Here is a 230686-nt window from a genome sequence, read left to right on the forward strand (position 1 = left end):
CCTGTATCCGTCTTGCCTAGAAAGAAACACACTCACGCGTGTTCTCTCAGGACCCAACAGTATGCCGATATAGACCACGCCGGCCGACCACCAAGGATCAACCGATACGCACGATCTCATTGTCAGTGTTCCACCCGTGAGCTCCCGCAGATTCACATATGGAACCTAAACGGGCTCTGCCAGAACATCATCCAACACCTGTGTGCTGGTACATCTTCTGGAGAATGCTCCTTAGAAAGGAGGTGATCCAGCCGCACCTTCCGGTACGGCTACCTTGTTACGACTTCGTCCCAATCGCCGATCCCACCTTCGACGGCTCCCTCCCACAAGGGGTTAGGCCACCGGCTTCGGGTGTTACCGACTTTCATGACGTGACGGGCGGTGTGTACAAGGCCCGGGAACGTATTCACCGCAGCGTTGCTGATCTGCGATTACTAGCGACTCCGACTTCACGGGGTCGAGTTGCAGACCCCGATCCGAACTGAGACCAGCTTTAAGGGATTCGCTCCACCTCACGGTCTCGCAGCCCTCTGTACTGGCCATTGTAGCATGTGTGAAGCCCTGGACATAAGGGGCATGATGACTTGACGTCGTCCCCACCTTCCTCCGAGTTGACCCCGGCAGTCTCTTACGAGTCCCCGCCATAACGCGCTGGCAACATAAGATAGGGGTTGCGCTCGTTGCGGGACTTAACCCAACATCTCACGACACGAGCTGACGACAGCCATGCACCACCTGTACACCGACCACAAGGGGGGCCGTATCTCTACGGCTTTCCGGTGTATGTCAAACCCAGGTAAGGTTCTTCGCGTTGCATCGAATTAATCCACATGCTCCGCCGCTTGTGCGGGCCCCCGTCAATTCCTTTGAGTTTTAGCCTTGCGGCCGTACTCCCCAGGCGGGGCGCTTAATGCGTTAGCTACGGCACAGATTCCGTGGAAGGAACCCACACCTAGCGCCCACCGTTTACGGCGTGGACTACCAGGGTATCTAATCCTGTTTGCTACCCACGCTTTCGTTCCTCAGCGTCAGTTGTTTCCCAGAGACCCGCCTTCGCCACCGGTGTTCCTCCTGATATCTGCGCATTTCACCGCTACACCAGGAATTCCAGTCTCCCCTGAAACACTCAAGTCTGCCCGTATCGCCTGCAAGCCCGAAGTTGAGCCCCGGGTTTTCACAAACGACGCGACAAACCGCCTACGAACTCTTTACGCCCAGTAATTCCGGACAACGCTCGCACCCTACGTATTACCGCGGCTGCTGGCACGTAGTTAGCCGGTGCTTCTTCTGCAGGTACCGTCACTTGCGCTTCGTCCCTGCTGAAAGAGGTTTACAACCCGAAGGCCTTCATCCCTCACGCGGCGTCGCTGCATCAGGCTTTCGCCCATTGTGCAATATTCCCCACTGCTGCCTCCCGTAGGAGTCTGGGCCGTGTCTCAGTCCCAGTGTGGCCGGTCACCCTCTCAGGTCGGCTACCCGTCGTCGCCTTGGTAGGCCATTACCCCACCAACAAGCTGATAGGCCGCGGGCCCATCCTGCACCGATAAATCTTTCCACCCACCCCCATGCGAGAGCAGGTCATATCCGGTATTAGACCCAGTTTCCCAGGCTTATCCCAGAGTGCAGGGCAGATCACCCACGTGTTACTCACCCGTTCGCCGCTCGTGTACCCCGAAGGGCCTTACCGCTCGACTTGCATGTGTTAAGCACGCCGCCAGCGTTCGTCCTGAGCCAGGATCAAACTCTCCGTAAAAGACTCTAGATATCACAGCCGAAGCTGCTAATCAGTCAAAGACATAAGAGCCAAATCACTAGCAAAAAAACTCAACTAGCTATAAAACAACACCCAACCATAACCACCACAAGCGGATGATCATCGACATCGGATGCTTTCACCAAATATAAAATTCGGCACTGACATTCATCGACACACTGTTGAGTTCTCAAAGAACACGCACACACCACACACCCACGAAAACAATGTTCTCGCAGCGCCTGGGGCAACCGTTCCAGCCTAGCTAATCCAAGCGACCGAGTCAATAACCCCGTCACATCGGATCACCCGGACACGACAACACCATCTTGCCGAACCAGGATTTTCAGTGCAAACCCCGTACAACCTCGTGTCCCGGTCTGTGAAGACCCGGTCGGTGTCCGGCTCGCTCTGACTTGGATAAAGTTACGCGCAGGAGAACAACGCGTCAAATCCCCAGGTCACTGCAAGTCTGCCGTCCAAAATCCGTGGTGGCAGGAGGTCCGGGCTCCTATTACTGACTCTTCCGCCCGAATCACACGCATGTGACTCCGGCCACCACTTTGTCGACTACAACGATCCGGTGATCTGTACTCCGGCAAAGTTTCGCTTTCCACGGCGTACCACCAGCCATTGCCCGTGAAGAAGGTCGCCGGCACTCGGTGTCCAGTCCTCGGTGACGACCTTCTGGTTGTTCACCGAAGCACCGCCTTCCTTTACGGCCCGCCGCGCCGCACCCTTACTGTCCGAGAGCCCGGTGGCTACGAGAAGATCGACAATCGTCTTGGGCTCGCCCTCCTGAACCTGTGCAATCGACGCCTCGCGCAGTGCCGCGGCAAGAGTTGTCTCGTCGAGCTCACCCAGTTCCGCGCGGCCGAACAACGCCTGGCTGGCAAGCTCCACCGCACGGGTGTTCGCTTCACCGTGAACCAGGGTCGTCATCTCGGCCGCAAGGCGACGCTGCGCCTCGCGGGCATGGGGTCGCTCCTTGGTTGCAAGGTCCAGCTCATCCAGCTCGGCTCGGTCCAGGAAGGTGAACCAGCGAAGGTACTTCACCACGTCGGCGTCGCCGGTGTTCACGAAGTACTGGTACCAGGCGTACGGGCTGGTCATCTCGGGGTCGAGCCACAAGCTGCCCCCACCGGTGGACTTGCCGAACTTTTTTCCATCTGCAGACGTGACCAACGGGACCGTCATCCCATGCACGGACTCTGCGTCCTGGCGCCTGTTCAGTTCCACCCCTGCAACGATGTTCCCCCACTGATCGGACCCACCGATCTGTAGCGAGCACCCGTACGTGCGCCTCAACTGCACGTAGTCGTTCGCTTGCAGAAGCATGTAACTGAACTCGGTGTAGGACATACCGTCGCCGTCGAGCCGCTTCTTCACCGTGTCCCGTGCCAGCATCACGTTGATGGAGAAATACTTGCCGATGTCCCGCAAGAAATCGATCGCCGACAGCTCGCCGGTCCAGTGCAGGTTGTTCTCTACGATCGCGCCCGTCGGAGTCTCGTCGAATTCGACGAACCTCTCGAGCTGTCCGCGGATTCGATCGGACCAGTCGCGGACGGTATCGGAGGAGTTCATGGTCCGCTCCCCCACGTCCCGCGGGTCGCCGATCAGGCCCGTCGCGCCGCCCGCCATGACGATGGGGCGATGACCGGCGCGCTGAAAGCGCTTCAGTGCGAGCAACGGAACCAGGTGACCCGCATGCAGGCTGGGACCGGTTGGATCGAAGCCCGCATACAGAGTGATCGGCCCCGCCTCGGTCGCCTTCTTCAGCTCGTCCACATCGGTGGACTGCGCGATGAGCCCTCGCCAGGTCAATTCGTCGATTATGTTCTCACTCACGCGTTCGATTCTCCCGCATGTGCGTTAGGACGCCGTCGTCAGGCCTCCGGCTCACCCACCAGTCGAGCCTTCGGACTGCGCCGGTAGCTCGATACCGCCGAAGACCCTCGAATCCAGAATCGCCATTCTCTTTCTGCCGCAACACTGACCCCCACGCGAGGGCCGGATGCGATCTCAACGGGACTCGCAGCAACCAGGGGCCATGCCAGAGTGATCGACGAATCTGAGTCGAGCAGCACTGTTCCGTTGTCTTCGAGACCGATTCCAAGTGCGCTGCCGAGATTTCCCGGCCCCCTGGCCAAGGCGGCAGCCGATCGTGCGGCTGGGCGCCGCGCCGCCACGATGTCGTGGCCGGCAACAACCTCACCTGCCCGAAGAAGCACGGCGGCGGGTGTCCCGTCGGGACCACAGCTGACGTTCATGCAGAGGTGCATTCCGTAGCTGAGGTAGACGTACAGGCGACCCGCGGGCCCGAACATCACCGCGTTGCGGTTCGTCTGACCGCGATACGAGTGCGCGGCCGGGTCCGGCCACGGACCGTCGACCGGTCCGCCGTATGCCTCTACTTCGACGATTCGAACCGCGACGCCGCCGGCAGTCAAAGTGCCACCGAGTATCCGTCGTGCCATCGCCGGAGGGTCACCGTATTCGAGTTCTGCCAGGTCCACGTGTCCTATCATCTCGTCCCTTGACCGCTGGCCATCGCCGGGGTTATAAATTCATCATGCGATGAAATCATCAAACGATGAGATCCAGGAGGCGCCGCCATGTCTGTCGATTCGGTGAATGCAGTCGAGATTACGAACCTCAACGTTCGGCGCCGAAAAAGAGTGGCTCTCGATGATGTGAACTTGTCCATCCCACGCGGCACCATCACGGGGCTTCTCGGACCCTCCGGATGCGGAAAGTCGACGCTGATGCGGGCCATCGTCGGTACTCAGATAGTCCAGAGCGGAACGGTCACCGTGCTCGGCTTCCCTGCCGGGTCCACACGCCTGCGTGCCACTGTCGGCTACGTCGCGCAAGCCCCCAGCGTCTACGGCGATCTGACGGTTCGCGAGAACGTTGCCTACTTCGCCGCACTGTTCGGACGCACAGCCGCATCTGCAGACTCAGCCATCGAGTCCGTCGGACTCACCGACCATGCATCGTCGCCGGCGGGTGAATTGTCCGGCGGTCAACTGGGTCGGGTATCGCTGGCAAGTGCACTGGTCGCGGAGCCCGAATTCATCGTCCTCGACGAACCGACCGTCGGACTGGATCCTGTACTCCGTGCCGAGCTGTGGAAACGATTTGCCGACCTCGCCGCATCCGGCACCACAATTCTGGTGTCCAGTCACGCCATGGAAGAGGCCGATCACTGCAGTCGACTGATCTTGATGCGCGACGGCAGAGTATTGGCGCAGCTCAGTCCAGCCGAACTCCGCTCCCGGACGGGTGAAACGAGCCTCGAACAAGCATTCCTCTCGTTGATCCTCTCCACGGCATCGATCGAGGCGGCGTCGTGAGCGCGCGCATCTACGCCGCGGGTACCGGGCGGATCCTGCGACAACTGCGGGCTGATCGTCGAACCGTCGCGATGATCTTGCTGGTCCCATCACTACTGATGGTGTTGCTTTATTTCCTGTACGCGAATGTTCCGACACCGGCCGGCCAGCAGTCGCTGTTCGACCGCATCGCAATCACGATGCTCGGCATCCTCCCGTTCGTGGTGATGTTCCTGATCACCTCCATCGCGATGCAACGTGAACGAACTTCGGGAACCCTCGAACGACTACTGACGACTCCGATGTCGAAGTTGGAGTTGTTGGGGAGCTACGGGTCGGCATTTTCCGTAGCCGCACTCGGTCAAGCCCTCCTCGCCTGCACGGTAACTTTCGGGGCACTCGGATTGACGACGGCCGGACCAGCCGTGTGGGTTGTCGTCATTGCTGTGCTCGTGGCGATGTTGGGCGTGTCGATCGGTCTACTGTGCAGCGCCTTCGCGAAAACCGAGTTCCAGGCAGTTCAATTCATGCCCTTGGTAGTGCTTCCGCAGTTCTTCCTGTGTGGCCTGCTCGTTCCGCGTGATCAGATGCCGGACTGGCTGCACATCATCAGTAACTTTCTGCCACTCACCTACGCCGTCGATGCACTGCAAGAAGTCTCGCTGCACACCGGCGTGACCGGGAGAATGGGGGCCGACATAGCGGTGGTCGCCGGCTTCACCGTGCTCGCTCTTTGTGCTGGAGCGGCAACGCTGCGACGGAGAACCCCGTGACCGAAGCGAACGGTGTCGGAAGCAAATCAGGGCGAAGGCCAGGGCAATCGAAAACCCGGGAGGCGATCCTTGCGTCCGCTCGCACCCGGTTCGCGCAGTCCGGTTTCGATACGACCTCCATCCGCAGCGTCGCTGCCGATGCAGGCGTCGACTCTGCACTCGTCCACCACTACTTCGGCACCAAACGAGGCCTGTTCGTTGCAGCCATTGCACTCCCCGCAGACCCAGCCGAAGTTCTGGAACCTGTCGCAGCTGCCGACAACGACGACCTTGGTCGCGCCCTGGCTACTGCAATTCTGGGAGTGTGGGACTCGAAAGACGGTGAAGCCGTCATCGCAGCGTTCCGATCCATGATCGCATCCGGGGACACGACGTTGATCGGTACATTTCTCTTGCAGGTCGCACTCCGCGACGTCGCGAAAAGAGTCGACAGCCCGATCGGCTCGGCGCTCGAACGCGTGAACCTCGTCGCGTCACAAATGGCTGGACTGCTGCTCGCCCGGCACATACTCGCGCTCGAACCACTGGCGTCGATGCCCGTCGCGCGGGTTGTCGACTGGGTAGCCCCGATCCTGCAGCAATACCTCACCGGGCCGATGCCCGAAAATAGCGACTAGGACTGCGCCCGCGCCACAATCGACTCGTGCTCGGCCTGATCCACGTCTCGCGCCTCATCTACCAGCAACACAGGAATCCCATTCTCGATCGGGTAAGCGCGCTGCAGTCGGGGGTTGTACAACAGTTCGTCTTCTACGAGTAGCAACGGCCCCTTGTCCACGGGGCAAGCAAGAATGCTGAGGAGCGTCTGATCGATAGCCACTGAAGTCCTTCTCTCGGTGTTGTCCTACCTGGCCGGAGCGAAGTCCGTGCGATCAACTTATCCGATGACCGATCCATCGCAGCCTCGACTGCCTACGGAGGCTCTGTCAGCTCTTCGTGAACTGTTCGGCGACAACCGCTTTGGTCAACCGTCGGTAAGACCCCGAGTCGGCGTCGTAGTACCAGGACCTGACACCCGGAGCCGGAACCCCAGCTCTCTGCAGTTCGGTCATCTTCGGCCGGAACGCACGAGAAAGCGAAATTTCGTCGACGATGTGGACGATGTCGGGGCGCTGCGCCGGCAGCAACACTGCCAACACATCGCTTACGGTTTTGACCGGTAGCGAGTTGTCGCCCCGCACGGACACCCCGCAGACTGCAATCTCGTCGACACGTCGATCCGAACGGTGATGTTCTCTACTCGAGCCGATCGGATCTACGCCGTACACGACCACCGACACGACGTCCTCGACGTCACCGAACGCGTCGATGATCGGCTGAGTGAAGACCGGTCCGCGTCGAGCCTTCACGACGGTGTCCTTGCGGTCGACGAGCCAGAAGTCCCCGTCGGAGTCGCGTCGAAACAGATTCTCCGTCGGAATCCACGAGTCTCCTGGCTGGAAGACATCGCGCATCAGCGGACTGGTGACCTCGCCGTCGCTTCCTGGACGACCGAGTAGAAGGCCGACCTCATCGTCTCGGCACATGCGAACGAAACCGTCTTCGTCCTCCTCGAGCCGGGCGTTGATCGGATCGTAGGCGGCAAGTGCCACCCTGGCGCTCCCCGGAAGCGGTCGGCCCTTGGAGCCGATTTTCGAACCGCCGACGTTGGCGAGGATGACGTCGTTCTCGGTGGAGGCATAGAACTCGAGCACCCGCGCAGGCGCGAACCGCTCGAGCGTCCGCTTCCAGAGTCCGACGGGCATTCCGGACCCGATGAAGAGTCGAACCGGATGACTGAGGTCCAGAGCCGATAGCTCGTCGTCGAGGATCGCCTGCATCATCGCCCAGGTGTAGCTGATGACGGTGACCCCGTAACGAGATACCTCCTCGGCGAATCTGGTCGGTTCGAGACCACGCGAGAGCGCTATGCGCGAACCGCCGGCAAGCGCACCGCCCACGCTGACCAGTAAACCGGCGGAATGATGAAGAGGGGCAAGGCAATACACCGTGTCGCCACTACCCAAAGCCGCTGCTGTTGCAGTGCCGAACGCAGACAGGGCCCAACGATGATTGGTGATGAAGCGCGGTTCCAACCCACGTTCGGTCGGGTTGAACAGCACCACCGCGAGTTCACGGGCACGGCCAGGATCCGGTGAGTACCACGCGGGCAATCGCACCGAGTCCGGATCGATCAGTTCGAGATCGACGACATCGGAACCCGAGGGGATATCGAGAGTTCGAGCGTCTCCGCCACCCAGAACGAGTACGTTGGCGGCCACCGAAGTCGCTGCTTTCATGTTCTCGGGATCGGCGATGACGGTGTCGACGTCGATCGCTAGCAGTGCGCTCTCGAGATCTCCACCCGGTGGGAAAAGTACTGCGACAGCGCCGATACGCGACAACGCTGCGATGGCCGCCAGCGCGCTGGGGCGAGTGTCCATCAGTACACCGATGCGAGCGGACGGCCTGACACCCGACGCGAGCAGCCCTCGGACCACATTGTCGATACGAGCATTGACAGCCCGGTAGGTGTGGACACGGTCGTCGAACAGAAAGCACTCACCGTTGGGCGACTTTCGTCCCTGTTCCGCGATGAGTCGTCCCAGGCTCACCAGAGTGTGGGGTTGCATCTGACCGAGTCGCGCCAACCTCGGCAAGGTTCGTACGGCCTCGGTGGAGATCTCGCGAGTGCCACGCATCGCGCCCGTTGCAGCAGCTGCGAGTCCACGGCCGACCCCTACGCCGACTTCGGCAATCGAGGCTGCAGTGTGGATGATCCGGTTGCTCACCGACACACCACTGTCGGTGTCCTGGTGCTCGTCGTACATCATTTCGTGCGCTGCCTCGGGCTTGTCTCCCAGACCCTCACGCCAACGAATCCACTCTCCCGTTGTCGGCCACGTCTGTGATGCTGCCAAACTCCCGACTACGAGCCCGAAATGTCCTGCGCGCAGCGTACTCTCGTACACTTCTGCGCGCGGCGCTGCCCGCCTGATGCCGCGCACGGCCAGCGGTTGCCCGATGTCGTCGACCTCGCCGAGGAACGCGAGAACCGGAACCGTCAGATTCGACAAGGTGAGCAGGCGATCCTTGATGACGAACCCGCCGGTCATCATTCTGTTGTGCACTACGAATTGCTTCAAAAGCTCCGCAACAGCGGGACCCGACCACGCGACCCAGCCGTCGAGCGCCAAGAAACGACGCTGTGGTTCACGCGGAAGCAACGCCTCGCGGTCGTGGAGTTGTCGTAGAAAATCGAGCCGAGATCGCACGGTCTTGGCTGGATCGAGCAGTTGAAATCCGGTACGGGCCATCCATCCGGACACCGCCAGCCGAGTGAAGACGTGGTCGGCAAGGAATTCGGCGCCGCGCGTCGCCACGCCGGCTGGAATACCGAGCGGCAGTGCAGCCAGCGTATCGACGGGAGCGCCGAACGTGATGAGGCTGGCCAGGTTTCGTCCGCCGCGATAGGCAGCCGCTTGGTAACAGAACATCCCACCCTGGGAATAACCGGCAAGGTGGACGTCACGTCCGGTGTGCTCGTGAACTTTGTCGATGACCTCACTGATGGCTACGACATGATCGGCGAGGGTGCGACTCCAACCGCCTTCCTCGGTGTCGGGCGAACCGAAATCGACGACCCACGGATCGAGACCCATCCCGTGCAGAATCCCGGCGGCGCCGTGTTCGGTGGTCACGTCGTATACGTCCGCTGACACCATCATCGGTGGAACGAGAACGACCGGAGGCCTGGAATCGGTACCGAGGGCGTCGGGGAAATAGCGACGCAACTTGTACATCGGTTCTCGATCGACGATCTTGAAGGGAGATGGATCGACCTCGGTTTCGAGTCCACCCAAACGGAGGACTTCCAATCCGTTCTGTGCAGTTGCGATCGCACGTCGCAACGGTCCGCGCACCGCGTCTGCGTTCAGTCCCACAACTACAACTCCCGGTTCAATCCCCTGCATTTCGGGATACGGACTCCGACCGCCCACTTGCCACGTTTCCGCAAGCTTGCCACACGACCGTCAGAAATCCGGCGAACATGACTGTTTTGCGTCTCAGTGCGCTCCGATGCCCGAATCGACCCAATTCCGAAGGCGGTCCGCCGTCGAACGAACTCCGTCCAACTGCTTGGCAACCTGAACCGCAGCAGTCCCGCCTCGTGAATCACGAGACGAGATAGATCCCTCTACGGTCAGAACGGTGCGCACCTCCGGCGTCAGAGCCGGGTCGATAGAGGACAACTCCTCATCGGTAAGTTCGGCCAAGCCCACACCGCGTGCCTCGGCTGCCTTCACACACGCACCTGCAGCTTCGTGCGCCACCCGGAACGGAATGCCCTGACGAACCAGCCACTCGGCGATATCGGTGGCCAGTGTGAAGCCTGCCGGCGCCAGTTCTGCCAGGCGATCGACGTGAAACTCGAGGGTCTGCACCAAACCGGCGAGAGCCGGAAGCAGCAACTCCAACTGGGCAACGGAGTCGAAGACCGGCTCCTTGTCTTCCTGCAAGTCCCTGTTGTACGCCAGAGGCTGAGCCTTCAGGGTTGCCAACAATCCCGTGAGATTTCCGATCAACCGACCGGATTTACCACGCGTCAGCTCCGCGACGTCGGGATTTTTCTTCTGCGGCATGATCGAACTTCCGGTGGACCACGCGTCGGCCAGCGTTACATAGCCGTACTCCGGCGTGCTCCACGAGATGATCTCCTCCGCCAGACGCGAGAGGTCGACGGCCGTCATCGCCAGGACGAAAGCCGCCTCAGCCGCGAAATCACGTGAGGAAGTTGCATCGATCGAGTTCTCCGCCGAAGAATCGAACCCCAACTCCGCGGCAATCTTCTCCGGGCTCAACCCGAGCGAGGAACCAGCCAACGCCCCCGATCCGTAGGGCGACACTGCGGCCCGGACGTCGAAGTCCACGAACCGCTGAACATCTCGCAGCAACGGATGAGTGTGAGCGAGGAGATGATGTGCCAGAAGAACCGGCTGCGCCGCCTGCGAATGCGTCTTTCCTGGCATGACGGCGCTCGAATGCGACGCAGCCTGCGTCGCAAGGGAATCCACTACATCGAGCACACCCGTCGATACCCGACGAACTGCGTCACGTAGCCACATCCGGAACAGTGTCGCGACTTGGTCGTTGCGTGAGCGGCCTGCCCGAAGACGTCCGCCGACCTCGGCTCCCACCCGGTCGATCAGACCCCGTTCCAGTGCACCGTGGACATCCTCGTCGGACTCCGCTGCCACGAAGGCGCCCGAGGCGACATCGTCGGCCAACCCCTGCAAACCAGCAAGCATAGCCTCGAGGTCCTGAGCCGTCAGCAAACCTGCGCCGTTGAGGACGCGGGCGTGTGCCATCGACGCCCGAATGTCGTAGGGCGCGAGCACCCAGTCGAAATGTGTGGATTTGCTCAGCGCAGCCATGGCCGCTGCGGGGCCGGACGCAAAGCGTCCGCCCCACAGTGACCCCTCGTTGGTGCCATGAGCCTCGGCCGAACTCACAATCCCAGCTCCCGCTTGTGGGCGATCTTCGACGACAACCCATGAAGCTGAACGAAGCCCTTGGCGGAAGACTGATCGAAAGTGTCGCCCTCGTCGTACGTCGCGAGGTTGAAGTCGTACAGCGACTTGTCGCTACGGCGTCCGTTGACGCTGATGGAACCCGCATGCAGTGCAAGGCGGATCTCGCCGGACACGTGCTCTTGGGTGTGCTCGTTGAACGTATCGAGGGCACCCTTGAGGGGGGAATACCACAGACCGTCGTACACCAGCTCGGCCCACTTCTGATCGGTGTGCCGCTTGTAGCGTCCTAGCTCACGCTCGAGGGTGACGTGCTCGAGCTCCTCGTGCGCGCGGATCAGGACCATCGCGCCGGGAGCCTCGTAGATCTCGCGGCTCTTGATGCCCACGAGACGGTCCTCGACGACGTCGAGACGGCCGACGCCCTGAGCGCCCGCCCGCGTGTTCAGTTCCTGGATCGCTTCGAGAACCGACACCGGACGGCCGTCGATGCTGACCGGGCGGCCCTTGTCGAAGCCGATGATGAGCTCGTCCGGGGCTGTCCAGTTGGCCGATGGGTCCTGGGTGTAGTCGTAGACGTCCTTCGTCGGGGCGTTCCACAGATCTTCGAGGAAGCCGGTTTCGACTGCACGGCCCCACACGTTCTGATCGATCGAGAAGGGCGACTTCTTGCTGACGTTGATCGGAATCTTGTTCTCTTCGGCGAACGCAATCGCCTTCTCCCTCGTCCAGGCGTAATCGCGAACAGGAGCGAGGACGTCGAGCTCGGGTGCCAGTGTGTTGAACCCGACCTCGAAGCGGACCTGGTCGTTGCCCTTACCGGTGCAACCATGCGCGACGACGGTGCCCCCGTGCGAACGAGCGGCCTCGACGAGATGCTTGACGATCAGCGGACGGCTGATCGCAGACACCAGCGGGTAGCGATCCATGTACAGCGCATTGTTCTGAATCGTCGGCAAGCAGTACTCGTCGGCGAACTCGTCTCGAGCGTCCACGACGACGGCCTCGACAGCACCACAATCGAGGGCGCGCTGGCGCACGACCTCCATGTCCTCACCGCCCTGACCCAGATCGATGGCGACGGCGACGACCTCTTTACCGGTCTCCTTGCCGATCCAGCTGATGGCGACGGAGGTGTCCAATCCACCCGAGTAGGCGAGAATGACGCGTTCGGCCATGATGTATGCGCTCCTTTGTAGCTGTGGGTAATTCTCGGTTTTGCCGTCTGCGGGACTGCTAATCCGCGCGTCTGGCCAATCTTTCCAGCTTGTCCGCGAGCTCTTGTCCGGTGAGTGGTTCGCGGGCGATCACCAAAATGGTGTCATCCCCGGCAATCGTTCCCACAATCTCCCTCAACGAGGCCCGGTCGAGCGCGCTGGCGAGGTAGTGCGCAGCGCCCGGCGGAGTTCGGAGAACAGCTTGATTTCCGCTCCAGTCCGTCGATACGAGCAGCTCGCCGAGCATGCGAGTGAGTCGGTCAGTTCCGCCGGATACGCCTCGAACAGGGCTACCGTCCTCGGGTACCACGTAGACTCCGGCGCCGCCGTCGGCCGCACGAAGTTTGACGGCTCCGAGCTCGTCGAGATCCCGCGAGAGTGTCGCCTGGGTTACATCGATACCTTCGGCGACCAGTAACGATGCAAGCTCCGGCTGACTGCGCACCTGGTGTGTCGACAGCAGGGACACGATGCGTGCCTGCCTGCCCGCCCGCGTAGACGCCGTCAGCGGCATCGACGACATCGACGACACCTGCTCGCTCACGGCCGTCGCGCCTGCTCTAGCAGCCAGACCAGCAGTGCCTTCTGTGCATGCAACCGGTTCTCGGCCTCGTCCCATACGACGCTGCGAGGCCCGTCGAGAACTTCGTCGGTGATCTCCTCCCCGCGATGTGCGGGCAAGCAATGCAGCACGACGGCGTCGGTCTTGGCGAGCGCCAACAGCTCCGCATCGATCCGGTACGGCCGGAACGGTGCGACGCGATCGAGTCCGTCGTTCTCCTGGCCCATCGAAGTCCACGTATCGGTGACCAGGGCGTCTGCGCCTGTCGCTGCGGCTTGCGGGTCGTCGGTGATCGTGATCGTGGCCCCCGTCTGCGCAGCACGCTCCCTAGCAGCCTCGAGAACGTAGTCCCGCGGTGCGAACTCCTTCGGCGCAGCAATCGTCACATTGATTCCTGCGGTGACGCCGCCGAGCAGAAGCGAATGCGCCATGTTGTTCGCGCCGTCACCGAAGTACGCGAGTTCGAGGCCCGTCAAAGAGCCCTTATGCTCGGCGAGAGTCTGCAGATCGGCGAGCACCTGGCACGGATGGAACTCGTCGGACAACGCATTGACGATCGGGACGGTGGCACCAGAGGCCATCTGTTCGAGTCGCTCCTGCCCGAACGTGCGCCACACCACCGCCTCGACGTAGCGCGAGAGCACCCTGCCCGTGTCCTGCAAAGTCTCTTCACGCCCCAGCTGAGTATCGCGGCCATCGACGACGACAGCATGACCGCCGAGCTGTGCAATCCCGATCTCGAAGGAAAAACGAGTTCGAGTGGAATTCTTCTCGAAGATGACTCCGACGCCCTGAGGCCCCTCGAGTGGTCGCTTCGAGAACGGAGCGCGCTTGAGTTCGGCGGCGATGGCCAGAACCTCGCCCTGTTGCTGCGGAGTCAGGTCGTCGTCCCGCAGGAAGTTGATCATTGCCATGGCTATTCCGTTTCCTGTGCTGAATCGAGAAGTGTGGGAAGCGCTGCGACGAACGATGCAGCTTGGTCCTCGGTCAGTACGAGTGGTGGAGCGAGACGCAACACATCGGGCTGCGCCGCGTTGATCAGGAATCCGGCTTCACGTGCGGCCGACTCGACGGCGGGCGCGACGGGCCGGGTCAGCACCACGCCGAGCAGCAGGCCTGCACCGCGGACTCGGTCGACGAGAGGGTGATTCAATTCCTCGATCGAATGAATGAGCAGCTTCCCCATCCGATCTGCATGCGAGATCAGATCGTCCTGTGCGATCGTGCGCAGGACCGCGAGGGCAGCGGCGGCACACACGGGATTCCCGCCGAACGTCGTGCCGTGTTTACCCGGGTGCAGCAAGGTGGCTGCCTCCCCGATACCGATGCAGGCACCGATCGGCAATCCGCCACCGAGGCCCTTGGCGAGCGTGATGACGTCCGGCACAATTCCCACGGCCTGGTGCGCGTAGAACCAGCCGGTGCGGCCGATGCCGGTCTGGACTTCGTCCAGAACCAACAGTGCGCCGTGACGGGCCGTGATCTCGCGAGCGGCGACGAGATACCCCTCGGGAGGAACGACAACGCCTCCCTCACCCATGATCGGTTCGAGGAACACCGCGGCAGTATCGGAATCGACCGCAGCCTCGAGCGCTGCAACATCGCCGTACGGCACGTGCTGAACGCCTGCAGGCATCGGTTCGAACGGTGCACGCTTGTCCGGCTGACCTGTCAACGCCAAGGCACCCATCGTGCGCCCATGGAACGACTTCTCTGCCGCAACGATGTTCGGTCGACCCGTCAACCGGGCAATCTTGAAGGCAGCCTCGTTGGCCTCAGTGCCCGAGTTGCACAAGAACACTCGACCCGACGCTTCCGCGCCGAGATTCGCGAGCAACTGTTCGGCCAGGGCGATTCCCGGTTCGCTCGCATACAGATTCGACGTGTGCCCCAGGGTCGACAACTGCGTGGTCACCGCTTCGATGACGGCGGGATGCGCGTGACCGAGGATGTTGACAGCTATCCCAGCGAGCAGGTCGAGGTATTCCTTGCCGTCCGCGTCGGTGACGACAGCGCCCTGACCGCGGACCAGAGCGACACGCGGCACGCCGTAATTGTTCATCAGCGAGTTCGACCACCGCGCCTGGAGATCGACAGTTGCGACATGGTCGGTCATAGCTGGTTTTCCTTTTCTGCGTGTTGGGCGGGATGCACCATCGTGCCGATTCCTTCGCCCGTGAAGAGTTCGACGAGAACCGAGTGCGGCACTCGGCCGTCGATGACGTGTGCCGACGGAACACCACCCAGAACTGCACGTAGGCAGGCTTCCATCTTGGGCACCATGCCTGCGTCGAGGGACGGCAGAAGCGCCGACAATGCGTCGACATCGATCTTCGACGTCAAAGAGGAACGATCGGGCCAATTGATGTACAGCCCTTCGACATCGGTGAGGACAACCAATTTCTCGGCGCCGATTGCTTCCGCCAGCGCTGCCGCGGCAGTATCTGCATTGATGTTGTGCACGACGCCGTCGGAATCGGGTGCGATGGTGGAGACCACTGGAATCCGGCCCGCGGCGATGAGATCGAGCACGGCATCCGGATTGACCGAGGTGACGTCGCCGACGAGGCCGATGTCGGTTTCGATGCCGTCGACCATCACCGTGCGTTTCGATGCGGTGAAAAGATGCGCATCTTCCCCGGAGATGCCGACGGCGTAGGGGCCGTGACTGTTGATCAGACCGACGAGCTCGCGACCTACCTGGCCGAACAGCACCATCCGCACGACATCCATGACCTCAGGGGTGGTGACGCGGAATCCTCCACGGAATTCCCCGTTCATGCCCAAGCGCGACAGCATCGCAGTTATCTGTGGTCCGCCGCCGTGCACGACAACCGGATGGATGCCGATGGTCCGCAGAAAAACCATGTCTGCGGCGAACGCACGCTTGAGATCCTCGTCGATCATGGCGTTGCCGCCGTACTTGACCACGATGATCTTGTCGTGAAACTTCTGCAGCCACGGCAGCGCACCCGCGAGCGTGTGCGCCTTCTGCGTAGCCGACAAATCCGACCCGGTCACGAGGAGTACGCCGAGTTCTCTTCGACGTAGGCATGTGAGAGATCGGTCGTGCGGATGACCACCGACGCGTCGCCGACACCCAGATCGATGGTCAACTCGATATCTTCACCCGACAGATCCACCTCGCGGGCGTCGGGAGCTCCGACACCATCGATGCATACCGGATGTCCATTGAACGAGACGCAGAGTCGGTCGGGATCGAGCTCGATCGGCGCAATACCGATTGCGGCCAGCACTCGGCCCCAGTTCGGGTCAGAACCGAACAGCGCTGTTTTCACGAGACTGTCACGCGCGACCGTTCGGGCACCGATCAGTGCGTCGTCCTCAGATACCGCCCCGGACACCTTCACGAGAATGCGCTTGGTGACGCCTTCTGCGTCGGCCATCAGCTGATCTGCCAGATCATCACAGACAGCAAGTACTGCAGCGTCGAGATCGTCCTGGGACGGTGTCACCCCGCTCGCGCCCGAGGACAGAAGCAATACGGTGTCGTTCGTGGACGTCGCGCCGTCGACATCGAGCCGGTCGAAGGACAACCGGGTGGCGTTGCGCAGCGCGGTGTCGAGCTGGTCCGCGGTGGCAACGGCATCGGTCGTGACGACGCACAGCATCGTCGCGAGCGAGGGCGCGAGCATCCCTGCGCCCTTTGCCATTCCACCGACATTCCACTTGTCGACATGGTGAATCGCAGCTTGCTTGGGCACGGTGTCCGTCGTCATGATGGCATGTGCCGCATCGGTTCCGCCGGAAATACCACCGGCGAGCTCATGAACCACCTCGGTGACACCGGGTATCAGTTTGTCCATCGGCAACCTGTCACCGATCAGCCCGGTCGAACAGACTGCGACCTCGACAGCCCCGGTCTCGGTCCCCCAATTGCTGAGCGCTGCAGCCACTTCCTCCGCGGTGCGATGCGCATCCTGAAATCCGGGTGCACCCGTGCAGGCGTTGGCACCACCCGAGTTCAGGATGACCGCACGGAGCTTTCCGGTACGCAGCACCTGTTGCGACCACAGCACGGGTGCAGCTTTGACCTTGTTGCGGGTGAAGACGCCTGCCGCGGTCAGATCCGGGCCCTCGTTGAAGACCAACGCAAGGTCGGTTCTACCGCTGACCTTGATGCCTGCAGCGATTCCAGCGCCGCGAAAACCGGCGGAAGCCGTCACTCCCTGTGTCCGAACGAGTTTGCCCGGCAAGGCATGCGCATCAGCAAGACTGGTCACGGTGCAACTCCCACTGTCGAGAGACCGTCGGTCTCTGGTATTCCAAGGGCAAGATTCATCGATTGCACTGCGCCGCCTGCGGTGCCTTTGGCCAGATTGTCGATCGCACCGATGACGACGAGTAAACCGGCGTCGACATCGACCGACACACTGAGCTGCACTGCATTGGACCCGATCACAGCTCCTGTCTGCGGTAACCTGCCACCACCGAGTACGTGCACGAACGGCTCAGCGGCATAGGCCTTTTCGTACACCTCGATCGCCTGCTCCTGCGTCGCTGTCGTGACGGCTGTGCAGGTGGCGAGAATTCCGCGGGGCATGGGAGCGAGGATCGGAGTGAACGACACCGAGACCGGGACCGGCGACAGCGCAGAAAGATTTTGAATTATCTCCGGAGTGTGCCGATGGGCACCTGCGACCGCGTAAGCCCGCACAGAGCCCATGACTTCGGACCCGAGCAGGTCCGCCTTCGGGGCGCGTCCGGCCCCCGAAGTTCCGGTCACGGCAACAACATTGACACGCGGCTCGATGATGCCGGCAGCGACGGCCGGCGCGAGCGCAAGACTCGACACCGTCGGGTAGCAACCCGGCACAGCGATGCGCGTGGCACCGATGAGCTTCTCCCGCGCACCCGGCAATTCGGGCAGACCGTAAGGCCACGTCCCCGCGTGCGGAGTCTTGTAGTACTTCTCCCATGCGGATGGGTCGGTGAGGCGAAAGTCGGCACCGCAATCGATGATAACGACGGTCTCGGGAAGCTGATTCGCGATTTCTGCGGACTTGCCATGCGGAAGTCCCAGAAATACGACGTCGTGTCCGGCAAGTTCATCGATGGTCGTTTCGGACAGCACGCGATCTGCGAGCGGCAGTAGATGGGGATGGAAGTCCCCCAGTGCCGCGCCCGCATTACCTCCGGCGGTCAACGATCCGATGACGAGCGCTCCTGATCGCACGCCCGGGTGGCCGAGTAACAATCGCAGAATCTCGCCGCCGGCGTATCCGCTTGCCCCCGCGACTGCGATTCTCAGCGGAGCTGACCGCTCACCGTCTTTCGTAGCATCAACCATACGTTTGATTATGCACCATCATGCAAGCTCATTCATAGTTGGGGCGACCGAGCGCTCAACTGTCCTTCATCGACCGTCGGATCTCCTCGAGCTTCTTTCGGCCCGACTCCTGACGTTCGTTCCACTGCTCATCCAGCGTACGACCAGCCGGGCTGAGGTGATCGAGTTCCTCGGCGCCCAGCGCGGTACCCGTCCGAAGCTCGACTTTGTCCCGAACGTTGTCCCACGTCGGAACACCGTCTTCGCTGTATCCGGTCGGCGACCCATGGGCCGAGTAACCGGTGCTCACGCCTCCGATCGACTGATCGACGCCGCTGTCACCGACAACTTCGGCATCCAGAATACCCAACGGCGGGTCACCGAGCGGCTGGTCGATTTGCGGCCGCGTCAACCCCGGAACGTCGACATCCGGAATATCGCCCGGCGGAACCTTGCCAGGCTCGACACCACTACTGGCCGTATCTATTTCCGCCAGCAACGCCGATGCGGCGGCTTGGACCGGCGCGAGAGCCGGACGGCCGCCAACCGAAGCGAGCACCTCCCGCAGCACCGCTACATCGGATCGATCTTCTGCGCTACCAGTGCCCATGATTCCTCCTCTGTCCCGTGAGTCCGTGCCCCCACGCTACGGAAGAACGACAACGGACGTATCAGCTTCGCCAGCGCGCTCCGACTGCTTCTCCCGCTGCAGCTACTGCCGCATCGCGAGCCTCCGACGCCTGCGCCTCGGTCAACGTTCCGTCCACACCGCGGAAGACGAGAGCAAAAGCCAGCGACTTTTGCCCCTCGCCGACCTGCTCGCCTTCGTAGACATCGAAAAGCCGAATGCTCTCGAGCAATTCACCCGCGCCGGACTTCAACGCCGATTCCACCTCGAAGGCTGGGACCGTGTCGGCAACCACGACCGCGACGTCCTGCATCACCGCCGGGTAGGGAGAGACGACCGGCGCCGGGAACGACTCGATGATCGGCAGTGCATCAAGATTCATCTCGACCGCACACGTGCGCGACGGCAATTGCGCCCGCTCGAGCACTGCCGGGTGCAGCTCCCCCGCATAGCCCACCACTACACCCTCGACAACCAACTCCGCGCATCGCCCCGGATGCCACGGCAGCTTCTGCGCCGCCCTCAACTCGATCTCGACCCCCGCTGCAGTCGCGACGGTTCTCGCCGCGGCGAAAGCGTCCGACGCCTCCACTGGTCGGCCCGGACCCCAAGGACCGGCCGGCACACTGTGACCGGTGAGGACCGCACCCACATGAACGGGCTGATCCGGCAGCGACCCACGCAGGTGAGCGATCTCGGCGTCCGACGGTCGAGAATCGACGGCAATGGGCTCCACCGTGACGGTGTCGTCACCGGGCAGGACGACCTGCGCTATTCCGAACAACAACAGATCACGCTGACCACGAGCGACGTTGCGCGCGAGAATCTCGAGCAAGCCGGGAAGGATGGTCGTCGCCAGTTCCGGCCGATCGGCTTCCAACGGGTTGAGCACCGTCGTGGTTCGCCGACGCGCATCATCCGCCGGAAGGCCCCACGTATCGAAGACCCCTGTCGGAAGGAACACGTTCGGCAATACCTCGACGTAACCGGCGAAGGCAAGCGACTTGCCGACTGCGCGCTTTCGCTTCTGCGTGGGGGTCAGTCCGCGGCCTGCGGGTGCTGAGGGTAATACGGACGGAATCTTCTCCAGACCCTCCAGCCGCAGAACTTCCTCGACGAGGTCTGCGGGTTGCTGCAGATCCGGCCGCCAGGTCGGCGGCGTCACGACGAGTTCGCCGTGGCCCGACTCGCTGACGCCGACCTCGACCTCGCACCCGACCTGAGTGAGCCTGCGCGCCGCGACGCCGTTCGGATACGCCACCCCGGCGATGCGGTCGGGCAGGTCGATATCCATGCGAACGGCGGGGAACACCACGGCCGATCCGACATCGGTCAGCAGCGGTTCGATTCGGCCGCCGGCGATGTCCACGAGCAGCTGAGCGGCACGATCGAGCGCAGCGACCGGCAGCGCGGAATCCACCGTGCGTTCGAAACGCTTACTGGCCTCGCTCACCAATTTGTGACGCCTACCGGTCCGAAACACCGCCAAGGGATCGAACGAGGCAGCTTCGAGAATCACATCTACGGTGTCGGCGCCGACCTCGGTCGATGCCCCACCCATGACTCCGGCCAGCGAAATCGCACCGGAATCGTCGGCGATGACGACATCCTCCGCGTCCAGAGTCCGCTCGACGTCATCGAGCGTAGTGAGCTTCTCCCCTGCCTTTGCACGACGGACGACGATGTCACCCGACAACTTCGCAGCGTCGAACGCGTGCAGAGGCTGTCCCAGCTCGTGCAGAACGTAATTCGTCACATCGACCGCCGCCGAAATCGGCCGGACGCCCGCGAGAAGCAGACGACGCTGAATCCACCACGGCGTGACCGCAGCCGGATCGATTCCACTGACCTTCCGCAGCGCGAACCGAGCGGCGTTCGACTCGGTCTCGACCGTCGCAGGCCACACTTCACCTTCGTTGTTCTGCACCGGACCACTGGCCGGATCGGCGAATTCGAGATCGAAGCTACTTGCAAGCTCACGCGCGAGACCACGCACCGAGAACGCGTAGCCACGGTCCGGCGTCACGTTGAGCTCGATGACCGAATCATCCAGACCCAGAACCACTTTGGCATCGTCGCCGGGCGTCGCAGTCCCCTCGGGCAGGACCAGAATGCCGGCATGATCACGGCCGAGACCGAGCTCCAGCGTCGAGCAGATCATGCCGTTCGACGTCTTGCCGTACGTTTCACGCGCAGCAATGGCGAATCCACCCGGAAGCACGCTGCCTGGCAGCGCAGCGACGATCAGATCACCCTCGGCGAAGTTACGAGCCCCGCACACGATCTCCTGCGGTCCGTCTGCCCCGACGTCCACCGAACAGAAACGAATCGGCTTCTTGAACTCCGTCAACTCGGTGATCGACGTGACCCGACCAACGACCAGGGGGCCCGTCACCTGGTCGAGCGAATCGAGCTCCTCGACCTCGAAGCCGACCCGAACGAAGCCCTCGTCGAGTTCTTCCGGCGTCACTTTCCACTGCGGCGCCGTGCGCTGTAGAACCTCGGTCAACCAGGATTGTGGAACTCGCACGTCTGCTCAGCTCTTTCTGCGTGTCGAAAACGGTGGTGCCTCGCGGGCAGTCGGTAAAGAAACGTTGCGTCCGTCAGGCCTCGACGCCGAAGGGCAACGTGAAACGGATATCGCCCTCGACGATGTCGCGCATATCGGGAATGTCGTTGCGGAACTGCAGAGTCCGCTCCAAGCCCATCCCGAATGCAAATCCCGAGTACACCTCCGGATCGATTCCGCTGGCACGGAGAACCTTGGGATTGACCATTCCGCAGCCGCCCCATTCCACCCAGCCGGCTCCGCCCTTCTTCTTCGGGAACCACACGTCCACCTCCGCCGAAGGCTCGGTGAACGGGAAGTAGTTGGGACGCATACGAGTGCGCGTCTCGTCACCGAACAGTGCACGCGCGAACGCGTCGAGAGTTCCACGCAGGTGAGCCATCGTCAGCCCCTTGTCGATCGCAAGACCTTCCACCTGGTGGAACACCGGGGTATGCGTCGAGTCGAGCTCGTCGGTGCGAAAGGTCCGACCAGGGCAGACAATGTAGATCGGCAACTCGCGCGACAGCATCGAGCGCACCTGTACAGGCGAGGTATGAGTCCGAAGCACCTGACGGGAACCCTCGGGTGCGATATGGAACGTGTCCTGCATGGTGCGCGCAGGATGATCAGGCAGGAAGTTGAGAGCGTCGAAGTTGAAATGCTCGGTCTCGACTTCCGGACCCTCCTCGACTTCCCATCCCATTGCGACGAAAACGTCCGCTACCTGATCGGAAATGATCGTGATGGGGTGACGAGCGCCGACCGGACGAGCATTCGACGGCAACGTCACGTCGATCGTCTCGGCGACGAGAATCGCCGCATCGCGCTCGGCGAGAAGAACCTCGCGGCGCGCGTCGAACGCCTTCTGCACGCGATCGCGCGCGACCTTGACGCGTTTGCCGGCGTCAGCCTTCTGATCCCCCGGAATCGAGCCGAGAGCACGCTGAGCAAGGGCCAGCGGCGCGCGGTTGCCGATGTGCTCGATCTTCACCTTCGACAACTCGTCCAGATCAGATACCTCGGCGAATGCCTTCTCCGCACCATCGACCGCAGCAGCCAGCGCGGACTCGTCGAGCACGCTCGGATCGACAGGCTGGGCGTTGTCGCCATCTTTCTTCGCCACGAGAGGTGCAACTCCTTGATGGTGGGTGATGTCGTTCGAACGACTCTGCCGATCCTAAGCGAGAAGGTCGAGTCAATTATTGCGGGACCTGCGCTGAGCGCGGGCACTCGAGTACAAGCAGATAGCTGCCGCTGTTGCCAGATTCAAGCTCTCGGCACGACCATGAATGGGAATCCTGACGCGATGATCGGCCGAAGCTGCCACAGTCGCGTCCAATCCGTGAGCTTCATTGCCGAACAACCACGCCGTCGGACCACTCAGCAGCTCGTCGGCATCATCGAGATCGATCTCACCATCGGCGGCGGTGGCAAGAATTTTCATTCCGCTCGCCCGCAGGGCACCGAGCCCCTGTTCGACCGAGCGTTCGCGAGCGATCGGCAAGTGAAAAAGACTCCCCGCCGACGCTCGTACACATTTGCCGTTGTGCGGATCGACCGAATCCCCCAGCAGCACGACCGCATCGGCACCGACGGCGTCGGCGACCCGGATGACCGTGCCCGCGTTGCCCGGCTCAGATACCTCCACCGGAACAGCGATCAAAGTGGGATCGACTCCGAGGGCATCGCCGAGCGCCACATCCACGAGTCGACAGACCGCGACGATCCCAGGCGGCGTCACCGTGTCGGACAGACCCTTTGCCGCTCGAGCGCTGATGGCATGGGTTCGAATTCCCGCGCTGCGGGCCGCATCGAGAACGCTGCCGTTGCGATCGGCGGAATCCTCCGCATAGAACAACTCTCGGACGACACCCGCACCGAGTGCCTCGGTCACCGAGTTGGTTCCTTCGGCCAGAAAAAGCCCCGACTTTCGACGCTCCGACGCACGCAACAGCTTCACAGCCGAAACGACCCGTGGAGTCCGCTCGGTGAGCATGTCCACGGGCCGTTCAGGATCTAGATCGTCGTGCGTCAGCTTGCTCAGGCTGCTTCTCCAGCAGGAGCGTTGACGTCGGCAGGCAATGCAGCCTTGGCGATGGCCACGAGGCCGGCGAAAGCCGGTGCATCCGACACAGCGAGCTCGGCGAGGATCTTGCGGTCGACCTCGACGCCTCCGAGCCGCAGGCCCTGGATCAAGCGGTTGTACGTGATGTCGTTGGCGCGAGCTGCTGCGTTGATACGCGTGATCCACAGCCGACGGAAGTCACCCTTGCGTGCCTTGCGGTCACGGTATGCATAGGTGAGCGAGTGGAGCTGCTGCTCCTTGGCCTTGGTGTACAGACGTGAGCGCTGTCCGCGGTATCCCTTGGATGCCTCGAGAATCGAACGGCGCTTCTTCTGGGCGTTGACCGCCCGTTTTACGCGTGCCACTGGCAAATCCTGTCGATCTGGGGGCTTCTAGAAACCCCGAATGGTAATGGGATGGCGCCGACCAAGACGGTCGACTATGAAGTCCAGATCAGATGCCGAGCAGGCGCTTCATCCGCGGCACATCGGCCTTGGTCACAACTGCGACGCCGTCGAGACGACGGGTTCTCCTGCTGGACTTGTGCTCCAGCAAGTGGCGACGACCAGCCTTCTGGCGCATGATCTTGCCGCTGCCGGACACCTTGAATCGCTTCTTGGCGCCACTGTGAGTCTTCTGCTTGGGCATGGAGTCCTCAGTTCTGTGTTGCTCTTCGGTCTTGCTCGGCACGTCCATGCCGATAGCGTCGGCATGGAACGTCTTACGGGTCGTACTCGGTTCGGCAGCGCAGTCTCTAGTTGCTCGGCGGCGTTGCTGCTGCCGGAGCATCTGTCGGAGCAGGCTCTGCAGCGGCGGGTGCCGGAGCAGCCGAAGCCGAGGTAGTCGGTTCCGGAGCAGGAGCACGCTGAGCGGGCGGAGCCGCCGCACTTTCCTGTGCCTTGACGCGAGTCTTGGCACCCTTGTGTGGGGCCAATACCATCGTCATGTTGCGACCGTCCTGCTTGGCCGAGGTCTCGACGAAGCCAAGATCTGCAACGTCTGCGCCCAGACGCTGCAGCAGACGGAATCCGAGCTCCGGACGAGACTGCTCACGTCCGCGGAACATGATGGTGACCTTGACCTTCGACCCGGCTTCGAGGAAGCGAACAACGTTGCGCTTCTTGGTCTCGTAGTCGTGGGCGTCGATCTTCGGGCGGAGCTTCTGCTCCTTGATAACGGTGAGGGTCTGGTTCTTGCGCGATTCGCGCGCCTTCTGCGCTGCCTCGTACTTGAACTTCCCGTAGTCCATGATCTTGCAGACCGGCGGACGAGCGTCGGGAGCCACTTCTACGAGATCGAGATCGGCTTCGAGAGCCAAGCGGAGTGCATCTTCAACACGCACGATGCCAACCTGTTCACCGCCAGGTCCGACCAAACGAACCTCGGGAACACGAATGCGATCGTTGATGCGAGTCTCAGTGCTGATGGGGCCTCCTAGGTAGTGCGGTGAGGGGTCTAGCCGACCGCCCGCCATTGGCACAGCCCGCCTGCCCGGGTCCTTCGACACTCATTGTCGGAGAACACTCTCTCCTACAACGAAAAAACCCTGCTCCAGCATTCCGCTGGTGCAGGGCCCGATGTCGACCGATCGACAAATACCGCATACATCGCAATATCGTCTCCTCCGAAGAGGAAGCCCGAGTGGCATCTCTGCTACTGCGGGCGACCGGACCGGAACCAGCTTGAAACACTGGGTACCGGTGGGAGTCGGGCTCCACTTGCTGCCTCCGTACAGTGCGCTTTCGTAAGAAAGAACACGCCGAAGACGGTCGATGAGGAACAGTACCAGCCGCCCAGGGTTTCGAGAAATCGACGCCTGCGGGAACACGCCGACAGCATCAATGACGCGCTCGAGCGATTTGATCGTATGAATGGACCATTCAAGTGATGTGGGCATCGCCGCGGGTACACCTGATGTCAGTGGCTCGTGCCGCCGTGCCATCCTCGTGAGCATGACGAGCACTCCCGAACCTGTCAATGAAGGCCGCGAACCAGAAGTCCGCGAACTCGCAGACGTTCCCGCTGTCGAAGTAATCAGCCGTGCCGCCGTGATGCTCATGAGCTCGGCGGCCGAGAAGCTTGGCCTGTCCGAGCCGGACCCGTCGGAAAGCCCCTATCTCGATCTCGACGAAGCGCGACGAGTCATCACCGCACTCGCAGGGCTCGTCACGGCGTCGGTCGAGTACCTCGGACCACACGCCGGACCGATCCGCGAAGGGCTTCAGGCTCTGCAGAAAGCATTCCGCGAAGCGTCCGCGCATCCCGACGAGCCAGGGAAAGGTCCCGGAGAGAAGTACACCGGCCCGGTGTACTGATCCGCTTCCTACGCCTTTTCCGCTCGCCGGCCACCTTCGGCCCGCTTCGGCTGGACATCCATGGGGATGGTCAGACCGAAGCGGCCTTTCGTGGTCGGCGCTTTTTGACCGGCGCCTTTTTCGGCTCCGGCGCGGGTTCACGGGACAACGCCTCCTGCAGGAATTTTCCGGTATAGCTTTCCGGAACTGCTGCTACTTCCTCTGGATTTCCTTCTGCCACAACCGTTCCACCGCCATTGCCGCCTTCTGGTCCCATATCGATCACCCAGTCGGACACCTTGATGACATCGAGGTTGTGCTCGATGACGATGACGGTGTTGCCCTTGTCGACGAGACCGTTGACCACACCGAGCAGCTTCCGAATATCCTCGAAATGCAGGCCGGTGGTCGGTTCGTCGAGAATGTAGACGGTCCGTCCTGTCGACCGCTTCTGGAGTTCGGCAGCGAGCTTCACGCGCTGCGCCTCACCGCCGGACAGCGTCGTGGCGGGCTGGCCGAGTCGGACGTATCCGAGGCCGACCTCGACGAGCGTCTTGAGATACCGGTGGATGGAAGTGATGGCCTCGAAGAAGTCCGCTGCCTCCTCGATGGGCATATCGAGGACCTGCGCGATCGTCTTCCCCTTGTAGTGGACCTCGAGCGTCTCACGGTTGTAGCGAGCGCCTTCGCACACTTCACAAGGTACGTACACATCGGGAAGAAAGTTCATCTCGATCTTCAAGGTTCCGTCGCCGGAGCACGCCTCGCACCGACCGCCCTTCACGTTGAACGAGAACCTACCGGGCTGATAGCCGCGAACCTTCGCCTCGGTGGTGGATGCAAACAGAGTGCGAACCTTGTCGAACACGCCGGTGTAGGTGGCTGCGTTCGACCTGGGCGTACGCCCGATCGGTGACTGATCCACGCGCACGAGCTTGTCGAGTTGGTCCAAGCCGTTGATGCGGGTATGACGGCCCGGCACCTGCCGCGCCCCGTTGAGCTTGTTGGCCATGACGGTCGCCAAAATGTCATTGACCAGCGTCGACTTACCTGAACCTGACACTCCGGTCACCGCAGTCAGCACTCCGAGGGGGAAGCTGACGTCGATGCCGCGCAGATTGTGCTCGCGAGCACCCACGACGGTGACCTGACGCTTCTTGTCGACAACCCGTCGCGCATCGGGCAATGGAATCTGTAAACGCCCTGACAGGTATGCGCCCGTCAGCGACTCTTCCGAGGTCAGTAGATCCTCGTAGGAACCGCTATGTACGACGCGGCCACCGTGTTCACCGGCGAGCGGTCCGATGTCGACCACCCAGTCTGCGGTTCGAATTGTGTCCTCGTCGTGTTCGACGACGATCAGGGTGTTGCCGAGATCGCGGAGTCTGGTCAACGTGTCGATGAGCCGACGGTTGTCGCGCTGGTGCAACCCGATGGATGGCTCGTCGAGCACGTACAGCACTCCGACCAGTCCGGACCCGATTTGGGTAGCGAGCCTGATGCGCTGAGCTTCCCCGCCGGAAAGCGAGCCAGCAGGGCGCGACAGCGACAAATATTCGAGACCGACGTCGAGAAGGAAGCCGAGTCGCGCTTGAACTTCTCGAAGCACCTGACCGGCGATGGCTTCCTCTTTGGAACCCAGCGTGAGGCTGTTCAAGAAGTCTGCGGTTTCGGAGATGGATAGTTTGCAGACATCAGCAATCGACTTCGCACCGAAATCGCCCGCTTCGATCGTGACCGACAGAATCTCCGGGCGCAGCCGGTCTCCCCCGCAGGCAGGGCAGGGAACGTCGCGCATGTAGCCGTCGTAGCGTTCCTTCATCTGTTCGGACTCGGTTTGCTCGAGCCTGCGATGCAAGAACGGCATGACGCCTTCGAACTCCGCATAGTACGAGCGGGTGCGACCGTAGCGGTTCTTGTACTTGACGTGAACCTGGTGCTCGCTGCCCTCGAGAACTGCGCGCTTGACCTTGGCGGGCAGTTTGCTCCACGGCGCGTCGAGGTCGAATTCCATGGCGTCGGCCAGCCCGGACAGCAGGCGGCCGAAGTACTCCGATGTCTGGCCCATCGACCACGGGGCGATGGCACCGCCGGCAAGCGAGAGATCCGGATCCGGAATGACCAGCTCGGGGTCCACTTCCTTGCGCACGCCGAGACCGAGGCATTCGGAACACGCGCCGTACGGGGAGTTGAACGAGAATGACCGTGGCTCCAGGTCGTCGATCGAGAGTGGGTGCGCGTTGGGACATGCGAGCTTTTCGGAGAATCGACGTTCGCGGTCAGGGGCATCTTCTTCGCGGTCGACGAAGTCGAGGACCACGATGCCGTCGGCGAGACGCAGTGCGGTCTCGACGGAGTCGGTAAGACGCTGTTTGGAGCCGGCCTTGACAGTGAGTCGGTCGACCACGACCTCGATGTCGTGCTTCTCCTGCTTTTTCAGCTTCGGAGGATCATTGAGTTGGTGGACCACGCCGTCGACACGGATACGCGAATAACCCTGGGTATTGAGAGAATCGAACAGGTCTACGAACTCACCCTTGCGGGTACGGACGACCGGTGCGAGGACCTGAAATTTGATCCCCTCTTCCATCTCCAACACCTGATCGACGATCTGCTGCGGGGTCTGCCGGGCGATCCTTTCGCCACAGACCGGGCAGTGGGCCGTCCCAGCACGAGCGAAGAGCAGGCGGAGATAGTCGTAAACCTCGGTAATGGTGCCCACAGTCGACCGCGGATTTCGGTTGGTCGACTTCTGATCGATGGAGACAGCAGGCGACAATCCCTCGATGAAGTCGACGTCCGGCTTGTCCATCTGTCCCAGAAACTGGCGCGCATACGCGGACAGCGACTCGACATAACGGCGCTGGCCTTCGGCGAAGATCGTGTCGAAGGCGAGCGAGGATTTGCCTGAACCCGAGAGACCTGTGAAGACGATGAGGCTGTCCCGAGGAAGGTCGATGTCGACCCCTCGCAGGTTGTGTTCACGCGCACCCCGCACTATCAGGCGATCCGCCACTGTCTTCCCTTCTTGTCGAACGACCAGGCTGTCAGGCTCGTGTACCACCGGCCTGAACAGTCGAACCGTCGCTCCATGGATGCATACGTGAGGGCGAACCTCACGCAGTAGCAATGCTAGGCCGACCCTCTGACACGTTCTTCCGACTCGGAGGGCCGGACAGGGTTTGCAGTCGCGCCGACGGTAGCGTCCACCAGATGGACGAGCACCTTATGGCCATCGACGACGACTACACCGGCGCAGTCTCCCCCGGATCAGCGCCTGCGCGACGCACGATCTCGAGCGGGACGATCACAAAGATGTCGGTCGGCCCCATGGACAACAATGCGTATCTCATCGTTTGTTCCACCACCGGAGAATCGATGCTGATCGATGCAGCGAACGAAGCACCACGCCTGGCGCAGTTGATCGACGAGAACGCGCCAAGACTCTCACTCATCGTCACCACGCACCAACACGCTGATCACTGGCAGGCATTGGAAGACATCGCAGCAGGCACCGCCTCACCTACTGCTGCGCACAGTTTGGACGCCGAACCACTCCCGGTGACACCGGACCGCCTGCTGCAAGAAGGAGACAGCATCGACGTGGGTGAACTCACGTTCGACGTCATCCATCTGCGAGGACATACGCCTGGGTCGATCGCGTTGGCTCACACCGATACCGAGGACGGCGTCGTTCACATCTTCACCGGCGACTCACTCTTTCCAGGCGGTGTCGGAAAGACGTCGGGACCCGAGAACTTCGTACAGCTTCTCGACGACGTCACCACGAAGCTGTTCGACCGGTTCGGTGACGATGCCATCGTCTACCCGGGCCACGGCAAAGACACGACGCTCGGTGCCGAACGCCCTCACCTCGGCGAATGGCGCGAACGCGGGTGGTGAAACACCGTCACGCTTGAAACCTAGGAAGCCTGGGTATGGCTACGCTGGAACAACGTGGTCGGTATGGGGGCTTACTCCTGTGCTGCGCCGCGTGGAACATCTTCGTTCACCTACGAACTACGCAGGAGGCTGTCAATGCTTGTCCGCCGTATCGCCCGACCGCTGATGTCGACCATCTTCATCGCGGGGGGCATCGACGCGCTCCGGAACCCAACAGGCAGGGCGCAAGCCGCCACACCACTGATCGAACAGGGCCAGGACGCGTTGCCGGACAGCGTCACTTCGAATCTCCCCAGCGATCCCGAGACACTGGTCCGGATCAACGGAGCGATTCAGGTCGGCGGCGGTCTTTTGCTTGCCACCGGTAAGGCACCGCGGATTGCCTCACTCGCGCTGGCGGGCAGTTTGATTCCGACGACCTATGTCGGACACGCCTTCTGGAACGAGACCGATCCCGCTGCCAAAGCTGCGCAGCGCACTCAGTTCTTCAAGAACGTCAGCCTGCTGGGTGGCCTGCTCATCGCTGCGGTCGACACCGAGGGCAAGCCATCCCTGGCATGGCGGGGTCGCCGTGCCGCACGTAAGGCGTCAGAATCCGTTCAGTCTGCGCTACCCGGATCCCATGACACCGCAGACCGTCTCGGTATCGCTTCCGACCGCGTGAAAGAGCTGGCAGCGGTCGCTGCGACTCGTAGCTCGCACTTTGCCGACGCCGCACAGCCCGTCGTATCCAAGTGGGCCGACGTCGCAGCGGAAAAGGGCTCGGAATTCGCCGACGCCGCACAGCCCGTCGTATCCAAGTGGGCCGATGTCGCAGCGGAAAAGGGCTCGGAATTCGCCGACGCCGCACAGCCGGTGCTCTCACGTTGGGCGCACAAGGCCGAAGACCGTGGCTCCGAACTCGCCAAGGTCGCGCAGAAGCGCGGCTCCAAGCTCGCCGACAAGACAGCCGACCGTAGTGCCGAGCTCGCCAAGGTCGCGCAGAAGCGCGGCTCCAAGCTCGCCGACAAGACAGCCGACCGGGGATCAAAGCTCGCCGATACGGCAGCCGAGCGCAGTGCCGTCTTGGCCGAGCTTGCCCAGGATCGCGGCTCCAAGTGGGCCAATCTTGCCACTGAGCGGGCATCGGAATTTGCCGAACTAGCGCAGGACCGCGGCAGTAAGTGGGCTGAAGTCGCCGCCGATCGGACCGAAACACTCAGCAAGCGTGCTCGCAAGCGCGCGGCACAGCAGAGCCGGGAGTTCGACAAGGCGACCGAGAAGGCTCAGGCCAAACTCGAGAAGAAGGTCGAGCAAGCCAAGAAAGAGCTGGACAAGCGCGTTCAGAAGTACTCCAAGTAGCCATTTCGACAGGCTGATCGAAAAGGGCCCCGTCCTGAACTGCGGTTCTGCGGCGGGGTTCTTTTTTGTCGTAGACTGCTTGGGCGAATTTCGATTCACCGAAATTTCGCCGCCGAACTCCCGAGGAGACCCTTTGCCGGACGACGGCCCCACAATCGCTGACGAGTCAGAAGACACCCTGTCCGACCAGGATCGCGAGCAGTCGTACGTCACGATGCTCTACGACCAGTTGGATGCGCTCCGTCAGTACGCAAGTACACGGCTCAGTGCTGTACTCCTCGCAACCGGCGGCACTCCGCAGGCTCGCAGCGAGCGCGAATCGTTCAGTCAGATGTACAACGACGACATTGCAAAGTACGACGCCGCCGAAAACGGACTGTGCTTCGGTCGCATCGACCTCGCGCCACAATCGGAGGAGGACGGTGTCCGCTACATCGGTCGGGTGGGCATCCTGGACGAGGCGAACGACTACGAATCACTTCTGCTCGACTGGCGCGCACCGATGGCCCGTCCGTTCTATCTTGCGACGCCCGCTGCGCCCGAGAACATAGTTCGCCGCAGACACATCCGCACCCGCAGCCGCCGCGTCACCTCGATCGCCGACGAGTACCTCGATCTGGAGGCGGCCCAGCACGCGCGACGCGATGCGACGGCGACCGGAGTTGCGGGTGAGAGCGCACTGTTGTCTGCACTCGAAGCTGCACGCACCGGGCACATGAACGACATTGTCGAGACCATCCAGAGCGAACAGGACGCGATCATTCGGTCGGAGCACCGCAGCGTGCTCGTCGTACAGGGCGGCCCTGGAACCGGCAAGACGGCCGTGGCCCTGCACCGTGCCGCCTATCTGCTCTACACCTATCGACAGCAGTTGGCGAAGAGTGGCGTTCTCATCATCGGTCCGAACGCCACGTTCCTGGACTACATCGGCCAGGTTTTGCCCTCGCTCGGCGAAACCGGTGTGCTGTTGTCGACGATCGGGAATCTGTATCCGGGCGTCCGGGCCACGGTGGAGGATTCGATTACCGCGGCCGAGGTGAAGGGCTCGACGTCGATGGTCGCTGTTCTGACCAAGGCAGTGCGCGATCGCCAAGAGATTCCGGCGGAGCCGACGCGCTTGCGCTTCGACACCTATGACATCCTCCTCGACAAGAAGATCGTCTCGCGGGCTCGCGGACGCGCACGATCCTCGCGACGACCACACAACTTGGCGCGTCCACTGTTCGTGTCCTCGGTGATCGACGGACTTGCACAGCAGCTCGCGGCAACTCTCGGTGAGAACCTCGTCGACGGTGGAAGTCTGCTCAGCCGCGATGACATTGCCGACATGCGAGACGAAATGCGCGACGACGCCGACGTGATGGCAGCAATCGATGCACTGTGGCCGGACCTGTCCCCGCAGCAAGTTCTGCTGGAGCTGTTCGCATCCCCGGAGAGAATCGAGTCCGCTACCCCGGATCTGTCGACGGCCGAACGGAACTCCCTACTACGCGTGGGACGCGGTTTCAGTGCAGGAGATGCACCTCTGCTCGACGAGTTGGCCGAGTTGCTGGGGATCGATGATGCAGCCGAACGTGAACGAGCAAATCGGCAGTGGCGCAGTCAGATTGCCGATGCTCAAGGTGCGTTGGATATATTGACAGGCTCGGCGCCCCAGGATCTGGAGGACGAGCTGGACCCTGAGATCCTGATGGCATACGACTTGATCGACGCCAGCCAACTTGCCGCCAGACAGGACTCCGGCGCCCGACTGACCACGGCCGAGCGAGCTGCAGGCGATCGCACCTGGACCTACGGCCATGTCATCGTCGACGAAGCCCAGGAACTGTCCGACATGGCGTGGCGAATGGTGATGCGTCGTATCCCCAATCGCTGGATGACGTTGGTGGGCGACGTCGCCCAAACCGGAGATCCAGCAGGCACCACATCGTGGGGCGAAGTGTTGGAACCGTATGTCGCGCAGCGGTGGAAACGCACGGAGTTGACTGTGAACTACCGGACACCGTCGGAGATCATGGTCGTTGCGCGGGATGTGTTGGCTGCCATCGACCCAATTCAGTCGGTTCCCAGGTCGATCCGCGAATCGGGCAATCTGCCGTGGGCACAGCAGGTCACGAGCGCCGATCTCGTAGAGGTTGTCGCCGAGCGTGTTTCCGAGCACCCGCGACCCGGTCTCACCGCCGTACTGGTGCCGCACGGGCTTCTAGCAGACTTGTCACATCTGACATCGGAGTTCGTGACCGTCTCGACAGTAAGAGATGCCAAGGGACTCGAATTCGATTCGGTGCTCATCGTCGAACCTGCAGACATCCTCGAGGAGTCCCCACGAGGCATGGGCGACCTGTACGTTGCGCTGACCCGTGCGACGCAACGCCTGGGCGTCGTTCATGCCGAGACATTGCCGAGCGAACTGTCGGGATTGGCCTCGTTCGCCGTATCGGCCCACTGAAACGACGGCGAGACAGCCGGAAACGACCGATGGCAGCCGACCCGTTCTGGGTCGACTGCCATCGAAGTAGTCGAACAGCGAAGTAGTCGAACAGCGAGAAGCTGCTCAGCGAACCGTGTGAACGATAAGCACGTCGCAGGTGGACTTGCGTGCAGCATCGGACGGAACTGATCCGAGTAGGCGGCCGGTCAGAGAGTTCAGACCGCGGTTACCGACGACCAGAAGGTCGGCTTCGACGTCACCTACCAATTCCAGCAGCGACTCGACGGGGGCCCCGACGACCGCTCGCTCCTCGATCTTCTTGGCGCCGAATTTGATCGCGTGCTCGCGAGCGGTGCGAAGAATTTCATGGGTGGGTGCAGAGCCGGTGATCTGGTAGGCATCTTCGCGAAGGGCATCGGCTGCCTTGGCGTTGTCCTTCGGATCCGAAGGGTAGTAGGCGCACGCGATCACGAGTGTCGCGTCGGCGTCACCCGCCAGCGCGGCGGCTTTCTCCACAGCCCGCAAAGACGATTCGGAGCCATCGGTTCCGACGACGACGGTGCGGTAGGCACTCATTCATTCCTCCAGTTGTAGGTTGTGTCACACAAACTCGTGACGCTTTCGTCCGCTGTTTCATGAATCTCTACGAGGCTTGACATGCCAGGCCTCGAAGATCGTTGCGATGACACTATCGGTAACGGTCAGTCATCATGCGGAGATCGCCGACAACACGATCTCGCGGTCTCACCTACATTGGCTTGTATGCGCATCCCTTGGCCGAGACGGTCTGCAAAGACCTCCACCTTTGCGATCCTTCTGGTGGTAGTGGTTGCAGGTGTCTCGGTCTACTTCGTCAACCGCCCCTCCAGCGCAGAGAATGAGTCGACCACCCTCGACACCACGGTGACGCTACCGGAGAGTCCGGGCAGTACGGAGACCGTGGCACTCGACACGCGCCTCTACATACCCCGGACCACCCCGGCCCCTGCTGTCCTTCTCGCCCATGGATTCGGCGGCGACAAGTTCTCGGTGGACGGACAGGCACGAGCGCTCGCCGACGACGGGTTCACGGTGTTGACCTACAGCGCTCGGGGTTTCGGACTGAGCACCGGCTCGATATCGATCAATGACCCCGATCGGGAGGTCGCGGACGGCCGCGGCCTGGTGGATTGGCTCGCGAGTCGAGCCGAAGTTCGACTCGACGGACCCGGCGATCCCCGAGTCGGTGTCGCGGGCGGTTCCTACGGCGGCGCACTGGCGTTGAGCCTTGCCGGAACCGACGAGCGGATAGATGCAGTCGCGTCGGCCATCACCTGGAACGACCTGGGGCAGGCACTGTTCCCCAATTACGGTGTCACGAGCGTGGCCGACCGCGCTCGACTGGATGCATCGAAAACTCCTGCGGCAACGGTCTACGGCGGACAGGGAGTACTCAAACGCGGATGGGCAGGAGTCTTCTTCGGAGCTGGTGCAGCTTCGCGCCCTGGAGGTAGCGAAGCCGGTGCCGCAGCCGGATGCGGACGGTTCGCACCCGAGTTCTGCTCCGCGTACGCGCAATCGGCGGTAACCGGTGAGCCCTCGCCGGAATTGTCGGCGCTGCTGACGGCGCACTCCCCCGCGGCCGTCGCGTCGAACATCAAGGCACCTACGCTCCTGGTGCAGGGAATGCAGGACACCCTGTTCGGGCTGGATCAGTCCGACACCACGGCCAGGCAGATCTCCGATGCCGGTGGTGATGTCCAGGTTCGCTGGTTCAACGGCGGTCACGACGACGGTGGAACAAGCGGCGTCGCCGAGAACACGATGAAGGATTTCCTTCGCACACAACTGATGTCGGATACAACCGAGGATGTGGCAGATCAGCCGCGTCCGTTCGTCTACTCGCTCCAGACCCCTGCGATCGAACAGAATCGAACTCGCGGCCGCAGAATGACAGCGCCGGAATACCCCGGGCTCTCCGGTTCCGACGCCGCAGGCGCACCGAGCGCAACCACAGAAGTACCCGTCGAGCTGCGCCCCTCTGGTCCTACCTCGTCCATGTCGGAGCAATCGGGAGCCCCGAACGAGCAAACCATCATCAGACCGCCAGGGGCATCCCCATCCGCGATCTCATCCGTTCCGGGCCTCGGCTCGGTGCTGTCCACCTTGGGCGCCACATCAGCTGGTGCGCAGTTGTCCGCGGACCTCCCCGGCCAAGCTGCCACCTTTGCAGGCGATCCACTGACCGAACCACTCACCATCACGGGCGCATCCCGTATCGATCTGCGTATCGGAGCATTCGCGCAACCGCAGCAGGCGGTCCTGTTCGTCAAGCTGTACGACGTCGGTCCCGACGGTAAGCGCACCTTGCCCGGCGGCGCGGTCGCCCCGGTGCGCCTACCGAACACCGTCGATTCGGGTCCGGTTCCGGTGTCGGTCGTTCTGCCCGGCGTCAGCTACGTAGTCCCCGAGGGACATCACGTCGAAGTTTCGGTGTCCACTACCGATCAGGCATACGCAGTTCCGCTCGAGCCCGCGCAGTTCGTTGTTGCATTGGATGATTCGGCGCTGAGAGTGCCGACAGTGGCGGGTGTGGCGAGCAGCACGAGTACCGTTCCACTCGGCCCGATCGTCGGTATCGGCGTCATCGCCGCCGCACTCGGTGCATTGATCGCGGTCAACATCATCCGAGCACGCAGACGCTTGATCGCCGAAGTGGACGAAGATCTCATCGACACCCCACTGGTGATCACCGATTTGGCCAAGACGTACTCCAACGGATTCAAGGCCGTCGACAACGTCAGTTTCGAAGTCCGTCAGGGGCAGGTGCTCGGCCTGCTCGGCCCGAACGGCGCAGGAAAGACGACCACCCTGCGGATGCTCATGGGTTTGATCACCCCGACGAGCGGGGACATCCGGGTCTTCGGGCACAAGGTCTCCCCGGGCGCCCCCGTCTTGTCGAGGCTGGGGTCGTTCGTCGAGGGTTCTGGATTTCTTCCCCACCTGAGTGGCACCGAAAACCTGCGCCTGTACTGGCAAGCCACCGGCCGGCCCCTCGAAGACGCACACCTCGAAGAAGCGTTGGAGATCGCCGATCTCGGCACTGCGGTCGAGCGGAAGGTCAAGTCGTACAGCCAAGGGATGCGCCAACGCTTGGCGATTGCCCAGGCAATGCTGGGGCTACCGGATCTGATGGTCCTCGACGAACCCACCAACGGTCTCGATCCACCACAGATCCGCACCATGCGCGAGGTGCTGATCAACTACGCCAAGACCGGACGAACCGTCTTGGTCTCGAGTCACCTGTTGGCCGAGGTGGAGCAGACCTGTACGCACGTCGTAGTGATGAACCGTGGGTCGGTCATCAGCTCGGGCACTGTCCGGGAGCTGACTGCTGCGGGCGGAATGACCGAAGTACGAGTCGACGACTCAGAGAAGGCATCGGCAGTGCTGAGCGGTCTGGGGTGTTCGCCGACTGTGGTGGACGAGTCGGTCGTTCGTGTGGACATCGGAAGCATCGATCCGGCGATCGTGATCAGGGCACTCTTCGACGCGGGCCTCGAAGTGCGCGGGCTCTCCCAGTCCACGAGGCTCGAAGATGTCTTCCTCGACCTGGTACATCGTGACACCGAGCACATCACACAGCTAGCCGAAATCGACGCTGAAGCCAGTGGAACCGTATCGACGAAAGAACACGAATGAGTACGACGCACACAGACGGGCGGGCCCCCGGCTACCATGCGGGCAAGACCCTTCCGTTCCGCACCGAGTTGCGTCGACAGTTCGGTCGGCGCCGCACACAGTTGGCTATCGGATTCCTTGCACTGTTGCCGGTGATCCTGGCAATCGCCTTCGCCGTCGGAAGCTCCTCGGCCGACTCCGACACGGGTGGTCTGATAGAACTCGGGACCCGGGGTGGTGTCAACTTCACCGTGTTTGCACTGTTCATGTCGGTCGGGTTTCTGCTCATCGTCGTTGTCTCGTTGTTCTTCGGAGACTCCGTGGCGAGCGAAGCGTCCTGGTCATCGCTGCGATATCTGCTTGCCATCCCGGTGCCGCGCACCCGGCTTCTCGTGCAGAAAGCTCTGGTGTCGGCGACGTTGTCCATCGCCGCCGTAATCGTTCTGGTTCTCGTGTCGCTGATTCTGGGCACCGCGCTCTACGGCGCAGAACCACTCGTCACCCCTTTCGGTGACGGACTGCCCTACGTCGACGCACTCGGTCGACTTGCCATCGCAGTGGCGTACATCGGAGTCAACCTGTTGTGGGTGGCAGGCCTGGCGATGCTTCTTTCGGTTCTGACCGATGCGCCGCTCGGCGCGGTCGGCGGAGCAGTGATGACGTCGATTCTGTTGCAGATTCTGGACCAGATCACCGCGCTCGGCTCACTTCGCAACTACCTGCCCGGGCACTACGCAAATTCGTGGACCGACGCGCTACAACCGACGATCAGCTGGAACGACATGTTCGTCGGATCGTTCTCCGCGCTTGCCTACGCGGCCGTCTTCGGCGTGATCGCCTGGCGGGTGTTCGCCACCAAGGACATCACCAGCTGACCGAACCGACGCGCTATTTTTTGACGGCCGTCCCGAAGATGCCGTCCGGGAACACCTTCTGAGCGAGAAGTGCGTCTCGCCATGGCGACGCGAGCTCGACCAAACGTGCGGCGCCGTCTTCACCCAACGAAGCCCACGGAGCGAGCGCCAGATCGTCCGTGATGTCCTCGACAAGGGTGCGGATGTCCTGCCCGTGCTCGGTCAGCGAACCGTCCGTGTCGAGGATTTCACGATCGGCAAGTGCTCCCGCGGCCTCGTCCCACTGCTCGACCGACCAGCCACGACGCTTACGAGCGAACTCCTTTTCGAAGCCGTACCCGGTTGCGGTGTGGGTGATCAAGGCTTCGATGCCGTTCAATTCAGCGGTCTGCAAGGCGGCGATATGTCCATCCCCACGGTGCTCGCGAAGAAGCGTCAGAGCATGCCACAGAACGAGGTGCGGTGCCGTCGGCCATTCGAGTTCGGCGTACGCGGAATACAGCGGTCGTCCATCGTCCCCGGGAATTCCGCGGGCAGCTATCGAAGCAAGTTCGGCAGCTTCGCTCATCTCGTGTGAAGAAATATCGTCAGCACCCAGAAGCCTCGTGAAGGCGGCGTCCAAAGCGCGATAGCGGATCTGCATGATCTTCTCCGGGGCACATATCGACCACGCGGCGGGAATCAACGGTGCAATCAGCTCACGGTTGAAATTGTAGAAAGTGGCGGTCACAACTCCAGCCCCCACTGCGCCCAACGGCGCAGCACGGCCAGCGAAATAGCAGGCACGCCCAGCCAGGCCCGCTTCCACCAGCCCGTCCTGAGTCTCTGGGACGAAGTACGCCACCGAATGAAGAAGTTCGAGTGCGCGAGCGCTCCGGCCGGCAGTGGATGCGTCCATGTCGTAAACCGTAGCGAACGCCCAGACCCTTCGTTGCGGCGCGTTACTAGGGCATGGTCGCGGCGCGTTGGCTACGGCATGGCCGGATCCGCGTTACTTCAGACCCGCTGCGTCCATCCCGCGTAATTCCTTCTTCAGGTCCTGAATTTCGTCCCGCAGCCTGCCTGCAAGCTCGAACTGCAACTCGCGAGCCGCATTCATCATCTGGTCGGTGAGGTTCTTCACCAGGGCTGCCAGCTCGGCCCGCGGCATCGACTTGACGTCCTGCCCCTCGTATACGCCGGAACTGACGGCGCGCCCCTTCTCGCCTTGGGCACGACGACCCCGACTCGAATTACGCCCGGAACCACCCACTTCCACCGACTCGTCGGTGTCGTCGGCCTCCTCGTACACCTGATCCAGGATGTCCGCGATCTTCTTTCGAAGTGGTTGCGGATCGACGCCTTTTTCCTTGTTGTATGCCACCTGCTTCTCGCGCCGACGATCGGTTTCCTCGATGGCGTACTTCATCGAATCCGTCATCTTGTCCGCGTACATGTGAACTTCGCCGGACACATTACGAGCTGCGCGGCCAATTGTCTGGATCAAACTGGTGCCGCTACGGAGGAAGCCTTCCTTGTCCGCGTCGAGAATCGATACGAGTGACACCTCCGGCAGATCGAGCCCCTCACGTAGGAGGTTGATACCGACCAGAACGTCGTACTCCCCGAGCCGCAGCTGGCGTAGCAACTCCACTCTTCGCAGAGTGTCGATGTCGGAGTGAAGGTATCGGACTCTGATGCCGAGCTCGAGCAAATAGTCGGTGAGGTCCTCGGACATCTTCTTCGTCAATGTGGTGACCAAGATGCGCTCGTTCTTGTCTGCACGGATACGAATCTCGTGAACGAGATCGTCGATCTGCCCCTTGGTCGGCTTGACGACCACCGCGGGATCGATGAGTCCGGTGGGACGAATGACCTGTTCGACGAACTCTCCACCGGTCTGCCCCAGTTCGTACTTGCCGGGCGTCGCCGACAGGTACACGGTTTGCCCGATCCGCTGGGTGAATTCTTCCCATGTCAACGGCCGGTTGTCCGTCGCCGACGGTAACCGAAAACCGAACTCGACCAGGTTGCGTTTGCGGGACATATCGCCCTCGTACATCGCGCCGATCTGAGGGACGGTCACATGGGACTCGTCGATTACCATGAGGAAATCCTCGGGAAAGTAGTCGATGAGCGTCGCAGGCGCTGTGCCTGGGCCTCTGCCGTCGATGTGCCGCGAATAGTTCTCGATACCGGAGCAGAAACCAACCTGTTTGATCATCTCGAGGTCGTACTGAGTGCGCATGCGCAGTCGCTGAGCTTCGAGCAGCTTGCCCTTGCCCTCCAGCTCGGCGAGCCGATCCTCGAGTTCCGCCTCGATGTTCTTGACTGCCTTCTCCATACGCTCCGGGCCAGCAACGTAGTGCGTGGCGGGGAAGATCCGGACGGAGTCCACCTGACGGACGACATCACCGGTCAGAGGGTGCAGGTAGTACAGCGCCTCGATCTCGTCTCCGAAGAACTCGATCCGAATCGCCAATTCCTCGTACGAGGGAATGATCTCGACGGTGTCACCTCGAACCCGGAACGAACCACGAGTGAAGGCCATGTCGTTGCGGGTGTACTGCACATCCACCAGAAGCCTCAACAGGGCATCGCGTGGAACCTCGACACCTACCTGCAGCTCGATGGACCGATCGACGTACGACTGCGGTGTGCCCAGACCGTAGATACAGGAAACCGACGCGACAACCACTACGTCGCGCCGCGAGAGCAAGCTGGCCGTGGCAGAGTGCCGTAACCGCTCGACGTCGTCGTTCACCGAGGAATCCTTCTCGATGTAGGTATCCGTCTGAGCGATGTATGCCTCGGGTTGGTAGTAATCGTAGTACGACACGAAATACTCGACCGAGTTGTTGGGAAGCATGTCTCGTAGCTCGTTGGCGAGCTGTGCGGCCAAGGTCTTGTTCGGGGCCATCACCAACGTGGGGCGTTGCAGCTTCTCGATGAGCCAAGCCGTCGTTGCAGACTTACCGGTACCGGTGGCACCGAGCAACACGATGTCCTTCTCGTCGGCCCTGATCCGGCGCTCGAGCTCGGCAATGGCGGCCGGCTGGTCTCCGGCCGGCTCGTACTCACTGACGACCTCGAATGCGGGCCCGGTGCGTTCGATGTCTCCGACGGGGCGGAAGTCCGAGTGAGCCACCACGGGATGTTCGGATGCAAAGGCCATGCTTTACAGGTTAGACGCGACCACTGACACGTTCGAGGCGATGCTGCGTTCGACCGTGCAGATTGGAACCGAACAGGTAACTTGGTCAGTCATGGACGGACACGCCGCAGAGGCTACTCGAGTGCACGTGCACGCCCCCAAAGTCGAATACTTCGACCTCGACGCGTCGACGAACACCGACCCCAAGGGCGTCGTTCGCCCCGTTGACGAGTACCGGGCCGAGCCCTGGGGTCTGTACATGGCCAGGCCGTCCGACCATCCCCAGTTCGACTATCTGCAGTCCTGGTTGCTCCCGAGCCTTGGAATACGTGCATCTATATTTCACTACCTACCGGGACACCGACGTGATCAAAATTACTATGTCGACATCGGTGAATTCGTAGCTGCGCCGCACATCTGGACGTCGACCGACCATTACCTCGACATCACGGTGAGAACCGGGCGCGGATTCGACCTACTCGACGCGGACGAGCTCCTGCAGGCACGCGTGGAGCAACACCTCGACGCGGAAACGGCCGAGCTTGCGATGCACCGTGCCGTGACGGCCATCGATGGACTTGCTAGGTTCGACTACGACCTGGACGCGTGGTTGGCATCGATCGGGATGCCGACCACGTGGCGCCCGCAAGCTGCCCGTTAGGCCTGCCAACCGGTTCTTTCGGCCCATTCCCACGCACGAGCGTAGGCCCGATCGAACCATGGTGCCTTCGCATCCTTATACGCGGTGACAGCTTCCTGATCTTCGGTAATCCCCTCGGCGGCAGCGGCCGCTCTTCTCTTGATATCGACGTATTCTGCAGCGGCGGCAGGATCAGCGCGGAGCCAATCACGAAATACGAGCGCGAACTGTTGAGCCGGCCAGCCGTCGACCCTGATGTAGACGTTCGCCGTTCGGCCCGGATCGGCAGCTCCATGCAATCGCATGCCCCACACCGCGGGATCTGCTTCTCCCCCGATGCCGTACGCGGGCTTCGGATCGTCCGATTCGATGTGCTGGATGCGAGGAAAGCCGATCCGGCCCAACGGTTCTGTCAGCGAGTCGGCGACGCCCAGGCCGGTGACCGTGATCTGGATGTCGATGGTGTCGACCGCTTCCATATCGGCAACAGCACTCGATCCGATGTGATCGATTCGAACGGCTGCACTTCCGCAGGCGACCGCAATACGGGCCACCAACCTACCTGCCTGGTCCGCCCATGTTGGATCCGACGCCACGAGGGTGGGGCGGGCAGTGACAACGGTGCCCTCACGGATGTTGCGTTCGAACGGTACGAGCCGGTCGAACCACAGGCTGCGCGCCACATCTTCGGTATCACCGGGCGCACCACTGTTGTCTATCCAGACGTCGGCCGCGGCACGTCGCGCGTCATCGGTCGCCTGAGCTGCGATCCGTGCACGGACGTCCTGCTCGATCATCTTCCGCTGCCCGACCAAACGTTTCACGCGCTCTTCCGAGTCCACGTAGACCACGGCTACGAGATGGAACAGTGCACCCATCTTGCCCTCGACCAACAGCGGAATGTCCTGAACTATCACTGCGTCTTCGGGTGCGCCCTCGACGAGTTCCGAGGTTCGCTGCCCCACCAGAGGGTGGACGATCGCATTCAGTTTCCCTCGCGACTCGTCGTCGCGAAATGCCTTGGCCGCGAGTGCAGCACGGTCGAGTGCTCCGTCCGGCCCGAGAATGTCCTCGCCGAATGTGTCGACGAGTTGCGCCAAGCCATCAGTCCCTGGCTCGACTACTTCTCTCGCGATCACGTCGGCGTCCACCAAAACACCACCGAGCCCCGCGAGAATCTTCGACACTGTGGACTTCCCTGCTCCGATGCCTCCGGTGAGGCCGAGTCTCAACATGGTGTCCAGTCTGTCATCGAACACGCCGAAGCACACCAGCCCCAAATGCACCAGCTTTACCGTCATGTCCGTTATCTTCGACGTGCGAGATAAATATCTGCCGACCCACTGCTAGCGAAAAGGACCCTTCGATGCGAAGCAATCAGATCCACCAGGGTCGGCACCGTCTCGGCATGGACTTGGGTGTTCACTGCGTGCTTATCCCCGAGATTGCCCTGGCGTTGGCCGACCATCGGCGAAACTGGTTCACCACGTTGCTGAGCCCGGCTCGACACAGCTTCGCCACCATGCGCAAGCGGACATCCACCGTCGGTCAGTGGAGTCCCGCCGTCGCAGGCTGAGCCAGACCCCATCGAATTTGAAAATGGGCCCGAATCCACATTGGATCGGGTCTATTTTTGCGTGCGCATAACGGGTCCTGATGTAACTCGACCCGCGCTATCAACGAAGAAATGCCCCGGCTCTGAAGTACAGAACCGGGGCATACTCTCACACCCTTACGGGTGGACTACTTCTATCAGGCGTTGCCCGACAGCTTCTCGCGCAGCGCAGCAAGCTGTGCGTCGCTGGCAAGCGATCCACCGGTCGAAGCCGGAGCCGATGCTGCGGGAGCATCGCCTTCTGCTTCGGCAGGGGCCTGGCCCGACTCCGAGGAGTAGTTGGTGTTGGCAGCCTCGGCAGCTTCGTCCTTGGCTGTCTTCTCCATCTGAGCGGTGTGCATCTTGTGACGACGCTCAGCCTCGGCGTAGCGGCCTTCCCACTCTTCACGCTGCTTCTCGTAACCTTCGAGCCATTCGTTGGTCTCGGAGTCGAAGCCTTCGGGGAAGATGTAGTTGCCACCCTCGTCGTACGAGTCGGCCATGCCGTACTTGGACGGATCGAACTCTTCTGCGTAGTCCTCGTTGGCCTGCTTGAGGCTCAACGAGATACGACGACGCTCGAGATCGATGTCGATGACCTTGACGAGTGCGTCGTCGCCGACACCCACGACCTGGTCCGGAACCTCCACGTGGCGCTCGGCCAACTCGGAGATGTGCACGAGGCCCTCGATGCCCTCTTCGACGCGAACGAACGCACCGAACGGAACGAGCTTGGTGACCTTACCGGGAACGATCTGACCGATCGCATGTGTGCGAGCGAACTGGCGCCACGGATCTTCCTGAGTCGCCTTGAGCGAGAGAGAAACGCGCTCGCGGTCCAGGTCGACGTCGAGAACCTCGACGGTGACCTCGGTGCCGACCTCGACAACCTCGGACGGGTGATCGATGTGCTTCCAGGAAAGCTCGGACACGTGCACGAGTCCGTCGACGCCGCCCAGGTCCACGAATGCACCGAAGTTGACGATCGAGGAGACGACGCCCTTGCGGACCTGCCCCTTCTGGAGCTGGTGCAGGAACTCGCTGCGAACCTCGGACTGAGTCTGCTCGAGCCATGCGCGGCGCGACAGGACCACGTTGTTGCGGTTCTTGTCGAGCTCGATGATCTTGGCCTCGATCTCCTTGCCGACGTACGGCTGGAGGTCGCGGACACGACGCATCTCGACGAGCGAGGCGGGAAGGAAGCCACGGAGACCGATGTCGAGGATGAGTCCACCCTTGACGACCTCGATGACGGTGCCCTTGACGGCCTCGTCCTTCTCCTTGAGCTCTTCGATCGTGCCCCAAGCGCGCTCGTACTGAGCTCGCTTCTTGGACAGGATCAAACGGCCTTCCTTGTCCTCCTTAGTGAGAACGAGTGCTTCGATCGCATCTCCCACGGAGACGACCTCGTTGGGGTCGACGTCGTGCTTGATGGAGAGCTCGCGGGAAGGAATGACACCTTCGGTTTTGTAACCGATGTCGAGCAGGACCTCGTCACGATCGACCTTGACGATGGTGCCTTCGACAATGTCACCATCGTTGAAGTACTTGATCGTGGCGTCGATCGCCGCGAGAAAATCCTCTGCGGAGCCGATATCGTTTACGGCCACCTGCGGTGAGGTAGTAGTTGAGGGCATGTGTTGAGTTGCTCCGGACGGGTTGGGTATCGGTTGATGGATGTTCGGTCGGACTGTGAAACGAGTGTTGGAACAAGCGCTGAACTGTAGATCCAGTCAGTGGAACAAACGGCGGACAAGAATGTTCCCGAAAAGGTTCTGCAGAACCGCTGCACCCGGCATTGTTCTCGAATCCGAGAATCGGACACTCGATCAGCGCTGGCCCGCAGCATGTACACACTCGCGTCCAACAGGGTACGCGAGATGATCACACTGCGGCAAACCCGACTAACGTGTCGTCGATGACCGATAGTTCGCTCCCTCCAAACACCCCACCGGCCGAACCACAGTTACCGATTCACCCTGGTCGCAGGAGGCTCAGCTCGCAGGCCAGTGATCGAGCAAGCCGCTCGTGGTGGGATTCGGATGCGGACGAGTATCACCGCACTCACGGCGAGTTCCTCGGTGTCGGATCCGAGCAGGGCGAATTCATCTGGTGCCCGGAGGGACTACACGAGGGTGACGCCCACCTCCTCGGTGAGATATCCGGCAAGCGCATCCTCGAGGTGGGCTGCGGATCAGCGCCGTGCGCCCGCTGGCTGGCTGCTCACGGCGCACATGCCGTCGGTCTGGACATCTCCGCGGGCATGCTTGCTCGGGGACTCGACGCGATGGCCGCCGGGGGCTCAACTGTGCCGTTGATTCAGGCGAGCGCAGAGTCTTTACCCTTCGCGGACGAAAGTTTCGACATCGCCTGCTCTGCGTTCGGGGCGGTACCCTTCGTCGCCGATTCGGCGAACGTGATGGCCGAGGTCGCGCGAATCCTCGCACCGGGTGGAATCTGGGTATTCGCCGTCAACCACCCGATGCGATGGATCTTTCCGGATGACCCGGGGGAAGCCGGGTTGACCGCGTCCATTCCATACTTCGACCGAACGCCGTATGTCGAGTTCGACAGCGAGGGCACACCTACGTACGTCGAGCACCACCGCACGATCGGCGATCGGGTCCGCGAAATCGTTGCAGCAGGCCTCGAGGTGCGCGACATCATCGAACCCGACTGGCCCGAATGGCTCGATCAGGAGTGGGGACAGTGGAGTCCGCTCCGTGGGCAACTTTTTCCGGGCACCGCTATCTTCAGCTGCAGGAAGCCCGACTAGAGCAGCTTGGACAGAAACAGCTTGGTGCGATCGTGTTGCGGGTTCGCGAGCAGCGACCGCGGTTCCCCGGTTTCCACGACCACTCCGGCGTCCATGAAGACGAGCTGGTCTGCAACTTCCCGTGCGAAACCCATCTCGTGGGTGACGACGATCATCGTCATACCGTCCTTGGCGAGTTGCTTCATCACACCGAGGACCTCGCCGACCAGTTCGGGATCGAGGGCTGAGGTCGGCTCGTCGAACAGCATCAGCTTTGGATCCATGGCGAGGGCCCGCGCAATGGCAACGCGCTGCTGTTGGCCACCGGAGAGCTGAGCCGGATACGCGCCCGACTTCTCACTGAGCCCGACCCGGTCCAAGAGCTCCATAGCTCGTGCGGTCGCGTCCTTCTTCTTGATCTTTTTGACCTGAGTCGGAGCTTCGATGATGTTTTCGAGCGCCGTTCGGTGCGGAAACAAATTGAAATGCTGGAAGACCATACCGATGTCGCTGCGCTGTTTGGCAGCCTTCTTCGGATGGAGTTCGTAGAGCTTGCCGTTCTTCTCCTCGTACCCGACCAGTTCGTCGTCCACGTAGAGACGGCCTGCATTGACCTGCTCGAGGTGATTGATGCACCGCAGAAATGTCGACTTTCCTGAACCCGAAGGCCCCACCATGCACAGGACCTGGCCCTTGTCGATTTCGAGCGAGATCCCGTTGAGAACCCGTAGCGCACCGAAGCTCTTGCACACCTGGTCGGCCTTGACCATGGGACTCACATCGCACCACCCTCGGAGGAACGCGGCGCCATCAATGGCTTGCCGCCCTGCGCATCAGCGAGAGCCTGCAGTTGACGATTCGTCAAGGTTCGCGACACGCCCTTCGAATAGTGACGCTCGAGAAAATACTGACCGACCATCAGCACACTTGTGATGACGAGATACCAGGTCGATGCGACCAGAAGTAGCGGAACCGGCTCGAAGTTCGCGCCAGAGATATCCCGTGCGCGGCCGTAGAGGTCACCGCTGAACGGGACGGCTACAACGAGCGAGGTGGTCTTGAGCATGCTGATGACCTCGTTACCGGTCGGCGGAATGATCACGCGCATAGCCTGTGGTAGCACCGTCCGACGCATGGTTTGGGACCACGTCATGCCGAGCGCCGTCGACGCTTCGAACTGGCCCTCACCCACCGAATTGATGCCCGCCCGCACGATTTCTGCCATATAGGCGGCCTCGTTCAACGCAAGGCCGATCACCGCGAACCAAAATGCGGAATACAGCGACTGGAGGTTGAATTCGGCGACCTGAACGGTGAACGGGATGCCTAGCGCGATGTTCTTGTAGATGACCGGCACCAGGCCCCAGAACGTGAGCTGAACGTAGATCGGCGTTCCGCGGAAGATCCACAGGTAGATCCATGCAGCACTTCGGAGAACCGGGTTGGGAGACAACCGCATCACAGCGATCACGACGCCCAGGACTACAGCGATCACCATCGAATAGACCAGCAGTTGAACCGTGATCCAAACACCGTTGCCGATCCTGCTATCGAACAGGTAGCGACCGTAGGTGCCCCAGCCATACGCGGAGTTGGTCGCGGCGCCGTACACAAAGAGCCCGAACAAAACGATGACGATGATTGCGGCGCCCCACCGTCCCGGGTGACGCAGCGGAATCGCCTTGATCGGCGTCGGTTCCGTGCTCGGATCGATCGGTGAGCCGGACGAGGCCGAGTCAGTCACACGAAGTCCTTTCGACGAGAAAGTGAAGCCACGTTGTGCGTCAGCTGACTGCGCCGTTGATCTGCGCCGTTTCCAAAACGCCTGCTTCGACGCCCCAATTCTCCGCGATCGTCTGGTACTGACCATTGTCGATGAGGTACTGGACAGCCTGCTGCAACGACGCGGCAAGTGGCGATCCCTTGGCAACCGGGTAGCCGTACGGTGCGGAGTCGAAGACCTCACCTGCGGCCTCGAGCTTGTCACCGGTCTGCTTGATGGCGTAGGCAGTCACGGGCGAGTCCGCGGACATGGCGTCGACCCGTCCGAGAACGAGAGCATTGGCCGCGTCGTCCTGGCTGTCGAACTTCAGAATGTCGATGGCGGGCTTCCCCGCTGTCACGCACGCTGCGCTCTTGGCCGGAACTTCCTCTTGGTCCTGAATCGTCGTCGTCTGAACTGCAACCTTGAGACCGCACGCGTCGGTGGGGTCGACCTTGCCGCCCACCTGCTGCGCCCACTGAGTGCCGGCGTTGAAGTACGTCGTGAAGTCGACCGAGTTTTCACGTTCCTTCGTGTCGGTGAACGACGACATACCCAAGTCGTAGGTTCCGGCCTGCACCGACGGAATGATCCGATCGAAGTCTGCCTCTTCGTACTGGGCGGTGACTCCCAGAACACCTGCCACGGCATCCATCAGGTCGACATCGAAACCGATGATTTTGCCGGAGGCGTCTTTGAACTCGTTGGGCGAGTAAGGAACGTTGACACCGACGACCAACGTGCCGGAGTCCTGGTTCTTCTGCGGGAGCGTCGCGGCAACTTCGGCCACCTCGCTGATCTCCACCGCTGTCTTCTCGTCGGCGGCCGGAGCGCCTCCGTCCTCGGTGTTCTGAGCGCATGCCGTCAGCAGAAGTGCCCCGGCGCCGCTGAGCGCCAGAATGATTCGCGCGGGCCTCGAATACGAGCGTGCAAACAAGAGAATGCCTCCAGAAATCGAAACAGGACATCGCGGCGTGCGATGTTGCCAGAGATACGAACTTAGACGACAGCTGTCACCTATGTAGTGCAGGTAATCGAACAGTAACGCGGGGGTCGAGCGTACGGCGTCGTTTCCGGTCGGCCATATTCTCTTGTGCGTCGCTCAGACACGCAAGGTTCTGGCGACCACGGTCTCGGTGAACTCGCTCGTCGATGCCCTGCCGCCGAGATCTGCCGTAGCTACTCCGGAGCCGAGGGAGCCCTCTACCGCGTGACGGATGCGCTTGGCGGCACGGCGAAGCCGATTGTCGCCGCTGTGATCACCGAGCCAATCGAGCAGCATCGCGGACGAGAGAAACAACGCGGTCGGATTCGCACGGTTCTTGCCTGCGATGTCCGGGGCCGAGCCGTGGGCGGCTTGGGCCATCGCTCGAGTCTCAGAGGAATTGAGTGACGGCGCCATTCCCAGCGACCCGGACAGCTCTCCGGCAAGATCGGAAAGGATGTCACCGAACATGTTCTCGGCGACGATCACGTCGAAATCGGCACTCCGCCTGACGAGATGGGCGGCCAGGGCGTCGATGTGCTCCTCGTCTACGGTGACATCCGGAAAGTCGACGGCGACGGTTCGGCAGGCATCGCGAAAAAGACCCGTCGTCATCGACAGAACATTCGTCTTGTGCACGATGGTGACGTGCTTGCGGCGCCCGCGCGCCAACGTGAAAGCCTCGCGCGCGATCCGTTCGCAAGCGGTACGGGTGAAGACTCCGACGGCGAGTGCAACGTCGGGGGTCGGCATGAACTCCCCGCTACCGAGGAACATGTTTCGGTCGGCGTAGAAGCCTTCGGTGTTTTCGCGGACAATAACGAGGTCCATCTCCGGTGACATTGCCCGAACGTCCGGGTATGCACGCGCAGGACGGATATTGGCGAAAAGGTCGAACTTCTTGCGCACCACACCACCCGGCGTGAGCTGCGAACGAAAGGGCTCAGGGTAGGACGCACTGTCGTGCGGCCCGAGAATCCACGAGTCCAGTGCCGCCAACTCGTCGAGCGTCGAGTCCGGGATCGGTGTTCCGTGCGAGTCGATCGCCTCCCGTCCGAGTGGCAGTTCGACCCACTCGACCCGCAGCGAAGTCTCCGCGCCCACTGCGGCGTCGACGACGCGCATCGCGGCAGGCACGATCTCGTGCCCGATTCCGTCGCCCAGCATCGACCCGATTCTCAGTGTCCGAGCGTCTTCGTGCGCCATGTGAGACATCATGACTCACTATGGTCCAGTCATTGGAATTGCTCCTCGACGACACGCTCGACGCTGCCGTCAGACGGGAATGGCAACTGCTACTCGAGGCAGACTTACCCAGCCAAGGCAGGCACAAGGGCATCTCGAATCGTCCACACATCACGTTGTCGGTTGCCGACGAGATGAACGAGTTCGACACCCGGGTGCACGACGAATACCTTCTGGTCGACATGCCCGTCAGACTTGGTGCATTCGTGGTCTTCCGTGGCAGACACGCGACGCTGGCTCGACTGGTCGTGCCGTCGAGGAGACTCATCGATCTCCACGCGCGCGTATCCGATGTGGTAGGCGACGCGGACGGTTCTCGTTCGCATACCGCACCGGGAAAGTGGACTCCGCACGTCACACTCGCACGACGCATGACTCGCGTCGAACTGGCCGAGGCTCTGCTCCGTCTCGACTCTGCGCAACCCGATCTCGTCGGCACCACGTCGGCGTTGAGACGGTGGGACGGCGAAGACAAGCGCGAATGGATCGTCCGTCAGAACCGGTAGTCACCGAATTGGCTCTCCTCCCGGTGTGTATCGGGAGAGTATCCGAGGGATATCGCCCCGTGGATCACCGTCAGAACAGCCAGGATGAGCAGTGCAATGGTCATGTGGCAAGCCTGCTGCCAGGTGATATCGCGCAACAGTGGCGGTTATGACACGTTACCTCGGTTTTCTGCCATACTTGGTTTCGTGCTGAAACGAGTAGTCGTGCCACTCCTGCCGCTGACCGAGCAGTTCGAACTCGGAGTGGCATGCGAGGTCTTCGGTTTCGACAGATCCGACGAGGGTCTACCTACTTACGACTTCTCGATCATCGCCGGTGTAGCCGAACCCATCCGGACCCGTTTCGGCTTCACCATCGACGTCCCCTATGACCTGTCACAGCTCGACGAGGCCGATCTGATCGTCGTTCCGGCTGGAGGCACATACTCCTCGGAGGACGGCAGCTACCTGTGCACCAGCGAGTACGACGCCTCGATCGAGCCGCTGCTCGTCAAGTTGCGCGCCGCGGTTGCACGCGGCGCCGGCGTCGCCAGCCTGTGCAACGGCGCATTCGTGCTCGGCAAAGCTGGGCTTCTCGACGGACGAAGATGTACGACGCATTGGCGCAACTCGGCCAGGCTTGCCGCCGAGTATCCGCTGGCCGAGGTAGACCGCGACGTTCTCTATGTGGGCGACGGCAATGTCTTCACCAGCGCAGGCACCGCAGCCGGAATCGACTTGTGCCTGCACATCGTTCGCAAAGAGCAGGGCAGCAAGGTTGCCAACGGGATAGCTCGACGCATGGTCGTGCCACCGCACCGTGACGGCGGGCAGGCCCAATTCGTCACCACTCCGCTGCCCACCACCGAAATCGAAACGCTTGCTCCGCTGCTGGACTGGATGACGGAGAACCTCGGCGCCGACCTATCGGTACAAAAACTGTCTGCGCGGGTCAACATGTCTGCCCGGACTTTCGCGCGCAGGTTTCAAGCCGAGACCGGGACCACTCCCGCCCGGTGGCTCAACGACCAACGGGTTCTTGCAGCTCAGCACCTACTCGAAGATTCGGATCTGTCGATGGATGTCATCTCCGAACGCGTCGGGTTCGGCAACGCAGCGGTGATGCGTCAGCATTTCGTGCGTGTGCGGTGCACGACACCCAATTCTTATCGGCGAACCTTCCGCGCGTCACCGCAACCGGCTTGACAACTGGGCGCAGCATGCAGGGTCGGGAAGCTTTCGGCCTAGTGGTGCGTTGAGGGACTCTAGAGAACGAAAACACCGACGAAAGGGCAGGCGTGGCTACACAGACATTGACTCAGCAGAACTTCGACGACATCGTCGGAGGCAACGACGTGGTACTCGTCGACTTCTGGGCGTCCTGGTGCGGTCCGTGTCGCCAGTTCGCACCGACATTCGAGAAGTCCTCCGAGGAGCATCCAGACGTGGTGCATGCCAAGGTGGACACGGAAGCAGAGCAGGGACTCGCCGCCGCTGCCAACATCAAGTCGATTCCCACGATCATGGCGTTCCGCGAGGGAATTCTCGTGTTCGCGCAGCCGGGTGCACTGCCTGCAGCAGCACTGGAAGATCTGGTGGTGCAGATCAAGGCGCTCGACATGGACGTGGTGAAGGCACAGATCGAAGAGCAGAAAGCCGACGCCCCAGCCGAATGATTCAGGCCTGAACGAACAAGAAAGCCGGTCGCATACGCGACCGGCTTTCTTGTTTCCTGTGTGCAGGCTGCTGTCTAGTGTGCAGCCTGGTCCCAGCTCGTTCCGGTGCCGACGGACACCTCGAGCGGAACGGAAAGCTCGATGGCCGAGGACATTTTGTCTCGAACCAAATGCTCGATCTGCTCCCGCTCGGATTCGACGACCTCGAGGACCAGTTCGTCGTGCACCTGCAACAACATTCGTGATCGGAGGCCCGATTCCGCCAAAGAGTTGTGCACGTCGATCATCGCCACCTTGATGATGTCCGCTGCAGTTCCCTGAATCGGCGCATTGAGCGCAGCGCGCTCGGCAACCTCCCGGCGTTGACGGTTGTCACTGTTGAGGTCGGGTAGGTAGCGCCTGCGGCCGTAGAGAGTCGAGGTGTACCCAACCTTTCGCGCCTCTTCGACGGCGTTTCGCAGGTAGTCACGAACCCCACCGAACCTCGAGAAGTAGGCCTCCATCTGCGCTTTGGCCTCTTCGGTAGAAATCTTCAGCTGCGCGGCCAAGCCGAAAGCACTGAGGCCGTAGGCAAGTCCGTAGGACATGGCCTTCACACGTCGGCGTAGTTCGGGGGTGACGTCCTCGATGGGCACGCCGAACGCGCGCGAGCCTACGAAACTGTGCAGGTCTTCACCGGTGTTGAACGCCTCGATGAGGCCGGCGTCACCGGACACGTGGGCCATGATTCGCATCTCGATCTGACTGTAGTCAGCGGTCAGGAGCGTGCTGTACCCCTCGCCCACGACAAAGCCGTCTCTGATGTGGCGTCCAGCCTCGTTTCGAACCGGAATGTTCTGCAGGTTCGGGTCGGTGGACGACAACCGGCCGGTGGCTGCCACGGTCTGATTGAACGTGGTGTGAATTCGTCCGTCGTCGGCGATCGACTTGAGCAACCCGTCCACGGTGACCTTCATGCGTGTCGCATCACGGTGATCGAGCAGAAACTTCAAGAACGGATGCTGGGTTTTCTCGAACAACCCTTGCAGCGCATCGGCATCGGTGGTGTAGCCGGTCTTCGTCTTTTTCGTCTTCGGCATTTCGAGTTCGTCGAACAGCACCACTTGCAGCTGCTTCGGGGAACCGAGATTGATCTGCTTGCCGATGACTTCGTAGGCAGCATTGGCGGCTTCGCTCACCTTGTCGGCGAACTGGCTCTGCAGCTCACCGAGATGCGCTTCATCGACAGCGATGCCGGTCGCCTCGAGGTCCGCGAGCAACGACAGCAGCGGTAGTTCCATCTCCGAGAGCAGTGAACTCGATTCGATCGCCGCCAACTCGTCGTCCAGTGCGGCAGCAAGATCCAGAATTGCTTGGGCGCGCAGTATCTCGCCCTCCGCCACGGCCGCTTCCGCGACGTCCTCGGTGTCGAGCAGTGAAAGCTGGCCTTCGACGGAATCCTCGACGCGCAGTTCGCGCTTGAGATACCGCAGCGACAGATCGTCGAGGTTGAACGTCCGTTGACCCGGGCGGACAAGATACGCGGCAAGTGCAGTGTCGCTGGTCAAGCCGCCCAGGGTCCACCCGCGACCACGCAACGCGTGGATTGCCCATTTTGCTTCGTGGAGCGCTTTCGGTTGACCGGCATCGGCCAACCATGCCGCCAGTGCCTGCTCGTCCGATGGATCCAAAGAGCTGGTATCGACGAAGCCCCCTTCGCCGTCGGATGCGGCGATCGCGATCGACAGCGCATCGCTGTCGAACGGTCGTCTCGGGCCGACGACCGAGAGGCCGTGACGCTCCCCCGTGGAGGCGTGAACCGCGAGCCACTGTGCGAGCTCACCCACCGGCACGGTGCCTCCACGGACGTCGAAGCCTTCCTCGGCCTCGGGCTCCGTGGAGGACAGGGTGTCGAACAACCGATCGCGCAACACTCGAAACTCGAGATCGTCGAACAGCGCATGGATCTTCTCGCGATCCCACGGCGCCAGTTCCAACTGATCCGGCGTGTACGGAAGTGGAACGTCACGCACCATCTCGGTGAGTTCGCGGTTGAGCACCACACCGGACAGGTTGGCTCGCAGCGAGTCACCCACCTTGCCCTTGACCTTGTCGACGTTGTTGACGAGCTCTTCCAGTGAGCCGTACTCGACGATCCATTTGGTGGCCGTCTTCTCCCCGACACCGGGGATACCGGGCAGGTTGTCGCTCGGGTCTCCGCGCAATGCAGCGAAATCCGGGTACTGCGCCGGTGTGAGGCCGTACTTGGTGGTGACCTCTTCCGGGGTGAACCGCGTGAGCTCGGAGACACCCTTCTTCGGATACAGCACAGTGACGTTGTCGGTGACGAGCTGCAGCGCGTCTCGGTCCCCCGTCACCACGAGGATCCGGTAGCCGAGTGCTTCCGCTTGAGTCACCAATGTCGCGATGATGTCGTCAGCTTCGAAGCCGGCTTCGGCCATCACCGGGATGCCCATGGCACCGAGGACGTCCTTGGTGATGTCCACCTGGCCGGCGAACTCGTCGGGCGTCTTACTTCGGTTCGCCTTGTAGGCCGGGAACCGCTCGGCCCGGAATGTTTGCCGAGACACATCGAATGCCGCCGCGATATGCGTCGGCTTCTCGTCTCGGAGCAGGTTGATCAGCATGGAGGTGAACCCGTACACCGCGTTGGTGGTCTGGCCGCTGGTGGTCTTGAAGTTGTCCACGGGCAGCGCGAAGAACGCGCGAAAAGCGATGGAATGACCGTCGATCAGCAACAGCGTCGGCTGCTCACCGTCGGCGGAACTGCCGGTCGAGGGTTTCGATGCTGCACTGTGCTCGGTTATGGGGCTCACGGTTGACCAGTCTAAGTAGAAGCTCCGACACCGCGTCAGTGGATGCGACTCCCGGCCCGAACCACCGACCGGGTAGTTCGAAACACAAACGATACTTTCCGGAAATTCAAGACTCCGATTTCGTGCGCTTTCAACGGTTACAGTCCCACAATTGCAGCAGCCGAGGTCTCGAGGCTCAACCGACAACCGTCCGGAGGACGTGCGTGGCCCCAATTGTTCGATGGACCCGTAGGAAGATTCGACTTCGGCATCGCAGCCGAACCCCGCTTCGCTTCATCAAGCAAGCCCTCCTCCTGGCGATCCTCGGATCCATAGCCGCCGTGACGTTCGGCGGCACCGCGCTGGCCCAGGAACCGACGCCGACTCCCCCACCGTCGTCGTCGACATCTCAACCGCCGGCCGCCGACGCCGTTCCCGTCAGCGGCAGCCTCAACAACGGTGGCGAACGCCTGACCGACGTCGACGTACTGGCGCGCGATTCGACCGGCGACGAGGTCGCTCGAACGACATCCGAGAAAGGTGGACGCTGGACTCTCGAATTATCCCCAGGGTCATACACTTTCGAGGTCGACTCCGAGACGCTTCCCGACGGGGTCAGCGTTCAGGGCGAAGTGCAGCGCGAGATTGCGGCCGGCCGCACGAACACCGTGATCTTTTCGTTCGGTGAAGCGCGCACCTCAAATGAGCTTCCCTTCTACGAGAAATTCATCAGGACCACGGTCGACGGCTTCCGTTTCGGTCTCGTCATCGCCCTCGCTGCAGTCGGTCTGAGTTTGATCTTCGGCACCACCGGCCTGACCAACTTCGCGCACGGTGAACTGGTCACTCTCGGGGCTGTAGCTGCCTGGGTGTTCAACGTCAGCATGGGAATTCAACTGATCTATGCCACGATCCTGGCCGTCATCGTCGGCGTCGCCATCGGATGGCTCAACAACGCGGCCATCTGGAGACCACTGCGAAAACGCAAGACCGGTCTGATCGCACAACTGGTGGTGTCCATCGGCCTTGCGATTGCACTGCGATACCTGATCCTCATCTTCTTCTCCGACCGCGCCGAGCCCTTCGACGACTACCAGGCTCAGACCCAGAACGAGTGGGGTCCGTTCGCCATCACCAACGTCAATCTGGCGTGCATCATCATCAGCATCGTCGTGCTCGTCGGCGTCGCGCTCATGTTGCAACGCACGCGGATCGGCAAAGCGATGCGCGCCGTCGCGGACAACCGTGACCTTGCGGCGTCGTCGGGCATCAATGTCGAACGCGTCGTGACATTCGTCTGGTGCATGGGCGGCGGGCTCGCTGCTCTCGGTGGCGTCCTGTTCGGACTGTCCGAACTCGGCGGTCGCGTGCAATGGGAGATGGGCTTCAAGCTGCTACTCCTCATGTTCGCCGGCATCACCCTCGGCGGGCTCGGAACTGCATACGGAGCGCTCCTCGGCTGCGTGATCGTGGGGCTGCTCGTGCAGTGGTCGACGATGTTCATCAATCCCGATCTCAAATACATCGGAGGCCTGCTCGTCTTGATTCTCATCCTCGTCGTCAGACCTCAGGGCATACTCGGCTCGCGGCAAAGGATCGGGTGAATCGATGGATATTCTTGCAGCTCTTCAAGTTTCACTCGCGCAGCTGATCGGTCCGTCCGCAATCTTCTACGCATTACTCGCCATCGGCTTGAACCTGCACTTCGGTTATGCGGGACTACTCAACTTCGGCCAGATCGGGTTCGCCCTGCTCGGCGGATACGGCGTCGGCATCATGACGGTCACCTATCAGCAGCCGTTGTGGGTCGGTATCCTCGTCGGTCTCGGTGCGGCCGGACTGCTCGCGCTCGTCCTCGGCATCCCGACGCTTCGGCTGCGGGCTGACTATCTGGCTATCGTCACGATCGCGGCCTCGGAGATACTCAGACTCGTCTTCCGCTCGACCGCAACGGATTCGGTGACCGCATCGACCAACGGACTGTTCGGTTTCGCTGATCCGTTCACGTCGCTGAGTCCCTTCGACTCGGGGAAGCAGTACTCGTTCCTGGGCGTCAAATTCTATGGCGACGACCTATGGTCGATGGTGGTGGGTTGGACACTCGTACTCGTTCTCTGTGGCTTCGTGTACCTGCTCACACACAGCCCGTGGGGCCGCGTCCTCAAGGCTGTGCGCGAGGACGAGGACGCTGCGCGATCGCTGGGTAAGAACGTGTTCGTCTACAAGATGCAGGCCCTTGTCATGGGCGGTGTCATCGGCGGCATGGGCGGCGTGTTCAACGCACTGCAGACCAAATCCATCAACCCGGACTTCTACTCCACCGCGCAGACCTTCTTCGCATTCGGAGCTCTGATTCTCGGCGGTGCCGCGACGGTGTTCGGACCGGTGCTCGGTGCCATGTTGTTCTGGTTCCTACTATCGATCCCCGACGCCATCCTTCGCCAGGCGATCACCGGCCCCGATCCCCTGCTGGACCTCAGTGAGCAGCAGGTCGGTGCGACTCGATTCGTACTGTTGGGGATCCTGATCGCTGTTCTGATGGTCTTCAGACCCCAGGGTATTCTCGGGAACAAGCGGGAGGTCCAACTCAATGCCTGACACCTCATCGGCTTTGGCCGCACGCGCTGCCAAAGCTCTCAGCTCCGAAGAGCGAAGAGCACTGTTCGCAGGCGTACCGAGCACTCCCGGCGCACCGAAGCCCGACCCAACCCTGGTCGTCGACGGCGTCTCACGGACGTTCGGCGGGCTCAAAGCGGTCGACGTTGCCCACCTCGAGATTCAGCGCGGCTGCATCACCGGACTCATCGGACCGAACGGCGCAGGCAAAACCACGCTGTTCAATCTGCTGACCGGTTTCGATCGACCCGACACCGGCACCTGGTCGATGGATGGCCAGTCACTCGGGAAGATGCATCCGCATCAGGTTGCCCGCAAAGGCGTCGTGCGCACCTTTCAGCTGACGAAAGCACTCTCGAAGCTCACTGTCCTGGACAATGTCCGCCTCGGCGCCACCGGGCAGAAGGGCGAACGCATACTCAACACGTTCATGCCATGGACGTGGAAAGCCCAGGAACGGGAGATCACCGAACGCGCCTACGATCTCTTGGCTCGATTCAAGCTCGACGCCAAGGCAGACGATCTCGCCGGCTCATTGTCGGGCGGGCAGCGCAAACTGCTCGAAATGGCCCGTGCGCTCATGACCGACCCGGCTGTGGTGATGCTCGACGAGCCGATGGCAGGCGTCAATCCTGCTCTCACACAAAGCCTGTTGGGGCATATCAAATCACTGCGCGACGACGGAATGACCGTGGTGTTCGTCGAACACGATATGGACGTCATCCGAGATATCAGCGACTGGGTCGTCGTTATGGCACAGGGCAGTGTCATCGCCGAATCCACGCCCGAGGAACTGTCGAACAATGGCGCTGTCGTCGACGCGTACCTGGGAAGTCACCACGACCAGGCGCTGGAATTCGACGAGAACGGCAACCCCGTCGGTGCGACCGCCGAACTGGCCGAAGCACTCGCGCAGGCAGAGGCCGAAGAGCTCGAGGCCGGCGGTGACCTGTCGGAACCCGAATTTTTCGCTCCGGACGTCGTTAGAGGCTCTGCTGCGGCTGACAGGCCTGCCAAGGGAGAAGACGACAAATGAGCGAACCCGGTACACAAAAGTTGACCGCCGCAGAATTTGCCGCGACCCCGGCAGAGCATGCTCGGCTGGCCGAAGGCGCGCTACTGCGAGCCGACAATTTGGTTGCGGGATACATTCCCGGCGTCAACATCCTCAGTGACTGCAACTTCTTCCTTCGCGACGGTGAGATCGTCGGCATCATCGGCCCCAACGGGGCAGGTAAGTCGACACTTCTGAAGACTCTGTTCGGGCTGATTCCCGTGCGCGAAGGTTCGGTCAAGCTGCGCGGTGACAACATCACTTCGGCCGAAGCGCACGTGCTGGTGACGAAAGGCGTCGGATATGTTCCGCAGACGCAGAACGTCTTCCCGTCGCTGACCATCGAAGAGAACCTCGAAATGGGAATCTATCTGCGTCCCAAGAAGTTCGCGGAACGCTTCGAGTTCGTCAGTGAACTCTTCCCACTCCTGGGTGAGCGTAAAAGGGTCAAGGCGGGCGCACTGTCCGGCGGTGAACGCCAGATGGTCGCGATGGGTCGCGCGCTCATGATGGAACCGTCGGTGCTGCTGCTCGACGAGCCGTCGGCGGGCCTGTCGCCGATGTTCCAGGACGAAGTGTTCATTCGCTGCAAGAAGATCAATGCGGCAGGCGTCTCGATCATCATGGTCGAGCAGAACGCGCGTCGGTGTCTTCAGATCTGCGACCGCGGCTATGTCCTCGATCAGGGCCGAAATGCCTACACCGACACCGGGACCAACCTGATGAACGACCCGAAGGTGATCGAGCTCTACCTCGGAACGTTGGCAGGAAGCAAAGAGAAATAACCACGCTGCGCAGGATGCCGACACGGTTGTTTCCGTGTCGGCATCCTGCGCGATCGCTTTCGGAGAACTCGTCGACATCCTCTGTCGTCATCGACAAAGCCAGCTCCGGGCCTGTCGTCAGCCGGCCTCGCCATCGCACCCGCACGCTGGTACCTCGACCCCGGGCCGACCATCCTGCCCCTCTGTCGCGTAACCGTCACGCTTCCATCAATCCAACCAGCCGAGCATCTCCTTCACCCGAAAGCTCCTGCAACACAGAGCCCCTGACGTACCTGCCAGTTCCGCGTAGCTCTCACTTCTGCGCGCCACAGAATGCTGTTGGGCACGACAACGGGAGCCCCGTTCTGCCGAGCAGAACGGGGCTCCCTAGTTGAATCAGTCGATCACTCGCCAACGACGATGAATCCATCTGTGGTCAGTGTGTTGTCCGGCCCGAAGACCAGGTTGCCGTAGGAACCGGTGGCGGGTTCGCCGCCGTCGGTGAAGTTCAGCGCACCGGTAATTCCGTCGTAGTCGATATCGGTTCCAGCCTTGACGAGGGGCAGGCACTGCGCATAGCTCGTGCATTTGGTGCCGTCTTTGGTGACGCTGTTGATGTTTGCCGCGATGTCCGTGCCTGCTGTGGACTTGGCCTGCTCGGCGGCGAGCGCCGAGATCACCACCGCGTCGTAGGATTCGCCCGCGTAGTTGAAGTCCACCAGGGCCGGGTTGATGGCCTTGAGTCGATCCTGGAATGCCGGGCCGACGTCGGTGAGTGGCGTCGTCCCTCTCATCGTGTCCAGCAACGGCTTTGCCACGGATTCGCCGAGTGCGTTACCCATGTTGCCGTCGACGCCGAAGACAGCCATTCCGTCGGACGGTCCGATGCCGACCTCGTGCATACGGGTGATGATCTTCGCCGATTCCTCGAAGCCGATAATCGCGACGGCATCGGGTGCGAACGTCTTGACGTCGTCCACCTCGGCGTTGAACGACTGCGCGTTGGGATCGTAGATGATCTTCTGAATCTGATCCGACGGAATGCCCGCAGCCTCGAGATTATCGACGGTGTTGCTGGCGAGACCCGTTCCGTAGGGATCGTTCAGCGCGAGAATGGACACGCGCTGTGCACCGTCCTCAGCGATGAGCTTCGAGAGCGCCTGTGCCTGCAGCACGTCGGTCGGTGCGGTACGGAAGTACTGCCCCTTGTCGGCGTAGCAGACGAACTGATCGGACGTATTGGCCGGCGAGAACTGGACGACGCCTGCACTGGCGATCTTGTCGATGACCTTGAGAGACACCGAGGACGACGCTGCACCGATGATGACGTCGGAGCCACCGGCGAGCAGGCGGTCGACGGTCGTCGTCGCGGTATCGGTGGTCGTGTCACCCGAGTCGCCGGGGATGAGCTGGACGGGCTGGGCGAGTACGCCACCGGCCTCGTTCACGTCGTTGATGGCGAGTTGGACACCTGCAACCTCAGGCGGCCCGAGGAACGCGAGAGTTCCGGTCTCGGGGAGCAGAGTTCCCACGACAAGCGGAGTGGTGACAGGCGTTGCGCCCGCAGTGGCCATTTCGGGCGTGCAGTCGGTCGAGACCGTCTCTTCTGCTGCCGAGCTTCCGCCGGCGGCGCTGGTGCTGTCACTCGAATTCGAATCGTCGTTCGAGGAACATCCGAACAGTGCCAATGATGCAGCACCCAACACCGCAGCCGTGCGGACGTAGGTCCGTTTTGCCATCTAGGGTCTCCTTGGTTTGCTCATCGCTATGAAGCACACCTGAGTCATATGAGGCTCTTGTGTGGATCAGACGGTAGCTGTCCGAGGCGATTTGCGATCAGCGAGAACGAGGCTCGTGACCTTACTGTGACCTGACGGGCAAAAGTTTTACGTGGCCGTAGCCTGAGCACTCCACCGAAGCCGAAAACCTTCGCTTACGCCGTGTTGTCCAGAGTCTCGATGATGATGAGTGCCACAGCTTTCATCGTCGTCCGACGGTCCATCGCTGCGTGCTGAATCCACTTGAACGCCGCAGGCTCGGTCAGCGACTGAGACTCCATCAACTTGCCTTTCGCGCGCTCGATCAGCTTCCGCGTCTCGAGTCGCTCCTGCAGATCGACGATCTCGCTCTCCAGCGACGAGATCTCCGTGTATCGACTGGCCGCAAGTTCGACTGCCGGTATCAGGTCCGCCTTCGAGAACGGCTTCACCAGATAAGCCATGGCACCCGCATCCCGCGCCTTCTCGACGAGTTCTCGCTGACTGAATGCGGTCAGGATCACCACAGGTGCGATGCGCTTCTCGGCAATCTCCGACGCGGCGTCGATGCCGTCGCGGCGAGGCATCTTCACATCCATGATCACCAGATCGGGTCGGAGTTCGATTGCCAGATCCACCGCCCGTTGACCGTCGGCCGCCTCACCCACCACCTCGTACCCTTCCTCGCGAAGCATTTCCACGAGGTCGAGGCGAATCAGAGATTCGTCCTCGGCAACTACGACACGAAGTGCGGGCTTGCCACTACCTTGCGCAACAGGAGCATTCATACGTACCAGTCTCCTTCGACAGTCATCGCCCATCAGTGCTCGAGCCTTTGAAGGGTACCGGTGCAACACCCCCGCGGCGCATCTTCTAGACTCGTCAATCGTTGCTTGAAGATGCCAGCCCTCGTATCCCAATTGGCAGAGGAAACGGATTCAAAACCCGTCCAGTGTGAGTTCGAGTCTCACCGAGGGCACCACGTAGTACAGGTCAAAGATTCACTGTGAACCGACACCCGCCAGGGTGTCGTGTTTCGCCCGGTGCCTTGCCCCGCATCGGGTGCCATACCGGTTACCAGGATTCGATCGCGGCATGAGCGGGTGCGGCAGACTCCGTTGCGGCCCGAGCATGACTCAGAGTCACTCCGATCGGGATGCTCACGATCAGTACGAGAAGTATCAGGCGATAGCCCACCGCAGGTATCCACCGAATAGCGTTCCGGGTCGACCGAAGAGTGAGCACCAACGCGATCACCAACGGGACCGCCCCGATATCGACGAGGATCGGAACCCGAAGTAGCGCACCGACAATCACCAGCAGATTGCCCAGATTCCAGCCGGCCAGCCGAATCCATGACAGCTGCGACGTCGGAGCGGGGGCGCCGGTCACCGTGTGGCCGACCGCTAGCGCACATTGTGCGACACCACACACCAATACCGAATATGCCGCGAGCCAACTGCCTCGCTCCAGGTCCAGTGGGCCCGTCACCGCAGCGACGAGCCCACCGGTGATGACGAAGCACACGCCCAGAACGTAAGTGACGCGTAGGGCGTCTACCTTCATCCGTAGTCAGGCGGTCGCCGGCTCGTCCACGACCCCGCATTCACAGACATGATCGGTTGCCGCATGGTCCACTCCTGCAGCGACAGTCGACGTCTTGGCTTCGACCTTCGCCCACAGAGCTGCCAAGGATGCCGCTTTCGACTGCGCGAGAGCAGGCAGCGCGCGACTTTCATAGGTACGCAGGTACTGGCCGAGGTACACCCGCAGACCCGCGACCTCGGCAGCGCCCTCGACGGCGGACTGTGCTTCCGCTACTCGGAGGCTCGACGCAACGATCGCGTCGCGCTCGTGTACGACTCGATCTGCCAATGCCTCGTCGACCTCGCGCAAGGCCCGACCGAATTCCGCTGCCTCGGCGTCGAGGAGGTCGGTCAACGGACCGGTGCACCACGCGAGGAGTTCGATACGCGTCCCGACGGCCAAGCCCTCATCCCCCGCACTCGCGGCGTCGATCACTCGCGTCGCGTAGCCGGAAAGCGCGCCGGATACTTCAGCGTGCCGATTCAGGACTGCCTCGATAGCGGCGGCATCGGCGCCGGTGCTGGCGAGGACCACATCGGATCGCGCCGGCTCCTGGATGGCTTCTGGCGTCTTCGCCTTCTCGGACGGAGCCCGTTCGAGCAAGAAGAGCAGTAGGTGAGCTGGGGTGATCGCTTCGACAGAGTGCGGAACGCGCGCATCGACATGAACTATCGCCCCGGCCGACATGTCGATCCGTTCGCCGCCGACCTCGATCACGGCATTTCCTGAAATAGACTGCAACACAATGGGTACCGCCGCAGTGTGCTCGGTCATCACGGCACCGGAATCGATGGTCAAACGAATCATCGTCACTCCCGGCCCCTTGAAGACACGGCGAGTCTTGACCTTGCCCTTCTCGACCGGACGCACGTGCTGCGCGTCATCGGTATTTTTGGTTACCAACGTGTGAGTTGCCGCTTCCATGAATAGAAAGTATCACAATGCTTTTTAATCACCTAGGATCGATAGCATGATGCGAGACTTGAGAGACCGGCACGACGTCGAGACCATGGTCGGCGACTTCTACGAACGAGCATTCGCCGACCCGTTGATCGGTCCGATATTCACCGAGATCGCGGTCATGGATCTAAGCCATCACCTGCCGATCATGTGCGACTTCTGGGAAACAGTGCTGTTTCGCGTAGGCAAGTACAAGCGCAACGCGTTCCAACTCCACGTCGCACTGAACGATAAGTTCCCACTGGAGCAGGAACACTTCGACCGGTGGCTCGAAATCTGGGTCGCCAACGTCGACGAGAGCTTCGCCGGACAGAAGGCCGAGGCAGCCAAGACCCAGGCGCGCCGGATCGCCTACTCGATTCATCGACGGCTTCACGCGAGTTCACGTCGCGAGAACAAATCCGTGAGTACGCGCAGCGTCCAAGCGGGTCTGTGATGTCTGAATTTAGCGGATAGTGATACTTTCAAACAATGGCTGATCGGAGCGACAATGCCCATCACGCCGCGCTCGCATCCGAAACGCGGCGGCAGATACTCGACATGCTCGTCGAGTCTCGCGATCCACTCGACGCGCTGAGCATAGCCACCAGAATCGACCTGCATCTCACCACTGTTCGGTTTCATCTCGACCATCTCGAAGGCTCTGGAATGGTTCGGCGCCAGCCGATCTCGGAGAAGCGTCGCGGACGGCCCCGAACTTTCTACACTGCCACGCCAGTGGTGCGGAGCGAGACTTCGCAAGTACAACTCATCGACGTACTGGCCGAGGCGTTGGCGACCCACGACGACGGTGGCCGCGCGAGTGCGGAAGACGCAGGAAGGCAGTGGGCAGACGACATCATTGCCCAGAACACGATGGCCGGAACGAACAGAGTCGAGCTGCTGACCGTCCTCGACCAACTCGGCTTCGACCCACACACCGATGCCCAGGGAACGATCGAATTGCGAGCCTGTCCGTTTCGCGACTCGGCGGTGGCGCATCCACAAGTGGTGTGCTCGGTGCACCGCGGCCTGATCGAACGAATCCTCGAGATCGAAGAGGACACCAGCCCGAATGTCGCGCTACTCCCCTTCGTGCAACCCGACTTATGCGTGATCACAGGGACGAGACGAATAAGCCATACCTAAAAACTCCTGGTAAACGGCCTTGCGGATAGGGCCTATGGTGGGGCCATGTACATACCTAGCAATCTTCGTTGCCATGACAGAGGCGCAGGCACATTATGTGCGGAGCGTGTCACTCACCGGTTCGGTGATCCCGCCGGCACCTCGGACGCCAAGTGGGTCTACTACCAGTGCAGTGCGGACACACAGCACACCACCGGATATGTCGACCGCCCGATGACCGACTGACCGAGCTCAGGTTCGTCGAGCGCGCCTTTGTTCGCGGGATCAGACTCAGGACAGGCATTTCGTGACTTTCATCCGTCGAATCGGTCACGGCACCAGCGAGACGTCGATACGGCGTCGAACGCTTCCCGGCGAGACGCCGAGCATCCGTTTGAATGCTCTCGAAAATGCTGCTTCGGATTGGTAGCCGCTACGTTTGGCCAGTTCCGCCACGGAGACATCATGGGACCGAAGAGCATCATGAGCGCTCCGCATTCGCCACTCCGCAAGATAATGCATCGGCGATTCGCCGACCATCGACGTAAATCTCGCTGAGAACGCCGACCTCGACATCGACACCCTTGTAGCCAAAGACGCAACCGTCCATCGATGGTCGGGTTCTCGATGAATCAATGCCAATGCGGGCCCGATGCTTACATCCTGCAGTGCACCGAGCCAACCGACCTTCGACGCTGAATCATGTTCGATCCATGACCGAAGTGCCTGTATGACAAGGATGTCCGACAACCGAGTAATGACTTCCTCTCCCCCGGGCCGACGTTGCCGCGCCTCATCAGCGACCAAGCCGAGCGTGCTGTGCATCCAGGACAGGTGTGGTGACGGCTCAGATTCGACGACGACCAGCGGTGGAAGCGATCGGATCAATCGAACCGCCGACGGGTGGTCGAGACGTACTGCACCACAGACCAATATTGTTGCCGCGCCCCCACTCCCGTGTTGAATGACCGCGTACCGATCGCTGAGGTAGTCGTGCGGTAGGTCGTGGACCATGGGCGCATCCTCCGCCGCATCGACATCGCTGGACAGCATGTGCCCGAGACCGTGTGGTATCAGAGCGAACTCACCGGGAACCAAATAACGTGGCTGAGTACCTTCGACGCTGAGCAGGCATCTACCGCTGGTGACGACATGGAACCACAGGCAGTCCTCCATCACCGGCATCTCGAGGCCCCAAGGCTCGGACAGCTCGGATCGGCAATAGAACGTGCCCGTCATCCGGAGAAAATGCAGCGCCTCACCCAACGGGTCCGACGATCTCCATGGATCTTCTCCTCGCATACACCGACCGTAACCCAATCTGGACGATTGAGCATGAAACAGCGATCTTGAGTCATAGAAAGTCTTGGACCGGCAGATCAAACTGGGTTCCATCCACCAATAGCAACGGAAGGAAACCTCATGATCACGGTGATGGGTGCACGCGGACACGTCGGCAACAAGATCGCACACTTCCTACTCGATGGCGGCCTGCCTGTTCGAGTCCTGGGAAGAAGCGCGAGGACGCTGGATGATCTCGCGAAGCGCGGCGCGGACGTGCGGGAATTCGATCTCGCGGACACCGCTCAGCTCGCTGAGCTGCTACGCGAGTGCTCCGCGCTGTTCGCGATGGTCCCCAGCAATCCGTTCACCGAAAACTATTCGGCCGAACAGGACCGATTCGGGGTGTCGATTGCATCGGCCATATCCGTGAGCAAAATATCCACGGTCGTCGCGTTGAGCAGCCTGGGCGCCGACCGACCCGACGCACCGGGAGTGATCGGCGCGCTGCATCGCCAGGAGGCTCGACTGCGTGCCCTCACCGGCGTTCGCGTGACGGCCCTGCGTCCGGTGTCCTTCTTCGAGAATCTGCTGGCAGCCGTCGACCAGCTTGTCCAGCAAGGCAGCCACGTCGATTCGATCGTGTCGGATCTACCTATCCCGATGATCTCGGCCAGTGATATCGCGGCCGCCGCAGCAGATGCGCTCGTCGACCCCGATTGGGACGGTTATGCCGTCCGCGAGCTCCTGGGTGAACGTGACGTGAGCTACATCGAAGCCACCACCATTCTGGGTAGGCACCTCGGCATCACCGATCCGCGGTATGTCCAACTGTCGTACGCCGACATGGCATCGGTTCTGACAACTATCGGATTTTCGCTCGAGTACTCCCACCACTACGTGGACATGACCCGGGCGTTCAACAGCGGTGAACTGACCGAGCCGGTACCTCGCACATCCGCGAACACCACGCCCACGAGCATCGAAGCGTTCGCTGCGTCGTTGTCCGTAGCGGGGAGCCCCTCGTGATCGAACGAACGACCGCCGTCGCAACCATGGTTGCTGCTATCGGCTGCGGCCTCATTGCTGGAGTCTTGCTCGCCTTCTCGATCTGCGTCATGCCTGCGCTGAAGAATCAACCACCGTCGGCGGCAATCGCGACGATGCAGCAGATCAACGTCTCGATCGTGTCACCGAGCTTCCTGACCTTGTTTATCGGCAGTGCCGTTGCCGCGATCGTCGCGGCCGTTGGATCCATCTGGTTCGGCACCGGATCGCAGAGCCTCGTAGTGGTCGGCGCAATTCTGTATGTTCTCGGCTGCGTCGTGGTCACGATGGTCGTCAACGTCCCGCTCAATGACACGTTGGCGACAGCAAGTGCAGACTCCCCGGCCGGCGCTCAGGTCTGGTCGGACTACCTGGACAGCTGGATTGCGTGGAACCACGCACGCACAGGCGCAGCCGGAGCCGCCTGCGTCGCATTGACGATCGCCGTCAGATGTCAGTCCTCCCTCTAGTCCTGCAGGCTGGAATCCTGGTGTCGTGCCTTTATCTCCGCTTCGAACCTCTCGATCAGCCGATCCGCCTCGGCCAACGTGTCGTCTCCGGCTCCTTCGTCCATCGAGGCGTCACGCCCCCGCCGGAGTGCAGCCAGTTCTGCGTCGAGCTCATGGTTGTCGAGTACTCGTGGGTCCAACATGATGGCCATTGTCCGTCAGCCACTGCTACCCATGCAGCGCTTTCGCAACGTGAGATTGTTTCGATCATGACCACCATCCACAGCTTTGCGCCGATAGTCTCGGACAATGCGCACACGCTGATACTCGGATCGATGCCGGGAATCGCGTCGCTGACAGCCCAGGCCTACTACGCACATCCACGAAATACGTTCTGGCGGATCATGGGAGAACTGTTCGAGGCCGGACCGAACCTGGACTACGAAGATCGCGTTGCCGCGCTACGACGCCACGGCATCGCCGTCTGGGATGTGATGAAGCTGTGCACGCGGACAGGAAGCCTCGACTCCGCGATCGTCGAATCCTCCATCGAGATCAACGAAATCGCCGCGCTCCTCGACTCTCACCCGTCGATCGAGCGGATCTTCTTCAACGGCGCCAAGGCCGAAGCCAGCTATCGCCGGTACGCGCCGACGACGGTGCGGACCGCCGAAGTCACGACGACTCTGCTCCCGTCGACGAGTCCGGCGCACGCGTCCATGAGTTTCGAGACCAAGCTCGCTGCGTGGGCGGTCGTCGACCGCTGAACTCGGTTGCGCTGGGCCGTCGTTGGTATTTCAGGTCGTCTCTGCGGTTATATCTTCGGTGAGAGAACAATGATCCCAGCCACCCATGGAGCATGCAATGAATGAGAACCGCCAGGAGATCGTCGAGCAGCTCACCGAAATCGCTTGGATCCTCGACCACAAGGAGTGGCGCCGCCTCGGCGAGATCTTCACCGAGGACGCCGAGGGTTACGGTCAGCAGGGTCTGCCTGCGATCACCGCCAACACCATCCGCTATCTCGGCCGCTGCGGGCCCACCCAGCACTTGACCGGCAACTACCGCGTCCGTGTCGATGGAGACCGGGCCACGTCGACGAGCTACATCCGGGCCATACACTTTTCCGCGCCGGGGCGCCCGGTGCAGCACTGGGACTTCGTAGGGATATACGACGACAGGTGGTTGCGCACGGATGCGGGTTGGCGGATCACCCACCGTTCATGTCAGCCCTTGGGCACCCTCGGCGACCTTGTCCTCCCGGTGGAGGACGGCGCCTGACGCGCTCCATCGTCAGCGACCGTCGGTCCTCTCGAGGCACTGCCTGACAACTACGTGGCCAGTCGTTCTTTCTTGGGAAAGTGTCGGATGAGACCCTCTTGGACGACGGTGGCCAACAACAGCCCGTCCATCGAGAAGAACCGACCGGTGGCCAAGCCCCGCGAGCCGGCAGCTACCGGTGATTCGGTGGCGTAGAGCGCCCATTCGTCGAATCGGAACGGCCGGTGGAACCAGATCGAGTGATTGACGGTCGCCGCAACGATCCGATCGAACCCCCATGAAAGCCCGTGAGTGGTGATGATGGAATCGAGCACTGTCGTGTCCGACGCATACGCCATCGTGGCCGCATGGTAGATCGACGCATCGGGAAGTTCGCCGTCGGCTTTCATCCACACCCGATTGTGCGTGAGCCTCTCACCGGTTCCCTGCATGATCCAGGTCGGGTCGTTGGCGTAACGCATGTCGATCGGCTTGAGTGCGTTGACGAACATCTGCAGGCGATCTTCGTATCCGATGAAGTGATCGCCGAGCGGAGGCAACGCATCCGGGTACGGCACATCGGGTAGTTCGACGCTGTGCTCGAGCCCCTTACCGAAGTCCTGGAACGCGGCCAACATCACGAACAGCTCGTTGCCGTCCTGAATCGCGGTGACCTGGCGGTTGGCGAATGCGCGTCCGTCGCGCTGGATGGACACGTGATAGTCGATGGGTTTCTTGACGTCTCCGCCACGGATGAAGTGTGCGTTGACAGCGTGCACATCGCGGCTGGTGCCCGCGACCGTCTTACCGGCAGCGATCAGAGCTTGAGCGACGAGTTGACCGCCGAAGGTGCGGCTGCCCACCTGGCGCGGGTGCACCCCCCGGTACACACCTTCACCGATCTCCTCGAGGTCGAGCAACTCGAGAAGCGTCTGCAGATCCGTCTTCACATCGGTCCCGGGTAATGCCGCGGCACCGGGTCCCCCCACATCTGCCACTTACCGGTCCTCTTCCCCAATTCGGTGCACATGGATCAAGTTGGTCGAGCCTACTGTGCCGGGGGGCGCACCGGCGACGATCACGACCTGATCGCCCTTGTTGTACCGGCCGAGTTCGAGCAAGGCCTTGTCCACTTCGAGCACCATTGCATCGGTGGTTTCGACTTCCGGAACCAGGAATGTCTCGGTCCCCCAACTCAACGCAAGCTGACTACGCACCTCCGGAATCGAGGTGAACGCGAGTAGCGGGAGCGAGGTATGCAGACGAGACAAGCGTCGTACGGTGTCTCCGGACTGAGTGAATGCCACAAGCGCCTTGGCGTCGAGTCGCTCACCGATGTCCCGGGCGGCGTAGGAGATGACGCCGCGCTTCGTACGCGGGGTGTGTGTCAAGGGCGGAACGCCGTCACCCTCGGTCTCGACTGTTTCGACGATCCGAGCCATCGTACGGACGGTCTCCATGACGTATTTGCCGACGGAGGTCTCACCGGAGAGCATGACTGCATCGGTGCCGTCGAGAACCGCGTTCGCCACGTCCGACGCTTCAGCTCTCGTAGGCCGCGAATTCTCGATCATCGACTCGAGCATCTGAGTCGCGACGATGACGGGCTTCGCGTTGGCGCGAGCGATTTGAATGGCACGCTTCTGCACCAGGGGTACCTGTTCGAGCGGCAACTCGACGCCGAGGTCGCCGCGGGCGACCATCACAGCGTCGAATGCAAGAACGATGGCTTCGAGATTGTCGACTGCTTCGGGCTTTTCGATCTTGGCGATGACCGGCACTCGGCGGCCGACTCGGTCCATGATGGAGTGGACGAGTTCGACGTCGGCAGGCGAACGGACGAAGGACAGAGCAATGAAGTCGACGCCGAGGTCCAGGGCGAATTCGAGGTCCGCGATATCCTTTTCCGACAGCGCCGGAACCGATACGTCCATACCCGGCAGGGACACGCCCTTGTTGTTGCTGACCGGCCCGCCCTCGGTGACCCGGCACAGAACGTCGTTCCCTTCGACGCCGGTGACGACGAGCCCGACCTTGCCGTCGTCGACCAGCAGGCGGTCACCTTCCTTGGCGTCCTGTGCCAACTCCTTGTAGGTCGTCGACACCCGATCATGGGTGCCTTCGACCTCGTCGACGGTGATGCGCACCAATTCACCGGCGGCCCAGGTGGTTTTACCCTCGGCGAATCGACCGAGGCGAATCTTCGGGCCCTGGAGGTCGGCGAGAATTCCCACGGCCTTGCCGGTGAGATTCGATGCCTCTCGAACCCTCTCGTAGTTCGCCTGATGATCGGGGTGATCACCGTGGCTGAAATTCAGTCTGGCGACATCCATTCCACTCTCTACGAGTTCACGGATTCGCTCACTGGTAGCGGTCGCAGGTCCAAGGGTGCAAACGATCTTCGTACGTCGGCTCACGAACACGAGCCTAGTCGGTGTGTCGCTTCGACTCGTCGGCAGAGGCGGCCAACAAAAATCTACCGATGAGTAATAAGACGCAGGCACTGGTGAAAGCAACTGCATCGGTTCAGAGGCCGGTGCTGCTTGCCCTACTCAGGGTCCCGCCGATCGAGCCAGGATGTCCGGTGTCCCGTTCGACACCAGCGGCAAGAAGACACAGCCGGGTGAGCCACCGCAACAACCACGGCCCGGCGACCAACAGAACCACACCCGGCACGCAATGCACCGCCATAGCTCCAGCGAGTATTGGCCCGCCCCATGCCAATTCGTAGAACGACGGGTTTCCCACGGCGTACGCCGGCCACACCACGGCACGCACTATCAGGGCGATAGTCCCTGTCGCCACCCCGATCGACAGAACGACCGCGAGCAGCGAGGTCAGGTGTGAACCCAAGTCCCGCCACATCCGACCGGAGCGAAGCTTGGCAACAACCAGGACGTACGGGTTCCGCCGCGACGACACCGCGGGCCGGTTCGGCGGGGAAAGCGGCACCCCCACTACGGCGGCAAGGACAGCACGCCGCGCGGTCGCACTCGCCTGCACGATGCTCGCGAACACCAATGCAAGTGGCGCCAACACGAGTGTCGCAACCGCGACAACACCAAGCGCGAAACAAACCGTCGCCAGCGCGAGACCGACGAGAGTGAGCGGCAGAGCAACAACCAACATGGCGAACTCACGGAGAATCTCGAGAGAGCGGTGGGGCCGCGCCCCACCACTTGTTGCCGTACTTCGGTCCGCATACGAACACCGGAATCGTCGACCGCCCGTTCCCTGCCGTAGCGATATGCGGGTCATCGCGCGAAGCGTCAGTCCCGAAGAGGCCGCCCGTGCTGGTCTCGCACGCTGCCGGTCAGCATCATGATCCCGTCGATCAGCGGCCAGATCCCGCCGATTCCGCAGGTCAACCACGTGACTGCGATCTGAGCGACCGCCATGCCCGGCTGATTGAGGTAGAAGCGTCCCGCGCCGAAAGCACCCAGAAGGATTCCGAGTAAACCCGCTGTCAGTTTGGACCTGTCCGAGAACGGCTCACCGGTGACAGGATGCCTACCGTACGGCGCCATGGGATCGACTCCGTACGGTGCTCCTGGATAACCCCCGTAGGCAGGTTGCGGCTGGTAACCGGGGAGTGGTGGGTATCCCGGCTGCGGCTGATATCCGGGTGGCGGTGGAAATCCTCCCGGTGGCGGTCCCGATGGCGGTGGACCGTAACCGCCGCCCTGGTACTGGTCGTAATACTGCTCGTTGGGGTTCGGCTGCGGGTAGCCAGGATCCGGCGCCCCGTACACCGGGCCCGACTGGCCGTAAGGAGATGCGCCGAAGTTCTGTTCGGGCGAAGTATCGCCTTGCGACGGTGCCGTATTCGGCTTGTCGAAACTGACTCCGGAACCTGGCCCATTGTCGGAGGCGGGGTCGGAGGCGGCGAGAGGTGGATAGCTCGGCGACTCGCCCCACCCCGGACCATTGCCGATACCAGAATGCACGGCCCATCCAGGGCCCGAACCCGATCCCGATCCGATTGCACCGGTCACCGGTCCGGTCTCCGAAGTTGCAGGCTGCTCGGACAACGACGCCTCGGCAGTTGCGTCGTAGTCGAACGGCGTGCCGAAATCGGGTGGCGTCTCGATTCGTTCCGTCTCGCTGTTGGATCCCTCATCGGAGGACCCACTCTCGGGCTTGTTGTCGGGCTCGCTCACCGGCTACTCCTTGCTCGAAATCGATGGCAGCCAGCACAGCCTGCCACATCCATACCGTCAGATCCTTCAGCTTTCGGCGCCCGCCGAAAGCTGCGGGTCGCCTGCCTCACTTACCGGGGGAATCCTTCTCACGACCTGACGTCGGGGCAGAGTCCTTCTCGAGCTCGACCGCCGCATCAGTCGTCTTCTCGGTTGTCGACTCGGACTCTTCCGACTCGGTCTTTTCCGTATCGGCGGAGGCGCTCGTGTGGTCCTTGGACTCGAGGCTTGCCGGATCTTCGCGGCCCTTCTTTGCCAGTACGAAGTAGAGAACCGCCAGAACGAACACGATGGCCGAGGTGAAGGTGTTGACGCGAATTCCTGCGATATGCGTGGCGTAGTCGTCGCGAAGTAGTTCGACCCAGAATCTACCGGCGCAGTATCCGGCGACGTAGAGAGCGAACAAGCGCCCGTGGCCGATGGCGTATCGACGGTCGACGACCACCAACAGCACAACGATGGCGAGGCTCCACAGAAGCTCGTACAGGAACGTCGGATGAACGATTTTTTCGAGCACGCCGTTCGATACACCCGTCAGAGGATCGAGGCGGCCGGCGGAGTTGACGCGTTCGAAGATCTCCAGGCCCCAGGCTCGCGTGGTCTCTCGTCCGTACAGTTCCTGGTTGAAGTAGTTACCGATACGGCCGATCGCCTGGGCGAGCAGGATCGGCGGTCCGACCGCATCGCCGAACGCGGGCAACGGGATTCCGCGACGACGACAAGCGATCCAGGCGCCGACTCCTCCGAGGAGAACTGCACCCCAGATTCCGAGCCCGCCTTCCCACACCTTGAGCGCGCGAACCGGGTCACCACCCGGCCCGAAGTAGGTGCTCCAATCGGTGATGACGTGGTAGATGCGGCCACCGAGCAGGCCGAAAGGCACTGCCCAGACGGCGACGTCGAGCACTGTGCCCTTGGTTCCACCTCTGGCCACCCATCGGCGATCACCCCAGACGACGGCGACCACGATCCCGACGATGATGAAGAGAGCGTATGCACGGAGCGCTATCGGTCCGATGTACCAAACACCTTGCGGCGGACTGGGAATGTACGCCAGAACTGCAGTCGAGGGTCCTAAGACGGAAGTCACAGGGCTACGTTAGCCGAACGGACACCCTCGGCGAGTTCGCTGGTCAGAGCCGCGACGGCATCCAGACCCTTGTCGACTGCGGACACCAGGGCCGAACCGACTATGACTGCATCGGCGTACTTTGCGATCTCGGCGGCCTGCGCACCCGATCGCACACCGAGACCGACACCCACCGGTATGTCGGAATGCTTGCGGATCCGGGCAGTCAGTTCAGGGGCGGACGAGCTGACGACATCACGAGCCCCGGTGACGCCCATGGTCGACGCGGCGTAGACGAATCCACGGCTGGCCTTCACTGTGCTGGCCAATCGCTCTTCGGTCGAAGACGGTGCAACGAGAAAGATGCGATCGAGATCGTGTGCATCCGAGGCAGCGATCCACTCGTCGGCTTCGTCAGGGATCAGATCGGGAGTGATGATGCCGAGGCCACCTGCACTCGCGAGATCCCGGGCGAAAGCGTCGATGCCGTATCGCATCACGAGATTCCAGTAGGTCATCACGATTGCCTTGCCGCCGCTCGCGGAGACTCTCTCGACGACCGTGAACACGTCACGCACTCGAGCACCAGCACGAAGTGCGGTATCTGCCGCAGCTTGGATGGTAGGCCCGTCCATGACGGGGTCGGAGTACGGAATACCGACCTCGACGATGTCACAGCCTGAAGACACCATGGTCTCGAAGACCTCGATCGACTTCTCGACCGTCGGGAATCCCGCCGGGAGGTAGCCGATCAGTGCGGCCCGATTCTCGTCTTTGCACGCTTTGAACGTGGCGCCGAGCCTGGAAGGTCGTTCGGTCATGCGGGGTCACCCTTTTCGCCGTCTACGTGCGCTTCACCGTCTGCGTCCACCAGACCGAACCATTCGGCGGCGGTATCGACGTCTTTGTCGCCGCGCCCGGAGAGGTTGACCAGCACGATCTTGTCCTTGCCGAGTTCTCGTCCCAGCTTCAGCGCGCCCGCGATCGCATGCGCAGATTCGATCGCCGGAATGATGCCCTCGGTCCTGCACAGCAGTCGAAAAGCCTCCATGGCCTCGGTATCGGTGATACCCCGATACTCCGCGCGCCCGATGTCGTGCAGATAGGAATGCTCCGGACCGACACCCGGGTAGTCCAATCCCGCTGAAATCGAGTGTGATTCGGTGGTCTGGCCGTCTTCGTCCTGCAAAAGGTATGAGTACGTCCCGTGCAAAGTGCCCGGGGAGCCGCCACTGATGGTGGCCGCGTGCCTACCGGTGTCGACGCCATCTCCTGCAGCTTCGAATCCGACGAGGCGGACGGACGGGTCGTCGATGAACGCGTGAAAAATCCCGATAGCGTTCGATCCGCCGCCGACGCAGGCGGCAATGGCGTCGGGAAGGCGTCCGGTCGACGCTTGAACCTGCTGGCGAGCTTCGAGTCCGATGATCCGCTGAAAGTCGCGGACCATGGATGGAAACGGGTGCGGGCCGGCCACGGTTCCGAAGCAGTAATACGTATCGTCCGCATGCGCGACCCAGTCGCGCAAGGCCTCGTTGATTGCATCCTTCAGCGTCCGCGACCCCGAGGTGACAGCCACGACCGAAGATCCGAGCAACCGCATTCGTGCAACGTTGAGAGCCTGACGTTCGGTGTCGACCTCACCCATGTACACGACGCATTCCAGCCCCAGCAGTGCACACGCCGTGGCCGTCGCGACACCGTGTTGCCCTGCTCCGGTTTCCGCGATGACCCGCGTCTTGCCCATTCGCTTGGCGAGCAGCACCTGCCCGAGGACATTGTTGATCTTGTGAGAACCAGTGTGGTTCAGGTCTTCTCGCTTGAGCAGAATCCTTGCGCCGCCGGCATGCTCGGACAACCGAGTGGCCTCGAACACCGGGGAGGGTCGCCCGGTGTAGTCGCGCTGGAGTCGATCCAGCTCTGCCAGGAATTCCTCGTCACTGCGTACCTTGTCGTATTCGACGGTGACTTCTTCGATGACGCCCATCAGCGCCTCTGGAACGTACCGCCCGCCGTACACACCGAAGTGCCCGCCGATATCGGGATCGTGTTTGCTGCGGTCGGTCAACCCGAGGCTGCTCTCGGGTAGATCGCCGCCCTTGAAACGGGGGCTCTGAAGGTGGCTGGTCACCTCTCCAGTCTGCCCCAGCGACCGCTACGACCGAAATTCGGGGTTTTATTACCCGCCTTACACGACGAACCGGCGCAAACAAGCGCCGGTTGGTCGTGATTCAGCGTGCAGGCTTGGGGCAGGACGGATGCGTTCCTGCGGTCACCAGATCGGATACGGCAGTACGCGGATCACCGCTGGTGACGAGTCCCTCGCCCACGAGCACAGCGTCGGCACCTGCGCCTGCGTAGGCGAGAAGATCTGCCGTTCCGCGCACACCGGACTCGGCGACTCGAATGATTTCGCTGGGCAGTCCGGGAGCGATTCGGCCGAAACTGTCTCGGTCGATCTCCAGGGTCTTGAGATTGCGGGCGTTTATCCCGATGATGGTGGCGCCCGCCTCGAGAGCCCGATCGGCTTCGGCTTCGGTATGTACCTCGACGAGAGCCGTCATACCGAGCGACTCTGTCCGATCGAGCAGAGACGCGAGCGCCTGCTGCTCCAACGCTGCGACGATCAGCAGAATGACATCAGCTCCGTGGGCACGCGCCTCGTGAATTTGATAAGGCCCCACGATGAAGTCCTTGCGCAGCACCGGAATGCTCACTGCTTTGCGCACGGCGTCGAGGTCGGCCAGCGAACCGTTGAACCTGCGTTCCTCGGTGAGAACGCTGATGATTCTTGCCCCGCCCAGCTCGTATGCCTGAGCCAGTACAGCCGGGTCGCCTATATCGGCCAATGCACCCTTCGACGGACTTGCGCGCTTGACCTCGGCAATAACGCCGATTCCGTCCTCGTGCAGTGCCGCGGTCGCATCGAGCGGTGCAGGAGCCTTCAAAGCGGCAGCCTTCACGGCAGCGAAATCGACGACCGATTCGCGTGCTGCGACATCGGCGCGAACACCGTCCAGAATCGAATCGAGAACAGTCATGGTGACCCGAGTCCTTTCCATCGGTGACCTGATGTGAGGAAACTCATCGAGGTCTTCACTAGCGTAGAGGGCGGTTTCTGTGTCACGAATTCCGGGGGCCGGACTCGTCGGTAGGATCCTCGCCCGCGTCGAGGGCATCCCACAGCATTCGTTCGGTCAAGTCTTCTCCCTCCCCGTTCGCCCCAGTGCCGTCTGCGGCAGACTTGGCCCGACGCGCAACTTCCTCGCGGCGACTGGCTGGGGCGTCGTACTTCGAGGACAATACCTTCCGCGTGGTCGGTTTCCGAAACAGTGCAACGGCGGCGAACAGGGCACTCACTGCGCCTATCAACGCAAGGACAGCGGGCAAGGCGAACGCAACCGTCGAGGTCACCTCCGCACGTGCCGGGAGTTCGGCGATACTGGCCGCCTTGGAATCGGAGACTTCGCCCAGCAGAGATTCGAGTGCAGGTAGGCCTGCGCCGACGGCAACGAGCAGAACGAGAATTGCGAGGACTCTCGACGCAATTCCCTTGACTGCGAAGGACGCTGCGACGGCCGCCAGAAGTGCAAGTGCAAGTGGTGTGGATGCCGCAGCCCACGCACTACCGAGCAGATCCGTCGATCGTTCCTCCCCCAGACCGTCGAACGAAGTGACATGTACCCACGTCATCCTCGAACTTCCCCAGAGGCAGGCTGCACCGATGAGTAGGAGAACAACGGCCACTGCTCCAGAGCGGGACCGACTGCCCTTCGGCGATGTCGCGTCCGAATCGATGGGATTCACGCTCGACGAGTCCGATCTGGCCTTGCCGGGTGTCGCATCCTCACTCACAGGTCTGTACCTCCGACCGGGCGCAGCGACTGCGCGGCCGCAACGGCACCGAGTACCGCCATCGCCTTGTTCTTGGCCTCGGTGTCCTCGTACTCGGCGACCGAATCTGCCACGACACCGGCTCCCGCCTGCACGTAGGCCGTCCCATCCTTGATGAGCGCGGTGCGAATAGCGATGGCAGTGTCGGCATCACCGGAGAAGTCGAGATACCCCACGATGCCCCCGTACACGCCGCGTCTGGTCGGCTCCAACTCGTCGATCAATTCCATGGCCCGTACTTTGGGGGCACCCGACAGCGTGCCCGCCGGGAAGCACGCCTTGACCGCGTCCAGTGCCTGCTTGCCTTCCGCGAGGCGGCCGGCAACGGTCGACACGAGGTGCATGACGTGGCTGTAGCGCTCGATATGCCGATACTCGCTCACCCGAACGGTGCCCGGCGTGCAGACTCGGCCGAGGTCGTTGCGTCCCAGATCGACGAGCATCAGGTGCTCGGCGTTCTCCTTCTCGTCTGCCAGCAGATCCTTCTCGAGAAGAACATCCTCCTCCTCGGAGTCGCCGCGCCACCTGGTTCCCGCGATCGGATGCGTCGTCGCCAGACCGTCCACGACGGTCACCAGTGCCTCGGGGCTCGAACCCACGATCGAGAACGCCGTCTCACCGTCGGCACCGGGTACGTGCATCAAATACATGTAAGGACTCGGGTTCGAGGCACGCAACATCCGATAGACGTCGATGGGAGCTGCGTCGGTGTCCATTTCGAAGCGCTGTGACAACACCACCTGAAAGGCTTCGCCGGCCTCGATCTCCTCGACGAGCCGATGCACATCTTTGCCGAAGCCCTCGGACGTGCGCTGCCGCCGATACTCGGGTTTCGGGCGTGCCATCGTCGACACCGTGGACGAGGCGGGCGCTGCCAGATCCGCACACATCCGATCCAGCCGGGCGATCGCGTCGTCGTACGCCTCGTCCACGCGGTCGACGGTGCCATCCCAGTTGACCGCGTTGGCGATCAGTGTGATTGCACCCTCGTGGTGATCGACCGCGGCGAGATCAGTCGCCAGCAGCATGACCATCTCGGGTACATGCAGGTCGTCCTGGGCATGATCGGGGAGTCGTTCGATCCGGCGGACCGCGTCGTACCCGAGGTACCCCACCATTCCACCGGTAAGCGGCGGCAGGTCCGGCAACCGTTCGGAACGGAGCAGTTCGAGAGTCTCGCCCAGGACCTCCAGAGGGTCACCACCCGACGGGACACCGGCGGGGACGTTCCCACGCCACACTGCTTCCCCGTCTTCGACGGTCAACGCTGCAGGGGTGCCTGCACCGATGAACGACCAGCGCGACCATGATCGGCCGTTCTCCGCCGACTCCAACAGGAAGGTGCCCGGACGATCGCCGCCGAGCTTTCGGTACGCCGACAGAGGTGTTTCGGAATCGGCGAGAACCTTCCGTACTACCGGAACGACGCGATGTTCGGCGGCAAGCGCTCGGAATTCCGCTCGACTGGTCGTCGCCCCCCTGTCGACGCCGTCGTGAGCACCGGGCACTGTCGTGGTCTCGCCATGCATACCCCCCATTCTCTCAGGTGCTGCACTCGACTCTCGCCGCACGGTAGCCTCCGTGCATGAAACCAGGCGACAAAGTCCTCGACTTCACACTTCCGGACCAGAGCGGCACGCCACGTTCGCTCGATGGCCTGTTGAAGGACGGTCCGCTGGTGCTGTTCTTCTACCCAGGCGCACTGACTCCCGGATGCACCGCAGAGGCATGCCATTTCCGCGATCTCGCAGCCGAATTCGCCGAGGTCGGTGCGTCACGAGCAGGAATCAGCAACGACACCGTCGCCAAGCAGGCCGAGTTCGCCGATGTGAAATCCTTCGACTACCCACTTCTGTCCGACGAGAATGGTTCCGTCGCTACGCAATTCGGCGTGAAACGCGGACTTCTAGGCAAGCTGTCTCCGGTGAAGCGGTCCACTTTCGTCATAGACACAGATCGCACCCTGCTCGAGTCCTTTTCGAGCGAATTTCGGTTCGAAGCGCACGCCGACCATGCCCTCGAATTCCTACGAGCTCGAGCGAAGAAGTAGACCCCGGATACCGAAGAGCCGTGGCGGAGACGTTCATTTTCACGAAGAGTGACAGACTTGTCTCGACGAGTGATCGTGTTCGAAGGAAGGGCTCACCGCGATGGACAGGTCGATGAACGTGACGGCAGAAGGCGCCGAACCTCGTTGGCTCACCGACGATCAGCAAACTGCGTGGCGATCGCTGGTAGCGCTCCTGACGCGGCTCCCTGCCGCCCTCGATACTCAGCTGCAACGAGATTCGGGGCTTACCCACTTCGACTACTTCGTACTGTCCGTACTCTCCGAACATCCGGATCGGCGTATCCAGCTACGCGATCTGGCCAAGTTCGCCAACGCTTCCCTGTCCCGCCTCTCGCACGTGGTCACCAAACTCGAGAAGGTGGGCTGGGTGCGCCGCGAGAGCATCCCCGGCAGCAGAGGTTCGTACGCAGTGCTCACCGACAGCGGGATGGACAAGGTCGTCGAATCCGCGCCCGGTCACGTCGCCACAGTTCAAGCATTGCTGTTCGAAGGACTCGGGGACTCCGAAGTCGCTCGACTAGCCGCACTCAGCGAAGTCATGCTTCGGCAACTCGACAAAGGAATTGCCGAAGGAACAGGCAAAGCCTGAGTCGCCAGACCGGCAAGACGTCAGCCCAGCAGCAGTCAGCTCAGTAATACGTCCGAATCGAAGCACGTGTGGTCGCCGGTATGGCAGGCGGCACCTTCCTGATCGACCACCAGCAGGACCGTATCGCCGTCGCAATCGAGGCGCACCTCATGCACGTACTGCGTATGTCCCGACGTCTCTCCCTTGACCCAGTACTGCTCACGTGAGCGGGAGTAGTACGTACCCTTGCGGGTCTCGAGGGTGCGTGCGAGCGCCTCGTCATCCATCCACGCCACCATGAGCACGCTGCCCGTGCTGCGTTCCTGGGCGACCGCGCTGAACAGGCCCGCCTCGTTTCGCTTGAGACGGGCTGCGATTGCCGGGTCGAGAGTCATCTTCTCCGTTATACCTTTCAGCGAACAACGATGCCGTCGCCGCGCATTGCGGCTTTGACCTGACCGATCGTCAGATCACCGAAGTGAAATACGCTGGCCGCGAGAACTGCGTCTGCACCTGCAGTGACCGCCGGTGAAAAGTGCTCCACCGAGCCTGCTCCCCCGCTAGCAATGACCGGGACGTGCACGGCAGCGCGAACAGCTGCGATCATCGGCAGGTCGAAGCCTGCCTTCGTGCCGTCGGCGTCCATCGAATTGAGCAGGATCTCACCGACTCCGAGTTCCGCACCGCGCGTTGCCCATTCGATCGCATCGATCCCGGTCCCACGCTTTCCACCATGCGTGGTCACCTCCCACCCAGAGGGCGTATCCGGTTGCCCGTCGGGAACGGTTCGTGCGTCCACCGAGAGCACGATGCACTGCGATCCGAATCGCTCGCTCAACTCGCGTAGCAATTCCGGCCGAGCAATAGCTGCAGTGTTGACACTGACCTTGTCCGCTCCTGCACGCAGCAAACGATCCACGTCGTCCACGGTCCGCACCCCGCCACCGACGGTGAGCGGGATGAACACCTGCTCGGCTGTTCGACTGACGACATCGAGCATCGTGCCTCGATCCGACGTGGATGCCGTCACATCCAGGAATGTGAGTTCGTCGGCTCCCTGGGCGTCGTAGGCGGCGGCGAGCGCCACCGGATCACCGGCATCGCGAAGATTCTCGAAATTCACACCTTTGACGACGCGTCCGGCGTCGACGTCCAGACACGGAATCACACGCACGGCTACGGTCATCGAACTCGCCCTTCGAGAAAGTCGGCTGGATCTCCCAATGCACTGATCACGTTCAACAGTTCTTCGTGTACACCCGGCGACGCCGCCACGACCGACTTCGACTCGATGGTCCACGGTTCGCCGGCCAGGTCGGTGACCACACCCCCGGCTGCCTCGACGAGCAGCGCGCCTGCGGCGTTGTCCCACGCTTGATGTCCGAACACGACGCATCCGCCGAGAACTCCACTGGCGGTGTACGCCAAGTCGATTCCGGTGGACCCGTGCATTCGGATGCGAGAGGACACCCGGGAGAGCTCTTCGAGAATCCGAACCCGGTACAGCCCAGGCGTCCGTCCCCGGCTCGCAATGTTGAACGCGCCGAAGCCGATCATCGAGTCCCTGAGCGATCGCTCCTCGAGACGGGGTAAAGCAATGCCGTTGAGATGAATCGGCCCATCTACGGTAGCGGTGAAACGTTGCTGAATCAGCGGCAGCCACGTCAAGCCGAGCACCGGCACACCGTCGTCGAGAAGTGCCAACAGTGTTCCGGCAGAGGGCAGTCCGGCCGAGTAGTTGAACGTGCCGTCGATCGGATCGAGGACCCAGACCGGGCCTTCGTTCAGATCGGGACCACCGAACTCTTCGCCGTGCACCGGAATCCCGGTCTGCTCGAACAGCTCCGCACTCAACCGTCGTTCCAGCTCGAGATCGACGGCCGTGGCAAAATCATCGGGCCCCTTCTGGACGGCGCTGGGGGCACCGACACCGGCGACGAACCGATCGTGTGTGCCGTCGAGCAATCCGCTTGCGATACTCAGCAGTCGCTGTGGGTCCAGAGGGAGGCTCATCCTGCTATCCGGATACTGCCGCGAGGGCATCCGGCAATGTGAAACGTCCTGCGTACAAAGCTTTTCCGACGATCGAGCCCTCGACACCGACGCCGACCAAGCCTGCGATAGCGCGAAGATCATCGATAGTCGAGACGCCGCCAGAGGCGATGACGGGTGCGTCCGTCTTGGCGCACACCTGGCTCAAGAGTTCGAGGTTCGGTCCGGTCAACGTTCCGTCTTTGGTCACGTCGGTAACGACGTACCGCGAACATCCGTCGCGCTCGAGCCGCTCGAGAACCTCCCACAGGTCACCGCCGTCACTGACCCAACCACGGCCGCGCAACCGGTTCGCACCGTCGACGATGAGCACATCGAGACCGACTGCCACACGATCGCCGAATTCGCCGATGGCACGCGAACACCACTCAGGATCCTCGAGGGCTGCAGTGCCGAGGTTCACCCGTGCGCAACCAGTGGCGAGCGCAGCTCGCAGTGACTCGTCGTCACGGATACCTCCGGACAATTCCACCTTGACATCCAGCTCACCGACGACGTCCGCGAGCAACTCGCGGTTGGAACCACGACCGAAGGCTGCGTCGAGATCGACCAGATGCACCCACTCTGCACCGTCCCTCTGCCACGCAAGTGCGGCATCCCGCGGGGATCCGTACTTGGTTTCGCTCCCCGCCTCTCCCTGAACGAGACGGACAGCTTCGCCGCCTGCGACATCTACAGCAGGCAATAGGACCAGGCTCACGTGCGCTTATACTACTGGTCCATCTGCCTCACCCGAACGTCGGGGCGGGCCAGTCCCGCATCGAGCCGGGAACCCTCATTCGTCGGGGCCGAGCCCGCGCCGCGTCATCCGTGTCGAGACGACACCCATAGCAGTGATGGCTGCCGTGATACCGATCGCCACGATGAGCAGACCCCACCCCGGGCCCGGGCGAAGCAGCGCAATGACCACTGTAGTGATCACCAACATCAGTGTGGCGCTGCCGAGAGACGCGATCGCGAGACGTCCGAACGAGAACTCGCGATCGCGCTTTCTCATAGCGAATCGACCCAGTTCTTCAACAGGGCAGCCCCTGCGTCCCCGGACTTCTCCGGATGGAACTGGGTGGCCGACAACGGCCCGTTCTCGACGGCGGCGAGAAAATCGCCACCATGGTCGGCCCAGGTCAACATCGGCGCTGCCAAGACCTCCGACGGCTCGAGTTCCCAACGCTGCGCTGCGTACGAGTGAACGAAGTAGAAGCGCGTCTCCGCATCGATACCGTCGAACAAGACACTCTTCTCAGGAGCGCGGACGGTGTTCCATCCCATGTGAGGCAAAACAGGCGCCGCAAGCCGGTCGACGGTGCCAGGCCACTCACCGCAGCCAGCCGCCTCGATTCCGAATTCGACACCCCGTTCGAACATGATCTGCATTCCGACGCAGATGCCGAGCACCGGGCGTCCACCAGCCAACCGTTGACCGATGATCCGATCACCCTTGACCGCCAGCAGACCTTCCATGCACGCAGCGAACGCGCCCACCCCGGGAACGACGAGGCCATCGCATGCGAGCGCCGCTTTCGGGTCGGCAGTGACGGTGACGTCCGCGCCGACTCGATCGAGCGCCCGCTTCGCGGAGTGCAGATTGCCCGAGCCGTAGTCGAGCAACACCACAGATTTCATGCCGCGAGTCTATCGGTCGCTCTTCGAGCCGATATCGCCACCGCTACCGCCATGATCGCGGCCACGGTTGCGGCCATCCCGAAACCGGCGGTGTACCCGGCCGTTCCGACGATGAGCCCCAGCGCCATTGCCCCTGCCCCGGTGCCTGCGTCGAAACCGATGTTCCAGGCGGCGCTGGCTTGGCTGTACCGCTCCGGTCCGGCGGCGTTGAACACCATCACCAAACTGTCGTTCTGGGTGGCTCCGTATCCGACACCGAATACGACGGCGGCGATGAGAAACACCGCACCTGGAGTACTGCCCGACACCGCGAAGGCGAAGACCGCCACGCCCACCGCAACTCCCACCAATGCGGGTGCAAGCGACCGGCCGATTCCGATCCGATCGGCGATCCAACCTGCCCCGTAACGGCCGACGAGCATCGCCCCGCTGACAACCGAGAGCGCGATACCGATCAACGAAGCGCGTTCGGATTCTGCGATCGGCAACAGAGTCGTCAGTCCCCCGAACGACGCCGACGCCGCTGCGATTGCGAGGCACGGGATGACGAACTGCGCTCTGCTGGTTCGAATTCCGGCATGGGACCCCCTCGACTGAGGTACCGGACGAATTCGAGGCAGAAATGCGATCCCGATCAACCCCATCATTGGGACCAGTGCCCCGAGGACGTACACGAGGGTCGGGGCAACGGAGAAGACAGCAAGACCCACGGGGAGGGTGACCATTTGAGAGAACGCGATAGCGATTCCCTGAGCTCCCGTTGCTCGGCCCAACTGCGCCGCCGGAGCCAATTCGGCGACCAAGGCTGCACCCGCAACCGTGAGCATGCCGAAGCCGACGCCGCGCACGGCAGAAATAGCCAACGCGGGTCCCGCGGCTACGGATACGGCAAACACGATCGCCGGCAAACCCAACAATGCGCAACCGGCAGCGAGTACGAGTCGGTGGCCGAAGCGACGCAGAAGGCGAGGAACCAACAATTGCGTAGCCACGGTGGTGGCCATGAAGATCGCGGTGCTTGCGCCGGCCAACGCGTCCGACCCGCCGTTCTCGGAAATCGCCAGTGGAACCACGGGCAGAAGAAGGCCGAATCCGCCGAATGCCGCTGCGCCCATGACCATCGCTGCGGGAAGCCCGCGGATGGCGAACAACGAACTCAAACCGAAATCACAAAGTGCCCTTGGTGGACGGAATTCCAGTCATCCTCGGGTCGTACTCGACTGCTTCACGCAACGCGCGGGCCACCGCCTTGAACTCGGCCTCGGTGATGTGATGCTGATCCCGCCCGTACAACACACGCACGTGCAGCGCGATGCGTGCATTCATCGCCAACGACTCGAAGACGTGACGATTGATCACCGTCGCGTACGGAACTCCGGGATAGCCGCCGATGATCGAATGGACCATGTAGTCGGGCTCACCGGTGTGCACGCAATACGGCCGGCCGGAAACATCCACCGACGCATGTGCGAGCGTCTCATCCATCGGAATGAACGCATCACCGAATCTGGTGATCCCCGCTTTGTCACCCAACGCCTGACCGAGCGCCTGACCGAGCACGATCGCGGTGTCCTCGACGGTGTGATGGGCTTCGATCTCGATGTCACCTTTGGCGTGCACCGTGAGGTCGAACCGGGCGTGTGTGCCGAGGGCAGTGAGCATGTGGTCGAAGAACGGCACCCCAGTGGAGATGTCGACGACACCGGTGCCGTCGAGATTCAGTTCGACCGAAATATCGGACTCTTTCGTCGCGCGTTCGATACGCGCGATCCTGGGCGCCGTGGTCATCTGATGGACTCCACTTCTTGTTCGGTATGCAGTTCGGTGCGAGCGAGTCTCGCACTCACCTCGAGGAATCGATCGTTTTCGGCGTCGAGGCCGATCGTGGTGCGCAGATAGCCGGCGATGCCGACGTCCCTGATCAGCACCCCGTCGTCGAGATAGCGCTGCCACGTCGCCGATGAGTCGGCAAACCGGCCGAAGAGGACGAAATTGGCGTCACTGGGAATGACGTCATATCCCATATCGGTCAGCGCAGCCATGACCCGATCGCGTTCGGCCGACAGACGCGCAACACTTCCGAGAGTTTCCGTTGCATGCCGAAGAGCAGCCAACGCCGCGGCCTGGGTGATGACAGAAAGGTGATATGGCAAGCGCACCAACAACATTGCCTCCACCACGGCCGGCGCTGCAGCAAGATAGCCGAGTCTGCCACCGGCGAAAGCGAAGGCCTTGCTCATGGTCCGACTGACCACGAGCTTGCTCGGGTAGTCCCCGATCAGACCCAGTGCGCTCGGCAGTGCCGAGAACTCCGCGTACGCCTCGTCGACGATGACGATGCCATCCGCAGCGTCGAGTATCCGCCGTAGATCCGCTTCACCGACGCTGTGCCCGGTCGGATTGTTGGGGCTCGTCACGAAGACGACGTCGGGGTTGCGATCGCCGATCACACTGACTGCGTAGTCGATATCGAGCGAGAAGTCGTCTCGCCGATTCGCCTCGACCCAGTCGGTCTGAGTTCCCGACGCGAGGATCGGGTGCATCGAATACGACGGCACGAAGCCCAGCGATGTTCGCCCCGGCCCGCCGAATGCCTGCAGAAGCTGTTGAAGAATCTCGTTGGACCCGTTCGCGGCCCAGACATTGGCAGTGTCCATCGCAATTCCGGTTTGCGAGGTCAGGTAATCGGCAAGTGCCGTACGCAGAGCGACGGCATCGCGATCCGGGTACCGGTGCAGCTGAGCTGCTGCAGCACGGACCGACTCGGCTACGTCGTCCACCAGGGCCTGGGTAGGTGGGTACGGATTCTCGTTGGTATTGAGCTGCACCGGTACGTTCAGCTGCGGCGCGCCGTACGCCGACTGCCCGCGCAGACTGTCCCGTATCGGCAGATCGTCGACGGTGATCGACTGCCCAACGACACCGCTCACGACGATAGCCCTTCGAAACGAAGCCGGACTGCCTCACCGTGTGCTGGCAGATCCTCGGCATTGGCAAGCGCAATCACGTGACCTGCGACATCCTTCAATGCCGCTTCCGAGTAGTCGACGACGTGGACTCCACGCAGGAACGTCTGAACACTGAGTCCGGACGAGTGACGGGCACAACCCGCCGTCGGGAGAACGTGATTCGAGCCAGCGCAATAGTCACCGAGACTGACCGGAGACCAGGCGCCGACGAATACCGCGCCCGCACTGCGCACCTTCGCAGCGACAGCAGCGGCATCGTTCGTCTGAATCTCCAGGTGCTCGGCCGCATACGCATTCACGACGGCAAGGCCTTGCTCGATGTCGTCGACGAGGATCGTTCCGGACTGCTGGCCGGACAGTGCTGTCGCTACGCGCTCGGCGTGCTTTGTGAACGCGAGCTGTGCCTCGAGGGCCGCGTCGACGGCGTCGGCGAGCTCAGGACTCGTGGTGACGAGCACACTCGCCGCCATGACGTCGTGCTCGGCTTGGCTGATCATGTCGGCGGCGACGTGTTTCGGGTCAGCGGAATCGTCGGCCAGAATTGCGATTTCGGTGGGGCCTGCCTCGGCATCGATTCCGACCAGTCCCCGACACAGCCGCTTGGCTGCAGTGACGTAGATATTGCCGGGTCCGGTGATCAAGTCCACCGGCGCCAGTTCCGTTCCGTCGGTGTCCGTGCCGCCATAGGTGAGCAACGCAATACCTTGCCCGCCACCGACAGCCCACACTTCCTCGACGCCGAGCAAGTGCGCGGCGGCCAGAATGGTCGGGTGCGGCAATCCGCCGAACGCGGCCTGCGGTGGGGATGCCACGACCAAGGAACCGACGCCCGCGGTCTGAGCGGGAACGACGTTCATGACGACCGAGGAGGGATAGACGGCGTTGCCGCCGGGAACATAGAGTCCGACGCGGTCGACCGGGATCCACCTCTCGGTGACCGTTCCACCGGGGACCACAGTGGTGGTGGTGTCGGTGCGCCGTTGTTCGGCATGAACCAATCGTGTCCGTGCGATGGCGACTTCGAGTGCCTCGCGCACTGCGGGGTCCAACTCGGTAAGAGCGTCGACGAGTGCCTGAGCAGGGACGCGAATCCGGTCCGGGCGGACGCCGTCGAACTGCTCGGAGTAGTCGAGTGCGGCGTCGGCGCCACGATCGCGAACTGCCTCGACGACAGGGCGCACCTGATGCAGAACAGCATCGACATCCACTCCACCTCGTGGGAGAGCGCCGCGTAGTTCGGCAGTGGATGGAGTTCGACCGCGTAGATCCACGCGAGCGAGCTCGATGCGGGCAGACATAGTGTTCCCTTCGAGGGTCGAAAGATTTCGGTTGCGAACCTCCAGGATAGTTCCCCCGGATTCGGCTATTGCTTCACGTCCTGCGCTCGACTACCGCTTCGTGTCGGGAACGCTCACCAAGGTCCGACCTCAGAGCGTGGAGAAGCTGCACCGCGAGTCGATTTCCGTGGGCCAGCTCGAGGCGTACGGCTGCGCCGAGTGACAGAAGTCGCGCCCTTTCAGATGCCGAGCTCAGATACCGAGCGAATGCGCCAGCATCGGCCACGACGCGTGGAGGTCGTCCTGCCAGTAGCCCCAGGAGTGCGTTCCGACGGGACGGAAATTCACCTCGGCAGGGATTCCGAGCCGGTACAGCTCCTTGGCCATGTTCGAAGTGCAGAAATTCACGACGGCCTCGATACCGCCGCCGACCAGTAGCTGGTCCGGGAACAGTGTGGCCTTGCCTTCCGCGAATCGAGGATTCAGCGGTGTGTCGTTGGGGATGCCGGGTAGCCCGGTGCCGGTGCTCATGTAGATCTCGGTGCCACGCAGCTTTTCAGCGTTGAGGAGTGGATCGTTTTCACGCCATACAGGTCCGTCGAGCGGTCCCCACATGTTCTCGACGTTTCCGCCTCCGTACAACTCGACAACCAACTTCACGAACTGCTGCCCGAGCGGATCCGACGTCTGCGCGCATCCGCTGTAGGCGGCCACGCCCTTGTAGAGACCTGGATAGGCGATGGCCAAGTTCAGAACCGAGGTGCCGGACATGGAGAGGGCCGCTATCGACTGAATTCCGTTGGTATCGAACTGTGCATCGATCAACGGTGGAAGTTCTTCGCCGATGAAGGTCTGCCATTTGTTTCGACCGAGGACTGGATCATCGCTTATCCAGTCGGTGTAGTAGGACCATTTTCCGGACTGTGGTGTGACCACGAAAGCGTTCTTGTCGGCAAAGAACTCGGTCGAGTCCGTCTGGGACTGCCACGTTGCGGAGTCCTCGCCGCCTCCCGCTCCGTTCAACAGGTAGAGAACCGGCCGTGGAACAGAACCATCTGCGGGGGTCATCACCTGGACTGGAATGTTCTTGTCCATGGCCGCCGAGTAGACCTCCAGCGTCGACCGGCGATCATCGATGCGGGTGGACGACACGATGCGCGAACCATCACCGGATGTCGCCGACGTCACGGGTAGGTCCTCGGCGGACACGACGCTCACACCTACCGCAGACGGCGTCAACGCACACAACATCACCGCTGTGCATGTCACGATTGCGTTCTTGATCTTCACGCGTCCGCCCTCCGGCGATGCTTTGACGTTAGTTCGGCGAACAGTATCACTGCCGATAGCGATCGGGGCCGACAATCACCGACCTGTAACGAACCCGGTGAGGGGGTCGAGTCCTCCCGCACATACCTACCGATGAGCAGGTCAGGAATACCGACGTGCCAGATTGTCCAGAGTCGCGCTGATGCCATCCGCGTTCTTCTGCGGCATCCCGAACATCTCGAGCATTTTCGGCGCCTTGGCGGCTGCGTAGCGGAACGATTCCGTGACCGTGGTCGTACCCGGTGTCTTCTCCTCGAACTCCCACCGCCACGTATGCCCCAGGGGATGCCGCCATTCGATTACCTTGCTGGTGCCGGAGTCGATGAAGTCGGTCACCGTGCTGGTGATTCGGTACGGAACGCCGTACTGCTTCATTCCGACCGAGAACTTGGCGCCCTGCTTCAATCGATCCGGTCCCTTGACCGTGTCCTTCACCGTGCCCGAGCCGTCGAGTTCACCGTGCCGATGTGGGTCCGCGACGATAGCGAAGAGATCGGCGGCGGGCGCTCCTACCTCGATCCGACGAGCCACGATGCGAGGTCCTTGGTCGACGATCTGTGTGGAAGCCATGACGTGCTCATACCCGTATTCGGCCCATCCATGCGAGCCGCTACGGTTCGACGATGTTCAATGGACCGATGGCCCCAGTGAAGTCGATCGATCTGAGCGGGAATGGCGACGTGACGACCCACATCGAGGCTTGCGGAATATGAGTCGAAGTTGCCCATGTCTGCGCGGTGAGCCCTTCGACCGCTGTTGCGAACCGTTTCTGAACGGAACAGCGACCGCACCGACGGCCGAACATTTGATGCGATCGCGTTACAGCGCATTCAGCGTCGGCGACGCCGACTACCTGCTGAAGACCTGGCACAGTTCGACGGCTCCGACCGAGTTGACGCTCGACCCGCAGCAACGCTGGTATCGATTGGACGTCCACCGAACCTCCGAAGGAGGGCTCATGGACCAGACGGGCGAGGTCGAGTTCAGTGCGTGCTATCGCCATCCCGATGGCAACGGGGTGCTCAGAGAATCTTCTCGATTCGTTCGCGAGGACAACCGATGGGTCTACCTCGACGGCGTCCTGGCGCAATAAACGCCTGTACTACCGCTGTTTCTGTGGCCGGTTGGTAGCGGCCCGTCGAGCCTCGTCCTTCGCCTTGACCCGCACGGCTTCCGCGCGGACCTCATCCTGCGTACGACGCTCTCGAACCAGCCACTCGGGCTGCTCTCGAAGAAGCTGGCCGATCTCGGCTTCGGTCAGGGCGTCGGTGATCTCGGCTCGTGCAAGACCTGCGATGGACACCCCGAGCTTGCGCGCAATGACGTCCTTCGGGAACGGGCCGTTCTCTTGGAGGTCGACAAGCCACTGCGGCGGTTCTTTACGCAATGCGTCCAGTTCGGCGCGGGAAATGGACGCGGCCTGAAACTCTTCCGGCGCTGCGGGAAGGTAGATGCCGAGCTTGTTCGCCGCGGTAAGGGGCTTCATCTGCTGTGGTTTATTCTCCGGGCTCACCCCGACAGCCTATCTGCCCACAGCTGGACCGGACGCCACTGTCCAGGACAACGGACTCGGGCCGTTGTCCTGGACCGGACGCCACTGTCCAGGACAACGGCCCGAGTCGCCTACTGTTGAGATGTGAATTTCGACGTGCAGTCCCTCCGCTGGTACATCGCCGTCGCGGAAGAATTGCATTTCGCTCGCGCTGCCAAAACCTTGAACATCGCCCGGACGCGGTTGAGTGCCGCGGTCATCGAACTCGAAACCGAACTCTGCTACTCGTTGTTCGTCCCCGGCGCGTCGCCGACAGAGCTCACCGATCGCGGCACCGACTTCCTCCAGACCGCACGCGTGATGGTCGCCGAGGAAGATGAATTGCTGCGTGCCAACGCGTCGAACGAGCAGTCAGCCACGCTCACCGTCGGTTTCACCGAAGGCGTGACGCCGGCCAAGTGGACCCGAATCTGGTCCGAGCGATTCCCCGACATCGCATTGGAGCTGGTCCCCACCACAGCCGACACGCAGGAGTCTTCGCTTCGATCGGGCGTGGTCGACGTCGGTTTCGTTCGACTCCCGGTCGACCGGAACGATCTCAGCGTCATCGGCCTCTACGAGGAAGTGACGGTGGTGGTCGTTCCCAAGGACCACCCAGTCGCCGCGTTCGATCGCATCGCCGTGACAGACCTCGCCGACGAGCACCTGCTGCAGGAACCGTCCGAGGTTCCCGAATGGGCGTCGATCGCCACCGAAATCGCCGACGGCACGCGACTGGCACCGCCGCAGGTGAATTCACACGCCGAACTGGTCGAGTACGTTGCCGCAGGGCTGGGTATCGCCGTTATGCCACAGTCCATCGCCCGATTGCACAGCCGCAAGGACCTCGTGTATCGCCCGATCGACGGCGTAGCGGGCTCCCCCGTCGCCATTGCATGGCTCATCGACAAGACCACCGAAGAGGTCGAGGACTTCGTCGGCATCGTCCGCGGCCGCTCTGTCCGAAGCTCGCGGGGAACTCCGACGCCACCCACCAGTGCAGCGAACCGCAACAACAGTGCGGCCAAGAAGAAGCAACAACTGGCCGCGAAGGCGAGCCAGCCGGCCAAGGGCGCCCGAGGAAGCAAGAAAAATTTCTCTTCTGGCAAGCGGCCGCGGCGACCCTAGAAATGGGAATTTCCATAACTTGTTGACCAGGGCGCACCACGCGTTGACGCACCGCAGAGTGCTCGATCAGCACTCCCCCCTCGGCCGGGTAGATATTTTCACCGCCACGGATGGGCAGCACCTCTCGACGCTGCCCATCCGCGACCGCCTGAGAGCTACTACGACTTCCACGCCGTCCCGAAGAGCACCATCGAATTGGACGAGCCCACTACTCCGTGCACGGTGGGATTCCAGACGACGAACTCAGCGAAGGAGCTGTAGACCAAGTAGGGCACATCCTTGTTGACCTGCTGCTGGATCTGGTCGACCAGTTCAGCCTTCTTGTCCTTGTCGGAGGCCAACTGCAGTTCATCGATCAGCGAGTCCATTTCTGGGCTGGTGTACATCCCATAGACCTGCTTGCCCTCGCTGTGCATCGTTGCCTGCATCTTCGGAAATGGGTCGGATTCGCGGTAGGCAAGACCCCATGCCGCGAGGTCGTAGTTCCGTTCCTTGGCAATAGTGCGGACCTGGTCACCGATTGTCGGCATCAGGTTGACCCGGACATCGAAGCCAACCGCTTCCAGTTGCGCTTCGACGGCGAGCGCAGTCTGCTGCGAAGCCGGGTCTGATGCGTCGATCACTTCGAGCTTGCCGTCATACCCGTCTGCCATTGCCTCCGCAAGCAATTGCTTGGCCTTTTCAGGGGCAACAGGCGTGGCCTGGGTCTGCGTGTGCCAGCGCGAATACTCCGGGAAAATCGTGCCGTTTCCCAGGTCGGGATCGTCGAATGCGCGCTGGGTGATGATTTGCGGATCAACGGCAAGCTGCATCGCCTGACGCACACGTGGATCAGCGCCGGGACGGCCCTCCGAGGCATTGATGAGCGCGGCGTTTCCGGCGGCGGTCATGTTCACATAGCCGCTCATCCCGCGCTCCACGACCTCATCGACCTCGTCGGGCTCGCGGACGAACGTCGAGTCGATGCCGCCGTTGTACATGGTTTCCAGTCCGACCTGTGTCCCAGGGAGATACACAATGCGCAGCGCATCCAGGTTCGGCTCGCCTGCCCAATAGTCCTCTCGTGCCGACAACGTCATACTGTCGGCCTGAGCCCAGGTAGCAAGGGTGAAGGGCCCTGCCCCGATCGGTGTGAACTTTCCGTCCGGACCGTCCGACTCGGTGGAGACGATCATGCCCGGTCCGGTTGTGAGCAACCCAGGAAAGTCGGCCCAGGACTTATTGAGTGTGTAGGTAACGGTCTTGTCGCCCGATGTCTCGATGCTCTCCACGCTGTCGTTCCATAGCGCCGCCTCCGGAGCAGGTTTTGCCGCATAACGTTCCTGGCTCGCTTGCACCGCCGCCGCATCCACTGGCATGTTGTTGGAGAACTTCACGCCGTCCCGCAACGTCAGGGTCCAGGTCCGGAAGTCGTCATCATGGTCGAGGCTCTGCGCCATCTGCGGAACGAATTCGTTGGACTCGGTGTCGAATCGCAGCAGCGAATCGTAGATGTTCAGCATCTCTATGCCACCCGTGGTGACTGCGGCGATCGCCACTGCTGGGTCCAGCGCCGCCGGTTCCGAGTACGCCCCGAAGGAAAGGGTTCCTCCGGAGACGGGATCACCACTGTCGGTGGCCCCCCTCATGCCCTCGCTCAACTGGTCGGTGGCGGCCCCACTACCGGTGTCGGCCCCGCTGGCGCAGCCGACAAGCAGCAGCGTGGCCGCGAAGGGTACCGCGATCGACTTCCACAGCAATTCCTTGGTGCGATACATATAAGGCTTCCTTACTTTCTCGATGGTGATTCCTATCTGTGGGACCGCTCAGCGGCGATGCAGAACCGGGGAACGATCAACCGGAAAACTCTGGGACGCGCAGTGCGCAGAGGACACCTGCAGCGCGGCCTAGGTGATAGCTATTTCACCGGCACCGAAAGCCGAGTCCGATTCTTCCGGTACAACTCGAAACCGAGCATGTGTTGAGCAAGCGCTTGATTCAAACCTAACAGCAGTCGGACGAAAAAAACACGAACAGCGTGAAACCAGTCACAGAGGAATATGCGCGTCGATGCACGCCACAGGGATTGCGCAACTAGGTCGCCCGCGGTCACTGGACCGCGGGCGAAATCAACACTCCAGGCCACAAGGCGTCCGACCTGCCAGACGAGACCAGGAGTGGCCAGTCGGGCCCGGGCCGTCACGCCCTTCGAGGAGCCGAACCTACCGGGGTCCACAGCTGGTCACTAGTGAACAGCCGCCTTGCGCGCATATACGCACAGCGCTGCCAACTACGCGGCCCGTCAGCGAATCGTCATCTGGCCGCCGTCGATGTTCCACGACTGCCCGGTAATCCACCGTCCTTTGTCGCTGGCCAGGAATGCCACAGCAAACGCAATTTCCTGCGGGGTACCGGCCCGGCCCAACGGCACCCGCTCTTCGATCAGCACGCCCCACTGGTCGGCCGTCAGATCGTCCAGACGTGAAGTGGACACGATCCCCGGGCACAGCGCGTTGACCCGAATCTGCTCGCTGCCCAATTCCTTGGCCATCGACGAAGTCAGGGACTGCACCGCAGCCTTCGAGGCGGAGTACGCCGCCGCGTTGGCACCGCTGATCTTTCCGGCAATGGAGGAGATGTTGACGATGGTGCCGCCGCGACCTTGAGCAACGAATTGGCGAGCGAATGCCCTGCTCATCAAGAAGGTCCCGCGCACGTTCACCCGCATCACGAAATCCCAGACGTCCGCCGCCAGGTCCGTGACCGGGACGCGGTCCCCAGCGCGAGCGGCCGCGGCGTTGTTCACGAGGATGTCGGCTCCACCGAACTCCGCGACCACCTTCTCCAGCAACCCATCGACCGCAGCCTCGTCGGAGACGTCCAGTACCGCGGTGAGCGCGCGGACTCCGAGGCCCCGCGCCTCCTCGGCCACCGACTCGATGTCCCGCCATCCGCTGGCCCGTTCCTCGTCCGTGTACCGGTCGGGAGTGCGCCCCGTGCCCGTGAGCACCAGATCGCAGCCCTCGCGCGCAAGTTCCATCGCGATGGAGCGGCCGATGGATCTGATGCGGCCTGCGCCCGAAATCACCGCCACCTTGCCAGCGAGCCCGCTCGCCTGCGCGTTGCCCGTCATAGCCGCTCGATAATCGCTGCGCTGGCCATGGCGCCGCCCGCGCAGACGGCGATCAATCCGAATTGCTGGTCGCGAAGCTCGAGCTCGTCGATTATCGCGGCGATCAACCTGATGCCGGTCGAGCCCACCGGATGGCCCAGCGCGATCGCGCCGCCGTTGACATTGAGCTTGTCCGGGTCCACCGCGTGCATCTGCGCCATCGACATGGGCACCGAGGCAAAAGCCTCGTTGACCTCGACCAGATCCATGTCGGACATGCTCATCCGGGCCCGATCGAGCACCCGCTGGGCAGCTTGCACAGGCCCGTCGAGGAGGAACTCGGGCTCGGCACCGATCAGGCATTGGCTCACCATGCGGGCGCGCGGACGCAGTCCGAGGTCCCGGGCGCGGGACTCGTCCATCAGTATCGCCGCGGTTGCACCATCCGAGATCTGCGAGGCCGTGCCTGCAGTGTGCAGCCCACCGTCGATCACCGGACGCAACGCGGACAGTGCGTCCATGGAGGTTTCCCGCAGGCCTTGGTCGCGATCGATGACAGCGGAACCGTCGGGCCCGGGCACTGTGATCGGAATGATCTGACGATGAAAGCGTTTCTCGCTCCACGCCGCAGCAGCACGCTGCTGCGAACGCAGCCCGAACGAGTCGAGATCCTCACGGGTGAAGGACCGACGGCGCGCGATCCTGTCTGCACCGACGAACTGATTCGGTAGGTCCAGCGTCCAATCGGCCGGCTTCGGCCCGCCGAGACCCTCGGGAATGTTCGACAGCAGTGGCACCCGCGACATCATCTCGACCCCGCACGCCATGCCCACGTCTATTGTGCCCAGCGCGATTTGACCGGCGATAAGGTGCGCTGCCTGCTGCCCCGAACCGCACTGGGAATCGATAGTGGTAGCGCCGGTCTGCTCGGATAACCCGGCATTGAGCCAGGCCGTGCGGGTCACATTGGAGGCCTGCTCACCAGCTTGGGTGACGCAGCCACCGATAGCCTGCTCCACCAGTTCGGATTCGACACCGACGCGTTCCAGCGCCGCACGTTGAACCTGTCCGAGCAGTTGTGCCGCGTGCAAGCTGGACAGCCAACCGCCGCGTTTGCCACTGGGCGATCGGGCAGCATCGACAATTACGGGGGTGCCCATCAGGCCTCCTATCAATGATGAAAGCAGGGGCGCTTGCATCGACGGCGACTGTAACCACAGCGAAGGGCGCGCCATCGTGCGGATCTCGCTGGACGAGACACGGAGCCGCCCGCCGCGCTCGGAGTCTCGTCCGAGCTACTCGTCCAGGACGAGGCAGAAACCACTGAAAAATAGTGTCGCCATGAGCTCGGAGAACTCTGCCAGCGTGTACTGCTTTCGGTCCGGCCAATGAGTGGTCGACCACAGGGTGTCTCGCACGGTCCGGTAGAAGATTTCCGGCGCGATATCGACCCGGAACGCGCCCTCCTCCGTGCCCCGCTTGATTGCCTCGAGCCAGTGCTCGCGGATCCCGCGAGACGCACGGTCGACCGGTTCCAGTAGTTCGTGTTCACGAAGGTAGTTGCGATCGTTCTGGTAAATCGCGGTCGCGTACGGATGCAGCTCTATCACCGTGAGCGTCTCACGAATCAGCCCCCGAATGATCTCGACGGGACTCGACGCTGTCGCCTCGATCAGCTCGAACCTTGCCGCAATATCGCCCATCAAATCAGCGAGTAACTCGGCCACGATCGCGTTCTTCGACTTGAAGTAGTGGTACAGGCTCCCGGAGAAGACTCCAGCCGCCTCACCGATGTCGCGCACCGTGGTTCCCGCGACGCCCTTCCTGGCAAACAACTCCGCCGAGCTATCAAGGATCTGCGCCCTGCGGTCCGGGGTCGTTGTTGTCACGTGATCACTTCTTGTCTGTTGTCGGACACAGTCACACCGATGCCTCGGCGTCATGAATTCTTGGTGCCTGGAGCCAGCGAGATGCGCCCCCAGGAGGCGTACCAGAGCATCTTCACGGCTACGGCCGCAAGAATCCCATGGCTAGGTTATGCACCCCTCGTTAGCCGGCGACGTGGGCTCAGCGTAACCGACTGGACGCGCTGGTATGCCTCGCGGGCCTCTCGCTCAGACCGTAGTTTTCATTTCCGCGAGGCGCTGATACTCTCAAAATCAAGCGCTTGCTCAAGTAGGAATTGCGGAGGGCATCAGTGGAACACTTGGAAAAACAATTCGCCGACTTCATCGGGGTGGAAGCCGAGCCGCCCCGCGTGGCTCGCTATGACGTCAATGCCGCCATGATCCGCAACTGGGCCGAGGCCCATGACGACTTCAACCCGATCTACGTCGACCCTGAGGCTGCGCGCGCAACTGGCCGTAGGGATGTCATCTGTCCACCCGCGATGATCTCCACCTGGGTCATGTCCGGATACCGCCGCTACCGCGAGGTGCAGCGTCTGCGCGCGGAAGGCGCGATCGAGGACTTCGCCTACTCGCGATTGCTCGCCTTGCTCGACGACGCCGGTTTCACCTCGGTGGTAGCCACCAACGTCGAGCAGGAGTACTTCGCAGAGCTGTACCCAGGCGATCACGTGACGGCCTACTTCACTATCGAATCGATCTCGCCGTTCAAAAGGACGGGCCTCGGGCATGGATGCTTCATCACTCTGCTGAAGAACTACGTCAATGATGTCGGCGACACGCTGGTAGAGGAGCGGTTCCGACTGCTCCGGTTCAACCCCAACAGTCAGGAGACCCACTCGTGAGCGAGAGCACCGAACAGGATCGACACACCTCGGTCCCCCGCTTGACCGTGACGCAAGACAACGACTTCTTCTTCACCGCGGCCAAGGAAGGTCGACTGGAAATCCAGCGTTGCGCCGACTGCCAGACGCTGCGCCACCCCCCGGCCCCGGCATGCCCAGCGTGCCGGTCCTTCGAGTGGGACACCGTGGAGTCGACGCGTCAATGCACGCTGCACAGCTTCACAGTGCTACACCACCCGAAGGACCCCGCGTTCGAGTACCCACTGGCCGTCGGGTTGGTGGATCTCGAGGAGGGCACACGGCTGGTTGCCGATATCGCCGGCATCGACCACGACGAACTCGAGTTCGGTATGGAACTCGAGGTCGCGTTCTCCGAGCACGCGCACGGGGAGATCCTGCCGCAGCTGCGCCGCCGCAGCGCAGCCGGTCTCGACGGGGAGGCCCAATCATGAGCATGCCAAAGTGCCAGGTCGGCTACCAGCTGCCCGAGCTCGATCTTCCGCTGAACCGGACGCTGATCGTCGCGGCCGCGATGGCCTCGCAGGACTACGAGGACGTCCACCACGACCCGGGCGCGGCCCAGGGGCGCGGCACCCCCGACATCTTCATGAGCATCAACTCCACGAACGGGTTCATCGACCGGTACATCACCGACTGGTCCGGGCCCGCCTCCCGCATCAAGAAGACTTCCCTGCGCCTGGGCGTGCCGAACTTCCCCGGCGACACCATGACGTTCACCGGCGAGGTCACCGCGGTCGACGGCGACGCAGTGACCGTCAAGGTGATCGGTAGCAACGCGCGGGGCCCCCATGTGACCGCCACGGTGACCGTGGAGCCGACCCCACAACAAGGAGAGAGCACATGACCCGCGGATTCTCAGGCGCCGCCGCCATCGCCGGTATCGGCGCGACCGAGTTCTCCAAGAACTCCGGACGCAGTGAGTGGCAGCTGGCCTGCGAGTCGGTCGTCGCCGCACTCGCGGACGCACAGATCGGAATCGAGGAGGTCGACGGTTTCTCCCTTTTCACCATGGAGAACAACCCCGAGATCGCCGTCGCCCGCGCGCTCGGCATTCCTCAGCTCAAGTTCTTCAGCCGCATCCCGCACGGCGGCGGTGGCGCGTGTGCGCCCGTGCAGCAGGCCGCGCTCGCGGTCGCGACCGGGGTGGCCGACGTCGTCGTGGTGTACCGCGCGATGAACGAACGGTCAGGACACCGATTCGGCCAAGGCCCGCCCGCCTTCGCGTACAACCAGAACACGGACCAGGAGTACCGCAACTGGATCAACCCCTACGGATTGCTCACCCCCGCCCAGCAGGAGGCGTTCCTGGCCAAGCTGTACATGCACAAGTACGGAGCCACCAGCGCGGACTTCGGGGCGATCTCGGTGCTCTCGCGCAAGCACGCAGCCAACAATCCGAAGGCCTGGTTCCACGAGCGGCCGATCACCATCGAGGATCATCAGAACTCGCGCCTGATCGCCGATCCGATCCGGCTGCTCGACTGCTGCCAGGAGTCCGACGGTGGCGTCGCACTGGTCATCGTCAGCGCTGAGCGTGCGCGCGACCTGCCGAACAAGCCCGCCATCATCACCGGCGCAGCGCAGGGCGTGGGCCCGCAGCAGATTTCTATGAGCAGCTACTACCGCGAAGACATCGACTCCATGCCGGAAGTCGACCTCGTCGCCCAGCAGCTGTGGAGCCAGTCCGGCCTCAGCCCCGCCGAGATCGACGCCGCGATCCTCTACGACGCCTTCACTCCGATGGTGCTGCTCCAGCTCGAAGAGTATGGCTTCTGCGGCAAGGGCGAGGCGAAGGACTTCATCGCCGACGGCAACCTCGAACTCGGCGGCCGCCTGCCCATCAACACCAACGGCGGCCAGCTCGGCGAGGGTTATATCCACGGCGTCAACGGCATCGCGGAGGGCGTGCGCCTGATCCGCGGCACATCTGTCAACCAGCCCACCAAGACGTTGGACAACGTACTGGTCACCGGCGGCTCCCCCGTACCCCACAGCGCTCTCGTGCTCTCCGCCGACCGCTAGCACTCCCACCTTCTAGTTTCACGATCAGCCTTTTAGGAGTTTCCCATGACCGACCGCATCACCTACGCCCGCGCAACGCACGGCGAGGAAGAGATCCAGGCAGTTGTCGACGTACTGCGCAGTGGCCACCAGGGCCTGCGCATCGGCAAGAACGTTGCCGAGATGGAGCGACGTATCGCGGAACTCAGCGGCAAGAAGTTCGGCGTGATGGTCAACTCGGGCTCCTCGGGCCTGTATGTCGCCGTCGAACTGCTGGACCTGCCCAAGGGCAGCGAGATCATCACCTCTCCCCTGACCTTCTCCACTGATATCGCGCCTATCGTTCGCGCCGGTATGATCCCCGTCTTCGTGGACGTGGAGCCCAACACGGTCAACATCGACGTCAGCAAGATCGAGGCGATGATCACCGATAAGACCGGTGCCATCCTGTTACCGAATCTCGCCGGCAACTGCCCCGACTGGGACGCGATCCGCGAAATCGCCGATCGCCACGGTCTCAAAATTATCGAGGATTGCTGCGACGCCATCGGCCCGACGCTCCGCGGCACCCCCACCGGCGCCCGCGCCGACATCAGCGTCACCAGCTTCTCGATGGCGCACATCATCACGTGCGCAGGCACCGGCGGCATGGTCCTGGTCGACGACGAGGCCAGCCGTGACAAGGCGCTGCTCCTGCGTCGTTGGGGCCGACGCAGCGAACCGAACCTGTTCGGCAGCGGCAAGGATGTCGGTCGCGTCTTCCGTGAGCAGCTCGACGGTGTCGACTACGACAACGACTTCATTTTCGACGCCGTAATGCCGTGGAATTTCGAGCCCTCCGAGCTGGGGGCCGCGTACGGCGTCGTGCAGCTGGACAAGCTCGCCGACAACTACAAGACCCGCAAGGCAACCTGGGCCGCCTACACCGAGGCCTACAGCGCGTTCCCGAAGTTCTTCACCACGCCCGTCGAGCTCGAAGGCCTGGACACCGCGTGGCTCTGCTATCCGGTGATGATCAACGCCGACGCACCCTTCACCCGTAGCCAGATGCAGGAGGCCATCGAGGCCGACGGCATCGACACCCGCACCGTCTGGAGCGGCAACATCACCCGTCACCCGATGATGAACAACATCGAGTTCCGTCAGCCCCCAGAGGGGTTGCCGGTGGCCGACGAGGTCTTCGCCCGCGGCATGACCTTGGGCATGAGCCACGGTCTCACCGATGAAGAGGTAGTCCGCATCGGTCAGAGCATCCACCGCTTCGCCTCGAAGTTCGAGTAAATGGTGGGCAAGCGATTCGAGGGACGACGCGCGGTCGTCACCGGTGCCAGCCGAGGCATCGGCGCGGGCGTCGCGGAGCGGCTTGCCGCCGAGGGTGCCGACGTGGTTCTCATCGCGCGCACTCTCGGTCCGGGCGGGCGCCTGCCCGGCAGCTTGGAGGAGACCGCCGAACGGCTGCGCCGATACGGCCGCAGGGTCGAGATGATCGTCGTCGACCTGACCGACCCCGAGGAACGCTCGCAGGTGATCGCGAAGGCGGCCGAGTTGCTCGGCGGCCCGATCGACATTCTGGTCAACAACGCGGCAGCGGCGATCTACCAGCCGCTGGCGGACTACCCGCTGCGGCGGCGCCAACTCACGTTCGAAGCGAACGTGCACGCTCCGCTGGACCTGATGCAGGCGGCGACCCCGTCGATGGTCGAGGCCGGCGAGGGCTGGATCGTCAACGTCTCCAGCGCAACGGCCCGCCACCACGAGGGCCCGCCATTCGACCTGGTGCCCCCTGGCACATCGATGGCGGTCTACGGCGCATCCAAAGCCGCCCTGAACCGGATCACGCACGGCTTGGGCGCGGAGCTGTACGGCACGGGCGTGCGGGTCAATACCGTCCAGCCGCGTGCTGCCGTGCTCAGCGAGGGCGCCACCGCATTGGTCGGTGCCACTATCCGTCCAGATCAGGTCGAGGCCATCGAGGAGATGGTCGAGGGGGTTCTCGCGCTCTGCGATTGCGCCGCCGACGTGACGGGGCGAGTGTGCGTGAGCTTGGACCTCATCGACCAGTGGAACCTGACCACCCGCGGGCTGGACGGTAAGTCCTGGGACAACCCCGGACGGAACGTCTCGGATGAGCCTCGACGGAACGTCTTGGACAAAATTGAGGAGCTGTCATGACACCGGTGATCGTCGACCTTGCCAGGACCCCGTTCGGCAAGCGCAACGGTTGGATGTCAACCATTCACTCCGCCGAGCTGCTCGGCTTGGCGCAGCGCGGAGTGCTCGAACGCGCCGGGATCGATCCGGAGATCGTCGAGGAGGTCATCGGCGGTTGCGTCACCCCTCTGGGTGAGCAGTACGGCAATATCGCCCGCACCTCATGGCTGCACGCCGGTCTACCCCCGCATACCGGTGCGACCACAATCGACGCCCAGTGCAGCACCGCGCAGCGCGCTGTGCAGCTGCTGGCTGGTCAAATCGCAGTCGGCGCAACGGATGTGGGCGTCGCCTGCGGAGTAGAGCTGATGACTCGTGCACCGCTGACCGCCAAGGTCGGCACGGGCCTGGGCACGCCGCGGCCCGAATCCTGGTCGGTCGAGTATCCCGACCAGTACACGGGTGCGGACCGCATAGCCCGCAACCGCGGGTTCACACGAGAGGATCTCGACGCGTTCGGTCTGCGCTCGCAGCAGCTCGCGAAGGCGGCATGGGACGCGGGCCGGATCGATGCGCAGATCATCCCCGTCACGGTCCCGAGTCTCGAACCGGGTCAGAAGCCGGTCCGCGTCACCCGCGACCAAGGTCTGCGCGATTCCAACCTGGAGGGGCTGGCACGCCTGCAACCCGTCCTCGATGGTGGCTTGCATACGGCGGGCAGTTCCTCGCAGATCTCCGACGGTGCCAGCGCTGCCCTGCTGATGTCCGCCGCCCGAGCTCGAGACCTCGGTGTGAAACCCAGGGCACGGATTGTTGCCCAGTGCATCATCGGAGGTGATCTGGAGTACTTACTCGACGGCCCGATCGACGCAGGCCGCAAAGTGCTCGAGCGCAGTGGCATGACCATCGCCGATATCGACCTGTTCGAAATCAACGAGGCCTTCGCGTCGGTCCCGATGTCCTTCGCCCAGGTGCACGGCGTGAGCGAGGACCGGCTGAACGTCAACGGGGGCGCGATCGCGGTCGGTCACCCCGCCGGTGCGACTGGCATCCGGCTGCTCGCGACGGCACTCGACGAGCTCGAGCGCCGCGACGCATCCACGGCGATGGTGGCCATCTGTGCCTCCGCGTCGACAACCGCGCTCATTCTCGAGCGGATCTGAGGGGCACATCGTGGCATTAGCACTCGAAGAGGAACATCGGCACCTCGCCGACTCGGTGACGGCTTTCGGCGTGCGCGCCGACGCCATCGCGCACGGCCGCGCGAACACCGCCGGGCTTGCGGCCGGCGAGCGGCCGGACACGTGGGATCAGCTGGTGCAACAGCGCCTGCATGCCATCCACTTACCCGAGCAGAGCGGCGGGGACGGGGCCGGTATCACCGAGTTGGCCGTTGTCGTCGAGCAATTGGGAAAAGCCCTCTATCCGGGACCATTCCTACCGACCGTGATCACCAGCGCCGTCCTCACGCGGGCCCTCGGCCCAGTGGGCGACGCGGGGGCTGCGGTTGGGTTGCTCGAGGAGTTCGCGGGCGGCGCGACGGGCGCGACCGCCTTCGGCTCTGGATTGACCGCTGAACGCACCGACAGCGGCTGGCTCGTGCAGGGTGCGTCCGAGCCCACACTGGGTCTGCCCGGTGCGGAGATCGTGCTGGTCCGCGCACGCGACTCCGACGGTTCGTCGGTATGGTTCCGGCTGGTGTCGGGCGAGACTGCTGCGGTGACCGCCGAGGAAGGCGTCGACCTGACCCGTGCCATCGGGGTACTCACGCTCGACGGGTACGAGGTTGCGCAGGCCGACGTACTGGGTGACATCACTGATGCGGATGCAGAATGGGTGCGTAACACCCTGTTTGCTGCCGAGGCGAGTGGTATCGCGTCGTGGACGCTCTCGACAGCCGTCGACTACGTGAAAACCCGTGAGCAGTTCGGCCAGGCCATCGGCACCTTCCAGGCCGTCCAGCACAAGTCCGCGATGATGCTGGTGCGGGCTGAGGTGGCGTGTGCTGCGGCATGGGATGCCGCCCGCGCACAGGAGCACGATGCCGACCAGCGTGCGCTCGTATCCGCGCAGGCGGTGGTCGCCGCGCTGGCGGCAGGCATCGACAACTCCCTCGAATGTGTAACGCTTCTGGGTGGGGTCGGCTTCACCTGGGAGCACGATGTGCACCTGTATTGGCGTCGCGCGATCAGCCTGGCCACCCTCGCCGGTTCCGATCAGATGTGGGCCAAGCGACTCGGCGAACTCGCGATCACCACGACCCGGGACTTCTCCTTCATCGGAGCGCACACCCTGCCCGCGCTCCGGGCAGAGGTAGCCGCCGTGCTCGACCAACTCGACGCACTGCCCGACGACGCTGTGCGCAGCGAGGGCTGGGCGCCGGAGCGTGGTGGCAGTCGGCGCGCTCTACTCGCTGACGCGGGCCTGGTGGCGCCTCATTACCCGAAGCCGTTCGGTCTCGGCGCAGGCCCGGAACAGCAGGCCGTCATCGCGCAGGAGTTCGCGGTGCGCGGGCTGAAGCAGCCGACAACCGTGATCGGTGAGTGGGTCTTGCCCACGATCCTCGAGTACGGCAGCGCTGAGCAGCAGCAGAGGTTCGTTCACTCGACGCTGCGTGGCGAGATCGTCTGGTGTCAGTTGTTTTCCGAACCCGGCGCGGGCTCGGACCTTGCGGGGCTGTCCACCGCTGCCCGCAAAGTCGACGGCGGCTGGATTCTCTCGGGCCAGAAGGTATGGAATTCGATGGCTCACGAGGCCGACTGGGGAGTGTGCCTGGCGCGGACGGATCCGGATGCGCCCAAGCACAAGGGTATTTCGTACTTCCTGGTCGACATGCGCAGCACCGGTGTCGATGTGCGTCCGCTTCGGCAGGCCACCGGGTTCTCCGAGTTCAACGAGGTATTCCTCGACGAAGTCTTCGTGCCCGACGAGTGCCTGGTCTCCGAACCGGGCAAAGGGTGGCGCCTCGCGGTGACAACACTCTCGAACGAGCGACTGAGCATGGGCGGAGCCCTGGACCATGGCTCGAGCAACCGCTTCCGCGATGTCTTGGCGAAGGGCGCGCACAGTTGCTCCCGTGGGGACGCCGTGCGGGCCCTGGGTTACAGCACGAGCCGCGAGCTCGCGTTGTCTGCGCTCAATCTGCGCGGCGTGTTGGCTCGGCTTTCCGGTCAGAGTCCGGGGGCGGAGATCAGCGTCGCCAAGGTCTACAACGCACTCGCCCAGCGCGAGGGCTCGCGGGAACTGCTGCGGCTGCTGGGCCCACAGGCTGCGGTCCTGGATCCGGACGCCGACCACGTGATCGACCACATCGGTCTGCCCGCCGTCCTCTTCGGTGGCGGCACCGTGGAGATCCAGCTCAACGTGATCTCACAACGAGTGCTGGGTTTGCCACGCTGACGACCCACCCTTCATGAACCCCTTGAAAACTCCGTAGAAATTCCTGAACAGGAGACACCTACATGTACTTGGACTTGTCCGACAACTCGAAGGCCCTCCGCGCGGAGCTGCGCGCGTACTTCGCCGAAAACATCAACGAACAGGACCGCCGCGACCTGGTCACACAGACCGAGGGCGGACCCACCTTCGATCGCATTCTGCGCAAGATGGGTGCCGACGGCTGGCTCGGCCTCGGCTGGCCCGAGGAGTTCGGCGGCCGGGGCGAGGACCCCGAGGCGCTCTACGTCTTCTACGACGAGGTCGTGCGCGCGAACGCCCCGCTGTCGCTGGTCACTCTGAACACGGTCGGCCCCGCGCTGATCAAGAACGGCACCCAGCAGCAGAAGGACTTCTTCCTGCCACCGATCCTGGCGGGCGAGCTCATCTTCGCGATCGGCTACACCGAGCCCAACGCGGGCACCGACCTCGCGGCTCTGGAGACCCGGGCGCGCGTCGAGGGCGACGAGCTGGTCATCAACGGCAACAAGATCTACACCAGTGCCGGAGTGTTCGCCGACTGGGTGTGGCTGGCCGTGCGAACCGACCCCGACGCGCCCCGACACAAGGGCATCTCCGTGGTGCTTGTCCCCACCAGCGCACCCGGGTTCTCGGTCACCGAGATCCACACCGTCGGCGGCATCAGCACCTCCGCCACTTACTACGAGGACGTGCGAGTGCCGCTGTCCAACGTGGTAGGTGAGCTGAACCAGGGCTGGGGCCTTATAACCAACCAGCTCAACCACGAGCGGGTGGCACTGGCCGCGCGCGGCGGCATCGCCAACGAGATGTTCGCCGAGGTGCTCGAGTGGGCTAAAGCCGAGCCCGCCGGCGAGGGCGTCGTCTTCGATATCTCGTGGGTGCGCGACAAGATGGCCGAGGTGTACGCGCTGCTCAGCGCTGCGGACCTGATGAACCTGCGCCTCGTTGCGGACGTAGCCTCGAACACCTTGGGCGGCGGCGACTCCGCGGCCGCCAAGATCTTCGGTACCGAGGGCGTCGTCAGCGCCTACGGCATGCTGCAGGAGGTCCTTGGTGCCAAGGGCCTGCTGCGCCCCGGCACCCCGGGCGCGGCCCTCGAGGGCCGCGTCGAGCAGCTCGGCCGGCGTGCGCAGAACAACACCTTCGGCGGCGGCACCAACGAGGTCATGCGGGAGATCGTCGCGGGCAAGACCCTCGGTATGACGATGGGTGCGCGTCGCCGCCCTGACGCCGCCAAGACCGACGCCACCAAGACGACAACGGGAGCGAAGTAACATGGAATTCGAATTCAATGACGAATTGTCCGACGTCCGCGGCCTGGCAGACCAGATCTTCTCCGCCCAGTCCGATGTGACGCACCTGCGGACGGTGGAGCAGAGCGGCGGCCATGACGCCAAGTTGTGGAAGAGCCTTGCGGACTCCGACTTACTGGGCATCGCGTTGCCCGAAGAAGCCGGCGGCGCCGGCCTGGGCATGCTCGGGCTGATGGCCGTGCTGGAGCAGCAGGGTCGCCGCGTGGCGTCCGTGCCCCTCTGGTCTTCGATCGCCGGCGCGGCGCTGCCCATTGCCGAGTTCGGTAGCCCCGAGCAGATCTCGGCCTGGCTGCCGGGTCTGATCGACGGCTCACACATCGTGACCGGCGCGCTCGAGACGGGTTTCGGATACGACGTCCCCGTGCGCGCCGAGGCCGATGGTGAAGGCTGGCGCCTACACGGTGAAATCGCGTCCGTGCCCGCCGCCGATGTGGCCGCCGCGCTGCTGGCGCCGGTCCGACTACCCGACGGCGGCGTCGCCGTCGTGCTGGTGCGCACCGACGCCGACGGCCTGGCCCGCACCCCGCTCAGCGTCACCAGCTACGAGAGCAGCGCAGCGGTGAGCTTCGACGGCGTCTCCGTGGCCGCCGGCGACGTTCTTCCCGGCGACGGCGCGCAGATCCTGGCGTGGACGGTCCGCCGCGCACGGGTCGCACTCGCGTCGATCGCCATTGGTGTGTGCTCGGAGGCGCTCGCGCAGACCGCGGCCTACACCTCGCAGCGTGTCCAGTTCGGTCGTCCGCTTTCGACGAACCAGGCCGTCGCCGTGCGCGCCGCTGATGCTTATCTCGACACCGAGAGCATCCGGCTCACGACCCAGCGCGCCGCCTGGCTGATGGACCTCGGCAAGGAGGACGAGGCGGAGGCCGCGGCTCTCGTCGCGAAGTACTGGGCCTCGAAGGGCGGCCTGCGCGCCGTCCACGCCACCCAGCACCTGCATGGCGGCATGGGCGCGGACATCAGCTACCCAATCCACCGCTACTTCCTGTGGGGCCGGCAGATCGCGTTCAGCCTCGGCAGCGCGGGCGCCATCGGCACTGAGCTGGGCGACGCGTTGGAGAAGGGCGCGTCGATCGGCTCGCCTGAGTGACCAGGCCCGAGAACCTCGCGGTGCGCGTGCTGCGCGCACCGCGGGGCCTCCCCCAGCCGGGGGATTTTCTCGTCGAGCCAGTGGAGATGAGCACACCCCGGGACGGCGACGTCGTCTTCCGGGCGTGCTATCTCTCTATCGACCCAAGCGCGCGCCGCCGGCTACCCGCCGCAGACTCCGGGCCTGGCCCCCTCGGCCAGGTCGCTCGGGTCGGCGATGTCGTGCTCGCCGGCGTAGTGCCGCCGCGCAGCGGGCTCGACGGCGCCCTGGTCGGAGAGGTCGTAGAGTCGCGCGACCCGCGATTCCGGCCTGGCGACCTGGTGCGCGGCGGCAACTCTTGGCAGACGTACCACACCGTGGCCGGCGACCTGCTGGACAAGCTGACCCCCGGCCCCGGCTTCCGGCTGGCTGCCGAGCTCGGCGTATTGGGGCGGCCGGGATTCGTGGCCTACTGCGGACTGAAGTTCGCCGCCACCGTCCAGCCCGGCTCCACGGTGCTCGTCTCCGCGGCCGGCGGCGCCGTCGGCATGGTGGCCGGCCAGCTGGCCGCGCTGGCTGGCGCCCGTGTCGTGGGCATCGCCAGCGGGGACAAGCCCGGCTATGTGGTGCGCGAACTCGGCTACGCGGACTGCGTCGACCGGTCCGCCGAGACCATCACGGAAGGCCTCGACCGAGCGTGCCCCGACGGCATCGACCTGTACTTCGACAATGTCGGCGGCCCCGCCTTCGACCCCGTCTTCGAGCGCCTCAACGACTTCGGCCAGGTCGTGATCTGCGGCATGGCCAGCGAGTACAACGCCGCGGAGGCAGAGCACGGTCCCGCGCTGCGGCCCGTACTGCGCAAGCGCCTGCGAATTCAGGGATTCGTGGTGCAGGACCACTACGACGAATACCCGGTCTACCGCGAGCTGGCCCTCGGCCACATCGCAGCGGGCCGGCTGCGGTATCGCGAGGATGTGATCGCCGGCATCGAGAACGCCCCACGTGCCCTCGCGGACGTCCTGACGGGCCGCAACCAGGGCAAGCAGCTGATCCAGGTCGGCGCCCTCCCCGACGCGCTGCGCAGTCGACACAGCTTCTAGAGATATCTGTTCACCAACCCCCGAGAGATAGGTGTGCACATCGTGACAACTCAGGATCACAAGCCGGGCCTCGCGCTGGTCAGCGGCGCCAGCCGCGGGATCGGCCGGGCCATCGCGCGGCGCTTCGCGGCCGAGGGCATCGCCGTGGCCGCTGTCTCCCGCACCCTGCGGGCGGGCGACGGCGCGCTGCAGGGCTCACTCGAGGAGACAGTGGAGTTGATCACCGCCAGCGGCGGCAGTGCCGCCGCTTTCGCCGTCGACCTCGGCAACCCGAACCTGGACCGCATCGCCCTGATCGCGGAGATCGAGGACAGGTTCGGCCGTCGGGTGGACGCCCTGGTCAACAACGTGGCCGCGGCCCGCCGCTACGACACGCTGTTCGCCGATATGTCGCGCGAGTGGTTCCAGGACTCCGTCGAGACCAACCTGTGGAATACCTGGGACCTGATGAAGGCCGTGATCCCCGGCATGCGCGAGAGCGGAGCCGGCTGGGTCGTCAACATCTCCTCGCGCCAGGCCGGCCCCCGCGTCGGGCCGCCCTTCGCCTTCCACCCGCTGGCAGGCTCCGTGCTCTACGGCGGCACCAAGGCCATGCTCGACCGCATCAGCACCGGCTCCGCCATGGAGCTCTACGACGACAACATCGCGGTGAGCTCGCTCGCCCCCAACCGCGGCGTCGCCACCGAACATGCGGCCGGCGCGGTGCCTGGCTGGCCGTCCGAGCCCGAGGACACGATGGCCGAGGCTGCACTGCTGCTCGCCAGCTCGAACCTGGACCGGGTCACCGGCCGCGTCGCCTACAGCCTCCCGCTGCTCAAGGAATTCGGCCGCCCGGTCCAGGCCGTCGATGGCTCGGGTCTGCTCGAGGGCTGGCAGCCCGCGGACCTAGACGAGGAGGGATTTTTGCTGCCCTACCTGAACTTCAACCCCCCAGGTTCCGTCCCCGAGGGCCTGCTCGAGAAGAACTAGCAGGTAGCTGACCCTAGTCGCAGAAGAACTTCGATCAATCTGGCGCCGCCCCATCCCTGGCGGCGAGCGCCACAATCATTTTGGAGAGTGCACGTTGGAAACATTCACCGAAATCGTCCGGCTGCGCGCCGAGGACGACAAGGTCGGGCTCCGGTTCGACAACCAGTCCTGGACATGGCGCGAGGTCATCCAGGAAGGCGCCGACCGCGCAGCAGCCCTCGTGGGTCTCGTCTCGCCCGCGCCGGCTGACCGCCAAATCCACATCGGCGTGCTCCTGGAGAACGTGCCGGACTTCGTCTTCTGGCTCACCGCGGGGCCGCTCGCCGGCGCGGCCGTCGTCGGCATCAACGCCAGCCGCAGCGGGCCCGAGTTGGCGCACGACATCCAGCACGCCGACGTAGACATCATCATCACCGAGGACAAGCTCGCACACCTGGTGGAGGGCACCGGCCACGGCGTACCGCCGGAGCTGGTCCTCAATGTCGACCAGCCGTCGTACCTGGAGACGCTGGCCCCGTACCGGGGCGCAGGCCTGCCCGAATCCATCACGACGCCGGATCAGCTGGCATTGCTCCTGTTCAGCTCAGGCTCGACCGGCGCACCCAAAGCTGTCATCGTCGGCCAGGGCAGACTGGGCCGTCTGGCCGAGGTACTCGTCGACCGGGTATCGATGCGCAGGGATTCGGTCACCTACTTGTGCATGCCACTTTTCCACGGCAACGCCGTGATGATGAACCTCGCCGTCGCCATGCGAGTCGGCGCGACGGTGGGCATGACCAGGAAGTTCTCCGCCAGCAGGTTCGCCGACGATATCCACCGCTTCGGGGCGACCTACGTCAACTACGTCGGTCGGGCACTGTCCTACGTCCTCAGCCAGCCGGAGAATCCCCGCGACCGGACGGGCACCCTCGAGCTTGCCTTCGGCACCGAGGCCTCGGAAGCTGATGTCGCACGCTTCACCGAGCGGTTCGGTTGCGAGGTCATGGAGGGCTACGGGCTCAGCGAAGGAGTGTTCCGCCTTGGTCGCACCCCCGATTCCCCGGCCTATTCTTTGGGTAGGCCTCAAGGCGACCTCGACATCCGGGTGCTCGATGAGCAGACCGGGGAGGAGTGCCCACGGGCGGAGTTCGACACGAGCGGCCGGCTCACCAATCCCGCGGCGGTAGGCCAGATGGTCGCCGTTGGCCTTGCCCACACATTCGAGGGCTACTACAAAAACCCCGAGGCGATGAGCGACCGCGTCCGAGGCGAGGATTTCTGGTCCGGCGACCTGGGCTACCGAGACGCGGCGGGGTACTTCTACTTCGCCGGACGGTCCTCGGATTGGCTACGGGTCGATAGCGAGAACTTCTCCGCAGCACCAGTGGAGCGAGTGCTCCAGCGCGTCCCCGGCGTTGCTGCGGCACCCGTATTCGCGGTGCCCGACCCCAGCACGGGCGATCAAGTGATGTGCGCAGTGGAGATGGCCGCGGGCGAGCAGTTCGATGCCGCGGACTTCGGAGCGTTTCTCGCTGAGCAGCCGGAGATGGGTGCCAAGTGGTGGCCCACCTATGTGCGGGTGATCGACCAGATCCCGTTGACCGGCAGCGGCAAGGTCAACAAGGCACCGCTTCGTAGTGCCGCGTGGAACACCCCCGACCCCATCTATATCCGGGTCGGCAAGACCAGCTCCTACGGCAAACTCGATGACGTTCAGCGGGCAGCGATCGAGGCCGATTTCCTCAGCCACGGCCGCGCCGCACTCTTGCCTGCCCACCTACCCGAAGCCACACCAGCAACGAACTGACACAGTCCTAGTTCAGAGGGTTCATCGTCGGACCACTCCCCCCTCGACAAGCGAACCCGACAAACAGCACTGGCCGCCCAGTGGCCTCGAATCGTTGAAAATCCAAGGAGACTGATGAAGGTACTGATTATCGGTGGTACCGGCATGATCGGCACCGCCACCGCCACATACCTGCGCGAGCAGGGCGACGACGTGACAGTGGCCGCCCGCAACGAGCCGGCGCCGGGCACGGTCGCCAACGAGTTCCCCGTCCTGCTCGGCGACTACAGCGAGGGAGGTTTCAACACCTCGGACCTGGCCCCGTTCGAGGGAATCGTCTTCGCCGCGGGCAACGACATCCGACACATCCCCGCAGACACCGACCGGGCCGAGTTCTGGGAGAAGATGCAGATCGGTGGCGTGCCGCGGTTCGCCGCGCTGGCCAAGGAGGCGGGCGTCCCGAACTTCGTCCAACTCGGAAGCTACTACCACCAGGTCCTGCCGGAGCTGGTCGAGACCGACGACTACGTCCGCGCCCGCGCGCTGGCCGATGAGCGCGCTCGAGCTCTCGGCGACGACCAGTTCACCGTCTCCACCCTCAACGCGCCCAACATCCTCGGCGTAACCCCCGGCCCCTCGATGGCACGCATCGGCCGATTCCTCGATTGGGCCGACGGCAAAAAGCCGGAGATCCCGAACTTCACCCCCGCGGGCGGCACCAACTACATGTCGGTGCGCTCACTCGCCGAGGCGGTCGGGGGTGCGCTGCGCAACGCCGAGACCGGCACGGCGTATCTGCTGGGCGACGCGAACCTCGCCTTCCGCGAGTACTTCCAGATGATTTTCGACGCGGCGGGCAGCACCATCACGCTCGTCGCGCGCGATGAGGAGCACCCGATGCTCCCCGACGCGTTCATCGTGCAGGGCCGCGGCAACACGATCTCCTACGAGACGGATCCGGCCCAGACCGCGGCACTGGGCTACACCCAGGGCGACGCGCCCCGCGCGATCGCAGAGATGGTCGCCCAGACCCGCGCCGGCCTGGCATGACCGACACCGACGCGCTGCTCGGGCAGCTGCTCATCGGCAAGTCGGCCATCGTCACCGGCGGGGCACAGGGAATCGGGGCCGCAATCAGCCGGCTGTTCGCAGCGCACGGGGCTGCGGTGGTGGTGGTCGACAACGATGTGGCGGCTGCCGCATTGGCCCGCGAGGTGCCCGCCATCACGGCCGTCATCGCGGACGCCACCGACCCGGCCGTGGCGCTCGATCTCGCTGCGCATCAGCCGGACATCCTCGTCAACAACGTCGGCCACTTCCTGCGGCCCCCGATCACCTTCGTCGAGGCCGACCCCAGCGAGTGGGTCCAACTCGGAGAGATCAACCTCGGCCACGCCATGCGCGCTACGCACGCGGTACTGCCGGGCATGATCGAGCGTGAACGAGGCGGGTCCATCATCAACCTGACCACCGTCGAAGCACACCGCGGTATCCCCGGCCACACCGTGTACGCCACCTACAAGGCGGCGCTGCGGCACTTCACACGCAGCCTCGCACTGGAGGTGGGTCCTCATGGCATCCGGGTCAACAACATTGCGCCCGACCTCATCGAAACCCCGCAGGTGCCCTACACGAATTTGGTCGCCGAACAGGATCGGCACCACTGGCCCCGGTGGGCCCCACTGGGCGGCCCGGGTACCCCGCACGACGTGGCGGGGCCGGCGCTGTTTCTGGCCTCGGAGATGTCCCGGTACGTCACCGGCACCACCGTGCACGTCGATGGAGGCAGCGATGCCGCTGGTGGGTGGTTCGCGCGGCCGAACGGGACATGGACCAATCGACCCCTGAATCCCTGAACCCAGGAGCTGGTTCCGTCGACGGCAGCGGCGGGAGTCGTTCGCTGTTCGCGTAGCAATTGCCAACGTGAGAGTCCACCCGATCGACCCATCACCACCAACCACGATGGTGATGGGTCGATCAACTCTTGCTGCAAGTCGCTTCGAGGTGGCGGATACTGCCTGCCGAAAGGCCGACTGCACTGGTCGCCCGTGCTACTGGCCCCCTGCGATCGCTCCAGTGGTATCCAACGCGTTGATGCTGGTCGCCGCGTAGCTCTGTCCCTCCGGAAGATCCTCTATGTACGGGACGACTTGCTCTGCCAATTCAGCCACCGAGAAACTCCCGTTCGCAGCCACGAACTTCTCCTGTACGACAGGTGGTGCCATAAGCGCGACCATGTCGCCGTAGACGATGAAGACCTGGCCGTTGACCTTCTCCGCGGCCGGGGCGGCGAGGAACGAGACGCACGTGGCGACCCGCTCGGGGGCCATGATGTCCAGACCGTCGCGTTCCGTGCCCTCGCCGAAGACTGCGGCCGTCATCTCGGTGCGAGCGCGCGGGCAAATCGCGTTCGCCGTCACCCCGTAGCGCGATAGCCCACGGGCGGTCGACAGCGTCAACGCAACGATGCCAGCCTTGGCCGCAGCGTAGTTGGCTTGGCCGGCCCCACCCAAAAGGAACGCCTCCGACGCAGTGTTGATCACACGGCCGTACACCGGTCCGCCGATCGCCTTCGAGGCTGATCGCCAGTGCACAGCTGCGGCGCGGGAAACCGATGCATGTCCCTTCAAGTGGACGGCGATCACATCGTCCCACTGCTTCTCGGTCATGTTGAACAGCATCGTGTCGCGCGTAATGCCAGCATTGTTGACCACGATGTCCAGGCTGCCGAAGTTCGTTACCGCGGCCTCGACGAGTCGCTCTCCGAGTGACCAATCACTGACGTCGCCGAGCACAGCGACGGCCCGACCGCCCGATGTCTCGATCTCGCGCGCTACAGCTTCGCCCGCTGGGCCGACGTCATTGACCACGACGCTTGCACCCAGTGCTGCCAGGCCCAATGCCTCGGCCCGGCCGAGGCCCGAACCTGCCCCGGTAATGATGGCAGAGCGGCCTGAAAGATCGATGTTCTGCATGCTTTGTCCTCTTGCTGGTAATGGACCATTGGTCTCGGAGCCACTTATGTCTTACGGCCAACCGCAACGTGGGGCCTAGCGTCTACGCGACCCTGTCCGGGGCGAAGCTTCGGTAGGCGACGTCCTGAGATGCCCCAGTGCCATCCAGCGGCGCAGCAAGTTCAGTTGGCATTCATCTTGACGATAGTAGCCATCGGCGGTGATGAAGTTGAGAGCTGTTTGCTCGTAGCCACTCATGCCGAAGTCGGACGGTCATCAGTCCGTGCGCGCGCCTCCGTCCGGATGCTATCCGTAGGATTTCGTTTACCCCTCGGCCTCCCTCTGTTTTTGGTAGCCTTCTGCTGCTACAAGAAAATCAAGCGCTTGATCAAGTGGAAATCACGTGATGGACCGCCCCGAACAAGCTGGAGGAGCACGATGCTATTTCCTGGCAAACGACGATTTGGCACTATTGCCATCGCCACCATGGCCAGCGGCCTGTTACTCGTAGGCTGCACGAGTAACAGCGACAACGACGGCTCTGGTTCGACCGACGCCCAGTCCGCGCCCGGGTCTATCGGCATTGTCGGCGATCAAGGCAAGGGCGGCGATCCGGTTGAGGGCGGCACGCTGAGCTTCGCCGGCTACTCCCCAGTCTCCACGCTCGATCCCGCCAAGACCCAGCCCGCGGGTTCCACGGGCGGCACCGAGATGGCGGCGGTCTACGACCTACTTGTCCGCTACGACGCAACCACCGAAGCCTTCGAGCCGCAGCTGGCGAAATCACTCGACTCGAACGACGATTCGACGGTCTGGACCTTGAAGCTCCGTGACGGCGTCAAGTTCAGCGACGGCACCCCGCTCGACGCCGAAGCCGTCGTCGCCAGCACCAACCGCTTCAATACGAATCGTGGCGGCAACAGCCAGGCGTTCACCGCCGGCGTCAAGTCCGTCGAGGCCACCGACGCCTCCACCGTGACCTACACGATGAACCAGCCCTGGACCGAGTTCCCTTCCATGCTTGCGTTCGGCCACGGCATGGTCGTCGCTGCCGGCTCGGATCAGCCAGACGGCACGTTCAAGCCGATCGGGGCCGGCGCATACACGATGGAGAGCCTCACCCCCGGAGCCGACCTGGTGCTTCAAGCTCGCGAGGACTACTGGAACGGCAAACCGAACTTGGACACCCTCAAGTTCGTAGCCATCAAGGATGACCAGCCCAAGATCGACGCACTCAACAGCGGGGGCATTCAGATGGCGTTCCTCATCAACGACGACGCCGTGGACACTGCCATGGCCACCCTGCCCGGGTACCTCGAGACCGTCAGCCTCGGCAACTCCGTTGTGCAGATCAACCAACGCGAGGGCCGTCCCGGTGCCGACGTACGGGTGCGCAAAGCAATGCAGATGACCATCGACCCCACCGTCGTCGACACGCGCGCCAAGAACGGTGAGGGCATGCCCGGCACCGAGATGTTCCAGTCCTGGTCCAAGTGGCACAACGACATCGCCCCTGTGCCGCTGGATACCGATAAGGCGAGGGCACTCGTCGACGAGGCAAAAGCAGACGGCTTCGACGGGAAGATCACGTACTTCACAACCCAGACGCAGTCCGGACAGGCCACGGCTCTTTCCATTCAGGCGATGTTGCAGCCGGTCGGTATCGACGTGACCATCGAATACGGAGCATCGGTCACCGATGTCGTCAAGCGCCTTTACGTCGACAAAGACTTCGATATTTCCACCGGCTCGTACAGCATCGCGGATCCAGCCCCGTTCACGCGCCTGTACAGCGCTTTGAACAGCACCTCGAGTAACAACATCATCGGAGTCGACGACCCGACGATGGACAAAATCCTGAGTGATGTCCAGACAGCGAAGGACGACGATGCGAAGCGCGCGGCATTAGCCGACCTGCAGACGGAGGTCAATTCGACGGCTCCGTTCCTGCCGCTCGCGGCCGGTCACAGTTTCGTGCCATGGACCGACAACGTCTACGGTGTAGTCCCGTCACTCGACGCCATCATGTTGCTCGACCAGGCCTGGATCGAGTAGGGGCCTCGAGGCGAACGCCTCGAATTCGGGACTGCTGTCGCGCTGACCGCACACCCTTTTTGTCGAGTGAACCCCCTTGCTCTCGAAAGAGCTTGGGGGTTCACTCGGCAAAAAGGGTGTTCACTTACCCCGGCGATCACAGGTCATGCACACAGCAAAGAGAAGTTGGCCAACTCCGACCGCAGATTGTTCAGCGCTCGGTGCTGCGCTACCCGAACCACCCCAGCGATCTTACTCAGGGCGCGGCCCGTTTACGGGGCCGTCATTCCCACACGACGCACAAGTCGGATTGGCTTCGATCGTGTCGAACCGACGTAAACGTTGTGGACGTCCTGTGCCCGGACCTCCACGTTCTGGTGCCGTTTCGTCGACAACCAAATAGTTCGGCTCACATACCTCGGAGCTTGTCGAGGTCGCGTCTTTCGCGTTTCGTGGGCCGTCCTGCACCGCGGTCTCGCCGCGGTTGCGAGGCGAGAACTTCCTTCGGCGGTGGCGGTGGGCTGCGATCGATCATGCATTCCGCCACGACACCGGCACCGACACGTTTGGCGATTGCTCGCGTGACGACGACGATCTTCTCCGCGCCGTCGACACGCAAGCGGATCTCGTCGTCGGGACCGATACGTTGCCCGGCCTTGGCCGGGGTGCCGTTGACGCGGACATGACCGGATCGGCAGGCTGCCGCAGCAGCCGACCGTGTCTTGAACAGCCGGACAGCCCAGACCCAACTGTCGACCCGCACACTCTGTGTTTCGACCATCGACAACACAACCTACATGTCGAGCCCGAGGTCGAGAACAGTCACCGAATGAGTGAGACCCCCGACCGCAAGGAAATCGACACCGGTCTTCGCGTAGTCGTGCGCCACATCCAATGTCAGTCCACCCGAGGACTCGAGCTTGGTGTGCGGTGAGAGTTTCACGCGTCGCTGGACCGCCATCTGGGTCTGCCACAGCGCGAAGTTGTCGAGCAGCACCAATTCGACTCCCTCGGCGAGTACCTCGTCGAGCTGCTCGAGGCTGTCGATTTCGACTTCGCAGGCGATATGGGGTGCGGCAGCGCGAACTGCCCGCAAAGCGGCGACTATCGAGCCGGCAGCGGCCACATGGTTGTCCTTGATCAGCGCAGCGTCACCGAGACCCATGCGATGGTTCACTCCTCCTCCGGCGCGGACGGCGTACTTCTGCAGCGCACGAAGACCAGGCAAGGTCTTGCGGCTGTCACGGATCTTCGCATCACTGTCGGCGACTTCGGCAACCCATGCCGCGGTGGTGGTGGCGATGCCGGACAGATGGCACATCAAATTCAGCATCGTCCGTTCCGCTGTCAACAGCGAACGCGTCGGCGCTGTCAGGCTCAGAATCGACTGTCCGGCTTCGACTTCGGTTCCGTCTGCAACTCGATCGACAACCTCGTATGCCCCTTCACCGATGACCTCGTCCAGGACGAGCAGCCCTACGTCGATCCCGGCCACAGTCCCTGCCTGGCGGGCGACGACGGATGCCGACGCGATGGCGTCGGCGGGGACCGTTGCGATAGTCGTCACGTCCGGCCCGTAGCGCAGGTCCTCGTCGAGGGCGGTTCGAATGAGTGCACGCACCTCGTGTGGGTCGAGTCCCTGATCGGTCAGTGCACTCACTGTCAACTCACTCCTGTCATGGCCGGCGGCCGTATCTTGTTGGAAGACAATACGAATTCGAGTGAACCGTCCTCGGCCTGACGAATTCGCGTGCTGTGCCGCAGTGCATCCGAAGGTGCTGGATGGTCTAGACGGGTATGGCACCCACGACTTTCGGATCGAGCAGCTGCTGCCTTCACCACTGCCGATGCGGTCACCGTGAGTGCTGCATCCTCGATCAGAGTGACGGCATCGCGGGAGCGTGCAGTGTGCGTCCATGCCGCGTCCACAGCCGAGCCCAGCACCGACGCCGTGTGGGCCAGGCCGTTTTCATCGCGGACCACTCCCACGTGCTCGGTCATCAGAGCCTGTAGTTCTCGTCGCGGCATTGTGCGCATCGACGGCAGGGCGGGTTCGGCATCGACGCGGGGGCTGCCGACTCGTTCCAGGGCTGCAGTTCCAGCACGTCTTCCGACGACCAGTCCTTCGAGAAGACTGTTCGACGCCAATCGGTTTGCGCCGTGAAGACCAGTTCGTGCCACCTCGCCTGCAGCGAGAAGACCCGGCACAGTGGTGCGGCCCCACACATCGGTGACGATGCCACCGCAGGAGTAGTGCGCCGCGGGGGCGACCGGAATCAGGTGCTCGGCTGGATCGATTCCGGCTGCATGGCATGAGGCGGTGACGGTAGGAAACCGTCTGGAAAACCCGGGGATCGCGCGTGCGTCGAGCAGAACATGGTCGGTCCCGGTGATGCGCAGTCGTTCGGCGATAGCTCGCGAGACCACATCGCGTGGAGCCAGGTCCCCGAGCGGATGGACACCGCCCATGAACCTGATGCCGTCGAGATCGACCAGGTGCCCGCCCTCGCCGCGTACAGCTTCACTGACCAGTGGTCGTCGTCCCTCCGAGCCTGGAGCGAACAGCACCGTCGGGTGGAACTGTACGAATTCCAGATCCGACACTTCCGCACCGGCAGCGAGCGCGAGGGCAATTCCGTCGGCAGTCGAGCCCGGCGGATTGGTACTGCACGAGTACAACTGACCCACTCCACCAGTGGCCACCAGTACCGCAGGGCAATGGATCACGCCCAATCCCTCGGCAGAGGATGCGAGCAGTCCACTGACCTCACCTCGCGCAGTGAGCACGGACACGGCAGCGGTACCGAACAATACAGCTTGCCCCGAGACATCAAGCGCCCGTTGCACTTCGGCACCGGTCGCATCACCTCCCGCATGAATGATCCGACTTCTCGAGTGCCCGCCTTCGAGCGTCCGCGCCACCGTGCCGTCGGCGCCTCGGTCGAAGACCGCACCCAAGGCTTCCAACGCCGCTACTGCGTCGGGACCCCCGGAGACGATGGAACGAACCGAAGGCTCGTCGCACAAGCCGGCTCCGGCCACGCAGGTATCGGCAACGTGATCGTCGATGGAATCACCGGAGGCGCCCGAACCAGGGACTGCGATCCCGCCCTGGGCGTACTGCGTCGCGGTGTCCGCCGAACCGCCCTTGCTCACGGTGATGACCCGCAGTCCCCGCTGGCCGGCTGCTATTGCTGCACTGAGGCCCGCGACGCCACCGCCGACCACCACGAGATCGGCCGACGCCTCCCACGTGATCGAGACCGGCGTGGCCCTCCCCTCGAAGGACAGTGTCACTCGCCGCCGCCGGGGTTACCGATCTCGATCATCCGTTGCACGGACTTACTCGCAATGTGTGCGGTCTCGGGATCCACATGCACTTCGTCTTTACCTTCGACGAGGCAGCGCAGCAATGCAGCCGGGGTGATCATCTTCATGTAGCCGCAGGATGCTCGGTCGTTGACTGCCTGAAAGTCGACGTCCGGCGCTGCACGCCGCAGTTGATGCAACATGCCGATCTCGGTTGCAACGAGTACCTGCTTGGCGCCGGTGGTGCGTGCGGCGTCGAGCATCCCGCCGGTGGAGAGAATCTTGACCTTGTCCGGCGTGACGAAACCCTCGCCTGCCAAGTAGAGAGCCGATGTGGCACAACCACATTCGGGATGGACGTACAGTTCGGCATCGGGATGCATTCGAGACTTCTCGGCGAGTTCGTCACCATTGATGCCGGCGTGGACATGACATTCGCCTGCCCAGATGTGGAGATTCTCTCGACCGGTGATCCGCTTGACGTGCGCACCGAGGAACTGGTCCGGCAAGAACAGGATTTCACGGCTCGGGTCGATCGATTCGACGACCTCGACTGCATTGGAGGAGGTGCAGCAGATATCGGTCAGTGCCTTGATCTCTGCGGTCGTATTGACGTAGGACACGACTACGGCGTGCGGGTAGTCGGACTTCCACTCGCGCAGCTGCTCGGCGGTGATGGAGTCCGCAAGCGAGCAGCCGGCACGCTGATCCGGAATGAGGACGGTCTTGTTCGGGCTCAGGATCTTGGCGGTCTCCGCCATGAAGTGCACACCGCAGAAGACGATCTCGTCTTCCGGAACCTCCGCGGCCAGCCGCGAGAGTGCCAGCGAATCCCCGACGTGATCGGCGATGTCCTGGATGGCGGGAACCTGGTAGTTGTGAGCCAGAATGGTGGCTCCCCGCAGGCGCGCAAGCCGTTTGATCTCGGCCGCCCACTCCTGCGTCGGCTCCACGCCGCCGTATCCACCCGGTCCGTCGACGATGTCGGACACTCCAGCCCAGCTCGATTCCAGCTGCTTGGAGCCGCTCATTGTCGACGCACTGGCCGTCGCAGCAGTGGCCGTGGAGCCACTGGTCTCGTAGCCGGTTGCACTGCTCGTCATGGCGGAACTCCTTCGCCGATCATCCGGCCCGAAAAGTCCGGATTTCCTATGATGGGGTTTTCGACTTATGATCGAAAACATGATTCATCGTAGCACCGTCCATGAAGTACTCATCGCGGTGTTCCAGGTTCGAACCTTCACCGCAGGCCAGAGCCCCGAACTCGGAGTCCTGCTCTGGCAGCGTGCACTCGAGCCGGAACTGGGCTCATGGTCGCTGCCCGGCGGCGTCCTCGAATCCGACGAGGACCTCCCCTCCTCCGCTCGCCGCCAGCTCGCTGAGAAGGTAGACGTCCGAAAAGTCGCCCACCTCGAACAACTGTCCATCTTCAGCGACCCCGATCGGGTACCCGGAGACCGACGGATCGCCTCGACCTTCCTGGGCCTGGTCCCGATCTCCACGGATCCGAAACTGCCGGAAGACACCGAGTGGCATCCGGTCGCGCGGCTTCCCGACATGTCCTTCGACCATCGGACAGTCGTCCGACACGCACGAACGCGATTGGTCGCGAAACTCTCCTACACCAACATCGCATTCGCGCTTGCGCCAGTCGAATTCGCCATGTCCACGTTGCGCGAGATCTACGCCGCTGCCCTCGACTACCAGGTGGATGCGACAAATCTCCAGCGCGTACTCGGGCGTCGAAAAGTACTGGAGGCAACGGGCAAGACCTCGCCGTCGGGCAAGGCAGGAGGTCGTCCACCCGCTCTCTACAGATTCGCCGACGCTTCCTTGCGCGTCACCGACGAGTTCGCCGCTTTACGCCCGCCCAGTTAGATCAGAAGGTTCGTCGTTCCACAGTGGACCCGGAGCCCTGCCCTCGGCGACAGAATTCGCTCCGGGCTCCGGTTCCTCGTCGTGCAGCGTGAATCGAAGATTGTCGTGCGGGTTCATGGCGGCAAGGAGAAGTACGACGAACGAGGTCGCCAGAGCCTGCACGATCAGCACGAGCGGGGATTCCATGCCTGCAGCCCGCGCCACAACGGATCCGACGGCGGGATCGTCGGGTCGGCTGTGCAGGATTCCGGACATCCATACCCCGAGGCCCAGCGTCGTTGCCGACCCCAGCAAGGACCCCAGCACCAACCCCAGTGCCATTGCCGGGCCGCGGCGCTCGGTCCACGTCCAGAATCCGACCGGGAGAAGTACACCTGCGACGAGGGTGATGCACAAGAAGATGGCGACCGAATCGAACCGGTGCAGGCTCTCGCCGGTCAACGGCGCACCCCGTCCGGGTGCGAGAACGACGAGATGTTCCGCCGGGGCCGCAAGTGCCCAACACACGCCGGCGAGAGCGCCGACCCCGACAGCAACGGCGACAGTGATGGCCAAGATCCGGAACCGAGGTATCGGTGCCGCACCCCCGTCGAAGGTGGCGCGGTCCGATTCCATCGTCGATTCCACTGGCCCTATCGCCTTCCCGAAGTCGCGGAGTCGTTCGATCCGTGACGCGAGCACTTCGAGGTCCATCCGTCCGGACGAATCTGCACCACCATGCGTCGACCACACTCGGCGCAGAACCGTGGCGGTTCCAGACCTAGCCGAGCCGCCTCGGTGACGGTCTCGTCCACACCGGGGATCAGAGGCTTTCCCGTGTGCAGGCTGTAGCGCTGATCGGTAGTCACGCCTTTACCTTAGATGGTCGAATTCAAGGCTTTGATCGGCATCCGAAGCTCTCCGAGGAGGTCCAGATCTTCCTCCGCAGGCCGTCCCAGAGTGGTCAGGTAATTGCCGACGATCACGGCGTTGATACCGCCGAGAATGCCCTTCTGCGCGCCGAGGTCACCCAAGGTGATCTCGCGCCCACCGGCGAATCGAAGAATCGTCCTCGGCAGCGCCAGCCTGAATGCGGCAACAGCCAGAAGTGCCTCGGACGGCGGAAGTACGTCGAGGTTTCCGAACGGAGTGCCCGGTCGCGGATTGAGGAAGTTCAGTGGCACCTCGTCCGGCTCCAGAGCAGCCAGATCCGCGGTGAACTCCGCTCGCTGCTCCAGCGACTCCCCCATCCCGAGAATCCCTCCGCAGCACACCTCCATTCCTGCCGCTCGCACCATTTCCAATGTGCCCCAACGCTCTTCCCACGTATGGGTGGTGACAACCTTTGGAAAATACGAGCGGGCAGTTTCGAGATTGTGGTTGTAGCGATGAACTCCCATGGCGGAAAGCTGATCGACCTGCTCCTGGGTCAACATCCCGAGTGAGCACGCGATGTCGATGTCGACTTCGTTGCGAATCGCCTCGATACCCGCTGCCACCTGGGCGAGCAGTCGCTCATCCGGACCGCGAACGGCCGCGACGATGCAGAATTCGGTGGCTCCGGACTTGGCCGTCTGTTTGGCAGCCTCCACGAGGGAGGGAATGTCGAGGCGCGCAGCGCGAACCGGCGACTCGAACAGGCCTGATTGGGAGCAGAAATGGCAATCCTCGGGGCAGCCGCCGGTCTTGAGACTGATGATCCCCTCGACCTCCACCTCGGGTCCACACCAGGCCATTCTCACCTCGTGCGCCAGCGCCAGTGCTTCCTCCAACCGTTCCTCCGGCAACCGAAGAATCTCGAGCACCTGGCTCTGTGTAAGCCCTTCACCGTTCTCGAGCACTTGCGCACGCGCTCTGTCGACAATGTCGGACTGCACAGATATCTGGGTCACGAACTGCTCCTTAGGTCGTACGGGCATAATTGAACACCGTTCAAGTTGAACGGCGTTCAGGTTATGCTGGCGGTCGGATACTGTCAAAGCCGAACCGAAGAACAGGAGTGCCGAGTGCAACTGCGGAGAGCGGACGTCCTCGACGGCGCGATATCGATCCTCGACGAATACGGGCTCGGCGATTTGACGATGCGCAGGCTGGCAACGTCTCTGCACGTCCAACCCGGCGCGCTGTATTGGCACTTTCCCAACAAGCAGACACTGCTCGGCGCGATCGCCGATCACCTTCTCACCGACGTCGATGCACCCCCGACCCGTACCGGATGGGATGAGCAGGTGCGCGAACTTGCCCACCGCTTGCGCGATGCCTTGCTTTCACGCCGAGACGGCGCCGAACTGGTTGCCGCGACCTATGCGTCGCGACTGACCACCAACCGGGTTCGCGAGCGGCTCGCCGCAGTCTGCATCCGAGCAGGTTCGAGCCGCAGCGACGCCGAGCTCACTGCGGACACGCTGCTGTATTACGTGCTGGGCCAGACTGTCGACGAGCAGTCACGTATGCAGATGGACTCCGTCGGCGCCCTCACCGAAGAGGCGTCCCCGCTGTTCGAAAGTCCTGATTCGACAAGCAGATTCGATTTCGGCCTGGGGCTGTTCATCGACGGAGTCCGGCACAATCTGGGTGCCTCCGCGCGGCTCTAGCCGCCGAAGACGGCGCCCAGCCCGGCACTGTTGCCCGCACTCGAGGCAAACGGGTTGTCGTGCACCATGTACGTCCAGGTCGACGTTGGGCGTTGCAGACCCGCATTGTCGAGATCGATTCCCTCGGATGTGATCTCGGCCGTCTCGAACGTCACCTGAGCTTGTTCCATCGCCTTGTCCGAGACGGTCTTGAACGCCTCGACAGCGATGCGGTGATATTCGTCCAATGGATTCTCTCGACCGAGTGCGCGCAGGTGGATGCTCTCGCGCACATCGGCGAGGTGTGCCAAGTAGTCCGACCACGCCCGATCGAGATGAAACAGCACGATTCGACGCGCTGCCACGACCAGTGTGTCCTCCGATACCTCGGCGCGGAGCTCCGAAGCACGGTCCGGTGCAACGGATGCGAGAAGCTCCAACGCTTCAGCGCTAGCGAGCAGCGTCGTACGTCGACGGTCGAGGATGTCGCGGTGCGCAGCGGTGAGCTGGTTGTACCGCCACGTCCGCGAATGCACCTCGAGCATCGTGCCCTCGGCTATTCGCTGCGCATGGTCGATCTTTCCGGCAACACCCGCCGAAGTGATCAGCCCGGTGTCGTCGTGTTTCTTGGGCTGCTCCTTGGGTCCGATATTCGCCGTCACGACGTCGTCCTCCCAGCTGGAGAAGAACACCGAACGTCCCGGATCACCCTGGCGGCCTGCGCGGCCACGAAGTTGATTGTCGAGCCTTTCGGTCGTGTGCCGACCGGTTCCGACCACGAGCAGCCCGCCGAGTTCGGCTACTCGGTTTTTGGCTGTTTTCGCGTCGGAACCGGGCCCACCAAGCTTGATATCGGTTCCTCGTCCGGCAATCTGAGTCGACACCGTGACGGCTCCGATCACGCCGGCAGCTGCGATGACGCCCGCTTCCTCGGCGTCGTTCTTCGCGTTCAATACGACGACCGGAACGCCCTGCTTCTGAAGTTGCTCGGCCAGGTCCTCGGATTCGGCAACGTCGTGAGTACCGATCAGAACCGGTTGTTCGCGCTCGTGAACCTCCTTCACGAAGGCCACCACCGCCGCGTTCTTGTTCGAGGCAGTGTCGTAGACACGGTCGGGCTCGTCGATTCGGATGTTCGGCTGGTTGGACGAAATCAACGAGACACCGAGCCCGTAGAACTTCTTGAGCTGTTCACCGGCGGCAAGCGCAGTGCCGGTCATTCCGCACACCGTCGGATATCTACCGATCAGAGCCTGCACGGTGATCGTGTCGAGAATCTCCCCCGTCTCCGTCGGCTTCAGTCCTTCCTTGGTCTCGACCGCCGCTTGAAGACCGTCCGGCCACCGTTGCAACTCCGCGACGCGCCCACGAGATGCATTGATCAACTGGACCCTCCCGTCCCGGACGATGTAGTGCACATCACGCTGGAGAAGAACCTGCGCATGCAGTGCCACGTTGACCGCAACCAAAGTGGTACCGACGTGCTCCTCGGAGTACAGATCTATATCGCCGAATTCTTTTTCCAACCGGGCTGCGCCCTCGTCGGTGAGAAAGACATTTCTGCCGTCGGCGTCGGTGTCGAAATCGGCGGTCTTCGCCAAGCCGCGAATTGCCTCGAACACCTTCGACGCGGGCACATCCTTCGGTACCGATCCCGCAAGGACCAAGGGAACGAGTGCTTCGTCGACGAGTACCGAATCGGCCTCGTCTATCAGCGCGACATCAGGGGTCGGCGCTACCAGATCGGCGATGTCGTCGACCAGATGGTCACGAAGAACGTCGAATCCGATCTCGTTGACCGAGGCATACGTGACGTCACAGGCATACGCCTTCCGCCGTTCCTCGGACGTCGAGGATTCGGTGACCCACCCGACCGTCAGCCCCAGCATCTCGTACAACGGAGCCATCCAGGCGGCGTCGCGTCGGGCGAGGAAGTCGTTGATGGAAATGACATGCACTTTACGGCCGGAGAGCACGTATCCGCCTGCCGCGACCGCGCCCGCGAGCGTCTTTCCCTCACCGGTTGCCATCTCGACCACGTCGCCCGCCATCATTCGGACGGCGGCGAGCAACTGAACGTCGAAAGGCCGTAGCTCGACAGCGCGATCACTCGCTTCACGAACGAGCGCCAGGTAGCGCGGAACATCGAGGTCTTCGCTTTTGTCGACGCGAAGCGATGTCGCCGCCGCGGTGAGCTCGGAGTCGGTGAGACCGCGCGCCCAGTCCTCGTGCTCGGACGCCAGGTCCACCCGACTTCGCGAGCGAGCTTGACCCTTCTGCGCCGAACGGCCGAGTACTCGCCAAAGTCGATCAGAACCCAATGCCATCTACCAATCCCTACCTACGAAGAAGAATCAACGGTGCCTCGGCACTTCTTTCTCCCAGCCTACTGAAGCGGCAAGCCCGGCCGGGTGAACCGGAGGACACGGGAATTATGCAAAGACCCAGTTGTTGATTCAACGGGGTTCTTCAGCGAAGAGAACCGCAGGAAGGACGAGAAGATGTCGCATTCGTACAGCAAGGACGAGCAGTCACTCGATCGATTGACTCCCGAGCAGTTCCGAGTCACGCAGAAGAACGGCACCGAGCGAGCTTTCGACAACGAATACTGGGATAACCACGAGCGCGGTCTGTACGTGGACGTCGTAACGGGCGAGCCGTTGTTCTCCTCGGCGGACAAATTCGAGTCTCACTCCGGGTGGCCCAGTTTCACCAAGCCCGTCGAGCCGCAGAATGTGGTTGCGAAGCGGGATTTCAGCCACCTGATGGTGCGCACCGAAATACGGTCTGCGACCGGCGACTCTCACCTGGGACACCTTTTCAAGGATGGTCCGAAGGTCGACGGTGGCTTGCGGTACTGCATGAACTCGGCAGCGCTCCGGTTCATCCCCCTCGATCGCCTCGAAGCCGAGGGTTACGGTGACTATCGCGCACAGTTCGACAGCATCGAAGATAGTTCAGACGAAGGAGCGCAGAAGTGACTACATCTACCGAGACCGCCATCCTCGCCGGAGGCTGCTTCTGGGGAGCACAAGAACTGATCAGGCATCGGCCGGGCGTGGCCTCGACTCGCGTCGGATACTCCGGGGGTGACGTCGCCAACGCGACCTACCGCAATCACGGAACCCACGCCGAATCTGTGGAAATCGTCTTCGATCCGGAGCAGATCTCCTACCGCGATATCCTGGAGTTCTTCTTTCAGATCCACGACCCCTCCACCAAGAACCGTCAGGGCAACGACGTCGGTGTCAGCTACCGCTCGGCTATTTATTACACGAGCGAGGAGCAGAAGCGCGTCGCCCTCGACACGATCGCCGATGTAGATGCGTCGGGTCTGTGGCCGGGCAAGGTCGTCACCGAAGTAGAACCGGCCGGACCGTTCTGGGAGGCAGAGCCCGAGCACCAGGACTACCTGCAGAACTACCCGAGTGGCTACACGTGTCACTTCGTTCGTCCCGGCTGGAAGCTTCCGCACCGCGAAGCCGCCACCAGCTGACGACTACATCTTCACGTGCAGTGGCCCCGAGCTCGAGCTCGGGGCCACTGCACGTGAAGGCGCGTTACTCGAAATCCCGGTGACGATCCGCTGATTGCTCGTCTGGTGAGGTGGACCAGTATCGTGGCGCGAGCAGGCCTCATCAACGACCGAGTACCGCCGAAAAGTCGGAGCATTCAACTTCCCATGCATGTCCAGCCCCAATTTCTCGCCGGCGACGAGAACAAGGCGACGGCCCCACCGCGCCCGACCTCGACCTCCGACGTGCGAGTCGATCTCAACGGGCTTCGTGGGATCGCTATCGCCCTCGTCGTCGTCTTCCACATCTGGATGGGACGGGTCTCCGGCGGCGTCGACGTCTTTCTGACGTTGAGCGGCTTCTTCTTCACTGCCTCGCTCATTCGCACCGCGCACTCCGGCGGAAGTATCGATCCGATCACACGGGTTCGGCGAATTCTGCGCAGACTCGGCCCCCCGCTGATGGTGGTTCTGGCTGCAGTCGCCGTTGCCACCCTGACTCTTCTGCCCCGCACTCGATGGGCCGACGTAGGCGATCAGCTGATGTCTGCTGTGTTCTTCTACACGAACTGGGAACTTGCCTGGACGGCTCAGGACTATCTGGCAGCAGACCAAAGTGTCAGCCCGGTTCAACATCTCTGGTCCGTTGCCGTGCAGTTCCAGTTCTATCTGCTCGCGATCACCGTCGTCTTCGGCCTCGCTTGGATCGTCCGTCGCTCCTGGAGAGGGCGGAAGATGAGCCCGCCTGCCGGTCTCTACCTCCTGTTGTTCGCAGGTGCCGCGCTCCTGTCCTTCGTCTATGCAGCCGAGGGTGCCAGCGAAATGCAGTCGTGGAACTACTACGACACCGGAGCACGCTTGTGGGAGATCCTGGTCGGAGCTGCAATCGCAGCATTGTTCGCGGTCCGCCAAGCCCGTGATCGTCCGGCACACGGATGGCGAGACGGGCAGTCGTGGGTCGGTCGGTCGGCGCGTACGCTGCTCGCCTTCGCCGGACTGACGGCCATCGCCTTGTGCGGGTTCGTTCTCGACGGCGTCCGGGAGTTCCCCGGCCCGTGGGCGCTGGTGCCCGTCTCGGCGACCGTCGCGCTGATTCTCGCCGGCCCGGCGACCCCCGTCGCGCGGCTGATGAGCACACGGTTCGGAGTGTGGCTGGGCTCGATTGCCTTCCCCTTGTACCTGTGGCACTGGCCGATCCTGATCTTCGCACTGTTCTTGACCGGCGAGCCATCCGCCGGCCCGACTCTGGGTTTGGTCGTCGTCGGCTTGTCGGTACTTCTCGCAATGGCAACAGTTCGGTTGGTCGAAAAGCCCTTGCAAGCGCCGAGACCGTCGATTCCCAAGGTGTTGATCACCGTCGTGGCAACAGCGACGGCAGCGGTCGTGGTCTGTGGTTCGGTCGGATGGAACTATTACATCGACCGCTCCGTCGCTGACCTGCAAGCCGGCGCCATAGTCGATGCATCGACGCATCCGGGCGCACTCGTCCTCACCGACGGCGCACTCGCCGAGGACGCCGAAGTAGTACCCGCATTGTTCTCCGCTCCCGCAGACCTCCCCATCACGACGATCGAGGGATGCATCGCGGACTTCGATACCCGTGATGTCATCAGCTGCGAGTACGGGAACAAGGAGGCCGAACGGACGATAGCCCTGGCCGGAGGTTCGCACGCCGAACATTGGATCACCGCCCTCGATCAACTGGGACGCGAGAAGGGTTTCCGCGTCGTCACCTATCTGAAGATGGGCTGTCCACTCACCGTCGGAAGCATGCCGGTGCTCGGCGACAGCGAATACCCCGGTTGTCTCGACTGGACCGACTCCGTTCTCGGCGAGATCGAGCGAAGCAAACCCGACTACGTCTTCTCCAACTCGACGCGCCCACGCCCCGACGGCCCCGGCGACTTCACCCCGGATTCGTACGTACAGGTGTGGGCCCAGTTGGCTGATCACGGAGTACCGGTTCTCGGCATCCGCGACAATCCATGGCTCGATCGCGACGGCGTTGCGTACCGAGCGGCCGACTGTTTGGCCGAAGGTGGCACTGCTACCTCGTGCGGAGTGCCCCGCCAGAACGCTTTGTCCCCACTCGACCCGGCGCTGGCCGCGTCGTTCCGTTACCCAGCGGTACATCTACTCGACCTTTCCAACGCATTGTGCGACGGTCCGGTATGCCGGGTGATCCAGGGGAACGTCCTCGTCTATCGCGACGAGCACCACCTCACCGCAACCTACGTTCGCACTCTGACCCCCGAGTTGAGTCGGCAGATTGCGTCGGCGACCGGTTGGTGGTGAGCCGGTTGCACCGGGCCACAGTAAGGTTGGCCCATGCCTGAGGACGCTCCCACCGAAACACTCGAGATCGCAGTCTGGCCGGGCTCCGCCTATCCACTGGGAGCAACCTACGACGGTGCAGGTACCAACTTCGCACTCTTCTCCGAGGTCGCCGACGCTGTCGATCTTTGCCTGATCGCCGACGACGGCACCGAAACTCGAGTCCGTTTCGAGGAGTCCGACGGTTACGTCTGGCACGGGTATCTGCCCTCGGTGGTACCCGGGCAGAAGTACGGATTCCGCGTTCATGGACCGTGGGATCCGAGCAACGGGCACCGGTGCGATCCGAGCAAACTGCTCCTCGACCCGTATGGGAAAGCGTTCGAAGGCGACTTCGACGGTGACCGCTCCTTGTTCTCCTACAGCCTCGACGTCCCCGAAGCCGCAGCCGACATTCCCGCGGAACCGGTGGCGCAGAGCGCCGGCACAGCCTTCGAAGACGAGACCGATCTCGACGATCCGGACGGCGAAGTAATCGAAGAGGAGCCGATCGCGCACGACGATTCGCCGCGCGAGGACTTCCCGCAGTACGACTCCCTCGGTCACACCATGACGAGCGTGGTGATCAATCCGTTCTTCGACTGGCAGTCCGACAGAGCGCCCAAACGCCCGTACCACGAGACGGTCATCTACGAAGCCCACGTCAAAGGTATGACGGTGGCACATCCCGACATCCCGGAGTCGCTTCGCGGCACGTACGCGGGGCTGGCGCACCCGGCGATCATCGACCACCTGCTGAACCTCGGGATCACCGCGATCGAATTGATGCCGGTCCACCAATTCATGCAGGATCAGACCCTGCTCGATCAAGGTCTACGAAACTACTGGGGTTACAACACCTTCGGATTCCTTGCACCGCACGCCGACTACTCGTCCAATCCCACCGCCGGTGGCGCAGTGACGGAGTTCAAGGCGATGGTTCGGGCGTTCCATGCTGCCGGCATCGAAGTAATTCTCGACGTGGTCTACAACCACACCGCCGAGGGCAACCACATGGGCCCGACCATCAGCTTTCGCGGCATCGACAACGCCGCTTACTACCGTTTGGTCGACGGCGACGAACAGCACTACATGGACTACACCGGCACCGGTAACAGCCTCAACGCCCGGCATCCACACACCCTGCAGCTCATCATGGATTCGCTGCGCTACTGGGTCACCGAGATGCACGTCGACGGTTTCCGCTTCGACCTCGCGTCGACGCTGGCACGTGAACTCCACGACGTGGACCGTCTGAGCGCGTTCTTCGATCTGGTGCAACAGGATCCGGTCGTCAGTCAGGTCAAACTGATCGCCGAGCCGTGGGATATCGGCGAAGGCGGATATCAGGTCGGAAACTTCCCTGGCTTGTGGACCGAGTGGAACGGCAAGTACCGCGACACCGTGCGCGACTACTGGCGCGGCGAACCCGCCACTCTCGGTGAGTTCGCATCGCGATTGACCGGATCCTCGGACCTGTACGAGGCGACGGGACGTCGCCCAGGGGCGAGCATCAACTTCGTCATCGCCCACGACGGCTTCACGCTCAACGACCTCGTGTCCTACAACGACAAACACAACGAGGCCAACGGCGAAGGCAACAACGACGGTGAGAGTCACAACCGTTCGTGGAACTGCGGCGTCGAGGGCCCGACCGACGACCCCGAGGTTCTCGAACTCCGCAGTCGCCAGGTCCGCAACATCATGGCCACGCTGTTGCTCAGCCAGGGCACGCCGATGATTGCGCACGGCGACGAACTCGGCCGAACGCAGCAGGGCAACAATAATGTCTACTGCCAGGACTCGGAGTTGGCGTGGATGGACTGGTCGCTCGCCGAGACCAATGCCGACCTCATCGAGTTCACCCGCAATGCCATCGCGCTGCGCAACGACCATCCGGTGTTTCGCCGCCGTCGATTCTTCGAGGGTCGACCGATTCGTAGCGGTGAGCAGGCACGCGACATCGCGTGGCTGACGCCTTCGGGCGAGGAGATGACGCCCGAGGACTGGGACAGCGGATTCGGCAAGAGCCTGACGGTGTTCCTCAACGGCGAGGGCATCCCCGAACCGAATCAGCGAGGCGAACGAGTAGTCGACGACTCGTTCCTGATGTGCTTCAACGCACATCACGAGAGCATCGAGTTCGTCACACCCGATGGGAACTACGCGAAGGAATGGACCGTCGCACTCGACACTGCCACGCCGACCGGGGTGAGTGAGAATGTCATCGAAGCGGGTACACCGGTCAAGGTGGCCGCCCGGTCACTCCTCGTTCTACGAAAGACGGACTGACCCATGCCGATCCCGTCCAGCACGTATCGACTTCAACTGCGCGGGGATGGATTCACTCTCGACGACGCCCGAGACCTCGTCGACTATCTCGACGATCTCGGCGTCACCCACGCGTACCTTTCTCCGATCCTGAGCGCTACCGAAGGGTCGACGCACGGGTACGACGTCGTGGATCCACAGACGATCTCGTCCGCTCTCGGTGGTCGGGCAGCATTCGAGGCGCTCGTGGCCGAGCTTCACGCACGGGGAATGGGCGTCGTCGTCGACATCGTGCCCAATCACGTCGGTGTCGAGGACCCACAGCAGAACGCTTGGTGGTGGGATGTTCTCGCTCGCGGCAGAGATTCCGACTATGCAGACTGGTTCGACATCGACTGGCGCAGCGACAACGGCACCGATGGAAAAATCGCCCTGCCGGTCCTCGGATCCGAAGAGGACACGAAAGAACTGGTGATCGACGTCTCCGGTGAGAAGCCTCTGCTCGCATATTACGAACACAGGTTTCCCATCGCCGAGGGAACCGAGAACGGTAATGCGGAGGAAGTACACGCCCGTCAGGCCTACCGTTTGGTCAGTTGGAAGGCAGGCCTGGTCGGCTACCGACGATTCTTCTCGGTCAACGGTCTTGCCGGACTTCGCCAGGAGGACTACGACGTCTTCACAGCCTCCCACCAGCAGGTGAGCAGCTGGATGTCGGACGGGCTCGTCGACGGGTTGCGAGTCGATCACCCGGACGGCCTCGCCGATCCAGCCGGCTATCTGACCGAACTCCGCGAGGTGATCGGGCCGGACCGTTGGCTGGTAGTGGAGAAGATCCTCGCGCGCGGCGAACCCCTGGACGAGTCTCTGCCGGTCGACGGAACCACCGGATACGACGCTCTTGCCGATCTCGGTGGGGTGTTCGTCGACCCGGACGGCGCGGAGGCACTCGGCGAGCTGTCGCGGGTCTACACGGGTGTGGTCAACGATGCGAGATGGCTGCACGAGACCGAGCGGGCATTGAAAATCTCTGTCGCACAAGGCGATCTCGCACCCGAGGTTTCTCGTCTGAGCCGTGCGATCGCGCGCGAGTCTTCGACAGCCATCTCTCACGAGGACATCAGCGCTGCGGTGGTCGCCCTGGTGGCTCGGATGCCGTACTACAGATCCGATTACGGCCCTCTGGCCGGCACCGTCGCTCGAGTCGTCGGCGAGGTCAGCGCGAGCGACCCGGCCCTCGAAGCAGGCCTCGATGCGGTGACGACCGCGCTGATTCGTGGCACCGAGTCAGCCGTGCGGTTCGAGCAGGTTTGCGGGGCCGTGACGGCCAAGGGCGTCGAGGATTGCTTGTTCTATCGCGCGACGCGGCTCATCTCGCTGCAGGAGGTCGGCGGTGATCCCGCCGAATTCGGTATCAGCCCAGCGCAGTTCCATCTCGCATCCGCGGATCGAGCAGTCCGGTGGCCCGCCGCGATGACGACGCTGTCCACACACGACACCAAGCGTGGAGAGGATGTTCGCGCCCGCATCGGCGTGCTGTCGCAGACGCCCGAACTCTGGGCGCGATGCTTGACAGACTGGGAACTGCTCGCGCCGAGCCCGGATGGGGCAACCGGACTGTTCCTGTGGCAGAACGTATTCGGCGTGTGGCCCGCGGACGGCACGATCACCGAAGAATTTCGAGCACGTCTGCACGCCTATGCCGAAAAAGCCGTCCGCGAAGCCGGTCTCCGCACCGGATGGAACGACGTCGAAACGACATTCGAAGCCTCGGTCCACGATTGGCTCGACTCCATCACGGCGGGGTCGATCGCTGAATCGGTCAGCATGCTGGTCTCGCGGCTCGATCCCCACGGCCGCAACGACGCACTAGGACAAAAGCTTCTGCACCTTCTCGGGCCCGGTGTGCCCGACGTCTACCAGGGCACCGAACTGTGGGACGATTCGCTCGTCGACCCGGACAATCGGCGTCCCGTCGACTACTCGGTGCGTCGTGAACACCTCGCAGACACCGGCATACCCGTCGTCGACGGCAGTGGTACGGCGAAATTTCATATCGTCCGCACCGCCCTCCGACTCCGGCGTGAGCGGCCCGACAGTTTCGTCGGTGGAACTTACGCACCCGTCTACGCCGTCGGATCCGCTGCAACGCACGTTCTCGGATTCGCCCGAGGATCGGTACTCGCCGAACCTGATGTGATCGCGCTTGCCACCCGCCATTCGCTGACACTCGCATCACAGGGTTGGGGATCGACAGCGGTGGTACTCCCCGACGGACAGTGGCGCGATCGTCTGACCGATTCCGTATTCACGGGCGAGATTTCAGCGGAGGTGCTTTTCGCTTCGCTGCCCGTGGCATTACTGGTACGCGAGAACTGAGGAGCTGCACCCATGATCCACCGTTTCCAAGTGTGGGCACCGACCCCCGAGAAGGTTCGACTGCATCTGGACGGCGACGTCCACGACATGGAGCGCCGGTCCGACGGTTGGTGGTTCACCGATAAGGAGGCTCGGCCGGACAGCCGATACGGGTTCCTCCTCGACGAGGACGACACCGTGATTCCGGATCCCCGTTCGCCGCGTCAACCGGACGGGGTGCATGCTCCCTCGCAGCTGCACAGTGTCGACGAGTCGAAGTGGACCGATTCGACATGGACCGGCCGTCAACTGCCCGGTGGCGCACTGTACGAGTTGCACATCGGAACCTTCACTCCCGAAGGCACATTCGACGCGGCCATCGCCAAACTCGACCACCTCGTCGACCTCGGTGTCACCTTCGTCGAGGTGATGCCGGTCAACGGATTCAACGGCACCCACAACTGGGGTTACGACGGTGTGCTCTGGTACACCGTTCACGAGCCGTACGGTGGGCCGGAAGGGTTGCAGCGCTTCGTCGATGCCTGCCACCGACGGGGACTCGGAGTGGTACTCGACGTGGTCTACAACCATTTCGGCCCATCCGGCAACTACCTCGACCGATTCGGACCGTATCTCGCTCAGGGGTCCAATTCGTGGGGCCAAGCGATCAACTACTCCGAGGCCGATTCGGGGCCGGTGCGGCGCTACGCAGTCGAGAACGCGCTTCGATGGTTCTCCGAATTCCACATCGACGGTCTCCGTCTCGATGCAGTCCATGCCATCGTCGACCACACTGCCGTCCACCTGCTCGAAGAATTGGCAGTGGACACACGCCGACTGTCGGCTCATCTCGGACGCCCACTGACTCTGATCGCTGAGAGCGACCTCAACGACCCCAGCCTCATCACTGCGCGGTCCGGCGGCGGTTATGGCCTGGATGCGCAGTGGGACGATGACATTCACCATGCCATCCACGCTGCGGTGTCCGGTGAAAGACAGGGCTACTACGGAGATTTCGGTTCACTGCAGACGTTGGCGACGACCCTTCGCCATGGGTTCTTTCATGCGGGAACGTACTCGAGCTTCCGTGGCCGGACACACGGCCGTCCTATCGACACCCGCCGAATTCCGGCGAGTTCGTTCGTGACGTACACCACGACACACGATCAGATCGGCAACCGTGCGATCGGTGATCGACCGGGCTTCTATCTCGAACCCGGCCAGTTGGCAGTCAAGGCCGCATTGGTGTTGGCCTCCCCCTACACACCGATGTTGTTCATGGGCGAAGAGTGGGGCGCATCGACGCCGTTCCAATTCTTCACTTCACACCCCGAGCCCGAACTGGGTAAGGCTACTGCTGAGGGCCGCAAAGCGGAGTTCGCCGCGCACGGTTGGGACAGCGCGGACATTCCCGACCCTCAGGACCCGGAGACATTCCAGCGATCGACACTGAACTGGTCCGAACTCGGCACCGGCGATCACGCGCAGCTACTGCAGATCTACCGCGATCTGCTGTCGTTACGGCGTGAATACTCAGAGTTGACCGATCCATGGCTCGAGAACTTTTCCGTCGACTACGACGAGGACGAACGCTGGATCGTACTGCACCGCGGATCGCTTCGGCTGGCCTGCAACCTTGCACCGCACGAGGTGACGGTCCCGGTCGGCGGCATCCCTCTCCTGTCCTGGAGTCCGCCGACCTCGGACGAAACAGGTTCGGCCACAACCATCCCTGGCCATTCGTTCACGATCCTCGCAGCCAACGTGCCTGCAGCGACGAAGTCGTGAACGACACCGTCGACAGGCTTAGCTGAGCCGACCCGTCACGCATGCGTTGTGGTGCCTCGCAGCCGCACGAATACCGCAATCGAAGTGGCAGCCATGACTACAGCGGTAGCCACCGACGCAGCGTGCATGCCGCTGATGAATGCCGCGTCAGCGGACTCGGACAGAAGTTCGGCGGCCTGGGTAGGAAGCGTGTGGGCGACGGCAACCGATCCACCGAGTGTCTCCTGGGCGGAGATCGCCTGAACCGGATCGAGCCCGGACACGTCGAGGCCTCGGCGGAAGTACGACATGACGACCGTTCCGAGAATGGCAACGCCGAGCGCGATGCCCAGTTCGTACGCGGTCTCCGATACTGCGGACGCCGCACCTGCACGCTCGGGCTCGACCGCGCTCACGACCAGGTCCGAGGTGAGGGTCAGCGCTGTACCAGCGCCGGCACCGACCAGGACGAAGCCGGCGATGAACAGTCCGGGTCCACCGTCGGCACGAAGTCCGATCAGCAGAGCCGCGCCTACTGCAGCGACGGCCAACCCGGTTCCGAGCACCGTCCCCGGCGAGAAGATGCGCACCAGGTAGGCCGCGATCAAGGAGGTCACGATGCTCGAGACTGTGCCCGGGAGTAGCAGCAGTCCGGCCTGGAGTGGGCTGTTTCCCAGGACGAGCTGTAGATATTGGGCGCCGAAGAACAGGACTCCGGCGAGCGCGAACACCGACAGGAAGTTGGTGAACACCGCCGTCGAGAACGCCGGCTTGGCGAAGAGCCGAAGATCGATCATGGGTGATTCCAGCGTGCGCTGACGCCTCACGAACGCGATACCTGCAGCGATACCGATGGCTGCAGCGACGGCGTTGACCGTATCGAAACCATGGGTCGCGGTCTCCTTGACTGCGAAAACCAAGGGCACGAGCGCAGCCAGAGACAAGGCAGAGCTCACGAGGTCGAATTTGCCCGGGTTCGGATCCTTCGACTCTGGGATCACCAGCGGCCCCAGCGCAATCAGCACCAGCATGACCGGGATGTTGATGAGGAACACAGATCCCCACCAGAAGTGCTCCAGAAGCCACCCCCCCACGAGCGGACCAGCGGCAGCACCACCGCCCGCCATAGCGCCCCAGATCCCGATCGCCATGATCCGTTGACGCGAGTCGGTGAAGATCGTTCTGATGAGGCCCAGAGTCGCAGGCATCAGTGTCGCACCGGATACGCCCTGCAGAACCCGTGCTGCGATGAGCATCTCGGGGCTGACGGAGAATGCAGCAACAACCGATGCGATGCCGAATCCAGCAGCACCGATGAGCAACAGTCGACGACGGCCGATCCGATCACCGAGAGTGCCCATCGTGATGAGTAGACCTGCTAACACGAACGAATAGACATCGATGATCCACAGCAGCTGATTACTGGTCGGCGCAAGGTCGGAGCTGATGAACGGCAGCGCAAGGTCGAGCACAGTGCCGTCGACCGCGATCAGAAGCACCGCGAACGCGAGCACCACCAGCCCGAGCCAGTCCTGTGTGGTGGCCCGCCGGTCAGGGGCGGATTGCATGCTGGGCATGCTCGACTCGTTCACGAACTTCTCCTCGGTTCGACAACCTTGTGACTGGACCGTCCAGACGGTACAGTTACCCAGAATAGCAGTGCACCGTCCAGTCGGTACAGTGATATATATGTCGTCAGACACACGTGATCGAATACTCGACGCACTCGAGACACTGCTCCTCGACGAAGGGTCGACAAAGGTGACGCTCGAGAGTGTCGCCGCGTCGGCCGGGGTCTCGAAGGGCGGATTGCTCTACCACTTCAACACCAAGGACGCGATGATCGCCGCCATGGTCCGCAGACTCGGTGAGCGTTCGGACGAACAAAGGGCCGAAGCCGAACGTGGCGGATCCACCGTCGCCCACTGGTATCTGCAGCCACCCGGATCGATCTCGGACAAGGAAACGGCACTCTACCGCTCGACCCTCGCCGTACTGCGCAGCGTCGACGGCAAGCCTGGAGAGATACAACAAGCCGTCATCGACATGATGCGACTCTGGGACGAGAGCCTCCAGGCCGAGATCGACGACCCGGTGCACGCCGAGATCGTGCGACTCGTCGGCGACGGCATCTACCTGGGCGCGCTACTGAATCTGCCGCCGGTGGACCCGACATTGCATCAACAGGTCGTCGAACGGCTACTCGGAACCGATCACGTCAGATAGCGATATGCGGGTGTTCCGGGCTCCAACTGCTCGACCTGCAGATGAGACGAGCGCATACGTTCGAGAAGCGAACTGAGCCCTGACGCGACCCCGAGTTGAATGCCGACCAACGCCGCGCCGGTCTCACGATTGTTTCGCTTGACGTACTCGAACAGGGTGATGTCGTCGTCCGGGCCGAGGACGTCGTCCAGAAAACGACGAAGTGCGCCTGGTTCCTGCGGAAAGTCGACGAGAAAGTAGTGCTTGAGTCCGAGGTGCACAAGGGAACGTTCGAGTATCTCGCCGTATCGCGACACATCATTGTTGCCGCCGGAGATCAGGCACACCACAGTACTGCCCGGCGCAACCGAAATCTGATGCAGCGCAGCGACACTCAACGCGCCGGCGGGCTCGGCAATCACACCCTCGTTCTGATAGAGATCGAGCATGGCCGTGCAGATGGCCCCCTCGTCGATCTGCGTGACGAGAAACGGGCCGGCGTCGAGGGTTCCCGGCCGAAAAGCAGGCACAGCCATGAGCGGCAGCGACGCATGCGAGACAACCTCGGCACCCAGGTTCTGCAGCGCCGCGTAGGGCACGTCACCGATCCGACGAACTGCGGCGCCGTCGACGAAGGGATCGATCTCCGCCAGCGTCACCGGCCCGCCTGCGACGAGTGCGGCCGTCATCGATGCGGCTCCGGAGGGCTCAACACCGACCAATGCGGACGCCGGGGAGCGCTCGCGCAGGTACGTCGAGATGCCTGCGATACAGCCACCACCACCCACCGGCATGACCACGGTGTCCGGTGCGGCACCGAGCTGCTCGATGATCTCGGCTGCGATGGTTCCCTGCCCTGCCACCGTCCGTGCGTCGTCGAACGGTGGAACCATTGTTGCGCCTGTTCGCGCGACATCTGCCGCGGCAGAGGCACTGGCAGCATCGAAGGTATCCCCCGTGACGATCAGTTCGACGAACTCACCACCATGGACGCGGATGCGGTCACGCTTCTGCTTGGGAGTGTTGGCAGGAACATAGATCCGGCCGTGCACCTGCATCGAACGGCACGCGAACGCCACACCCTGCGCGTGGTTCCCGGCGCTGGCAGTCACTACCCCCACCGCCAACTCCTCAGGGCTCAGCTGCGCCATCAGATTGTAGGCACCGCGAATCTTGTACGAGCGAACGATCTGCAGGTCCTCGCGCTTGAGATAGACCTGCGCACCGGTAACAGCAGAGAGTCGTTCGCAGTATTGCAACGGCGTCGCGGACACCACGCCCGAAATTCGTCGCGCAGCCGTGTCGATATCGTCCGCAGTGACTGCGAACGTGTGACTGTTGGCTACGACTACATCAGGCGAGTTGGACACTCGTCCATGCTGCCACCAGCACAGTTCCCGATTCGAACCGGGCATCCATTGCGCTTCCGAAGACCCGCTGCGGCCGACCCCGATCACCTCGAGGTCGGCTGCAGTCCGTGGCTTACAGAGCCGTAGCGACTTTCCAGGCCGTATGAATCGCACCCTCGATGTAATCGACCGAGACAGCGTCACCCACAACCTGCACATCGGCAACTACACCCGCCAGCGCCTCGGCGAGCGGAGCCTGCGCCGAAACACCCGAAGCGACGACGACCATGGCGGCCGGCGCGGTCAACGTCTGGTCACCGACTCGGAACTCGACGTGGTCCTTGGTGATTCGCTGCACGGTCGCGTTGCGGTGGATCACCACACCGTGCTCCTTCGCATGACGAACCGCAGTCCAGCGACGCGGCATCGCCATCGGCACGCCGAGCTGCTGCCCTTCTTCGAGCAACGTCACATTCCGTCCACGCTCGGCCAAGAACTCTGCGAGCTCGAGCCCCACGAGCGAGCCACCGACCACGACGACGTTCTTGCCCATCGGCAGGAACTTGCGGGTCACGGCGCGGATGAGAGCAGGACGCTTGGTGATGCCGGACAACTTACCCAGCTTGGCCATCGTCCGCAGGAACGGCGGCACCTGGGAAGTGTCACCGGCACCGGTCATCAAGGCACGCAGCGTATCGCCGGTGTGCACGTGCGGGAGATCGCCACCGGGAACGGAGGGCCGCTCACGCACAGCACCGGTGGCAACGACGACCACGTCGGCGTCGAGCGCCTTGATGGAAGCGACCGTCGCCTCGGTGTTCAACCGGATATCGACGCCCAGCCGCGAGGTCTCCGATTCGAGCCACTTCAGTAAACGCCCGTTGTCCGGGGTCGTAAGGCTCGAGAACCACAGCGTGCCGCCGAGCCGATCGGCCTTGTCCACGACCGTAACTCGATGTCCACGCTCGGTGGCGACACGGGCGACTTCGAGTCCACCGGGGCCGGCCCCGACCACGACCACATGCTTCGGGGTGGCGGTACGCACGAATGGAAGCAGTGTTTCGTCACCGAGGGCAGGATTCACCGCACACAACGGAGTCTCGTCCCAGAAGTTCTCCTGAACGCACACATAACAATTGATGCAGGGACGGACGCGCTCCGGCGTTCCGGCCTCGAGCTTGTTCACCAAGTCCGGATCAGCGAGCAGCTGGCGACCCATCGCCGCGAAGTCCGTGCGTCCTTCGGCGATCATCTTCTCACTGACGTCGGGGAGCATACGTCCGACGGTGATCACGGGGATCGATATCGCCTGCTTGATTCGCGTTGCATTATCGGTGTAAAAGCCGACCTTGTCGGGCAGGGGGCCGTCGGTGAAGTTGGCGAAAGCGTTCAGTGCGGTACCGGTGACGTGGATGGCGTCAGCGCCGGCCTCCTCGAACATCTTTGCGGCCGCAACGGCTTCGTCGACGGTCAGCCCGTCGGTTTCGCCATACTCTTGACCGGCCAAACGCACGATGACGGCGAGCGAATCGCCGACCTCCGCCTCGACCGCCCGAATAACTTCACACGTCAGGCGAGCCCGATTCGCCAAGGAACCGCCGTACTCGTCGCTGCGCTGATTCGTGTACCGACTCAGGAAGGCCCCGAGGACGTAGTTGTGGGCACAGTGAATCTCGACGGCGTCGCCGCCCGCTGCCTTCACCCGTCCGGCAGCCTCGGCGAACATGCGGACCAGCCAATCCAGATCTTCCTTGGTGGCTTCGTGGTAGGTCGCCTTCTTGCCCTCGTTGATAGCACCCATCTTGCCCAGTTCTTCGGGCGTGCAATCGGCCATCGCACTCATGTCACTCGGAGGCTTCGGCATGGACGGCACCAGTTGCGGTCGGCCGTCGAGGGTGTCGATTCGCGCCACCTTGCCGTGGTGCGTCATCTGCACGCACAGCTTGCTGCCAGTGGCGTGCACCGCGTCGGCCAGCGCCTTGATTCCGGGGATGAACCGGTCTTCCGAGAGCCCCGGCTCCTTGCGGCTGGTGCATCCCACCGGGTAGGCAACAGCGCAGCATCCGGTGATGATCAGCCCGGTTCCGCCGGCCGAACGCGCGACGAAATGATCGATGTCGCCACTCTCGATTTCACCGTCATGGCTGAGGTTCATATCCATTGCGGGAAGAACGACGCGGTTCGGAACGGTCATAGGACCGATGGTCCCGGAGGCGAGAAGGTGCGGGAAAGTTTGGTTGCGGGTCACGAGTAGACGATAATTCGCTTTGCGCCGTGACAATGAATCGCTCTCGATGAACGGGACTCCACGGCGAAATGCGAACTGCTACCGGCAGGTTTCAGGCCCGGCTCAGAACGAAGACTGGTATGTCGCGATCGGTCTTCTTCTGGTAATCCGCGTAGTCGGGGTACGCCGCAACAGCGCGCTCCCACCACACCGCTTTTTCCTCGCCGGTGACCTCCCTCGCTACGTAGTCGGCCTTGTCCGTACCGTCCTGCAATTCGACATTCGGATCGGCCACCACGTTGTAGTACCAGACCGGATGCTTCGGAGCTCCGCCCAATGACGCAACGACGGCGTACTCACCGTCGTGCTCGACCCTCATCAACGGTGTCTTACGGAGCTTGCCCGTCTTGTTCCCCTTGGTGGTCAGCAGAACTACCGGCATTCCATTCATGGATGTGCCTTGCGTTCCCCCCGATTCCTCGACAAGTTCGGCCTGCTTACGGGCCCAGTCGGAGGTGCTCGGTTCGTATTCCCCTGTCAACGGCATGGCATCCAGTCAACACCTACTCGTGCCCCCATGCCACCAGTGCCGACTTTCTTCCCGGTTGCGCAGTGACAGGGAATACCCGACACCGAAGTTCGGTAGCCCGAAACCTTGGGTACGTATACCCTGAACAAGAATGCGCTACCTCCGATTGGAGCAACGAGATGACCCACTTCGCCGAGACGACAGCCGGTACGCGTACGCGCCTGCGCACTGTGGATATCGCCGGCACACCGTGGCCGGTGTACAAGCTCGAAGCTCTCGCCGTAGGCGCTCTGGTGTTCCTCGGTGCACTAGCACTGACTACTTCCCTTCAGGTAGCAGTGCTCGGCAGCGCATGCGTGACGGTCCTCGCCTGGTGGTCCCTGAGGCTCGCGGAAGCGGTCAGCCTGCCAAGCACCCAGGACCGAACAGTGCCTTCAAATCACCCATCAACGCCGACGTCGGGGTAACCCGCAGACTGTCGTCGAGCTTCATTGCGGTCACCTTGTCTCCGCTCACCAGACGCAGATGCACATCCGAAGTACCCGGGTGAGACATCAATATCTTCTTCAGTGCACCGACTTTGTCGGCCGTGCACTGACGGGTCGGCAGGCTGACGGCCAATGGCTTTGCAACTCCGAAAGCCGAGAGGTCCGGTACCGCGAGATCGTTGGCGATCAGTGAAATTCGATCGTCACGCACCGATACTCGACCCTTGACCAGTACCACGGAATCTTCGGTCACGTCTGCGCCGAAGACCGAATACGCCTGCGGGAAGAACAGCACCTCGATGCCGCCGACGAGATCTTCCAATTGCGCCGATGCCCAGGTAAGGCCGTTCTTGTTGACGCGCCGGTTGACCGAGGCGAGAATTCCGCCGATGGTGACCTGGGTGCCGTCCTTGACGTCGCCTTCGAGAATCGCCGGAATGTTGGTGTCCGACTGCGCATTCAACATGTGCTCGACACCCAACAGCGGGTGACCGGACACATACAGACCGAGCATTTCTCGTTCGAGTGCCAGTCGATGCTTCGAATCCCACTCCTCGTCCGGAACACGCACGTTGAACACCGCCGAGATCGACTCGTCGGCGTCCTCGCCGCCGAAGAGATCGAACTGCCCGATCGCCTCGGCCTTCTTGGTGCCCATCACCGCATCGATAGCGTCGGCGTGAATGAGCATCAACCCTTTTCGAGGGTGGTCCAGTGAATCGAAGGCGCCCGCCTTGATGAGCGACTCGGTGACCTTCTTGCTACATGCAACCGCATCGATCTTCTGGAGATAGTCGGAGAAATCGGTGTACTTCGACTTCTCCGACCTCGCACGAAGAATGGAAGCCACAACGTTGGTGCCGACGTTGCGCACTGCGCCGAGACCGAAACGAATGTCCGTGCCGACGGAGGCGAAGTTGAGTTCGGATTCGTTGACGTCCGGCGGCAACACGGTGATACCGAGCTTGCGGCAGTCGGCCAGATACAGCGCTGCCTTGTCCTTGTCGTCACCGACACTGGTGAGAAGCCCTGCCATGTACTCGGCCGGGTAGTTCGCCTTCAGATACGCCGTCCAGTAGGACACCAGACCGTAACCGGCGGAGTGCGACTTGTTGAACGCGTAACCGGCGAACGGCAGAACCGTATCCCACAGCGCCTTGATAGCTGCCTCGGAAAACCCGTTGTCCAGCATGCCCTGCCGGAACCCGGCATACGCCTTCTCCAGCTCCGAAAGCTTCTTCTTACCCATCGCCCGACGCAGCAGGTCGGCCTGGCCGAGCGAGTAGCCGGCCACCTTCTGCGCCAACTGCATGATCTGCTCCTGGTACACGACCAGTCCGTAGGTCTCGCCGAGAATCACCTTGAGGGGTTCTTCGAGTTCGGCGTGAATGGGCTTGACCTCTTGTCGAGCATTCTTACGATCTGCGTAATCGTTGTGCGAGTTCATCCCCATCGGGCCCGGGCGGTACAACGCGAGAACTGCGACGATGTCCTCGAATCCGGTGGGCTGCATGCGTCGGAGCAGATCTCGCATTGCACTGCCGTCGAGCTGGAACACGCCGAGAGTGTCACCGCGCGAAAGCAATTCGAACGTCGCCGGATCATCGAGCGGCAACGCATCGAGATCGATGTCGATACCTCGGTTGGCCTTGATGTTCTCGATCGCATCACCGATGACGGTGAGGTTTCGCAGCCCGAGGAAGTCCATCTTGAGCAGGCCGATCGCCTCACACGACGGGTAGTCCCAGCCGGTGATGATTGCGCCGTCCTGCGCACGCTTCCAGACCGGGATCGCGTCGGTGAGCGGCTCGGAGGACATGATCACCGCGCAGGCGTGCACGCCGGCGTTACGGATCAGCCCTTCGAGACCTTTGGCCGTTTTGTAGATCGTCGCGACATCGGGATTGGAATCGATGAGCGCACGGACTTCGGTGGCTTCCTTGTACCGCTCGTGCGCCGGATCGGTGATCCCGGCAACCGAGATGTCCTTGGCCATGATGGGAGGCGGAAGCGCCTTGGTGATCTGATCGGCGATACCGAACCCCGGCTGCCCGAACTGAACGCGGGCGGCATCCTTGATCGCGGCCTTCGTCTTGATGGTTCCGAAGGTGATGACCTGAGCGACGCGGTCGCTGCCCCACTTCTCGGTTGCATAGCGGACCATCTCACCACGCCGGCGATCATCGAAGTCGATATCGATATCGGGCATCGACACGCGCTCGGGGTTCAGGAACCGCTCGAACAACAGTCCGTGCGGTAGTGGATCGATATTGGTGATCCCCATCGAGTACGCCACGAGCGAGCCTGCAGCCGAGCCACGGCCGGGCCCGACCCGGATGCCGACGGCCTTTGCATGGTTGATGAGGTCTCCGACGACGAGGAAGTACGCCGGGAACCCCATTTCGAGGATGACGCCGATCTCGTATTCGGCCCGGGCGAGGTATTCCTCCGTCGGGCCGTCGGGGAATCGGCGGTCCAGCCCGGTCATGACCTCGTGCCGAAGCCACGTTCCCTGGGTGTGTCCTTCGGGAACAGGGAAGATCGGCATCCGGTCACGGTGCGCCCACACGTCGTCGTAGGGCTGGACGCGCTCGGCGATGACAAGCGTGCTGTCGCAGGCGCCAGGAACCTGGTCGTCCCATAGTTCGCGCATCTCTGCTGCCGACTTGAGGTAGTAACCGTCGCCGTCGAACTTGAAGCGGGTGGGATCGCTGAGAGTCTTGCCCGTCTGAATGCACAGCAGCGCCTCGTGATTGACCGCTGCGTCTTTCGTGACGTAATGGCAGTCGTTCGTGGCGAGTGGCGGGATCGACAGCTTCTTGCTGATCTCGAGCAGCCCCTCGCGGACTCGACGCTCGATCGACAACCCGTGGTCCATCAACTCTACGAAGAAATTCTCCGGGCCCCAGATTTCCTGCCACTTGGCGGCAGCCTCCATCGCCTCGCGGTCCTGACCGAGCCGAAGTCGCGTCTGCACCTCACCGGACGGGCACCCGGTGGTGGCAATGATGCCTTCCGCATGTGTGGCGATGAGCTCTTCGTCCATTCGTGCCCACTTGCCCAACTGGCCCTCGATGGATGCCAGCGAGGACAACTTGAACAAGTTGCGCAGACCGGTGGCGTTCTCGGCGACCATCGTCATGTGCGTGTACGCGCCACTGCCGGACACGTCGTCGGACTTCTGACTCCGGTCGCCCCAGAGCACGCGCTTCTTGTTGAATCTGGACTCGGGCGCGACATACGCCTCGATGCCGATGATCGGCTTGATGCCGGCCTTCTTGGCCTCGTTGTAGAACTCGCTCGCGCCGTACATGTTGCCGTGGTCGGTCATCCCGACCGCGGTCATCCCCAAGCGTCCGGCCTCGGCGAACATCGGCGCGATCTTCGCGGCCCCGTCGAGCATCGAGTACTCGGTGTGGTTATGCAGATGAACGAACGAGTCAGCCACGAACATGTCTCCTGAAGGTCGAACTGTGTGTGAATCTCGGTCGAAAGTCTCGGGCAGTGCCAATCGCGCCAGCGGGAAGGATCTATACCGAAGCCCACCCACTCTAAGCGTTCGAACCGACAGATTTTCCATGCTGTCGGTGTGTCCTGCGGGAACGATGACCGTGTCCTGCAGCTCTCGAGACAGGTGTGACGAAAGCGACGGAAGTCGCCGTCATCGCGGCGGGGGCACGGGCCCGTCGTCGGGAAGGGGGCCCACGACGGAAACGAATTCGGGAAGCAACACTCGTACCGCGAAGCGACCGGCAATCGCGTCCGCGGGTAACGCTTCGACCGCTCGCACTCCCTCGGTGTTCTCGATGGCAAGCAACGCCGACGGAGTGGCACGTAGTACCGCGCCGACGACACAGTCACAACCGGAGCCGAGCCGCGCGGCCGATGCGGCGTCGATTTGAGATTGGCGGTCCCACTGCCCGGCGCTCATTCCGAGTCTCGACGCGGCGACGCTTTCGGCCCCCAGCACGGATTGCTCGCTCCCCGCGACACCGATGTCGATCACCTGGCTTTGCACGCGGTCCATCGGTACTCGCAGAAGCACCCGTGCAATCCGCTCACCGTCGGCGACTGCAACCAGCCGCTGCGGGGAAAGTGGCGTATCGAAAGAAACGAGAGCCCAACGCGGATTGCCGTCATCGACTCCGCGAAGGGTCCCCCTCGCCATGTCGAGGTAATCCGACACCATCTCACCGTTGTCCGGCCCGAGTCGATCGGTGTTCACCCCGGGGCGCGGAAGCGGATTCATCGCCCCGACCAACCAGAGCAGTCCGACCACGACTGCCACCAACACGCCCGCCTCGAGTGCCCCGCCGAACCGTCTCATGCCTTGCGCAATACCTCCAGCGCGTGCTGAAGATCGGCGGGATACTCGCTTTCGATCTCGACCCATCGGCCGTCGGATGGGTGGGTGAATCCCAACGACTTGGCATGCAGCCACTGACGCTCCAGACCGAGCCGTGCTGCGAGTTTAGGGTCCGCCCCGTAAGTCAGGTCGCCACAGCAAGGATGCCGGAGCGCCGAGAAGTGCACCCGAATCTGATGCGTGCGACCGGTCTCTAGGTGCACGTCCAACAAGCTCGCAGCCTGAAAAGCCTCGATCGTGTCGTAGTGCGTCACACTGGCTTTGCCGTCGGCACGTACAGCGAACTTCCAATCGTTGCTGCCGTGGCGCCCGATCGGGGCATCGATCGTCCCGCTGCTCGGGTCCGGATGTCCCTGCACCAGAGCGTGATACCGCTTGGAGATGGTCCGCTCCTTGAACGCGCGCTTGAGTACTGTGTACGCGCGCTCCGAGGTGGCGACCATCATCACACCCGAGGTACCGACGTCGAGACGATGCACGATGCCCTGACGCTCGTGCGACCCGGACGTCGAGATTCGATACCCGGCAGCAGCCAGTCCACCGATCACGGTGGGGCCGGTCCAGCCGACGCTCGCATGCGCAGCCACTCCCACCGGCTTGTCCACCGCGACGATATCGTCGTCGGCGTAGAGAATGGCCATTCCCGGGACCGGCTGCGCCACGACCGTCAACTCACGGGCGGGCTCAGGCAATTCGACCTCGAGCCATGTGCCTGCCGACAGGCGGTCGGATTTACCGACTTTGACACCGTCGACAACTACCGAGCCCTCTTCCGCGAGCGTGGCCACCACGGTCCTGGAGAAGCCGAGCAGCCGAGAGACGCCTGCGTCGACACGCATGCCGTCGAGCCCGTCGGGAACCGGCATCGAACGTGATTCCCTCATTTTTCCACTGCCGTCGTCGCTGTGTCGTTCTTCTTCGACTCGGTACGTCGGCCGTTCGGTTCGAGCCCGAACAGGCTCAACGCGACCAGCAGAATTGCGCCGCACACGATCGAGGAGTCGGCGACGTTGAATACTGGCCACCACCCCACCGACACGAAATCGACCACGTGACCTTGCAACGGCCCTGGGGAACGAAAGAACCGATCGATGAGGTTTCCGAGCGCGCCACCGAGAACGAGTCCGAGACCGAGTGCCCACCAGGGCGAACGCAACGTCCGTCCGATCCGAATCACGCCGATCACGACGCACACCGCCACGATGGTGAGCAACCAGGTCATCCCGGTTGCCATGGAGAACGCGGCGCCGGGGTTACGCACCAGACGCAGGGTGACGACGTCGCCGAAAATCTCGACCGGTCTGCCCGGCGAAATCCAATGGACGACGGCGATCTTGGTCGCAAGGTCGAAAGCGAGGACGACGAACGCGATCACGACCAGCATCCGGGTACGCAGCGGCTTGTCGGGCACGCCGTCCGACTTCGGGGATTCCGCAGGGATATGCGCGCCGGTCTGCGCAGCGTCGGGCTTGTCGGCAGTACTGTCGGGGCTGGTCGGATCGGTCGGGCGGTCTTCACTCACACCCCCATCATGTCGCATCGAGACCTCGCACCACACATCCGGATCGGCGGCGACCACTCTCGCGGGCGCCGTGTCCGTAATCTGGGTGCCGTGATCTCGACTTCGAAAACCTCCGTACGACGTCTACGCGGACTTGCCGCCGTCGCCGCAATCGCCACTCTCATGACGGCATGCACATCCTCGGGCGAGGACACGTCGGTGACCGCGACGAGCCCGTCCCCTACCTCCGGCGTCTCGCTACCCGTCACCCCGGTGACGACAACTCTGTTGGACCCGGGCGCGGAACCACGATCGACCGTGACCGCTGTGCGCAGCGGCGATCAGACGGTTCAGCTGTCCACCCGTTCGGCAGTGACTCAGCAGATCGACGATCAGGCAGTGCAGGACTTCTCCACCCCCGAGCTCACTCTGCCGTTGACCGCGACGGACATGGACTCCTCCGACACGGTGAACCTTCGCGTCGGCAAGGCGACGTCAGCAGACCAACGACTCACCGACGCGTTGGCGCCCGCGGAAGGTTCGGCCGCCTCTTTGACCATGACCGATACCGGGGCGATCACCGCGCTGACGATCACTCCGTCGGACGAGACACAGGATTCAGCACGTGCGGCCATCGAACAGGCGCTGAACCAGGCCGTGTACAGGTCGGTCTCGTATCCGGACGCCGAGATCGGCGTCGGCGCCGTGTGGACCGTGGAACAACAGGTCATCAGCGGAGTGACGCTCAACCAGGTGACGACCGCAACGCTGAGATCACGGGACGGCGACCGCTTGACCATCGACCTGCGGATAGACCAGACACCCGAGTCGACCACGCTGGAACTGCCCGACGACGCCGGTTCGCTCGCCATCGATTCCTACACCATGACCGGAACGGGAACCCTCGAAGTCGACGCCGGGAAACCACTTCCGTTGTCGGGTGAGGTCACGGTCGGTGGCAAACAGCAGTACAGCGACCCCGAAGGATCGACCGTGCTGCGTCAGGACATCAGCGACACCGTTCGATGGACCACGCCATGATGTCGCGTCCACTGGTGCTCACTGCTCTGGCCGTCGCGACGGCATTGTCTGCCGCCGCCTGCGGTGGGTCCGATGCCCCGTCCGATGACGCACCGAAGGTCGCACTCGGCCCGGCTGTCGCCGCACCCGATCTCTTGTTGGGATCACCGATCACCGATTCGGCGACGTTACAGTCCGCGATGCTCACCATGGATCTACTGCCCGACGGATTTGCGCCGATTCCCGACCCGGTCCGTGATCTCGGCATGGATCCGGCTCCCGAGTACGACGCACCGGACCGATCGGGCACCGATCCGCAAGCCTGCGGCGACGTCCTCGCACCGATCGAGCGACAGGTGCCCGGTGCGTCTGCTGGAGCCGACGTGCGTTACTCGGGTCCGAACTTTTCTTCGCTGGACGAGGACGCGGCGAGCTACCCCGGCCGCGGGGCAGCTGAGGCCTTCACTGCGCTTCAAAACACTTTCGCTCAGTGCACCGAATACTCCGGCACCGATGCGGATGGGGTGCGCATCGACTACCGACTCGAAGGTCGCGAGCAAAAAACGGTCGGCGACGCGTCGGTCTCGGTGCGCCTGACCATCGACAGTGGCGGTTACACACTGATATCGGACGTCGTAGTTGCTGTGGTCGATTCGACGGTCGTGCAACTTGTCGGGACCGACCAGGAAGCGTTCGATTCAGCGCTGATGACCGAGCTGGCCACGACGGCGGTGGATCGCATCAGAGGCGCCGACCGAGGCGTATAGAACGACGCGTGTCCGCTACTTCTTCGCGCACCTCACCCCGGACACGCAAATGCCGGTGCCGTCCCAAAAGGGACGACACCGGCATTGATCCGATCGAGTGCTACGAGATCAAGCGCACGCGGGCGAAGTCAGCTGCGCGAGCTGTACGAGGCCACACGCGTTGTCCTTGGACAGCTTCCACTTTCCGTCTTCGGCGACGAAGGTGAAGTTGCCGGGGTTGGCCTGACCGTTGATCGTCAGCGTTGCGCCTGCATTGAGTGTGCCGTCGCCCAAGTCGTCGACGCTCGTGATCTGAATATCAGCACCGTTCGCCACGGCTGCGGCCGCGACCTGGTTGATGAGATCGGGATCGGCCTCGGCACCCTGGATGAGCTGAGCCTTCTCCTCCACCGGCACCGCTGGATCGAGCCCGCGAAGCAGCTCGGTGTTCAGCTCTTCCGCCGACGGAACCGGCGGGTAGTCGCCGCTCGCGTCGGGCGCGGCCGAAGCGGAAGATGCCGCAGAAGTGGTGGTGGTGGTTGGGGTTTTGCCTTCATCGTCCGATCCGCACGCGGTCATCGTGAACGCTGCGGCGATCGCGATGCCTGCAACCATGGCCTTGCTGGTGTTACGAAGCTTCAAGTGCTTGTCCTTTTCACTCTGATCGCCAGCGATCACTGTCGATCACTGCGGGTTCAACTTGTCATAGTTCGTCTCGGGTGCCCCACTATGCCATCCGAAATCTCGCACGGCCAGATTCGGGTACCGACCGGTAGGAACTTGCATCACTGGAGACTGTCGAGCGCGTCTGCCACGAGGAGCATCTCGTCCCCCTCCGCAAAAGTACGAGCCCTACCCGGTCCGGAAGATCGGGTCTCGAAACGAACCGTCACCACGGAATGGCCTGCCCCCTGTATCCACCCGTGTCCGTACTCAGGATGCCTTACATCCATCCCGGGGTGCCACCTCGGGCTCGGTTCCGTCGCGACAGGCGTTGGGTCCGCGGTGGTCGCCGGATCGTCGAGCACATCGTCTGCGTGGTAGTCCAGCTCAGGAAACAGCGAGCCCTGTTGGACGGTCGACAACCCGGCCAAACCCACTCCTACCAAGCGAATCGGGCCCAGTTCCACCGGGTCGAGCACCAGTCGCTGGGCCGCGGCAACGATCGTTTGTTTGTCGACGGTTGCGTACGGAAGGGTCACCGAGCGCGTGAGGATACTCATGTCTGCTTTACGTAATTTCAAGACGACAGTTCGAGCGCCTCGGCCGTCCTTGCACAACCTACGATGGGCGGCGTCGCCACTCGATTCCACTGCGGCGCGCAGTTGGGCCAGCGTCACCAGATCATGTGCGAACGTCGTTTCGGCGCTGACCTGCTTCGCTTCGGCTCGCTCGGCTACCGCGCGATCGTCGATTCCCCGTGCAAGTCTGTGCAGGCTCGGTCCGACCGTCGCCCCGAGAATCGAGGCAACCTCCGATTCCGAAGTGGAGACGAAGGTGCCGATCGTGTCGATCCCGAGCCTGCGAAGCTTCTCCTCCGCCACCGGACCTATCCCCCACAGCTTGCGCACGGGCAATGCCGCCATCAACTCCGTCTGCTCGTGCGGAGTGACGACCTTGACACCATCCGGCTTGGCGAGACCGGATGCAATTTTCGCAATCTGCTTTCCGGTACCCGCGCCGATCGACGCCACCAAGCCGGTTTCCGCCCGCACCAGAGTCCTCAGTGACTCGCAGAAGTCGAGTACCTCTGCCGACGTCGCACCCGCAAGCTCGGACGGCTCCCCGAACGCCTCGTCCATCGACAACTGTTCCAAGATCGGCATCGGAGTACGTAGAGCGTCGAACACTCGGCGACTGAGCGCCTGATACAAGGAACCTCGGGGCGGCAACACGACGGCACCTCCCCCGACAAGCCGTCGTGCCTGATGCATGGGCATGGCCGAACGAGCGCCGAAAACTCGTGCCTCATAGCTGCATCCGGCAACGACCCCGCGTCCACCGGCCCCACCCACCAGTACCGGCCTCCCCCGCAACGTGGGACGGGTCAGCTGCTCGACGGATGCAAAGAACGCGTCCATGTCGAGATGCAGGACCCACCGCGCGCTGCGAGAATCCGTCATGAGCGAGAAACCTCGCGTGGATCACGACACTCCACCGTTGTCTCCCCCGGCCGGTCTCTCACTCTTGGCTGAGCTCGAAGCCCAACGCCGCTGCCGCCCGCTGTGGTGACCGATCGCGCCACAGTTCGCCGTAGACCTCGTTCGCGGCCAGGGATCTGGTGACAGCCTTGTCGATATAGACCGTGCCGTCGAGGTGATCGGTCTCATGCGCCACGATCCGTGCCGGCCACCCGCGAAAGATCTCGTCGATCTCCTTGCCGTTCGAATCGACACATTCGAGCCGAACGGCCGCAGGACGCGAAACGACTGCTTGATACCCGGGCACCGACAGACACCCCTCGAAGAACGAGCGTCGAGCATCCCCGATCGCGGTGTACGTGGGATTGACGAGAACCTGAAACGGCACCGGCGTGCGCTCGCGCGCCTCCGCCATCTCCGGGTCCACCTCGTACATGTCCTCGATCACCGCTATCCGCAGTGGAATACCGATCTGCGGAGCAGCCAATCCCACGCCCGGCGCATCGTGCATCGTCGCCCGCATGACCTCGACGAGCCGCTCGAGTGTCCGAATCTCGAGTTGATCGACCAATGGCGCGGCCGGCGCCCGAAGCACCGGTTCGCCGACGACCACGATCTTCACGACGCCACCGCGAGCCGAGGAGAGAATCTCGCGGACAGCATCTTCCATCGATGCGGCTGCCGTCATCGCGCCCGGCTGACCAATGCGCGCACGCCCTCGCCCAGCTCGATCGCGTCCGGGCCCGGATCCCCATCCACCAAGGTAAGTGCAAGGACCTCACCCTTGATGAGTTCCCGGTGAGTGTCGAGCCAGTCGCGTCGATCAGCCGGTACCTCGACGACGATATCGATCCGATCGGACACCTCCAGCCCGAGGTTACGGCGTGCATCCTGGAATTCGCGGATACGATCCTTCGCCCAACCCTCGGCTTCGAGTTCGGCTGTGACACTCGAGTCGAGCACGACGAGGCCGGCGTTTCCGGGCAACGCAGCCGTCGAATCCGGCTCGGCAGCAACCAATTTGCGAGCGTACTCGGAGGGCAGCAGCTCGATGCCCGCAGCGCTGACAACACCGTTCGCGTCCTCGGACCATTCACCGGCCTTGACGGCCTTGATGACCTTCTGAACGTCCTTACCGATGCGGGGACCTGCCGCACGAGCGTTGACGACAAGTTCGAACTTGCCGTGCACTGCAACGTCGTCGGTCAGATCCACCTTCTTGACATTGACCTCGTCCGCGATGATGTCGGCGTACGGACGCAACCGCTCCGCGTTCTCGGCAGCGACGGTGACCTCGGGCAGCGGCAGGCGCACTCGAAGATTCTGCGCCTTACGTAGACCGAGCACAGTGGAACAGATGGTTCGAACCTCATCCATGGAATCGACGAGTTCGGGATCGGAAGGCAGCTCACCCGCGTCAGGCCAGTCCATCAGGTGCACCGAACGCCCGCCGGTAAGACCACGCCACACGACTTCACTGATCAACGGCAGAAGCGGTGCCGCGATCCGCGTCAGAACTTCCAGCACTGTGTGGAGTGTGTCGATCGCATCGACGTTCTCACTCCAGAACCTCGAACGCGAGCGTCGCACATACCAATTGGTCAGTGCATCACAGAACACGCGAAGCTCGTCGCACGCACCTGCGATGTCGTTTCCCTCCAACGCATCGGTGATCGCATCGCGAGTCGCAGCCAGCTTCGCAAGCACGTACCGATCGAGAACATGCGGCGAATCGGTACGCCACACGCCCGGCTTGTCCGCGTACAACTGCAAGAAGCTCCACGCGTTCCAGATCGGCAGCAAGGCCTGACGAACACCCTCGCGGATGCCCTGCTCGGTCACCACGAGATTTCCGCCTCGAAGGATCGGAGAAGACATCAGGAACCACCGCATGGCATCGGAGCCGTCCCTGTCGAACACTTCCTTCACATCCGGATAGTTCCCCTTGGACTTGCTCATCTTCAAGCCGTCGTCTCCGAGGACGATCCCGTGTGCTGCAACGGTTTTGAAGGCCGGCCTATCGAACAGAGCCGTCGCCAGGACATGCAGCGTGTAAAACCATCCACGCGTCTGACCGTTGTACTCGACGATGAAATCGCCGGGGTTGTGAGTGGCGAACCACTCCTCGTTCTCGAACGGAAAGTGCACCTGCGCATACGGCATCGAACCGGACTCGAACCAGCAGTCCAATACCTCCGGAACACGACGCATGGTCGACTTGCCGGTCGGGTCATCGGGATTCGGCCGCGTCAGATCGTCGATGTAGGGACGATGAAGATCGGTCGGTCGCACACCGAAATCACGCTCGAGATCATCGAGGCTGCCATAGACGTCGAGTCTCGGATACGCCGGATCATCCGAGGTCCACACCGGAATCGGACTGCCCCAGTAGCGGTTTCGGCTGATGTTCCAGTCACGCGCACCCGCGAGCCACTTACCGAACTGCCCGTCCTTGATATGTTCGGGGACCCACGTGATCTCCTGGTTCAACTCGACCATGCGATCGCGGAACTTGGTCACCGCAACGAACCACGACGGAACCGCCATGTAGATGAGCGGCTGACCACTCCGCCAGCTATGTGGGTAGGAGTGCTCGATCGTCTCGTGACGCAGCAACCGTCCCGAGGCCTTCAGATCCTTGATGATGACGGGGTTCGCATCGAACACCATCAAGCCCTCGTACGGCGGCACCATCGAGGTGAACTTTCCACCCGGATCGAGCGGTTGCACCACCTCGATACCGTTGGCCGTCGCCACGTCCATGTCCTCTTCACCGAATGCGGGCGCCAAGTGCACGATTCCGGTACCGGAATCGGTAGTCACGTAGTCGGCGGACAGCACACGATGCGAGTTGGGATGTCCGATGAAGAAGTCGAACGGGGGCGTGTACTTCAGCCCGACAAGATCGGCACCGGTGTGCTCGGACAACACCGTCGGGTTCTCCCCCAGCTCCCGAGCGTAATGAGCCACTCGATCACGTGCGAGTACGACGCGTCCGCCTTCTCCGTCCTCGACCTGCACGTAGTCGATGTCCGGACGCACCGCCATCGCGAGATTCGACGGGATGGTCCACGGCGTCGTCGTCCAGATCAAAGCATCGGCGCCGTCGAGTGGCGAACCCGGCGCGGAGAGCGCCATTCGCACGGTGACGGCCGGATCTTGACGCATCTTGTATGCGTCGTCGAGACGGGTCTCCTGGTTCGACAACGGCGTCTGCTCGTACCAGGAGTACGGAAGAACTCGGAAGCCCTGGTAGATGAGCCCCTTGTCGTGGAGTGTCTTGAATGCCCACATGACCGACTCCATGAAGTCGAGGTCGAGGGTCTTGTAGTCGTTGTCGAAGTCGACCCAGCGTGCCTGACGGGTCACGTAGTCGCGCCATTCGTCGGTGTACTGCAGGACCGACTGCTTGCAGTAAGCGTTGAACTTCGCCAGACCCATCTCGTCGATCTCGGACTTGTCCTTGATCCCGAGTTGCTTCTCGGCTTCGAGTTCGGCCGGCAACCCATGACAGTCCCAGCCGAATCGTCGCTCGACCTTCATGCCCCGCATCGTCTGGAAGCGCGGTACGAGATCCTTGACGTATCCGGTCAGAAGATGGCCGTAGTGCGGCAGTCCGTTGGCGAACGGAGGGCCGTCGTAGAAGACGAATTCTTCGGCGCCTTCACGATTGTCCACGCTGGCGCGGAAGGTTCCATCCGCCGCCCAGGCGTCGAGGACCTTCTTCTCGAGATCGGGGAACGATACGCTGCCGGCTTTCGTGCCGTAGATGTCGACGAGCGGGTAGGAATCGCGTGTCGATGTGTGATCGTCGGTCATGATGACTCCTCGTGCCATCCGCTCGTGTGAGCGGAACGTAGTCGGCACGGGGACGATGTCCGACGTGTCTTTACGTCGGTACCGCGGTACCACCCCGTTTGCATCGGATTCGCCCGCACAGGACGATCCGATGCCACTCACGCTGGCTGTAACGGGCCCACCCGTTCGGTTCTACTGAGCAGGCCGTAAAGGCTCACCGTTCTTCCGAAGACTCCCCGGTGATCGCCGGATCAACGCCTGACTTCTTTCGATCGAACTTCCAGACCCGATGATGCTCAGGAACTAATGCTTCGGCGGGGAGAGATGATCGGGAGGAGATTTCCTACCGGCCAACGCGCCCGTCAGCAATAGAACCGCACCAACTACACATACTGCGATACAGCCCCAAGCCCAGATCACCGAGCCGGTCATCAAAGCGATGACCAGCAAGGCAAACCCCACTGCCGCCGCACACAGCGTCAGTACAAGCACACCACACCTCGTTCCGGATGCGCCGGCAAGCGACCGTCAGGTCCGGAGCGAGCCGTCGCGCGCCATGCGTGAAGCAAACAACCTCTAGTTGTTGCCCTTGGCGTACGACTGGCTGTACCCGGAGGACTGTCCCTCTTGGTTGAAGCCGTCCTTGCCATTGTCCACAGGCAGGGCCGAGGAGCGATTCTCCAACTCTTCGAGCTGCGATTCCAGGTACGACTTGAGACGGACCCGGTACTCGCGCTCGAACGTCTTGAGCTGCTCGATGCGACCTTCCAGAACAGATCGCTGCTCGTTGATCGTCGCCATGATCTCGGTGTGCTTGCGTTCGGCATCGGCCTGAAGTGCGTCGGCCTTCTCCTTCGCCTGCCTGAGCTGGGTCTCCGACCTTGTCTGCGCATCCGACAATAGCGACTCGGATTTCTGACGAGCATCGGTAACCATTGCCTCCGAGCGCGTACGCGCATCGGTGACCAGGCGCTCGGCGTTGGTCCGCGCGTTGCCCAGCAACTGCTCCGACTCGGTTTTCGCATCGCTCGTCAGACGATCTGCCATTTCCTGAGCAAGGCCCAGGATCTTGGCCGCCTGCATGTTGGAATCAGCGCTTTGCGACGCGGCAACGGGAGCCGGAGCTGGGGCCACCACAGGTGCAGGCTTGGGAGGCTCGACCGGGCGTTGCGGCTCCGGAGGTCGCTGCGGCTCTGGCACCTTTTGCTGAACGGGTGCAGATTGGCCGGAGCCGGATTGGCCGGAGCCGGGCTGTCGCGCCGAACTCTTGGAGTCGGACAGCTCCTGATCGAGCTCGCCCACTCGCTGGCGCAGATCAGCATTTTCTTCGATCAGTCGCGACAGCTCTTGCTCGACGAGATCGAGGAATGCATCTACCTCGTCTTCGTTGTAGCCGCGCTTTCCGATCGGCGGCTTACTGAACGCGACATTGTGCACATCAGCTGGAGTCAGCGGCATGGAAGGATCCCTTCACGCGTCTTGAGGCGGTAGAGCAAGCATTCAGTTATATCCCATTCCATACGGTCCGGAACAATCAAACTGTAACTGGCGTCCATTCTGTCACATCGGTCGCGCTGGTCGCTCGCGTCCCCGAAGTCTTGTACCAAAGTATCGAACCCTACGATCCCAGCCCTCTCACGACAGTCATCAGGATGAACACCCCGAAGAGCAACACCATGATCGACAAGTCGAGTCGAACTCCGCCGAGATTCACCGGCGGTATCAGTCTGCGAAGCAGCTTGACCGGCGGGTCGGTCACCGTGAAAATCGCTTCCAGCAATATCACCACAATTCCTGTGGGACGCCAGTCGCGGGCGAACGTTCTGATGAATTCGACGATGATGCGGCCGATGAGAAGCAGCCAGAACATGAAAAGTACGAAATAGAGAACCGCAAACAAGGCCACGTCTCATACTGTGCCCGAAAAAAGCGGCTCGATCAAAGCGACCAGGTCAGAGACCCCCGACGCCCGATCGAGCCGCGGACTTATCGCACAACTCGTCCGAGTCATTGCTGACTGTAGAAGCCGGTTTCGGCGATCCGACGACGCTCCTGAGGCGAGACGTCGACATCAGCGGGCGAGAGGAGAAACACCTTAGTCGCGACCTTGTCGAAGGAGCCACGCAGTGCGAACGCCAGTCCCGCGGCAAAGTCCACCAACCGCTTCGCGTCGGCATTGCTCATCTCGACGAGATCCATGATGACGGGGGTCCCGTCACGAAAGCGCTCACCGATGGTGCGCGCCTCGCTGTAGTCGCGTGGTTGCAACGTGGTGATCTTGGACAAGGGGCCTCCGTCGTCGACGATCGGGCTTCGACGAGTTTCCGCCCGTACATCCATCCTGGTATCGACGGCGAGGTTTCCACGCGTCGCCGTCGGCCGAGCACCTCCGCCGGTTGAACCGCGCGAACTTCTGCCCCCGATGGGTGCCAGAGTAGGAGCCGACCGAGGCGCCTCGAAGTCGTCGTAGTCTTCGGCGTCGTCCAGATTGGCATGCGCGGGCCGTCGAGAAGTAAAGCTGGGGCCGCCGAATTCACGGTCGCCGCGCTCGTCGAGTTCGGCGTACGTGTCGCGCCCCCGCGAAACCCGATGAGTATCGGGTTCGTCGAGGTAGTCGTCTTCATAGTCCGCGAGTGGAACCATGCCGAAGTACGCCTTGAACTTGTGCAGGGTGCTCATCGATCCTTGCCTTCCTTCAAAACTGGCCATTCGGGCTTCACTCCCGGGCGGGTGTTCAGCGTGTCGTCTCCAGGTTCACATTGGGTCAGTTGTGACTGATGTGAACCGTGGTCTCTACAGGCGAGGTTATCGGCCGCGAACCGAGTATTGCGGTACCGACACGCACGCACGTCGATCCGTGTCGCACAGCTGCTTCCAGGTCGCCGGTCATGCCCGCAGACAGTTCGACCGCCTCCGGATGATCGACCAGAACACGCTGGTGCAGTTCGGCAAGAGCGGCGAACGAACTATCGGGGTCGGCTTCGATCGGCGGGACCGCCATCAAACCCGCAAGTGAGAGATTCTCTGCCGATGCGACGAGGTCGACCAGTTCGTCCAGTTGTTCGCGTTCGATGCCGGCCCGATGAACATCGCCATCGAGACTCACTTGAATCAGCACCTGCAAAGGGGTTGTCCGCTCGCCCTCGCCCAGCGCACGATGCACTGCGTTCTGAAGCGCCTGAACCAACCGCGCGCTGTCTACCGAGTGGATCGAATAGGCCCACTTCGCAACCGACTTCGCCTTGTTCCTCTGCAAATGCCCGATCATGTGCCATTTCGCGGGAGAGTCGGCAAAGTGCTCGGCCGTCTCGTGTGCCTTGACCGTTGCTTCCTGCTCCCGCGACTCACCGAACTCACGGCAACCCAGTCGATAGAGAATTTCGACGTCACTCGAGGGGAAGAACTTGGTGACCGGAAGCAGCGTCACGTCCTTTTCGGCGCGGCCGGCGGAGATACACGCCGCACGCAGCCGATCTCGCACCGACAGCAGTGCGTTCTCTATCTCTACGGCTCTGTCACTTGCGATAGTCATGGCACCAGTCAAGCAGGCTCGGTGTCCATCCAGATCACGCTGGCGAACCTGCCGGTCGGTGCTTCCCGCCGATGACTGAACAGGGTTCTGTCCTCGATGGTGCACCGAGGATCTACCACCACCGCCGATACACCGGAAGCCTCGAGTTGCCTACGAATGCCCGCACGGATATCGAGACCCGGCGTCTTACGAACCGTCGTGGTTGCACTACCGGGTAGATGCCTCTCGACGTCGGCCCGCATATGCGCAGGCACTTCGTACTGGCGGCCACTTGCTGCCGGACCCAGAAAAGCACCGACACGTCCGAGGTCTGCTCCTAGCGAAACCATCGCCTCCAGCACCTTGGGCACGATGCCGATTCGGGCACCCACCCGCCCTGCATGGACTGCGGCGATCACACCTGCCTCGTCGTCGGACAGCAGAAGCGGAACACAATCTGCAGTCAGTACCACCAGGCCGAGATTGGGAACGGTCGTCACGATTGCGTCGGTGACCGGTACGGTCTCGGAGACCGGACCGTCCACCACCGTGACGGTGCGACCATGCACCTGTTCCATCCACACCAAGCGGTCGACGCCCAGGCCCAGTTCCCGACCCAGTCGTTCGCGGTTTGCCGCGACCGCCTCCGGAGCATCACCCACATGGTCGCCGAGATTGAAAGTGTCGAACGGCGGCGCCGACACCCCACCCGCTCTGGTGGTGGTAACCCTGCGGACTTTGCCGTTCAGCGCGACATTCCTCTCGGTAGGTGCAATCCCTCTATGAGTGTTCGGATCAGCGACGCATGAACGACGGTACGTCGACCTCGTCTTCGCCCTCTTCTTCGGACACCGATACACGTCGCCCAGTTCCGGGCACACCGTTCGACGGCGCACTGCGTGACTCCGAATTCGGTAGCGGCGGAAGACTACTTCCACTCGGAGCACCTGCGGAATCACGAAAAACTCCCGCCGAACTGGTCGAATCCGATGGCCTCGACGAGGACACTTCGCCGGATCGGGCCGAACCGACGGATCCGCGCGTATTTCCGGGCGCAGCTTCCACAGGTCGACGCGTGGGGGTACCACCGTCGAAACCGGCGGCGATCACGGTGACCCGCACCTCGTCACCGAGCGAGTCGTCGATGACTGTACCGAAGATGATGTTGGCGTCGATGTGAGCGGCTTCCTGCACCAGAGAAGCAGCCTCGTTGATCTCGAACAGACCCAGGTCGGACCCGCCGGCGATCGACAGCAGTACGCCTCGGGCGCCTTCCATCGACGCTTCGAGCAACGGCGAATTGATGGCAGATTCCGCCGCCTTGATGGCCCGACCCTCACCGCGTGAAGATCCGATTCCCATCAGGGCACTACCGGCGCCGGACATGACACCCTTCACATCTGCGAAGTCGACATTGATCAACCCTGGAGTCGTGATGAGATCGGTGATTCCCTGGACGCCGTTGAGCAGTACCTCGTCCGCACTTCGGAATGCATCCATCAAACTGACGGCCGCATCTCCCAACTGCAGTAGCCGATCGTTGGGGATCACTATCAGTGTGTCGCAGGATTCGCGAAGCTGCTGAATTCCGGTGTCGGCCTGGCCGCCGCGACGCTTGCCCTCGAACGAGAACGGTCGTGTGACGACTCCGACAGTCAGAGCGCCGAGTTTGCGGGCGATATTGGCGACGACGGGCGCGCCACCGGTACCGGTGCCACCGCCTTCACCTGCGGTGACGAAAACCATGTCGGCCCCCTTGAGGACCTCTTCGATCTCGTCTTTGTGATCATCTGCCGCGCGGCGACCAACTTCGGGGTCCGCTCCGGCACCGAGTCCGCGAGTCAGCTCGCGACCTACATCGAGTTTGACGTCGGCGTCGCTCATGAGAAGTGCTTGAGCATCGGTGTTGACCGCGATGAACTCGACTCCCTTGAGTCCCTGTTCGATCATTCGGTTGACCGCGTTAACGCCGCCGCCGCCGATGCCGACGACCTTGATTACGGCGAGGTAGTTGTGCGGGGGCGTCATGGGCTCTCGCCTTCCGTGGTTGTTGTCTGGACTGTCAGGTACGGGAAAAGTCTCAACCTGAACCATAGGCTTAGAGTTATGTCAAGTACTCGACTTGATGAACGCTATTGATCGGTGCAACCTTCTGCCATTAGGCGCGCCGGGCACCGCGAAAAGATTTTGCTTCAGACCGTACCTGTCGGTCACCCGAACAGCTACTTGATGGTGGGTAGATCTGGGCTCGATACATCCAGAACCTGTCCAGGCTGAGACAACAATGTAAGCGCCACAGCAGATTTGCGCTCCGAATTATCGCTACTCCCCCATACGAGTGTCCTCCCGTCGAGCAACGACAGCGACACCTCCGATATCGAGGTCGCGCGAACCTCGCCGACTTGACCACGAAGAGCGTCAGGCATCGAATCCAGTACGGCCAGTCCGCTTGTCGTAGCTGCATCCCCTGGACCGGGCGTATCGGTCACCAAGCGCACGACTCCTGGCAGTGGCGTACCGACGGCAAAGTCGACGCCGTCCTTGTCGAGCAAGTGAGTTCCGTCCGGCTCGTCCACGAATGCCACGGGCACTCGTTCCGTCACCGTCACCCGCACGGTCGACGGATACATCCGCTGAACACGTACCGACGCCATTGCCGGGATAGCCGCGACTCGCTGTGCAGCTGATCCAACATCGACCCGAACGAGCTTCTCCCCCAGCAGGATGTCGAGGTCGGCGACAATTTCTTCCTCGGACACCGTCACGTTTCCGGTGACCTCGATCTTGCGGACGGACAACACTGGGGTGAGATACACCAGGGCAAATCCCGCCACGATCACAGCCACCACCGCCGCTGCGATCAGTCCGAGTTTGCGACGCGACCGCGAGACACGCAGACGTTCCGCTTCTCGAGCCTCGCGCCTGCGCTCGCGATCCTTCGCCTCGTGCGATGCGGCCGCGGAATTCGCACCGCCCGTCGACCTTCCGGTGGATTCGCCATTCTTCGGTGTCGCCACGGATTTCGGTCTTGCCTTGGACGTGCGATCAGGCCTGGCGGCACGGCGTCGACTCCCCCGCTCGGGCCGATCGGTCACTCCGATGCCCGACCTTGCCCGATCCTGAAGTCGGTCTTCGACCGCAACGCATCGAGAATGGGTCCGGCCAACATCGTGACATCGCCCGCGCCCATGGTGATGACCACATCTCCGGGGGCGGTCAGCGCGGCAACCTGCTTGGCCACCAAAGACAAATCCGGTTGATAGTTGACCGGGACGGTCACCGCCGCTGCCACCAGTGCACCCGTAACCCCGGGGAGCGGTTCTTCGCGCGCGCCGTACACATCGAGTACGACCACCTCGTCGGCAAGGCTCAACGCCGTACCGAACTCCGAAGCGAAAGTTTCCGTCCGCGAATACAGGTGCGGTTGGAAGACCACGATCACCCGTCCACGCTCGTCTGGACCCGCGACTCCAGCGACGAGTTGCTGTGCCGCAGTCAGCACCGCACGGACCTCCGTCGGGTGGTGCGCATAGTCGTCGAAAACGCGAACACCGTGTTCGCGCCCACGGAGCTGGAACCGGCGATGAACGCCACCGAAACCGGCGAGACCGGCCAGTAGTTCGTCGACCCCGGCCCCGACCTGACGCCCTGCGCTGAACGCGGCAAGAGCATTGAGCGCTGTGTGACGTCCGGGAACCCCCAGGCGCAACGTCCGCGGCTTCTCCTCACCCTCGACCAACAATTGGGCCACACCCCCGACATCCTCGGGTTCCCAATTCAGAAGACGGACCGCCATCTCGACCTCGCCTGTAGCGACGTTCGCCGAACCATAACCGAGCACCCGAACCCCTGGCAGTGCGCGTGCGTGGATTCTCTGAGCGAGGGCGGCGGACCCCGGGTCGTCCATGCAGGCAACCAACACTCCGCCAGGCTCGAGCAAGGCCGCGAAATCGTCGAATACCTGCACGTAGGCCTCGGTCGTGCCGAAGTAGTCGAGATGATCGGCCTCGATATTGGTGACGATCACGACGTTCGGGCTGTACTGCAGCAGGGACCCGTCGCTCTCATCGGCTTCCGCTACGAACACGTCGCCGCTGCCGTGGTGCGCGTTGGTGCCCGCCTCGTTGAGCTCACCACCGACGGCGAACGAGGGGTCGAATCCGCAGTGCTGCAACGCAACCACGAGCATCGACGTCGTAGAGGTCTTTCCATGGGTTCCGGACACCAGCAGCGCGCGATACCCGTCCATCAACGAGGACAACACGGCAGGGCGCAGCACGATCGGAATACCGCGTTCCTCGGCAGCGACGAGTTCGGGATTGTCTTTCGGAATCGCGGCGAGCGTCGTGACGACGACGGTGGGTCCACCCGGCAGCATGTCCAAAGCGGAACTGTCGTGCCCTACTCGGACTTGGGCACCACGTGCCCGAAGCGCAAGAACACCGCGGCTCTCCTTGGCATCCGACCCGGAGACCTGGCCACCACGAGCCAGCAGAATACGTGCAATGCCCGACATACCGGCACCGCCGATGCCGACCATGTGCACTCTCGCGAGCTCGGCTGGAAGCTCGGACATGTCCATCCTTTCACCCGTCACGACAGTGACGCTTCGTTTGGTCGAACCGAGGCGACGTCTACCACGATCTCCGCAACCGTAGCTGCAGCGTCGCGGTGACCCGCACTCCCCGCTGCGATGGACATAGCAGCGATGCGCTCGGTATCGGTGATCAAGTCGACGATCGTGCTACCGACGTACGCCGCGTCGATCTGCGCGTCCTGCACCAGTATCCCGCCCCCCGCATCGACGACGGGCCGAGCGTTCAAGTCTTGCTCACCGTTGCCGTGCGGCAACGGTACATACACGGCGGGCAGCCCTGTCGCAGACACCTCGGCGACGGTCATGGCACCGGAGCGGCACATCGCCAGATCTGCGGCCGCATAGGCCAAATCCATGCGGTTGAGGTACGGAACAGCAATGTACGCAGTCGTTGCGCCTTCGATCGACTCGACATCGACGGTGTTCTTCGGGCCGTGTGCGTGCAGGACCGAGACCCCCGCGGCGGCGAGTTCGGCTGCGGCGCCGGACACTGCGTCGTTCAGCGAGCGTGCACCTTGTGATCCGCCGAACACCAGCAGCACGGGGCCGTCCGCAGGCAACCCGAAATAGGCTCGCGCCTCGTCACGTCGAGAAGCTCTGTCCAGCCCGGTGATCGTAGGTCGGACGGGTATTCCAACTATCTCTGCATCCTGCGCACCGCGAGCGGATACGCCGGAGCCCGGCACGGCCGCCAGCACCCGAGTCGCCAGACGGGCGCCGACCTTGTTGGCAATCCCTGCACTGGCGTTGGCCTCGTGCAGAACGATCGGTATGCGTCGACTGTCACGAGCGAAACGCGCGGCGATGTATGCGGGGAGAGCGACGTATCCGCCGAATCCCACGAGTACGTCCGCTTCGGTCTCGGAGAACACTTTCTTGGTCCTATGCACCGATCGAACGAGTTTTACCGGCAATCGCAGCAGATCGAGTGTCGGTTTGCGCGGCAGGGGAACGGGAGGAACCAATGCAAGTGGATACCCGCGCGCCGGCACGAGCCTGGTCTCGAGGCCGCGTTCGGTTCCGAGCGCGGTAATCCGAATTTCGGGATCGATAGCGCGTAGTGCGTCGGCGACGGCAAGGGCAGGCTCGATGTGTCCTGCAGTCCCTCCGCCCGCTACGACGACGGACAGTGCTCTGGTGACCGGCGGTCGACTTCGTGCATTCACCGTCGATATCCTTGCCCATCGGGGTGGTTGCGTCGCGCGCCGGGTTGCCTCGGCACTCGACGGCGAGGATCGGACCGTTGCTCACCTGGGGCCCCACGACGTGCTCGATTCGATGCACCGCCCACCTGTGCGTGTTCACGTGCGGCCGAACGCCCGCTCTCCGCACGTGCCGCAAGCCGGCGGCGGGCCTCCTGATCGAGGGCAGGCCTGGTCGATTTGGATCGAGCTGCGGCTGCGCGCAGAGGCGAGAACGACGCGGGCATCGGGAGCCGGAGTACTCGATCGAGCCTGCTGTCCCTGCCGGCGTGCAATGCCGCGATCGCTTCGGGTTCGTGTCTCGCGGCATTGGCGATGATGCCGAACATGAGGAGCGTGATCGCGGTCGATGATCCACCGTAGGACACCAGCGGCAACTGCAGACCCGTCACCGGAAGCAGCCCGACGACATAGCAGATATTGATCATTGCCTGGGCGAAGATCCAGGTCGTCGAACCGGCGGCCAACAGACGAAGGAACGGGTCGACGGATCGCATGGCAATGCGGAGGCCGGTGTACACGAACAGGGCGAAAAGACCCAACACTGCCAGGCACCCGATGAAGCCGAGTTCCTCGCCGATGATCGCGAAGATGAAGTCGTTGTGCGCGTTGGGAAGGTAGCTCCACTTGGCACGGCTCTGACCGAGTCCGACGCCGAAGGGTCCGCCGTCGGCCAACGAGTATCTCGCTTGCTTGGACTGATATCCCAGACCCTGCGGATCGTCCCCCGGGTTGAGCCAACCCTTGATCCGGTTCGAGCGATACCCCGCGGTGAATGCCAATACGGTTGCGGCGCCGATTCCGCCGACGACCAGAATTCCGAACAAGCGAGCATTGAGCCCGGCGAACCACAGAAGCGAGACGAGGATGATGCCGATGGCGATGGCCGTACTCAAGTTCGGCTGCAGCACTACCAGCGCGCACATCAGCAACGATGCAGGTACCAACGGGATAAGGAGCGACTTCAAGCTGGCGTGCTCGCTACGCCGCGAGGCCAGAAGATGTGCGCCCCACAAGACGAGCGTGACTTTGGCGAGTTCGGAGGGCTGGAACGAGATCCCAGCGATGTTGAACCATCGACGTGCGCCGTCTGCGCCTTCCGACCCCACACCCGGAATCAAGACGAGCATCAGCATGACCACCGAGATGCAGAACAGCGGGAACGACAGCTTTCGAAGCATCCGAACCGACATGCGCAGCGCGATGTAGAACGCTACGACACCGAGGGCGACGCCGATCAGTTGCTGGGTGAAGAGTGAGTAGGCGGAGCCGTCCGTCGCATAGGCCTCGGCGGCCGAAGAGGACAGCACCATGACCAGCCCGAGGATGGTCAGGAGTGCCGCAATGGTGACGATCAGATGGAACGACGCAAGCGGTCGGCGCATCCACAAGCCGATTCTGGTGCGTGGTCCGCTGGTGGCTGGACCAGCGACGGGTCGAGATCGACCGGATGCGGTACTCACGTTACCGGCCCGATGGCGTGGCCGATATCCGCGGAGTCGAGATCGACTACGGCCTCTGCGAAGCTGCGACCGCGATGCCCATAGTCGACGAACATGTCCAGGGACGCCGCGGCCGGGGCGAGCAACACGGTGTCGCCGGGCCGCGCTCGGCGTGCTGACTCTTGGACGACCGCCCGCATCACTACGTCAGCATCTTCAGCAACATGAGTCACATCAGCATCGTCTCCCGCCGGATACCGCACAACGGGAACATCCGGTGCGTGTCGCGCCACTGCCTCTGCGATCTGCGTCCCATCGCGGCCGATGACAAGTACGGCGACGAGACGCGGAGCAATTTCGACGACGAGTTCGTCGATGGCAGCGCCCTTCAACAGTCCCCCTGCGATCCATACGACGCGGGGATATGCGAGGAGCGAAGACCGCGCAGCATGCGGGTTCGTGGCCTTCGAGTCGTCCACGAACGTCACGTCGTTCGTCGTGCGAACCACGGCGCCTCGATGGGGCCCGACCTGATAGGTCCGGATGCCTTCGGCCACATGGCCAGCATCGACGCCGATCGCGCGAGCCAGAGCAGAGGCCGCAAGCGCGTTCATCCACCCGGCGGGACCGGCGGGCACCACCGCCGTCACCGGCACGATCTGCTCGCGATCGGCGAACGCGTTGTCCACCAGATGATCACCGATGATGCCGAAGTCGCCGGCCGCGGGCTCGGACAAGCGGAATCCGATCACGCGGTCCGCCGTCGATGTCGCCGAGAGCGCGGCTGCGCGGGCGTCGTCGAGACCGATCACAGCGATATCACCGTTCAGCGCCCGAGCCTTGGACTCGACGTAACCATCCATACCCCCGTGCCAATCGAGATGGTCTTCCGCGATATTGAGCACAGCACCCGCGGCGGGACGCACCGAGGGCGCCCAGAACAACTGGAAAGACGACAGTTCGACGGCCAATACCTCCGGGTGCGGCGAGAGTCGAAGGGCATCGAGTATCGGCAGACCGATGTTCCCGCACGCGACGCTGTCGATCCCTGCGGACTTCAATATCGACGCCAGCATCGAGGTGGTCGTGGTTTTGCCGTTGGTACCGGTGACGACCAGCCATCTCGTCGGCGGGCCGTAGATGCCGGCACGATCGATCCGCCACGACAACTCGACGTCGCCCCAGATGGCAACACCGTGGTTCGCGGCCGCCGCCAACACCGGTGAACCAGCTCGTAATCCAGGACTCGTCACCACCAGGGCGATTGCACCGATTCGATCGGTGTCAGCGAGTAACTCGTCCTGCAACACCACGCCCGCCCCGAGTGCGCGGGCGTTGTCCAGCGCACCCGGATCCGAGTCGGTGACCAGAACCTCCGCTCCCAAGTCGAGCAGCGGCTGTACCGTCGCCAAGCCGGACACGCGAGCCCCTGCGACAAGGACGGTCCGTCCCCGAAGCCACGTCAGATCTTCGTCGTATCCGGTTGCGTCGGCAGTCTCGGACACGTGTATCTACCCTCCGATTGCAGCGAGATACTCGCTGTAGAACAGCGCCAGCCCGACGGCCGATGCGATGGCGGCCAGAAGCCAGAATCTGATGATTACCGTGGTTTCCGCCCACCCGGCGAGCTCGAAGTGATGATGGAACGGGGCCATTCGGAATACTCGTCGTCGACTGGAGCGGAAGACCGCAACCTGGATCACGACCGACGCGGCCTCGGCAACGAACAGTGCAGCAATCACGACCATGATCAGCTCGGTTCTCGTCACGATCGACAATCCGGCAAGCAGACCACCCAGCGCCAAGGAGCCGGTGTCGCCCATGAATATCTTTGCGGGCGCGGCATTCCACCACAGGAATCCGATACACGCACCTGCCGCCGCCGCGCAGATCAGCGCAAGGTCGAGCGGATCGCGAACGTCGTAGCAACCGGGCCCCGGGTTCGTCGAACACGCCTGGCGGTACTGCCAGAAGGTGATGACCGTATAAGCACCGAGCACCAGCGTCATCGAACCCGCGGCCAGACCGTCGAGGCCGTCGGTCAGATTGACCGCATTGGACCAGGCAGTCACCAAGAAGTAGCACCACACGATGAACACGATCGAACCCATGCTGACCGTGGCGATATCGCGGACGTAGGACAGTTGGGTACTGCCGGGGGTGAGCCCGTTCGGCCCTCGGAACTGCAGGGCAAGGACGCCGAAAATTACCGCAGCGAAAAGCTGCCCCACCAGCTTGGCGGTCTTGTTCAGGCCAAGATTTCTCTGCTTACGAATCTTGATGAAGTCGTCGAGGAAACCCACCAGGCCAAGCACCGTGGTCAACCCCAGCACCAGAAGGGCCGAAGCCGATGGCCCGTCCGCTTCGTAACCGATACCGATGAGATGCGAACCCCAGTAGCCGGCCCACAGCCCGGCGAGGATCGCAACACCGCCCATGGTGGGAGTCCCGCGCTTGGACTGGTGGCTTGCAGGCCCCTCGACCCGAATCTCCTGCCCGAATCCTTGCTTCGAAAACGCCTTGATCAGCACAGGCGTGAGCAGGATCGCCACAGCGAGTGCAATACCTCCCGCGAAGAGGATCTGTCTCACTGCGATTCCTCCGGTGTCATCGTCTCGTTCTCTCCATCTGCCTCTTCACGCGCTTCCAGCAACGCGTCGGCCACCGACCACAACGCGACCGACTGCGAAGCCTTCACCAGGACGATGTCACCGGGCAGCACCTCGCGTCGCAAAACCGCGATTGCCTCTGCATCGTCGGACACGAGCATCGACTCCTCGCCCCACGACCCCTCCATCACCGCGCCCTGGTGGAGCGCTCGTGTCGGACGACCGGAGTCGACGATCACCAGACGACTCACATCGAGTCGCACAGCCAGCCTTCCGATCGCGTCGTGCTCGATGACTGATTCTGGACCCAGTTCACCCATTTCACCCAATACGGCCCACGTCCGCCGACGCGGCCCACTGCCCGAGCGCGACATCGACACCAGTGCTTTGAGCGCAGCACGCATCGAATCTGGATTGGCGTTGTACGAATCGTTGACAACGGTCACCCCGTCGGGACGGGTACGAACATCCATCCGACGAACCGAGGTTGCATTGGAACCGGCAAGCGCGATCGCGATCATCTCGAGGCTCGCCCCGCATTCGAGGGCCACAGCAGCCGCGGCCAGCGCGTTGCCTACCTGATGTTCACCATGGACGGCGAGAGCGATGCCGATGCTCCCGGCAGAGGTGACAAGAGTGAAGTTCGCACGCGCGTCGGCGTCGAGCTTGACGTCCGTTGCTCGAACATCGGCTTCCACCGAATGCCCGACCGTGACCACCCGAGCCGACGTCCGTGACCTCATCGACAACACCAGCGGATCGTCGGCGTTGAGAATCGCTACCCCGCCGTTCGCGGCATTCGGAAGCGCTTCGATCAATTCACCCTTGGCAAGCGCGATCTTCTCTCTCGATCCGAACTCCCCTAGATGGGCCGTTCCGACGTTCAAGACGACGCCGATTCGCGGAGGCGCGATCGAGGCCAAAGCGGCCACGTGCCCCACACCTCGCGCCGACAACTCGAGAACCAAGAACTTCGTGGTTTCGTCAGCCCGAAGGGCCGTCCAGGGATGGCCCAGTTCGTTGTTGAACGACCCGGGCGGCGCAACAACGGAACCCAGCGGCGCCAGTACCGAGGCCAGTAGATCCTTCGTCGATGTCTTTCCCGAGGATCCGGTCACGCCGACGACCGTCAGTGACGTCGTATTCGCCAAGTCGACAACAGAGGCACGAGCCAATGCAGCCAACGCCCCGAGAACCGCGGCTCCCGATCCATCACGATCGTGCTCGAGAGCCATGGCTCGACCGTCGTGCGGAACGGGTTCGACGACGATTGCCGGCACCCCGACGGGACGGGCAGCAAGGACGGCCACGGCACCAGCGGTCACTGCTGCGGCTGCGTGGTCGTGTCCATCGACCTTTGCTCCCGGCAACGCCAAGAACAGACCTCCCGGGGTCACCTTGCGGGAATCGAACTCGACCGACCCGTCGACGATCCGTGACGGGTCGGGCACGTCGTGCAGGGTTCCGCCGACGATGTTCGCGATCTGGGCGAGTGTCAACGCTTTCACGATGGATCTCCTGCTTCTGCGTCGATCCTGCTGTCGATGGCGGCCGCAAGAACCACCCGATCATCGAATGGATACTTCACACCCGCGATGTCCTGTCCGGTTTCGTGGCCTTTTCCCGCGACCAGAACGACATCGCCCGCACTGGCCCATTTCACAGCCTCGGTGATGGCAGATTCTCGGCCGGCCACATTTCGGACCTCACTGCGCGCCTGCGGGTCGACGGCCAACGCCCCCTCGTACATCGCGTCTCGGATCGCCGATGGATCCTCCGAGCGGGGATTGTCGTCAGTGATCACCAGCAGGTCCGCCCCGCGCGCTCCGGCGGCACCCATCAACGGACGCTTCGCTTTGTCTCGGTCACCGCCTGCACCGAGGACCACCGCAATCCGTCCCGCGGTCTGTTCTCGCAGTGTCTCGATGACTGCTTCCACTGCGGCAGGCTTGTGTGCGTAATCGACCACGGCAAGAAAGTCCTGGCCGCGAACGATGCGCTGCACCCGGCCGGGGACGTCGACCTCGGCCATACCGCGGATTGCGCGACGGACATCTACCCCTGCCGCCGAACAAGCTGCAGCAGCGAGTACCGCATTGGCAACGTTGTATCGGCCGGGTAGCCGAATCTCGGCCGGGTAGCTTGCGCCGCCCGCTTCTACGATCGAAAAGGTCTGCGTGCCGTTGGCTTCCTTCGACCAGTCTGCGATCGTCCAATCGGAGTGCGCAGCGACCGAGGCAGTCACGACGCTCGTTCCGGCCGCACGAGCGATGTCGGCCATTCGCTTTCCCCAATCGTCGTCGATACACACGACGGCCGAGCGGCTTCGGACCCGCGACTCCGCGGTGAACAGTCGACTCTTCGCCTGGAAGTAGTCCTCGAGGGAACCGTGGAAGTCCAGATGATCTTGTGACAGGTTGGTGAAGGCGCCGACCGAGAACACCGTGCCGTCGACGCGGCCCAGCGCCAAAGCATGACTGGACACCTCCATGACGACCGTATCGATGCCGCGCTCGAGCATCACCGCAAACAATGCGTGCAATTGAGGCGCTTCAGGAGTGGTGAGGGCACTCGGGACTCGGGAACCAGCGATTTTCGTCTCGATGGTCCCGATCAACCCCGTCACCCTGCCTGCAGCGACCAAGGCTGCCTCGAGGAGATATGCCGTCGTCGTCTTTCCGGACGTGCCGGTAATGCCGATGACGGTCATGTTCTCGGAAGGATTGCCGTAGACGAGTGCCGAGACGGTGCCGAGAATCATCCTCGGGCTCTCGTGCAGCAAAACCGGCACCGGCAACTGCGGATACTTGCCACGGACGATGTCCATGCCCTCGGAATCGGTGAGGATCGCGACCGCACCCCGATCCAGCGCATCCTCGACGAACGTCGCACCATGTACGGACGATCCAGGGAGCGCTGCGAAAAGGTCGCCGCGCTCGATGCCCTGTGCACGCAGGTCGATGCCGGTGACAGCATTTCGCTGCGCCACCTCATCGTCTACGACCACCGCGTTCGACACGTCGGCAAGGTCTTCGACCGACGTGTGGGGCGGCTTCGACGGGCGAAACGCCGTCGGAGCAGGCTGCGGCACTTCTGGCACAGTCACTGTGCTCCTTTCTGCCCGGCTGCGAGGATGTCTCGGGTCCGCCGGGGGCGCGGTCGTCGACACGGATATCCAAAACCCCGAATGTGCGGAAGAGGCCGACGAGTCAGGTTACCGGCGAGTGCACCCGGACCCGAATCGGGAGTTGGTCCGATTCGTCGATCGCGATCACAGAGCAGAAGGTAATCATGTCAGTCGGCCTGCAGAACCAGTTTGCGTCCGGGATCGGCCGACAGTGGCACACTGTCTCGCTGAAGCATCCAGCTAGCGATGTTGTGGAAAAGCGGCGCGGCGGACTGACCACCGGATCCGTCCGCACTCCGGGACGGTGCGTCGAGCATGATTCCGATCACGTACCGCGGATCGTCGGCGGGCGCGATCCCCGCGAACGTGATCCAGTAGTTCGAGTTCGAGTAGCACTTGCACTCTGGGTCGACCTGCTGCGCCGTACCGGTCTTGCCGCTGATCTGGTAGCCGGGCACACCGGCCGCGACCCCGGTTCCCCGTTGATTACCGGTATCGTCCTGTGTGACGGAGCGAAACATGTCACGGACGGTCGAGGCCGTCTGCGGACTGACGACGTACACGCCCTCTGGCTGCTCGGTCTCGGCCGTATCTCCGCTCGGACCCGTCGTCGAACGAACGATTCGTGGTGGGATCCGCACCCCGTCATTGGCGATGGCCTGATACATGGCCGTCATCTGGAGCAGTGTCATGGACAAACCCTGTCCGATAGGAAGGTTGGCAAATGTGCCGCCCGACCATTGGTCACGGCTCGGGACGCTGCCAGCACTTTCGTACGGTAGACCGACATTGCTACGTTGCCCCAGACCGAAGCGGGACAACATGTCCGCGTATCGATCTTCACCGACACGCTGCGCAAGAATCAAAGTCCCGACATTGGAAGACTTCCCGAACACTCCCGTCGTCGTGTACGGAGCCACGCCGTGCTCCCACGCATCCTTGACCGAGACGCCGGACATGAAGATATTTCCAGGTACTTGCAGAACCTCATCCGGCGTTGTCAGACCATATTCGATCGCAGCTGCCGCAGTGATGATCTTGTTCACCGAACCGGGCTCGAAGGGGGTCGTGACCGGGAGATTGCCCATCTGCTTGTTCTTGTCGTTGTTGCCGACCCCGATACCTGGGTTGAAGGTGTTGTCGTTCGACATGGCGAGAACCTCACCGGTGCGCACATCCTGCACAAAAGCGGAAGCATCCTTCGCACCGGACAGATCCTTCGCCAACTGCACCTGCTGCTGCACGTAGTACTGAAGATCGGCGTCGATCGTCAACTCGACGCTCGAGCCGTTGACGGCGGGTTGCTTGTCACGCCAGCTACCAGGAATGACCGCGCCGTCGGACCCGCGGTCGTACGTTTGAGATCCGTCGGTTCCTGCGAGAGTGGAATCGAGCGAATCTTCCAGCCCCAGCAGACCGTGTCCGTCGTAACCCGTTGCCCCCACCATGTTCGCGGCGAGCGATCCACCCGGGTATTCGCGGATGTCCTGTCTTTCCAGTCCTACTTCTTCGAATTCCTTGCTGATCTTGGTTGCGACCGTCGAATCGACTCCACGCAAGAGGTAAGTGAATGTGTCGTTGCTCTTCAGCTTCGCGAGGATGTCCTTCTCGCTCGCAATGTCACCGAGTTCATCGTGAAGTCCGGCAGCAATGGCCTTCAGACGATCGTCGGTTCCGGGCTTGGTCGGATCCTTCGCTCGCGCCTCGTCCAATTCCTTCCGAACACGAACCGGCTGGAACGTCAGAGCTTTGGCCTCCATCGTGAACGCGATCGGCTTCCCGTTGCGATCAGTGATTGCGCCTCGGGTCGCAGGATCGACAAGCGTCGTCGTGCGTTGCGAAGCCGCCTCAGCCGACAACCGACTCCCATCGACCCCCATGATCCACAACAGCTGCAGCGCAACGAGTGCGAGCACACCGAACATCAGAACTCGACCGAACCCGCTCCGAAAACCGAAGGACGACGCGTCGAACCGTCCGCGGCGAGGGTGTCGAGGCGGCAGCGACGATCCTGAGGATCGAGTCGCGGGCCTCCTGGCGCCGTCTCGTGCGCCGACCCCCGGTGCTCGACGTGTCGACCGTGGACGTCCAGCTGTTCCGGTGGTCGGCCGTGTCACTGCCGGCTACCCGACGCGTTATCCGGCGACGGACTTTCCGACTGGGTACTCATGGGAACCAATTGTTCACCGAGAGCGCCGGCACGAGCGTCAATGGATGTGTTCGGCGTGGCGGGTGTTGGACGTGTGGGAGAAGAAGCCGAACGCGGAGTGACCGAGGGGGGCGACTGTGTAGGCGAAACACTCTGCGAATCCGGCGGATCAAGGGGCGCTACCGGCTTGCCTTCCGCTGGAGCCGGAGTCCCGATAACCTGCACGGAACCATCGGGCGCCACGACGAGACGTGCAACATTCCCCGCGGGTACCATCCCCATCTCAGCGGCACGCCTCGCGAGTTCTGGTGCAGAGTCAGCCAATTCGACGTCGCGTTGAAGCGAGGCACGTTCCTGAACGAGTCCCTCGTTGTACGCCTTGGCGTCGGAAAGGTCATAGGAATCCCCCGCCGACCGAGTCGTCAGAAGCAGCGTCAGACCGAGCCCGAGCGACAACAGTCCGATGATCAGAGCGACGAACGGAATCCGGGCCGTCATCGACGCCCCGGACAGAGATGAGCGAGCAGCGCCGTGACTGGTAGTCGTTGCGTCCCCGGAGTGCACCGTGGCTCGCTGCTGACGACGCTCGTAGGCACGCAGTGCAGCACCGGAGCGTGCAGCACCAGTCTCCGTCGAGGTCGCTCGTGTTCGACGCGTACGCCGAGTTCCTGCCGAACCCGCGGTGATTGTCATGCCGCTCTCCTTGCGATGCGCTCGGCTGCACGTAGGCGCACAGGCGCCGAACGCGGGTTGTCATCGATTTCTTCTTCCGAGGCGCGTTCGGCACCTCGGGTGAGCAGTGCGAACTCAGGACCCATCCCTGGGAGCTCAACAGGAAGACCCTCTGGGCTACGAGATTTGACCCGAGGAGCAAGCTCCTTCTTCACTACTCGATCCTCGAGCGACTGGTAGGACATGAACACCACTCGTCCGCCGATCGAGAGAGCATCCAGACCGGCAGGCACTGCCTTCTCCAGCGAATCGAGCTCACCGTTCACCTCGATGCGCAGAGCTTGAAAGGTGCGTTTGGCCGGATGCCCGCCCGTGCGGCGCGTAGCTGCCGGAATCGACTCGTAGAGAAGTTCCACCAGGGCACCGCTCGTGGTGAAGGGTGTGATCGCCCGACGACGAAGGATCGCCGATGCGATACGACCCGCGAACCGCTCTTCACCATAGGTACTGAGCACCCGCGCGATATCGCCATGACTGTAGGTATTGAGGATGTCCGCGGCCGTAATTCCCACCGTCGAGTCCATCCGCATGTCTAGAGGTGCGTCTATCGAATAGGCGAATCCACGATCGGCCTCGTCCAACTGCATGGAAGAAACACCAAGGTCGAAGAGAATGGCATGTACCGACTCGTACTCGGGAAGGCCTGCCTCTTCGAGCGCGGCACCGATTCCGTCGTACGTCGTATGTACGAACGTTGTCCTGTCGGAGAATTCCGATAGGCGCCGACTCGCGAGTTCGAGAGCGGCCGGATCCCGATCGAGACCGATCAGACGGACACCGGGATAGGTGCGCAAAAAGTGTTCGGAGTGGCCTCCGAGTCCGAGGGTGGCGTCGATCATGACGCTGCCTTCTCCACCGGGGCCCACTGCGGTCAACGCTGGACCCAGCAGTTCGTCGGCTCGGCCTAACCGAACCGGAATATGCTTGGCACGAGGGGTATTCGATGCATTGGATCCCTGCGACGGTCCTGCAGTATTTCCAGGGCCGCCAGGAGGGTTGTCCGGGGCGGGCGGCTGAGACTCGCCTTCCACAATGATTCCTCCCGGTCTTGCTTGGCGCACCTTGTGCTCGGCGAGCGGATCGAAGAGATGAACTGTGCCGAATGCTTCGAGGTCCCTGTCCGATAGGGATCCTGGCGTTGGGGAAGAACGTCAGGTTCCTGATCTGTGAAACCTGGCGTTGGGGAAGAACGTCAGGGTTCTGATCGGGCAGAGGCCTCGCGGCACTCGGCGGTGACTTGGTGGCGCTACATAACCCCTCCGAGGGATTCGTCGAAGGCGTCGGAGAAGCTCTGCTCGCTTTCCTCCGAGTAACGAGTCCAGGAATCTTTGTTCCAGATCTCGATGAACTCGATGGAACCGTTGACGACGACTTCGCGCCCAAGATTCGCGTAGCGCCGATGGTCGGCGCTGATCATGATCCGCCCCTGCCCGTCGAGTTGCTGCTCGTCGGTGCCGGCACCCAACTGCCTGATGTACGCACGTGCGACGGGATTCGACCGCGAGGCTTCGGTGAGCTTGCGAACCCGGTCGGCGAACTCCTCCGGGGTGTAGACAGCGAGGCTGTGATCCTGCCCTTTGCTCACCATCACACCTCCAGAAAGCGCTTCGCGGAACTTCGCCGGCAACGTCAACCGACCCTTGTCGTCGAGCTTTGGCGTGTAGGTACCGAGGAACACTCGACACCTCCTACCTCAACCCTTCGCTGTCCACCACTTTACCCCACTTCCCCCCACTATCAATCCCTGACGAGGATTGATTTGTAATCTTCTGCACAAAAGCGCAGCTCAAAGCAATGGAGGGCTGTGGGGAGGATTTATGTCATCGGCGCGCCTGGCTCGGATCCCGGGCTCTTCTAAGTGAGCAGAGACGCCGAAACCGCAGTTCGGATCCACATCCCGCGCACTACAGATCGCCGAGCGAGCGGCGGTGGGTCCAAGTGGGGATTCATCGGGTCGGCCTCGGCCACGCGGGGCGAAAGAGATGTGGACAGCAAAAAAGCGGCGCCCCATCTCTCGATGGAACACCGCTTTCGCGTTCTTCAGCATCGCGCGTTCTAGTGCCGCGCGTTCTGTGTCGTCAACCGCTGCGGGCGACGATCGAGTCCGTCAGACTGCGATCGCGCGCGCAGTGTTCACTCCTGCTCGAACCGCCGCCGGAACCGATCTTCCATGCGCGACGCGAAGCCTCCGCCTTTACGGGCAGGCTTGGACTTCTGCCCCGAGCTCCTCGGACCGGACCCGGAATTGGATCCGCTCACACTCGATGCGTCGCCGTCGGACGGCGTTGCAGCTTTGCGTGATCCGCCGAGAAGAAACAGCACGCCTGCCCCGAACATCAGGACGAAGCCGACGAGGCTTATCACAGGAAAACCGCCGGGCTTGAATGGCAGTGCCACCCCGGCGATCAGAAGAACAAGCCCCAACGCGAACAATGCGGCCGCTTGAAAACGGCGTTTGCTCGATGCCGTACGCATGCGTCCGCTTCGTACGTGCGAGGCGAATTTGGGATCCTCGGCGTAGAGAGCGCTCTCGATTTGATCGAGCATGCGCTGCTCGTGCTCGGAGAGTGGCACGGTACCTCCCCCTGAACAGAAATTGAAAGTCATTTCGGGTCCGAAACGACGGGAAGCTGACCTTGGCGGCTACCTACTGTCGATAATACGAGCAGAATCGCCTGCTTACCACCTACTCGCGATATGTGTTCCTGAGAATGTTCGAAGTTCCCCAGCCCAACGCCACAATCGACGCTTGGAAGTCGCTGATCTGCAGTAGCTGCGGCAGGCGCCAGATATCGACCAGCGAAGAACACCGCGCTCAAGCAGACATCGAGTGCGGACGGACTTCCTGTCTGTCGAGTCGCGAATCGGCTCCGATGTACTCCTCCACTACCTGAAGAAATCGACCTACTTCGCGGTAGAACTCGTCGGTGTCGTTCTCGTCGATCGACCGGCACAAGCCCGCCTGGACCGCGGCTCTGGTCGCCGAGAAGCCAGCGAAGTACTCGGCCCAGGAATCGAGCACAGGCGCCGCCTTGGCCATCAAGACCCAGGCACTTCGCGAGCGCGCTCGCGTCGCGGCGATCGGGGTCGCCTCCAGAACCGCTGCCGCGCCGCGCAGAGCCGCCATGTAGCACTCGAGAAACATCTCAGCGGCGTCCGCGGCGCCGACCGATGCAGACAGCAGAGCGTCCGCTCGGCCGAGCAACGCTCTCGCGCGAGGCGATACCGGCGGCCGTACGTCAACACGGAGAACTTTGGTAGCCATACTCGAACACCTCCCGTTCGATTCGCCTCACGCGGTCGTCCGATCTGGTACCTCGGATTCGGTGGCACGGATTAGGTACTACCGACACGCCCGGACAACGATGAAGCTCTAAGGTCGGAACCCGGCGAGTCTCGCTTCCCTCGAGCTCTTCGCCGGATCGCCGACATCGAACATTCGTTCGACATATTCAATATAACTGCGCCCACCGACAAGTAGTCAAGGAAAGGTTGAGAACAGTCGCTACCGATGCGGAAACGACCCCATATCTCGTCGACCTTTCCCCTCAGGAAATCCGTCGCCGCCTCCCCGAAGCCCTGGCCATTTACGTAGCGGCCATGGGCTACCCCCAGGGCACCGAGTATCACCGCGCTCCCATGTGGATCGAGCATCTGTCGCGGCCAGGCTGGCGGGGAGTCGGAGCAGTCCTCCCCACCCCCGACGCGCCCTTGGTCGCCGTGGCGTACGGCTATCACGGTGCCCGGAATCATTGGTGGCATCAGCAGGTGCGCGACGGGCTGCGCAGATCCGGGCACACCGGCGAATACATCGACGGAGTACTCGACGACTATTTCGAATTGACGGAGCTGCACGTCACACCGAGTGCTCAAGGCCACGGGCTCGGCGGCGCACTCACTCGCAGGCTGCTCCAGAATCGACCCGAAAAGAGTGTGCTGCTGTCCACCCCCGAGGTCGAGCAAGAGGACAACCGCGCCTGGAAGTTGTACCGGCGACTCGGATTCGAGGATGTGCTGCGCGACTTCACGTTCTCTGGCGATCGACGGCCGTTCGCCGTACTCGGTCACGCACTGCCGTTCGAATGAAGGACGACCTATAGCCTGGACCGGTGATCGACGCTGTGGTAGTCGGCTCCGGCCATAATGCTTTGACCTCGGCTTGCTATCTCGCTGCAGCTGGGCTGTCCGTCGAGGTGCTCGAACGAGACACGATCGCCGGCGGCGCGGTGTCGTCCGTGGAGCGATTCCCAGGACACCGTGTGGACCGCGGGTCGTCTGCGCACATCATGGTGCGTCATACCGGAGTAATCGAAGAACTCGATCTCGGCAGTTACGGCCTGCGCTACGCCGAGTGCGATCCGTGGGCTTTCGCTCCAGGAGCCCCGAACTCCAATGAGGAAGCGTTGGTCTTCCATCGCGACCTCGACCGAACATGCGAGTCGATCGCTCGGTCCTGCGGGACCGCCGACGCGATCGCCTATCGGCAGTTCGTTGCAGTGTGGGGACCACGAAGCGCGAGGACCATGCGGGCGTTCTCCTCCCCACCCACCGGCCCAGGGTTGCTTCGCTCCTTCTGGGGTCTCGACGCCCCCGACGGTGGAAGCGCATTGTCTCGAGAATTTCTCACGACCGGTGACGCTCTGCTCGATGCGTTGTTCACCAGTGAGCGCCTGAAAGCTGCGCTGGCGTGGTTCGGGGCGCAATCTGGACCACCTATGTCCGAGCCCGGCACTGCCCCCATGGTCGGCTTCGCGGCCTTGATGCACACACTTCCGCCCGGGCGTGCGATCGGTGGAAGTGGCGCACTCACCGAGGCCCTCGTTGCTCGGCTGACGGCGACGGGCGGGTCGGTTTCCCTCGGCGACGCGGTCGAGGCAGTGTCGCCGAGAGATGGGCAGTGGACGACCACGACATCTTCTGGACGATCGATCCGTAGCCGAATGGTCATCGCAGGCTGTCACATTCTGACGACTCTCGATCTTCTTGCGGCAGGCGGCCATGATCCTCGGGCGATCGAAGCCTGGCGCCGACACATTCGGGTCGGCCCCGGTATCGGGATGGCAGTCCGTCTCGCCACCGACTCGCTGCCACAGTATTCGAGCGCGGCGGCCGAGTCCGACGCGACAACGGGTCTACAGATGTTGGTTCGCGACCGTGCACATCTGCGTCTGGCCCATGGGTCTGCGTCTGCAGGTGAACTCCCACCGAGGCCTGCGGTACTCGGCATGTCGTTCACCGCGATCGATCCCACCGTTGCACCCGCAGGTCAACATCAGATTTCGCTGTGGTCACAGTGGCAGCCCCACACCCTGTCCGGAGGACGCCAGTGGCGAGAATCGGACCAGGTACGTGCCGACGATCTCGCCGAGCTCGAGGCGGACAGAATTGTCGCCGAACTCGAGTCCTACGCACCGGGCTTCAGTGCGTCCGTGCTCGACCGACATGTCCAGTCACCCGTCGATATCGAAAGGGAGCTCGGTTTGATCGGGGGAAACATCATGCACGTCGAGATGTCACTCGATCAGATGATGATGTGGCGACCGGTCCCCCAGCTCGCCGGATACCGAGTGCCTGGAGCTCCAGGAATGTATTTGACGGGTGCCTCTACTCACCCGGGTGGCGGAGTGTCCGCGGCGAGCGGGCGGAGTGCGGCCCGAATCGCCCTGGCCGACGCACGAGCCGGCAGACTCCGCCGCTGGATCGGGAACCGAAGACGATGAACAGGTTCGTCGTGGCACTCGCGGGTGCCGCAATAATGGCCCAGATTTCGTACCCCCTCGTGACCGGGTCGCGACGCGATGTCGTCACCGTCGCCGTCGTCGTCCTCCTCGCGTCGTGTGCGCTCGTACACGCCGCTGTGTCCCGCGGTATCGGTTGGGCTCTGATGCTGTTCGCGACTACTGCCGGGCTCGGCCTGATCGCCGAAATAGTAGGAACCGCAACGGGGTTCCCTTTTGGAAGCTATGGATATGCAACTGGTCGACTCGGCCCCGACATCGTGGGCGTGCCCGCGGTGGTCCCACTTGCGTGGACTGCCGGGTTCTATCCGATCTGGTGCGCGGTCTCCTATGTGTTGCAACGATCGTCGGCCTCCCCTGCGCGTCGAAGAATTCACCGCGTCGTGATCACCGCGGTCGGGATGGTCGGATGGGATCTCTACCTCGACACACAGATGGTGACCGATGGGCAGTGGACCTGGACGTCTCCGATCGCCGGACTACCCGGAATCCCCTCGATACCCGTGAGCAATTATCTGGGGTGGTTTGTCACGGCAGCCATCATGGCGCTGATCGTCGATACTCTGGGTCGCCGGTTCCAAGCTGACCGCACCACGCTGACACCGATTTCCGACACCGCTCCCCTGGTGCTGTTCACCTGGACGTGGCTCGGCTCGGCGCTTGCTCACGCCGCGCTTCTGACCGGACCCGAACTTCGATACTCGGCCGTCTACGGATTTTTCGCGATGGGGGTCGTCGGAGTTCCGCTCGCATGGACTTGGGCGACGTCAGGATGGGCGACGTCGAGATGGGCAACTTCGAGAAAACCGACCACCGAACCGCGAGGACGCACGCGGACTCGGTGACGTTCTTTCGGCTCCCTGGCGCAGACGGCGTCGTACGTCTGGCACGATGTCGAACGTGCAGTCGACATTCCGTGCAGGTACCCGTAACCGTCGAATTATGTCCGCCCTCGCATTAGCGCTGTTCGTAGCGCCGATGTTGGCCGGTTGCCTTCGGGTACAGGTGTCGATGGGTGTCTCTGCCGACGACCGCGTGTCGGGGCAGATCGTGGCCGCGACGATACCGACATCCGATACCGATACCGGCCCGGTGCTCACGCCTCCGTCTTCGCTCGCGAGCAAGATCCGTGTCGCGGAATACAAGCAGGACGGATACGTCGGCAGCCAAGCACGTTTCAGCGATCTCTCCTTCGGCGACCTTCAAACCCTCGGTTCCATGTCGGATCAAGCGACGGGGAGCTACCAGCTGGTGATGCAGCGAGCGGGCGACACCGTGACGCTCGAAGGCAAGGCGGATTTGCAGGCGGTCCCCAAGCAGGGCACCGATGTTCAGTTCACCATCGCGTTTCCCGCTCGAATCGGGACGACCAACGGCACCCGTGAAGGGGACAACATCATCACCTGGAAGTTGCCCGCGGGCGAGGTGACGAGCATGCGGGCCGAGGTCAACTATCCCGATCCCAACACCCGCAGTTTCGCGGGCTGGGCCGGCATCGTCGGGGGCGTCACTGTAGGCATCGCAGCGATCGTCGGAGCCATGGCCTGGGTGACCAGAAACCCTCCGGTGCGCCTCGTCGAGTCGAAGAAGTAGCGAATCGCTCATGACTACCGCCGGCCGAGTGATCGCCGGCATGGCTGCTGCCGGCGCGGTGCTATCGGTATCGACGGCGGCCATCTCGGTTTTCAACGCTGTCACAGTGCCTCGCCTGTCCCGCGCAACCGATTCCGACGTCCACGACTCGATCGTGGTCTGCGTTCCCGCCCGCAACGAACAAGACCAACTCCCCTTGCTCATTGCGGACCTCCGGGCTCAGCGTCGGTGCCGTGATCTTCGGATTCTGATACTCGACGACGGTTCGTCGGATGACACGCTTGCGGCAGCCCGAGCTGCTGCCGGCGACGACGGCCGAGTCAGTGTCGTCGAATCGTGTGCCGAGCCACCTCCTGGGTGGACGGGCAAGGCGGCAGCGTGCCGGACCCTTGCCGGTCTCGCGTTCGAGATGAACGATCATCTCGACGCGATCGTGTTCGTCGATGCCGACGTTCGTCTCACCGAGAACGCGATCGCAGCAGCAGCGTCGACACTGCGCCGCCACGACGCTGCATTGGTATGTCCATGGCCGAAGCAGATCAGCGGAAGCGTCGTCGAACATCTGGTACAACCGCTACTCGGCTTCTCGTGGATGTCGACGCTACCGATTCGACTCGCCAACGGTTCACTCCGTCCGTCGACTGCCGTCTCGTGCGGACAATTCATGATGTTCGACGCGGCTGCGTACCGCGACATCGGCGGGCACGAGGCGGTGGCAGCAAGCGTCACGGAGGATCTCGATATTGCTCGCGCATTGCGTCGCAGCGGACGGGGCACCATTCTCGTCTCGGGGGCCGGGCTGGTCGAATGCCGTATGTACGACGGCGTGAACGATCTACGCTCAGGATATTCGCGCTGGTTGTGGAACGCATTCGGCGGTACCGGGGGCTCGATCGCAGTGTTGTCCGTGGTTTCGGTGATGTACTTGCTTCCGGCCGTCGCAGCACTTGCGGGAGCGGGTGCGGTTCGACGGTGGGGTCGGATCGGCTACAGCGCAGGGGTGGTGTCGAGACTCGCTGCTGCGCAAGTCGAATCCGTAGACATGTCGTGCCGGCCAGGCAACGTAATACGCTGTGCTGTCGAGTCGAGCGCCCATCCGCTGTCCGTGGCGACCTATCTCTGGCTCACTATCGATTCGCATCGGTCGCACAGGCGCGGAAACCTGGTGTGGAAGCAGCGCCCACTGATCGCTGAGGAATGATCCCCGACGATCGAAGGCCGTCACCTAGAAGCCGACCTGCTGCAGGTCCAGATCACACGCGCGCTGCGCACAGTCCCAGATTGGTCAGCACTTCCCGCGTCGCACGTGCGAAGTTCAGAGTGATGAAGTGCAGTGCCGGCGCGCCCTCGGCAATGAGACGCTCGCACATCGACGTCGCCAATTCGATTCCGACTTCGCGAACCGCAGCTCGGTCTTCTTCGGCACCGGTCCCGGCCGCTCTGGTGAAGCGATCGTCGATATCGCTGGGAAGCGCCGAACCCGACAGGGACAGAGCCCGACGGACCGTACGGAGCGAGGTGATCGGCATGATCTCGGGAATGATGGGCTTGCACGCCTGCTCGGGGTCGAACGCCGCAACGCGATCGCGCAGCCGCAGATAGTCTTCGACGTCGAAGAACATCTGCGTTATCGAGTATTCGGCCCCGGCGCGAAGTTTGTTCACCAGGACAAGGGTGTCCTGTTCGAGATCGACTGCCCGGTAGTGCCCCTCGGGGAACGACGCGACGCCGACGTGAAAATCCCCGAGCTCTCGAACGAGGGTGACGAGCTCCTCTGCATATTCGACACCCTGGGGGTGCTTTGTCCAATCGCCGAGCGGATCACCCGGGGGATCGCCGCGCAGCACCAGAATGTTGGAGATCCCACGGTCTGCGTAAGCGCCGACCATCGATCGAAGTTCGTCGATACTGTGAGACACCGCGGTCAGGTGCGCCACCGGCAGCAGCGTCGTGTTTTCGGAGATCTCTCCCGTTACTCGGACGGTACGGTCTCGGGTCGAACCGCCTGCGCCGTAGGTCATGGACACGAATGCCGGCTGCATCTGCTCGAATTCGCGGACAGCACGCCACAGCCTCGCTTCCGCGGCCTCGTCCCGCGGTGGAGAAAACTCGACCGAAAATGGAATCTTCGACTCCGTCGATGCCCGTAGACGATCGACTATCGATGGGGTTCGGGTGACCCACCCCTCACTCGACCGCCCCCTGACGGCATCTGATGTCACGGGCACATCATAGTTTCGTCGGAAACTTCGGTGACAGGAGGCTCACGATAGAGGGATCGATCAGCGGTGACGGCTAGTGTGAAAGTGATACATCCCCACCCCGCACTCGACTGGAGGATCCCCTGTCCAGAGACTCGACTCTTCCCGCGCCCCGTCGAACGAGTGACCCCGACCCAGCCCTACGAGAAGCGATCACCGCGCCGGTTGCACTCGTCGAGTCCGCGTTGGCCGAGTTCTTCCATTCCCGACGCGACCAGGTGGCCCGGGTCGGCGGCGGTTACCGTTCTGCCGTCGCAGACCTCGAAGCCTTCGTATTGCGTGGTGGAAAGCGAATCCGGCCCTCGTTCGGCTGGATGGCCTGGCTCGGAGCAGGCGGCGATCACCGCAGCCCGCAGGCCGCGTCTGTGCTCCGCGCCTGCGCATCTCTGGAATTGATACAAGCGTGCGCGCTCATTCACGACGACATCATCGACGCTTCGCTCACCCGCCGCGGCTTTCCCACAGTGCACGTCGGTTTCACCGAGAGGCATCGTGCGGCGGGCTGGTCCGGCTCCTCCGAGCGCTTCGGTGAATCTGCCGCGATCCTGCTGGGCGATCTGGCCTTGTGCTGGGCCGACGACATGCTTCGAGAATCCGGAATCGGACACGACGCGATGGGGCGAGTGTCTCCGGTGTGGTCGGCTATGCGCACCGAAGTGCTCGGCGGTCAGTTGCTCGACATCGAAGCCGAAGCCGGTCTCGATGAATCCGTAGAGGCAGCGATGCAAGTCAATCGCTACAAAACCGCGGCTTATACCGTCGAACGCCCGCTCCAGCTGGGTGCCGTGTTGGCCGGGGCACCGGAGAGCCTCGTCGACGCATATCGATCCTTCGGCACCGACATCGGCCTCGCCTTCCAGCTTCGTGACGACCTCCTCGGCGTCTTCGGCGATCCTGCAGTCACCGGCAAGCCATCCGGCGACGACATCCGAGAAGGCAAACGCACAGTCCTGATGGCAGTGGCCTTACAGCTCGCCGACCGAGACAGGCCGGAGGCGGGATCACTGCTCAGGTCGAGCCTCGGAGTCGTGGATCTGCCCGAGGACACTATCGAGAACATCCGTACGGTGCTGATCGAACTGGGAGCAGTCGCGGATGTCGAACGCCGAATATCGGAACTGACGAACCGCGCACTCGACACGCTGAAGACGAGTGCGGTCGAACCGCACGCCGCCGCGCAATTACGCGCAATGTCCATAGCCGCCACGCAGCGCACCTACTAGATCGGTAGAGAACATTGTCTCAGCAGCCACGCAACCGAAATCGCCTCCGGACCGTACCGGGCCCAGTCGAGACCGTCGTGGTGGTCGGCGCGGGACTTGCGGGGTTGTCTGCTGCTCTGCATCTCGCCGGCGCAGGCAAAAAGGTGATCGTCTTGGAACGCGAAGATTCGGTCGGGGGCCGAGTGGGGACCTATACGGTCCGCGACACCGACGGGAGTCGTCTCTACGACATCGACAATGGTGCGAGTGTCCTGACGATGCCCAACCTCATCGAGAACGCGTTGGCGGCAGTCGGTGAGTCCTTCGAATCGACAACGCCTGCGATACAGCTGAGCGCGCTGTCTCCGAGCTACCACTCCCGCTACGCCGATGGCACCGCTATCGACGTGTTTGCCGATCCGAGCGCGATGGCGGCAGAGGTCGAGCGCACGTGCGGATCGACGGAAGCGGCAGGCTATCTCCGACTACGACAGTGGCTCGCCTCCATCTTCGAGGCCGAGTTCGACCGGTTCATCGACTCCAACTTCGATTCGCCGCTCGATCTGGTGTCCTCGAGAGCGGCACTCCGAGACACGGCCACCCTCACCAGACTCGGTGGCTTCGGTCGACTCGGACCCCGCGTCGAATCGTTCCTGAAAGACGAGCGACTTCGACGGGTGTTCACTTTCCAGGCACTCTATGCAGGAATGGCTCCGGCGAAGGCTCTGGCTGTCTACGGCGCAATTGCACATATGGATACCTCGCTCGGCGTCTACTTCCCGGTCGGCGGGATGTCCACGATCGCCGCGTCGATGGCCGATGCACTTTCCCGGAACGGCGGTTCGGTTCGCACCGGCGCAGAAGTATCGGCTCTGATAGTCGCCGGTGGTCGAGTCACCGGCGTCGAGACTGCGGACGGCGAAACCTACGAGTGCGACGCCGTGGTTCTGACACCGGATCTACCTGTAGTGGACGCACTGCTGGATCGAGCAGGAGTTACCTCCAAGGGAAGATCACGCGGCTACGGTGTCGTGTCACCCTCGGCGGTCGTCTTCCACGGCACCGTCCCGATCTCGTCCACCGAATCGTGGCCGAGTAGGTCACATCACACGATCGATTTCGGAGCCCAGTGGGCGAGCACGTTCCAACGAATCACCGCGCGCAGTGGACGCGGAAAGCTGATGGAGGATCCGTCCCTGCTCATCACCCGTCCGGGGGTCAGCGACCCATCACTACAGATGGTCCGTGACGGTGTGCAGTGCGAACCGGTGTCGATACTGGCGCCGTGCCCGAACCTCGACGGTGCGCCGTTGGACTGGGCCCCGTTGGCTATGCCGTATGTGCGCGAATTGCAGAGCGAACTGGAACGACGTGGCTACCGGGGTCTCACCGCAGATATGACGATCGACCATGTCGACACTCCGCAGACGTGGGCCGATAAAGGAATGCTGCACGGCAGTCCGTTCTCCTCGGCACACGTGTTCAGGCAGACGGGCCCGTTCCGACGGAAGAATCTCGTGGCAGGGCTCGACAATGTGGTGTTGGCCGGGTCGGGAACCACCCCGGGTGTCGGAGTGCCCACGGTTCTCGTTTCAGGCAAACTTGCGGCGGAACGCATCCTGGGAACCACAGCCGACGCGTCGGCTGGATCGGCCGTAGTTCGGAGCACAGCCGCCGACGCTCTAAACTGACTCCGGTCCAGCGCGGATTCAGCGTTCGCACCCGCCATACCAGCAATTTCGTCCCCGAGAGGAGCGTGACCCGACTTATGTCTTCGGTCTCGTCGAGTTCCACCGCCTCGGGTACCGCGGGAGAAGATCCCGCAGCAACTGAGCAATCTTCAGCCGACACGGTCCGTGTCGGCACCGGACTGCATACTTCTCGCCTTCGGACGGTGATGCTGTTCCTGCGGAGTCCAGAAGGACACTCGGCTCTCCTCGGGTTGGTCGGTTCCGTGCTCATCACGTTCGGTGGATTCGGTGCAGGCAGCGTGCGAAGACGCGATCCACTGCTCGAGTCGATGCATCTGTCTTGGCTTCGATTCGGCCACGGCCTCGTCCTGTCGAGCATCATCGTCTGGATCGGCGTCCTGCTGATGATCATCGCGTGGGTCCGTCTGGGACGTGCCACACTCGGCGGTCGCACCACCTTGGGCGAGCTCCGCTGGATCGTCCCCGCCTGGACAGCCCCTCTTCTTTTCGCAGTCCCGATGTTCAGCCGAGACGCATTTTCCTACCTCGCGCAAGGCGCCCTTCTGCGTGACGGATTCGACCCCTATGGCGTTGGGCCCGTAGCCAACCCAGGCATTCTCCTGGACAACGTCAGTAACGTCTGGACCACGACGACCGCTCCTTATGGGCCGCTGTTTCTCCTCCTCGGTCAGGCGATCACCAGCATCACCGGTGACAACGTCATTGCCGGCACGATGCTGCTCCGCATCACGATGCTCCCTGGTCTGGCATTGATGGTGTGGGCTGTCCCGCGACTCGCCCGGCACCTCGGCGGCTCGGCACCGCTGGCTCTGTGGTTGGCGGTACTCAATCCTCTCGTTCTGGTCCACTTGATCGGTGGTGTCCACAACGAGCTGCTGATGGTCGGCTTGATGACCGCCGGCATCGTGCTGGTTCTCGAGCGGCATCACGTCGGTGGTGTTGCACTTGTCGCCTTGGCCGTTGCCATCAAGGCCACGGCAGGTCTTGCATTGCCGTTCATGGTGTGGATCTGGATGATTCACGAGCGCGAGCGGGCGATCCAGGAGAATCGGACACCGCTGTCACCGATCGCTGCATTCGCAAAGACTGCAGGCATCGGTGCCGGTGTCTTTGCAGCAGTCTTCGTCATCACCTCCGCCATCGCCGGCGTTGGAATAGGTTGGCTCACCGCACTGTCCGGTTCCGCGAAGATCATCAATTGGCTGTCGCTGCCTACGATTCTGGCTCATCTCACCACGGTCAGCACGTCATGGTTCCTCGATGTTCGCCTCGGGCCTGTACTCGACGTGACTCGCATGCTGTGCGCCATCGCCCTTGCTGTCATCATCGTCGGTACCTGGTGGCTGTACCGCAAGACCGAGCGTGACGCCGTCAAAGGAATCGTCATCGCGCTGGTTGCGATCGTTGTGCTCTCCCCTGCCGCACTGCCCTGGTATTACTCGTGGCCGCTGGCGCTTGCAGCTGGTTTCGCACTGTCGACACGAACCCTGATGATCCTTGTCGGTCTATCGACGTGGCTGATGCTCGTCTTCAGGCCCGACGGATCGATCGGCCTCTACACGTTCGCTCACGTCGTGCTCGCAACGTTCGCAGCCGTCGTGGCAGGGCTTTCACTCACCCGAGTCGACCCCCTGCGGCTGCGTGCCGGACACACCGACCACACACCCACGATCGAATCGGACACTCCAGCCGAGAACACCGAAGTGAGCAAAGCGGACCATGGGTGAACTAGACGCTATCGACCCGGCCCTGCACGACGCATATCGCCTGTGCCGTGACCTGAACGCGCAGCACGGAAAGACGTATTTCCTCGCAACGCGCCTGCTTCCCAGCGACAAGCGGGCAGGAGTGCACGCGCTGTACGGCTTTGCTCGAATGGTCGACGATATCGTCGATGTGGACGTGAACTCGGCCGATGTCGAGCTCGAGGCGTCCACCGCTGCTCCGATCGGGACCACGGTGTCACAATCCGATCGCGATGCCGCCGCCAAACTCGACGTCCTCGAACAGCGGGTCCGCAACGCTCTCGGCGGCGCCGTCTTGGGATCGAGCCGATCGGACAGAGTGCTACAAGCGTTGGCGGACACCACAGCTCGATATTCCATCCCGCACGAGTACTATTTTGCGTTTCTCCACTCCATGCGCATGGACATCCCAGGCACACCGATGTTCAAGTCCCGCTACCGGACGATGGCCGAGCTGAACGAATACATGTACGGCTCCGCCGCAGTCATCGGTCTGGAGATGCTTCCGATCCTCGGCACCTCGACGAACATCGCCGACGCAGTAGGCCCTGCCGCAGCTCTCGGGGAAGCTTTCCAGCTGACGAACTTCATTCGCGACATGGGCGAGGATCTCGACCGCGACCGGATCTACCTTCCGACAGACGAACTGGAAGCATTCGGCGTCGACGAGGAGCTACTGCGAGCGTGTCGGCAATCAGGGCGAACCGACGCCCGAATAGATCGAGCGTTGGCCCACCTGATCGCGCACACCCGGGCGGTCTACCGGGACGCAGAACCCGGAATCGACATGTTGGCACCCTCCGTCCAGCCAGGAATGCGCACGGCCTTGCTGCTGTACGGAGGGATCCTTCGTGAAGTCGAAGACGGCGGCTACCGGGTGCTCATCGAACGCGCCCGGGTTCCGCAATGGCGTCGAGTATCGGTTGCGGCGCCGAGATTGGCCGCCACCGGATGGACCATGGTTCGCGAAAGGGCACGGCTCAGAAGGCCATCGCTTGAGCGCGCCTGATGACCTCTCGCATCAAATCCCCGTGCAGTGCTTCGGCGGGAGTTCCGGGAAGACTCGGGTCCTCCTCGAACAGCCACTTCAAAATTTCCTCGTCCTGATACCCGCCGTCGTGCAATACCGCCAGGAGCCCGGGCAGACCTTTGACGATCTGACCGCCACGGGCGTCGAGAAACACTTCGGGGACACCGGGAACCCTGTTCCGCTTGACTGCGAGGAGCTGGCGGTCGCGGAGCATCTGCTCGACTCTGGCCTTCGGCACTTCGAGAACCTTGCTGACATCCGCCAGCTGCAGCAGGGAGACGGACGGGTCGAGGACATCGTCGGAATAAGGGATTGTGCTCACTCCGGTAACGTTAACGGGTTCGAGCTCGTATACGAAAAGCACTGCTGCGGGACTGGCGCCCGCAGAGAATCCCGCTAGGCGACACGTCGTGCGGCGAGACAGTGTCGATATCTACGCTGTTTATCATCGATTCCGTCTTGAAGAAAAGTGAAATGAGGTGCTCCACGGTGATGACCGGAGGGTCCGTGTCGGTAGGTTCGTTGCTGGACCGGCGCTACCGAATCGACGCACCGATCGCCCGCGGTGGCATGTCGACGGTGTACCGAGCGCTCGATACACGCTTGGATCGGCCGGTGGCGGTGAAGATAATGGATCCCGCGTTCGCCGCGGATCCTCAGTTCGTCGCACGCTTCGAGTTCGAGGCACGAGCGGTTGCCAGGCTGACCAATCCAGGCCTCGTCGCCGTCTACGACCACGGACGCGACGGCGAGTTCGCATTTCTCGTCATGGAGTTGGTCGAAGGTGGAACGCTGCGCGAATTGCTCCGTGAACGCGGCCCGATGCCCCCGCATGCCGCGGCTGCCGTCGTACGGCCGGTGCTCGAGGCGCTCGGAACAGCGCATCGCGCCGGACTCGTCCACCGCGACGTCAAGCCCGAGAACATCCTCATCTCGGACTCCGGTGACGTCAAGATCGCCGACTTCGGGCTCGTTCGAGCCGTCGCAGCGTCGAACACGACGTCCAGCAGTGTCATTCTCGGCACTGCGGCCTACTTGTCCCCCGAGCAGGTGACCACCGGTTCGGCCAATGCCGGCAGCGACGTCTTCGGTGTCGGGGTGGTGCTATTCGAGCTACTGACCGGCCGAACGCCTTTCACTGGAGACACCTCGCTCTCCATCGCCTACCAACGCATCGACAACGACGTCCCCCGCCCCAGCGAGATCATCGCCGGAGTACCCGAAGAATTCGACGATCTGGTCCGCCACGCCACGGTCCGCGATCCGGCGGGCCGATTCCAGAACGCCGACGAGATGGCCCGCGCGTTGGCCGGCGTCTGCGCACGGCTCGAACTGCCTTCGTATCGGGTTCCGGCACCCAGGCGCTCTGCCGAACACAGCAGCGCAGCCGCGATGGGCGCTCCGACCACATTCGCCGGCGCGCGTCACGAGCCGCAGGCCCCTGCCACGGAGGTAGTAGCCCTCCCGCTGGCCGACGGTGTCCACCACACCCGCGTCCAGACGGCCCCGACGTCGAGGCCGGAGTACGACTACGAAGACACCCCGCAGCCCGCCGCGGTAGGCCGTCGCCACTACCAGTTTCCGGATTTCGACGCGGATAGGCACCGGTCACGAAGAACGATCGTCATCTGGCTCACCATCGTGGCGTTGCTGGCGGTGCTGGTCGGGTTCGGCGGTTGGTGGATGGGTTCCGGACGGTACACCTCGGTACCCGTCGTGGAGGGATTGGACATCGCGGCCGCCGCGAACACGCTCGAATCCGCGGGATTGACGAGCACCACTCGCAGCACGTATTCCGACAGTGCGCCGCTCGACACCCTCATCGGAACAGATCCAGGCTCCGGCTCACGCGTCACCAAGGGGGAGGAAGTTTTCCTGCTCGTCTCCCTCGGCGCGCCGACCGTTCCCGACGTCGCTCCGAACACCGCCGTCGGCGATATCGAGCGCCAGCTCCGCGATCGCACCTTCGTGCCTGTCGACGGAGGCGAAACGTTCAGCACCACCGCGCCGGTCGGTGCCGTCGCGGCGCTCGATCCCTCGCCCGGCACCGTCCTGTCGGTCGGTGACACCGTCAAGGTATTGCGATCGAAAGGCGCTCCCCCAGTGACGATTCCGGACGTCGCCGGCAAGTCTGCGGAGGAGGCAACTGCCGAGCTGGCCACCGTCGGTATATCCGTCTCGGCGACCCAGTTGGCCTTCGACAAGTCGACCGACGGCGGGAAGGTAATTGCCACCGACCCGGCGATCGGGGGAACCGTCAACGCCGGCAGCACGGTGATCCTGAAGGTATCCAATGCGATCACCGTGCCGTCGCTACTCGGACGCTCGGTGGGATCTGCTCGGGGCACGCTCGAACGGCTCGAACTCGGCGTCCAGGTTCGGCAAGTAGTCGACACCGACGGGTCGCTGGTCATCACCCAGAACCCGAGCCCAGGGTCCAGAGTGGCCCCGGGCTCGTCGGTGTCCGTCGTCTCCCTCCCCTGACCACACCGCGAGCTGATCACACAGTGATCATGGAGACGCTCGAGCGAGGGCTCAGCCGCGCAACATCTCCGCAACCAGGAACGCGAGCTCGAGCGACTGCTGCGTGTTCAGCCGGGGATCACATGCTGTCTCGTAACGACCGGAGAGGTCGAGGTCGGAGATATCCTGTGCACCACCGAGGCATTCGGTCACGTCGTCACCGGTCAGTTCGACGTGAATACCGCCTGGATGTGTGCCGAGACCGTTGTGGATCTCGAAGAATCCTTGGACCTCGTCGACGATCCTGTCGAAGTGACGTGTCTTGTATCCGGTCGACGCCTCGTGAGTGTTGCCATGCATCGGATCGCACTGCCAGATGACCTGGTGCCCTGTTGCTTGCACCTTCTCGATGATCGGGGGCAGCAAATCCCGCACTTTGCCGTTGCCCATGCGCGAAATGAGAGTCAGCCGTCCCGGCTTGTTCGTGGGGTCGAGTCGTTCGACGTATTCCACGGCCATCTCGGGGGTAGTGCTCGGCCCGATCTTCAAGCCGATTGGGTTCGAGATGAGTTCGGCCAGTGCGATGTGGGCACCGTCGAGTTGCCGCGTGCGATCGCCGATCCACAAGAAATGTGCCGACAGGTCGTAGAGCTTGGGGTGATCGTCGGTGTTGTCGAGCCGCAGCATCGCGCGCTCGTAGTCGAGCACCAGTGCTTCGTGACTCGCATAGATCTGCGCGGTGTGCAGGTTCGGGTCTTTGACGCCGCACGCATCCATGAAGCGCAGGCCTCGATCGATCTCGCCTGCGAGGGCTTCATAGCGCGCACCTGCAGGCGAATTGGCGACGAATTCACGGTTCCAGTCGTGGACCTTGTGCAGATCCGCCATTCCGGCACCGGTCAACGCTCGCACGAGGTTCATCGCAGCACTTGCGTTTGCGTACGCACGGACCAGTCGCGATGGGTCGTGGCCTCGCACTGCCTCGTCGGCTACCAACGAGTTCACCATGTCTCCGCGGTAGGACAGCAGTCCGAGTGCGTCGGTATTGGCCGACCGCGGCTTTGCGTACTGCCCCGCAATTCGCGCCACCTTGACCACGGGCATACTCGCGCCGTAGGTAAGAACCACGGCCATCTGCAAAAGCGTGCGGATATTGCCCTTGATATGCGGTTCGGTGTTGTCTGCGAAAGTCTCCGCGCAGTCGCCACCCTGCAACAAGAATGCCTCACCACGCGCGACGGCGGCAAGCTTGTCCGACAACGCCTCGACCTCGCCCGCAACCGTGATCGGTGGGACGCTCTCGAGGACCTTGCGCATGTCGGCTGCCTGCTCCGGGTCCCACTGCGGCTGCTGCGCCGCGGGCTTGGCCAGCGCGTCGTCCAACTGAGAGCGCAACGTCGGAGACAACGGAGGAAGTTCGGGCAAGCGGTCGATGGGTACGTCGACAGTCCAGTTCACATGCCTAGGATATTCGCTGGCGCCAGCGTGGTCTCCGACGGGTTGTCCCATCGGACCGCTGGGAACACATATCCGGCCCGAATCAGGCCGACGCGGCCTCGATAGCGATGAACTTCGCCAGGTTGTGCCGCGCGTCGGCGAGTGCGTCGTGGGCGTCATCGGGGACCGCAGGCAACGCCGGGCTGCCCCGATCCTCCCAATGCTGCCGGAGTTCGCGGCTGAATCTCGGCAGCGACCTCGGCAGTTCGGTCATCGATCCCCAGAGTTGGCACAATGCGACGTGGTCGTACGCAGCCACCCAGGCCCACAACTCCACCTCGGCACCCGGGTACGGCAACAGGAACTCGAGCAGTTCGTCGCGAATTCGGGACCTGCCCATCCACAGCGGCGACGAGTACGGTGGCAGCTTGGGCAGGACGTTTCGCCGGACCCATTTGCCGGCGCGGGAGGGATCGAACTCGGAGGAGACTGCATAGAACTCGCGGCCGTCCTCGGAGACCACAGCGATCGAGACGAGCTCGATTGTGCGACCATCCTCGATGAACTCGGTGTCGTAGAAGTAGCGCACGCAGGACACACTAGCCCCGGCGGTTGCGCCGACAAAGATCGCCCGCCATCAGAAGGAACTCCCGTTGATACCTCCCGAGACCTCCAACCCGATCGATACCGGCGTCGACGACACCGCCACGCCGGCGAACGGAGTCCGATCCACGGCCTCGGTTGCCCGAACGACAGCCGTGGTGATCTCGTGCATCGCAGTCGTTGTGGGTATCGCTGCGGGCATCGCCTACAACTTGTTTTCGCTACCCGGCCTTCGTGGGCTGGACGTTCTGGGTGACTACTACAGAATCGATCTGGACGTCTATCGGATCGGCGGCGGCATCTTCGCCTCGGGCTCGCCGCTGTACGGTCAGATGCCCGCCACCGCACTGGGGAACACCCTCCCCTTCACCTATCCCCCGATCGCGGCTGTCCTCTTCAGCCCATTGTCGATGATCTCGCTCTACTGGGCCGGAATCGTGGTGACTGCACTGTCTTTGGCGCTGCTGGTGACCACAATCGTGCTGACGCTGGTGTCTCTCGGGTACTCACCCAAAACCTTGTTGCTGTGGACAGCCGGCGCAATCTTCGCGGTGTCGATGATCCTCGAGCCAGTCTTCTCCACACTCGACTACGGACAAGTCAACATCATTCTGATGGTGTTCGTTGCTGCGGATTGTCTGCCGAAGAAGACCCCATGGCCTCGTGGTGTCCTCATCGGATTCGTCGCGGCCGTCAAACTGACGCCCGCTGTATTTGTCCTCTTCTTCTTGCTTCGCAAGGACTTTCGGGCGGCCGTCATCGCGGGCGTGAGCTTTTCCGCGTTCACCGCCATCGGCTTCCTGGCAACGATGTCCGATTCGGTCGAATACTGGACGCACACCCTCGTCGACTCCGACCGAATCGGCAAACCTGCCTACCCAGCGAACCAGAGCATCACCGGAGTTCTTGCACGGCTCGGACTCGACGACTCGATGAGGTCGGTGTTGTGGGTCGCGCTTTCCTTCGGTGCGCTTGCACTCAGCGCGCTCGCCATGCGCAAGGCATTCGAGGCCGATCTCACGGCCATAGCACTCGGAGTGAACGCCGTTCTCGGGCTACTCGTTTCGCCGATCTCGTGGTCACACCACTGGGTGTGGGTTGTACCGTTCCTCGTTGCACTTGCGACTGCTGCCTATCGTCAGCGAAGCACCTGGCTGGTGTTCCTGGTCGGCATCGGCCTTGTGCTGTTCCATTTCGCGCCGCACTGGCGCCTCGCGCCAGGTCGCTCCTCCGGCCTCGGGTGGCCATTATGGGACCAGCTGGCAGCGTCGTCGTACGTCTGGTGGGGAGTCGCGGCAATAGCCACGGTGACTTTCATCACGTGGAAAACCTCACAGCAGAAGGCCACGAGCAGCTCGCAAATACTCTCGCCAACCGAGCCGACACCGGCCGACTGACGTCGGCGAGCTCAGCTCGCTTTGGAGTCCGGGACGCGCTCGGGGTCGGCGCCGGCCACGGGCGCTACTGGGGCATTCTTCAGGGATGCGGCGTAGACATCGACGTACTCTTGACCGGACAGCAACATCAGGTCGTACATCACTTCGTCGGTCACTGCTCGCTCGACGAACCGATTACCCGCCATGCCTTCGAAGCGAGAAAAATCGATCGGCTTACCGATCTTGATCGTGACTTTCGACGGCTTCCAGATCTTCGAACCGATGGGATTCATCTTGTCGGTTCCGATCATCGCCACGGGCACCACCTGCACTCCGGTCTCCAAAGCCAGTCGGGCCATACCGGTCTTGCCCTTGTACAGCCTTCCGTCCGGTGAGCGTGTGCCCTCCGGATAGATGCCGAGCAGTTTGCCTTTGGCGATCACCCGCGCGCCGGCATTGAGCGCATCTTGTGCAGCATCGGCACCCGTTCGGTCGATCGGCACCTGACCGACCGCTGTGAAGAACCACTTCTGGAAAGCGCCCTTGAGTCCGGAACCTGTGAAGTATTCGCTCTTCGCCAGGAACGTGATTCTTCGCTGCGCCTTCAACGGCAGATAGAACGAATCGAGAACTGCCTGATGATTACTCGCCAGGATTACCGGTCCCCGCGCCGGGATGTTCTCGGCACCTTCGACTGTCGGTCTGCCCATCGCAATCAGGATAGGACCGATGAATACGTACTTGAACAGCCAGTACCACATGGCGTCCTTCCTGATTCGAGTCTTCGCTGCGGATTCGACGTTGACTCTACCTACCCGTTATGGCGCCAGCCACAACAACTCGGACGCCGCGACAGAGGTCACACGCCATCAACGCGCATCGATCAGAAATTCGGAACGCGCAAGGTCCGCTGCGCCGATCATGCCTGCGGCTTCACCGAGTTGTGTGCTCGCGATCCGCGCAAGCGGCCGATGACCGGCACCGGTGGTGAGTCGTGCGTGGTGGCCCCGCGCCTCATCCAAGAACTGACTCGAGGAAGTCGCTACTCCGCCCGCGATGACGATCAAATCTGGATCGTAGACGTCGCTGACCAACGCAAGACCGACCCCGAGCCAACGAGCAAAGTCGGCCATCGTTCGTCGCGCGATCTCGTCGCCGTCCTGCGCAGCGGAGGCGATGCGGCGGCCAGTGAGTGATCCCGGGTCGAGAAAAACCTCGCGCGCCAAGATCGTGGACGACGCTTGGTCGGCGGCGAGCAATTCGATGGCAGTGTCGACGAGCGCAGTGCCGCTGCAATATCGTTCCCAACATCCTCGCTTTCCGCACGGGCAGGCACGACCGTCGGGGACGACCTGGATATGTCCCAGCTCCGGTGCAACACCATAGCTACCTCGATAGATGCGACCATCGATCAGGAGTGCGGCTCCGATTCCGGTCCCTATCGACACCATCACCACGTTTCGACCGCCTGCGGCCGCACCGAAACGATATTCGGCCCACGCGGCCGAATTGGCATCGTGTTCGAGAAGAACCGGCAACCCGATGCGATCGCTCATCTGACTGGCCACCGGAGTGTCGATCCACGGCAGATGCGGTGCAAATCGTACCGAGGTTCGGTCGGAGTCGATGAACCCTGCGACCGCAAGCCCCACCGCGGAAACAGGATGTCGGGCGGCCAGTTCCTGGACAGCTCGATCCAAACCGTGCTCGAGAGCGGCAGCGGTATGAGGCGTCGGCGACTGGGCGGAATCGATGACCTGACCGGACGAGTCGACGACGGAGGCACGAAGGCTGGTACCACCGACATCGATGCCGATGGTGAGCAATTCTCGATGCCGCTTCATTGCTGACCTTTCCAGTGCCGCCCAGCCCCCGAAAAACGACATCGACGCTCTTTACCGATTCTCACCGGATCTTCCAGTTCACGAATCCCGCAACTATGCCGATCGGACTACATCGGATCCTTGACAGTGACGGTAATCGGTACGAATCCCCCTCGTCGAACTACCGGTTCTTCAGTGTCCTGCGCACGAGCCTGATTCTCCGTCCGATCCGGACGCTGGGTGTCGGTGTCGGTGTCGGCTTCTGGGGCCTCGGCTGTCTCGGTCGATGCATGAGTTGCTTGCGAAGCCGGACCATCCATGTGCTCGGCAACCAGTTGCCGGATCATGGCAATGACAGTGGCCCCCTCGGTCGCGAGCACCGTGAGTAGATCGTGCTGCTCGCCCCTGATCAACGCAGACAATGCGCACACCGGACACCAACTGCATCCCTGGCGTGGGCGCTCCTGTTGATCGATGACGGCTTGGCGAAGCATCGGCTCGACGCGTGTGAGCACAGTTTCGGCCAACGCCCACAGCTCGGCTGCGACGTCGGAATGCTCGGTGGTCATCTACAGCGTCACCTTTCAGGCCGGCCACAGGGCCGGATCGGGCCGGAAACGGACCACGAGATTACCGGATTCGAACTCGGCACCGAGAACTACACAACGACGCAGAACCGAAGCCAGGCGAACACGCTTGCGGGTTCCGTCGGCACCGATGATCACGTCGTCCTCCACTCGCCCGAGACTGACCGTCGACGGGTCCACTACCGGTAGACGCAGCGTCATCGTGTACACCGATTCCAACCCCGATCCCGACTCGTGCGCCACCACTGGTTTATCGAACTGGCGTGCGACACCTGCCCCACCCGGTTGGCTGGACCCTACTTGGCACGACCCCGCTTGGTTGGACTCCGCTTGGTTGGACCCCGCTTGGTTGGACCCCGCTTGGTTGGACCCCGCTTGGTTGGACACTGTGACGACACCCACCCGAGTTTCCAGCGCGCCGAGAGATGCCAACCCTACCGGTTCGTCTGCACTTTGTTCCACGATCAGCAACGAACAACCCTGCGCAAGCAGCTCGACGTCGGCAAGGCGGGCCTGCTGGGCTGCCCGCCAACTCTCGAACCAGAATACCGCTGGGTGTACACCTACGAGCCCCATCGACGACGAATTCAGCTCGGGCAGAACCTTGTTGACGATCACCTCGGCGACCGGCAACCCCATCAATGCAGCCGCGGACATAGTCCGACGGGCCTCCGCGACCCCGACCGAATCCGGCGTCAGAACGATTGTCGCCGTCGTTCGCCGGTGATCGAACAACAGTTCACGAACTGCGTCGGCGTCGGCGAGGACACGTTCCATCACCGCGACCAGAACAGTCAGACGTGGGTCCGTTCCGGTCCCCGCGACCACCCGATCGTGTTGAGGCCAGAGTCGTTCCAGATAGCCACACAGCAGGTCTGGAAGCGCCAGGGTGCGCAATGCATCAGCGGTTGCCGGAAGGTCGACGAATACTGTTTCCCAGGTTCTTTCGTCCACCAGTTCGACCAGCCGATGCAACCCTAGGAGGTCCTGGGCTCCGGGCGCACCGACAATCTCTTCAGGATCGATACCGCCGAAACGGACGCCGTGTTCGTGCCCCGTTCCTGCCAACGACACGATCGCCGAGATCGATCGGTAACTCGCCTCCAGTAGCGCCAAGGTGTCCAACTCGAGAACATCGAGTCCCTCGGCCACGGATCGGGGCCCATTACCGGCCGGGGACGTCGAACGATCCAGGGCTGGGCGTCCGAGAACATCGAACAGCGAATGCGCCTGATCGAATGACACCACCAGCACTCGACGCCCCGATCTGGCGTCCTCGATCGCAGCCTTGGCAGCAAGCGTCGTCTTGCCCGCTCCGCCCTTTCCGACGAACAGTCGGACCATGGTGCGGGCGTCGGTGCGAGGCTCGCTCAGCCTTCGACCCGCTTCTTCAGCTCTTTCAGCGCGGTATCGGTGATGACCTTCTCCGCTTTACGTTTGAACAACCCGATCATCGGAATGTTCAGATCCACCGTCAACTCGTAGACGACATCGGTTCGTCCGTCACCGGTGTCCTTCAACGTGTACGACCCCGACTGCGACTTCTGCATTTCACCCGATACGAGCTCCCATGCCACCGCCATTCCATCCGGTGCCCAGTCGTAACGAAGTTCGTAGGTGTCCTTGACCATTCCAGCATCGAGGACGAACTTGACGCGGTCTGCTCGACCGTTCGAGCCGGTAGCGAGCACCTCCACGGACTTCGCTGCCGAGACCCAGGACGGATACGCGTCGAAGTCTGCGATCACGTCCATTACCTGTGCGGACGGAGCGTCGACGGTTATCGACCTCTGAGTTTTCTCGGCCATGGCTGTTGGTCCGCTTCCTCTCTCATTCGGTGTCGATGGGCTTGTATCGCCCAGGCATCGGCGCTCGCCGTCGACGCCCCTCATCACACACGATCGCCTACGGTCCGCACAACGGGGACCGCAAGAGAGCGCGCCTCAGCCTCAGGTTCGCGCGTGATCCGGACGCTCGCCCGCAGCGCGGCCTGCCTCCAATTCACGCTTGAGCGCGAAAGCCATCGACTTTCCGGCAATCCTTCGCCTGCGGTTTTCGCCGACAAGGTCGAGTCCCTCTCGCCCAGCTGGTGGCTCTGCGTGCAAGAAGTAATGGACGATGACGCCGTCGAGGACCGGGATTTCCTCGAGCCACACTTCCATCGTCCCCGTCAGCGCTCCGTCGATCGTCCAACGGATGCCTTTGTCGGCACGATCTTCGGACACCTCGATCCGCAGGTCAGGCCACCACGACCGCCAACGATCTCTCGGCGCCATCGCCTCGGAGACGCGCGCACCCGGAACAGCAATGAAGGTTTGATCCGCTACTTGGATACTGCTCATCGAAAGAGCTTCACATATATCTTTCGCGGCGCCGCACCTGAGGCGGTCGAACTGCTCCAGAAAGCCGGACTACAGTACAAACAATCCGAGCTACTCGTGAGTAGAGCTAACCGATCCGTTGTTGGAGGTACCCCCGTGCGTGAGTTCACTGTGCCCGCCCGATTCAAAGTCGAGGACGGGGAATCGACAGTCGATTCCGTTTTCACCCGCCGGGCTACGGCACCCGAGTCGGTTGCGTTTCTCCGCCAAGAGAACGGCAGCTGGACCGATGTCACTGCCGAGCAGTTCGCGATTCAGGTCGTATCGGTTGCCAAAGGTCTGATTGCCTCCGGAGTCGAGCAGGGTGATCGCGTTGCACTGATGTCCTCGACGCGCTACGAATGGTCGGTACTCGACTACGCGATCTGGGCGGCAGGCGGCGTTACGGTTCCCGTTTACGAGACATCATCTGCCAATCAGGTCGAGTGGATCCTGTCCGACGCCGAGCCAGTTCTGCTCGTGCTGGAAAACAAGGAGCACCGCGACGAAACCGCCGACGTCGTCGAAGCGTCGAAGACGGTACGTAGGACGTTCCAGGTGGACGGCGAAACTGCCGATACCGGTGCGATCCACGAATTGATCGAACTCGGTGCGGCCACTACCGACGGCGTGGTCGAAGCACGTGTCGCTGCGCTACGTTCGTCCGATCCGGCGACCCTCATCTACACCTCGGGTACCACCGGCCGCCCCAAAGGGGTGCAGCTCACCCATGCCAATCTCCTCGCCGAGTCCAAGGGAATCCGCGAGACGACGCTGAAGACACTGCTGAGAGGTGGCACGCGGACCCTGATGTTCCTGCCGCTCGCGCACGTGTTGGCCCGCGCCGTCACGATTGCAGCCTTCGATGCGGGGGCGACTGTCGGCCACACCAACGACATCCCCAACCTCGTCTCCACGTTCGGGTCGTTCCAGCCGGACTTCATCTTGTCGGTCCCCCGCGTGTTCGAGAAAGTGTTCAACACTGCACGACAGAAGGCACATGCCGACGGCAAGGGAAAGATCTTCGACGCGGCCGCCGACACAGCTGTCGCGTGGAGCCAGTCGAAGGACGACGGTTCGACCGGAATCGTACTTCGAGTCAAGCATGCAGTGTTCGACAAGCTCGTGTACTCGAAACTCCGTGTGGCCCTAGGCGGTAACTGCAAGCTGGCAATCTCCGGCGGCGCTCCGCTCGGCGCACGACTCGGCCACTTCTATCGCGGAATCGGGGTGCCGATCTACGAGGGATACGGACTGACCGAGACCAGCGCAGCCTTTGCGGTGAATACCATCGGCTATCAACACGTCGGCAGTGTCGGTCGACCTCTCCCCGGCAATACCGTCCGTATCGCTCCCGACGGCGAGATTCAGCTGCGCGGCCCTGTTGTGTTCGCCGGCTACTGGCGTAACGAAGAAGCGACTGCCGAGTCCTTGGATGACGGATGGTTCTGTACCGGCGATCTCGGTTCGCTCGACGCCGACGGGTACATCACGATCACCGGCCGCAAGAAAGAGTTGATCGTCACCGCCGGCGGAAAGAACGTCTCGCCCGCAGGTCTGGAAGATCAACTGCGCGCACATGTCCTGATCAGTCAAGCAATCGTCGTCGGCGATCAGAAGCCGTTCATCGGCGCCTTGGTGACGCTCGATGCCGACGCTCTGACCGGCTGGAAGGCGCGCAACTCCAAACCCGCAGATTCATCTGCTGCCGACCTGGCCACCGACCCGGACCTGATCGCAGAAATCGATGCGGCGATCGCTGACGCAAACAAGTCGGTCTCGCACGCCGAGGGGATCAAGAAGTACCGGATCCTGCCGAACGACTTCACCGAGGAGGCGGGCGAGGTGACACCGACGATGAAGCTCAAACGCAATGTGATCACCAAGACCTACGCGGACGACGTCGAAGCGATCTACTCCAGGTAGTCACCGGCCTGTTCCCTTGTGTGCCGACCACACGCACAAGGGAACAGGGCGCGGATCAGAGCAGGCTGCGCAGCCTGTGCGCGAGAGTATCCCAGCGCCAGTTCTTTTCGACCCACTCACGCCCGGCCGCGCCCATCGATGCGGCAAGCGTCGCATCGGACAGAATTCGGACGATCGCCTCGGTGATCTGCTCGACCGAACGACCATCGACTACAAGTCCGGTTTCGTTCTGCCGCACAGTTTCCGGTGCGCCACCGGACATGCCGGCGACGACCGGCACGCCGCACGCCGACGCTTCCAGGTAGACGATCCCCAGACCCTCGACGTCGAGCCCCCAGCCGCGAGTTCTGCTGGGCATCGCGAAGACGTCCGCGATCGTGTGATGCGCGGCCAGCTCCGCCGAAGGGACTGTGCCAGTGAAGATCACGTGTTTCTCCACGCCGCAGCTGCGGACCAGCGCGCGTAAGGTGCCCTCGTACGGCCCGCCACCGACGATAACCAGAACCGCACCGTCGATCGCTTCTCTGATCCCCTGCATGGACCGGATGAGAAAATCCTGTCCCTTGCGCGGTACCAAGCGTGACAGACACAGAATCGTCGGTCGATCCCCCAACCCGTAGCGGGCCCGAAGTTCTGCTCGCGCAGCGGAATCCGGCTTGAATTTGTCGGTGTCGACACCCGGCGGCACGTGCTCGAGCGCGGCCTGTGGACCGAAAGCCGACGCGAACCGTCCTCGCGTGTACTTGCTTACGTAGGTCACCGTGTCGACGGAGTTGCCGATCGCTCGCAGCGTTCCGCGACCACCTGGAATCATCGACCATCCCACCTCGTGACCATGGGTGCTGGCGATGATCGTCTCTACCCCTGCGCGTCTGACCACTGGAGCCATCACAGCGAGCGGCGCTGCCGCCCCGAACCACACACTGTCGCACTCGTGCGACCTCACAAGCCTCGCAGCTCTTAGCGCCACCAGCGGCGTCGGTAGCATCAGCGTCGTGGGGTGCCGGACCACTTCGTACGGCTGGCGTGCATCGAACGCAAGATGACTATCTCCCCGCCACCGGGGGGCATATACCACCAGTTCTTCGGGTGGGAACCTATCCGCGATGCTCTGGAGATAGGACTGGATACCTCCGGGACGCGGGGGAAAGTCATTCGTTACCAAGAGCGTCCGACCCATTGCACTACCGTAGGTCAGCTCGCATTCTGCGTAACCCAAGCCCCCCAGTCCGCGATGAAAGCGTCGGTTCCAGGCCCGACAGTCGCTTCGAGACCCGCGCTGATCTCGGCGTCTGTTTGCGGACCGGTTGACAACTGCGCGTAGAGATCTCGCAGCACCTGCTCACCGTATCGCTCAGCGATGAATGCCGCCAAGGACCATGCGGATTCGTACGCGAGGGTCGAACGGAGCCCGCCTGCCGAAAAATCCGAGTCTGCCGGGAGCACCGTTGGCGGCCCGCCCACCCCGACTGCACGACTCAGTGTCGGAGCCAGTGTGGCGAAGTCGACACCCGATCCGCGGTATCCCGAATAATCCGCGAACCCCTCGAGCATCCATGTCGGCGATCCGTCGACGGTGTTCGCCCGAGCGGCGATGTGTGTGAGCTCGTGACGCAGGACCGAGCGGGTAGTGAACTCGGTCAATCGCTCGGCAGCGGAGGGCGAGAAGACGACACGCTGCCCAGTCACCGGATCGCCGGGTACAACGACATCAGAGACGGACACAGCCGCCACGTCCGGGCCTGCAACTTCCCCTGCCGACGCGAGGAACTCATCTGTGGAACTCGTCGTCACTATCAGCGTCTTGCGCGGCCAGTTCTCGCCCACGAAGTCCGCAACTGCCTCGACCGCGGCCGGCACCTCGGTGTAAAGCCGAGAGGTGAAAAGGTCCTGCTCTCGCTTGCCCAGCACCATCGATGTTCCCCCGGCGGTCGTGATCGGCGTGGCCGTTACCGGCCCGAAGTCCCACGGTCCCCGCCAGGTATGTCGGTCGATACCTGGTAAGTCTGTGTCGGAAACCAGTCGCCATCTATCGTCGCGCTCGGCCACCAGCAACGAGATCGGTCTGCGAGTCGGTAGGTCATCCGGCCCGTCGACCCCATACCGAAGAACCACCGATGGCGCCCACACATCGGCGGCCCCCACGCGCTCGGCAATTTCGGAAGGGACGGGCGTTTCCGGCTCGTCCACGATCTCGTAGCCCCACTCGGACAGCGGTACCTCCGAGAGGTTCGATGCGGAGCGGATCAGCGATTGCAGAAATTCGGGCGACGCTGCCGGGTCGACAAGAGCTTCCAGTTCAGCATCGTCGTTGGAGGAGACCGCATCCGCCCAATCCACCAGAAGCTGTTCGACGCCCGCCTTACGCTGATCCTCGTAAGGATTCGAGGGCATCGGTATCGTCGACTCGGCCAGCGGGCCGGACGCTGTACATCCCGACACCCATACGAGAGCGCCGACGAGAACTGCCGCCGACATAGAGCGGCGGACAGTCATCGAGTGAACCAAGCTTGCGCTATCAGTACCGGCGCGCACCGTAGAACGGGAACGACGCCATCGACTGAACCTTCACCGGCACACCGAACGTCGACGCATGCAGCACGTTGCCATTACCGGCATACAGGCCGACATGCGAGGCATCCGGATAGAACAGAACGACGTCGCCTGGCTGAAGGCTCTTCTGATCGACTGGGGTTCCGCCGGCCGCCTGCGCCTGACTGGACCGCGGAAGCGTCTTGCCGACCTGCTTGTAGGCCCACACGACCAGCCCTGAGCAGTCGAAGCCATCGGGCCCGGTAGCGCCCCACACATACGGTTTACCTATCTGCGTCAACCCTGCTTGCAGAGCACCGGACCCCGATCCCGGAACCAGACCCTCGATGATCTTCGACAGGTCGAATCCTGGAGGTAGCGGGCTGCCTGCGTAGTCACTCTTCTCGGCGCCGGACAGCGCACTGAACGCCGCCATCACCTCTGCCGTTTGCCCTTGAAGTTCGCTCTGCTTGGCCTGCAGATCGTCGCTGACCATTTTGGCCTGATCTGCAGCCGCGCGCGCCTCGTCTGCAGCTGAACGTGAGGCCTCCTCGGCCGCAGCAGCATCGGACGTCGCCTGCTTGAACTGACCCACCTGCCGTGACGTTTCCGCGGAAATGATGTCGAGGGCCGACATCTGGTCCAACAGTTGCTGCGGTGAATCGCTGACCATCACAGCGAACAACCGGTTTGTCCGACCACCCTGATAGTTGACGTTGGCTACTTTGTCCACCGCGGGCTTCAGCTCGGCCAACGCCGCTTCGGCGTCCGCGAGCGCGATCTGATGAGACCCGAGGGCGGCCTCTGCTTCGCGCTGCACTGCGGTCTTGGCATCGAGATCTATCTGCGCGTTGTGCAGAGCCTCGGTCGTTTGCTCGGACTCACGAGCAAGGTCCGACAACCGCGTCTGCGCATCGGATGCACTGTCTATGCCCGGCTGCGCCTGGGCTGTTGCGGCCGGTGCCACGAGTAGACACAGCGCACAAGCTGCAGCGGCGAGAACGCTGCGTTTGGATCGAGCAACGTTCTTGACTGTCGGTGTCGCCACGGAAGGTGACTCTCCGTTCTTGCAGGTGTGTCGATGGAGCTATGGCACAGCGGACCTTCGCTGCGATGTCGCTGCATCAGTGCAGGGGATGAAAACAAACTCTACCCATGAGTATCAGCCAGTGGTCGGAATTCGAGTCGGATAATTCGGATTTATCCGAACTGCTGGAATATTCGACCGATCGAGACTCGGCAAGGTTACGGAATCGTCACGCCAGAGTCCAACCACGACCGGATCGAGGGGCCCACACGCATGCCTCTTCCCGGCGAAACGACGAAACAGCACCAGGTCCGCGGCCTATACGACCGGTCCCTGATGCTGTTTGCGTACCGATCACACGAGTCAGTATCGACGAGCTCCGTCGAACGGCATCGAGGAAACCGGTGCAACCTTGACGGGAACACCTGAGGTGGACGCGTGGATTACGTTGCCGCCGCCTGCGTAGATACCCGAATGCGATCCGTCATAGAAGGAGACGACATCTCCCGGCTGAAGATCGGACTGGGATACCGGAACACCAGCGGACGCCTGGTCGTAGCTCGTACGGGGCAAGCTGACGCCGGCCTGCTTGTACGCCCACTGCACCAGACCCGAGCAATCGAACGAGTCAGGACCGGAAGCGCCGTAGACGTACGGGGACCCGACCTTGGACTCGGCAGCCTGCACTGCCTTCGCAGCCGGAGTGACCTGGGGAGCGATGGGTGCCGGTGCGCCGGGCAGTCCGGGGACGGTCGGCAGCGGGGGCATGCCCGGGATCTCTGGTATTTCGAACGTACCGACACCCGGGATCGTGATGGGGGCCGCCATTGCGGGGGCAGCGGGCAGGATGACCGCGCCGGCAGTGATCGCACCGGCTACGAGTATTCGACGCAATTGACGGGTTGAAGTATGTGACGCCACGAGAGGTTGTGCTCCGTTTCTTCCACTCATCCGCCGACCGAGTTAGCTGACGGGTTCGGGCTGGGAAGATCAGCCCTACCCACCGTTCGCATAAGCGATCCGGCGGGATTCACCCCAGTAGAAATCGGGTTCCCGGTACGGCCACTCCGAAGAGTGCCCGATTAGGCGGTGACTTGCGACGCCACTCCTGTCTGGACTGGCGAGACTCCGCAAGGTCTCAGGAAGGTTACGAAATGGCATCCCTCCGTGTCGACCCCGACGCGCCGAAGAGTCTCGAATATCTGAAGACCGGACTACATCGCACGTAGATCCGCGCTTGAATCACAGGACGGTAACGAAGCACTCCGAGGGGCGTCGCCGTCGGCCACGACCAAACGCAAATGTGGGATGAGACCACCCTCCGCCAGAACCCCGATAGCACCCAGTTCCGCCTGGTCGATGTCTATTTTCGACGCTGCGGACCCGACATCCACACCGGCCGAACCTGCCAGTCTCGGAGCCCCCAGAAGCACGGTTACGACGCAGTCTCCGCACGCGATGTCTCGAACCTTGCAATCACTGCAATCCACAATCATGTGATCCTCGTCTCTTTCGTGTTTCAGCCCGAAATTCCGACTCGTTTCGGGCGAACTTATCGGCGAGGTACGACACGCCTTCCACGAAAGCGGCAACACAGGATTCTGTCGGTACCGCCATCTACCGTCCCGTCCTGTGACCCTTCCGATCCAGCTGACGTTCGATGAACTGGACACCCCGTTGCATCAGACGACTTTCGTGGTCGTCGATTTGGAGACGACGGGCGGCAGCGCCGATACCGAAGCGATCACCGAGATCGGGGCAGTCAAAGTCCGTGGAGGTGAGGTGATCGGAGAGTTCGCCACTCTCGTCGATCCAGGTCGGGCGATTCCGCCTTTCATCGTCGAGCTGACCGGAATCACCTCCGCGATGCTGATCGACGCACCGCGCATCGAGCGTGTACTTCCCGGCTTCCTGGAATTCGCACGGGGCGCAGTGCTCGTCGCGCACAATGCTGGGTTCGATACCGGTTTTCTCCGCGCCGCCGCCAGTCGACTGGACATCGCGTGGCCCAAGTTCCAAGTTCTGTGCACCGTCAAGCTGGCGCGTCGTGTACTCACCCGCGACGAGGCCCCATCCGTGAAGCTGTCGGCTCTCGCATCGTTGTTCGACGTCGGCACCACTCCGACTCACCGCGCCCTGGACGATGCCCGCGCGACGGTGGACGTGCTGCACGCGCTGATCGAGCGCGTCGGAAATCAGGGTGTGCACAGCTACGCCGAACTCGTCGACTATCTCCCGAACGTCTCCGCCGGACAGTGTGCGAAGCGTTCCCTCGCGGCCCACCTCCCCCGCACCCCGGGGGTGTACCTGTTCAAGGGCCCCGGCAAGGAGGTCTTGTACGTCGGTACCTCGACCAATCTGCAACGTCGAGTCCGGAACTACTTCACCGGTTCGGAAACTCGCGGCCGGATGAAGGAGATGGTCAGCCTTGCGGTCGATGTCGACTACGTCGAGTGTGCTCACGGTCTCGAAGCCGGCGTACGCGAACTCCGCTTGCTGAGTGCGCACATCCCGCCGTACAACCGCCGATCGAAGTTCCCCAAGAAGGGATGGTGGATCACTACGACGGTCGAAGCGTTTCCACGGCTTTCCATCGTCAGAACGCCGACGACGAGCTCACTCGGGCCCTTCACAGCGCGAAGTGATGCCGCGGACGCCGCCGCGCTCATCTCCGAATTCGGTTCGATCCGCACCTGCTCCAATCGCATCCCGCGCACCGGCACACACGGACAGAACTGCCCACCGACCGCGGTGGGCGGTTGCGCTGCAGCGACGGCAGGCGTGCTGTCACCCGACGAGTACTCGGTATATCCCGCGCGATTCCACGCTCTGATCGACGGCGTCGACAACGCAATGTTGCACGCGGCGCGAGTGCGGGTCACCCAACTCGCCGACACCGAACTTTTCGAATCGGCCGCCCGTCTGCGTGATCGACTCACCGTTCTCGCCGACATGATCCGAAGAATGCACCGTCTCGCAGCGATCGCGGCCATCACCGAACTCGTGGCCGCCAGGAGAACTACGGAAGGAGGATGGGAACTCGCAGTGATTCGCAACGGGCGGCTGGCGGGCGCGGCTACGACCGCGCGTCGCGTGCACCCGATGCCGGCCGTGGAGGCCATCATCGCCGCCGCCGAGACCGTCATCCCGGACACCACCCCGTTGCGCGGCGCATCGCCCGAGGAGGTGGGCCTCATTGCCCGGTGGCTGGACTCCGACGGCGTCCGCATAGTGCGGACCACCGACGGGTACGCCGAGCCGGCATATGGCGCTGGGGCGTGGAAGGAATGGTGCAGTATCTCTCGCGCCGCGTCCCGCCACGAGTACAGCGCGTCGCCGTACCCCGACCGGTACGCCCTCTAAGCTCGCGGGGGGAGTCGCAACGCACGCGTGTTCGCGCATCGAATGAGGGAGACCCATGATCCACGCCATTGTCATGATCGACGCCGAGGCAAGTGCCATCCCCGAGACCGCGCAAGCAGTGGCGGACGTCGACGGTGTGTCCGAGGTCTATTCGTGTGCGGGAGATGTCGACCTGATCGCCATCGTCAAGGTCCGCGATCATCAGCAGATCGCCGAGGTTGTGACGCAACGGATCAACAAGGTGGCCGGCGTCCTGAATACCGCGACGCACATCGCGTTCCAGTCGTATTCCAGCGCCGACATCGACGCGGGGTTTTCGATCGGCGAGTGAGGCACTTCCGCGCCTAAGCCGGTCGGATCAATCCAGCTCGTTCGACCGGCTCACCCATCGAGCCAGTAGTGTGGCTGCCGCACCGGAGTCGACAGCCTTCGTTGCGCGCACCAACCCTGCAGAGAGAGCGCCGATGATATCGCCGGCATCGATTCCTTCGGATATTCCGGCGTAAGCAGTCAGCGCGGCTGCCGCGTTCAGTAGAACCGCGTCGCGCACCGGGCCGGTCTCTCCGGCTAGAACAGCGTGCACCACTCTCGCGTTGAACGCGGCGTCACCACCTTTGAGCGCGGACAGCGGTACGTAGTCGAACCCGAAGTCCTTCGGATCGATCGTCGTTGCAGTGACCGTGCCTCCTGAGACGACGTGCACGCTGGTAGTGGTGGACAGCGTTATCTCGTCGAGGCCGTCGTCACCGCGGACCACGAGAGCGCTCGTGCCACGGCCGGCGAATACCCCCGCGACGACCGGCACCAGTGCCTCGAATGCGCACCCGATCAAGCCTGATCGCGGCCGACCGGGATTGGTGAGTGGGCCGAGTATATTGAAGACCGTCGGAATCCCGATCTCCTTCCGCGGCGGGCCCGCGAACCGCAGCGCGGGATGAAATACCGGGGCGAAACAGAACCCGATACCGACATCGCGAACGCTTTCGGCAACTCCGCTCGGTCCCAGACCGAACTTGACCCCCAGCGCTTCCAGAACATCGGTCGTACCGCTCTGTGACGATGCCGCTCGATTCCCATGCTTGACCACCGGAGCACCCGCTGCTGCCGCCACGATCGCGGCCATAGTCGAGATGTTCACCGTGTCTGCGCCGTCGCCACCGGTACCGACGACGTCCACCGAATTCGGTTCACTATCGACGAGGGAAGCATGCGCGAGCATCGAGTCGGCAAGTCCTCCCACCTCCGCGGGAGTGGGCCCCTTCATCTTGAGTGCCACCCCGAAGGCAGCAATCTGCGCTGCTGTGGCGTGGTCGGACATGATCTCGTCCATCGCCCAGGCTGTATCGGCGCTCGATAAATCGACCCACGACGTCAATGCCCCGAGAATGCTCTTCCAGGTCCTGCTCGACTCGTCGTTGATCGGTGCGGTCATCTTTTCCCGTGCCTTCCTGAACTGACGGCCATATCTTCGGCACCGGTGTGGCCCGACCGAACCTATGACGCGGTTGCACTACGTCATAGGTTCGCAATGTGGCGAAAGCTTAGTCAGCGACACGGCCTGCGTCGGAAGCAGGCTGTAAGGCGTCCCAGCCCAGCACGATTCCGCCGCGGCGTTGCGCAAGACCAGCCATCCGAGAACGCTCTTGTGAGCAGTGCAGCGCGTCCAGCACCTGTACCCGCTGCAGGACTATCGGCACGCCTCCATCGACGGCGGGCTGGTAGCCGTTGATCTCGGGTGACTCCATCGTCATCGAACCGGGGGCCCGCTCGTAACCGTCTTGGGCAGCGATCGCCGCCGCGTCGTCGATCATGTCCGGCGGCAAGAACAGATGGTGCCGAAGGACGATCTCTTCGTCCTCGACCCATGCATTCTGTTGTCTACCGCGTTGCAACGCCGCAGAGCATGGCTCGGCGTCGTCGAAGGACGATGCCACGACGATCAAATCGGTTCTGGCGGGGTCGAGTGGGATCGACCGAGCGCGAGAAAACCACCGTCGGAACCAAGTCGTCTTACCGTTCGTTGACATGAGGCAACCCTTCCACGACGCACTCACCCGAGCGTGACTGGTGCCGCCGACCAGCGCCTCTACAGGGGAGAGAGCCGACGTCGATGGTCGCGACGCGCCAACACAGGACCCGGGTATGCAATCGGTACTACGGCCAGTCATACTTCTCTTTGTGACGAGCGCTGTAGGGACTCAAGGATCGGCAATCACCCAACGCGTGCACTCGCTGAACCGTCCTAATATGGTCAGCGTCGGCACCATAGTGTGGTTGTCGAGCGAACTAATGTTTTTCGCTGGACTTTTTGCGATGTACTTCGTCGCGAGGGCGCAGGCAAACGGCATCTGGCCACCGGAACCGACCGAGCTGAACCTCGGTCTCGCGGTACCGGTGACAACCGTTCTGATCGCGTCCTCCTTCACCTGCCAGCTAGGCGTATTCGCCGCTGAGCGCGGTGACGTCTTCGGACTGCGACGCTGGTACATCATCACATTGGTCATGGGGACGTTGTTCGTCCTCGGCCAGGGGTACGAGTACTACCACCTGGTAGAAGAGGGCACCACGATCTCCTCGAGCGTCTATGGCTCGGTCTTCTACATCACGACCGGATTCCACGGCCTCCATGTGATCGGTGGACTCATCGCCTTCGTCTTCCTGATCACGCGAACGCTGGTCAGTAAGTTCACGCCCGCTCAGGCAACAGCTGCGATCGTCGTGTCGTACTACTGGCACTTCGTCGACATCGTCTGGATTGCGTTGTTCGCCACCATCTACTTCATCCGCTGATGAATATCGTTGAAGCAAGTGTTTCGACTTCGTCGACAACAATGAACGTCAGGAATCAGCCCCTGGCGTTCAGTCCGTCCCGACACGACAAGGGATAGAAGATGAGCTCATCTCCCCCAGCATCACCCGGCGACAACACAGATATGACGTCAGCCGGTTCTCCTTCAGCAGTGAAGAGTCGTCGGCAGCGCAAGGTTCGCCGCCGTGTGACAGGCGCAGTAGTACTCATGATGGGTCTCATCAGCGCGGGATTTCTTGCGTCGGCTTTGACTCCCACCCCCCAGGTGGCGACAGCCGATCAGGATTCAGCCGCGTTGATCCGCGAGGGTAAGCAGTTGTACGACACGTCCTGTGTCACCTGCCACGGAGTGAACCTGCAGGGCGTGCAGGACCGTGGACCCAGCCTGATCGGTGTCGGCGAAGCCGCTGTCTACTTCCAGGTCTCAACAGGTCGTATGCCTGCGGTTCGCAACGAAGCGCAGGCTGAACGCAAGCCGGCGAAGTTCGACGACAAGCAGATCGACGCATTGGGTGCATATATCCAGGCCAATGGTGGCGGCCCCACCCTGCTTCTCGACAGCAACGGCGAAGTAGCGCAGTCTTCGCTTTCCGACGGTGATATTGCCCGCGGCAGCGAACTCTTCCGTCTCAACTGCGCCTCGTGCCATAACTTCACCGGCCAGGGCGGCGCTTTGTCCTCGGGCAAGTACGCACCCTCGCTCGGACCGGCTTCCGAGCAGGAGATCTACACGGCAATGGTCACGGGCCCGCAGAACATGCCTAAGTTCTCGGACCGTCAACTTACGCAAGAAGAAAAGATCGACATCATCTCTTACGTGAAGTCAGCGCAGGATACGACTGCGCCAGGTGGCTGGGGACTTGGCGGCTTCGGCCCGGGTACCGAGGCACTGGCAATCTGGATCATCGGAATCGGTGCCGTCGTCGGCGCAACGTTGTGGATCGGAGCGAGGTCATGAGTGACGGTGATTCCGGACGCGCGGACGCCGGGCAGACCGGCGGGAACAATGTGGACGTGAACAGGAAGTACACCGACGAAGAACTCGCCGGAATGACGCGTGACCAGCTGGTGACGCTGGGCACCAATCTCGACCACGTCGATGTTGCATTCCGTAGAGATCGTTGGGCAGTACAGGGCACACGCGCCGAGAAGCGCGCTGAACGCAATGTTGCGTTCTGGTTCGCGCTTTCGGGAGTTTCTGCTGTCGCTTTCATCGCGATCTATTTGTTCTGGCCTTGGGAATATGCCGGACTCGGTGAAGAGAGCTACTGGAAGTACACCCTTTACACTCCGCTGATCGGCCTGACCATGGGTCTCGCGATCCTCGGTGTAGGTGTCGGTGCAGTCCAGTTCACCAAGAAGTTCATTCCTGAAGAGGTTTCCATTCAGGACCGCCACGATGGATCTTCTTCCGAGGTGGACCGACAGACTGTCGTTGCCCAGCTGAGTGATTCGCTCGACACGTCGACCATCGGACGACGCAAGGTGATCAAGCGATCATTGTTCTTCGGCGGCGGCGCACTCGGAATCATGGCCATTCTGCCCCTGGGGGGCCTGGTCAAGAACCCGTGGGCCGAGGGTGACAAATCTCCTCTGTGGGTCTCCGGTTGGACTCCGCGCTACCCTGGAGAAACGATCTACCTTCGGCGCGATACCGGTCGTCCCCATGACGTCGTTCTGGTCCGCCCAGAGGATATGGATGCCGGAGCCATGGAAACAGTATTTCCATTCCGCGAGGCCGACCGCGACGACGATCACGCCTTGCTCAAATCACTTCGTGGAATTCGCAACGCGACCATGCTTATCCGTCTCCGCTCTGAGGACACGGCCAAGGTCATCAAGCGCAAGAACCAGGAAAGCTTCAATTACGGCGACTACTTCGCCTACTCGAAGATCTGTACCCACCTGGGTTGCCCGACGTCGCTGTACGAGCAGCAGACCAACCGGATTCTGTGCCCGTGCCACCAGTCGCAGTTCGACGCACTCGAGTATGCCAAGCCGATCTTCGGACCGGCTGCTCGCGCTCTGCCGCAGCTGCCTATCACCGTTAACGAAGAAGGTTTCTTAGTAGCGGACGGGGATTACATCGAAGCCCTCGGACCCGCCTTCTGGGAGCGTAGACCGGAGACCGATTCATGAGTCCTTCACTGCAAGCCCTCGCTGCCAAGCAGGCCGACGACGTCGACAGTCGTTACCACCTGGCGCCTGGCATACGTCGACAGATCAACAAAGTCTTCCCGACCCACTGGTCATTTCTTCTCGGCGAGATCGCGCTCTACAGCTTCGTAATCCTGTTGATCTCAGGCACGTTCTTGACGTTGTTCTTCGACCCGTCGATGAGCGAGGTCGAATACAACGGCATCTACGAGCCTCTTCGTGGCGTCACGATGTCTCGGGCATACGAAACAGCGTTGAACATCTCTTTCGAGGTGCGCGGCGGTTTGTTCATGCGACAGATCCACCACTGGGCAGCACTGATGTTCGCTGCTTCGATCATCGTTCACATGATGCGTATCTTCTTCACCGGTGCGTTCCGCAGACCACGTGAAGCCAACTGGGTCATCGGCTGCTTGCTTCTCATCTTGGCGATGTTCGAGGGCTTCTTCGGCTACACGCTTCCCGACGACCTGCTGTCCGGCACCGGCCTTCGTGCCGCGTTCTCCGGCATTTCGATGAGTGTTCCCGTCATCGGAACGTGGTTGCACTGGTTGGTGTTCGACGGCGACTTCCCGGGCACGATCATCATTCCGCGCTTGTACGTTGCGCACGTGCTGTTGCTACCCGCCATCATCCTGGCGCTGATCGCAGCTCACCTCGCACTTGTTTGGTACCAGAAGCACACGCAGTTCCCCGGACCCGGCCGCACCGAGACCAACGTCGTCGGCGTCCGTATCTTGCCGGTCTTCGCCGTAAAGTCCGGTGCATTCTTCGCCGTCACGTTCGGTGTCCTTGCGCTCATGGGTGGCCTCGTCCAGGTGAACCCGGTCTGGAATATCGGACCGTACAACCCATCTCAGGTCTCGGCCGGGTCTCAGCCCGACTTCTACATGATGTGGACGGACGGCTTGGCTCGACTGTGGCCCGCGTGGGACATCTACATCGCAGGTCGCTACACGATCCCCGCAGTCTTCGCTGTCGCACTGATCATGGGTCTGGTCTTCACGGTGATGATCATGTATCCGTGGATCGAGAAGCGCCTCACGGGCGATCGGGCACACCACAACCTGCTTCAGCGCCCACGCGACGTACCGGTCCGGACTGCGATCGGCGCGATGGTCCTGGCGTTCTACCTGGTTCTGACCATCTCGTGCGTCAACGACATCATCGCGTACAAATTCGATATCTCACTCAACGCGATGACGTGGATCGGTCGAATCGGAATGCTGATTCTGCCTCCGATCGCGTACTTCGTTGCGTACCGGTTCTGCATCGGCCTGCAGCGCAGCGACCGCACTGTTCTCGATCACGGCATCGAGACCGGAATCATCAAGCGTCTGCCGCACGGCCAGTACGTCGAGGTCCACCAGCCACTCGGGCCGGTCGACAGCCACGGACACCCGATCCCACTCGAATATCAGGGTGCGGCGATTCCGAAGAAGATGAACAAGCTCGGATCTGCTGGAAAGCCAGGATCAGGTTCACTGTTCCGACCAGATCCGGTTGCCGAGAGCAAGGCTCTGGAAGAAGCTCTGCACCACGGTGAGGTCGAGCAGTTGAACATGCTGAAGAACTATCAGCTACAGCTCAACGGTCACTCGAACGGCAATGGAACCAACGGTCATGGAACCAACGGCCATTCGAACGGCAACGGCAACGGCAACGGTTCCGCGAAACATGCTGTAGACCGCGAAGACAGTGAGAGCGAGACCTAGAGGTTCTCGACGAACATAAGAAGGGCGGCACCCATCGGGTGTCGCCCTTCTTCGCGTTGAATGCCGGCCGTGTACGTAGTAGCCGGTCCCGAAATCCGCGCAGGCTCGCATCCATCAGACGCCCCCTCCCCTCCCCCGCCGGGCGCGCGTCCACCTGTGCGTCGTCCGGCAGAGGGTCGTTTCATCTGTCGAGGACGAAAGACAGCGGTTCCGCATCATGTTCTCGCAGAGTTGGGACGAGCGCAGATAGTGCACTATTCCAGTTCTTTCGACGCGACATGCGAAACGGGAAGACCTGAAACGGCGACCCGCTGGCGGTCAAACGCGGCGGCTCGCCTCGCGATGTTCCGAGGCGCGAGTACGACATCGTTGCTACCCGATTCTTGGAGGTCGACGACTATCCCCGACCACATCATCGACTCCACTACTGATGCCACAGCGGTGTCGGGTACCCTCGCTGCACGCCGTTCCGAAATCAACGGTCACCGTGTAGGTAGTTGGGCATCTCGTTCCAAGTGGTGTCTGCGCGAAAACACCACTCGCACGAACCTGTCGGCATCCGGGCTCTGGCCGCGACTACGAGAGAGTGCCCACTGGCTGCTCGAGCTCGTTCTCCGCAGATGGATGGGAGTCGTGCTGCGATAGTGACCGATCACCGAGAGTGCAACACCAGCGAGAATCCATGCCAGCAGCACGACCCATTCGTGCAACGAAGAGGCGTCCGGGAAATAGTTGACCTCGCGTACTAGGCTCGCCGCCGCCCCTGGTACGAAGTACTGCCCGATCCCGCCCCACGGTCCCGCAATGAACTGGTACGGGAGTACCGCGCCGGAGATCGGATTGCCGATCAGCATGGTGATCACCGCACCCACACCGATGCCCGGTGCCCGGTGCCCCCAGGAGTGCATTCAGACCGACGATTGTCGAGGCGGCCCGTGACACTGCCCGCGCTACGCTCACCTTCTGCCAGGGCTACATCGTCCGAGCCGCCGTGCTGGGACAACAGGACCTGCAGTCGTCGATTTCTGCCGTGGAGCTACTCATGCCGTCTTCGGACCACCGACCATAGCGACGTTCGTCAGGAACGTGAGCAGCAACGATCCACCGAGAGGGGTCCATGTGGGTACCGGCGGACGGGATTCGCCGCTCCACGCTCGGTTCTAGGCACAGATCATCTGCAGGCCGATACAAAGCAAGGCGCTGACCGCCCCGGTAGGGACGATCAGCGCCTTGGCTGGAGTCTAGAGACCGACTACATGCAGGTCAGTGCTTTTCTGGTCCGATGTGGTACTCGAATACCAGTCCGGCCGCTGCGGCCAGAACCAGCACGATGCCCAACGCCATCAGCCACGGGATGAAGAACGCAAAGCCAACTGCCGTGACCGCTGCAGCTCCCGCAAGGCTGATCGGCCAGAAGCTACCGGGGCTGAAGAAGCCCAAGTCGCCGGCGCCGTCGCTGATCTCAGCGTCGTCGAAGTCCTCTGGACGTGTGTCCAAGCGTCGAGCGACGAATCGGAAGTACGTACCGATGATGAGGGTCAGGCCGAACGACAGAGCAATTGCGGTGACGCCTGCCCACTCGACGCCGGTTCGGGAGAACCCGGTGAACACCGCGTACACAATCCCGACGAGAAGGAAGAAGACAGTCAGGATCTCAAAGATCTTGGCTTCGATTTTCATATCAGCATTCTTCCTTGGTCAGTTGCCGTCAGCAACGGATTCAGACTTCTGCGTACGGTCGGTCGTGAACGGGATGGTGCTGGTGGAGACCGGCGACTGCCCGATTGCCTCCAGCGCCTGCGCGTTCGTCAAAGCCTTGCCGCCTTCGCTCTTCGGCTTACGCGACTCGATGTACTGCTGGAAGTCGTCCGGGGATACCGCACGAACTTCGAAGTTCATCATGGCGTGATAAGTGCCGCACATTTCGGTGCATCGACCGACAAAGGAGCCTTCTCGTTCGATCTCAGAGATCTGGAAGACGTTATCGGAGTGGTTTTCCTTCGGGTTCGGCATCACGTCGCGCTTGAACAGGAACTCGGGGACCCAGAAGCCGTGAATGACATCGGACGAGGCCAGTACGAATTCGATACGCTTGCCGGTCGGAAGCACGAGAACAGGGATCTCGTCGCTGGTGCCGACTGTCTCGATCTTGTTGTAGTGCAGGTACGACAGATCCTGTGGGCTCACACCGTGGATGGCTCCCGGAACGATCTCGCCGTCTTCACTGCCTTGAGCTTCGCCCTCGGGCGGGGAGGCTGCAGCTTCCGCGGCCGCCTGCGCCTCGAGGTCGGTGCCCTCGTACTTGACGACGCCGTCCTTGAGGTCGATGGTCTGGTATCCGAACTTCCAGTTCCACTGGAATGCGGTCACGTCGACGGTGACGTCGGGATCGGACTGCTTGTCACCGACGTAGTTCTGCACGACCACGGTGAAGTAGAAGAGCACGGCGATGATGACGAACGGCACGGCTGTGTAGAACAGCTCCAATGGCACGTTGTACGCCGTCTGCCGAGGGAACTCCGGAGAGTCCTTCTTCTTACGGTGGAAGATGACCACCCAAAAGATCAATGCCCAGACGATGATGCCCATGACAAGTGCCGCGACCACGGACCAAGTCCACAATTCACGAATACGTGTGCTCTGTGGAGTGATGCCCGACGGAAAACCGAAGCGCAAAACTTCACTGTCGATGGAACAACCCGACAACAGCACAGCGGCTAAGCCAAGAACTGTTGTCAGCCCGGCTCGCCGAAGGATCCGACTCTGCGCCACGTTCACGCCTTCCTGATCGCCCACCACTGAAGAATAAGGGCCTCCACATGGAGTTGCCCTAGTACTACGCAGCGTAGACCAAAGCTGCCGCAAGACCACTGTTGGGTCGCTACCTTCGAGCGCGTCGCGTCTGCGGCATACTCGGACCCGGGCGCTCGCCTTACGACTACCGACCCCGTCGGGCGAGTGTCGGTTGAACCGATCCCTAATTGGAAAAGAGGTAGTGGACTCTGTGTGTGGACTACTAGGCCTGCTCACGTCGGCCGGCACGGACGACGCAGGAGTCGACCTCGTCGGTTCCGCCATGCATTGCATGCGTCACCGCGGGCCTGACGAACCTGGCACTTGGCACGACGAAGACGTAGTTTTCGGATTCAACCGACTGTCGATCATCGATATCGAGCATTCGCATCAGCCACTTCGCTGGGGACCCGCCGACAATCCGACGCGCTATGCGATGACGTTCAACGGGGAGATCTACAACTACCTGGAACTACGTGAGGAGTTGACGCGCGAGCACGACGCTGTCTTCTTCACCGAGGGCGACGGCGAGTCGATCGTCGCAGCATTCCACTACTGGGGTCACGATGCGCTGCGCCGATTGCGAGGAATGTTCGCCTTCGCAATCTGGGACACCGAGACTCGCGAGATGTTCCTGGCCAGAGATCCGTTCGGCATCAAGCCACTGTTCATCGCAACCGGGCCAGGCGGTACTGCGTTCGGGAGCGAGAAGAAGAGCCTTCTCGAACTGACCGATCTGATCGGTATCGGTACCGAACTCGACCCGCGAGCGATCCAGCACTACACCGTTCTTCAATACGTTCCGGAGCCCGAGACGTTGCATCGAGAGATCCGGCGACTCGAATCGGGTTGCTCGGCTACCTTCTCCCCCGGCACACAGCCGAAGATCACTCGTTACTTCACTCCGAAGTTCCCGGTGAAGCCGTTCGTAGCCGGTTCGGAGACGGCGAGGTATCAGGAGATCACCGACGCACTCGAGGACTCCGTTGCCAAGCACATGCGCGCGGATGTCACGGTCGGCGCGTTCCTGTCCGGCGGGATCGACTCGACAGCGATCGCAGCACTGGCGATACGCCACAATCCGAATCTGATCACCTTCACCACCGGATTCGAGCGCGACGGCTATTCCGAGGTAGACGTCGCCGCCGAGTCTGCTGCGGCGATCGGTGCCAAACACGTCGTGAAGGTCGTCGGGCCAGAAGAGTTTGCATCGTCGATTCCCGAGATCGTCTGGTACCTCGACGATCCGGTGGCCGATCCCGCACTGGTGCCGCTCTACTTCGTGGCCAAGGAAGCCCGCAAGCATGTGAAGGTCGTACTCTCCGGTGAGGGCGCGGACGAATTGTTCGGTGGCTACACCATCTATCGAGAGCCACTGTCCCTCAAGCCTTTCGAGTATCTTCCACGCGGATTGCGTCGCGCCGCAGGAGCCCTCAGCGACAAGATCCCCGACGGTACGCGCGGCAAGAGTTTGCTTCATCGCGGATCCATGACGCTCGAGGATCGTTATTACGGGAATGCCCGAAGCTTCGGCGACGCTCAGCTCCGCGCAGTTCTGCGGGATTTCCGTCCGGAGTGGACCCACACCGATGTGACGGCACCGATCTACGCGCAGACTCGAGGCTGGGATCCGGTTGCGCGTATGCAGCATCTGGATCTGTTCACTTGGCTACGTGGCGACATCCTGGTAAAGGCCGACAAGATCACGATGGCCAACTCGCTGGAGTTGCGCGTCCCATTCCTGGACTCCGAGGTTTTTGCCGTCGCCGAGAGGTTGCCTCTCGACCAGAAGATCACCAAGGACACGACGAAGTACGCACTGCGCAAGTCGTTGGAGGGCATCGTCCCGGGGCATGTCCTCAACCGCGCGAAGCTGGGATTCCCTGTTCCGCTTCGCCATTGGCTTCGGGGTCCCGAATTGTTCGACTGGGCGCACCAACAGATCGCCGAGTCCGAAACGGATCACATCCTGAACAAGGCTGCGATCACCGCAATGCTGAACGAGCATCGCGACGGCAAGTCCGATCACAGTCGTCGTCTGTGGACCGTTCTCATCTTCATGATCTGGCATGGGATTTTCGTGGAAAAGCGCATCGTTCCGAAGATCAGCGAGCCGACCTACCCGGTCGAAATCTGATCTTTCCGGACACAGGTTCCGCTGGATGACAGAAAGGGACCGTCACAACCGTGTAGACGGTTGTGACGGTCCCTTTCTTTGCGATGAACGCCAGGCTAAGCCGGGAGCAGCGCTCCGATCTGCTCGGCCGCGGTAGCTCCGTAGGCCGAACTCAGACGCTTGAGTGCGTCATCTCGAACGAAAGTCCACTCTTGAGTGCCGGTGGTCTCGAGGACGAGGACCGCGACATAGGAACCCAGCTGTGCTGCCCGCTCGACGGAAGCACCGGCGAGATGGGCCATGAGGAAGCCGGCCCGGAAGCCGTCGCCCACTCCGGTCGGATCCACTTTGCTGGTCTCGGGAACCACGTCCACGTGCGTGCGCACGCCGTCGGGAGTGACGATCTCGACGCCGGACTTGCCTAGCGTCGTGACCCGGATACCGACCTTGGCCGCGATCTCCGTCTCCGACAGGCCCGACTTCTGACGCAGCAGTCCCCACTCGTATTCGTTGGTGAAGAGATACGCCGCACCCTCGATGAGATCGACCGCTTGTTGACCGGTCAGACGCGCGAGTTGCTGCGACGGATCTGCCGCGAAAGGAATGTTCAGCGCTCGGCACTGCTGAGTGTGGGCGATCATCGCGTCAGGATCGTTGGCGCCTACCAATACCAATTCCAACGTTCGTCCTGCGGACAGTTCCTCGATCGAGATTTCACGCGCTTCACTCATCGCACCCGGGTAGAACGACGCAATCTGAGCCATGTCCACGTCGGTGGTGCAGACGAAGCGCGCAGTGTGAGCTGTCGCCGACACGCGTACCGCGGTGCAATCGACTCCGTTGGACTCCAGCCAAGACCGATACTCACCGAAGTCCGGCCCGACAGCACCCACCAGGAGCGGGGATCCACCCAACACACCCAGGGCATAGGCAATGTTGCCGCCGACTCCACCTTTTCTGATGACCAGATCATCGACGAGGAAGCTCAGCGAGATATTGGAGAGCTGGTCTGCAACCAACTGCTCGGCGAACTTGCCCGGGAACCGCATCAGATGATCGGTGGCTATCGATCCCGATACCGCGAGAGTCACGTGCTTGAGCCTTTCGATGGTGGTCGGAGCGAGATCCATGCTAGTGCGCGGCGCCCCGAACTTGGTGCGAACACAACTCTGACCGGTACTGGCAAATGCAGTACCGGTCAGAGTTGATGATTCAGATCAGTTGAACGAATCGCCGCAGGCACATGAGCCCGTTGCGTTCGGATTGTCGATCGTGAAGCCCTGCTTCTCGATGGTGTCCACGAAGTCGATGGATGCACCCTCGACGTACGGAGCGCTCATCCGGTCGACAGCCAGCGTGACTCCGTTGAAGTCCACTGCGAGATCGCCGTCGAGGCTGCGATCGTCGAAGAAGAGCTGATAGCGCAGGCCCGCACAACCACCGGGCTGCACAGCAACGCGCAGCGCGAGGTCGTCGCGTCCTTCTTGGTCCAGCAGCGCCTTGGCCTTCGATGATGCAGCTTCAGTCATCGTGACCTTGTGCGTGATGGTTTCGTTCGAGACGGTCATGGGCTCTCCCTATCAGTCGTACTCAACCCGTGAACGACTCAACCGTACTCCGCGCACAGGTATTCCTCACAGCCCGCCGCGTAATGCTCCAGTACCTTGATCGACCTGTTGTGCTGCGTACTCGGCCAAAAGCTCGAGTTGTGGCCCGGCATCGGTCATCGCCTTGTCCACGGAACCGGCGAACTCGGCTACGGAATACGCTCCAGAAAGACCTGCTGCTTCCCACTGTGCGGTCTCTAGAGCTATCTGACCTGCAAGGACTATCGTCGGCGCTCCGGATCGCGCGCCTGCGGATGCAAGTTCGGTGACGAGCTTGCCCCGAAGGGACTGACTGTCGAATTTGCCTTCACCGGTGATGACGAGATCGACCGACGCCAGTAGATCTGCCTGGTCGGTGAGTTCGGCCACCACGGCCGCGCCGGACTCACGCCGCCCGCCCAACGCAAACAGTGCCGCACCGATGCCTCCAGCAGCACCCGCACCCGGCAGCTCGGCGACGTCGGCTCCAGCCTCGCGTTCCAACTTCACGGCCCATTCGCGGTTGAGCTCTTCGAGAACATCGACCATCGCGGCATCCGCGCCTTTCTGTGGCCCGAAGACTTGCGCTGCGCCGTGCTCGCCCAGTAACGGGTTCTCGACGTCGGTGGCAGCGACCAGTTCGACCGACTGCAGTCGTGCGACGGCATCGGCCAGTCCACCGAGTGCACTGACCATCCCCCGTCCGCCGTCGGTACAACTACTGCCGCCGAGACCGACGAACACCCTCTCGATGCCGTCGACACCCAGAGCAGCAACGATCAGCTGGCCGACGCCGTCGCTACTTGCCCGCAATGCACTGCGAGTGGTCGGTGGACCATCGAGGAGACTCAATCCACACGCCTGTGCGGCTTCGATGAACGCTGTCCCGCCGTCGAGCAGCCACCGCGCCCTGACCCGCTTCCCGAGTGGTCCGTCCACGTCGAGTTCGCGCACTTCGCCACGATCGACGGCCAACACGTCGACGAATCCCGGACCGCCGTCCGATTGCGGCGCCAACACGAGCTCGTCCCCCGGACGTCCGAGTCGCCAACCTCTAGCGATTGCGTCGGCCGCCTCGTTCGCGCTCAGTGTGTTGCCGAACGAATCGGGCGCAATCATCACTCGCATCGTCGAAAGTCTAGGTCGACAGTGGAGACGCGGCATGTCGAGGCCGCCGTGCTCGAGGAGCCTTCGCGGACGCAAGTTGGTGTGGCCGATGTTCACCTATTCGCTTCCATCCCATAGCCTGGGTGAGTGAAGTTGCTACGCCGCGGAAACTCTGACAATTCGGACAAGCACGATTCGGCCTCGGTCGAGTCGGCACCGACGGATTTGTCGCCGCCGAACGAGATCGTCGGCAAAGGTCGCCCCACGCCGAAACGGCGTGAGGCCGAAGCCCGACGCCGCGGTCCGGTCGCGCCACCGCCGATGACGAGCAAAGAGGCCCGCGAGCGTCGCAAGGCGAACAAGGGAACCAAAGTCGACCGCAAGAAGGCATCCGAGGAGCGCCGAGCCTCCTCGGCCGACCGCCGCGCGCGGATGCTCGCCGGTGAGGACAAATTCCTACTTCCGCGGGACAAGGGCCCCGTTCGGGCATACGCCCGTGATCTCGTGGATGCGCGCCGGAATCTGGTCGGTTTGTTCATGCCGCTTGCGCTTCTGTTGATCTTCGCGCTCTTCCTCGATCCGGCCGTTCAGGCGTATGTCACGCTGGCGATGTTCGTGATGATGCTGTTCATGGTCGGCGAGGGAATCTTCATCGGCCGCCAGATCAACAATCGCGTTCGTGCTCGCTTCCCCGACACCACCGACGGTGGATTCAAGCTCGGGTGGTACGCGTTCGTTCGTGCTTCGCAAATCCGCAAGATGCGCGCCCCTGCGCCTCGCGTCAACCGCGGCGCAGCTGTCTGACACCATGACGTTGCCCAAGCGCACACTGCTGCTCGGTGGCGCGCGATCGGGCAAGTCCAGCCACGCCGAACACCTCGCGGCTGCGACAGGACCGGTCAGATACGTGGCAACCGGCCGAAGACGCCCCGGTGATGCCGATTGGGACGCGCGGATAGAAGAACATCGAGTTCGACGGCCGGCCACGTGGACGACCGTGGAAGCGACCACGAACCTGCCCCAGCTGATCGTCGACGAGACACCGGGTGTCACGCTCGTCGACGATCTCGGCACCTGGCTGACCCACACCATCGACGACCGGTCAGCCTGGGACAGCCCGCGCGGCACGATCGCGGCGGAGATCGACGCGCTCGTCGACGCCGTTGCGCAGTGCACGGGCACCCTTTTGCTGGTCACTCCCGAAGTGGGGTTGTCCGTAATCCCCCACACTCGGGCGGGCAGACTGTTCCAAGACGAGATCGGCGTACTCAATTCCCGGCTGGCCGAGGTCTGTGACGACGTCGTACTCGTCGTGGCGGGCCTTCCCCTCGCACTCAAGTGTGCCGGGGTTCCACCTTTCCGAAAGGCTGAGCAGCAACCGTGACGTCCGAAACAACCGAGAACTCGACGCCGTTGCGTCCGGTCACTCCGCCGTCGCCGCAGGCCCGCTCTGCGGCGTCGGAACGACAGAAGTCGTTGACCAAACCTGCCGGCAGTCTCGGTCGACTCGAAGAGATCGGTGAGTGGATTTCGGCGTGCCAAGATCAGTGTCCGCCCCACGCGCTGGTCCGACCTCGGGTCGTTGTGTTTGCCGGTGATCACGGTGTTGCGGCCCACGGGGTTTCGGCCTATCCCGCCGAGGTGACCATTCAGATGGTGGCCAATATCGCGGCCGGTGGCGCTGCGGTCAATGCACTGGCCGCAGGGGCGGGCGCAACGGTCCGTGTCGTCGATATCGCTGTCGACTCGGATACGGACACCACGATCAGCCGGTACAAGGTCCGAAGGTCGAGCGGTTCGATCGATCGTGAGGATGCGTTGTCGGAGTCCGAGGTTCGGGCTGCGATCGAGGCCGGTCGCGCAATCGCGGACGAGGAAATCGACGGCGGTGCAGACCTGCTGATCGCCGGTGACATGGGAATCGGAAACACTACTCCGGCAACGACATTGATCGCAGTAATCACCGACACCGAACCGGTGGCCGCAGTAGGTCGCGGCACCGGCGTCGACGATGCCGGGTGGATCCGCAAGACGGCGGCGATTCGTGATGCGATGCGGCGTGCCCGTCCGGTCGTGAAGGATTCCGTTGCGCTGCTTCGCGTTGCCGGTGGCGCCGATCTTGCCGCCATGGCAGGGTTCCTCGCCCAAGCTGCACACCGTCGTACGCCTGTCATTCTCGATGGGCTCGTCGTCACGGCGGCCGCGTTGGTTGCGGAGGAGTCGGCCCGAGGGGCACGTGAATGGTGGATCGCCGGCCATCGCTCGTCCGAACCTGCTCACTCGATTGCATTGCGTCACTTGAGAATCGAACCCCTACTCGAGCTCGACATGCGACTCGGCGAGGGCTCGGGCGCTCTCGCCGCACTACCTTTGGTGCACGCGGCCATCGCCGCGCTGAAGGACATGTCGACTTTTGCAGATGCAGGTGTGAGCACCCGAGCCGCCAAGCCCGAAGCGCCGTCCGAGGCCTGAGAAGTGCATTCGATATGGGTGGGCCCTCGCCTGGCCCTGTCCTGGTTGACTGTCCTTCCAGTGCGGGGGCCGAACCACATAGACCGGGATGATGCCCGCAAAGCCATGTCGTCAGCCCCTGTCGTCGGATTGTTGCTCGGCATGTTCGCGGCAGGCGCGGTGTGGTGTGCGGACGCACTCTCGCTCGGTGGACTGCTCGGCGGACTGCTCGGCGTCGGCGCGCTTGCCCTGCTGACACGCGGCATGCATATCGACGGCCTGGCCGATACGGCAGACGGTCTCGGTTGCTACGGACCGCCCGAACGAGCTCGTGAAGTCATGCAGAGTGGAAGCGCCGGGCCGTTCGGAGTCGCCGCACTCGTCCTCACCCTCGCAATCCAGGCTGCCGGCTTCGGTCTGCTGGCGGAGCAGCAGGCTTTCTACTCGATAGCCTTGGCCGTTGCGGTCGGTCGTGTCGCCGTCGTCATCGCGTGCAGAGGCGGGACGCTTCCAGCCGTCGACCACGGGTTCGGAGCACTCGTTGCCGGTACCCAAAGCCGCATAGTGGTCGGTCTCTGGTGTGCCGCAGCGCTTGTCGCAGCGGCCGGAAGCGTGGACGGCCGCTGGTGGCAAGGCCCCGTAGTCGTCGCAGCAGTGTTGGCGATCGGCGTTGTTCTCGTGCGCCACTGTGTCCGACGGTTCGGTGGTCTCAGCGGCGACGTGCTGGGCGCAGCTCTGGAAATAACCACAACCCTCACTGTCGTGGGTTTGCTGATCGGATCCTGAACTCAGCCGAGCTTGGTCATCCACCCATGGGTGTCGGCGAACGTGCCGCGCTGAATGCCGGTCAAGGTATCGCGCAGGGCGAGAGTGATGTTGCCCGGTTCTCCGTCGGCGATCGTGAACGCACCGTCCGCTGACTTGACGCTGCCGACGGGAGTGATGACTGCCGCGGTTCCGCAGGCGAATACCTCGGTGATGTCACCGGACTCCGCTTTCTTCTGCCACTCATCGGTCGAGATGCGCCGCTCTTCCACCGGGATTCCGGAGTCGGTCGCCAACGCCAGGAGTGAATCGCGGGTAATTCCCGGGAGCAAGGACCCGGAGAGCGAGGGCGTGACCAAACGGGCGTCGGAACCGGAGCCGAACACGAAGAACAGGTTCATGCCACCCATTTCCTCGACGAAGCGGCGCTCGATCGCGTCCAGCCAGACAACCTGGTCACAGCCCTGATCGCTGGCCTGCGCCTGCGCAAGCAGCGATGCCGCGTAGTTGCCGGCAAATTTGGCGGCTCCGGTACCACCGGGAGCGGCGCGTACGTACTCGGTCGACAGCCACACGCTGACCGGTTTGACACCACGAGGGAAGTACGCCCCAGCAGGTGAAGCAATGAGCATGTACCGGTACGCGTCCGCGGGCCGGACACCGAGCCCTGCCTCGGTAGAGAACATGAATGGACGAAGGTAGAGGGCGTCCTCGCCACCGGCCGCCGGGATCCACTCGCGATCCACGGCAAGCAACTCCTCGATCGAGGAGGTGAACAGCTCCGTGGGAAGCTCCGGCATCGCCAACCGCCTCGCCGAGGATTTGAACCGCTCGGCGTTGGAATCGACGCGGAACGAGGAGAGATCGCCGTTGGGCTGACGGTAAACTTTCAACCCTTCGAAAATCGCCTGTCCGTAGTGCAGGACCATCGCAGCCGGATCCAACTCGATCGGCCCGTACGGCGCGATGGTCGCGCCGTACCAGCCCTTCTCCGAGGTGTAGTCGATCACTGCCATGTGATCGGTGAAGAACTTCCCGAACCCGGGCGCCGCCAATACTGCTTCTCTGACCTCCGAAGGAGCCGGAGAAGGATGCTGCACACGGGTGAATTCGGGAACGCCTGTCATGCACTGAGCTTATCGAACGCGTCGAAGCCCGCTCACTTGGTATTCGCTGCAACGAAAGGCGGGGCGACGATCTCACATCGCAGTGCGCGGCCACGGACATCGACCTCGA

The 230686-nt window shown here is 62.6% G+C and carries 209 protein-coding genes, 1 tRNA gene, 1 rRNA gene and 1 riboswitch (1 of these 212 cut by a window edge); of the genes, 82 read left to right on the forward strand and 129 right to left on the reverse strand.

Annotation, left to right across the window (positions count from 1 at the left end; translation table 11 throughout):
• Positions 1-235: 235 nt before the first annotated feature.
• From BJD99_RS08940 to BJD99_RS08950, 3 genes are all read right to left on the reverse strand, one after another.
• Positions 236-1753 (reverse strand): 16S ribosomal RNA (locus BJD99_RS08940).
• 570 nt (positions 1754-2323) lie between these two features.
• A complete protein-coding gene (tyrS, locus tag BJD99_RS08945) occupies positions 2324-3604 on the reverse strand; it encodes a tyrosine--tRNA ligase (protein WP_084346495.1) in 1281 nt (426 codons plus the stop codon).
• A gap of 38 nt (positions 3605-3642) precedes the next feature.
• Positions 3643-4233, reverse strand: a complete 591-nt coding sequence (locus tag BJD99_RS08950) for a DNA-3-methyladenine glycosylase (RefSeq protein ID WP_256895595.1) — start codon at positions 4231-4233, stop codon at positions 3643-3645.
• A 138-nt stretch (positions 4234-4371) separates the two neighbouring features.
• Here BJD99_RS08950 and BJD99_RS08955 point away from each other — a divergent pair, with 138 nt between their 5' ends.
• Genes BJD99_RS08955 through BJD99_RS08965 form a run of 3 tightly spaced genes read left to right on the forward strand, consistent with a single transcriptional unit; the run spans position 4372 to position 6481 of the window.
• Positions 4372-5112 (forward strand): ABC transporter ATP-binding protein, encoded by a 741-nt coding sequence (locus tag BJD99_RS08955; RefSeq protein ID WP_084346497.1) that lies wholly within the window; start codon positions 4372-4374, stop codon positions 5110-5112.
• Entirely contained in the window at positions 5109-5864 is a 756-nt protein-coding gene (locus tag BJD99_RS08960; RefSeq protein ID WP_084346498.1) for an ABC transporter permease, read from the forward strand. The genes BJD99_RS08955 and BJD99_RS08960 overlap by 4 nt, the downstream gene beginning before the upstream one ends.
• Positions 5861-6481, forward strand: coding sequence for a TetR family transcriptional regulator (locus tag BJD99_RS08965; RefSeq protein WP_084346499.1), 621 nt, complete (start codon positions 5861-5863; stop codon positions 6479-6481). Before BJD99_RS08960 ends, BJD99_RS08965 begins: the two co-directional genes overlap by 4 nt.
• Here BJD99_RS08965 and BJD99_RS08970 read toward each other — a convergent pair.
• From BJD99_RS08970 to infC, 17 genes are all read right to left on the reverse strand, one after another.
• Positions 6478-6684 (reverse strand): Trm112 family protein, encoded by a 207-nt coding sequence (locus BJD99_RS08970; protein ID WP_084346500.1) that lies wholly within the window; start codon positions 6682-6684, stop codon positions 6478-6480. The two genes, BJD99_RS08965 and BJD99_RS08970, sit on opposite strands and share 4 nt — an antisense overlap.
• A 106-nt stretch (positions 6685-6790) precedes the next feature.
• Entirely contained in the window at positions 6791-9817 is a 3027-nt protein-coding gene (locus BJD99_RS08975) for an AMP-binding protein (RefSeq protein WP_084346501.1), read from the reverse strand.
• A gap of 93 nt (positions 9818-9910) precedes the next feature.
• The gene (gene argH, locus BJD99_RS08980; RefSeq protein ID WP_373270528.1) at positions 9911-11356 is read right to left on the reverse strand and encodes an argininosuccinate lyase; all 1446 of its coding nucleotides are present in this window, start codon (positions 11354-11356) and stop codon (positions 9911-9913) included.
• A complete protein-coding gene (locus BJD99_RS08985) occupies positions 11353-12552 on the reverse strand; it encodes an argininosuccinate synthase (protein ID WP_084346503.1) in 1200 nt (399 codons plus the stop codon). Before BJD99_RS08985 ends, argH begins: the two co-directional genes overlap by 4 nt.
• Before the next feature lie 58 nt (positions 12553-12610).
• Complete coding sequence (locus tag BJD99_RS08990; protein ID WP_256895596.1) at positions 12611-13105, reverse strand: arginine repressor; 495 nt, start codon at positions 13103-13105, stop codon at positions 12611-12613.
• A 26-nt stretch (positions 13106-13131) separates the two neighbouring features.
• Entirely contained in the window at positions 13132-14067 is a 936-nt protein-coding gene (gene argF, locus BJD99_RS08995; RefSeq protein WP_084346504.1) for an ornithine carbamoyltransferase, read from the reverse strand.
• A gap of 2 nt (positions 14068-14069) precedes the next feature.
• Entirely contained in the window at positions 14070-15269 is a 1200-nt protein-coding gene (locus BJD99_RS09000; RefSeq protein WP_084346505.1) for an acetylornithine transaminase, read from the reverse strand.
• Entirely contained in the window at positions 15266-16174 is a 909-nt protein-coding gene (gene argB / locus BJD99_RS09005) for an acetylglutamate kinase (protein ID WP_084346506.1), read from the reverse strand. Before argB ends, BJD99_RS09000 begins: the two co-directional genes overlap by 4 nt.
• Entirely contained in the window at positions 16171-17397 is a 1227-nt protein-coding gene (gene argJ / locus BJD99_RS09010; RefSeq protein WP_084346507.1) for a bifunctional glutamate N-acetyltransferase/amino-acid acetyltransferase ArgJ, read from the reverse strand. Before argJ ends, argB begins: the two co-directional genes overlap by 4 nt.
• Complete coding sequence (argC, locus tag BJD99_RS09015; RefSeq protein WP_084346508.1) at positions 17394-18464, reverse strand: N-acetyl-gamma-glutamyl-phosphate reductase; 1071 nt, start codon at positions 18462-18464, stop codon at positions 17394-17396. The genes argJ and argC overlap by 4 nt, the downstream gene beginning before the upstream one ends.
• A 55-nt stretch (positions 18465-18519) precedes the next feature.
• The gene (locus tag BJD99_RS09020) at positions 18520-19053 is read right to left on the reverse strand and encodes a hypothetical protein (RefSeq protein ID WP_084346509.1); all 534 of its coding nucleotides are present in this window, start codon (positions 19051-19053) and stop codon (positions 18520-18522) included.
• Between the two features lie 61 nt (positions 19054-19114).
• On the reverse strand, positions 19115-21601 hold the full coding sequence (gene pheT / locus BJD99_RS09025) for a phenylalanine--tRNA ligase subunit beta (RefSeq protein WP_084346510.1): 2487 nt from the start codon (positions 21599-21601) through the stop codon (positions 19115-19117).
• A 73-nt stretch (positions 21602-21674) separates the two neighbouring features.
• Positions 21675-22745, reverse strand: a complete 1071-nt coding sequence (gene pheS, locus BJD99_RS09030; RefSeq protein WP_084346511.1) for a phenylalanine--tRNA ligase subunit alpha — start codon at positions 22743-22745, stop codon at positions 21675-21677.
• A gap of 72 nt (positions 22746-22817) precedes the next feature.
• Complete coding sequence (locus BJD99_RS09035) at positions 22818-23624, reverse strand: RNA methyltransferase (protein WP_084346512.1); 807 nt, start codon at positions 23622-23624, stop codon at positions 22818-22820.
• Positions 23625-23662: 38 nt separating this feature from the next.
• Complete coding sequence (rplT, locus tag BJD99_RS09040; RefSeq protein WP_084346513.1) at positions 23663-24052, reverse strand: 50S ribosomal protein L20; 390 nt, start codon at positions 24050-24052, stop codon at positions 23663-23665.
• A gap of 88 nt (positions 24053-24140) precedes the next feature.
• A complete protein-coding gene (gene rpmI, locus BJD99_RS09045; RefSeq protein WP_084346736.1) occupies positions 24141-24335 on the reverse strand; it encodes a 50S ribosomal protein L35 in 195 nt (64 codons plus the stop codon).
• A 106-nt stretch (positions 24336-24441) separates the two neighbouring features.
• Positions 24442-25161 (reverse strand): translation initiation factor IF-3, encoded by a 720-nt coding sequence (infC, locus tag BJD99_RS09050; RefSeq protein WP_084346514.1) that lies wholly within the window; start codon positions 25159-25161, stop codon positions 24442-24444.
• A gap of 478 nt (positions 25162-25639) precedes the next feature.
• Between infC and BJD99_RS09055 the strand changes: the two genes are divergently transcribed.
• On the forward strand, positions 25640-26002 hold the full coding sequence (locus BJD99_RS09055; protein WP_084346737.1) for a DUF1844 domain-containing protein: 363 nt from the start codon (positions 25640-25642) through the stop codon (positions 26000-26002).
• Positions 26003-26072: 70 nt separating this feature from the next.
• On the opposite strand, the gene uvrA is transcribed toward BJD99_RS09055, so the two are convergent.
• A complete protein-coding gene (gene uvrA, locus BJD99_RS09060; RefSeq protein WP_084346738.1) occupies positions 26073-28997 on the reverse strand; it encodes an excinuclease ABC subunit UvrA in 2925 nt (974 codons plus the stop codon).
• Positions 28998-29194: 197 nt separating this feature from the next.
• Here uvrA and BJD99_RS09065 point away from each other — a divergent pair, with 197 nt between their 5' ends.
• From BJD99_RS09065 to BJD99_RS09075, 3 genes are all read left to right on the forward strand, one after another.
• Positions 29195-29884 (forward strand): MBL fold metallo-hydrolase, encoded by a 690-nt coding sequence (locus BJD99_RS09065; protein WP_084346515.1) that lies wholly within the window; start codon positions 29195-29197, stop codon positions 29882-29884.
• 135 nt (positions 29885-30019) lie between these two features.
• Positions 30020-31225 carry a DoxX family protein gene (locus BJD99_RS09070; RefSeq protein WP_084346516.1) on the forward strand — a complete coding sequence of 402 codons (1206 nt, stop codon included), beginning with the start codon at positions 30020-30022 and terminating at the stop codon, positions 31223-31225.
• Between the two features lie 214 nt (positions 31226-31439).
• Positions 31440-33674 carry an ATP-binding domain-containing protein gene (locus BJD99_RS09075; RefSeq protein WP_179142276.1) on the forward strand — a complete coding sequence of 745 codons (2235 nt, stop codon included), beginning with the start codon at positions 31440-31442 and terminating at the stop codon, positions 33672-33674.
• Positions 33675-33779: 105 nt separating this feature from the next.
• On the opposite strand, the gene BJD99_RS09080 is transcribed toward BJD99_RS09075, so the two are convergent.
• Complete coding sequence (locus BJD99_RS09080) at positions 33780-34232, reverse strand: universal stress protein (protein WP_084346518.1); 453 nt, start codon at positions 34230-34232, stop codon at positions 33780-33782.
• A gap of 186 nt (positions 34233-34418) precedes the next feature.
• Between BJD99_RS09080 and BJD99_RS09085 the strand changes: the two genes are divergently transcribed.
• Complete coding sequence (locus tag BJD99_RS09085) at positions 34419-37337, forward strand: alpha/beta fold hydrolase (protein WP_084346519.1); 2919 nt, start codon at positions 34419-34421, stop codon at positions 37335-37337.
• Positions 37334-38191, forward strand: coding sequence for an ABC transporter permease (locus BJD99_RS09090; protein ID WP_084346520.1), 858 nt, complete (start codon positions 37334-37336; stop codon positions 38189-38191). The genes BJD99_RS09085 and BJD99_RS09090 overlap by 4 nt, the downstream gene beginning before the upstream one ends.
• 13 nt (positions 38192-38204) lie before the next feature.
• Here the strand turns inward: BJD99_RS09090 and BJD99_RS09095 are convergent, their stop codons facing one another.
• The gene (locus BJD99_RS09095) at positions 38205-39068 is read right to left on the reverse strand and encodes a hypothetical protein (protein ID WP_084346521.1); all 864 of its coding nucleotides are present in this window, start codon (positions 39066-39068) and stop codon (positions 38205-38207) included.
• 93 nt (positions 39069-39161) lie between these two features.
• On the reverse strand, positions 39162-41324 hold the full coding sequence (uvrB, locus tag BJD99_RS09100; RefSeq protein WP_084346522.1) for an excinuclease ABC subunit UvrB: 2163 nt from the start codon (positions 41322-41324) through the stop codon (positions 39162-39164).
• A gap of 127 nt (positions 41325-41451) precedes the next feature.
• Between uvrB and BJD99_RS09105 the strand changes: the two genes are divergently transcribed.
• Positions 41452-41964, forward strand: a complete 513-nt coding sequence (locus BJD99_RS09105; protein ID WP_179142277.1) for a DUF402 domain-containing protein — start codon at positions 41452-41454, stop codon at positions 41962-41964.
• Here the strand turns inward: BJD99_RS09105 and coaE are convergent.
• Positions 41961-43178: a dephospho-CoA kinase gene (gene coaE, locus BJD99_RS09110; RefSeq protein ID WP_084346740.1), complete on the reverse strand. Its 1218-nt coding sequence runs from the start codon at positions 43176-43178 to the stop codon at positions 41961-41963. The two genes, BJD99_RS09105 and coaE, sit on opposite strands and share 4 nt — an antisense overlap.
• A 131-nt stretch (positions 43179-43309) precedes the next feature.
• Between coaE and BJD99_RS09115 the strand changes: the two genes are divergently transcribed.
• Entirely contained in the window at positions 43310-43519 is a 210-nt protein-coding gene (locus tag BJD99_RS09115) for a hypothetical protein (protein ID WP_084346523.1), read from the forward strand.
• A 176-nt stretch (positions 43520-43695) separates the two neighbouring features.
• On the opposite strand, the gene rpsA is transcribed toward BJD99_RS09115, so the two are convergent.
• Complete coding sequence (gene rpsA, locus BJD99_RS09120; RefSeq protein ID WP_084346524.1) at positions 43696-45174, reverse strand: 30S ribosomal protein S1; 1479 nt, start codon at positions 45172-45174, stop codon at positions 43696-43698.
• Positions 45175-45455: 281 nt separating this feature from the next.
• Here rpsA and BJD99_RS09125 point away from each other — a divergent pair, with 281 nt between their 5' ends.
• Complete coding sequence (locus BJD99_RS09125; protein ID WP_084346525.1) at positions 45456-46313, forward strand: class I SAM-dependent methyltransferase; 858 nt, start codon at positions 45456-45458, stop codon at positions 46311-46313.
• Here the strand turns inward: BJD99_RS09125 and BJD99_RS09130 are convergent.
• From BJD99_RS09130 to BJD99_RS09145, 4 genes are all read right to left on the reverse strand, one after another.
• Entirely contained in the window at positions 46310-47062 is a 753-nt protein-coding gene (locus BJD99_RS09130) for an amino acid ABC transporter ATP-binding protein (protein ID WP_084346526.1), read from the reverse strand. The two genes, BJD99_RS09125 and BJD99_RS09130, sit on opposite strands and share 4 nt — an antisense overlap.
• Before the next feature lie 5 nt (positions 47063-47067).
• A complete protein-coding gene (locus BJD99_RS09135; RefSeq protein WP_084346527.1) occupies positions 47068-48036 on the reverse strand; it encodes an amino acid ABC transporter permease in 969 nt (322 codons plus the stop codon).
• A 40-nt stretch (positions 48037-48076) separates the two neighbouring features.
• Positions 48077-48991, reverse strand: a complete 915-nt coding sequence (locus BJD99_RS09140; protein WP_143542098.1) for an ABC transporter substrate-binding protein — start codon at positions 48989-48991, stop codon at positions 48077-48079.
• A 165-nt stretch (positions 48992-49156) separates the two neighbouring features.
• Complete coding sequence (locus tag BJD99_RS09145; protein WP_084346741.1) at positions 49157-50245, reverse strand: isocitrate/isopropylmalate dehydrogenase family protein; 1089 nt, start codon at positions 50243-50245, stop codon at positions 49157-49159.
• Between the two features lie 20 nt (positions 50246-50265).
• On the opposite strand from BJD99_RS09145, the gene BJD99_RS09150 reads away from it, so the two are divergent.
• The 3 genes from BJD99_RS09150 (at position 50266) to trxA (ending at position 52445) form a co-directional block, all read left to right on the forward strand.
• The gene (locus tag BJD99_RS09150; protein WP_084346529.1) at positions 50266-50790 is read left to right on the forward strand and encodes a 2'-5' RNA ligase family protein; all 525 of its coding nucleotides are present in this window, start codon (positions 50266-50268) and stop codon (positions 50788-50790) included.
• 186 nt (positions 50791-50976) lie between these two features.
• Positions 50977-51975: a helix-turn-helix domain-containing protein gene (locus BJD99_RS09155; protein WP_084346530.1), complete on the forward strand. Its 999-nt coding sequence runs from the start codon at positions 50977-50979 to the stop codon at positions 51973-51975.
• 92 nt (positions 51976-52067) lie between these two features.
• Positions 52068-52445 (forward strand): thioredoxin, encoded by a 378-nt coding sequence (trxA, locus tag BJD99_RS09160; RefSeq protein ID WP_084346531.1) that lies wholly within the window; start codon positions 52068-52070, stop codon positions 52443-52445.
• 74 nt (positions 52446-52519) lie between these two features.
• Here the strand turns inward: trxA and polA are convergent, their stop codons facing one another.
• Entirely contained in the window at positions 52520-55252 is a 2733-nt protein-coding gene (polA, locus tag BJD99_RS09165) for a DNA polymerase I (RefSeq protein ID WP_373270531.1), read from the reverse strand.
• Between the two features lie 284 nt (positions 55253-55536).
• Between polA and BJD99_RS09170 the strand changes: the two genes are divergently transcribed.
• From BJD99_RS09170 to BJD99_RS09185, 4 genes are read left to right on the forward strand one after another with little or no spacing between them, the layout of a single operon-like run.
• Positions 55537-56844: a branched-chain amino acid ABC transporter permease gene (locus BJD99_RS09170; protein ID WP_084346742.1), complete on the forward strand. Its 1308-nt coding sequence runs from the start codon at positions 55537-55539 to the stop codon at positions 56842-56844.
• Positions 56845-56848: 4 nt separating this feature from the next.
• Entirely contained in the window at positions 56849-57838 is a 990-nt protein-coding gene (locus BJD99_RS09175) for a branched-chain amino acid ABC transporter permease (protein ID WP_084346533.1), read from the forward strand.
• Positions 57831-58892 (forward strand): ABC transporter ATP-binding protein, encoded by a 1062-nt coding sequence (locus BJD99_RS09180; protein ID WP_084346534.1) that lies wholly within the window; start codon positions 57831-57833, stop codon positions 58890-58892. Before BJD99_RS09175 ends, BJD99_RS09180 begins: the two co-directional genes overlap by 8 nt.
• Positions 58889-59695 (forward strand): ABC transporter ATP-binding protein, encoded by an 807-nt coding sequence (locus BJD99_RS09185; protein ID WP_084346535.1) that lies wholly within the window; start codon positions 58889-58891, stop codon positions 59693-59695. The genes BJD99_RS09180 and BJD99_RS09185 overlap by 4 nt, the downstream gene beginning before the upstream one ends.
• A gap of 383 nt (positions 59696-60078) precedes the next feature.
• On the opposite strand, the gene BJD99_RS09190 is transcribed toward BJD99_RS09185, so the two are convergent.
• Entirely contained in the window at positions 60079-61413 is a 1335-nt protein-coding gene (locus BJD99_RS09190) for an ABC transporter substrate-binding protein (RefSeq protein ID WP_084346536.1), read from the reverse strand.
• 194 nt (positions 61414-61607) lie between these two features.
• Entirely contained in the window at positions 61608-62219 is a 612-nt protein-coding gene (locus BJD99_RS09195) for an ANTAR domain-containing response regulator (RefSeq protein ID WP_084346537.1), read from the reverse strand.
• 117 nt (positions 62220-62336) lie between these two features.
• Between BJD99_RS09195 and BJD99_RS09200 the strand changes: the two genes are divergently transcribed.
• Positions 62337-62413, forward strand: a tRNA-Leu gene (locus tag BJD99_RS09200).
• A gap of 92 nt (positions 62414-62505) precedes the next feature.
• Here the strand turns inward: BJD99_RS09200 and BJD99_RS09205 are convergent.
• Together BJD99_RS09205 and BJD99_RS09210 are read right to left on the reverse strand one after the other, a co-directional pair.
• Positions 62506-62997, reverse strand: a complete 492-nt coding sequence (locus BJD99_RS09205) for a hypothetical protein (RefSeq protein WP_084346538.1) — start codon at positions 62995-62997, stop codon at positions 62506-62508.
• Positions 62998-63003: 6 nt separating this feature from the next.
• The gene (locus BJD99_RS09210) at positions 63004-63942 is read right to left on the reverse strand and encodes a cupin domain-containing protein (RefSeq protein ID WP_143542099.1); all 939 of its coding nucleotides are present in this window, start codon (positions 63940-63942) and stop codon (positions 63004-63006) included.
• Between the two features lie 46 nt (positions 63943-63988).
• Between BJD99_RS09210 and BJD99_RS09215 the strand changes: the two genes are divergently transcribed.
• Genes BJD99_RS09215 through BJD99_RS09225 form a run of 3 tightly spaced genes read left to right on the forward strand, consistent with a single transcriptional unit; the run spans position 63989 to position 65331 of the window.
• Positions 63989-64414 carry a group III truncated hemoglobin gene (locus BJD99_RS09215; RefSeq protein ID WP_179142262.1) on the forward strand — a complete coding sequence of 142 codons (426 nt, stop codon included), beginning with the start codon at positions 63989-63991 and terminating at the stop codon, positions 64412-64414.
• 35 nt (positions 64415-64449) lie between these two features.
• Entirely contained in the window at positions 64450-65106 is a 657-nt protein-coding gene (locus BJD99_RS09220) for a metalloregulator ArsR/SmtB family transcription factor (RefSeq protein ID WP_084346540.1), read from the forward strand.
• Positions 65107-65151: 45 nt separating this feature from the next.
• Positions 65152-65331, forward strand: coding sequence for a hypothetical protein (locus BJD99_RS09225; protein WP_084346541.1), 180 nt, complete (start codon positions 65152-65154; stop codon positions 65329-65331).
• Between the two features lie 84 nt (positions 65332-65415).
• Here the strand turns inward: BJD99_RS09225 and BJD99_RS09230 are convergent, their stop codons facing one another.
• Positions 65416-66387 (reverse strand): AraC family transcriptional regulator, encoded by a 972-nt coding sequence (locus tag BJD99_RS09230; RefSeq protein WP_084346542.1) that lies wholly within the window; start codon positions 66385-66387, stop codon positions 65416-65418.
• A gap of 120 nt (positions 66388-66507) precedes the next feature.
• On the opposite strand from BJD99_RS09230, the gene BJD99_RS09235 reads away from it, so the two are divergent.
• On the forward strand, positions 66508-67395 hold the full coding sequence (locus BJD99_RS09235) for an NAD(P)H-binding protein (RefSeq protein ID WP_084346543.1): 888 nt from the start codon (positions 66508-66510) through the stop codon (positions 67393-67395).
• Entirely contained in the window at positions 67392-67883 is a 492-nt protein-coding gene (locus BJD99_RS09240) for a DUF1772 domain-containing protein (protein ID WP_084346544.1), read from the forward strand. Before BJD99_RS09235 ends, BJD99_RS09240 begins: the two co-directional genes overlap by 4 nt.
• On the opposite strand, the gene BJD99_RS09245 is transcribed toward BJD99_RS09240, so the two are convergent.
• Complete coding sequence (locus BJD99_RS09245; RefSeq protein ID WP_136172107.1) at positions 67880-68065, reverse strand: hypothetical protein; 186 nt, start codon at positions 68063-68065, stop codon at positions 67880-67882. The two genes, BJD99_RS09240 and BJD99_RS09245, sit on opposite strands and share 4 nt — an antisense overlap.
• Positions 68066-68131: 66 nt before the next feature.
• Here BJD99_RS09245 and BJD99_RS09250 point away from each other — a divergent pair, with 66 nt between their 5' ends.
• Together BJD99_RS09250 and BJD99_RS09255 are read left to right on the forward strand one after the other, a co-directional pair.
• Complete coding sequence (locus BJD99_RS09250; protein ID WP_084346546.1) at positions 68132-68629, forward strand: DNA-deoxyinosine glycosylase; 498 nt, start codon at positions 68132-68134, stop codon at positions 68627-68629.
• Positions 68630-68726: 97 nt separating this feature from the next.
• Positions 68727-69143 (forward strand): nuclear transport factor 2 family protein, encoded by a 417-nt coding sequence (locus BJD99_RS09255; protein ID WP_143542100.1) that lies wholly within the window; start codon positions 68727-68729, stop codon positions 69141-69143.
• A 50-nt stretch (positions 69144-69193) separates the two neighbouring features.
• On the opposite strand, the gene BJD99_RS09260 is transcribed toward BJD99_RS09255, so the two are convergent.
• From BJD99_RS09260 to BJD99_RS09305, 10 genes are all read right to left on the reverse strand, one after another.
• A complete protein-coding gene (locus tag BJD99_RS09260; protein ID WP_084346548.1) occupies positions 69194-70120 on the reverse strand; it encodes an acyl-CoA thioesterase II in 927 nt (308 codons plus the stop codon).
• Entirely contained in the window at positions 70121-71539 is a 1419-nt protein-coding gene (pyk, locus tag BJD99_RS09265) for a pyruvate kinase (RefSeq protein ID WP_084346743.1), read from the reverse strand. It lies immediately after the preceding gene.
• 109 nt (positions 71540-71648) lie between these two features.
• A complete protein-coding gene (locus BJD99_RS09270; RefSeq protein WP_084346549.1) occupies positions 71649-72380 on the reverse strand; it encodes a sensor domain-containing protein in 732 nt (243 codons plus the stop codon).
• Positions 72381-72391: 11 nt separating this feature from the next.
• The gene (locus tag BJD99_RS09275) at positions 72392-73282 is read right to left on the reverse strand and encodes a TM2 domain-containing protein (protein WP_084346550.1); all 891 of its coding nucleotides are present in this window, start codon (positions 73280-73282) and stop codon (positions 72392-72394) included.
• A gap of 106 nt (positions 73283-73388) precedes the next feature.
• Positions 73389-74411, reverse strand: coding sequence for a prolipoprotein diacylglyceryl transferase (gene lgt, locus BJD99_RS09280; protein ID WP_084346551.1), 1023 nt, complete (start codon positions 74409-74411; stop codon positions 73389-73391).
• Positions 74408-75211 (reverse strand): tryptophan synthase subunit alpha, encoded by an 804-nt coding sequence (trpA, locus tag BJD99_RS09285; protein ID WP_084346552.1) that lies wholly within the window; start codon positions 75209-75211, stop codon positions 74408-74410. The genes lgt and trpA overlap by 4 nt, the downstream gene beginning before the upstream one ends.
• Positions 75208-76521: a tryptophan synthase subunit beta gene (gene trpB / locus BJD99_RS09290; RefSeq protein WP_084346553.1), complete on the reverse strand. Its 1314-nt coding sequence runs from the start codon at positions 76519-76521 to the stop codon at positions 75208-75210. The genes trpA and trpB overlap by 4 nt, the downstream gene beginning before the upstream one ends.
• A gap of 100 nt (positions 76522-76621) precedes the next feature.
• Positions 76622-77431, reverse strand: coding sequence for an indole-3-glycerol phosphate synthase TrpC (trpC, locus tag BJD99_RS09295; protein ID WP_084346744.1), 810 nt, complete (start codon positions 77429-77431; stop codon positions 76622-76624).
• Positions 77432-77513: 82 nt separating this feature from the next.
• Complete coding sequence (locus BJD99_RS09300; protein WP_373270532.1) at positions 77514-78197, reverse strand: TIGR02234 family membrane protein; 684 nt, start codon at positions 78195-78197, stop codon at positions 77514-77516.
• Positions 78198-78241: 44 nt separating this feature from the next.
• Positions 78242-79813 carry an anthranilate synthase component I gene (locus BJD99_RS09305; RefSeq protein WP_084346554.1) on the reverse strand — a complete coding sequence of 524 codons (1572 nt, stop codon included), beginning with the start codon at positions 79811-79813 and terminating at the stop codon, positions 78242-78244.
• A gap of 56 nt (positions 79814-79869) precedes the next feature.
• On the opposite strand from BJD99_RS09305, the gene BJD99_RS09310 reads away from it, so the two are divergent.
• Both BJD99_RS09310 and BJD99_RS09315 read left to right on the forward strand, forming a co-directional pair.
• Entirely contained in the window at positions 79870-80334 is a 465-nt protein-coding gene (locus BJD99_RS09310) for a peroxiredoxin (protein WP_084346555.1), read from the forward strand.
• Positions 80335-80446: 112 nt separating this feature from the next.
• Positions 80447-80944, forward strand: a complete 498-nt coding sequence (locus tag BJD99_RS09315) for a MarR family winged helix-turn-helix transcriptional regulator (protein ID WP_084346746.1) — start codon at positions 80447-80449, stop codon at positions 80942-80944.
• Positions 80945-80979: 35 nt separating this feature from the next.
• Here BJD99_RS09315 and hisI read toward each other — a convergent pair whose 3' ends face one another.
• The 10 genes from hisI to hisD form a co-directional block, all read right to left on the reverse strand.
• Positions 80980-81318 carry a phosphoribosyl-AMP cyclohydrolase gene (hisI, locus tag BJD99_RS09320; protein ID WP_084346556.1) on the reverse strand — a complete coding sequence of 113 codons (339 nt, stop codon included), beginning with the start codon at positions 81316-81318 and terminating at the stop codon, positions 80980-80982.
• A gap of 17 nt (positions 81319-81335) precedes the next feature.
• Positions 81336-82109: an imidazole glycerol phosphate synthase subunit HisF gene (gene hisF / locus BJD99_RS09325; protein WP_084346557.1), complete on the reverse strand. Its 774-nt coding sequence runs from the start codon at positions 82107-82109 to the stop codon at positions 81336-81338.
• Positions 82106-82936 carry an inositol monophosphatase family protein gene (locus tag BJD99_RS09330; RefSeq protein WP_084346558.1) on the reverse strand — a complete coding sequence of 277 codons (831 nt, stop codon included), beginning with the start codon at positions 82934-82936 and terminating at the stop codon, positions 82106-82108. The genes hisF and BJD99_RS09330 overlap by 4 nt, the downstream gene beginning before the upstream one ends.
• Before the next feature lie 4 nt (positions 82937-82940).
• Positions 82941-83675, reverse strand: a complete 735-nt coding sequence (gene priA, locus BJD99_RS09335; protein ID WP_084346559.1) for a bifunctional 1-(5-phosphoribosyl)-5-((5-phosphoribosylamino)methylideneamino)imidazole-4-carboxamide isomerase/phosphoribosylanthranilate isomerase PriA — start codon at positions 83673-83675, stop codon at positions 82941-82943.
• A gap of 75 nt (positions 83676-83750) precedes the next feature.
• The gene (locus BJD99_RS09340; protein ID WP_084346560.1) at positions 83751-83972 is read right to left on the reverse strand and encodes a hypothetical protein; all 222 of its coding nucleotides are present in this window, start codon (positions 83970-83972) and stop codon (positions 83751-83753) included.
• Positions 83969-84598 (reverse strand): imidazole glycerol phosphate synthase subunit HisH, encoded by a 630-nt coding sequence (gene hisH / locus BJD99_RS09345; RefSeq protein WP_084346561.1) that lies wholly within the window; start codon positions 84596-84598, stop codon positions 83969-83971. The genes BJD99_RS09340 and hisH overlap by 4 nt, the downstream gene beginning before the upstream one ends.
• Complete coding sequence (locus BJD99_RS09350; RefSeq protein ID WP_084346747.1) at positions 84595-85719, reverse strand: MFS transporter; 1125 nt, start codon at positions 85717-85719, stop codon at positions 84595-84597. Before BJD99_RS09350 ends, hisH begins: the two co-directional genes overlap by 4 nt.
• A 46-nt stretch (positions 85720-85765) precedes the next feature.
• A complete protein-coding gene (gene hisB / locus BJD99_RS09355; RefSeq protein ID WP_084346562.1) occupies positions 85766-86386 on the reverse strand; it encodes an imidazoleglycerol-phosphate dehydratase HisB in 621 nt (206 codons plus the stop codon).
• Positions 86383-87528 (reverse strand): histidinol-phosphate transaminase, encoded by a 1146-nt coding sequence (locus BJD99_RS09360; protein ID WP_084346563.1) that lies wholly within the window; start codon positions 87526-87528, stop codon positions 86383-86385. Before BJD99_RS09360 ends, hisB begins: the two co-directional genes overlap by 4 nt.
• A complete protein-coding gene (gene hisD / locus BJD99_RS09365) occupies positions 87525-88865 on the reverse strand; it encodes a histidinol dehydrogenase (protein ID WP_084346564.1) in 1341 nt (446 codons plus the stop codon). The genes BJD99_RS09360 and hisD overlap by 4 nt, the downstream gene beginning before the upstream one ends.
• 31 nt (positions 88866-88896) lie before the next feature.
• On the opposite strand from hisD, the gene BJD99_RS20960 reads away from it, so the two are divergent.
• Positions 88897-89067, forward strand: a complete 171-nt coding sequence (locus BJD99_RS20960; RefSeq protein WP_179142264.1) for a hypothetical protein — start codon at positions 88897-88899, stop codon at positions 89065-89067.
• A 29-nt stretch (positions 89068-89096) separates the two neighbouring features.
• Here BJD99_RS20960 and BJD99_RS09375 read toward each other — a convergent pair whose 3' ends face one another.
• Both BJD99_RS09375 and BJD99_RS09380 read right to left on the reverse strand, forming a co-directional pair.
• Complete coding sequence (locus BJD99_RS09375) at positions 89097-90095, reverse strand: alpha/beta hydrolase family protein (RefSeq protein ID WP_084346748.1); 999 nt, start codon at positions 90093-90095, stop codon at positions 89097-89099.
• 180 nt (positions 90096-90275) lie between these two features.
• A complete protein-coding gene (locus tag BJD99_RS09380) occupies positions 90276-90743 on the reverse strand; it encodes an SRPBCC family protein (protein WP_084346566.1) in 468 nt (155 codons plus the stop codon).
• Between the two features lie 139 nt (positions 90744-90882).
• Here BJD99_RS09380 and BJD99_RS09385 point away from each other — a divergent pair, with 139 nt between their 5' ends.
• The gene (locus BJD99_RS09385) at positions 90883-91266 is read left to right on the forward strand and encodes a YchJ family protein (RefSeq protein ID WP_084346567.1); all 384 of its coding nucleotides are present in this window, start codon (positions 90883-90885) and stop codon (positions 91264-91266) included.
• 9 nt (positions 91267-91275) lie between these two features.
• Here BJD99_RS09385 and BJD99_RS09390 read toward each other — a convergent pair whose 3' ends face one another.
• The gene (locus tag BJD99_RS09390; protein WP_084346568.1) at positions 91276-91686 is read right to left on the reverse strand and encodes a DUF5997 family protein; all 411 of its coding nucleotides are present in this window, start codon (positions 91684-91686) and stop codon (positions 91276-91278) included.
• Positions 91687-91809: 123 nt separating this feature from the next.
• Here BJD99_RS09390 and BJD99_RS09395 point away from each other — a divergent pair, with 123 nt between their 5' ends.
• Positions 91810-92832 (forward strand): LysR family transcriptional regulator, encoded by a 1023-nt coding sequence (locus tag BJD99_RS09395; RefSeq protein WP_084346569.1) that lies wholly within the window; start codon positions 91810-91812, stop codon positions 92830-92832.
• 158 nt (positions 92833-92990) lie between these two features.
• Here the strand turns inward: BJD99_RS09395 and BJD99_RS09400 are convergent, their stop codons facing one another.
• The 4 genes from BJD99_RS09400 to BJD99_RS09415 all read right to left on the reverse strand — a co-directional run bounded on the left by BJD99_RS09400 (position 92991) and on the right by BJD99_RS09415 (position 97812).
• Positions 92991-94589, reverse strand: coding sequence for an ABC transporter substrate-binding protein (locus BJD99_RS09400; protein ID WP_084346570.1), 1599 nt, complete (start codon positions 94587-94589; stop codon positions 92991-92993).
• Between the two features lie 524 nt (positions 94590-95113).
• On the reverse strand, positions 95114-95944 hold the full coding sequence (locus BJD99_RS09405) for an SDR family NAD(P)-dependent oxidoreductase (RefSeq protein WP_084346571.1): 831 nt from the start codon (positions 95942-95944) through the stop codon (positions 95114-95116).
• Positions 95941-97083 carry a steroid 3-ketoacyl-CoA thiolase gene (locus tag BJD99_RS09410; protein WP_084346572.1) on the reverse strand — a complete coding sequence of 381 codons (1143 nt, stop codon included), beginning with the start codon at positions 97081-97083 and terminating at the stop codon, positions 95941-95943. The genes BJD99_RS09405 and BJD99_RS09410 overlap by 4 nt, the downstream gene beginning before the upstream one ends.
• Before the next feature lie 135 nt (positions 97084-97218).
• The gene (locus BJD99_RS09415) at positions 97219-97812 is read right to left on the reverse strand and encodes a TetR/AcrR family transcriptional regulator (protein ID WP_256895568.1); all 594 of its coding nucleotides are present in this window, start codon (positions 97810-97812) and stop codon (positions 97219-97221) included.
• 308 nt (positions 97813-98120) lie between these two features.
• Here BJD99_RS09415 and BJD99_RS09420 point away from each other — a divergent pair, with 308 nt between their 5' ends.
• From BJD99_RS09420 to BJD99_RS09490, 15 genes are all read left to right on the forward strand, one after another.
• Positions 98121-98675 carry a MaoC family dehydratase N-terminal domain-containing protein gene (locus tag BJD99_RS09420; RefSeq protein ID WP_084346574.1) on the forward strand — a complete coding sequence of 185 codons (555 nt, stop codon included), beginning with the start codon at positions 98121-98123 and terminating at the stop codon, positions 98673-98675.
• Positions 98672-99127, forward strand: a complete 456-nt coding sequence (locus BJD99_RS09425) for a Zn-ribbon domain-containing OB-fold protein (protein ID WP_084346575.1) — start codon at positions 98672-98674, stop codon at positions 99125-99127. Before BJD99_RS09420 ends, BJD99_RS09425 begins: the two co-directional genes overlap by 4 nt.
• Positions 99124-99540 (forward strand): MaoC/PaaZ C-terminal domain-containing protein, encoded by a 417-nt coding sequence (locus tag BJD99_RS09430; RefSeq protein ID WP_084346576.1) that lies wholly within the window; start codon positions 99124-99126, stop codon positions 99538-99540. The genes BJD99_RS09425 and BJD99_RS09430 overlap by 4 nt, the downstream gene beginning before the upstream one ends.
• The gene (locus tag BJD99_RS09435) at positions 99537-100718 is read left to right on the forward strand and encodes a lipid-transfer protein (protein WP_084346577.1); all 1182 of its coding nucleotides are present in this window, start codon (positions 99537-99539) and stop codon (positions 100716-100718) included. The genes BJD99_RS09430 and BJD99_RS09435 overlap by 4 nt, the downstream gene beginning before the upstream one ends.
• Positions 100719-100763: 45 nt before the next feature.
• Positions 100764-101978 carry a DegT/DnrJ/EryC1/StrS aminotransferase family protein gene (locus BJD99_RS09440; RefSeq protein WP_084346578.1) on the forward strand — a complete coding sequence of 405 codons (1215 nt, stop codon included), beginning with the start codon at positions 100764-100766 and terminating at the stop codon, positions 101976-101978.
• The gene (locus tag BJD99_RS09445; protein ID WP_084346579.1) at positions 101979-102869 is read left to right on the forward strand and encodes an SDR family oxidoreductase; all 891 of its coding nucleotides are present in this window, start codon (positions 101979-101981) and stop codon (positions 102867-102869) included. It begins immediately after the preceding gene.
• Positions 102866-104011: a steroid 3-ketoacyl-CoA thiolase gene (locus BJD99_RS09450; protein WP_084346580.1), complete on the forward strand. Its 1146-nt coding sequence runs from the start codon at positions 102866-102868 to the stop codon at positions 104009-104011. Before BJD99_RS09445 ends, BJD99_RS09450 begins: the two co-directional genes overlap by 4 nt.
• A gap of 10 nt (positions 104012-104021) precedes the next feature.
• Complete coding sequence (locus BJD99_RS09455) at positions 104022-106247, forward strand: acyl-CoA dehydrogenase (RefSeq protein WP_084346581.1); 2226 nt, start codon at positions 104022-104024, stop codon at positions 106245-106247.
• 62 nt (positions 106248-106309) lie between these two features.
• Entirely contained in the window at positions 106310-107539 is a 1230-nt protein-coding gene (locus tag BJD99_RS09460; protein ID WP_084346582.1) for an acyl-CoA dehydrogenase family protein, read from the forward strand.
• A gap of 1 nt (position 107540) precedes the next feature.
• Complete coding sequence (locus BJD99_RS09465) at positions 107541-108668, forward strand: acyl-CoA dehydrogenase family protein (RefSeq protein ID WP_084346583.1); 1128 nt, start codon at positions 107541-107543, stop codon at positions 108666-108668.
• Positions 108665-109750, forward strand: a complete 1086-nt coding sequence (locus tag BJD99_RS09470; RefSeq protein ID WP_084346584.1) for an NADP-dependent oxidoreductase — start codon at positions 108665-108667, stop codon at positions 109748-109750. The genes BJD99_RS09465 and BJD99_RS09470 overlap by 4 nt, the downstream gene beginning before the upstream one ends.
• Before the next feature lie 42 nt (positions 109751-109792).
• Entirely contained in the window at positions 109793-110719 is a 927-nt protein-coding gene (locus tag BJD99_RS09475; RefSeq protein WP_084346749.1) for an SDR family NAD(P)-dependent oxidoreductase, read from the forward strand.
• 94 nt (positions 110720-110813) lie between these two features.
• Positions 110814-112505: an AMP-binding protein gene (locus BJD99_RS09480; RefSeq protein WP_084346585.1), complete on the forward strand. Its 1692-nt coding sequence runs from the start codon at positions 110814-110816 to the stop codon at positions 112503-112505.
• Between the two features lie 114 nt (positions 112506-112619).
• Complete coding sequence (locus BJD99_RS09485) at positions 112620-113534, forward strand: NAD(P)-dependent oxidoreductase (protein ID WP_084346586.1); 915 nt, start codon at positions 112620-112622, stop codon at positions 113532-113534.
• On the forward strand, positions 113531-114340 hold the full coding sequence (locus BJD99_RS09490; RefSeq protein ID WP_084346587.1) for an SDR family NAD(P)-dependent oxidoreductase: 810 nt from the start codon (positions 113531-113533) through the stop codon (positions 114338-114340). Before BJD99_RS09485 ends, BJD99_RS09490 begins: the two co-directional genes overlap by 4 nt.
• 195 nt (positions 114341-114535) lie before the next feature.
• On the opposite strand, the gene BJD99_RS09495 is transcribed toward BJD99_RS09490, so the two are convergent.
• On the reverse strand, positions 114536-115459 hold the full coding sequence (locus BJD99_RS09495; RefSeq protein WP_084346588.1) for a 3-oxoacyl-ACP reductase: 924 nt from the start codon (positions 115457-115459) through the stop codon (positions 114536-114538).
• A gap of 465 nt (positions 115460-115924) precedes the next feature.
• On the opposite strand from BJD99_RS09495, the gene BJD99_RS09500 reads away from it, so the two are divergent.
• Entirely contained in the window at positions 115925-117493 is a 1569-nt protein-coding gene (locus BJD99_RS09500) for an ABC transporter substrate-binding protein (protein WP_256895569.1), read from the forward strand.
• Between the two features lie 388 nt (positions 117494-117881).
• Here BJD99_RS09500 and BJD99_RS09505 read toward each other — a convergent pair whose 3' ends face one another.
• Genes BJD99_RS09505 through nadA form a run of 4 tightly spaced genes read right to left on the reverse strand, consistent with a single transcriptional unit; the run spans position 117882 to position 121812 of the window.
• On the reverse strand, positions 117882-118253 hold the full coding sequence (locus tag BJD99_RS09505; RefSeq protein ID WP_084346750.1) for an RNA-binding S4 domain-containing protein: 372 nt from the start codon (positions 118251-118253) through the stop codon (positions 117882-117884).
• A 12-nt stretch (positions 118254-118265) separates the two neighbouring features.
• Positions 118266-119132 (reverse strand): carboxylating nicotinate-nucleotide diphosphorylase, encoded by an 867-nt coding sequence (nadC, locus tag BJD99_RS09510; protein ID WP_084346590.1) that lies wholly within the window; start codon positions 119130-119132, stop codon positions 118266-118268.
• 2 nt (positions 119133-119134) lie between these two features.
• Entirely contained in the window at positions 119135-120769 is a 1635-nt protein-coding gene (locus BJD99_RS09515) for an L-aspartate oxidase (RefSeq protein ID WP_256895570.1), read from the reverse strand.
• The gene (gene nadA, locus BJD99_RS09520; protein ID WP_084346752.1) at positions 120766-121812 is read right to left on the reverse strand and encodes a quinolinate synthase NadA; all 1047 of its coding nucleotides are present in this window, start codon (positions 121810-121812) and stop codon (positions 120766-120768) included. The genes BJD99_RS09515 and nadA overlap by 4 nt, the downstream gene beginning before the upstream one ends.
• A 151-nt stretch (positions 121813-121963) precedes the next feature.
• Between nadA and BJD99_RS09525 the strand changes: the two genes are divergently transcribed.
• Positions 121964-122659, forward strand: a complete 696-nt coding sequence (locus BJD99_RS09525; protein ID WP_084346753.1) for an NUDIX domain-containing protein — start codon at positions 121964-121966, stop codon at positions 122657-122659.
• Here BJD99_RS09525 and BJD99_RS09530 read toward each other — a convergent pair.
• The gene (locus tag BJD99_RS09530; protein WP_256895571.1) at positions 122642-123391 is read right to left on the reverse strand and encodes a DUF2567 domain-containing protein; all 750 of its coding nucleotides are present in this window, start codon (positions 123389-123391) and stop codon (positions 122642-122644) included. The two genes, BJD99_RS09525 and BJD99_RS09530, sit on opposite strands and share 18 nt — an antisense overlap.
• 125 nt (positions 123392-123516) lie before the next feature.
• The gene (gene bioB, locus BJD99_RS09540) at positions 123517-124530 is read right to left on the reverse strand and encodes a biotin synthase BioB (protein WP_084346755.1); all 1014 of its coding nucleotides are present in this window, start codon (positions 124528-124530) and stop codon (positions 123517-123519) included.
• A gap of 114 nt (positions 124531-124644) precedes the next feature.
• On the opposite strand from bioB, the gene BJD99_RS09545 reads away from it, so the two are divergent.
• On the forward strand, positions 124645-125232 hold the full coding sequence (locus BJD99_RS09545; protein WP_084346592.1) for a TetR/AcrR family transcriptional regulator C-terminal domain-containing protein: 588 nt from the start codon (positions 124645-124647) through the stop codon (positions 125230-125232).
• On the opposite strand, the gene secA2 is transcribed toward BJD99_RS09545, so the two are convergent.
• Positions 125229-127538 carry an accessory Sec system translocase SecA2 gene (gene secA2 / locus BJD99_RS09550; protein ID WP_084346593.1) on the reverse strand — a complete coding sequence of 770 codons (2310 nt, stop codon included), beginning with the start codon at positions 127536-127538 and terminating at the stop codon, positions 125229-125231. The genes BJD99_RS09545 and secA2 overlap by 4 nt on opposite strands.
• Positions 127539-127712: 174 nt before the next feature.
• Here secA2 and msrB point away from each other — a divergent pair, with 174 nt between their 5' ends.
• The 6 genes from msrB to treZ all read left to right on the forward strand — a co-directional run bounded on the left by msrB (position 127713) and on the right by treZ (position 137455).
• Positions 127713-128192 carry a peptide-methionine (R)-S-oxide reductase MsrB gene (gene msrB, locus BJD99_RS09555; protein ID WP_084346594.1) on the forward strand — a complete coding sequence of 160 codons (480 nt, stop codon included), beginning with the start codon at positions 127713-127715 and terminating at the stop codon, positions 128190-128192.
• Positions 128189-128707, forward strand: coding sequence for a peptide-methionine (S)-S-oxide reductase MsrA (gene msrA, locus BJD99_RS09560; RefSeq protein ID WP_084346595.1), 519 nt, complete (start codon positions 128189-128191; stop codon positions 128705-128707). Before msrB ends, msrA begins: the two co-directional genes overlap by 4 nt.
• A gap of 186 nt (positions 128708-128893) precedes the next feature.
• A complete protein-coding gene (locus BJD99_RS09565) occupies positions 128894-131020 on the forward strand; it encodes an acyltransferase family protein (protein WP_084346756.1) in 2127 nt (708 codons plus the stop codon).
• A 33-nt stretch (positions 131021-131053) separates the two neighbouring features.
• Positions 131054-133330, forward strand: a complete 2277-nt coding sequence (gene glgX / locus BJD99_RS09570; RefSeq protein WP_084346596.1) for a glycogen debranching protein GlgX — start codon at positions 131054-131056, stop codon at positions 133328-133330.
• 3 nt (positions 133331-133333) lie between these two features.
• A complete protein-coding gene (gene treY / locus BJD99_RS09575; RefSeq protein WP_084346597.1) occupies positions 133334-135688 on the forward strand; it encodes a malto-oligosyltrehalose synthase in 2355 nt (784 codons plus the stop codon).
• A gap of 15 nt (positions 135689-135703) precedes the next feature.
• Positions 135704-137455 carry a malto-oligosyltrehalose trehalohydrolase gene (treZ, locus tag BJD99_RS09580; protein WP_179142281.1) on the forward strand — a complete coding sequence of 584 codons (1752 nt, stop codon included), beginning with the start codon at positions 135704-135706 and terminating at the stop codon, positions 137453-137455.
• A gap of 35 nt (positions 137456-137490) precedes the next feature.
• Here treZ and BJD99_RS09585 read toward each other — a convergent pair whose 3' ends face one another.
• On the reverse strand, positions 137491-139011 hold the full coding sequence (locus BJD99_RS09585) for an MFS transporter (RefSeq protein ID WP_084346757.1): 1521 nt from the start codon (positions 139009-139011) through the stop codon (positions 137491-137493).
• 112 nt (positions 139012-139123) lie between these two features.
• Between BJD99_RS09585 and BJD99_RS09590 the strand changes: the two genes are divergently transcribed.
• Complete coding sequence (locus tag BJD99_RS09590) at positions 139124-139660, forward strand: TetR/AcrR family transcriptional regulator (RefSeq protein ID WP_084346599.1); 537 nt, start codon at positions 139124-139126, stop codon at positions 139658-139660.
• On the opposite strand, the gene ilvA is transcribed toward BJD99_RS09590, so the two are convergent.
• The 7 genes from ilvA to lspA form a co-directional block, all read right to left on the reverse strand.
• A complete protein-coding gene (gene ilvA / locus BJD99_RS09595) occupies positions 139648-141009 on the reverse strand; it encodes a threonine ammonia-lyase IlvA (RefSeq protein WP_084346600.1) in 1362 nt (453 codons plus the stop codon). The two genes, BJD99_RS09590 and ilvA, sit on opposite strands and share 13 nt — an antisense overlap.
• A 112-nt stretch (positions 141010-141121) precedes the next feature.
• Entirely contained in the window at positions 141122-143182 is a 2061-nt protein-coding gene (locus BJD99_RS09600) for an FAD-dependent oxidoreductase (RefSeq protein ID WP_084346601.1), read from the reverse strand.
• A 145-nt stretch (positions 143183-143327) separates the two neighbouring features.
• Complete coding sequence (locus BJD99_RS09605; protein ID WP_084346602.1) at positions 143328-143762, reverse strand: nitroreductase family deazaflavin-dependent oxidoreductase; 435 nt, start codon at positions 143760-143762, stop codon at positions 143328-143330.
• Between the two features lie 381 nt (positions 143763-144143).
• Positions 144144-147680, reverse strand: coding sequence for a DNA polymerase III subunit alpha (dnaE, locus tag BJD99_RS09615; protein ID WP_084346758.1), 3537 nt, complete (start codon positions 147678-147680; stop codon positions 144144-144146).
• 213 nt (positions 147681-147893) lie between these two features.
• Positions 147894-148559, reverse strand: a complete 666-nt coding sequence (locus tag BJD99_RS09620) for a hypothetical protein (protein ID WP_084346603.1) — start codon at positions 148557-148559, stop codon at positions 147894-147896.
• Complete coding sequence (locus BJD99_RS09625; protein WP_084346604.1) at positions 148556-149482, reverse strand: RluA family pseudouridine synthase; 927 nt, start codon at positions 149480-149482, stop codon at positions 148556-148558. The genes BJD99_RS09620 and BJD99_RS09625 overlap by 4 nt, the downstream gene beginning before the upstream one ends.
• Positions 149479-150138, reverse strand: a complete 660-nt coding sequence (gene lspA / locus BJD99_RS09630) for a signal peptidase II (protein ID WP_084346759.1) — start codon at positions 150136-150138, stop codon at positions 149479-149481. Before lspA ends, BJD99_RS09625 begins: the two co-directional genes overlap by 4 nt.
• A gap of 144 nt (positions 150139-150282) precedes the next feature.
• Between lspA and BJD99_RS09635 the strand changes: the two genes are divergently transcribed.
• Together BJD99_RS09635 and BJD99_RS09640 are read left to right on the forward strand one after the other, a co-directional pair.
• Positions 150283-151140: a hypothetical protein gene (locus BJD99_RS09635; protein WP_084346760.1), complete on the forward strand. Its 858-nt coding sequence runs from the start codon at positions 150283-150285 to the stop codon at positions 151138-151140.
• Positions 151137-151886 (forward strand): hypothetical protein, encoded by a 750-nt coding sequence (locus BJD99_RS09640; protein ID WP_256895574.1) that lies wholly within the window; start codon positions 151137-151139, stop codon positions 151884-151886. Before BJD99_RS09635 ends, BJD99_RS09640 begins: the two co-directional genes overlap by 4 nt.
• Before the next feature lie 108 nt (positions 151887-151994).
• Here the strand turns inward: BJD99_RS09640 and BJD99_RS09645 are convergent, their stop codons facing one another.
• The 25 genes from BJD99_RS09645 to BJD99_RS09765 all read right to left on the reverse strand — a co-directional run bounded on the left by BJD99_RS09645 (position 151995) and on the right by BJD99_RS09765 (position 180438).
• Positions 151995-152507 (reverse strand): hypothetical protein, encoded by a 513-nt coding sequence (locus tag BJD99_RS09645; protein ID WP_084346761.1) that lies wholly within the window; start codon positions 152505-152507, stop codon positions 151995-151997.
• Between the two features lie 143 nt (positions 152508-152650).
• The gene (locus BJD99_RS09650; RefSeq protein WP_084346606.1) at positions 152651-153988 is read right to left on the reverse strand and encodes a DNA polymerase IV; all 1338 of its coding nucleotides are present in this window, start codon (positions 153986-153988) and stop codon (positions 152651-152653) included.
• 58 nt (positions 153989-154046) lie between these two features.
• Complete coding sequence (locus tag BJD99_RS09655) at positions 154047-154694, reverse strand: peptide deformylase (protein WP_084346607.1); 648 nt, start codon at positions 154692-154694, stop codon at positions 154047-154049.
• Positions 154691-157825, reverse strand: coding sequence for an isoleucine--tRNA ligase (gene ileS / locus BJD99_RS09660; RefSeq protein WP_084346762.1), 3135 nt, complete (start codon positions 157823-157825; stop codon positions 154691-154693). Before ileS ends, BJD99_RS09655 begins: the two co-directional genes overlap by 4 nt.
• A gap of 282 nt (positions 157826-158107) precedes the next feature.
• On the reverse strand, positions 158108-158296 hold the full coding sequence (locus BJD99_RS09665; RefSeq protein WP_084346608.1) for a hypothetical protein: 189 nt from the start codon (positions 158294-158296) through the stop codon (positions 158108-158110).
• Positions 158297-158380: 84 nt separating this feature from the next.
• On the reverse strand, positions 158381-159262 hold the full coding sequence (locus BJD99_RS09670; protein ID WP_084346609.1) for a DivIVA domain-containing protein: 882 nt from the start codon (positions 159260-159262) through the stop codon (positions 158381-158383).
• Positions 159263-159422: 160 nt separating this feature from the next.
• Entirely contained in the window at positions 159423-159710 is a 288-nt protein-coding gene (locus BJD99_RS09675; protein ID WP_084346610.1) for a YggT family protein, read from the reverse strand.
• A 101-nt stretch (positions 159711-159811) separates the two neighbouring features.
• Positions 159812-160483 (reverse strand): cell division protein SepF, encoded by a 672-nt coding sequence (locus BJD99_RS09680; protein WP_084346611.1) that lies wholly within the window; start codon positions 160481-160483, stop codon positions 159812-159814.
• 85 nt (positions 160484-160568) lie between these two features.
• Positions 160569-161336, reverse strand: a complete 768-nt coding sequence (locus tag BJD99_RS09685; protein WP_143542102.1) for a YggS family pyridoxal phosphate-dependent enzyme — start codon at positions 161334-161336, stop codon at positions 160569-160571.
• A gap of 8 nt (positions 161337-161344) precedes the next feature.
• Entirely contained in the window at positions 161345-162064 is a 720-nt protein-coding gene (gene pgeF, locus BJD99_RS09690; protein ID WP_179142282.1) for a peptidoglycan editing factor PgeF, read from the reverse strand.
• Between the two features lie 46 nt (positions 162065-162110).
• The gene (gene ftsZ / locus BJD99_RS09695; RefSeq protein WP_084346765.1) at positions 162111-163343 is read right to left on the reverse strand and encodes a cell division protein FtsZ; all 1233 of its coding nucleotides are present in this window, start codon (positions 163341-163343) and stop codon (positions 162111-162113) included.
• A 194-nt stretch (positions 163344-163537) separates the two neighbouring features.
• Positions 163538-164410 (reverse strand): cell division protein FtsQ/DivIB, encoded by an 873-nt coding sequence (locus BJD99_RS09700; protein WP_256895575.1) that lies wholly within the window; start codon positions 164408-164410, stop codon positions 163538-163540.
• Positions 164407-165891 carry a UDP-N-acetylmuramate--L-alanine ligase gene (gene murC / locus BJD99_RS09705; protein ID WP_084346766.1) on the reverse strand — a complete coding sequence of 495 codons (1485 nt, stop codon included), beginning with the start codon at positions 165889-165891 and terminating at the stop codon, positions 164407-164409. The genes BJD99_RS09700 and murC overlap by 4 nt, the downstream gene beginning before the upstream one ends.
• Before the next feature lie 17 nt (positions 165892-165908).
• Positions 165909-167078: an undecaprenyldiphospho-muramoylpentapeptide beta-N-acetylglucosaminyltransferase gene (murG, locus tag BJD99_RS09710; protein WP_256895577.1), complete on the reverse strand. Its 1170-nt coding sequence runs from the start codon at positions 167076-167078 to the stop codon at positions 165909-165911.
• On the reverse strand, positions 167075-168499 hold the full coding sequence (ftsW, locus tag BJD99_RS09715) for a putative lipid II flippase FtsW (RefSeq protein ID WP_084346769.1): 1425 nt from the start codon (positions 168497-168499) through the stop codon (positions 167075-167077). Before ftsW ends, murG begins: the two co-directional genes overlap by 4 nt.
• Before the next feature lie 74 nt (positions 168500-168573).
• A complete protein-coding gene (gene murD, locus BJD99_RS09720; RefSeq protein WP_084346612.1) occupies positions 168574-170061 on the reverse strand; it encodes a UDP-N-acetylmuramoyl-L-alanine--D-glutamate ligase in 1488 nt (495 codons plus the stop codon).
• Between the two features lie 6 nt (positions 170062-170067).
• Positions 170068-171147 (reverse strand): phospho-N-acetylmuramoyl-pentapeptide-transferase, encoded by a 1080-nt coding sequence (gene mraY / locus BJD99_RS09725; RefSeq protein ID WP_084346613.1) that lies wholly within the window; start codon positions 171145-171147, stop codon positions 170068-170070.
• Positions 171144-172673 (reverse strand): UDP-N-acetylmuramoyl-tripeptide--D-alanyl-D-alanine ligase, encoded by a 1530-nt coding sequence (gene murF / locus BJD99_RS09730; RefSeq protein WP_084346614.1) that lies wholly within the window; start codon positions 172671-172673, stop codon positions 171144-171146. Before murF ends, mraY begins: the two co-directional genes overlap by 4 nt.
• Positions 172670-174271, reverse strand: coding sequence for a UDP-N-acetylmuramoyl-L-alanyl-D-glutamate--2,6-diaminopimelate ligase (locus BJD99_RS09735; RefSeq protein WP_084346615.1), 1602 nt, complete (start codon positions 174269-174271; stop codon positions 172670-172672). Before BJD99_RS09735 ends, murF begins: the two co-directional genes overlap by 4 nt.
• A 188-nt stretch (positions 174272-174459) precedes the next feature.
• Positions 174460-176295 carry a penicillin-binding protein 2 gene (locus tag BJD99_RS09740; protein ID WP_084346770.1) on the reverse strand — a complete coding sequence of 612 codons (1836 nt, stop codon included), beginning with the start codon at positions 176293-176295 and terminating at the stop codon, positions 174460-174462.
• Positions 176296-176405: 110 nt separating this feature from the next.
• The gene (locus tag BJD99_RS09745) at positions 176406-177134 is read right to left on the reverse strand and encodes a hypothetical protein (RefSeq protein WP_256895578.1); all 729 of its coding nucleotides are present in this window, start codon (positions 177132-177134) and stop codon (positions 176406-176408) included.
• A complete protein-coding gene (gene rsmH, locus BJD99_RS09750) occupies positions 177131-178093 on the reverse strand; it encodes a 16S rRNA (cytosine(1402)-N(4))-methyltransferase RsmH (RefSeq protein ID WP_256895599.1) in 963 nt (320 codons plus the stop codon). The genes BJD99_RS09745 and rsmH overlap by 4 nt, the downstream gene beginning before the upstream one ends.
• Before the next feature lie 326 nt (positions 178094-178419).
• Positions 178420-178851: a division/cell wall cluster transcriptional repressor MraZ gene (gene mraZ, locus BJD99_RS09755; RefSeq protein WP_084346616.1), complete on the reverse strand. Its 432-nt coding sequence runs from the start codon at positions 178849-178851 to the stop codon at positions 178420-178422.
• A gap of 455 nt (positions 178852-179306) precedes the next feature.
• Positions 179307-179747 (reverse strand): DUF3040 domain-containing protein, encoded by a 441-nt coding sequence (locus tag BJD99_RS09760; RefSeq protein WP_084346617.1) that lies wholly within the window; start codon positions 179745-179747, stop codon positions 179307-179309.
• A gap of 241 nt (positions 179748-179988) precedes the next feature.
• Complete coding sequence (locus tag BJD99_RS09765; RefSeq protein ID WP_084346618.1) at positions 179989-180438, reverse strand: SAV_6107 family HEPN domain-containing protein; 450 nt, start codon at positions 180436-180438, stop codon at positions 179989-179991.
• A gap of 227 nt (positions 180439-180665) precedes the next feature.
• Between BJD99_RS09765 and BJD99_RS09770 the strand changes: the two genes are divergently transcribed.
• The 5 genes from BJD99_RS09770 to BJD99_RS09790 all read left to right on the forward strand — a co-directional run bounded on the left by BJD99_RS09770 (position 180666) and on the right by BJD99_RS09790 (position 185705).
• Positions 180666-181259 (forward strand): N-acetyltransferase, encoded by a 594-nt coding sequence (locus tag BJD99_RS09770; protein ID WP_084346619.1) that lies wholly within the window; start codon positions 180666-180668, stop codon positions 181257-181259.
• Positions 181260-181282: 23 nt separating this feature from the next.
• Entirely contained in the window at positions 181283-182893 is a 1611-nt protein-coding gene (locus BJD99_RS09775; protein ID WP_084346620.1) for an NAD(P)/FAD-dependent oxidoreductase, read from the forward strand.
• On the forward strand, positions 182890-183756 hold the full coding sequence (locus tag BJD99_RS09780; RefSeq protein WP_084346621.1) for a carotenoid biosynthesis protein: 867 nt from the start codon (positions 182890-182892) through the stop codon (positions 183754-183756). Before BJD99_RS09775 ends, BJD99_RS09780 begins: the two co-directional genes overlap by 4 nt.
• Before the next feature lie 97 nt (positions 183757-183853).
• Positions 183854-184504 carry a DUF3153 domain-containing protein gene (locus tag BJD99_RS09785; protein ID WP_256895579.1) on the forward strand — a complete coding sequence of 217 codons (651 nt, stop codon included), beginning with the start codon at positions 183854-183856 and terminating at the stop codon, positions 184502-184504.
• Between the two features lie 10 nt (positions 184505-184514).
• Positions 184515-185705, forward strand: coding sequence for a glycosyltransferase family 2 protein (locus tag BJD99_RS09790; RefSeq protein WP_084346622.1), 1191 nt, complete (start codon positions 184515-184517; stop codon positions 185703-185705).
• Positions 185706-185757: 52 nt separating this feature from the next.
• On the opposite strand, the gene metF is transcribed toward BJD99_RS09790, so the two are convergent.
• Positions 185758-186726 (reverse strand): methylenetetrahydrofolate reductase [NAD(P)H], encoded by a 969-nt coding sequence (metF, locus tag BJD99_RS09795; RefSeq protein ID WP_084346774.1) that lies wholly within the window; start codon positions 186724-186726, stop codon positions 185758-185760.
• A gap of 191 nt (positions 186727-186917) precedes the next feature.
• Between metF and BJD99_RS09800 the strand changes: the two genes are divergently transcribed.
• From BJD99_RS09800 to BJD99_RS09815, 4 genes are all read left to right on the forward strand, one after another.
• Positions 186918-187988 (forward strand): polyprenyl synthetase family protein, encoded by a 1071-nt coding sequence (locus tag BJD99_RS09800; protein ID WP_256895600.1) that lies wholly within the window; start codon positions 186918-186920, stop codon positions 187986-187988.
• Positions 187989-188068: 80 nt separating this feature from the next.
• Positions 188069-189658, forward strand: coding sequence for a phytoene desaturase family protein (crtI, locus tag BJD99_RS09805; RefSeq protein WP_084346624.1), 1590 nt, complete (start codon positions 188069-188071; stop codon positions 189656-189658).
• Positions 189659-189864: 206 nt separating this feature from the next.
• Positions 189865-191406: an alpha-(1->6)-mannopyranosyltransferase A gene (locus BJD99_RS09810; protein ID WP_256895601.1), complete on the forward strand. Its 1542-nt coding sequence runs from the start codon at positions 189865-189867 to the stop codon at positions 191404-191406.
• On the forward strand, positions 191399-192433 hold the full coding sequence (locus BJD99_RS09815) for a phytoene/squalene synthase family protein (RefSeq protein WP_084346626.1): 1035 nt from the start codon (positions 191399-191401) through the stop codon (positions 192431-192433). The genes BJD99_RS09810 and BJD99_RS09815 overlap by 8 nt, the downstream gene beginning before the upstream one ends.
• Here the strand turns inward: BJD99_RS09815 and BJD99_RS09820 are convergent.
• Positions 192405-192776, reverse strand: a complete 372-nt coding sequence (locus BJD99_RS09820; RefSeq protein ID WP_084346627.1) for an Rv2175c family DNA-binding protein — start codon at positions 192774-192776, stop codon at positions 192405-192407. The genes BJD99_RS09815 and BJD99_RS09820 overlap by 29 nt on opposite strands.
• A 170-nt stretch (positions 192777-192946) precedes the next feature.
• Between BJD99_RS09820 and pknB the strand changes: the two genes are divergently transcribed.
• Positions 192947-194938 carry a Stk1 family PASTA domain-containing Ser/Thr kinase gene (pknB, locus tag BJD99_RS09825; protein WP_084346775.1) on the forward strand — a complete coding sequence of 664 codons (1992 nt, stop codon included), beginning with the start codon at positions 192947-192949 and terminating at the stop codon, positions 194936-194938.
• 51 nt (positions 194939-194989) lie between these two features.
• On the opposite strand, the gene BJD99_RS09830 is transcribed toward pknB, so the two are convergent.
• Both BJD99_RS09830 and BJD99_RS09835 read right to left on the reverse strand, forming a co-directional pair.
• Positions 194990-196375 (reverse strand): class II 3-deoxy-7-phosphoheptulonate synthase, encoded by a 1386-nt coding sequence (locus BJD99_RS09830; RefSeq protein WP_084346628.1) that lies wholly within the window; start codon positions 196373-196375, stop codon positions 194990-194992.
• 82 nt (positions 196376-196457) lie between these two features.
• Positions 196458-196943 carry a polyadenylate-specific 3'-exoribonuclease AS gene (locus tag BJD99_RS09835; RefSeq protein WP_084346629.1) on the reverse strand — a complete coding sequence of 162 codons (486 nt, stop codon included), beginning with the start codon at positions 196941-196943 and terminating at the stop codon, positions 196458-196460.
• 169 nt (positions 196944-197112) lie between these two features.
• Here BJD99_RS09835 and BJD99_RS09840 point away from each other — a divergent pair, with 169 nt between their 5' ends.
• On the forward strand, positions 197113-198354 hold the full coding sequence (locus BJD99_RS09840) for a glycosyltransferase 87 family protein (RefSeq protein WP_143542109.1): 1242 nt from the start codon (positions 197113-197115) through the stop codon (positions 198352-198354).
• A gap of 11 nt (positions 198355-198365) precedes the next feature.
• Here the strand turns inward: BJD99_RS09840 and BJD99_RS09845 are convergent, their stop codons facing one another.
• The 6 genes from BJD99_RS09845 to BJD99_RS09870 form a co-directional block, all read right to left on the reverse strand.
• Complete coding sequence (locus tag BJD99_RS09845) at positions 198366-199094, reverse strand: 1-acyl-sn-glycerol-3-phosphate acyltransferase (protein WP_084346630.1); 729 nt, start codon at positions 199092-199094, stop codon at positions 198366-198368.
• A gap of 108 nt (positions 199095-199202) precedes the next feature.
• Positions 199203-200177, reverse strand: coding sequence for an ROK family protein (locus BJD99_RS09850; RefSeq protein WP_084346631.1), 975 nt, complete (start codon positions 200175-200177; stop codon positions 199203-199205).
• Positions 200178-200284: 107 nt separating this feature from the next.
• Positions 200285-200725, reverse strand: coding sequence for a hypothetical protein (locus tag BJD99_RS09855; protein ID WP_084346632.1), 441 nt, complete (start codon positions 200723-200725; stop codon positions 200285-200287).
• Positions 200726-200740: 15 nt separating this feature from the next.
• Positions 200741-202087: an ArsA family ATPase gene (locus tag BJD99_RS09860; RefSeq protein ID WP_084346633.1), complete on the reverse strand. Its 1347-nt coding sequence runs from the start codon at positions 202085-202087 to the stop codon at positions 200741-200743.
• Between the two features lie 26 nt (positions 202088-202113).
• Positions 202114-202551 (reverse strand): SRPBCC family protein, encoded by a 438-nt coding sequence (locus BJD99_RS09865; RefSeq protein WP_084346634.1) that lies wholly within the window; start codon positions 202549-202551, stop codon positions 202114-202116.
• A gap of 141 nt (positions 202552-202692) precedes the next feature.
• Positions 202693-203085, reverse strand: coding sequence for a polyketide cyclase / dehydrase and lipid transport (locus BJD99_RS09870; RefSeq protein WP_084346635.1), 393 nt, complete (start codon positions 203083-203085; stop codon positions 202693-202695).
• 135 nt (positions 203086-203220) lie between these two features.
• Between BJD99_RS09870 and BJD99_RS09875 the strand changes: the two genes are divergently transcribed.
• Positions 203221-205029: a long-chain fatty acid--CoA ligase gene (locus BJD99_RS09875; RefSeq protein WP_084346636.1), complete on the forward strand. Its 1809-nt coding sequence runs from the start codon at positions 203221-203223 to the stop codon at positions 205027-205029.
• A gap of 55 nt (positions 205030-205084) precedes the next feature.
• On the opposite strand, the gene BJD99_RS09880 is transcribed toward BJD99_RS09875, so the two are convergent.
• The 4 genes from BJD99_RS09880 to BJD99_RS09895 form a co-directional block, all read right to left on the reverse strand.
• A complete protein-coding gene (locus BJD99_RS09880) occupies positions 205085-206209 on the reverse strand; it encodes a glycosyltransferase family 4 protein (RefSeq protein ID WP_084346777.1) in 1125 nt (374 codons plus the stop codon).
• Between the two features lie 14 nt (positions 206210-206223).
• Complete coding sequence (locus BJD99_RS09885; protein WP_084346778.1) at positions 206224-207525, reverse strand: peptidase MA family metallohydrolase; 1302 nt, start codon at positions 207523-207525, stop codon at positions 206224-206226.
• A gap of 22 nt (positions 207526-207547) precedes the next feature.
• On the reverse strand, positions 207548-208609 hold the full coding sequence (locus BJD99_RS09890; RefSeq protein WP_084346637.1) for an NlpC/P60 family protein: 1062 nt from the start codon (positions 208607-208609) through the stop codon (positions 207548-207550).
• Positions 208610-208951: 342 nt separating this feature from the next.
• Positions 208952-209509, reverse strand: coding sequence for a C40 family peptidase (locus BJD99_RS09895; protein ID WP_256895580.1), 558 nt, complete (start codon positions 209507-209509; stop codon positions 208952-208954).
• An 18-nt stretch (positions 209510-209527) separates the two neighbouring features.
• Positions 209528-209687, reverse strand: a riboswitch (cyclic di-AMP (ydaO/yuaA leader).
• 533 nt (positions 209688-210220) lie between these two features.
• On the opposite strand from BJD99_RS09895, the gene BJD99_RS09905 reads away from it, so the two are divergent.
• Positions 210221-211951 (forward strand): DEDD exonuclease domain-containing protein, encoded by a 1731-nt coding sequence (locus BJD99_RS09905; RefSeq protein ID WP_084346640.1) that lies wholly within the window; start codon positions 210221-210223, stop codon positions 211949-211951.
• Positions 211952-212006: 55 nt separating this feature from the next.
• Positions 212007-212282: an Lrp/AsnC family transcriptional regulator gene (locus BJD99_RS09910; RefSeq protein ID WP_084346641.1), complete on the forward strand. Its 276-nt coding sequence runs from the start codon at positions 212007-212009 to the stop codon at positions 212280-212282.
• Between the two features lie 27 nt (positions 212283-212309).
• On the opposite strand, the gene trpD is transcribed toward BJD99_RS09910, so the two are convergent.
• Both trpD and BJD99_RS09920 read right to left on the reverse strand, forming a co-directional pair.
• A complete protein-coding gene (gene trpD, locus BJD99_RS09915; RefSeq protein ID WP_084346642.1) occupies positions 212310-213383 on the reverse strand; it encodes an anthranilate phosphoribosyltransferase in 1074 nt (357 codons plus the stop codon).
• Between the two features lie 109 nt (positions 213384-213492).
• Positions 213493-213978, reverse strand: a complete 486-nt coding sequence (locus BJD99_RS09920; protein WP_084346643.1) for a hypothetical protein — start codon at positions 213976-213978, stop codon at positions 213493-213495.
• Positions 213979-214129: 151 nt separating this feature from the next.
• On the opposite strand from BJD99_RS09920, the gene BJD99_RS09925 reads away from it, so the two are divergent.
• From BJD99_RS09925 to BJD99_RS09940, 4 genes are all read left to right on the forward strand, one after another.
• The gene (locus tag BJD99_RS09925; RefSeq protein WP_084346779.1) at positions 214130-214741 is read left to right on the forward strand and encodes a heme-copper oxidase subunit III; all 612 of its coding nucleotides are present in this window, start codon (positions 214130-214132) and stop codon (positions 214739-214741) included.
• Positions 214742-214884: 143 nt separating this feature from the next.
• The gene (locus BJD99_RS09930) at positions 214885-215718 is read left to right on the forward strand and encodes a c-type cytochrome (RefSeq protein WP_256895602.1); all 834 of its coding nucleotides are present in this window, start codon (positions 214885-214887) and stop codon (positions 215716-215718) included.
• Positions 215715-216899, forward strand: coding sequence for a ubiquinol-cytochrome c reductase iron-sulfur subunit (locus BJD99_RS09935; RefSeq protein WP_084346780.1), 1185 nt, complete (start codon positions 215715-215717; stop codon positions 216897-216899). The genes BJD99_RS09930 and BJD99_RS09935 overlap by 4 nt, the downstream gene beginning before the upstream one ends.
• A complete protein-coding gene (locus BJD99_RS09940) occupies positions 216896-218632 on the forward strand; it encodes a cytochrome bc complex cytochrome b subunit (RefSeq protein ID WP_084346645.1) in 1737 nt (578 codons plus the stop codon). The genes BJD99_RS09935 and BJD99_RS09940 overlap by 4 nt, the downstream gene beginning before the upstream one ends.
• Positions 218633-219114: 482 nt before the next feature.
• On the opposite strand, the gene BJD99_RS09945 is transcribed toward BJD99_RS09940, so the two are convergent.
• The 3 genes from BJD99_RS09945 to BJD99_RS09955 all read right to left on the reverse strand — a co-directional run bounded on the left by BJD99_RS09945 (position 219115) and on the right by BJD99_RS09955 (position 221410).
• Positions 219115-219540 (reverse strand): hypothetical protein, encoded by a 426-nt coding sequence (locus BJD99_RS09945; protein WP_084346646.1) that lies wholly within the window; start codon positions 219538-219540, stop codon positions 219115-219117.
• A 355-nt stretch (positions 219541-219895) separates the two neighbouring features.
• Entirely contained in the window at positions 219896-220312 is a 417-nt protein-coding gene (locus tag BJD99_RS09950; RefSeq protein ID WP_084346647.1) for a cytochrome c oxidase subunit 4, read from the reverse strand.
• Positions 220313-220330: 18 nt separating this feature from the next.
• A complete protein-coding gene (locus BJD99_RS09955) occupies positions 220331-221410 on the reverse strand; it encodes a cytochrome c oxidase subunit II (RefSeq protein ID WP_084346781.1) in 1080 nt (359 codons plus the stop codon).
• A 226-nt stretch (positions 221411-221636) separates the two neighbouring features.
• On the opposite strand from BJD99_RS09955, the gene asnB reads away from it, so the two are divergent.
• Positions 221637-223562: an asparagine synthase (glutamine-hydrolyzing) gene (gene asnB, locus BJD99_RS09960; RefSeq protein WP_084346782.1), complete on the forward strand. Its 1926-nt coding sequence runs from the start codon at positions 221637-221639 to the stop codon at positions 223560-223562.
• Positions 223563-223657: 95 nt separating this feature from the next.
• On the opposite strand, the gene BJD99_RS09965 is transcribed toward asnB, so the two are convergent.
• From BJD99_RS09965 to BJD99_RS09975, 3 genes are all read right to left on the reverse strand, one after another.
• Positions 223658-224632: a carbohydrate kinase family protein gene (locus BJD99_RS09965; RefSeq protein ID WP_084346783.1), complete on the reverse strand. Its 975-nt coding sequence runs from the start codon at positions 224630-224632 to the stop codon at positions 223658-223660.
• Positions 224633-224758: 126 nt separating this feature from the next.
• A complete protein-coding gene (locus BJD99_RS09970; RefSeq protein WP_084346648.1) occupies positions 224759-225109 on the reverse strand; it encodes an iron-sulfur cluster assembly accessory protein in 351 nt (116 codons plus the stop codon).
• Between the two features lie 66 nt (positions 225110-225175).
• Positions 225176-226255: a glycerate kinase gene (locus tag BJD99_RS09975; RefSeq protein ID WP_084346649.1), complete on the reverse strand. Its 1080-nt coding sequence runs from the start codon at positions 226253-226255 to the stop codon at positions 225176-225178.
• Between the two features lie 126 nt (positions 226256-226381).
• On the opposite strand from BJD99_RS09975, the gene BJD99_RS09980 reads away from it, so the two are divergent.
• From BJD99_RS09980 to BJD99_RS09995, 4 genes are read left to right on the forward strand one after another with little or no spacing between them, the layout of a single operon-like run.
• Complete coding sequence (locus tag BJD99_RS09980; RefSeq protein ID WP_084346650.1) at positions 226382-227038, forward strand: DUF3043 domain-containing protein; 657 nt, start codon at positions 226382-226384, stop codon at positions 227036-227038.
• Between the two features lie 4 nt (positions 227039-227042).
• The gene (gene cobU / locus BJD99_RS09985) at positions 227043-227618 is read left to right on the forward strand and encodes a bifunctional adenosylcobinamide kinase/adenosylcobinamide-phosphate guanylyltransferase (protein WP_084346651.1); all 576 of its coding nucleotides are present in this window, start codon (positions 227043-227045) and stop codon (positions 227616-227618) included.
• Positions 227615-228706, forward strand: coding sequence for a nicotinate-nucleotide--dimethylbenzimidazole phosphoribosyltransferase (cobT, locus tag BJD99_RS09990; protein ID WP_084346652.1), 1092 nt, complete (start codon positions 227615-227617; stop codon positions 228704-228706). The genes cobU and cobT overlap by 4 nt, the downstream gene beginning before the upstream one ends.
• 12 nt (positions 228707-228718) lie before the next feature.
• On the forward strand, positions 228719-229471 hold the full coding sequence (locus BJD99_RS09995) for an adenosylcobinamide-GDP ribazoletransferase (protein ID WP_084346784.1): 753 nt from the start codon (positions 228719-228721) through the stop codon (positions 229469-229471).
• A gap of 2 nt (positions 229472-229473) precedes the next feature.
• Here BJD99_RS09995 and BJD99_RS10000 read toward each other — a convergent pair whose 3' ends face one another.
• Positions 229474-230577, reverse strand: coding sequence for a branched-chain amino acid aminotransferase (locus tag BJD99_RS10000; protein WP_084346653.1), 1104 nt, complete (start codon positions 230575-230577; stop codon positions 229474-229476).
• 32 nt (positions 230578-230609) lie between these two features.
• Positions 230610-230686, reverse strand: the 3' portion of a protein-coding gene (gene gcvT, locus BJD99_RS10005; protein WP_084346654.1) for a glycine cleavage system aminomethyltransferase GcvT. It continues 1039 nt past the right edge of the window; 77 of the gene's 1116 nt are visible here — the last part of the coding sequence; the start codon falls outside the window, past its right edge — the gene reads right to left on this strand; the stop codon is at positions 230610-230612.

This window comes from Rhodococcus sp. 1163 (assembly GCF_002091985.1).
Taxonomy (GTDB): domain Bacteria; phylum Actinomycetota; class Actinomycetes; order Mycobacteriales; family Mycobacteriaceae; genus Rhodococcoides.

Excerpts from the sequence above, each read along its gene's own strand:
- BJD99_RS08950 (WP_256895595.1), bottom strand. The coding sequence starts at position 4,233 with ATGGCACGACGGATACTCGGTGGCACTTTGACTGCCGGCGGCGTCGCG.
- BJD99_RS08955 (WP_084346497.1), top strand. The coding sequence starts at position 4,372 with ATGTCTGTCGATTCGGTGAATGCAGTCGAGATTACGAACCTCAACGTT.
- BJD99_RS08975 (WP_084346501.1), bottom strand. The coding sequence starts at position 9,817 with ATGCAGGGGATTGAACCGGGAGTTGTAGTTGTGGGACTGAACGCAGAC.
- BJD99_RS08985 (WP_084346503.1), bottom strand. The coding sequence starts at position 12,552 with ATGGCCGAACGCGTCATTCTCGCCTACTCGGGTGGATTGGACACCTCC.
- BJD99_RS08990 (WP_256895596.1), bottom strand. The coding sequence starts at position 13,105 with ATGCCGCTGACGGCGTCTACGCGGGCGGGCAGGCAGGCACGCATCGTG.
- argF (WP_084346504.1), bottom strand. The coding sequence starts at position 14,067 with ATGGCAATGATCAACTTCCTGCGGGACGACGACCTGACTCCGCAGCAA.
- BJD99_RS09000 (WP_084346505.1), bottom strand. The coding sequence starts at position 15,269 with ATGACCGACCATGTCGCAACTGTCGATCTCCAGGCGCGGTGGTCGAAC.
- argC (WP_084346508.1), bottom strand. The coding sequence starts at position 18,464 with ATGGTTGATGCTACGAAAGACGGTGAGCGGTCAGCTCCGCTGAGAATC.
- BJD99_RS09020 (WP_084346509.1), bottom strand. The coding sequence starts at position 19,053 with ATGGGCACTGGTAGCGCAGAAGATCGATCCGATGTAGCGGTGCTGCGG.
- rpmI (WP_084346736.1), bottom strand. The coding sequence starts at position 24,335 with ATGCCCAAGCAGAAGACTCACAGTGGCGCCAAGAAGCGATTCAAGGTG.
- infC (WP_084346514.1), bottom strand. The coding sequence starts at position 25,161 with ATGGCGGGCGGTCGGCTAGACCCCTCACCGCACTACCTAGGAGGCCCC.
- BJD99_RS09055 (WP_084346737.1), top strand. The coding sequence starts at position 25,640 with ATGACGAGCACTCCCGAACCTGTCAATGAAGGCCGCGAACCAGAAGTC.
- BJD99_RS09065 (WP_084346515.1), top strand. The coding sequence starts at position 29,195 with ATGGACGAGCACCTTATGGCCATCGACGACGACTACACCGGCGCAGTC.
- BJD99_RS09070 (WP_084346516.1), top strand. The coding sequence starts at position 30,020 with ATGCTTGTCCGCCGTATCGCCCGACCGCTGATGTCGACCATCTTCATC.
- BJD99_RS09075 (WP_179142276.1), top strand. The coding sequence starts at position 31,440 with ATGCTCTACGACCAGTTGGATGCGCTCCGTCAGTACGCAAGTACACGG.
- BJD99_RS09080 (WP_084346518.1), bottom strand. The coding sequence starts at position 34,232 with ATGAGTGCCTACCGCACCGTCGTCGTCGGAACCGATGGCTCCGAATCG.
- BJD99_RS09085 (WP_084346519.1), top strand. The coding sequence starts at position 34,419 with ATGCGCATCCCTTGGCCGAGACGGTCTGCAAAGACCTCCACCTTTGCG.
- BJD99_RS09090 (WP_084346520.1), top strand. The coding sequence starts at position 37,334 with ATGAGTACGACGCACACAGACGGGCGGGCCCCCGGCTACCATGCGGGC.
- BJD99_RS09095 (WP_084346521.1), bottom strand. The coding sequence starts at position 39,068 with ATGGACGCATCCACTGCCGGCCGGAGCGCTCGCGCACTCGAACTTCTT.
- uvrB (WP_084346522.1), bottom strand. The coding sequence starts at position 41,324 with ATGGCCTTTGCATCCGAACATCCCGTGGTGGCTCACTCGGACTTCCGC.
- coaE (WP_084346740.1), bottom strand. The coding sequence starts at position 43,178 with ATGTTGAGACTCGGCCTCACCGGAGGCATCGGAGCAGGGAAGTCCACA.
- BJD99_RS09115 (WP_084346523.1), top strand. The coding sequence starts at position 43,310 with ATGCGAAGCAATCAGATCCACCAGGGTCGGCACCGTCTCGGCATGGAC.
- rpsA (WP_084346524.1), bottom strand. The coding sequence starts at position 45,174 with ATGCCCTCAACTACTACCTCACCGCAGGTGGCCGTAAACGATATCGGC.
- BJD99_RS09125 (WP_084346525.1), top strand. The coding sequence starts at position 45,456 with ATGACCGATAGTTCGCTCCCTCCAAACACCCCACCGGCCGAACCACAG.
- BJD99_RS09130 (WP_084346526.1), bottom strand. The coding sequence starts at position 47,062 with ATGGTCAAGGCCGACCAGGTGTGCAAGAGCTTCGGTGCGCTACGGGTT.
- BJD99_RS09145 (WP_084346741.1), bottom strand. The coding sequence starts at position 50,245 with ATGGCGCACGAAGACGCTCGGACACTGAGAATCGGGTCGATGCTGGGC.
- BJD99_RS09150 (WP_084346529.1), top strand. The coding sequence starts at position 50,266 with ATGGTCCAGTCATTGGAATTGCTCCTCGACGACACGCTCGACGCTGCC.
- BJD99_RS09175 (WP_084346533.1), top strand. The coding sequence starts at position 56,849 with ATGGATATTCTTGCAGCTCTTCAAGTTTCACTCGCGCAGCTGATCGGT.
- BJD99_RS09180 (WP_084346534.1), top strand. The coding sequence starts at position 57,831 with ATGCCTGACACCTCATCGGCTTTGGCCGCACGCGCTGCCAAAGCTCTC.
- BJD99_RS09185 (WP_084346535.1), top strand. The coding sequence starts at position 58,889 with ATGAGCGAACCCGGTACACAAAAGTTGACCGCCGCAGAATTTGCCGCG.
- BJD99_RS09190 (WP_084346536.1), bottom strand. The coding sequence starts at position 61,413 with ATGGCAAAACGGACCTACGTCCGCACGGCTGCGGTGTTGGGTGCTGCA.
- BJD99_RS09195 (WP_084346537.1), bottom strand. The coding sequence starts at position 62,219 with ATGAATGCTCCTGTTGCGCAAGGTAGTGGCAAGCCCGCACTTCGTGTC.
- BJD99_RS09205 (WP_084346538.1), bottom strand. The coding sequence starts at position 62,997 with ATGAAGGTAGACGCCCTACGCGTCACTTACGTTCTGGGCGTGTGCTTC.
- BJD99_RS09210 (WP_143542099.1), bottom strand. The coding sequence starts at position 63,942 with ATGGAAGCGGCAACTCACACGTTGGTAACCAAAAATACCGATGACGCG.
- BJD99_RS09215 (WP_179142262.1), top strand. The coding sequence starts at position 63,989 with ATGATGCGAGACTTGAGAGACCGGCACGACGTCGAGACCATGGTCGGC.
- BJD99_RS09220 (WP_084346540.1), top strand. The coding sequence starts at position 64,450 with ATGGCTGATCGGAGCGACAATGCCCATCACGCCGCGCTCGCATCCGAA.
- BJD99_RS09225 (WP_084346541.1), top strand. The coding sequence starts at position 65,152 with ATGTACATACCTAGCAATCTTCGTTGCCATGACAGAGGCGCAGGCACA.
- BJD99_RS09230 (WP_084346542.1), bottom strand. The coding sequence starts at position 66,387 with ATGCGAGGAGAAGATCCATGGAGATCGTCGGACCCGTTGGGTGAGGCG.
- BJD99_RS09235 (WP_084346543.1), top strand. The coding sequence starts at position 66,508 with ATGATCACGGTGATGGGTGCACGCGGACACGTCGGCAACAAGATCGCA.
- BJD99_RS09245 (WP_136172107.1), bottom strand. The coding sequence starts at position 68,065 with ATGTTGGACCCACGAGTACTCGACAACCATGAGCTCGACGCAGAACTG.
- BJD99_RS09250 (WP_084346546.1), top strand. The coding sequence starts at position 68,132 with ATGACCACCATCCACAGCTTTGCGCCGATAGTCTCGGACAATGCGCAC.
- BJD99_RS09255 (WP_143542100.1), top strand. The coding sequence starts at position 68,727 with ATGAATGAGAACCGCCAGGAGATCGTCGAGCAGCTCACCGAAATCGCT.
- BJD99_RS09270 (WP_084346549.1), bottom strand. The coding sequence starts at position 72,380 with ATGACCCGCATATCGCTACGGCAGGGAACGGGCGGTCGACGATTCCGG.
- trpA (WP_084346552.1), bottom strand. The coding sequence starts at position 75,211 with ATGACCGAACGACCTTCCAGGCTCGGCGCCACGTTCAAAGCGTGCAAA.
- trpC (WP_084346744.1), bottom strand. The coding sequence starts at position 77,431 with ATGACTGTTCTCGATTCGATTCTGGACGGTGTTCGCGCCGATGTCGCA.
- BJD99_RS09305 (WP_084346554.1), bottom strand. The coding sequence starts at position 79,813 with ATGCATGGCGAGACCACGACAGTGCCCGGTGCTCACGACGGCGTCGAC.
- BJD99_RS09310 (WP_084346555.1), top strand. The coding sequence starts at position 79,870 with ATGAAACCAGGCGACAAAGTCCTCGACTTCACACTTCCGGACCAGAGC.
- BJD99_RS09315 (WP_084346746.1), top strand. The coding sequence starts at position 80,447 with ATGAACGTGACGGCAGAAGGCGCCGAACCTCGTTGGCTCACCGACGAT.
- hisI (WP_084346556.1), bottom strand. The coding sequence starts at position 81,318 with ATGACTCTCGACCCGGCAATCGCAGCCCGTCTCAAGCGAAACGAGGCG.
- hisF (WP_084346557.1), bottom strand. The coding sequence starts at position 82,109 with ATGACCGTAGCCGTGCGTGTGATTCCGTGTCTGGACGTCGACGCCGGA.
- BJD99_RS09330 (WP_084346558.1), bottom strand. The coding sequence starts at position 82,936 with ATGAGCCTCCCTCTGGACCCACAGCGACTGCTGAGTATCGCAAGCGGA.
- BJD99_RS09340 (WP_084346560.1), bottom strand. The coding sequence starts at position 83,972 with ATGAGAAAGCGCGATCGCGAGTTCTCGTTCGGACGTCTCGCGATCGCG.
- hisH (WP_084346561.1), bottom strand. The coding sequence starts at position 84,598 with ATGAAATCTGTGGTGTTGCTCGACTACGGCTCGGGCAATCTGCACTCC.
- BJD99_RS09350 (WP_084346747.1), bottom strand. The coding sequence starts at position 85,719 with ATGGTCATGGGCGCAGCGGCATTCGGCGGATTCGGCCTTCTTCTGCCC.
- hisB (WP_084346562.1), bottom strand. The coding sequence starts at position 86,386 with ATGACCACGGCGCCCAGGATCGCGCGTATCGAACGCGCGACGAAAGAG.
- hisD (WP_084346564.1), bottom strand. The coding sequence starts at position 88,865 with ATGTCTGCCCGCATCGAGCTCGCTCGCGTGGATCTACGCGGTCGAACT.
- BJD99_RS09375 (WP_084346748.1), bottom strand. The coding sequence starts at position 90,095 with ATGTTGTGTGCGTTGACGCCGTCTGCGGTAGGTGTGAGCGTCGTGTCC.
- BJD99_RS09380 (WP_084346566.1), bottom strand. The coding sequence starts at position 90,743 with ATGGCTTCCACACAGATCGTCGACCAAGGACCTCGCATCGTGGCTCGT.
- BJD99_RS09385 (WP_084346567.1), top strand. The coding sequence starts at position 90,883 with ATGAGTCGAAGTTGCCCATGTCTGCGCGGTGAGCCCTTCGACCGCTGT.
- BJD99_RS09400 (WP_084346570.1), bottom strand. The coding sequence starts at position 94,589 with ATGTATCGCACCAAGGAATTGCTGTGGAAGTCGATCGCGGTACCCTTC.
- BJD99_RS09405 (WP_084346571.1), bottom strand. The coding sequence starts at position 95,944 with ATGACGGGCAACGCGCAGGCGAGCGGGCTCGCTGGCAAGGTGGCGGTG.
- BJD99_RS09410 (WP_084346572.1), bottom strand. The coding sequence starts at position 97,083 with ATGGGCACCCCCGTAATTGTCGATGCTGCCCGATCGCCCAGTGGCAAA.
- BJD99_RS09430 (WP_084346576.1), top strand. The coding sequence starts at position 99,124 with ATGAGCATGCCAAAGTGCCAGGTCGGCTACCAGCTGCCCGAGCTCGAT.
- BJD99_RS09435 (WP_084346577.1), top strand. The coding sequence starts at position 99,537 with ATGACCCGCGGATTCTCAGGCGCCGCCGCCATCGCCGGTATCGGCGCG.
- BJD99_RS09440 (WP_084346578.1), top strand. The coding sequence starts at position 100,764 with ATGACCGACCGCATCACCTACGCCCGCGCAACGCACGGCGAGGAAGAG.
- BJD99_RS09445 (WP_084346579.1), top strand. The coding sequence starts at position 101,979 with ATGGTGGGCAAGCGATTCGAGGGACGACGCGCGGTCGTCACCGGTGCC.
- BJD99_RS09450 (WP_084346580.1), top strand. The coding sequence starts at position 102,866 with ATGACACCGGTGATCGTCGACCTTGCCAGGACCCCGTTCGGCAAGCGC.
- BJD99_RS09460 (WP_084346582.1), top strand. The coding sequence starts at position 106,310 with ATGTACTTGGACTTGTCCGACAACTCGAAGGCCCTCCGCGCGGAGCTG.
- BJD99_RS09465 (WP_084346583.1), top strand. The coding sequence starts at position 107,541 with ATGGAATTCGAATTCAATGACGAATTGTCCGACGTCCGCGGCCTGGCA.
- BJD99_RS09485 (WP_084346586.1), top strand. The coding sequence starts at position 112,620 with ATGAAGGTACTGATTATCGGTGGTACCGGCATGATCGGCACCGCCACC.
- BJD99_RS09490 (WP_084346587.1), top strand. The coding sequence starts at position 113,531 with ATGACCGACACCGACGCGCTGCTCGGGCAGCTGCTCATCGGCAAGTCG.
- BJD99_RS09495 (WP_084346588.1), bottom strand. The coding sequence starts at position 115,459 with ATGCAGAACATCGATCTTTCAGGCCGCTCTGCCATCATTACCGGGGCA.
- BJD99_RS09500 (WP_256895569.1), top strand. The coding sequence starts at position 115,925 with ATGGCCAGCGGCCTGTTACTCGTAGGCTGCACGAGTAACAGCGACAAC.
- BJD99_RS09505 (WP_084346750.1), bottom strand. The coding sequence starts at position 118,253 with ATGGTCGAAACACAGAGTGTGCGGGTCGACAGTTGGGTCTGGGCTGTC.
- nadA (WP_084346752.1), bottom strand. The coding sequence starts at position 121,812 with ATGAGCGGCTCCAAGCAGCTGGAATCGAGCTGGGCTGGAGTGTCCGAC.
- BJD99_RS09525 (WP_084346753.1), top strand. The coding sequence starts at position 121,964 with ATGATTCATCGTAGCACCGTCCATGAAGTACTCATCGCGGTGTTCCAG.
- secA2 (WP_084346593.1), bottom strand. The coding sequence starts at position 127,538 with ATGGCATTGGGTTCTGATCGACTTTGGCGAGTACTCGGCCGTTCGGCG.
- msrB (WP_084346594.1), top strand. The coding sequence starts at position 127,713 with ATGTCGCATTCGTACAGCAAGGACGAGCAGTCACTCGATCGATTGACT.
- BJD99_RS09565 (WP_084346756.1), top strand. The coding sequence starts at position 128,894 with ATGCATGTCCAGCCCCAATTTCTCGCCGGCGACGAGAACAAGGCGACG.
- glgX (WP_084346596.1), top strand. The coding sequence starts at position 131,054 with ATGCCTGAGGACGCTCCCACCGAAACACTCGAGATCGCAGTCTGGCCG.
- treY (WP_084346597.1), top strand. The coding sequence starts at position 133,334 with ATGCCGATCCCGTCCAGCACGTATCGACTTCAACTGCGCGGGGATGGA.
- BJD99_RS09585 (WP_084346757.1), bottom strand. The coding sequence starts at position 139,011 with ATGCCCAGCATGCAATCCGCCCCTGACCGGCGGGCCACCACACAGGAC.
- BJD99_RS09590 (WP_084346599.1), top strand. The coding sequence starts at position 139,124 with ATGTCGTCAGACACACGTGATCGAATACTCGACGCACTCGAGACACTG.
- BJD99_RS09600 (WP_084346601.1), bottom strand. The coding sequence starts at position 143,182 with ATGACCGTTCCGAACCGCGTCGTTCTTCCCGCAATGGATATGAACCTC.
- BJD99_RS09605 (WP_084346602.1), bottom strand. The coding sequence starts at position 143,762 with ATGCCGTTGACAGGGGAATACGAACCGAGCACCTCCGACTGGGCCCGT.
- BJD99_RS09620 (WP_084346603.1), bottom strand. The coding sequence starts at position 148,559 with ATGAGACGGTTCGGCGGGGCACTCGAGGCGGGCGTGTTGGTGGCAGTC.
- BJD99_RS09625 (WP_084346604.1), bottom strand. The coding sequence starts at position 149,482 with ATGAGGGAATCACGTTCGATGCCGGTTCCCGACGGGCTCGACGGCATG.
- lspA (WP_084346759.1), bottom strand. The coding sequence starts at position 150,138 with ATGCGACATGATGGGGGTGTGAGTGAAGACCGCCCGACCGATCCGACC.
- BJD99_RS09635 (WP_084346760.1), top strand. The coding sequence starts at position 150,283 with ATGACGGCATGCACATCCTCGGGCGAGGACACGTCGGTGACCGCGACG.
- BJD99_RS09640 (WP_256895574.1), top strand. The coding sequence starts at position 151,137 with ATGATGTCGCGTCCACTGGTGCTCACTGCTCTGGCCGTCGCGACGGCA.
- BJD99_RS09650 (WP_084346606.1), bottom strand. The coding sequence starts at position 153,988 with ATGACGGATTCTCGCAGCGCGCGGTGGGTCCTGCATCTCGACATGGAC.
- BJD99_RS09655 (WP_084346607.1), bottom strand. The coding sequence starts at position 154,694 with ATGACGGCAGCCGCATCGATGGAAGATGCTGTCCGCGAGATTCTCTCC.
- ileS (WP_084346762.1), bottom strand. The coding sequence starts at position 157,825 with ATGACCGACGATCACACATCGACACGCGATTCCTACCCGCTCGTCGAC.
- BJD99_RS09670 (WP_084346609.1), bottom strand. The coding sequence starts at position 159,262 with ATGCCGCTGACTCCAGCTGATGTGCACAATGTCGCGTTCAGTAAGCCG.
- BJD99_RS09680 (WP_084346611.1), bottom strand. The coding sequence starts at position 160,483 with ATGAGCACCCTGCACAAGTTCAAGGCGTACTTCGGCATGGTTCCACTC.
- BJD99_RS09685 (WP_143542102.1), bottom strand. The coding sequence starts at position 161,336 with ATGACTATCGCAAGTGACAGAGCCGTAGAGATAGAGAACGCACTGCTG.
- ftsZ (WP_084346765.1), bottom strand. The coding sequence starts at position 163,343 with ATGACGCCCCCGCACAACTACCTCGCCGTAATCAAGGTCGTCGGCATC.
- murC (WP_084346766.1), bottom strand. The coding sequence starts at position 165,891 with ATGTCCGAGCTTCCAGCCGAGCTCGCGAGAGTGCACATGGTCGGCATC.
- ftsW (WP_084346769.1), bottom strand. The coding sequence starts at position 168,499 with ATGCGCCGACCGCTTGCGTCGTTCCATCTGATCGTCACCATTGCGGCA.
- BJD99_RS09745 (WP_256895578.1), bottom strand. The coding sequence starts at position 177,134 with ATGACAATCACCGCGGGTTCGGCAGGAACTCGGCGTACGCGTCGAACA.
- BJD99_RS09765 (WP_084346618.1), bottom strand. The coding sequence starts at position 180,438 with ATGGCTACCAAAGTTCTCCGTGTTGACGTACGGCCGCCGGTATCGCCT.
- BJD99_RS09780 (WP_084346621.1), top strand. The coding sequence starts at position 182,890 with ATGAACAGGTTCGTCGTGGCACTCGCGGGTGCCGCAATAATGGCCCAG.
- BJD99_RS09785 (WP_256895579.1), top strand. The coding sequence starts at position 183,854 with ATGTCCGCCCTCGCATTAGCGCTGTTCGTAGCGCCGATGTTGGCCGGT.
- BJD99_RS09790 (WP_084346622.1), top strand. The coding sequence starts at position 184,515 with ATGACTACCGCCGGCCGAGTGATCGCCGGCATGGCTGCTGCCGGCGCG.
- BJD99_RS09810 (WP_256895601.1), top strand. The coding sequence starts at position 189,865 with ATGCTGTTCCTGCGGAGTCCAGAAGGACACTCGGCTCTCCTCGGGTTG.
- BJD99_RS09815 (WP_084346626.1), top strand. The coding sequence starts at position 191,399 with ATGGGTGAACTAGACGCTATCGACCCGGCCCTGCACGACGCATATCGC.
- pknB (WP_084346775.1), top strand. The coding sequence starts at position 192,947 with ATGACCGGAGGGTCCGTGTCGGTAGGTTCGTTGCTGGACCGGCGCTAC.
- BJD99_RS09845 (WP_084346630.1), bottom strand. The coding sequence starts at position 199,094 with ATGTGGTACTGGCTGTTCAAGTACGTATTCATCGGTCCTATCCTGATT.
- BJD99_RS09850 (WP_084346631.1), bottom strand. The coding sequence starts at position 200,177 with ATGAAGCGGCATCGAGAATTGCTCACCATCGGCATCGATGTCGGTGGT.
- BJD99_RS09855 (WP_084346632.1), bottom strand. The coding sequence starts at position 200,725 with ATGACCACCGAGCATTCCGACGTCGCAGCCGAGCTGTGGGCGTTGGCC.
- BJD99_RS09860 (WP_084346633.1), bottom strand. The coding sequence starts at position 202,087 with ATGGTCCGACTGTTCGTCGGAAAGGGCGGAGCGGGCAAGACGACGCTT.
- BJD99_RS09865 (WP_084346634.1), bottom strand. The coding sequence starts at position 202,551 with ATGGCCGAGAAAACTCAGAGGTCGATAACCGTCGACGCTCCGTCCGCA.
- BJD99_RS09870 (WP_084346635.1), bottom strand. The coding sequence starts at position 203,085 with ATGAGCAGTATCCAAGTAGCGGATCAAACCTTCATTGCTGTTCCGGGT.
- BJD99_RS09880 (WP_084346777.1), bottom strand. The coding sequence starts at position 206,209 with ATGGGTCGGACGCTCTTGGTAACGAATGACTTTCCCCCGCGTCCCGGA.
- BJD99_RS09885 (WP_084346778.1), bottom strand. The coding sequence starts at position 207,525 with ATGACTGTCCGCCGCTCTATGTCGGCGGCAGTTCTCGTCGGCGCTCTC.
- BJD99_RS09910 (WP_084346641.1), top strand. The coding sequence starts at position 212,007 with ATGATCCACGCCATTGTCATGATCGACGCCGAGGCAAGTGCCATCCCC.
- trpD (WP_084346642.1), bottom strand. The coding sequence starts at position 213,383 with ATGACCGCACCGATCAACGACGAGTCGAGCAGGACCTGGAAGAGCATT.
- BJD99_RS09920 (WP_084346643.1), bottom strand. The coding sequence starts at position 213,978 with ATGTCAACGAACGGTAAGACGACTTGGTTCCGACGGTGGTTTTCTCGC.
- BJD99_RS09930 (WP_256895602.1), top strand. The coding sequence starts at position 214,885 with ATGACGTCAGCCGGTTCTCCTTCAGCAGTGAAGAGTCGTCGGCAGCGC.
- BJD99_RS09935 (WP_084346780.1), top strand. The coding sequence starts at position 215,715 with ATGAGTGACGGTGATTCCGGACGCGCGGACGCCGGGCAGACCGGCGGG.
- BJD99_RS09940 (WP_084346645.1), top strand. The coding sequence starts at position 216,896 with ATGAGTCCTTCACTGCAAGCCCTCGCTGCCAAGCAGGCCGACGACGTC.
- BJD99_RS09945 (WP_084346646.1), bottom strand. The coding sequence starts at position 219,540 with ATGCACTCCTGGGGGCACCGGGCACCGGGCATCGGTGTGGGTGCGGTG.
- BJD99_RS09950 (WP_084346647.1), bottom strand. The coding sequence starts at position 220,312 with ATGAAAATCGAAGCCAAGATCTTTGAGATCCTGACTGTCTTCTTCCTT.
- BJD99_RS09970 (WP_084346648.1), bottom strand. The coding sequence starts at position 225,109 with ATGACCGTCTCGAACGAAACCATCACGCACAAGGTCACGATGACTGAA.
- BJD99_RS09975 (WP_084346649.1), bottom strand. The coding sequence starts at position 226,255 with ATGCGAGTGATGATTGCGCCCGATTCGTTCGGCAACACACTGAGCGCG.
- cobU (WP_084346651.1), top strand. The coding sequence starts at position 227,043 with ATGACGTTGCCCAAGCGCACACTGCTGCTCGGTGGCGCGCGATCGGGC.
- BJD99_RS10000 (WP_084346653.1), bottom strand. The coding sequence starts at position 230,577 with ATGACAGGCGTTCCCGAATTCACCCGTGTGCAGCATCCTTCTCCGGCT.